The organism is Providencia sp. PROV032 (assembly GCF_028484875.1).
Taxonomy (GTDB): Bacteria; Pseudomonadota; Gammaproteobacteria; order Enterobacterales; family Enterobacteriaceae; genus Providencia; species Providencia rettgeri_E.
Window position 1 is genome coordinate 230687 of sequence record NZ_JAMPSX010000004.1, and the last position, 191858, is coordinate 422544.

The window sequence follows — 191858 nt, forward strand, 5'->3', positions numbered from 1 at the left end:
GCTTCTCATATGCCACTAAAATTAGCGGATAAACAACGTGTTTTAGAAATGGCGAATATCGCTGAGCGTGTTGAGTTTTTGATGGCCATGATGGAGTCAGAAACTGAGTTACTGCAAGTCGAAAAACGCATCCGTAATCGTGTCAAAAAACAGATGGAAAAAAGCCAGCGCGAGTATTATCTGAATGAGCAAATGAAAGCCATTCAGAAAGAGCTAGGCGAAATGGATGATGCACCAGATGAATATGAATCGCTAAAACGTAAAATCGAAGAAGCGAAAATGCCAAAAGAGGCACAAGAAAAAGCAGAAGCAGAATTGCAGAAGCTGAAAATGATGTCTCCAATGTCAGCGGAAGCTACCGTAGTCCGTAGTTATATCGATTGGATGGTGCAGGTTCCATGGCATAAGCGTAGCAAAGTCAAAAAAGACTTAGTGAAAGCCCAAGAAGTGTTAGATACCGATCACTACGGTTTAGAGCGTGTGAAAGACCGTATTTTAGAGTATCTGGCAGTGCAAAGCCGTGTCAGTAAAATTAAAGGGCCAATTCTTTGTTTAGTTGGGCCTCCAGGTGTGGGAAAAACCTCTTTAGGGCAATCTATTGCTAAGGCTACGGGTCGACAATATACCCGTATGGCATTAGGTGGGGTGCGTGATGAAGCTGAAATTCGCGGTCACCGTCGTACCTATATCGGTTCAATGCCAGGTAAGCTGATTCAAAAGATGGCAAAAGTCGGGGTTAAAAACCCACTATTTTTATTGGATGAAATTGACAAAATGTCATCTGATATGCGTGGTGATCCTGCCTCTGCGCTGTTGGAAGTACTTGATCCAGAACAAAATATTGCATTTAACGATCATTACTTGGAAGTGGATTACGATTTGTCTGATGTGATGTTTGTTGCAACATCCAACTCGATGAATATTCCTGCGCCATTGTTAGATCGTATGGAAGTGATCCGTCTTTCTGGTTATACAGAAGATGAAAAACTGAATATTGCGAAAAAACATTTACTGTCTAAGCAAATTGAACGTAATGCCTTGAAAAAGAATGAGTTAACTATCGATGATAGTGCTCTGATGAGCATCATTCGTTATTACACTCGCGAGGCTGGCGTCCGTGGTTTAGAGCGTGAAATCTCTAAATTGTGCCGTAAAGCAGTTAAAGCGCTACTGATGGACAAAAAGCTTAAGCACATTGAAATCAACGCAGATAACCTGAAAGATTATCTGGGTGTTCGCCGTTTTGATTATGGTCAAGCAGACACAGAAAGCCGTGTTGGACAAGTTACAGGCCTTGCTTGGACTGAAGTTGGTGGTGACTTACTTACTATCGAAACTGCATGTGTGCCTGGTAAAGGTAAGCTGACTTACACCGGTTCTTTAGGTGAAGTCATGCAAGAGTCTATCCAAACGGCATTAACGGTTGTTAGAGCTCGAGCGGAAAAACTGGGTATCAATAGCGATTTCTATGAAAAGCGTGATATTCACGTTCACGTACCGGAAGGGGCGACGCCAAAAGATGGCCCAAGTGCGGGTATTGCGATGTCAACGGCTTTAGTTTCTTGCTTAACAGGTAACCCAGTTAGAGCTGACGTAGCAATGACAGGTGAAATTACGTTAAGAGGATTAGTTTTCCCGATAGGCGGTCTGAAAGAGAAATTATTAGCTGCACATCGTGGTGGGATTAAAACAGTATTAATTCCTAAAGAAAACGAACGTGATTTAGAAGAAATTCCTCAAAATGTGATCGCGGATCTTGAAATTCACCCTGTGAAAACGATTGAAGAAGTTCTTTCTTTGGCTTTAGTTAACCCGCCTTTTGGCGCTGAAGTAGTTAAAAAGAAAGCTAAAAGAGTGAGCTGAATCAAGAAGTTTGTATAAAATTAAGGCTGACAGCTAATTTAGAGCTTGTCAGTCTTTTTTTTCATCGCTAATTTAACGATGATTCTGATAATTGTTTGTATGCAATCTGTTCTCTTGCCATTGGTAATCAGGATTGATATAACGGCTGCATATTAATTAACTATACTAATTACTGCTATAGTTAATTAAGAGATTTATAGTCCAACTAATATGGGGATGATAAGAGTGAATAAAGCTCAACTGATTGATCAAATCGCTTCTGATGCGAATATTTCTAAAGCTGCAGCAGGTCGTGTTGTTGACGCGTTCGTTGCTACTGTAACGGGTTCTTTGAGTAAAGGGGACGATGTTGCTCTAGTTGGCTTTGGGACTTTCTCTGTTCGTGAGCGTGCAGCACGTACAGGCCGTAACCCTCAAACGGGTAAAGAAATTAAAATCGCTGCGGCGAAAGTTCCTGCTTTCCGTCCAGGCAAGGGTCTTAAAGACGCTGTAAATAGCTAATTAGGTATTTAAGTTTGTCTTTCTCGTATTTTTGCGAAAACTCAAACTGACGGAATGTCTTTAATCAGCTAATATATAAGCGCACCATTGAAATGGTGCGCTTTTTTTTCTTTCTGAGTTAAGATTAGCGTATTATCAGGAAATTGAATTCAACAAAGCGGAGTTAAGCCTTTTTATGATGGAAAATTTACGCACAAAGGCGAATAGTCCTTTGCTCAAAATAATACTGGCGCTGATTATCCTTTCATTCGTGTTGGGTGGCGTTATGATGGGTGGTCTCGGTGGTAATAGTGCAAATAATGCCGCTGAAGTTAACGGGCAATCAATAAGCCGAGAGCAGCTACAGCAGGCTTTTCAACAAGAGCGCCAATCATTACAAGAGTATCTGGGAGATAAATTTTCAGAAGTCGCTAGTAATGAAGAAAGTATGAATTTGCTGCGCCGCCAAGCTCTCGATAACTTGATTAACAATGAACTGATTAATCAGTATGCTAATGAACTACAACTTTCAGCAAGCGATCAGCAAATTGAGCAATATATTTTCTCAATGCCTGTTTTCCAAACAGATGGTCGGTTTGATAGCGAAAAATATCGAGAGATCTTAAGCCGCAACAACATTAACGCGGATAGCCTCGCAGCTCAAATTCGCCAAGACCTTACACGAGCTCAGCTAGGAAAAACCTTTACTGGAACGGATTTCGCTTTACCATCAGAAGTTAAAGCATATGCTGAGTTATTTATGCAAGAACGTGAAATTCGTACTGCAATTTTAGATTTAGCAGAGGTTCAAGCAAAACAAACAGCCTCTGAAGAAGAGTTAAAGGCGTATTATGATGCTAATCAAAATAGCTTTATCTCACCTGAGAAAGTACGAGTAAGCTATGTTGAGATGGATGCCGCATCGATGCCTCCAGCCACAGTGTCTGATGAAGAAGTCAAAGCGTATTATGAGCAAAACCTGAAAAATTATACTCAGGCAGAGCAAAAACAGTACAGTATGATTCAGGCGGATTCTGAAAAAGAAGCGAATGATATCCTGAATGAATTAAAACAAGGCGCGGACTTTGCAACATTAGCAACTGAAAAATCAACGGATAAATTCAGTGCAGCGCAAAAGGGCCTGATTGGTTGGATGGAAGCCGCATCAACGCCAATCGAAATTGTAGATGCAAAATTAACAGAGAAAGGGCAACTTTCTGCGCCAGTTAAATCACAAAATAGCTATGTTATCTTTCGTTTAGATGATATTAAACCGGAATCGATTAAACCGTTTGAGCAAGTTGAAGAAAGTATTAAAACTAGCTTACTTCAAGATAAGAATATTAAACAATTCTATGACTTACAGCAAAAAGTCAGTGAAGCTGCTACGAGTGATATGGAATCATTAGTTTCAGTTGAATCTGTATCTGGTTTGAAAGCGGTGACGACGGATTGGTTTGATAGAACAAATCCACCTGCTGCGCTTAATTTCCCTAAAGTGGTGAGTGAAGTATTTAGCGACCGTTTAGTGGATAAAAATGGCTCTAAAGGGATCAACTCTGACGTGATTAATGTGGAAGGTGACCGTGCATTTATTGTGCGTGTAACAGAGTACAAACCAGAAAACGTTGAACCTTTTGAACAGGTTAAGTCAGAAATTGAAACACTGGTTAAACGTCAAAAAGCCGATGCAGAACTGAAAGCGACGGGCGATAAGCTACTCGCAGAGTTAAAAGCAGGTAAAGGCACTGAAGCACTAAATGCTGCTGGTGTTAAATTTTCTGATGTTCAGACCGTTTCTCGTTTAATGCCACAAACAGCGGTCATCAATGCAACGATGGAGATGCCACAACCTGTAGATGGTAAACCAAGTTATGCACTTGCGCGTGATGAGTCCGATAACTATGTGCTTATTCAACTAGATAAAGTTACGCTAGGCCAACCGACGGATGATGAGTTAAAGCAATTAACTCGTGAATACCAAGGTGCTATGAGCTCTGCGGTTAACGAAGCTCTGATGCTTAACTTGCGTGAAAATGCAAAAATTGAAGTGCTGAATATTGAATAATTGCGAGCAGCTTCGCAAGTAAAATTGCAACTTCATAAACAGGAGGCTACCTTTGGGTGGCCTTTCGTATTTTTAATATTATTGAAAAGTGTTCCGTATTTTTCTATGGCATCGTTGCATCTCAATACACACAGGAGAACAAATATGTTATGGAATTCAGTTAATCAATGCAGATTAGGTACTGTTCTGCTCCTTTCTTTATTATGCTCATTCTCTTTTTTTTCTTTGGCTAAGAAAATTGAGCCAGAAAAAGCCACTGCGGCTGTTATTCAAGAAAAACAAGTAAGTAATAACTCACCATCGACGAGCCATGGCCAGTCTGACAAAGTCAATATCAACTTAGCGGGTGAAGACGAACTTGCAGAAAAACTGACTGGTATCGGTAGGCAAAAAGCGAAAGCAATTGTGGAATATAGGCAAAAATATGGTGCTTTTAATTCCATTGAAAACATTTTAGAGGTTCAGGGGATAGGTCCCGCATTTTTAGAAAAGAATAAAGACAAGCTAACTCTATAGCTAAAATCCCCCCATACAAAGTATGGGGGAAATATATAGTGTAGAGGAGATATGCAGTATGAGACTAATATATTAACAGGTTAATAATTAAGCATAAAACTAAGCTTTGTGTAAATAATTTGCGAGCTAAGTCTGATTATTGATATTCATTCAGCACATTTTCCGTACATTTGTTATTTTTATGTTATTTAAAAATAAACTGGTCGGAGTAGTTATGACAACACATATTAAAGTTCATGGTTATCATATAGATGTTTTTCAGCATGTTAATAATGCGCGCTATTTAGAATTCTACGAAGCAGATCGCTGGGAATGGATGAATAAACGTAATTTCATTAGCTGGGCTATAAAGAATAATTTAACAATGGCTGCAGTGAACATTAATGTAAATTACATCCAAGGCGTATTACTTGGTGATGAACTGACGGTCGTGACTCGGATGGATAAAATAGGAAGTAAAAGTGCCGTGTGTTATCAACAAATTATTCGTAATAAAGCAGGTGTTCAAGAGGTTGTTTCAGATGCCTATGTGACATTTGTTTTCATCGATAATATAGAGAATAAAGCGATTGTGATTGATGAACAATTACGTGAGAAACTAGAGTCATTCAAGGTGGGTTCTGAAGATTTCATCTAAAATTAGCCTACCTAGCTTGAATAGTTGTGAATGAGCGAATGGTAGGCTGTGTATTTGATTAACTTATTAGTGCTTTTGTTTTAATGATTGCATAATGGTTTCTTTATCATTTAGATATTCAGCTAAGCCTCTGCTTCTTAAATGGCAGGCTGCGCACTCGCCGCAACCGTCCCCCTGAATACCATTATAACAAGTCAGTGTTTGTTGCCTGATAGTTTCGAGGTGGCCATAGCTGTCAGCAAGAGCCCATGTTTGGGCTTTATTTAGCCACATTAACGGTGTTTCAAAGCGAATATTTTTGGCAAGGCCGAGGTCTACAGCATGGTTAAGTGCTTTAACAAACTCATCACGGCAATCTGGATAACCTGAAAAATCGGTTTCACATACACCAGTTATTACCGCTTCTGCTTGGACTTGATAGGCGTATATTGCTGCGAGAGTGAGAAATAAAATATTACGCCCAGGTACGAAAGTGCTAGGCAGGCCGCTCGACTCGCTTTCTGTGAAACCAGGAACTGGGATGTTATCTCGAGTTAAGCTGCTAATTGCTAATTCATTGAGTAATGTAACATCTAAGACTTTATGCGCTGTAGCACCTAGAGATACGCTTAACTTTTGTGCAACTTCGATTTCAAAACGGTGGCGCTGGCCATAATCGAAAGTCACACAATGAACTTCATCATAGTTTTGCAAAGCTTGAATAAGACAGGTTGTTGAGTCTTGGCCTCCGCTGAAAACCACAACTGCGCGTTTCATAGGTACTCCTTGGTGATATATCATTTTCAATATGTAATAAGAAGAAAGTGAAACATGTTATCGATACTAAGATGCAATTAATAGTTCTATTTTATCAAGTTAGTTTGATTGAGGTACTATTTATGTGTCTATTTGGTTATTTGTATAAAAATATTCTATAATCTTGGCATTTGGTAACATTTTTATTGTTTTTAAATTATTCGATTTTGCATAATATGCTTATGCGGCTAATAAAATAACGGCAAAAGTATTTGCACCCAAGTCAAGAGAGCAATCATGCTAGATAAAATAGACAAAAAGCTGCTTTGTTTATTGCAAAATGACAGTAGCCTATCCCTAAACACCCTTGCTGAAGCGGTTAATTTAACATCTACGCCGTGCTGGAAAAGATTAAAAAGGCTTGAAGATGAGGGCTATATTCGAGGGCGAGTGACTTTACTCGACGGTGAGAAGTTAGGTTTAGGTTTAACGGTAATTGTGACAATTAAAACACAGCACCATAATAGTGAGTGGTATGAACAATTTGTTTCTTTTGTCAGTCAACTTCCTGAAGTTCTGATGTTTTATCGTATGGCTGGGGAGTATGATTACCTTATGCAAGTAGAAGTGCATGACATGAAATCATATGACTTATTCTATAAAAAACTCGTCAATGGTGTTCATGGTTTAATTGATGTGACTTCAAGTTTTGCAATGGAAAAAATCAAGTATACGACAGTCTTGCCTATTCCTGATTAACTCCGTAATAACGTAGATGATTACGGCTTCTCATCCTTAGGCATCATTAAATCAATATATTCAAGGCAGTATTACGTGCGATTATTTTCACAACTAGGTTGGTATTTTTTGAGTGAATGGCGGCGCTATCTCGGTGCTGTTTGCTTTCTCATTATCATTGCTATCTTACAATTAGTCCCTCCACGTATCGTTGGTGTGGTTGTTGATGGAATAAGTAAAGGGGCAATGCCAACAACGCAGTTAATTACTTATGTTTCAGTCATGCTGTTGATTGCGCTGGTTGTGTATGGTTTGCGGTATGTTTGGCGTTTATGGTTATTTGGTGCGTCTTATAAGTTAGCCGTGCAGCTACGACAAAAATTTTATCGGCAATTAAGTCTACAAAACCAAGAGTTTTACCTTAAGTACCGAACAGGGGATTTAATTGCACGCACGACGAATGATGTTGACCGAGTTGTATTTGCAGCAGGCGAAGGCGTTTTAACATTGGTTGACTCATTGGTGATGGGGTGTGCGGTACTCATCATGATGAGTGTTGAAATTAGTTGGCAGCTGACTTTACTTGCCCTTATACCAATGCCAATTATGGCACTCGTTATTAAGCGTTATGGGGACCAGCTTCATCAGCGTTTTAAGCACGCTCAAGGAGCATTTTCGTCTTTAAATAATCATGCGCAAGAAAGTTTAACAAGTATCCGTATGATTAAAGCTTTTGGTCTTGAAGACCATCAATCAAATCAATTTGAACAGGTAGCCACTGAGGCTGGGCGTCGCAATATGCATGTTGCTAGAGTTGATGCGCGTTTTGACCCCACCATTTTTATGGCAATTGGTATGGCCAATTTACTCGCTATTGCAGGTGGCAGCTGGATGGTATTAAACGACACATTGACGTTAGGTGAATTAACGAGCTTTGTGATGTATTTAGGGTTAATGATTTGGCCGATGTTAGCGCTCGCATGGATGTTTAATATCGTTGAACGAGGTAGTGCAGCTTATAGTCGTATTTTAAGTTTACTTAATGAGCCATTAGTTATTCAGGATGGTTCGCATTCATTACAGCCTGAAAAGGGAAACTTGAATGTGAATATCATCAGTTTTAGTTATCCAGAAACGACACGAACAGCATTGCATGATATTCGGTTTGACCTAAAACCTGGGCAGTTTTTGGGAATATGTGGGCCAACAGGGGCTGGGAAATCAACATTGTTGACGTTATTGCAACGCCAATTTGATGTTACTGAAGGGGAGATCCTCTATCAAGGCCTACCGCTACCTGAGATTCGTTTAGATGAATGGCGTGGTCGTTTATCTATTGTTAATCAGTCTCCATTTTTATTTTCAGATACAGTTGCAGGCAATATCGCGCTTGGGCGACCTAATGCAACTCAGGAGGAAATTGAACAGGCTGCGCACATTGCTTGTGTACATGATGATATCTTACGTTTACCGGAGGGCTATTCTACTCAGGTTGGTGAGCGTGGTGTTATGTTGTCAGGTGGGCAGAAACAACGAATTTCTATTGCAAGGGCTATCTTGCAAAATGCAGAAATTTTGGTGTTAGATGATGCACTTTCTGCCGTTGATGGGCAGACCGAGTTTACAATTTTACAAAATTTAAGTCATTGGCGACAAGGTAGGACTATGATAATTAGCGCTCATCGTCTATCTGCATTGGTTGAAGCAGATAATATTATTGTGCTATCTCAAGGGGCGGTTATTAGCCGAGGTAGACATGAAGCGCTTATTGGACAGTCGGGCTGGTATAAAGATATGTATCAGTACCAACAGATTGAAGCGGCTTTGGATGGTGAGCTATGAGCCAAAAAAAACCGCTATGGCCAGCACTTAAGCGTTTACTTGCTTACGGAAAAGCGTACCGAGGTACTATGGGTATTGCTATTGCAATGCTATGGTTGGCCGCTATTGCAGAGGTCAGTGGGCCTCTGCTAATCAGTTATTTTATTGATAACATGATTGCGAAAAAACAAATCATCATGCCACTGGCTTTATATATGGCCGTTGGTTTTATATTGCTTCAAGTTATTGCTGCATTATTACATTACTATCAAATTATTTTATTTAATAAAGCTTCTGTGGGCGTCGTGCAAACATTACGAACAGATGTGATGAATGCCGCCCTTAGGCAGCCTCTGAGTGCCTTTGATAAACAACCTGTTGGCCAATTGATTTCACGAGTGACAAATGATACTGAAGTGATTAAAGACCTCTTTGTGATGGTTGTGCCGACGGTGTTTCGCAGTTTAGCCCTAATTTGTGCCATGTTAGTTGCTATGTTTTCATTGGAATGGCGTATGGCATCAATTGCAGTGATGATTTTTCCTGCTGTATTTGTTGTGATGCTTATTTATCAGCGCTTAAGCACACCGATTGTACGTCGTGTGAGATCCTATCTTGCGGATATTAACAACGGTTTTAACGAAGTCATTAGTGGAATGACGGTTATTCAGCAATTTGTCCAACAGGCTAGGTTTGGCGAAAAAATGCAAAGTATTAGCCAAGACCATTATTTTGCAAGAATGAAAGCATTAAAACTTGATGGCTTACTATTAAGGCCATTACTAAGTTTACTTTCAGCTTCAGTATTGTGTGGCTTGCTATTGCTATTTGGATTCGAAGGAACGACTACCATTGGTGTTGGTGTCTTATATGCATTTATTAACTATTTAGGTCGCTTGAATGAACCGCTTATCGAATTAACTTCTCAGCAATCGATGCTTCAGCAAGCGGTTGTTTCAGGTGAGCGTGTTTTTGAACTCATGGATAGCCCGCAACAAGGCTATGGAGAAAGTAATGAGCCATTACAAGGTGGCTCAATCTCAATTAACCATTTATCTTTCGCTTACCGTGATAACAAAATGGTACTTAAAGATATTAATTTACACGTACCCGATAATAATTTCGTTGCATTGGTTGGCCATACCGGGAGCGGTAAAAGTACCATCGCAAATTTAATCATGGGGTATTACCCGTGGCGGGAAGGGGATATTTTAATAGATGGTCGTAATTTGAGTTCACTATCTCATCAAGTTTTACGTCAGGGTATTGCGATGGTGCAACAAGACCCTGTTGTTCTTGCGGCTTCTTTTTTTGATAACGTCGCACTAGGACGAGAGGTTAGCCAAGATAAAGTTTGGGAAGTTCTTGAAACTGTTCAACTTGCTGAGTTGGTTCGTGAGTTACCTGATGGGCTCGATACTGTACTAGGTGAACAAGGAAACACTTTGTCTGTTGGACAAAGGCAATTATTAGCGATGGCTCGAGTGCTTGTGGTCACACCGAAAATTTTAATTTTGGATGAAGCGACAGCAAATATTGACTCAGGGACAGAGCAAGCGATACAAAAAGCATTACGAATGATCCGTCAACATACTACGCTAGTCGTGATAGCTCATCGTTTATCAACAATCGTTGATGCTGACCAAGTTGTTGTGTTACATCGTGGTGCAATTGTTGAGCAAGGTAAGCATTTGCAGCTTTTACAGCAAAAAGGACGTTATTATCAAATGTACCAGTTGCAACAAGTTGGGGAATCATTGAATGCCCGTTGTGATGCTGAAATTGAGAGTATAACTAGTTAATTATTCTGCACTCTTATAATGCAAGACCTAAAGCCACTCATTCGAGTGGTTTTTTATTTTGTTATTTCCTATTGAATTATATGGATAAATATATTTTGGCACACGATTTGCTATAACGTCAGTGCTGTTCAAGATATTGAGCGGCTTATTCACCTGACTTATAGGAGTGAGCATGAAATATATCATTGCAATCATTAAGCCATTTAAATTAGATGAAGTCCGAGAAGCACTATCAGATATTGGTGTTCAAGGGCTTACTATTACTGAAGTTCGAGGGTTTGGACGACAGAAAGGACATGCCGAATTATATAGGGGAGCTGAATATACTGTCGATTTTTTACCTAAAGTACGTATGGAAATAGCAGTTTCTGATGAGTTAGTAGACCAGGTAATTGAAACAATCGAAAAAAAAGCTTATACGGGCCAAGTTGGGGATGGAAAAATATTTATTTTGTCATTAGAGCAAGCTGTACGTATTCGTACAGGTGAAAAACAAGACGAAGCACTGTAGGAGAGCAATTATGCGCAAAGGGTTCCAATACTTATGTCTATTGATATCAATGGGGAGTTTTCCAATAACGGTGCTTGCAGCAGAGGAAACCCTAGATAAAGCGGATAACGCATTTATGATGATAGCGACTGCTTTAGTTATTTTCATGATACTTCCAGGTATCGCATTATTCTATGGTGGGCTACTAAGAAGTAAAAATGTTCTTTCTTTAATGGCTCAAACCGCGGTTATTTTTGCTTTAGTGTCTGTTATTTGGATTGTTTATGGGTACAGCTTAGCTTTTAGTGAGGGAAATGATTTTATCGGTGGTTTTAGTCAGATTATGTTAAAAAATATCACTGTTGAAAGCTTATCTGGACCGATCCCCCAATTTATTCACGTTGTTTTTCAGGGGGCATTTGCATGCTTAACGGTTGCATTGGTGGTTGGTGCATTAGGGGAGCGGATTAAATTTTCTGCAATCTTAATTTTTACGGTTATTTGGACGACATTTGCTTATTTACCAATGGCACACATGATATGGGGCGGCGGTATTTTGTCGCAAGATGGCGCACTAGATTTCGCAGGGGGGACGGTTGTTCATATTAATGCGGCTGTTGCTGGTTTAGTTGGTGCTTACTTACTTGGACATCGTACTGGATTAGGAAAAGAGGCTATTAAACCACATAACCTACCTATGGTGTTTATGGGAACCTCCATACTATTCATTGGTTGGTTTGGTTTCAATGCAGGTTCTGCCGGAAGTGCTAATAGTATCGCTGCATTAGCGTTTGTGAACACTATCGCAGCTGCAGCTGGAGCTATTTTATCATGGACTTTAGCTGAGTGGCTTTTCAGGGAAAAACCTTCATTATTAGGCGCTTGCTCTGGTTGTTTAGCTGGGTTAGTTGGGGTTACACCAGCGGCAGGAACGGTTGGGGTCGGTGGGGCATTAATTATAGGGGTATTGTCTGGGGTGGCAGGTTTATGGGGTGTTGTGATTTTAAAGCGTCGATTAAAAGTTGATGATGTTTGCGATGTTTTTGGCGTTCACGGTGTCTGCGGGATTTTAGGTTGTTTACTTACGGGGGTATTTACTTCAACGACATTAGGTGGAAGTGGCTTCACAGAAGGTATTACGATGATGAAACAAGTCGGAATTCAAGCCGTTAGCATATTAGTTTGTGTTGTTTGGACTGCAATCGTTGCTTATATCGCATTTAAAGTAGCAGCGAAAACGTCAGGTTTACGCATTAATGTTGAAAAAGAAAGGGAAGGTTTAGATATTACTTCTCATGGTGAAAGTGCTTATAATTAATCATTAGCGTAATGATAATGACAGGATAATACTGTGCTTTGTGTAAATTGATAATGGCAGCTTATTGCTGGCTGCCATTACCTTTTAAAACAGATTAATCTACCTTTCTGAGTAAGTAATCACTTACTCGAAACTCTGCTTTATTTAGGGGGTTGCCTATGACGAATTACACCTTCTTGGACTGCGGTTGCAACAAGATCACCTTGTAAATTATAGATTTGTCCTTTAACAAAACCTCTTCCACCAGATGCTGAAGGGCTTTCTACGGCATACAGTAACCAATCATCAATTTTGAATGGGCGATGGAACCACATGGAATGATCAATCGTTGCGACTTGTAGATCTCGTTCCATAAAGCCTCTACCATGCGGTTGCAACGCAGCGGGAAGGAAGTTGTAGTCAGATGCATAACCTAACAAATAGTGATGTAGCGAAGGGAGATCAGGTAGCTGCCCTTTCGCTTTGAACCAAATATAGCGAAACGGTTCTTGAGGTACGGAATCGAATGGACTGTAAAACTCAACAGGACGAAATTCAAAGGGAGTTGGCCTAAGAGCATATTTTTTAACTGATTCAGGTAATTTATCAGCTAAACTTTGCACAATATCATCTTGAGAAATTAATGTTGTAGGAGGTGGTACATCTGGCATCAAGTTTTGATGATTATAACCTTCTTCTTGGGATTGAAATGATGCGGTCATAAAGAAGATAGGCTTGCCATTTTGAATGGCGCTCACTCGACGTGCGCTAAAACTTCCGCCATCGCGTAAAATCTCAACGTCATAAACAATAGGGCGAGAGCTATCACCTGGACGTAAAAAATAACTATGAAAAGAATTAATCGCTCGCTCTTCAGGTATGGTTTGTTTCGCTGCATACATGGCTTGCCCAACAACTTGTCCGCCAAAAACTTGAGGCAAACCAAGGTCTTCACTTTGTCCTCGAAAAATACCTTCTTCAATTTTTTCGAGTTTGATTAGGCTAATTAGATTCTGTAATTCTGGGCTCATAGTCATCTTAGTTCTGTTATATGTGAATGAGATACTCGCATTTTCCCATTATTTATCCTGAATAGGTAGGTTAATTGTTATCGAATAAATTCAGGTTACGCATTGTTACATTTGGAAATATAAATGTATTATTCTACCAATATTAGTTATACTTTTTGTTACGTAACAATCAGAAAATGATTTGTCTATTCCGATTATTTAAAAATGTTTTAGTAAACATTGTATTATAGGTAATAACTATGAAGTTTTTTCGCTACATTGTTAGCTTATTAGTACTTTTAATGTTGGTTGGCTGTGAAGGGAATAGCACAAAGCCCAACGAGAAAGCACTTAATGCTAAAAATAGTAATAATAACCAGACGGTAGATTCAGGGAAAATCGAGGGCCGTGTGGTAATTTTGCAGAATACGGCTTTACCCGAAGGTGCGGTGGTTACAATCACTCTGGCAGATACAACGGTAGCGGACTTACCAGCGCTAATATTATCTCAAAAATATTATAATTCAGTGAATAATCGCCCAACAATTCCTTTTGAGCTTACTTACCAAAAAAATGAAGTTCGGCAGGAAGGTAGACTCGTTGTTAATGCAACCGTGAATGCAAATGGAAAACTATTATACATCAGTGATGGTGTTGCTGAGGTTATCAATAACGGCATCACAACAAATGTTGAATTATTGATGGTGTCTGCAAATTAGCGATTTTTTCGTTGAGTTGCTATTTCTATTGGTTCTTTGTGTAATAAATCGTCACTTAATCATGGGTTTCTTGCTATTTAAACGACTATCAAGCATAATGCCCCTGCTTTGAAAGAAGCAATCAATGGGGGCTCTGTTGGTTCTCCCGCAACGCTAACTTGTTAACTTGGTCAGGTCCGGAAGGAAGCAGCCATAGCAGGGGTCGTGTGTGCCGGGATGTCGCTGGCAGGGCTCCCACCCAATTCTAGGCGCTCTTTTCTGTATATCAATTCATATATTCTAATCTGTTATAAATATAATCTTTAATTGTTTTTCTTTTTTTTTCTTTTTCTTTATTTTTATAAATGTAAATTAATTTCATTAACTTAAATAATTTCAAAAGTTAAAAAGGAAAATTTAAGAATACAACATTAGTTGTTGATTATTATCATAAGAAAAAAGTGGTTAAAATGAAAAGCAATAAAAGTTCTATTAGCATAATTATAATGCTAAGAATAAAGTAACAATTACACCACATCCAGCCGATAAGTGTATTTACCGGCTATAACCATTCACTATCTGTGCGTATTAATGAGGTATTATCTAACAAACTTCCAAACAGAAGCAGGGATTTTATCATAAAGCTTATTCATTGTGAGTTCAGCTAAGCGGTGATCCGCAGCCGAATAGAATAGCTCTAGCTCATCATCAGATAATTCATACTTATTTTTCTCAATGACACGCTCAAGAGTTTCAATTGTGGTGCATTTTCTTAAACGCATCAGATAATCAAATTTGGTCATAATAGCCTTTCTTTTGTGCAAAATTACTTATTAACATATGGTTTTAGAGTTTGAACTAAAGATAAATAATATCTTTAGGTTTTGCTGGCTAGACACTTTAGGTCATCATCCAGCACAGTAACAAGGCTCTGATTCATTGCTTCCCAGTCTATAATTTCACTGAGGGTGATGACCGGGCTGCCGAATAAATCATAGGTCTCATCGAGGTACTCTTCGATAAGAGATATAACAAGGTTTTCTTTTGGATATTTGATTTTAAACCGCCATACAAATGCAGCGATATGTTCAATAAGTTCATTCAAGGCCGCGCTTTGAGGGGAGCTTAAATCATTAACCCAGTGTGTATTTGTTTTTTGTAAGCTTAAAATAGCTTCTCTATTGAGACTATTACATAAATATTTTAGTTCTGCGATATCGTGTTTTTTGGGTGAGTATTCATCCATAATCACCTCCGTAGGCGAATCTGACTTTTGCTGTGTGTATTTTTATCAATAATAATATCATGTTAACTAATTAAAGCACCTATGTTCAATATAAAAGTTCATGTTAATATATTGAAAAATATAAGATTATTGCTAGTTCGTTAAACTTTTCGAAGATTATTAATATAATACATAAGCGATATTCGAATACGGACTGGCAGCTCGGACTAAACTAGCCGCGATATAATAATAGCATTATTATCACACATGTCACCACCAATAAACTACTTTTTTCTAATTTATTAGCGAGCGGTTGAAACTGCAGTTGTGTACGTTCTACTTGAATCAATTTTATGAAGTATTTAAATTATAGTTTAACCATCGGTTATTTTAGTACAGAGAATATGAAGTGTTTACACAAAAGATGTTATAAAAATAATTATCCCATTTAATTCATTCAAATAATTTATTTTTACTAATAACATAATTAAAAATAAAAAAGCTTCTGTCTAAAATAGACAAAAGCTTTTTTTGTTGAAAATAACTTAAAGGTAGAGGTTTAAGGTTACCCCTGGTTTTAGGTCGGCCATTTTAACACCTGAATTCCACGTCATGAGGTCATTGAGCTTTATGCCATGACGTTTTGCAATGCTATAGTAGGAATCGCCTTTTCTTACCTTATAAGTTTTTGTTTTACGATTGCCCACCGTAGACGCTGTATTGGCAACTTTTAATATTTGCCCTGGTTTGATGACACTCGCAGTTTTTAACCCATTCAACTTTTGAATATTTTTCGCGGTAGTGTTGAATTTTTTGGCGATACTTGCAACGGACTCACCTTTGCGCACTTTATATGTGGCTATTTTAGCCCTATTTTGGCGCGCACTAGAAATTGCGGTGGATTGCCCTGTTTTTATTTGCTGGTTTTGTTGCGCGGCTAAACGGATCGTGTTTAAAACATCTTGGTCTGACAGTGATACTTTGAATTGTTCAGCCTTTGCAGTAGGTAACATAATATAATGGGGGCCATTTGGCGATGTTATACCTCGAGTATAACCAGAATTATACGTTTTTACCGATTCAACAGTTAGCCCAGCCAACTCTGCAGCTTGAGATAAGGTGATTTGCTGGCCGACATCAATTTGAGTGAGTGCTCTATTTTTATTACTGGTTGGTAAATTAACTTGGTACTTTTCAGGATTTTTTAATACTTGGCTAAGAGCTAAGATTTTAGGCACATATTGTTTGGTTTCTTTTGGTAAAGAGAGTGACCAAAAATCAGTCGGTAACCCGGCTGCTTCATTTTTCTTAATGGCGTTTTGTACACAACCTTCCCCACAATTATAGGCAGCAAGCGTGAGTTCCCAGTCATGGCCGAACATGACATTTAAGTTTTCGAGAAGATCAAAGGCTGCTTTAGTTGAAGAAACTACATCTCTGCGTTCATCAACCCATTGAGTTTGCTTTAGGCCATAAGAACGCGCAGTAATGGGGACGATTTGCCATAGGCCAGCAGCTTGTGCTGGAGAGGTCGCTTTAGGATTAAATGAACTTTCAACAATAGGAATTAATGCTAATTCCATCGGTAAATTTCGCTCATTGATTTCGTCTACGATGAGGTACATGTATGGCTCAGCTCTTAATGCCACATCGTAGACAAAACGTTGTTTATTTAAATAACTGTTTGCGAGCTCCCTAATTTGAGGTTTATCAGGGATATCCATTTTTAGCTCATCGCTAACATAACCCCATAAGTCATAATCGACCTTAGGTAATTGCCGACTGGCAGCTTGGTTATGTGGTGCAACAGTTTCAATTGTATAGTTAGTTGGAGTTTTGTTCTGCTTAATTTTTTTTGGGGCAGTTTGGCATCCGGCCAACAGAACAATGGCGATAAGCGTCGCGATTATCTTCATTCTTTTCTATTGTTCTTCATTCTGATGTTTAAAAGTCGAACAATAATACTTATCCCGCTCCGATATGACAATCATTAAACTTTAATATTGGTCTTTTAATTGACGCAATAGGGTGAAAACAGCCCTTAAAGGTGGATTTTGCACATTAATATTGAGTTTTTTCTGTAATTGAATATTATCGCATTGCAGAAAGATATTGATTTTTCTCTCTGTTTTCAATGAAGTAGGTACTGTTGGTTGATGTTTGTCACGTATTTGCGTTATTTTTTGTAAATATTGAGTGATGGCTTCATTTTCAGGCCATACATGGTGTGCAAATTTGAGATTAGATAAAGTATATTCATGAGCACAGCAAATTAAGGTTTCATCAGGAAGCCCGGCAATTTTTTGGATTGATTCGAACATTTGCTCAGGGGTTCCTTCAAATATTCGTCCGCAACCTGCAGAGAATAGGGTGTCACCACAGAATAGATAAGGTGCTTGGTAAAAGCCGATATGCTCAGAGGTATGGCCCGATAATGAAATAACCTGTAGATTGAACTCGTTAATGATAACCTTATCACCGTTTTCGACTATTTCTGTTGCCCCTTTAGGTTGGGTTTCTTTTGGGCCAAAAACAGGAAGTGTTGTAAATTTGCTTAAAATCCCTTTTACACCGCCAGTATGGTCATTATGGTGGTGAGTTAACAAGATAGCGACAGGCGTTAGTTGCTTGGCTGTCATTATTTCAAGCACGGGTTCTGCCTCTGCAGGGTCAACGATGATACACTGTTGATGGCTATCGACTAAAACCCAAATGTAGTTATCTTTTAAAGCGGGTACTCGAATTAACTCCATAATGACCTCGATACTTGCTAATAGTTAATAGGGGAATTTCATGAAGCCTGCACGTATTGATAAAAAAATTCAAATGCCTGTTAGTTGGTCTGATATTCCTTTTGGAGAACAATACCGTCAAGCTATCGAAAATCAACTTAGCCCTTGGTGGCCGAAGATATTTGGCTTTCATCTGCTTAAGTTAGGCCATTTAAGTACTGAAATCCATACCGAAGACTGCCTAATTTCCCATCAGTTTAATGTTGGCACTGGTGATCCCCGTTTTAATCTTATCGCCAAGCCCGAAGCATTACCATTAACCCAGAAATCTATAGATGCCTGCCTAATGACTCATTGTTTAGCCTATAGCCATGACCCTCATTGGCTTTTACGGGAAGTTGACCGGGTACTAATTGATGATGGTTGGTTAATTATTTCAGGTTTTAACCCTTTTAGTCTTGCTGGAATGGCGAAACTCGTACCTATCTTGCGTAAACGGCAGCCTTATTGTAGCCGTTTTTTTCCGTCTGTCAGGGTGTTTGATTGGCTAAGTTTATTAAACTACGAAGTTTTATATCATCGTAACTGCCAAATATTCCCTTGGCTGAGTGCGCATAGGCGAATGAATAAAAGCTGTGGGGGGATTGGGGCTTTAAGTGTTATTGTGGCGCGGAAACGGACGTATCCATTAACTCCGACACCACTAAAATTCAAACAACCAAAGGTTAAGATTGGAACGGCGCTTGGTGCTGCGAAGGAGATCAGTAAATCAATGAAGATAAACGACCCTTCTTAATTTTGAGCGGGTTGGTAACCTGTATCTTCCTTGGTGGGTGCTAAAGCCGCAGCGCGAGCCAGCTCATCACATTTTTCATTTTCAGGGTGACCTGCATGGCCTTTGACCCAGCGCCAATCAATAGTATGTCTTTGAATTGCTTCATCAAGGCGCTTCCATAAATCCACATTGACCACGGGGGATTTATCGGCTTTGCGCCATTGTTTGCGCTTCCAACTGTGGATCCATTGGGTGATCCCTTGGCGTACATATTGGCTATCTGTGGTTAGTATAATATCACAAGGTCGCTTTAGGGATTCAAGAGCGACAATGGCTGCAAGTAGTTCCATACGATTATTTGTGGTCATAAAATAACCATCGCTTAAGGTTTTTTCGTGTTGCTGATAACGAAGAACCACCCCGTATCCTCCTGGGCCTGGATTGCCCAAACAGGAACCATCCGTGAAAATTTCTACCTGCTTTGTCATTTCTGGTACACTCTATATTATTCATTCACCTCTAGTTTGACACAAAAAAACATGATGAGCACGGTGATAACCAGACAAATTGTCCTTGATACTGAAACCACGGGTATGAATAAGCTTGGGGTTCATTATGAAGGACACAATATTATTGAGATTGGTGCGGTTGAAGTTATTAACCGCCGTTTAACTGGGCGTAACTTTCACGTCTATATTAAGCCAGACCGTTTAGTTGACCCTGAAGCATTTGAAGTTCATGGGATCAGTGACGAATTTTTACAGGATAAGCCTGTTTTTGCAGAAATTGCGGACGAATTTCTTGAATTTATTCGTGGTGCAGAACTTGTTATTCATAATGCCCCCTTTGATATCGGGTTTATGGATTATGAATTCCGTAAACTCAATAAAGGTATTCCGCCTACGCAAGAGTTTTGTACTATCACTGATAGCTTAGTATTGGCTCGCAAACTTTTTCCTGGTAAACGGAATAACTTGGATGCGCTATGTGACCGTTATTTAATTGATAACGCTAAACGAACATTGCACGGGGCGTTACTCGATGCTGAGATCCTGTCAGATGTCTATTTGGCAATGACGGGCGGGCAAACTTCATTATCATTTTCGATGGATTCAGAATCTGCTAATAATGAGCAAGAGTATGAAATTCAAAGGATTGAGCGACCACAGAGTGGTCTTAGAGTCATTTTTGCTTCTGATGAAGAACTCATTGCTCATGAAGCCCGATTGGATATTGTTGATAAAAAGGGCGGGAAACCTTGTCTTTGGCGGCAACCTTCTGATGAAGTTGAAAATCTACATTAATAATTCAATACATTATTAATGTATGTGTATGAATTTATATGGCTGAGCTTCCTTAAGGCTAAAAACTGCTCAACTGCGCGATTTTACAAGAAAAAGTGTTGACGAGTTCTTCAAGTCTTCGTAATATGCATGGCGTTCCCAACAGGGAACATCGGGAGCGGTAGTTCAGTTGGTTAGAATACCTGCCTGTCACGCAGGGGGTCGCGGGTTCGAGTCCCGTCCGTTCCGCCAAATTATAACGCCACGCTAATTTATTAGCGTGGCGTTTTTTTTAGGTTTTCATCCCGTATAAAATGCTTGCGTAACTTATCTTAAATTAGCTGCATTCAGGTGGTTAAGGTTAGTAAATATGCAGTCCTTCAATTAGATATTTCTTCAGTCTATTCGTCACTTGATGTTAACAGAGACACTTTTTTCAATTCATGTTACTTCTATCTATTAATAGTCATTAGAAAGGCTAGGTCTTTTACTCAACTCAAACAAAAATATTCGGGCATATTGCGCTTTTTTTTGTCTAAAACTTTGCCAATTATCACTAATGTGGCAGCTAAATGTGCTAGAAGCATAAATCACCTTGATCCCAGACACTGAACTCAGGTTTAATAAGGTTAGTCACTTGCGCAAAAATGTAAGTCTTAAGGGATATTTTGCGCAATGGAATGGATTCAGCTTTGCGGCAGTTCAATTTATTAGCGATCTGCTGCCATGAACATAGCAAATATTGCGGTATGGGTAGAATTGGGTTACTTTCAATCGCTCTATTCGTGAAATGCTCAGTTTGTTGGCGATGTGTTGTGGTTTCTTCGGGAAGGCAACATGTGGCGATACATTGGTAAATTGGCGTTTTCACATGTTACAGCGAAATTAAAGTAGCACTATCTGTATTGCGTTGAAAAAATTGGTTTAAGTACGTTTTTATCCTACCTGGAGTATACTGATGACGACTCGTAAAACCCTTGCTAATGCTATCCGCTTTCTAAGTATGGATGCGGTTCAAAAAGCAAAATCAGGGCATCCTGGCGCGCCAATGGGCATGGCTGATATTGCTGAGGTCCTGTGGCGTGACCATATGAATCATAACCCAGCAAACCCACACTGGGCAGATCGTGACCGTTTTGTTTTATCAAATGGCCATGGTTCTATGTTGATCTATAGCTTGCTGCATCTTGCAGGTTATGACTTACCTATCGAAGAGTTAAAAAACTTCCGCCAATTACACTCTAAAACACCGGGCCACCCAGAATATGGCTATACTCCAGGCGTTGAAACAACAACCGGTCCTTTAGGTCAAGGTATTGCAAACGCAGTGGGCTTTGCAATTGCAGAACGCACACTAGCAGCGCAATTCAACCGCCCTGGTCATGATGTTGTAGACCACCACACTTATGTATTCATGGGTGATGGTTGTATGATGGAAGGTATTTCGCACGAAGCGTGTTCTTTAGCGGGTACACTGAAATTAAATAAACTGATCGCATTTTATGATGACAACGGCATCTCTATTGATGGTGAAGTTGAAGGTTGGTTTACTGACGACACAGCTGCACGCTTTGAGTCTTATGGCTGGCATGTTATCCGTGATATCGACGGACATGATGCATCGCAGATCAACGCAGCAATCAATGAAGCGAAGAAACAAGCTGATAAACCAACACTGATTATATGCAAAACGGTCATTGGTTTTGGTTCACCAAACAAAGCCGGTTCTGAATCTGTTCACGGTGCACCTTTAGGTGATGCTGAAATCGCAGCAACTCGTGAAGCACTTGGTTGGAACTACGGTCCATTCGAAATTCCTAAAGATATCTATGAAGCTTGGGATGCTCGCACAGCAGGTAAAGAAAAAGAAAGCGCGTGGGATAAAAAATTCGCCGCGTATGCAGCGCAATTCCCTGAATTAGCTGCAGAGTTCACTCGTCGTATGAATGGTGAATTACCGGCTAACTTTGACGCAGATGCGAAACAATTCGTTGAAAATCTTCAGCAAAACCCAGCGAATATCGCAAGCCGTAAAGCATCACAAAACGCATTAGAAGCATTCGGTAAAGTATTACCTGAGTTTATGGGCGGTTCTGCTGACTTAGCGCCAAGTAACTTAACCATGTGGTCAGGTTCGAAAGCGCTGAATGTTGACCCTGCGGGTAACTATATTCACTACGGTGTTCGCGAATTTGGTATGTCAGCTATCATGAACGGTATTGCGTTACATGGTGGCTTCATTCCTTATGGCGCGACATTCTTGATGTTCGTTGAATACGCACGTAATGCGGTTCGTATGGCAGCACTGATGAAAGTGCGTAGCATCTTTGTTTATACTCACGATTCTATTGGTCTGGGTGAAGATGGCCCGACTCACCAACCAGTTGAGCAACTGGCGAGCCTGCGTGTGACACCAAATCTCAGCACATGGCGCCCTTGTGACCAAGTTGAATCTGCGGTGGCATGGAAATATGCTATTGAACGTAAAGATGGCCCAAGCGCATTAATTTTCTCTCGTCAAAACTTAGAGCAACAACCTCGTACCGCTGAGCAATTAGCCAATATTGAGAAAGGGGCTTATATCCTGAAAGATTGTGCAGGTACGCCTGAATTAATCTTTATTGCGACAGGTTCTGAAGTGGAGCTGGCTGTTAAAGCTGCAGACCAATTAACGTCAGAAGGCCGTAACGTTCGCGTTGTATCAATGCCTTCAACTGATGCATTTGATAAACAAGATGCGGCATACCGCGAAGCTGTTTTACCTGCTAACGTGACAGCGCGTGTTGCTATCGAAGCGGGTATTGCAGATTACTGGTTCAAGTACACTGGCTTAAACGGTGCCATCATCGGTATGCATACCTTTGGTGAATCTGCTCCAGCGGAAGAGCTGTATAAAGAGTTCGGCATCACTGCAGAAAAAGCGGTTGAAGCAGCGAAATCTCTTCTGAAATAAGTGATTGCCTTTTTGGGGGATTCAAGAGCTGAATATCCCTCGTAATCATATTTTGCTGAACAACGCCGAGTGATAAAGCTAGGCGTTGTTTTTTTGTGCACCAATATATGATTTTCTATTGCGTTCTGTAAATATATCCCTTACTCTAACCTTAGATAAGCTGAACCGTTTCAGTTGCGTGTTACTGAATGAAAATATTTTTTAAAAATGTCGGTTGAAGCACACTTTTGATGTTTTACAGCTAAAATGAGCAGTAGAGTGAGTGCGAGTCAGTTATCCTTAGCAACCGTGTGATTTTGCTTAGATACAAGGTGTAGAATGGCAATCAGGGTAGCAATAAACGGCTTTGGCCGCATTGGTCGAAGTGTTTTAAGAGCGTTGTATGAATCAGGCCGTCGGGCAGAGATTGTCGTGGTAGCGATTAATGAACTGGCTGAACCTGAAGGTATTGCGCATTTGCTTAAGTATGATTCCAGTCATGGGCGTTTTGCTTGGGATGTACGGCTTAATGGCACACTTTTGCAAGTTGGTGATGACAATATTCGCTTATTTCATCAACCGGCTATTCATGAATTACCTTGGAAAGAGTTAGGCATTGATGTTGTGTTGGATTGCAGTGGAGCCTATGGCACAAGGGATGATGGTTTACAACATTTAGCCGCAGGTGCTAAAAAAGTACTATTCTCTCACCCCGGAACCGATGACCTTGATGCAACGATTGTTTATGGGGTTAACCATGAGACTTTAACCGCCCAAGACAAGATTGTTTCCAATGCTTCTTGCACCACCAATTGTATTATTCCAATTATTAAATTACTTGATGAGGCATTTTCGATTGAATCGGGAACGGTGACGACGATCCATGCGTCGATGAATGACCAGCCTGTTATCGATGCCTATCATAAAGATTTACGCAGGACTCGCGCAGCGAGCCAGTCTATCATTCCTGTTGATACCAAGTTAGCGGCAGGAATTACGCGAATTTTTCCGAAATTTAAAGACCATTTTGAAGCCATTTCTGTTCGTGTACCGACGACGAATGTGACAGCGATTGATTTGAGTGTTACCGTACACGACGATGTCTGTGTTGAAAAAGTCAATCAGCTACTGCGAGGCGCTGCACAAGGGCATTTTCGTGGTATAGTGGACTACACAGAATTACCACTGGTCTCGATGGATTTCAATCATGATCCACACAGTGCTATTATTGATGGTACACAAACGCGAGTTAGTGGTAAGCATTTAATTAAAACCCTAGTTTGGTGTGATAACGAATGGGGGTTTGCTAACCGGATGCTAGATACAACATTAGCAATGGCAGCGACAGGTTTAAACTAATTGGCGACTGACAGACAGCAGGGCATGATAATGTTATTGCTTTGCACAGCCGCTGATGGAAACTTTATAGAGAATCAACGAGAGGATTCACCATGTCTGTAATTAAGATGACCGATTTAGACTTAGCGGGTAAACGCGTATTCATCCGTTCTGACTTAAACGTTCCTGTAAAAGATGGCAAAGTTACTTCTGATGCACGTATCCGTGCTTCATTACCAACAATTGAAGCTGCTCTGAAACAAGGCGCTAAAGTCATGGTCACTTCTCACCTTGGTCGTCCGACCGAAGGCGAGTACAACGAAGAGTTTTCACTGCAACCTGTTGTTGACTATCTAGCCGACAAAATAGATTACCCAGTTCGTTTAGTTAAAGACTACCTTGACGGTGTTGAAATCGAAGCAGGCGAGTTAGTTGTGCTGGAAAACGTTCGCTTTAATAAAGGCGAGAAGAAAGACGATGAAACTCTGTCAAAACAATACGCTGCATTGTGTGACGTTTATGTGATGGATGCATTTGGTACGGCTCACCGTGCGCAAGCATCGACTCATGGCGTTGCTAAATTCTCTCCAGTGGCTTGTGCTGGCCCACTACTGAGTGGTGAGTTAGAAGCATTAGGTAAAGCATTAGATAACCCTGCTCGCCCAATGGTTGCGATTGTTGGTGGTTCTAAAGTATCAACTAAACTGACAGTATTAGATTCTCTATCTAAAATTGCAGACCAGCTGATTGTTGGTGGTGGTATTGCAAACACCTTTATCGCAGCAGAAGGCAATAATGTTGGCCGTTCATTATATGAAGCGGACTTAATCCCTGAAGCGAAAAAATTACTGGCTAACTGCCAAATTCCAGTACCAACGGATGTGCGTGTCGCTACCGAGTTCTCTGAAACTGCGCCAGCAACCTTGAAAGCAAGTACTGAAATTAAAGACGACGAACAAATTCTGGATTTAGGTGACGAATCTGCACAGCGCTTGGCTGAGATCCTGAAAAATGCCAAAACTATTCTTTGGAATGGACCTGTTGGCGTATTTGAGTTCCCTAATTTCCGTAAAGGTACAGAGATCGTTGCAAAAGCAATCGCAGATAGCGATGCATTCTCTATTGCGGGTGGTGGTGACACACTAGCGGCTATCGACTTATTCGATATTGCTGACAAAATTTCATATATCTCTACTGGTGGTGGCGCTTTCCTTGAGTTCGTTGAAGGTAAAAAGCTCCCTGCCGTTGTGATGCTAGAAGAACGTGCTAAAGCGTAATTAATTGTTCATACACAACAGGCAGCACAGGCTGCCTGTTTACCACAGGACCTTTTCACATGTCTAAAATTTTTGATTTTGTTAAACCGGGTGTTCTTACGGGTGATGATGTACAGAAAGTTTTCGCAGTTGCTAAAGAAAATAACTTTGCATTGCCAGCGGTGAACTGTGTTGGTACGGATTCAATTAACGCCGTACTTGAAGCGGCTGCTAAAGTGCGTGCTCCAGTTATTGTTCAGTTTTCTAATGGCGGTGCCGCATTTATCGCAGGTAAAGGCCTGAAAGCTGAAGGCCAACAAGCTGCAATTTTAGGTGCCATTTCTGGGGCTTATCATGTACACCAAATGGCTGAGCACTACGGTGTTCCTGTTATTCTGCATACCGACCACTGTGCGAAGAAATTACTGCCATGGATCGACGGTCTGTTAGATGCGGGTGAAAAGCACTACGCGAAAACTGGTAAACCACTGTTCTCTTCTCACATGATTGACCTGTCTGAAGAATCACTGGAAGAAAATATCGAAATCTGTGCTAAATATTTAGCGCGTATGGCTAAAATCGATATGACACTGGAAATCGAATTAGGCTGTACTGGTGGTGAAGAAGACGGTGTTGATAACACGGGTATGGATAGCTCTGAGTTGTACACTCAACCAGAAGACGTTGCATATGCATACGAAAAACTGAGTGCAGTAAGCCCTCGTTTTACTATCGCAGCTTCTTTCGGTAACGTTCACGGTGTTTATAAACCAGGTAACGTCCAGTTAACGCCAAAAATTCTGCGTAATTCACAAGACTACGTTTCAGAAAAATATAACTTGCCACACAACAGCTTAGACTTCGTATTCCACGGTGGTTCTGGCTCAAGTGCTGCTGAAATCAAAGAAGCAGTAAGCTACGGTGTTATTAAAATGAACATCGACACTGATACTCAGTGGGCAACTTGGGATGGCATTTTACAGTACTACAAAAAGAACGAAGGCTACCTGCAAGGTCAATTAGGTAATCCAGAAGGTGCGGATAAACCTAACAAAAAATACTATGACCCACGCGTATGGCTGCGTAAAGCACAAGAGTCAATGGTTGTTCGTTTAGAACAAGCATTCAAAGAACTGAACTGTGTTGATGTACTGTAATTAACATTCGTTAAGTTTTTATTTTTAAAATCCCCCAGTGAGGTGACTTGCTGGGGGATTTTTCGATCATGCAGATACGGGGCACTTAGTTATGAGAGTAATTTTAAAAAGAGAGTTTCACTTTGTGTTAGTGGTTTACTCGCCTCGGTGATGGCACATATGCGGTTATGAAAAACAGGAGAATCGTTCATTTCTACCAGTGAGTGGCGAAAATTAATATGAGAAGCATAGTTCTCGGGCAGAATTCCAACATAGTGGCCTGAAGCGATAAAGGTAGCAACGGCCTCAAGGCCAGCGGCTTCAGGACCTCGGCTAAATTCACCCGATGCTAAAATACTTTCAGTGAATGGGTGTGGCCGATAAACCAATGCTAGATTATGTTTGTTGTTGGCCGTATTCGCAGAAACATAAAGCTTATGGTTTTCTATAAATAAGAATTGATAATTATAACGGCTGTTTTCGTGATACTGTCCCCGAATACCAATTTGAATGGTTCTGTCGCTGAGCGCTCGGTTTAATTGGTTATGATTGAGTATACTCAGCTCTAATTTAACATTAGGTGCCGCTTGGGTAAATTGAGCGATAGTGGCAGATAGATGGCAGAGTGGATCCGTTAAAATATGCTCAATAACACCAATCACTAATGTACCTGATAAAATCCCATGACGCTCATCGACTTCAGTTTTGATGTTATCTAATGCTTTCAAAGCAGTTTTTGCTTTTTCGATAACAAATAAACCTGATTCAGTGAGTTTAAAACCAGAAGGCCCCCTTTCACACAACTGGACTCCGAGTTTTTCTTCAATGTCACGAATATGGCGACTTATCGACGCTTTTGACATATTTAATTTTTTTTCTGCAATGGAAAAACCACCGACTTCAGCGACGGAAGTAAAAACACGTAATGATTTTAAGTCTTTTTCAGTTAATTTTTTATTATGCATATTTATACCTATTACGTGAAATAAATCACTAAATACTAATCTATCTTACTTTTTATTGAGATACAAACTGCATAAATAATGTTTGTTTATTTTAATTATTAAAATTATTTTTGTTTTTCATAAAAGGTTTCATTTTATGAAACCATAGGATCAAAAATATCACTTTTATTATTATTAGATACGTATATCTTAAAGTTGTAGTTGTTAATAGATTATTACCAAAGTGGCGCCACAAAATAATAATTAATCCAAATATATATAAATACAAAAGGATTCTCATTTATGGTCACAGATGAATTGTTAACAATAAAATTAGATATGATTACATTTACAGCATTAGGGGCTTTATTATTAATGACTAGTAATGTAATTATAAAGAAATTTCCATTTTTTATGAAATATTCAATTCCTAGTCCGGTGATCGGCGGGTTTATATTTTCTATTGCAATGTGGTTAGCTTATCAGTTTAATATTGTTGAACTTAATTTTGATAATACATTATATGACTTATCGATGTATATATTCTTTGTCACAATTGGTTTAATGACAGGTGTTAAACTCTTAGTGAGCGGTGGGAAAATATTACTGATTTATATGGTAATTTGCTGGGGACTGGCATTTATGCAAAATGGTGTCAGTATTGGTTTATCATATGTTTTAGATATTGAGCCATTAGTTGCCATGATGGCAGGCCAAGCCTCGATGCAAGGTGGTCATGGTATGGCGGCATCTTTAGCGCCGCTGATTGAATCTTTTGGCTACGATCAAGCGTTGAATGTTGGGTTAGCGGCTTCGACGTTTGGTTTAATTGCAGGATCAATTCTAGGTGGGCCTGTTGGGAACTGGTTAATTCAAAGAAATAAATTAAAAATTGAAACTGATCATGTTGACTTAGAAAATTTAGCAGAAAGTAACAACACTGAAGATAAAGTTACGGCTCAAAAATGCATTATTACTGGGGCGGTCATTTTAAGCATACTTGCTATCGGAATGCCGACAGCAAAATGGATAAGTACAGCGACAGGGTTTACCATTCCTGGACATATTTTTAGTTTATTTATTGGTGTCATATTTCACTCAATTAATGAAAGAAAACCAATAATTAAAATATCTCGTAATACAGTAATATTAATTTCTACTTTATCGCTAGAGATGTTTTTAGTGATGGCAATGATGAAATTAAAACTGTGGGAATTATATGAGTTAGCACTACCACTAACTATCATCTTAATATCTCAAGTCATTACAACAATATTAGTCGCTATATTTATTGTTTATCGTGCTTTAGGTAAAAACTATGATGCTGCTGTTATGTCAGCAGGTTTTATTGGTCATGGTTTAGGTGCGACACCGAACGGCTTAGTGGTGATGGATGCTATTTGTAATAAGTACGGTTTATTCTCACGAAAGGCATTCATTATTATTCCAATCGCCGGAACGGTATTAACAGATATTGTTGGTGTCCCTCTATTTGTATTCTTAGCTAACACATTTGGTGGTTAAGAAATAAAAAAACAAAAGAAAGAAAACTAAATCTAAGAAGGAATAGTTTGTATGAAAAAATTAACGACTCCCCCACATGTTGGCCATAAAACATTTTTATATTCAGAGTTAGTGACTGAATTAACCAACATTGAAGCGGATATTGCCATACTAGGGATGCCATTTAGTTCAGCTTATAGTGCTCATGCATTTACCAACGACCAATCTCGTGCTCCACAATATTTACGTGATATGAGTGACCGAATTGTTAGGCATCCAGATCATTATGATTTTGATATTGATGGGCCACTACTCCAAGGCCGTAAAGATATTAAATTTGTTGACTGTGGTGATGTTATTCCTGATTTATCAAAGCCTTTGGGGGAGCACCATCAGCGTGCAGCTGAGGCAATTCGACAGTTATTAAGAGCTAAAGCACTTCCCATTGTTTTAGGGGGCGATCATGGGATCACAACGCCTATTTTGCAGGGATTTGATGAAGTCGGGCCAATTACACTTGTGCATATTGATGCACATTTAGATTGGCGTGAAGAGGTTAATGGGGTGGATACCGGCCTTTCAAGCCCGATCCGCCGCGCTTCTGAAATGAAGCATATAGGTGAAATTTTCCAAATTGGTTTACGTGCACAAGGTAGCGGACGCCCTGCGGATTACCAAGCGGCTAAAGACCATGGTGCGCATGTTATTCCAGCCTATGAACTACATGAGGTTGGGATGCAAGCCATTTTAGATCGGATCCCTGATAATTCGAACTACTATATTAGTATTGATGCAGATGGTATTGACCCGAGTATTATGCCTGGGGTTGATGGCCCAGCTCCCGGTGGAGTGACTTATTTGCAAGCTCGTAGCCTAATTCACGGTTTAGTGAAAAAGGGCCGCGTTGTTGGTATGGATATCGTTGAAATTACTCCAGCCAAAGATATTCCTTCTAAGCTAACTGGGGTGACCGCAGGGCGCTTTGTTGTGAATTTAATTGGAGCATCCATTCGCGCAGGGTATTTTGATAAGAAATAACGCAGCCAATTAGCCAATTAATGTTGTGCTAACAATAAAGTGGGTGATTTATTTCCACTTTATTGTTAATTTGCGGGTGTCCCTTGATGAAACCTTAATTGCCATTGGTTTGCTGAATTTTTTAGCCAAATAGATGAGCGGTTAGTTAGTTTGGTTTTACCCCCATCTTGTTGTTCAAAACTGATATAAGTCATTAACACCGTATTATCACTTAATTGCGAGCAGTGGAAGTTTTCGGCGTAAATCGTTTTAGCTGTTTCATTAGCCAATGACGCTAAGGTATCGAGTTTATCGGTTGAAAAGCCAGAACGACCAAATTCAAAAAAATCCTCATGTAATATCTCGCGAAGAAAATTGCTATTCTGTCGGTTAGTACTGTTATGTAATTTTTTCTCTAATTCAATTAGTTTATTCATCACTCGCGCTCTCCCAATTGTTGTGCCAGTTTTTCGGCGAGTTGAGTCACCGTATCCGAAGTATTTGCTTGGAAATGCATGGCAATTTCCATTTTTTGTGCGGCAGGGAAACCTTCATCTTCTGTTAAAATACGGTGTTGTGGTAGCTTAGCTCGCAGTGGTAGCAAGCTGATCCCTAAGCCATCCGTAATCGCGCTTTGAATACCCGCAAGACTTGAGCAGGTATAAGTAATGTGCCAAGGGCGGTGCTCGTTATCTAATAACTTAAACATATCATTGCGGTATAACCCATTCTCAGGGAAAACAATGAGCGGAACAGAGTCACTATTGAGTAATTGTCGCTGATTGCTGGTTAGCCAGCACAGTGGCTCAGGCCAACAGTAGTCACTCTTGAATTCCCCCTTTTTCTGCTTCACGATGATTAAATCCAATTCCCCATGTTGATAACGTTGGTGGAGCTGGCGGCTTAAACCGCTCGTAACTTCTAGCCGTACATTGGGGTTCGCTTGCATAAATGCCGCGAGTGTTGGGGTGACTTGCCCAGAAGCGAGGTCTTCAGGGAAGCCGAGGCGAATCGTTTGAATGACGGCATTGCCCGTGATTTTCATAAAGAAGGTATCATTTAGCGCCAAAATATTTTTTGCATAACTTAACAAAATCTCTCCAGTTTCGGTTAAGGTGAGTATGCGGTGTCCTCGGATAAATAAAGACTGGCCGACTAAAGTTTCTAGTCGTTGGATCTGCTGGCTCAATGTTGATTGTGTTGAATTTAAATGCTGTGAAGCCACAGTGAAATTCCCCGTTTCAGCGACGGTGACGAAGGTTTTCAATAAAACCAGATTGAGCAACGGATTCATTTTATAAATACCTATCATTTGGTTATTTAATTTTTAAATAGCATACTTTTTCAGTAGATTAAAGAGTCATAAGGGAGATTAATCATGAAAACATTCTTTTTACGTGCCAAATGGTTGGTTCACTTAGCTAACATTCTTATGATTTCATTGATATTTATGGGGAAAGGCATGGCAAATCCACAAGCTAACTCTTTGGTATCATTGGCCGAACAAGGTAATCTACAAGCAGTTAAATCCTTGGTTGAGCAAGGCGCGAATATTGAACAGCGCGATTTACGTCAACGCACTGCGTTGATGGCGGCAACCCATGAAAACCGTGTGGATGTGGCGCGCTATTTAATTGAGCGCGGTGCAGATGTGAATGCGAAGGATAACATGCAAGATTCACCGTACCTTTATTCCGGGGGCGTGGGCTGCAAGATATTTTACTACTAACCCTGAAAAATGGGGCTGATTTAAAAAGTACTAACCGCTACGGGGGAACTGCGTTGATCCCTGCGGCAGAACGCGGACATGTAACGACAGTCAAAACCTTGATTGATGCGGGTGTTGATGTGGATCACGTTAATCGGTTGGGTTGGACTGCACTGATTGAGGCAATTATTTTAGGTGATGGTAGCGATAAGTACGCACAAATTGTCACTGAATTAATTAAAGGTGGCGCAGATGTCAATTTAGCGGATGGTTCAGGGATATCACCGTTGACGCTGGCGAAAAGTAAAGGTTACCGTAATTTAATCGAAATTCTTGAGCGTTCAGGAGCGAAATAATGTCGGATACGCAATTTTTACAACAAGCTATCAACTTAGCGATGGACAATGTGCAAGCTGGCGGACGGCCTTTTGGTGCAATAGTTGTCTGTGATGGGCAAGTGGTTGCAAGTGGCGTCAACCAAATGCTTGAGCTTAATGACCCAACCGCCCATGCGGAGCTGATGGCATTGCGTCAAGCAGGGCAAAAATTGAGCCGCGTGAAATTGGATGACTGTGTGGTTTATGCAAGTGGGCAACCTTGCCCGATGTGCTTAGCCGCGATGCGAATGGCGGGTATTTCGCGGGTCGTCTACGCTTATTCAAATGATGATGCCGCACCTTTTGGGCTTTCTACAGATGCCATTGCAAAAGCGCTGAGGGTCGCTCCTGAGCAGCAATCAGGTTTACGGTTTGAGCAATTAAAACCCAAAGATGAAACGCGCAGTATCCTGTACCAACAGTGGTGGGAACGGCAATCTCAATGAGTAAAACAGCACCATCTTCACTGGCGTTGATACTGACCATTGTCCTAGTCGGGTTGAACTTACGCCCCTTTATGACAGGGCCTGGGCCTGTCATTGACAATATCATTCAAACGACAGGGATGAGTTATCAAAGTATTTCGCTTTTAACATTGTTACCCATGTTATTGATGGGGGTGGGTGCATTGGTTGTACCAATGCTAAACCAGCGTATAGGTGAGCGAGCAGGTATCAGTGCCGCAATGCTATTATTGCTAGTCGGCTCATTTGCTCGTTACTTTGTTGTTGATGGTGCCGCTTTATTATTAACCGCTTTTTTATGTGGTGTGGGAGCGGCTTATATTCAGTCGGTCTTTCCTGGGCTGATCAAAGCAAATTTCCCCAAAAAAATGGCGATGATGACTGGGCTATATTCAGCCACATTAATGGCAGGAGGCGCTATTGGTGCACAGCTTACGCCTTTGGTTGAAGAAATGACAGGTCATTGGCAGAGTGCCTTAGCGTGGCTTGCTTTCCCTGCTTTGTTGGCGCTGTTGGCTATTTGGGCGAATATACATACGGATCGGCGTTCGAAAGCGGATCGGGTCTCAGTGTTGACGTTCTTACGCAAGCCGAGAGCATGGTTGTTGATGGCTGGTTTTGGTCTGATTAATGCAGGGTATGGTACCGTGGTGACGTGGCTGGCACCTTTTTTCCAAGAACAGGGAATGAGTGCTGCACAAAGTGGTTCGTTTGTTGCCATATTAACGGTATTTCAGGCGTTATCTGCACTCATGATCCCCGTATTTGCTTCGCATAATATTGACCGTCGCTTTTGGTTGATTGTCACACTCAGTTGCCAAGCTCTTGGCTTTTCTGGGCTGATGTTATTTGCCAGCGATGCGCCACTTTTATGGGTTGCGTTATTAGGCATGGGGCTAGGCGGCTGCTTTGCATTAAGTATTATTACCGCTTTGGACCATCTACCTCACCCGATTAGTGCAGGGGCATTGACTTCGTTGATGCAGGCAGGGGGATTCATTATTGCCGCTTTTGGGCCACTATGTGCTGCGTGGATACAACAATTGAGCCAGAGCTTTACATGGGTGTGGGCAATGCATGTGGCCTTTGTATTAGTAACATTGATTCTTTATTTGCGTTTGAACCCTAAAAGCTACAGTCAAATCTTCAATTTAAACTGATTAATCTCCCCTTTGTTTGTTGCGAATGATAATTATTGTTATCTTGGCGTTTTTTTGTCACTATACTGTTTATTTATTTGTCTAGGTAAGAGCCTTTATGCAGCAGCGTATCGAAGATAAATTCACTCAAGCGCATTCAGCCCGAGAAGAGCACTCTGTTGGTGAGTTTATTCGGATCCGTCGCGGTGAGTTTCTGATTAACCGTGATTTAGGTATTGAAGAAGAGCAAGCCGCTGGGCTAAAAATTGTGGCTATTCATCAAGGGGCTATGGGGTGCCGTAGTAGTGCTGGACAAAATGTTGAAGTGAATTCGCCTTCTTTGATTTTATCGGGTAGCCAGAAAAATTATCTATTGAATAATCAATTTTATGGCCAACAAACCATGAAATACACCATGATAGATATTTCTCCTGAATGGTTGGATGCGCAGCAATTAAGTTTACCAGATACGTGTTATCACCCAAATTCCCCAAAACTATTACAGTTGGTTATTCCTCCCAATATATTAGCAATCACGCATCAATTATTTGCTTGCCCAACTCATTCGTCATTACGTCAGCTCTATTTAAGCGCTAAAGTGTCTGAAATTACGGCATTATGCTTACATCATTCATTATCTAGTGCGAATTCGGCGGTTATGGGTACACTACGGCAGAGAGATATTGATAGCCTGCATATGGCAAAAACTATATTGATTCAGGAAATAGAATCTCCGCCCAGTTTAGATGAACTGGCTAAGCGGTTAGGGATCAATACCCGTAAACTTACACAAGGTTTCCGTCAATTATTCGGTAACAGCATTTATGGTTGGCTGCAGGAGTACCGCTTAGAAACGGCTTTTCAACTGCTGAGTATGAATGATGCGAATATCTCAACTGTAGCTTACCAAGTCGGTTATACCCCCGCTCATTTCTCTGTTGCATTTCGCAAACGCTTTGGTATCTCCCCGAATCAACTCAAAAAATAATCATCGACGAGCCGGATAACGATAGACAAATTCCGGCAGTCGAAAGTAACCCATTACATTAATTGCTAAATTGATAACAATTATCATTTAACTTTTTAGGGTGGGAAATGCTGTCCGTTTATAACATTAAGTCACGCGGAATATTCCGCTTAACACCTTGCGCCCTTTTGTGTGCAACAGTGAGTTGGTCTGTACAAGCAAACACTGAGTTAGTACAACCGAAACAGGATGTTATACAAGTGACAGCATCCTCAGAGATTGATGATGACTATGTTGCACCCGGTGTAACAACGCTTGGGAAAATTGCCCTTAAGCCGCGAGAAGTAGCACAGTCTGTTAGCGTGATCGATAGAGAGCAAATTGAAAAGCAAAACCTACAAACCCTTGATGATGTCATGCAACGTGCAACAGGGGTCACCAGTGCACCTTATGTGAAATTAACAACCGCTTATTATGTGCGTGGCTTCCAGATTGACTCATTCGAAATTGATGGAGTGCCTGCGTTATTAGGGAATATGGCGAGTTCCCCTCAAGATATGGCGGTATACGAGCGGGTTGAAATTCTGCGGGGCTCGAATGGCCTATTGCATGGTATGGGAAACCCAGCGGCAACTGTCAATATGGTGCGAAAACATGCACCAAAAGAAAATATGGCCAAGTTGAGTTTAAGTGCCGGAAGTTGGGATCGTTATCGCGGAGAAGTGGATGTTGGCGGGCTGCTGAATCAATCTGGTTCGGTGCGTGGGCGGTTTGTCATGGCGTGGGAAGATAAAGATTATTTTTACGATGTGTCTGACCAACAAACCCGTTTGATGTACGGTACGGTCGATATCGATATTACCCCTGACACCTTGCTACGTATGGGCGCACAATTTCAAACCATTGATTCTGTTACCAATATGGCGGGCGTGCCTTTTGGTAAAGATGGCAGTGATTTACATCTGCCACGTAAAACCTATTTAGATGTGGATTGGGATCGTTTCAAGTGGGACACCTCTCGTTCATTTGCGGGTATTGAACATAAAATCAATGATGATTGGCAATATAAGCTTAACGCAGAATATCAACATGTGAATGCCCGATTACTGTATGCAGGTGCATGGGGAAATATCGACCCAGTCACGGGGGATGGGGCGATGCTAATGGGCGGCGCCTATAAATTCCGTAATGAACAAACCAGTGTAGATACCAGTTTAAACGGCAAAGTGGACGCGTGGGGGTTAACTCATGATGTAGTTGTCGGTGCAAGTTACTCACATGCCAGTGAAAAGCAATATAGCGCAGATTTAGACCCCGCCTTAAATGTGCCTGTGAATGTGTATCGTTGGGATCCTCATAGTGTACCAAAGCCGAATATTGGTGCATATAGCTCTGCTGGCGCGACCAAGACAACACAAAAAGGCGTATATGGTATGGGCCGAATTAAAGTCATTGAACCTGTGACTGTGATTGTTGGGGCTCGTGATAGCTGGTGGGATGTGAAAACGCCATCGGCAAAATTCACAGAAAATGGCCGTATTACGCCTTATGGTGGTGTGATTTGGGATTTCTCACCAGAATGGTCTTGGTATAACAGCTACTCTACCGTTTATCAGCCACAAACGGGTAAAACATGGAGTGGCAAAATGCTCAAACCCGTTGAAGGGCAAACGCTGGAAACGGGGATCAAAGGATCACTACTCAATGGTGGGTTAAATCTGTCTGGAGCCGTCTACCAAATCGATATTAAAAATAACCCTCAAATCGACCCAGAACATCCGACCGGCGGCTTTAATAATTACTTTATCAGCGGCGGTAAAGTACGTAGCCAAGGCTTTGAATTGGAAGGGATTGGTTATCTAACACCTTTCTGGGATCTGTCTGTGGGTTATACCTATACCGATACTAAATACCGTGATGACAGCCAGAACAAGGGAGAGTCCTATAACACATTGACGCCTAGACATATGCTGCGTGTTTGGTCGAATTATGATTTACCTTGGGATGAGCGCAAATGGAGCCTTGGTGGTGGCATGCAAGCACAGAGTGCCTATAGTACCAGCAATGGCAAAGTGACCTTACGCCAAGGTGGTTACGCGATTTTCAATGCGCGTTTAGGTTACCAAATCGATGAAACATGGACAGCAGCGGTTAACGTCAATAACTTATTCGACCGTCGTTATTACTCAGGGTTGTTCTCTCCTCAATGGAATAACCGCTATGGTGACCCACGTAATGTGATGTTTACGTTGAAGGCTGATTTCTAATGAAATTAGTGAGTTGCCTAGCCGTTATTGGCACTCTGTTTAGTGGGATCGTGCTATCGATGTTGATAGCACGTTTTTATCCATCAGCAGATCCGCTCGAACGCTTATATGGTGCGATATTTTTAAGTGTTATCACCACGATGGGGTTATTGGTTTATAGCCTCAGTGCATCAGATTGGCGGCAAATATTAGTGCGAAGTTATAGCTGGTGGCCATTGCCATTATTTTTAATGATGGGTGGATGGATATGAAGCATAAGCATCCGCCTTCTCTAGTTCGTCGTTTAGACCAATTACATCGCAGCGCAGGGGCGCTATTTGGCGTTTTTCTGTTTGTGATCTTTTTCACCGGGTGCTGGAGCTTAGGCAGTGACGCACTGAGGCTATGGTGGAACCAAGTGCCACTTTCAGGTGAGTTATTACCACTCGAACAGCTCCTTGCGTTGCAACCAAGTGCAACCATGATCCAATTGCCAGAACAGCACAACCCAGTGATCACTTTCTGCCAAAGTATGGGGAGATGCGAACTTAGCTATAGCGCGATTAACGGTGAATTGGTTGTATTAGACAGCCCGACAATGTGGTTAGTCACATTACATAAAAACGTGTTTATGAGTTTTCCAGGGCGAATTTTTATCAGTTTATTTGGTTTTGCATTAGTTGTCTTATTAATTACAGGGCTAGTGATACAACGTCGTCGAATAACCACAATGTTGCACTTGCCACGGACCACACACTTGAAAGTGTGGCTCCATGATTTACATAGCTGGCTTGGACTATGGTGTTATCCGTGGTTAGTTTTATTTGCGTTTACCGGAGCATTATCGGGGCTAGGCGCACTCGGAACCGTTTCCCTTGGTGAAAGGGCGGCACCGGATAATCCACACATTATCATGAAAGCCCTGATGGGGGAGTTTGAGCCACTAACAACACCCGTACCCGTGGCTGAAAGCTCAATCATCGCAGCAGTCAGTACACTACAGCAAACAGTCCCTAGTTTTCTACCTCAAACCTTGTTCAAACAAGGTGATACGTGGGTAATTGGCGGTGTGCGTAATGGGCAGTTATCGACCTCTAACTTCGAGCAATATCAATTTGATAGTAAACATCGCCAGTTAGTTGCCGTGCGGGATTCTGCACAGCAAGGGATTTGGACACGTGCCTTTATTGCTATCCAACCTTTGCATTATGGGCAATACCAATGGCTACCTAAAATTAGTAACACATTGAGTTACCTGCATTTTATCGCAGGAATGAGTGGGCTGATATTGGTTTCTGTTGGCCTCGCCATGTGGTGCTGGAAAAGAATGCATAGCCTAGCCGCAAGGTTCATTGTGGGCTGTTGCGGTGGGTTGCTGCTGTCCACATGTGTGCTGTTAGCCGTAATGCCATGGTTCACTGCTTTACTGCCAATACACTTTTTTATGGTTTGGGGGATTGCATGTATCGCGAGCTTACTGTGTAAAAATGCCCAGCTTAGCTTAATGGTATCCCTTTTTCTCTCTGCCATTTTGTTGCTATTCGCATTTATCGCCTCTTATTTGTTTGGCTCGTTACCTTTTTCTCGTATCAATCTCGTTTTGTTATGTGGCGGGTTAGGGCTCCTATTTATTTTATTCGGTTGTCGAAAATTGTCATGCACAGCAAAGCGTGCACGGAGTGAGTATGAAAGATCTATTACAAAATAAACAGTTAGTGGTGACGTTGGGGTTACTTTATCTTGCGCAAGGGATACCGATGGGGATAGCAATGGATGCATTGCCTACCTTTTTACGCCATGACGGAGGAGAACTGAAAGCATTAGCTTTTTTACCATTGGTTGGCTTGCCATGGGTGGTGAAATTTTTATGGGCTTCGTTTGTTGATAACCATTGGGGAAAACGTTTAGGTCGCCGTAAAAGTTGGATTATCCCAATGCAAATTATTGTTACGGTAACGATGTTTGCGTTAAGTACCATCGGGTTGTCAGTTGCAAATGCTTTACCCTGCATAGTCTTGTTGTTTGTCGCTTCACTTGCCAGTGCTACCCAAGATATTGCAACAGATGGCATGGCTGCGGAGCAGGTCAGTGGCACAATGTTATCAAAAATTAATGCGGTCCAGATAGCTGGGGTGATGGCAGGCTTTTTTGTTGGTGGTGCAGGATTGATGATCATGAGTGAAAGTTTGGGTCAGCACCTTGCCTTGGGGGTTTTAGCTTGTGTGCCTTTACTCAGTTTAGTGTTTGTGAGTGTGTGCCCATTGAAAACGCCATCAATAACGCAGGAAATGAACGAGAAAGCGAGCCTATTAAAAACGGTTAAACGCCGCGGTGCTCCTCGTTTACTGTTATTAACCTTACTTTCTGCGGTGACGGCGGTTTCCGGTTTTGGTTTAGCCAAATTATTCCTAAATGATGCGGGTTGGTCATTAGCGCAGATTGGTAAAATGGGTATGGCTGGAGGAATGGTAACGTTGATCCTTGGTTGCGGTGGTGGGGCGTGGTTAATCGGTAAAATCGGTGTGTGGCGTGCTTTCTCATTTGGTCTATTATTTGCTTTGTTATCTTCACTGTTATGGTTGTTGCAATCCGTTAATGGTGTTTCTATTTCTTTAGTTGCACTGTGTATTACATTTGGCTCGTTATCTGCGGGGGGCACCTCAGTCGCGATAATGACAGCGGGGATGCAATTTGCATCGCGCTATCAGCAAGCGGGAACGGACATGACCGCGGTACAAAGCACACGGGACATTGGAGAGTTAGTCAGTTCAATGATGCTTGTTGGTTTAACTGCAGCGGTAGGCTATTCAGGCGGGTTTATATTAGGGGCGTTAATTGCCTTTATTGCGTTGCTAGTGACATTTTCACATTACCGCTATATGCAGCGATTAGAAACAGAGCGAGTTTAATATAAATAGATCCGGTGCTATTTTTTACGTTTCTTATTTTGTTTTTTTATTTCTTTATTCGCTTTCTTTTCAATGGAATTGAAGTAGATATCTAAATAATGTCGGTTGCTTAAAAATACAATTAGGCAACTGGCAACAATGACAACCCAGACAAGTTGCAGCTTAATCGAATTTTCAATACTGAAAAGGAGCAATAGTGGGATCATGACCATCATGCTTATGAAAATGGAGCACAATAACGCGCCAGCAATATAGAGCGAGTACTTTTTTAACCCGACTATATTGAGGATGGTAAGCACAACAAAAGTTAACAGTAGCGTACCAAATGTTGCAAACATAATAATCAGCCCAGCCTCTTGCTCAATGAGCCAATCCGTGAAACCAAACCAAGAAAAAGGGATACTTATCATTGTAAGCGCTCCTGTTTACTAAATAGTAGGGGGATATCTTTAAAACGAAATAATCTGGCAAAAATAAGATTGGGGAAAACATGAATATCCGTATTGTAGAGTGTGACGGTTTGGTTGAAAAACTCACGCCGGTCTGCAATTTGGTCTTCAATATGTTTTACTTGGGTTTGTAATTCCATTAACACCGCTTTACTGATTAGTGTTGGATATTTTTCAGCGACAGCAATCAGTGGCTTTATTTTTGATGGGTACTGGTTTGCGGTATCGACTTTGGTTTCAATCGCGGTGCTCGATAAATAGCGCTGGCGGCTTGCCATTAATTCACTAAATAGCTGCTTTTCATGTGCCATCGCTTTATCTGCAACTTGGGTTAATACAGGAACTAATTCAACTTGCTTCTTTAATAACACATCAATATTCGCGAATGCCTTATGGCAATTATTTTTTAAAAATATAATATTATTATAAATATTAATAAAATAGCGTATAAAAACATAGCCAATAACAGCGATAATGATGAAAAAAATAAGCTTTTCCATGTTAGTCATCACCAAATAATGCAATTTGGTCGAAATGCATATTGAGCTGACCATTTTGGTAATCCATTGGGGTCACTAGAATGACACCAATCAGCAAAAGCGCAATCATGGCGGTAATGGCGATATTTCGACGTAATGGACCTGTTTTGTTCCAACGAACAACATAGTCTGAGGGGGAGACACCTAATAGCATATGAGGTGCTTTACGTATAATAATCGACTCGCCTTTTTCGTTAGCGTCTGCTGTACCAATTAATAAATAACTGCGATTTGGTTCAAGTAAATACTCTTTGTAACGGCGGTTACCGCTTTCAACATCCATATGAGGCTCTAAGCCCGGGTAAACGAAATAATCAGGGTCACATTCTACTTTAACAGAGCCTGTATCATCCGTTAGAGTAAAGCTGTGCATGTTGCATTGACTATTTTGTAAGGTATAGCTTTTTTTACCATCTTTATCTTTTGATATTGAATATTCAAAATAAAACGAGCCATAGCAGGTTTTATTACCTAGTTGGCTTTTAATGACAGTGCCTGCCGTGATTTTTCCTTCAACTTCCACAAGCCCCATTGCCATTGAACGTATTTTGGAAGTGGCTAGGTTTTTCTGGAATTTTAAGAAGCGCCTGGTTGGTGTATTTTCAATTGCTTTAAATACGAAGGCTAAGACAAATGCGATAAAAAATACCCGCATGTCGATAAAGAACCCAGCAAATAGGCAAGTGGCGATCAGCATACCTATAAGGGTTTTAAGAAACGCACTAAACTTTGATGAGCCTTCATTTTGTAAGCGTTGATAACGCTGATAGCCAGCTTTGCTCGCTCTGACGACATTGCGGGTAATAAAAAAGGTGATAACGAGTATAATGATGTAATAAATAATACTGGCATAGTCGCCTGTAGAAGGAGAGAGTGAGTACCACATTCCGCAAGCAACACTAATAAACGGGATGATACCCCAATTTACTTTTTTATTTATCGAAAATTTGTTATCGATAAATAAAATTAAAGCCCCAATGGCGGCCCCGAGCAAAAAATACATATTCATGTATTCGTACCTTTACACTGACATCATTTAAATTGGACACCTTGATATTTTTTCTCATCTTCAGAAATATCAAGTAATGACAGAGCTGTAAAACGAAAGGCATTCGCAATCAGGCTATCTGGAAACATTTGTATCGCGGTATTGTACTCTGTTGTTGCATCATTAAAGCTTTCACGTCGTTGAGCAATTTTATTTTCAACTTCACTTAAGGCGATTTGCAGCTGTGTGAATTGCTCTCCAGAGATCAACGTAGGGTAGTTTTCTGCAATGGCAACAAGATTGCTGAGTGCACGGTTCATTTCATTTGATGCCGCAATTTTTTCATTCATATTTTGGGCATTAAAATAGCGTTGGCGTGCATCACTTAATGAGGTAAATAATGCTTTCTCATGTTCCATTGCTTTTTCTGTAATGGTAACGAGTTGTGGGATTTGGTCTGCACGCTGCTTTAAAATAACATCAATATTAGCAAATTGGTTGCTGACTTGATTACGGGCGTTGATTAGGCGGTTATAAATAGAGACCCCCCAGCCTACGGCCAATAATAGCAAAATAAATACAACAATAAGTGTGATGGTCATTTGGGTGCCTTTTAACTCCATGATATGTAGCTTGAATTAAAAATATAAGAGCCTTGTGGCTTATGCAATCAGAAAAGAATGAAAGTTAGGTTAGAATAAAGAAAATCTGATCTTGTTTAATGGCAAGATCAGATCATACTCTTGAATAGTGCTTAAAGATTTATATCTGCAAATGATTGGTTACCATAGACATTTTGTTCGAGGAAATAATCTAGGTCACACTGCAATACATTGGCAAATATACAGAGTCGATGGATCGTAAAATTCTGCGTGCCGCGTTCATAACGGGAGATTTGTTGTTGGCTTAACCCTGATTTTTGGCCTAGCGTATGAGCCGTCCATCCCATTTGTAGGCGACGTTTGCGAAGTTGAAAACCAATGTAGCTATTTGAAATTTCAGTTTGATATATTCTCATGATTTTGTCCTGATATATATGCACTAGGTTAGTGCTAATAATTTTTATATGGTTCTATCTTTACTTTTTTAACTAAAATAGTAAGGTTAGATATTTTAGTTATTAAGTTTTGTTAATGTTATTTTTAATAGAAAGGTTTTTCTCCATTAAATAAAAATAGTCCAATGATGAAAATACCCGCTCCAAAAATAAATGTAATTAGGCTTAAAATAGATGATAGTTGCTTGTTAATATAAAGTATTTTTTGGTTTTCTAATGCAAATGCGGCATCAGAAAAAGATAAGAATAAAATAATAATTCCCCAATGTAATACTGACAGTAAAAAAGGGTATTCAAGATTACTATAAATAATTACTGGTGTTATTGATAATATTAGTGCTAGAGGATAACCATTACCATTTGTTTTATATTTTATAAAAGATTGAAATATGACATAAATCCCCCCTGTTAATAATAAAGACATAAATAATAAGTTGATATATCCGCCACTCATTACCCAGAGTAAAATGTCATTGTGAGGGTGTGGGACAATATACATTTTAGGGCTTAGAAATGGAATTGCTGTCCTTGCATCGTTATCTTCAAATAAAAATGATTGTTCCCATGCGTCATAAGGTTTTTCTAAAAATAAGGTTATGGAAAAACGTAGCATTTGTTTTAAGTGAAATTGGTTAATTACATCAACAGCGATGTATTGAGGACATAATTTTATTAAGTAAATACCAATAAATACTGCAATGGCAATAATAAAGTAACTAGCACTAGTTCTGACTTGGTTTTTTTTATAAAAAAGGCAAATAAAAATAAATGCGCATACGGCAAAGCTTAGCCATACAATGATAGACTGTAATACCACTAAAGCCAGTGTAAACAGTAGAATACAGACTCCAATTAAAACGGCCCTTATTTTTTCATGCCTTTCAGATGATAAAGAAAATTGAGACAAAACCAGTGTCATCAAAGATAACAAACACGCAGTGGCCATATTGACTGATAATATATTGACTTGTTGTGATAGCCCATTTGACCGCATACCAGAGGCAAGATAAAAAATATCGGCTTCAAATATATATTGATACGCAGTAATAAATACTTGGACTACATTGATTATTATATAGCAGTAAACACAAAATGATTGAATAAACCATGTTTTTCTCACTTGTAATCCTGAGATATATAATAATACCCCGATTGTTATTCCAGACCAGTACCAAAAATCAATGTCACTATTTTTCCCTTTCTGTGTGGTGAGTTCAATTATTAAAATAATCAGTGATAAACAATAACAAATAGCCGGTAATGTAATGATGATTTTTATTTTATGATAAAAAACGGTAAGTGCAATAATGGATATTATTAAGCTGATAACTAACCAGCTAATAATATTCTGAGGCAGCGATTGTCTCAAACTACCTAAACTATCGATATAAATAAGGCTGGCAAGGAGCCAAATAATAAATATAGCGATAAAAATTGCACGGGAGAGAATTATCATGTTTATATCATTAGTTAAACTATAAGTAGTTTGCTATTAACCAAGCACTTCCTATATATTTACCAGGTTCAGCATTGGTACCTGAAAGGTGACTCTCAATTTGAATGTGTTTAATTTTCTCAATTGTTGTTTCAATCTTTTTTCCTCTCTGATTACTTTGTGGGTCATACAGAGAGAGTTCTGAATAAATTGTATTTTTACCTGATTTTAGAGGGACTCTTTTTTGTGGGTCATTATCAGTAACATAATCCAAGCTAAATCTGACTTTTACAGATTGTGCGCGCTCACATTGATATGTGGCAGTACTGGTTACTTTACTATCAAATTCCTGAGAATCTAATTGATGATGATTGATGTTCAAATTATCGATGTTCGCTTTACAGTTTGATGAATAAAAAATTGTTGCAGGGGCGAGATTTAACCTTATGCTCGCTAAATCTGCAGGAACATTTACGTCAGGAACCCCAGGGTCTTGGAACATACGGGTATAGCCAGCGAACATCCCCGATGGAATAACAATTTTGCCATTTAATGGTAGCTCCTTTACATAAATGCGTAACTCAAAAGGAAATTGAGTCGTAAACAATGAAGTTGCATGAGTATCACTACTGTGTTTACCAGAGCATGCAAGAGCTTCAATGTTTTGCCAACCTTGGGTAAGACCTTTTTCGGAGTGGAGAGTAAAAAAGGTGCTATTATTGATACGATATGCAGTTAGACCTTTTATGGTAAACCCAGCTTCTGGTTTATAAGGAAAAATACGATGAAAAGCATACTCAGCAGCAATACCGGAGCTCCACCAACCTTGTAAATAATTCACTCTACACTCTAATGAACCTGATGGTTGAGCGCTGTTTCTATCAACGATAATGCCTTCTTGATTAGGGGGCGCGATTAAATATAGTTTCTCACCCGTACTACTTATTATGGGCTCATCTGCGACTACTGGGTTAGCTGGTATTATATCTATCGTATAGGTACCCCTCCATATGGAGCATAGCGACTTGGACCTAAGAAGGCGTGTGAGCTTACGCTATAACTTAATAGCGACAGGAACAGTACGATTAGCAACAAGAATAGTACTATTAAAGATCTTTTAGATATTTTTTTCATGTAAATGACCTATTATTAATAATAATCAACCATGATTGATAATGACGCATTAAATGGGCCAGCTTTGAGTGTTTCAATTGCTTGGCTTGTGACTAACTGAGAATGTAATTGTAATAGAGCTATTCTTCCTCGAATGGTTGGGAAAATAGGCTCCCACATTTGTAAATTAATTGCGGCATCATTATTTTCTTGAGTGAAACGTATTCCTAGCCCTCTAGTTGATGTTTCAAGAACGGTCTCGTTATTAACTGTTAAAATGGAGCCTTCTTTAGGGGATAAATAAATCCCTAAGTTCTTTTTTAAATCACAACTATCAATTGCAATTTCAAAAGATTTTTTTCCTTCACTTAAGAGTTCTCTTTCTACATCAAAAAAATTAATATTTAGAGCATTGCTACCATGTCCAACAGACACGGAACAAGCTGGACGAATTAAATTTGCTTCTAAAGTTAAAAAGACATCTGCTTTTAGGTGGTTTGAAGTGATAAATAATAAAATAATCACCAATTTTAATATTTTCATTGCACTTTCCTTATTGGTAATCTAGGTTGAAAGTTACCAATGATGAAAAACCTCCGGCGATAAGTGGGGAATTAAATGGTTTTTGTGCATATATCCCAAATAACATAGTATTAATTGAGCCTTCACCGGATTCTGTAATTGTGCCTATATCTATAGGTGTATTAAATGTCAGAGGTTGGTGAGTCTTACCATTAATTAAAGCTAATAATACGGTCGATTCACCTGTTGGTTTTAAATATGTGATGCCATTATAAGATTCTATATTTTTGGCATTTAAAGTGATTCTTACCGTTTTATTCAGGTGCATTTCTGCACAATTTACAATATCAAGTTTAAAAGGATAAACATCGGACTGCCCGTGCTTTTCTAGCTCAGAGAATCGTAGCTGCGATAACAAAATAGTTTTTTTAACATCGTTGCTGGATAAATGGCAACGAAGTGGCAGCAAGTTTCCTTCAAAATAGATTGATAACGAACTTGCTAAGCTATTTGAGTTAACAAACAATACAAAAATGATGCTGAGCATTAGCGTCAATGCATTAGTCATAAATCATCTCCAAACGGTGTGTAGAGCGTCCAGTAGGAAGAGAAAACATCATATTTTTACTTGTATTCAGAGTTGATGCTAAATACCGTTGACCTGCAAACTTCAATGTGAAGGGGGACCAAGTTTGGTTATAAGCTGTAGGTAAGCAATGTATCAAGCTGACATTGAGTTGATAAACAGTTGAATTCACATGACTTACATCACGCTGTATTGTTACTTTTGGCTGGCAAGGTGCTGTCACCAGACGTGCGTGGACATACAGGGTACCCGTCGTTTGTAATGGTAGTTCTGCAGAAAGTGCTGGCATTGCTAGTATCCATAACGCTAAGTGATGTAATTTCATATTGATAGTCCTGCTCATTTGGAGTGAATCATTCAGTCACGCTACATTGTGATGCTTGGCACTTGAATGCTAATGATGGTTTTCCACCATAATCATTGATATAAGTTAGATAAGGTGTCGCAAATTTGGCTGATTTGAAGTTATACGTCGATTGTGGTGCAACCATAACGGCTTCAAAATCACTTTGTTCAGCTTGTTTTTGGCTGTTACCTAAACCAATGACAGTAAGATAAAAGCCTGTCGGGTTATGGAGCTGATAACCATTAGATGTTGCTGTTAATGAGATTTTTTTTGTCCATTCTTTCTTACTTTCGGCGACGATACTTTCTGGGCGATAAAATAGCTTTACACGACTCTGTAGCGCAATTTGCAGCACTCCAGCCTCTGTCGACTTTGGTGGGATTTCGCGTAAGTTATAGTAAAATAACGATTCTCTATCTTGAGGTAGCTGACTAATCTCAGGAGAAGTACTTAATCGCACTAGGCTGGTGGATTTTGGCTCCATACGCTGAATTGGTGGCGTAGCAATAATAGGGCCAGTTTCCAATTTTTTTTCAGCATCATTTTCTAACCATGATTGCGCTAAATAAGGCAATTCAGGATTATCATTACGTATTGTGATATTAATGGATTGCTGGGTTCCATCAAAAATAATACGGGTACGATCCAGCGTGACAGCAGCTTGAGCGGATGTGCTAAACCACAAGGCGATAGCTAATACGGTGGTTCGAATATCAAATAGGGTGCTTAATTTCATCTTAGTTCTCTTATTAACGACAAATTAATGTTGGATAGATATCTTGTATATGAATGACATCTGGAATTTGTGTAGTACATCTCTGTTTATTTCCCCAATAAATATTGAGTAACTCTTCAGGCATTACACCAATTATCCAAGCAATGCCTTGTTCTCCAACTATCCCAAGCTCAATGTTATTTTTATTACGCACGCTGGCACCAAAAGGAGGGTAAGAACCATCAGCGAGTTTTAATCGAGCAAATGTTTTTTGTCCTTGGATGACATTCAAGCGGCGATAACCGATTGCACCGCGAGTTAACGTGGCGTCCGTTACCGTTTCCAAAGCTTCAATATTGTTGGGCAATTGGCTGGTATTAATCGATGCGGTTGTTTTCCTGTAGCTACTCACATTCGGTAGAGTAGCTAACCCAAAGTGGTTAGTTTTATATACACCACCAGTTAATGGCACATTACTGACCCCAGGTGTTTCCACAACTAGACGAGTTCCTCCATATGCTGCTTGATGCATGGTGATACCTTCTTTTATTAGGGTAACCCCACCATTAATTGACCCTCCAACACTGTGATATTGGTTTGGTACATAGCTGGCATTGGCAGATAATGAAGCTGATGGAAAATTTTGATTTAGGTAGCCACTAAAGTTCATCTGGTCATTTTGGTATTGTCCAGTTTGGTAACCTATATTTAGATTATAGTTACGTTGTTCACTGTAGTTGCTATAGCCCACATTATGAGTTGCAGAACGATTTCCACTTCTATCTCGAGAATAACCTTCAGAAAAACTTAAACTACTACCAAACGTCAGGGGAACCGAAATATATAAATTAATTGCATCATCACGATATTCTGCTCGCTGAGATCGTGTTATTGATGCTGTTACGTTTAAGTTTTTGAACCCAATTGATGGTAAGTTTAATGCTGTATTTAAATAAGCACCGTATTGCTCTTCAGCTTGGCTATTCCAATAGGTGTTGTAGTGGTAGTTTCCACCAAGAGAAAAATCATCAAAATATTTATTAATATTGACCTGATAGCTCTCTTTATGGGCTTGAGAGGCTAAGCCGGTGCGACGCTCATCGAGTGTTTGTTGCAAAGTACGGTAAGTTTCATCAGAGAACCGATAGCCGGCAAAGGTAATATCAGTTCTTGCCTCATCAAAAGATTTTGAATAGCTTAGGCGATAACTGCGTCCTGTTAGAGTGTTATTTAATAAATTAGCATGGGATTGCGTGACATCAAATGATAGGCTCCCAAAAGTAAATAGGTCACGACCAAAACCTGCAGAGAGTGCTTGGTAGTTTTTGGATAAAATAGAACCACCATAAATAGACCAAATATTATTTAGCCCATATGAAAACTCACCAGAGGCGGTGAGATCTCCCTCAAGTTGGCGGCCATTGTAACGCGGTTTACCTGCTGCAAATTTGTAACGGATTTGCCCTGGGCGTGTTAAGTAAGGCAAAGCCGCAGTGGTTATACTGAATTTCTGTTCTTCACCGGTTTCTTCGCGTACAGTGACATCGAGGACTCCACGAATAGAGCTGTCCAATGTTTGGATTTGGAACGGACCTGCGGGAACCGTAGTTTCTAATACGATACGATCACGGCTTTTGACAATTACGGTTGCATTGGTTTGTGCAATACCAATAATTTCAGGTGCATACCCTGTTAATTTAGGGGGCATCATATTTTCATCGGTTTCTAACGATAAACCGGTATATTGCCATGAGTCAAAAATAGAAGAGTAAAAATAGTTTTCACCCACCGTTAAAAGCGACGCAATATTGGTTAATGATCGATACGCAAAAATACGGCTGACGATAGCATCACTATATTGGCTATTATAATTACCAGATGATTCCCTATAGTTAGCTTGGTAGTCTGCTCTAAGTCGCCATGAACTTATATTCAATCCAGTTGTACCATTAACAGAAAGATAAGTTTCTTTGGAGCCACTATTCTGGCGAGTCAAAGAGCTTGTTAATGTGTAATCAAGTAAAAAGCCATTAACCCCATCTTCCCAACGGGTTGGTGGGATCCAGCTTGGGTCGGTGTACTCTAAGTAGCTTTGGGGTAATACTAACGAGAGTGTTAATGTTGATAAATCAACATTTAAAGTTGTTCCTTCTAAATCTGATAAGTCTATACATTGATCATTGTCGCGATATTTAACTAATTGTAATCCTTTATCATTTAATCCTAATTTACTTAGTGTGTTAGATGGTAAACAGATAATATCAAATAGAGTACTTTCTGCTGATATTGAAGAGGCGACCCGAATATCTTGTGCATTACCTAAGCGCTCATTATTAACTTTAAGGGTTAAGTAGTAAGCACCAGGCATAATAAATCCAGCCTGAGAAAATTGGCTAAAGTCAATATTCTCAGTATCTTCAGTATCTAGCATATCGGTATTAAACTCTACAGAAGAGGCCATAGCAGAGACACCAGATAGATAGGAGATAATAATTAAATAGTGAAAAATATTAAATTTAGCCATAGTTTTATCATTAAAGTATTTTCAATTGGTTAATTTCTGTTTTTTATTAGTCGTAAGTTATATTAAATTTAATAATGGTAAAATAATCACCCGGTTCAGCTTCATTATCTAGGGTGTTTATTTCTGTTTCATATTTTAAAAAACTGGTTTTTGTTTTCTCATCAAAATAGATTGAGCTATTTGAAATGGAATGTGATTTATTTGGTGGTAATAAATTATTTTTTTCGTCATAAATATAAAGTAACACACCAGTTTTTGGTCCCGATAGTTTAATTGCGTCCATACGTGAGTCTTGTGGCGCAAAAAATTTAATGTTCATTCCTTTGTTATTATTAAATTTACTAATACAGTCATTTAACTTAATATTAAAAGGCTTTCTTGTTTCTATTTTTTTTTCGTCAGTATTGGTTGTATTTGTAGATGCTGAGTTATAATCAATATATTGATATTGACTATCTGTTCCTATAGAGCATGGAGATGAAACAATATTTCCTTTCAAAAATGCTTCACCGCGAAAATCATTACTTTCTATGTTTTCTATATAGGCAGAAGTATAATTAGCGAACAAAGTTATCCATAAAAGATATATTTTTTTCATAAAGAACCTTTTATAGGGAGGGGATACCCTCCCATAAGGAATTATTCGTAAGTAATTTTAAAGTCAGCAATAGAGTTGAATTCACCTTCTGTTACTGCTGTTGCAGTATCAATACGTTTTGCTAATGCGGTAAATTCTAAAACGTTTTCACCTTTTTTATTACGGATTTGACTCATAACTGATTTAGCTTCATCAAATTTAAAATCCTTGATTTGAATGCCTACGTTACTTGCTGTACCTGTAGTACCTAAAAATTCCTTATTAGCACCTACATAACTTTTCCCGCCAAAGGTAATTTTGATATCCTTAACAGCGACCCAGTTACTGTCTTTATCTTTACTGAATTCATCAAAGTTACATTCTTTTAATTTGATAGAGATATTTTTTTCAGCGGCATTACCAGCTTCTAATGAAGCACGAGAAAGTTGTCCAAAAGGAATTTCTTGTTTTACACTTTCAGATTCAATATTACATGGTGAGTTTACAACTTGCCCGCTAAAGTGTAATTCACCACCGTAGCCATTAGCTAAAGTGGAAGTAGATATAGTTGAAGCTGCAAATAAAAAAGCAATAGAAATTTTATTCAATTTCATAATTTTACATCCTTAAAAAAATAAATATCTCATTTCAATAGGTCTCTAAATAGAGGGACTGCTATCGAAATAAAAGTTAAATTTGATAATCACAAAACACTTAACGTATTCATCAAATAGTTTTTAGCGTGGTCATTTCGACGAGGGGAATGTTACCCTTAATTTAAGTTTTTCGGAATAAAAATCTTTTGTTTTAATAAAGAATGAGATATTAATCTAATATTGATTTTATATTAATGTTTTTTAATGTTTTTATTCTGAATTTTCTTTTGTTGAAATGTTTTAATGTTTGTAGGTTTAAGGTATTTTAAGGTGATTTAATATGGTGGCGTGTTTTAGAAACAAAAAAAGCATCAAGATATAAAATCTGGATGCTTTTTTTCTACTAATTAGATAGTGCAAATAAAAAGAGGAGAGAAATTTTCTTCAAAAATATAATTTTTATCACTTAACCTTTTTATTTTTACAAAGTAAAGTTGATTAATTTCAGGTACTCCTCGAATATTGAACTTACCTTTCGCCTGGTCACCGGGATCTGTAAATATATCTTCTACGCGTAAAAAAAAATGATCACCTAAAGTTTCTTTTTTAATTAGGTACTTTCTGGAAATATTATAATTTCCCCCTTCGCTATTGATTCTTCCATTCATAACAAAAGTATGCTGGTCAGGTTTGTTTTCATTAGGAATGACACTAAGCAGATAGTAGCCTTTTAAATCAGAGCGACTATCTGAGATGTTTATTTTTACAGTTGCCCTGCAGTTGGGAATGATGGGAGTATTAATGATGTGATAAGTATATAAACTTACAGAAACCAAAATTATAGCTATGGTTAGTAAGAATAATATTTTTACGGGTGATTTATCTGACATAAAAATTCTCACAGCTCACAGTTGTGTTATCTTTAGGTACAGTAGGGCAGTATGATAAAAACAAAAAGTTATCATATAAATTTTTATCATTGGCAATAATGCCTACATTATAATAAAAAACCGTTGCCGATTTTTTACAGTCGATATCTAGCTTAGTTAGTTCATTTTGAATTGTTTCAAAGCTGATTGTTGTGGTATCTGGCTTATGATAACTATTTATGTAGCGGATACTGCATTGATCGATACGACCAACTTCAGGATATTCTGTTCGGTTTGCAAAGAAATAATTTTTAAATAGGTATAATAAACAGAAAATAATGAGTCCAATAAGCGAAATTTCAACATATCGGTTATTTAACATGTAGTTTTTTTTATTTCCAGCCGCTTGGGTTTGAGTACCTTCGAGCATTTCCGATGAAGGGGTTATTTCCAAGTCAGTAGTAAATAATAATTCATCACTATTATCATTTATTTCCTCACGCCCATTCTCAATTTTTAGGCCAGCAGAAAATTTAAACCCAACTTTAGGTACAGTTGTGATAATTTCATCATCAGAAAAAGATGATAAATGGCGTCTGAGTACAGAAACACTACTATTTAGGTTATTATCAGAGACAACTTGGTTATGTTCCTCCCAAACCCTGCGTAATATGGTTTCTCGGTCAACGATATCATGGTTGTTTTGCACTAAAACTAATAACAAGCGATTTAGCGTGGTCGTTAGCTTTAAGGCATCATTAATATCGTCGGTATATAACAGCCCCTGATGACTGTCATAATTAATATGATTATTAATCAAATAGTTCATTTTTAGATTGATTCTATTTATAGTTAAAATATTTATATTATTTGAGTTTATACCTGTTATTTATGTTGTGTCAATTAAGCATATTTGGTGTAACTTTGAACTTGATTAAAAATCAAATGGTTATGTTTTTGTTTACGTATGCTATGTGTAAGAGAGGAAGCGTGGTTTGTTTTTCAGAATAATGCTATTTTTTAATGTTATTATAAAATAGCTAATATAGGTAAAAGAAATTTCAAGATGAAACATTTTATGGGGGGGAATGTTATTAGGTCACTATTATTTTAGTGAAATCATGGTATATAAAAAAATAGCCCCAAAGATAAGAGGCTATTTAATCTAAATACTTTAGCAATTAAGCGGTTGGCTCAAGTATTTGGTGCATAACAGGGTGGAATCTACGTTTGAAATAGACTAAGCCATGGCCTTCATCACGTACAATGATTTGTTTCATTTCAACCATATAGACAGAATGCGTGCCAATATCTTGAACTTGTGTGATCTCACCTTCAAGGTTGGCAAGGGCATTTTTTAACAGGGGTTGCTGTAAAATACCACTTTCCCATACACTCCAGCCGAAACGCTCTTCCATCGTTGAACCTTTCATGCCTGCGAAATGGCATGCGAGGTCTTCTTGTTCATGGCTTAGCACGTTGACACACAGGCGGCCATTCTTTTGAAATACCGCATTCATAGCGCTATTGCGGTTAACACAGACCATCAAAGTGGGTGGCGTATCTGTAACTGAACAGACTGCGGTAGCTGTGATTCCACAGCGACCCTCAGCCCCATCCGTGGTGACGATATTGACTGCTGCACCAAGACTTGCCATCGCATCTCTGAAACGCAGGCGATGTTCATTTTCTAAAGACATTTTGACCTCCTGCTGCCGATTATTTCAGCAGCGAATCTAACTGATTAATATCATTGTTGTTATGCAGGTGTGGACGTTTCCATCCGTGTTGATCGTAGTCTGATAAACAGCGATCAACCATATCTGTCATGGCTTTCATATTGCCAGAACCGTATGCATGACGCAGACATTGCAGACGAATTTCATCTTGGCTCCCTGCGTAGTTAATTTCATACAGTTCGTGGCGGCCACCAAATTCACTACCGATTGCATCCCACATAAGTTTAAGGATCTTGATACGTTCAACGTGATCCATCCCATTAGAGCCGCGAACATATTTAGCTAAATACTTATCAATTTCTGGATTATTCATATCACGAACGCTTGATGGTAGGTAAATCAGGCCACTTGTCACGTTACTTTCAATGATATTCTTGATTTTGGTGTAAGCCATTGGTGCCATAACGCGGTAAGTCTGGATGGCTTGTGTATCTGGTAGATAAGCACCGCCTTCCCATGCTTGCGCTTCAGAGGTCATTGCATCGGTTAATGACCAGAACAGATTGCGCCACGCGACCACTTCACCGAGATCGGCCTGTACACCACGGAAATCAATAACACCTGTACATTCTAAACTTTTTTGTAACAATCCGGTAATGAAGTCTAATTTAACCGCTAAGCGGACACAAGCTTGTAATGGGAATAAACGTGCAAAACCACCTTGAACTGCCCAATTACGTGCCCGGTCGAAATCACGATAAATTAGCACGTTTTCCCATGGGATTAACACGTGATCCATAACGAGAATGGCATCATTCTCATCGAAACGGCTTGATAATGGGTAATCAAATGGTGCGCCAGTGGCACCAGCCACTAATTCATAAGATGCACGTGAGATTAACTTCACGCCATCTGCATCCATTGGTGCAACAAACATCAGGGCAAAGTCAGGGTTATCGCCCATCACTTGTGCGGAACCAAAACCGATAAAATTGTAATGCGTCAATGCCGAGTTAGTCGCAACGACTTTGGCTCCACTGACGATAATCCCTGCATCTGTTTCTTTTTCGAGTTTGATATAAACATCTTTCACTTCATCAGCAGGCTTATGGCGGTCGATTGGCGGGTTAACAATCGCATGGTTAAAGTACAGGCCGCTTTCTTGAATGCGCTTGTACCAATTGCGCGCGTTATCTGCAAATTGACCATAATATTCAGGGTTTGCACCTAAACAGCTGGCGAATGCCGCCTTATAGTCTGGAGTGCGTCCCATCCATCCGTAGCTCTGGCGTGACCAATCTGCGATAGCGTCACGCTGTTGGCGCAGTTCATCGGCACTTTTAGCGAAGCGGAAGAATTTGTGAGTGTATCCACCGTTGCCTGTGTCGGTGTTCCAGCAAAGTTGGTCATGAGTCGTTTTATCATGAAGCGCATCATATAATTGTCCTATAGAAGCAGCTGAATTACGAAAAGCAGGGTGAGTGGTGACGTCTTTTACGCGCTCGCCATAAATATAGATTTCGCGGCCATCTTGTAAGCTTTTTAAATATTCTTGGCCATTAAAAGGGCGTTTAGCATCGGAACGAAAATCTTCTGGTTTCATGTCTACCTCGTTATCTCACAATGAGGGCTTGCATTGATAGGGCACAAAGGCTGCAAGCTAAATATGTTAATTTTATGTTTGTTTTGTGTTTCTTAATTGAATCGCTTTACGAGGAGGTTTTAAAGAGACTTTCTAAAGGTTTACTGGTACTTTTCGTTGAAAGGCGATTTTTGTGGAAGAAATGTGATTATCTCGATGTTTTAATATTAATATAATGCTCTGTGGTGTTTATAACGTGTTGATTGTAATTGTTAAGTTGATTTATTTCTATGTTAATGTTGTATTTTGTTTTAGTATGTTATTGTTCTTTTTTCAACCTGAGAATTCACTTTTAGTTAAGCATTGTTGGCATTTTTATAAAATTAAAACAAAATGTATAAAACATCAAAAATGTTTTTAAAATGTAAAATGTTTTGAGGGGTGACAGTTTGTAGGGACAGAGGAAAGATGGTTTGATATGTAAATAGAGAGGCTTGATGATTTTTTATCTAAATATAAGAATAAAATCACTAAGGATCTCTTTTAATGAATATTTTGTTCTCGCCATAGGCTCGGAGAGCACCCGACTAACCGGTTAAAAAACCGCGCAAAATAGGCGGGGTCTTTGAAACCGAGTTGGTAAGCAATCTCAGAAACAGGGCTATCGGAAAATAACAACATTCGTTTAGCTTCACGTAATATTCGGTCAAAAATCAATCTTTTCGGTGGCCGGTTAGCAAACCGCCGGCACATATCTTTAAGGCGTGACTCTGTGACATCAAGTTTTTTGGCATATTCAGGTACTGCAAGGTGTTCATGATAATGCAAGTCAATAAGCTGATTAAACCGCTGGAATAGACGATGTTCGCCTCTAACCCCCATTGTTGGGTGTTCATCAAGTGGAATCGAGCGCAGCAGAAACGTAAATAACGCTTGGGCTAAAGAAGCGAGGGCTTGGTCTTTACCTATATAGTTATTAGCCGATTCACGTGCCATCAATGCCCAGTAATGGTTAAAGGTATCGATATCATCAGGTTTATCAGCAACAGATAAACATATAGCTGGAATATCCACTAAGTCGGGATTTGCTGGGTATAACGACCCCAGTAATGGCGTAATTAAATCCTGTCTTACGGTTAATACATGGCCATCAGTGTCTTCTTGAGTGAAAAATGCATGGGCAACGGATGGAGGCGTAAGAATAAATAATGGGGCTTGAACGGAATAGCGCGACTCATCGAGCTGCAAAGTAATATGGCCCGTAACCAAATAATGCAATTGGAAGAAACCGTCATGGCGATGCGCTTGCATATCACGACCAAAGAAGGCCGCCATATTGCCAAAGGTTTGGTAGTGGACGTCGTCGGTGCCTTGGGTTTCGTCGTAGTCTGTACTGATGTCAATATTCGTAATTAAAGTTGAGTTACCCTTCATTCTTCGGCTCGCAGCGTTGTTGGCCTCACAAGCCAACCCTAGTCACATACTTCAGTATGCTCCTAGGGATTAGCTTGCTTGCCGCTTAGCTGCAACTCGAATTGCTCTTCATTCTTTGGCCCGCAGCGTTGTTGGCTTCACATGCTAACCCTAGTCACATACTCGTGTATGCTCCTAGGGATTAGCTTGCTTGCCGCCTAGCTGCAAGCCAAATTATTTTGAGCAATATCCATGGTTATTGAGTTACAGCACTCTAATTTATTAAACCTTATATTTTTAAGGTGTTGCCCTTGGTCTTGAGTTTTTCATTGGGATAGCAATGACTAACAGCGCGCCGACCACCAGCAAACCAGCCACAAAATAGAGGCCTGAGTTAAAGCTACCGGTTTGGTCTTTTAGCCAACCAATTAACAGTGGACTGACGGCAGAACCTATATTACCCGTTGCGTTGATAACCGCAATACCGATGGCACGAGCACGTAAACTGATTGATTGGTCTGGGGTTGTCCAGAACACGGCCATCGCAGTAAATGAACCTGTTGATGCCATGATAATACCAATTAATTGGATGACGGGATGGCTTGTCATCGCAGCGAGGATCCAGCCCGCTGCCGCAAATAAGTAGGGAAGTGCAGTGTGCATTTTCCGTTCTTGTAATCTATCAGAGCGACGACTCCAATAGATCATCCCGAGAATAGTACAAAATTGTGGGATAGCGGTTAATAGCCCAATCATGGCATTACTACTGCCTTCATTGAAGCTTTGCATGATTTGCGGTGTCCAAATATTAATCGCACTTAACGTATTGGTTAAACAGAAATAAGCAACGGTGTACATCAAGATCACTGGGGTGAAAATTTCTTTCCATAAGCTTTTGTTCTGCAATGCGGTATGGCTTTTGGAGCCATGCGGCTGCACAAGCTCTAATTGGTCTTGGTCCATCATTTCTTGCAGTGTGTCTTTGTCTTCTTGGGTCAGCCATTTGGCTTTCTTTGGCGAATCATCAAGGTAGAACCAAACCAACACACCGAGGATCACGGATGGGAAGCCTTCCAGCAGGAACAGCCATTGCCAACCTTTTAGGTTTAAAATGCCATCCATACCTAGAATATAACCGGATGCGAGTGAACCGAATGCCATGGTGACAGGCATCGCAATCATAAACAAAGCATTAGCACGAGCGCGGAAATAGGCCGGGAACCAGTAAGTCAGATAAACTAAAATCCCAGGTAGGAAGCCCGCCTCTGCGACTCCCACTAACATCCGCAGGACGTATAAGCTCGTTGGCCCTGTGGCAAACATGGTAGCCGTAGATGCGATCCCCCAAAGTACCATGATGGTGGCTATCCAACGGCGAGCGCCAACAATCCCCAACATAATGTTACTGGGAATACCAAAAATCACGTAAGTGGCGTAAAACAAGGTAGCCGCTAAGCCGAACATGGTGGACGTTAGACCGATGTCTTTCCCCATGGTTAGACCCGCAAAGCCAATATTAATACGGTCTAAGAAGGAAAAAACAAATAACACAAATAAAAAAACAATCAAACGTTTAAATAATTTATTAATTACCCGTTGCTGCGGCTCGGTTAAATTTTTATGTTGTTCAGCAGGGTTAGTGCTTGCAAGTTGTTGATTACTCATATTGTAGGGCCCTCAATTCTTTCTTTTACAGATTATTATAGGTACAAGGGACGAGTAGGCAGTCATGGTGCTGTCTGCCCAATGTTGCGATATTGATTTCTTATTTATCTAATTAAGTTATTTGTCTGTAGGGTTAAAATTAACTTATTTAGAGATAGTGTAATTAATAAACGCTTGGTGTACTTGAAGTCACCTCTGAGACGGTTTTACCAAACTTTGCGGCTAGCGCTTCTGCGGTACGAGCCAGTAGCGTGGTATCAACCCCGACGGCAACAAATAGTGCGCCGAGTTTCAGATAATGTTCAGCCACATCTGGGGCTGCCATCAAAATACCGGGTGCCAAGCCAGCCTCACGAATTTGTAAAATTGCCTTTTCGATTGCGGCTTTGACTTCAGGGTGGTTAGGGTTCCCTGAAAAGCCCATATCCGCACTAAGATCTGCAGGGCCGATAAACACACCATCGACGCCTTCAACTTTTAGGATCTCGGGAAGGTTATTCATGGCTTCACGAGTTTCAACCTGTACTATCACACACATTTCATCATTGGCACGGGTTAAATAATTAGGCACTCGGTTCCAACGGGAAGCACGTGCTAAAGCACTGCCGACACCGCGTATACCCGCTGGTGGATAGCGTGTTGCGCGTACCGCTTGTTTGGCTTGCTCTGCGTTTTGTACCATTGGCAGCAACAACGTTTGTGCGCCAATATCCAGTAATTGCTTAATAATGACCGGATCATTCCAAGGTGGGCGTACCACGGGTTGTGAAGGGTAGGGAGCAATCGCTTGTAATTGAGATAATGTCGTTTGCACATTATTTGGTGCATGTTCACCATCAATTAGTAACCAGTCAAAGCCTGCACCAGCAAGTAACTCAGCACTATATGGGCTGCACAAGCCAAGCCATAAACCAATTTGTGGTTGCCCACTTTTTAGCGCTTTTTTAAATTTATTTTCTAAAATATCCATGCCATTTTCCTTACACGAAGCGGCAGCTAATTGAACCCATATTGCCGTAATCAACGTGAAACACATCACCTTTACGAGCAGGAACAGGGCGTGTAAATGAGCCACCTAAGATAATTTGGCCTGGCTCAAGTTGCACATTATGCGGTGCTAATTTATTGGCTAGCCATGCCACGCCATTCGCTGGGTGATTGAGTACAGCAGCGGCTACGCCAGATTCTTCAATGACGCCATTACGATAGAGCAGGGCGCTAATCCAGCGCATATCCAAATCGCGTGGTTTGATTGGTCGGCCACCTAAAATCACCGCGCCATTCGCTGCGTTATCTGAAATGGTATCGAACACTTTACGTGGTCGATTGGTCTCAGGGTCGATGTTGTGACAACGCGCATCGATCAGCTCAAGGGCTGGGATCACATAGTCAGTGGCGTTATACACATCAAAGATGGTGCAGTTTGGCCCACGTAATGGCTTTGCGAGTACGAAGGCTAATTCAACTTCAATACGTGGCACGATAAAGCGGTCTGTTGGAATATCACAGCCATCATCAAAAAACATATCGTCAAGAAGCGCGCCGTAATCAGGTTCATCAATCTGTGAACTAGCCTGCATGGCTTTGGATGTTAACCCAATCTTATGGCCTTTGAGCACACGTCCTTCAGCAATTTTCACGCCAACCCACTCTTTTTGAATAGCATAAGCGTCGTCGATCGTCATTTCTGGGTGATCGAGGGATATTTGACGAATTTGCTCACGTGACTTTTCAGCCTGATTTAGACGCTGCGCGATTTGTGAGATTACATCTTTTTGTAACATGCTGTTAATACTCCTATTCACCTATTCTATTTCGAGAGCAGCGTTGCACTAAAGCGCTTCGCTGCCACTCGAACTATTCAAGGTGTAAATTGAATGCGTACCCAGCGGTACTCAATTTAACTAATTGGAAAGACCACCAAAGCAGAGGTATTTCACTTCCAAATAATCTTCAATTCCGTAGCGTGAACCTTCACGCCCCAGACCAGACTGCTTAATACCACCAAATGGGGCTACTTCGTTTGAAATAATGCCTTCATTGATACCCACCATGCCGCTTTCTAATGCCTCTGCAACACGGTAGATACGACCGATATCTTTTGAATAGAAATAAGATGCCAAGCCAAATTCAGTATCATTTGCCAGAGCAATCGCTTCTTGCTCATCGCGGAATTTAAATAAAGGTGCCAGTGGGCCGAATGTTTCTTCTTTAGCGACTTTCATGGCTTCAGTGACGCCAGTGATAACGGTAGGCTCAAAGAACAGCCCCCCTAATTTTGCCGGTTTGCCCCCAGCGATGACTTTTGCACCGTGGGAAACAGCATCCGCAATATGCTCTGTGACTTTATCGACCGCGGCTTGGTTAATCAGAGGGCCTTGCTGGGAGTCAGCTTGTGTCGCAGGGCCAATTTTCAGCTCATTCACGGCTTTTGCTAAACGAGTTGCAAATTCATCGTAAACGCCTTCTTGGACTAAGATACGGTTAGCACATACACAGGTTTGCCCACTGTTGCGGAATTTAGCCGCTAATGCACCTTGCACGGCTGCATCTAAATCAGCATCATCAAACACGATAAATGGTGCGTTACCACCGAGTTCCAGAGACATCTTTTTCACCGTATTGGCGCACTGTTCCATCAGCAATTTACCGACTCGCGTTGAGCCCGTAAATGTGAGTTTGCGAACAATTGGGCTTGAAGTCATCACGCCACCAATAGCTTTAGCATCCGTACCTGGAACAATGTTAAACACACCAGCAGGAATACCCGCTTCTTCCCCTAACGCTGCCAACGCTAATGCAGATAATGGTGTTTCTGCCGCGGGTTTTAATACCATCGTACAGCCTGCTGCTAATGCGGGGCCGACTTTGCGAGTGATCATGGCATTTGGGAAGTTCCATGGCGTGATAGCCGCAACCACACCCACAGGTTGTTTTATCGTCACAAGGCGACGCCCCGGTAAAGGTGATGGGATGGTTTCCCCATACACACGTTTACCTTCTTCTGCAAACCACTCAATAAAGCTGGCACCATAGGCAATTTCTCCCATCGATTCAGTGATCGACTTACCTTGTTCAGCACTGAGTAATTCAGCCAATTCCTTTTGGTTATCCATCATTAAACGGAACCATTTGTTTAAAATTTGGCTACGCTCTTTGGCGGTTTTAGCGCGCCATGCGGGGAGTGCTTTTTCTGCGGCTTCGATAGCTTGTTGGGTCTCTAACGCACCGACATTGCTGACGTTAGCGATAACCGCATTATTTGCAGGGTTAGTGACCTCAAACACACCTTTATTTTGGGCATCAACCCATTGGCCGTTGATATAAGCTTGTTGGCGAAATAATGTAGAATTGGTATTTATGCTCATTTTTCGTTGTTCTCCGAAGACACTGATTGGACTTGTGGGCGGATATTTTTAGCTGATAGCTGTTGGCTAACAAAACTTAACCCGGCACACAGCGCCATAACAAGTGCCATAGCGAATGGGGATTCATCTTGTAATACAGAAACTGCAACGCTGGCGACAGCCGCTAAGGCAAACTGAATGGAAATCGCAAGTGCACTGGCACTTCCTGCGATTTTCCCGCGATGTTGCAGTAAGAGTGACAAACTGTTGGTGCCGATAGCATTGACCATCGATAAGAACAGCACGACTAGAATAACAATTATGGGCAAACTTTGTTGGTAAAATAGGAGTAACAGCAGACCAAATGCTAATTGAAACCCACTTTGCATAGTCAGTATACGCGTTAAACTATAGGTTTTTAGCAGTTTAACGTTCAGCAACAACATGACAATCATCCCCAAGATGTTACAGCCGAACAGCAAACCATAATGCTGTTCAGAAACACCGAAATAATTGATGTACACAAACGGTGAACCACTGATAAAGGCAAACATACCGGCAAAAGAGAATGCCATAGTGCCAATAATACTCAGTGCTTCTCGGTCTGTGAGCACCTGTGCATAATTCTTGAAAGCGACACAAAGTATATTTTCAGAACCGCGCTGGTGGGTTAGCGTTTCAGGGAGCAAGAAAAAAATGGCACACACCGAAGCCAAGCCAATCACTGCCAGCAAATAGAAAATCACTTGCCACTGAAAATGAACAAGTAAAAACCCCCCTAAAAGTGGTGCCAGTAACGGGGCTATCATGGTCACAAGTGTCATTAATGACAGTACTTTAGGTAGCTCATGGGCAGGATAAACATCCCTTGCAATCGCTCTAGCCATAACAATGGCCGCTCCACTACCAAAAGCTTGCAGCGCTCGGAATACAATCAAGGTATTTGCGTTGGTGGCTTGTGCGCATAACAAACTGGCAATAGTGAAAATGGCAAGGCCACTTAACAACATTTTCCGCCGGCCAAGAAGGTCACTTAATGGGCCATAAAACAGCATTCCCACGCAGAAGCCAGCAAAAAAGGCGCCAAGGGTGTACTGCATTTGCCCTTGGGTGGCGTGTAATGCCATTCCCATTTGAGGAAGGGCTGGAAGGTACATATCGATAGACAATGGACCGAATGCCACGAGTGACCCCAGTAATGGGATCAAATAGTGCGGTATGTGTTTATCGAAATTTTTAACCATCTTGCCCTCTCAATAAAATGAAGAATAAAGCTTTAAACTCTTAGCCCTTAAACAAGGCATGAACATTGTTCTGTTTATAATTTAAAACAGGATCAAGCTCTTCCATGGTAAAAGACAGCGCCAGATAGCGTTTTGCCATTAAATCGGCAAAATGGACTTTGATCAGGTCGAAAATCATTTCCCCCGTTTTTTGCCTATCTTCAAGAGAGCGCCCGGCACCGATTTTTAGCGTCATATGGACAAATGCATAATCGTGTTTGCCATCAGCCATTTGCCAAGTATCTAGCCAAATTGCACGGCTACGAATGCCGCCTAATGGAAAAATACCGGTAGCAGCAAGGGCTTCATTCACTTGAGCAAACAGCTCTGGAAGTTTCGCTTCTTCACGAATGTTTTCTGTACATTCTGCATAAAAATGAGGCATAACCGTTCCTTATGCGTTGGCAGCTTGTTTATCAGTGATATAGCTAGGAAGCGGGAACACGGCATTAATTTGCCCGGTGCCTGAGCTGGCAAACAAGTCAGTTAAAACTTCCACTTTTTCAGCGTATTTATCCCAACCTAACATACCTAACAGCATCACGGTGTCGTGCATATGGCCTTCGCCATAGCAGTAATCGGCATACTCAGGCAACATTTTGCAGAACTCTTCAAAACGGCCTTCACGCCAAAGTTTGACGACGCGTTTATCCATTTGCTCATCAAATTCACGTGTGTAGCTATTCATACCGTCTTCGGCTTTTTGGTCATCAATAAAACGGTGTGATAATGACCCGCTCGCCAGTACTGCAACGGTTCCATCGTATTTTTCAATAGCAGTCAGTACGGCTTCACCTAATTTGCGGCTGTCTTCAAAACTATGAGAAGTACAGAATGCTGAAATTGAGATAACTTTAAAGTGGCGGTCACTATTCATATAGCGCATAGGCACTAATGTCGCATATTCGAGGGTTAAGCTTGGGATTTCATGAGCTTGAGCACGAACGCCTAATTTACGTGCTTCTTCACCAATCATTTGGCCTAATACCGAGTTCCCATCATATTCATATTCCATATCACGAATGAAATGTGGAAGTTCATTACTGGTGTAAATACCTTTGAAATGATCCGCACAGTTAATGTGATAGGCGCTGTTGACTAACCAGTGTGTATCAAAAACAATAATGGTATCAACGCCTAATTCACGACAACGACGGCTGATTTCTTTGTGCCCATCGATAGCGGCTTGGCGACATCCAAAATTTTTACCTGGTAGTTCTGATAGGTACATGGATGGGACGTGTGTTATTTTTGCGGCGAGTGCCAATTTACCCATTTCATCCTCTCTTACCCGTTATATTTTGAGCTGTAGCGGTGTTGGCTTCACAAAACCACCCTAATCACATACTTATGTATGCTCATAGGGATGATTTCGCTTGCCGCCTAGCTACAACTCAAACTATTTAGGGTAAGGAACGCATTACCAATTATTTGTTGTAGCTATTAATTTTTTATGAATCATTTACAGTTCAAATTATTACAGGTTGTTTAATTGACTAATTGAATAAAAACTGTTTTCAGTAACCTATACACCCCAGCGAGGGATGTTGTGGTCTCCGTAGGAGATACAGACGTTCTTCATTTCTGCGAACACTTCGAAGCTGTATTCACCACCTTCACGGCCAACACCAGAGGCTTTGACACCACCGAATGGTTGACGTAAGTCACGCACGTTTTGGGTATTTACAAACACCATACCTGCTTCGATACTGCGAGAAAGGCGTAAGATCTTGCTGACATCTTGCGTCCAAATGTACGAGGCCAGACCGTACTCCACATCGTTCGCCATACGGAGACCATCTTCTTCAGTCTTGAATGGGATCAAACAAGCGACGGGTCCAAAGATCTCTTCTTGAGCAACACGCATGCGGTTATCGACATCCGCCAGAACGGTTGGGCGCAAGAAATGACCATTTTTCAGGTGTTCAGGAAGATCCGTTGGCTTATCTGGGCCACCCGCTAACAGGGTTGCGCCTTCTTCCATACCAATGCGAATATAACCGGACACTTTGTTCCAGTGTTGCTGGCTGATCAAGGCACCGACTTGTGTTTTCGGATCGTTCGGGTCACCGACGATCAGGCGGTTTGCGCGTTCAGCAAAACGTTTTACAAACTCAGGGTAAATGCTTTCTTGAATGAAAATACGGGAGCCTGCGGTGCAACGTTCACCATTGATAGAGAAAATCGTAAACAGCGCAGCATCCATTGCGCGTTCAATATCCGCATCTTCAAAAATCAGAACTGGGGATTTACCACCCAATTCCATTGAATATTTTTTTAGCCCTGCGTTTTGCATAATGGTGCGGCCTGTTGCCGTACCTCCGGTGAATGATACTGCGCGCACATCGTGATGTTTCACCAGCGCATCACCTGCTGTTGCGCCATAACCTTGGACCACGTTCAAAACGCCCGCAGGAATACCAGCTTCTAGAGCCAGTTCACCAAGGCGATTCGCTGATAATGGTGATAACTCAGACATTTTCAGCACCGCAGTATTACCTAGTGCTAAACATGGGGCGGTTTTCCACGTTGCGGTCATAAATGGCACGTTCCATGGGGAGATTAACCCACATACACCGACAGGTTGGATCAGGGTGTAGTTCATCATTTTGTCGTCAACCGGATAGGTGCGACCATTCATTTGTTGGCAAATTTCAGCAAAGAATTCAAAGTTGTGTGAAGCACGAGGGATCAACACATTTTTGGTTTGATGAATAGGTAAACCAGTGTCTTTGGTTTCCATTTCCGCAATTTGAGGAACGTTTTCATCGATTAATTCGCCCAGACGGCGCATTAAGCGGGCACGTTCTTTCATTGGGGTATTAGCCCATTTGGGAAATGCGTCTTTTGCTGCGGCGACGGCTTGATTGATTTCATCTTGCCCACCCGAAGCGACTTCAGCGAGTACTTCGCCAGTTGCTGGGTTGGTGGTTTGAAAATACTCTTTGCTAGCAACGTTTTTACCGTTGATCCAGTGATTAATCTTAGTCATTACACACGTTCCTCATACTCTTTTTCGCTGATAATGGTGTTGACCAATCTGCCAACGCCTTCAACTTCAACAATGACTTCGTCACCCGGTACCACGTCAGACAGCCCTTTTGGTGTCCCCGTCGCAATCATGTCTCCCGGTTGCAGTGTCATAAAGTCACTGAGGTAAGCAATTAAAAATGGAATATCGAAAATGAGATCGGCCGTGGTGCCTTTTTGACGTAATTCACCATTAACATAGGTGTATAAAGCCAAGTTATGGGGATCTTTAATGGCGTCTTTATCGACGATCCAAGGGCCGATCGGCGTTAAGGTATCGCGGCTCTTAACACGTAAATTTGGGCGATAATAGTTCTCTAAATAGTCACGGATCGCATAGTCATTACACACGGTGTAGCCTGCGACATAATCCATGGCATCTTCTCTTGAGACCTTATGAGCCGTTTTTCCAATCACCACCACTAACTCAGACTCATAATGCATATATTCAACATTATCAGGGCGAACAGAAACTTGGCGGTGACCTGTTAAGCTACTTTCTGCCTTTAAGAAAATTAAAGGTTCTTCAGGCGGCTTAAATTCTAATTCGGCAGCATGGTCTGCATAGTTCAAACCAAGGGCAAATAACGTCCCTTGAGCAGGGGGTAACCATTCAACATCAGGAGAATCACCCGCGATCACATCCCCATTAGGTAATGTAATGGCTTCGTTATCACCAACAGTGACGGAATATTCAGTGCCTTTAAAAAGGATTTTGGCGCGTTTTGTTATAGTAGACATTATTTTCCTCCTGCTGCCACAACGGTATTTTTCAGGCTAGGAAAGCCTTCCGCTTGGATAACCACGTCATCACCGGGTTTGATGGTGACACGTTGCTGTGGTGTGCCGAGTAGGATCACATCCCCTTGCTTTAAGGTGGCAAAGTCACTTAATGCAGCCACTAACTCGCTAGCATCGCGGATCAGATCTTTAGTTGACCAGCGATCTACTTCTTTGCCATTTACTAGGGTGATGATATCGACAGGCGTATTTAATGACGTTGCGACCATTTCGCCAATTGGGCAGAAAGTATCACGGCATTTTGCTTTAATTGCAGGGCGATAGAAGGTGTCTTCTGGCAAGCTCACTTCATTTGCCAGTGCAAACCCAGCAATATACTGATGAGCATCAGCTTGACTGACTTTGCGTGCATTTTTTCCTATCACCAAGGCTAGCGTAGCGCCACTTTGTACTTCTTCACCTACAGGGTGCAAAATTTGCTCGCCTGAATTGATACGCGTATTACGCGGCTTAATAAACCACACCGGGGTTTTGGGTGGGGTCTTATAAGGGGCTTGCTGGAATGCCTCAAGCCAATGGCTAAGCTGGCTTTGATGATTGAGGGCAACGGCAAATACAGTGCCTTTCATTGACAACTCCTTAATGAAAAGAATTCAACTTTCGAGTAATTATTAACATATTAATAAAGTATAATTTTTAAATTAGCAATAGGTTTATGGAAATGTTAATTTTAATTGTGATCTCATTAACATAATTGAACTGTCTTTCTGTAAGGTGTTGTTATAAATAAAATTATTATTTTTCAATTTTTTTTTAGTTTACAAAAAATTAACTTTACAGTTGGGTTTTAAATTATTTACTCATTAATATTTTAGGGTTTTTCTTTGAGATTGTTATTTGGCCGTGCTACTCTTAAATAAGGCAAATTGGCGATGTGGAAATTTATGGTGATAATCAACGGGTTCACTAAAGCATTGTGCCAATAAAGCACTGTGGCAGCCGCTATAAAATACCTAAACTGGGCTAAATAACGTTAATTAAGTGGTGAGTTTTAAGCTTATGCATGAATCATTGACAATTGCATTATTGCAGGCAAGGGAAACCGCAATGGGGTTTTTTCGGCCGATATTAAAGTCGTATAATTTGACTGAACAGCAATGGCGTATCATTCGAGTTTTAGCTGATAAGCGTTCAATTGATTTTCATGAATTATCAGTCCAAACCTGTATTCTGCGGCCAAGTTTAACGGGGATCTTAACCCGCATGGAGCGCGAAGGTTTAATTTTCCGCTTAAAACCGTTGAATGATCAGCGAAAATTATATGTCTCTTTGACACCAGCAGGGCAAGAGTTGTACGACAAAGCTCGGCAGGAAGTGGAAGAAGGCTATCAAAAAATTGAGCAGGCTTTCTCGCCAGAAAAAATGCAGCAATTGACTGCATTGTTGGATGAGTTAATCGCTTTAGAGAGCCCAGATTACAGTAATATCGCTGCTGATAAGAGAAAGAGCGCCTAAATTTTCGTCATATTTCGAACTCTAGCTGTGTTGGCTTCTTTCGGCTATTTGGGTCACATACTGGTGTATGTGGCCTAGAACCACTTCAATTGCCACCTTCCTACAATTCGAATTATTTTGAACATAGTTATTACTTAAATAATTCACTTTTCCCTTTAGATTCACTGAAGTTGAACTTCATTTATACTTTTAGTTAAGTAGCCAATCCCTCACTGTCATATCTTATTTGTAATTGTGAAATTACCTATAGGTTGCTTGTGACAAATTCTTCAGAAAAATCATTCCTAATAAAATCAAATGATTGATTTTCAGTATATAACGTTAGACTTTATCGTTAATTGCAATTTGGTCAAATTAATACAGTGAAATAGCGCAAAAAAACAATATTAAGAATGAAAGTATTAATTTTTAGTCATGGTGGATTTTTTTTATCTAAAAACAGTTAATGAGAATAAGTTACATTACGGTAAATTTACTGTTCGTAACGAAAATTTAGATAACATGACAAAATATCAAATTATGTGGCGTTTATTATACTTATCGTTGCTTATGATTTCGCCTTATGGCTACACGGAAAATCAATTATTCCCTTCCACGAATGAAAGTATTCAATTTGAACAGAAACAACGGTTAGAGTCGGAGTTAATCCAACGTAATCTATTGGAAAAACAAAGCACTATTTCCATTGAAGATGCATTGCCATCTCCTTCCCAAAATGAAATATGTTTCCTTATCAGTGAGATCCAATTTGTCGGCGCCACACAGCTCACGACTAAAACTCAAACTCAGTTAACCTCATCTTATTTAAAACGTTGCCTTACACTGAGTGAAATACAAGAGCTCACCAAGCATGTAACTAATTACTATATGGAACAGGGGTTTATTACCTCTCAAGCCATCATTCCTGAGCAAGATTTATCCTCACATCAATTGTTATTACAAGTGATTGAAGGGCATGTTGAAACTATCGAGATTGAAAATTCCCCTAAGCGTTTAATTCACCAAATATTTCCTCATCAACAAGGCAAAATATTAAATCTACGGCATATTGAACAAGGGTTGGAGCAACTCAACCGGTTATCGTCCGCTAAGTACACTATCGATATCCAACCAGGAAGCCAAAATGGCTACTCTCGGGTTATTATTCATCAACAAGGGAAAAAATGGCCTATCACGAGCCAGTTGAATCTCGATAACTCGGGTATGGAGGCAACGGGAAAACAGCTGCTTACCGGCGGTTTAACGGTAGATTCCCCATTAGGGTTTGGTGAGCAGTGGTCAGTCTCGGGCAATACCGATATGGATGGAAGTGTATCCCACCATAACCGTTATATCGTTGCGAATGTGAATGTGCCTTATGGTTATTGGTCTTACCGTTACCAATTTTATCGCAATAACACATTACAACCATTTCAGGCATCGGGCCAGCAATACCGTTATGAAGGCAAAAACACCAATCAGCAATTTGATATCAGTCGCTTAGTTTATCGTGATGGGAAGCAACGATTTACACTGCAAAGTAGCTTAAAACATAAAAATGCCCGCACTCAGTTAGCTTCCCAAACTCTGAGTATCAGCAGCCCAACCTTAACCTCGCTCTCATTTACCCCACAATACAGTACCGCGCTGGGACAAGGTTACTTCACGTTTAACCCAGCCGCTGAATGGGGGATATCTGCCTTTGGTGCCTCACCTGATACCCTCGCGAAAGATTCACCGCGCAGCCATTACCGCAAATTCAGTCTAAGCAGCAGCTATCAGTATTTTTTCTCTAATGGTTTGACCTATTTAACCTCATTTTACGGTCAATATTCGCCCGATAACTTATACGGTATTGAACGCATAAGTATTGGAGGCCAGTACTCTGTCCGTGGCTACCACGAGCAGTCTTTAAGTGGTAACCGAGGCGGATATTGGCGTAATGAAATTAATAAAGACATCGCCAATACGGCAATTGGGCAACTGCGTTTTATCGGGGCTTTAGATTACGGGTTTATTGCCTCAGATAAATACCACGTTGAACATGACACCCTAGCGGGGGGAGCCGTTGGCCTCTCTTTTACTGGCAATAGCCTAATTTATTCTCAGTTTCTACTCAGTAAACCTTTGCATTATCCCTCACAACTTAAACCAGACAATTGGTCGGCTTATTGGTCGGTCTCATTTTCTCTGTAGCTTTACGTTTTTAAAGGATTATTTATGCTAAATGAACAGTTGCCTTCTCGCTCTAAGCGGATATTAAGTTACACCATTATTTTCTTAACCGTTGTCTACCCCTTACATCCCGCTTGGGGAGCCGCTATGACGGCAGCAGATAAAAACACCCAAGTTAGCCAACAAAATAACGTCCCGATTATTAATATCGCCACGCCGAATGGGGCGGGAATATCCCACAATAAATTTCAACAATTTAATGTCGATAAACAAGGGGCGGTACTCAATAACGCCACCACTAATGTGAATTCCCAAATTGCAGGGCAAATCAAAGCCAATGCGAATTTAAAGGGAAATGCCGCTAATCTGATTATCAACGAAGTTACCGGCAGTAGCCGCTCAGAATTACAAGGTAAGTTGGAAGTAGCAGGTAAAGGGGCGAATGTCTTAATTGCTAACCCGAATGGGATTACCTGCAATGGCTGTAGCTTTGTGAATACCCCAGCGATTACCTTGACCACGGGAAAACCCATTCTGGATAACAAGGGGGCATTGTCTGCGGTTGAGGTGAAAAAAGGCAGTGTGGTTATCGGCGCCAATGGCCTAAATGCCGAAGCACAAACCTATGCCGATATTATTAGCCGCGCCACCGAACTAAATGGGCAAATCAAAGCCAAAAACTTGACCTTGATGCAAGGCACCAACCGTGTCGATTTTCAAAAAGGCATCGTAACACCGATTGCGGGTGAAGGGGCAAAACCCAGTATTTCCGTAGATACCAAAGCACTGGGTGGGATGTATGCCAACCAAGTGAAATTGGTGAGTACTGAATCAGGGGTGGGGATTAACCTCAGCAATGTGCAAGCCAACCAACATGACCTGACGTTAACCGTCGATGGGAAAATTACTCTTGCGGGTAATATCCAAGGGAAAAAAGACATTAATGTCAGCACCAAAAACCTGCAAATTAACGCCAATGCCAACGTGAATGCCGCCAAAGACATCACATTAGCCACCAACACCCTCAACAATAACGGGAAAGTTATCGCTAGTAAGGACATGCGAGTCTTTGCTGATAACGTCAGTAACACAGGAAATAGCGCACTTATTCAGGCACAAGATAATTTGTGGATACAAAAAAATGCCAAGGGGGATTTGAGTACGCTGATTGAGAATAAGTCAGGGACGATAAAGACCAATGCGGGGGACTTGGTTGTTAGGACAAAAAAACTGACAAATACGGCGAATGCATCTCCCATAAAAACTTCTAATATCAATGCAACAACTAATTATAGTGAAGATTTTGTCTCATCTTACTTTGGAAAAAGGCAAGGTGTTGTCTCGATTATTTCACTCTATCCTCGATTAGAGAGCTTCTCCTATAAAAAATGGTTCGGAAAAATTGATTTAATCAACAGTGACAGCATTAATGTTGAGCGAAAACAATATCTAAATCAAGGGAGTATTGGCGTTATAGCATCAGGGAAAAACGCCTATATTAATGCAAATGATTTAGTTAGCGATTTTGGAAAAATTGCAGCAAAAAACAATGTGATATTGACAGGACAAAATGCATCAATATCCTCTTTTAACTCAGGCAAGTTAGATCTTTGGTATAAATATGATACATCTAATGTAGATTTAGGAAAATTTGCAGATGAAAGTGATGATGATGGAACTTATGATATTTTTTATGTTGGTGAGCCGGTAGACTTTAAATTAATCGATAAACTTTATTCTTGGGCTCCCGAAGCCTTAAATTATAAAACGGTATCTGCTGGAAATAATGTTGTCCTCGATTTTAAAAACGCCATTAATCTTGAAAGTAAGCTTCCTAGCACCGAAAAACCTATAGCAAAAATAGTACAAGCAGGTAATCCATCTTTTGCCGTTACCGCAAAAAATATTGTCTTAAATTCTAATAATATAAATATTTCTACCAACTTACAGTCTGAAAATGATCTGTCTATTATCGCTGGTCAAAACATCAATATTCATGATGCACAACTGGTTGCAAAACAATCACAGAGCCTAATTGCCAACAACGACCTTAACCTTAAACAGGTTAATTTAACGGCTAAAGACAGTACCTTGATTGCGAAAAATGGCAATCTTCAATATAGCTTAAATCCTGTCTCTGCGTTTAAAGATAATGTCTTATCTCCTCCGGTTATCAACGCCGCAAACTCGTTACATATCCAAGCGGGTAAAAATATCACTTTTGATAATGCGCAGTTAGCGAAAACGAATAAACTTACCCTCAGTGCCAATGACAATATTGTTATTCATCGCGATGAATCCAATTTCATGAAACTCGCGGTTTCAGAGCCTGTCACTAATATTAATGCGTTACTCACAAAAACAGGAAATTGGACAAGTTCAGGGGAAATAAACCTCACCGCAGGTAAAAATATTGAAGCACATGGCATAGCCTTCAACAGTGGAAAATCACTGACGTTCAATGCAGGCCAAGATATTTTGTTAGGCTCAAAAGCGATTAAAGATGTTGATAATGTATTTAAAACCAATCGCTACCCAGAGCTACGCTCTCAACTCATCGCGGATGGTAATATTACGTTAAATGCAGCCCGTGATATTGATTTGCAGTCGGCTAACCTTCAATCCAAAGACAAAATCATTGCACTTTCCGGCCGTGATCTTAAATTAACCGCAACCGCCTACTCTGCCATTCCCAACCCAAATGAAGATAACCAAGATGTCCGTTATGTGACCTCGACACTTTCCGGTGACAAAGGCGTCACACTGGCCTCCAATGGCGCACTCACTGCACAAGGTAGCACAATCAAATCCCTAGATGACATCACACTCTCAAGCGGTGGAAATGTACGCTTAGAGTCGGTCAAAACGAACTATCGTAAGCAGTCAGGGAAAAAATTTGAAGAGTTATATCGCCAAATTGGCACTGAAATTAACAGTGGTAAAACGCTGACCATTTTGTCTGAGGGGAGCATTCTTTTCCAAGCGTCTCGTCTCGTTGCCAAAGGTGCGATGGATATTGCGGCAAAAGGTGGGTATCTCTATGCCCAAGCCATGGAGGAAAGCAGTTACTTCGAAGAGTATAAAAAGAAATGCAATAGATGGACGCTTTGTATTACGAAAAAGGAAGTGAGAAAAACACGCAGTGATAAAACCAATAAAGTCACTGAATTTACTGCTGGTGGCGACATTAACTTATTGGCAAAAGATGATGTCACCTTAGAAGCCACCAAAATTAATACGGGCAAGAATGCCAAAATCACCAGTCAAACCGGTAAGGTGAATTTTAAAGCGGTCAAAAATTCGCAATTTGAACAGGTGATTACAAATTCTAACGGTTTTTATATCACCCAACGTAATAAAGGCTATACCTCAGATAAATGAGTTTTACCTGCATTGCATATTGGTGGAAAACTAACAGTTGATGCGAATAAAGGGATCACTGCGGATGTTAAATCGAAAAATGGTCAGAGCCTAGAAAATGCCTTAGAGGCTCTTGGTCAAACAGAAGGTACACAGTGGCTTGCAGGCTTAAAAGACCATGAAGATGTGCAGTGGAACTTAGTTAAAGACGCCTATGACAGTTGGGATTATAAAAGCCAGAGTTTAAACCCGGTTGCTGCTGCGCTGATTATGATAACCGTTGCAGCGATGACGTCAGGTACAGCAACTAAATTTGCGGCTTGGGCGGCATCCGGTAGCAGTGGTACGAGTGCTGCGGTGATATCAGGCGCGGCTTACTCTGGTATGACGGCTCTTTCAACACAAGCAGCAATCGCACTGGCTGAAAACCAAGGAAACCTATCGAAAGCGCTTAATTCACTAGGTAAAAGCGAAACAGTTAAATCTATTGTTGCTCAAATGGTGATCTCCGGGGCGCTTAATGGTTTAGATGTCAAAATGGGATGGACAAAAGGGAATCCGGGAAATGCTAAGTTACCTTTATTAAGTAATGGGGATTGGAATAAGGTTGCTCAGCGTGTTGCCGCGCAATCTGTGATTAGTTCAACCGTGAATACTACGATCCAAGGTGGCAGCTTTACCGATAACTTTAAGAGTGCCTTACTCAGTAATATTGGCAATCAGGTGAATGCGGAAGGTGCAAAGTTAATCGGTGATAACGGAGAAATTTTAGGGCATACAGGCAAATTATTAAGTCATTCAGTTGTTGCAGGGGGGAGATGCCAAAGGTGCAGTTGTTGGTAGTCTTGCTGTTCAGTTCGCAGGGATCACACTAAACAACAATTTAATCAATGAAAAAGAATGGCAAAAAGATTCTGAGAAATACGCTCAATTATCCCGCGTGTTGGGGGGATTTGCGGGTGCAATATTCACAGGTAATGCAGGAGGGGTCTACAGTGGTGCGGACTCGGGAGAAAGTACCTTCAGGTTTAATCATTTACTCCATGAACTTGCAATGGATTTTGATAATGAAATGCAAAAGTGTGCTGGTAATACAAACTGCGAAGCTACACAAATAAAAAAATATGCTATGTTCAGCTTAATAAACAGTGGCAATTTAGATTTAGAAATAACTAATAACCCATTAGTTACACAAGATATCACTAAAACGAGAATATCAAATGCATTTGATTTAGCTAAAAGGCCTTACTGGGCTAGTTATCTAGGCTTTGATGTCATGCAAAATGACCTAGCAAAACAATACTTAATGTATTGGAACTCACAAGACTTAAATAAAATAAACGCAAAAACACCGGGTTGGACAAAAGCAGCAGTATTAATATCAGATCCTGAAATACAAGCCTCAGTTATTTCATTAGGTTGGATAGGAAAACAACTTATACAAAAGAGTGTATTTACAGTGTCAAAACTAGGTTCTGATGAAATAACATTAATGATAAAAAGTACACAAACGGGCCTTAAAAACCCTAGTCAAATAGATCAAATGAAAATAGATATGCTCAGCAATAACTATAGATTTACTGCATCAGAAGGTATTATTGCTGGGTACGTCGATAAAAAAGGTATTCATTATATATCAGAAGGCAATCATAGAATGGTAGCAGCTAAAGAAATATATGTTAAAACAGGTGACTCGCAGTATATTAATAAATTGATTGAAAATGGTAGATGGACTGTAGTTGAATCTGCTCCTGCTGGAGCAAAACCATTACCATCTAGAAACTAATAGGGTAATATCATGACAAAAAATGAAATATATGTAGACATGTTATTTTGGATCCTTCCATACATAAGAAATATTCAATCTCAGGATAAAAAAATAAAATCTAAGGATTTATCATGTTATTATGAATCTGAGCTAATACATAACTTACCAAATAAAATTCTAACGAATGAGTTCACTAGTAGTGATATATCATTTTTAAACTACCAAGCTAAATACTATTATGAAAATTGCACTCCGAAAATCAGTGTGCTTTACTCAAAAAATATAGAATATATTAAAATGTTATTTATTTTAGTACCTGATGAGTTAAAAGATCAACTAACTTGGTCAGGTCCACAAAATAATTCTATAGTTAATCAAGAAACGAATTAGCGTAAAATTTAATAGTTATTCATTCATTGTGGCGTTAATTTAAATATCCTAAATATTATATGGAGAGTGTAGTGGTACAGTGAACTTAACTAGTTAAAAATAAGTCTAATATATTGTTTTTAATGAATTTTAACTCCTTGTATCCATGATGGGTTCCGGTGTGGAACCTATAATGGGGAGCAGACCCCGAAAATCAACTTCTTCTTGTGAGTGGTAGATATTTAGCAAAACGATTAACTGATTTTACTATTAATTACTTTAGTCGAAATTCGTCTATAAAAACAATATCAACCTCAGAGATTGGGATGAAATGGTATTTACAAGGAGAGGGTAATACTCAAGAAATATTATGTGAAGATACGATCGCTAAAATCTTACCAGACTTAGCTAGCGTAAGTAATTTATTATCAAAAATGCAAATGTCATAAAATAGGATTCTATTGCATTAATAGACAATTGAATAAACACAGGCGGCTATAATTTTAGCCGCCTGTGAATTCTTATCGACACATTTTAGGTAATGTTTCTTTTTTGGGACTACTTACCCAGTAAGTGCAAGAAATGAATATGTTTTTCATATTGGTCTAGGATATCGTGAATGATCTGCTCTTTTGCCCAGCCGTAGTCTTGCCGACCTTCTTTTAAGTGAATCTCAGCACGATAGTAGCGTTGTTCTTCGCTCTTTTCTTCATCTGTTTCAGTCCCCATACCCGATAACGCAAATGGCAATATCACGTTAAATGCCGCTCGCGATATGGATTTGCAATCTGCTAATCTTCAATCCAAAGACAAAATTATTGCACTTTCAGGCCGTGATCTTAAACTATCCTCAATTGTCGCCTTGCTAGAGCTCGAATTATTTTGAATATCAATTTGTTTTCGTCATATTTCGTATTGTGACATTGTTGCTGGCACTGGCGTGCGGATATACCTAATCGTTATGTTTTTATTGCTTTATGTGAAAAAAAATGGCTTACTAAAGTCAAATGCTACATAAGGAAATCACATGAAACGCAAAATGATCATGAGAATAATTGGGTCTGAACAGGAGATAATCACGAAAGATCTTTCAAATTCAAAAAATGATGCAGTCCTAATTAATTCAATTAGTTATTCTAGAGAAAAAGATGAAAATGGCACTCCAATTCTGCGATTGACGATTGATAAAGACTGGGATCATTCAACGGCCTCAATCTTTGACGCGATCAAAAACGATGAAAAAATAGATATTACGATTAAATATTTTATTGAGGGGGAAGAACCTTCTATTATCAATTATAACAATGTCATTATTGACCGTATAAAATCGTTATTTTGTGCTGACGGATTCAATTTCGATGATAACCTTGCGATAAGACAAGGTAAACTGTATGAATTAATTCAAGTTATTTCATATAATTAAATTTATCAGTGGTATTCTATTGCCATCTTTTCATTACAAGAAAACTAATTATGAATGATAATAAATCAGAAGAAATCATTAAAGAATTAAAAAAAGAGGATTTAGATAAATTATCTTTAATTTACTCCTCTAGAGAAAGGAATATGGATTTCCAAACATGGATATACAATCTATTTGTTAAAACAAAAATGTTGTTTCCATTTTTAATGGCATTCTCAATCAATGAAATATCCATCATTTTTTTAACTGAAAAATACAAATTAATTTCTACATTAATATTAATCATCGCATATTCAATACCTATGTTAATAATTTTATTTATATATTCAATAATAAATAAAATACCTTTTGTTTTCTACCTAAAAATGAAAATAAAGTTATTTTTCAGATTGAAACCGTTCAAATTTTAAAAAATTAATTGTTTTCATACTGTTCTAAAATTAATTTAAACTTAGCAATTGAAGATCCAGCGGCAACGGCTAATAATATCTTGTTAGATGTATTAAGTTTTCTTTTATAATTTTCGCGAGTCCATCTAAAAATTCGAAAACCGGCATTATCAGGAAAAAGTCTTTCAAAAACAGTAACTCTTCTTAATCCACTCTGTGTTTCTGTTGGTAAGTTTCTTATTTGATTTCTTTTTTGTGGATCTACAACTTTATATGCTGCAAACCCCATATAAAGAGAAGTTATAAAATCCAGCTCATAATATACTTTTTTAGCAGTTACTTTATCCCCTCCAACAAGGTTAACGCCTCGTTCTATACCTAAAAGTGTTATATTATCTCCTATATTAACTTTACCCTCTGTAAATTCATATACAATATCAGATAAGCCCTGATGAATTTTCCCTCCTCCTATCCCCATACTTAATATTCCAGCGCCTTTCATTGTAGTACTACGTATTCTTGAACCAACTTTATATGTAAAAAAACCAGTAGCTGTTTGTAATGCACCACCAAGGATATCTCCTGTTTTTTCTCCATAAAAAGCCCATCCTTCACCTGAAAAACTCTTTGTCTCATTGTAGATATTTTTGTTTTTCTTTCTTAGTTCAGCATAAGCTAATTTTTCTGATTCATATTCGAGTTTAATTTCCTCAGTGTATTTATATATATCAGGCCAATTTCCTGTTGAATCTATGTTTTCTTTAACCCAATCCCTTGTGCCATCTATTCGTTGATGCCTAGCGTTGTTATTATATAAAGCAATATTAAAATCAGATCGAATCAACCTTATCACTTCATTTATTTCACTTCTGTAACCTTGTTTACAGTAGGGGTCGTCAAGAAAATACCTTGCAGATAACTCAGATATTTTTCTTAATTCATTTGCATACCATTCAAAGGTCTCTTCTGGGCTAGAGAACATTAAAAGCTCCTTTCTTCCCATATACTGTATGTACTAGTACCAGCAATAACATGCTCCCAGGTAACCGATTTAAATCGAAACGATACAGACTCTTCTGGTTGGGCTTGATTGTGAGTAACAGAATTAGGATAAAAACAATTTAGGTCAACAATTGAGGCATCTGTCAGCTTTATTTTATAATATAGCTCTAACCCACCATTCATTGATGTTCTATAAAAAGCAAAGTCGCACGTTAATATCTCACTCGATGTTAATGATTGAGAAAGTAGTGGGGAAGACTTATCAATTGGCTTACGAATACTAATAGGCTGAAAACTGACATTTTGATGCATCGATAAATTAGAAGATAATTCATGAATAAGGATTTCATCTTCATGTCCCTTTTGATACTTATTCCCGATAGAATCTATCGTTGAGCATCCTTTCGAGATTAAACCTTGTTTATTTCCTTTTAGCGTAAGATAAATTATATTCGCCATTTTAAGCATTCCCTTTGTCATTAAAGTTCAATATAGATAGTTCACAATACCATATACATTACTTAAGTTAAATATCATGATTTAGCATAGATTGCGTTTACCTTGATTTTAAAATTTCCATAAGACCTATTATGTTAAACAGGCGAACTTAGTGTCTAAAACACCCGTTAGACATCATAAAACCGCCTCAGCGCGTTTTTAGCAACACTGGGATTGAATGCGAAAACACACTGAAATCGTAGAAAAACATAAACCTATTTTGTGGTGATTAACGATTTAACCAACCAAGTCAACGCGGATGGTAACCGAATCAATTAGGAAAAAGACACTTGGTCATGTCTGTCTATTTGAGGGATAAAACTTTCTTCTACTATGCCAGATTAGCTTGTGAAAAATATTTAAAAGTTCATCCTGAAGCGCTTAGCTAGCGTCAGTACTTTATTATCAAAAATGCAAATGTCATAAAATAGGATCCTATTGCATTAATTGACAATCGAATAAACACAGGCGGCTATAATTTTAGCCGCCTGTGAATTCTTATAGATACATTTTAGGTAGTGCTTCTTTTTTGGTCTACTTACCCAACAAGTGCAAGAAGTGAATATGTTTTTCGTACTGGTCAAGAATATCGTGGATGATTTGCTCTTTTGCCCAGCCCATCACATCGTAGTCTTGCCCACCTTCTTTTAAGTGAATTTCAGCGCGATAGTAGCGTTGTTCTTCGCTCTTTTCTTCATCTGTTTCAGTTCCCATACCCGATAACGCAAATGATGGTTGAATATAGTAACGAAGGCGAACTTCGTATAAAAAGTTCATATCGTCGCCTAAATCGACCTCAAAACCTATTCGGTCATCTTTATCGGTATGGATATGGCATACCGTACCTTGCTTAGCCAGTTCTTCAGAGACCATTTCCATCGATGGCTTCACAGATTCTTCCATAAAGCGTTTAACATGTGCACGTTTAGGGAAATAGACAATGTTACGTAAACGTCGTTGCCATGGAATAGGGTTACGGCTCGCTGTAGGAGCAATCGTTGCTAATTGCTGGCTATCGCGTTTATAGGCATCAACGCGTAACGCTTTAAATAACCCATAAATAGAAATTAATAGTACGATTGCAAATGGAAGTGCGCTAGCAATAGTCAGTGTTTGCAAGGCTTGCAATCCACCTGCTAATAACATTGTAATGGCAACAACACCCATTAAACCTGCCCAAAAGATACGTTGCCAAACTGGCGTGTTGGAATCGCCGCCAGAGGCTAGTGTATCAACAACCATTGCACCTGAGTCAGCTGAGGTCACAAAGAATACGATAACCATCAACATAGCAAAAAAAGATAAAACTGATGAGAACGGGAAATAATTAAGGAATTCAAACAAAGCGAGAGACACGTCTGCTTGAACGGTTTCAGCTAATAGTGTTGCACCTTTATTTTTAATTAGATCAATCGCTGTGTTACCGAAGAATGTCATCCACATCAATGTGAAACCTGCGGGGACAAATAGTACTCCCATAACAAATTCACGAATGCTACGGCCGCGAGAGATACGGGCAATAAACATACCGACAAATGGCGACCAGGATAACCACCATCCCCAGTACAGTAGCGTCCAACCACCTAACCAACTGCTTGATTTGGGTTCATAGGCGTAAAGATTAAACGTTTTACTAACTATTTCAGATAAATAACCGCCCGTATTTTCTACAAAAGATTTTAATAGTAATACAGTAGGACCTAAAATAACCACAAGGAGTAACAATAGAAATGCTAAGCCAAGGTTTAGCTCGGATAAAATACGGATCCCTTTATCTAATCCTGAGACGACAGAAATAGTCGCTAAACCAGTAAAAGCAATAATTAACCCGACTTGTACCATTTCATTAACGGGTAAACCAAATAAATGGTTCATCCCAGCATTGACCTGTAATACGCCAAACCCTAATGAGGTCGCGACACCAAATACGGTACCAACAACAGCAAACACATCAACTGCATGGCCAATAGGGCCATAAATACGCTCCCCTATAATAGGATACAGAGCGGAACGTAAGGTCAGCGGGAGGCCATGACGATAACTAAAAAATGCTAAAATTAATGCGACAATGGCATAGATAGCCCAAGCATGTAACCCCCAATGGAAGAAAGTTAAACGCATCGCTTCTTTAGCAGCTTCAACGGTTTGTGGTTCACCGACTGGCGGATTGAGGTAATGCATTACAGGTTCAGCTACCCCAAAAAACATGAGCCCAATTCCCATACCAGCGGAGAAAAGCATAGCAAACCATGACACATAGCTAAAATTAGGTTGAGCATGGTCTGGCCCCAATTTTATTTGCCCATAACGAGAGAGTCCCAGATAAGTCACACTCAGAAGAACAATAGCGACAGCAAGAATGTAGAACCAGCTAGCGTTATTAAATAAATTTTGTTGAAGATGACTTAGATGAGATTCTGCGACTTTTGGCATTAAAGCGGCAAAGCCGACAATAACCAGAATAATGATGGCAGAGCTATAAAACACAGGGGGACTTATTTTAGAACGAATTTTTTTAGAATCAGTATCAATTTGACTCATAACAACCTTCTTTTGTTTTATTTTATTTTTGGCATACCGATATCGACAAAGTATGCAGCGAGCTGTCCTTCTTTATGAAACAGTGAATAATGATGAAAAAGTTCCCTAAGGAAACGAAATAGAAAGAACAATAATATGGTGTTGATGACAGACTAAACTGCCTAATATAGTAATAAAAATCCGAGCTTTTCTTACCCTCATCAGTTAAAAAATAGGCGGTTATACTGCCATGATATGGATGAATGATCAATATAAACGGGGAAATAAGATTAAGAAGAGTATGGAAATATCATGTTAATTATCATTTAATTAATAATTAACAATGTAATATTTACATGTTTTACCAATAAGTTAACGTCAATGAGTGAAAGTGAGGACTAGATAAGTAAAAACGACAGATAAATTGGAAGGAAAATGTAATTAGCGTAATTGACTATCCTTACTGCCACGCCGGTTGTAGCCACTAAATGCAGATTGTTTTTTATCTAATTCATTTTGGCAGTTAATGCAGAATTTAACACCCGATAATGCTAAACGGCGAGCCTCAGGAATAGCCACCCCACATTCCTCGCAAAACTCAGCGCTTTCACCGGAGTGTAATTGGCGACGCGCTTTCGCTACCGCATCATCAAGAGTGGCATCGATTTGTTCTTGAACCGCATCTTCATTTGCCCAGCCATTTGCCATCATTCACCTCGACTTGATTGAATATTGACCTTATATCAATATAGAGGTAAGAAAATTTAATTCAAGGGCAATTATTGCTCTAAAGATAATGTCATGTAAATGTGGTCCATTCCCTCTTCATCATACATTTCACCTTCTATTTGATATCCAAGAGTATGGTAAAAATTAATGGCAGTATGTTGTGCAGAGAGTGTGATCTTACTGTAATGATGGGAACGACCATATTGCTCTACAAATGTCATTAATTCACGTCCAATTCCTTTACCGCGATGTGTTTTTTGAACTGCTACGCGGCCTACTTTGATGAGGTTATCGTCAAGTAGCACACAACGTAATACCGCAGTAGGCTGCCCATTTAAATACAAAACGACATGTAAAGCGGACTCATCATATTCATCGATATCGATATCAGCGGGGAACCCTTGCTCTTGAGTAAAAACTTGTTGGCGTAGGTTGAAGGCATCGGTGAGGAGTTCTGGGTTTGCATACCCAATGCTATGTTTAATTTGCATAAGTTTTCCTGAGAGCTAACGAGTAAGATGTGCAATTATATCGTGGAATGGCGAATTAGTTAGGAGGGTTTTGGTGCTTTTCTGAGGAAAATAAGAATGCAGGCATTTAAAGCCCACATTCTTGAAGGGGACCGGGGGATAATTATTTTTTATCCGCTTCAGCGTCATTCTCTGCCTTGAGTGATTCCGTTTTTTCTTTCATATCGGTTGCCACTTCATCGGCTTTATTAATCGCATCTGTTTTGACTTCTTGGCTCAGCTCTGATGCATTTTGTTTCAGCTCTTCGGCTTTATTTTGAGCATCTTCTGTCAGCTCATTAGCTTTTTTTTCACCATCTTCTTTTAATTGCTGGGCTTTTTCTTCTGCTTGTTTAACGGTGTCACTTGGTTTTGATGAGTCATCACAGCCTGCGATAACTGTAACCATTCCCGCGAAAAGAAGTGAAGTGATGAGTTTTATATTCATAAACATATCCTTAGCACGATGCTGGTAAAAATGGTATTGAAGCTCGATATTGGCATAATCGCCAATGTGTATATTTAACTATAGTTGAAATTAAGTGAGTTATAAAACAATTAGATAATCAATTGAAGTTGTTGTGTTTTTTCGTTGTTAGAACAAATGGATGACTATTTTTTTGAAAGTCATCTCTTGTTCCATGCTATAGAGTTATAAAAGATAGAGAATCAAGCTAAACTGATTAAACTTATTATTAAATAAATAATGAAAAAAATGTATGGCTTAGAAAATAAAGGAATAGCATTATGGCGTACTATTATTCGTTGATTATTTTAAAATTTATTATCGGTTTTGCCATTGTTATCACTCATATGAATCTATCGGGGAAAACACAGCTTTCCCAAATGACTCCTATTGATTTTATTGGTAATTTTGTCTTAGGGGGCATTATTGGTGGGGTGATTTACAGCGATACTATCCCACTGTATCAATATGTGACTATTTTAATTATAGGCGTCTTGTTTATTAGTATTTTGAACTTTTTAACGAAAAAATTTAACTTTTTTCGTAATGTGGCGATTGGTAATCCCATACCCATTATTAAAAAAGGCCAATTTATAATGGAAAATATTTTAGAGAAGGCTAATAAGATAGACCTTATCAATATTTCATCTAGAATTCATGCACAAGGCATTCATTCCTTTCAAGAAATTTATTATGCACAAATAGAACCTGATGGGCAGCTAACTATTATTTGTGATGAAAAAAATATGCCATCAGTGATCCTGATAAAGGAAGGGGTTATTAGAAACTATGATTTGGAATCCATTGAAAGGGATGAGGCTTGGTTAATGCAACAAATTGAATTACAAGGTATTGAATCAATAAACGATATTTTTTTAGCTGAGTTTTGGCGTGGTGAAGTCACGTTTATTTTGCGGGATGGTAAAATAAACCGCAAGGGTACACAGCATCTGAAAGTTATAGCTTAAATGAATAAGTCGGTGAAATGCAGATAACATTTCACCGACAGAGACCTAATTATTGTTTTAAATCATCATAAAGCATTAATGAGGATTTATTATCTGGGTCACCAATATAACGAGGCTGAGGCTTAAATGCCTCATTAAACAGGCTTTTTTCGGGTTCAAACCCGGTATAGTTTAAACCTGCTAAATCAGACCACGCATAGATAAAGTCCATATTACTGAATGGTCGGGCTGTTTTATCATTTAAATCAAATTGATGTGTCGCTAACCACTCAGGTGATTGCCAAACAAGGAAAGGTACATTATAAATAATCCTACTTGGCTTACCTTCACTGCGGCCTAACATTTCATGGGGCGGGGTATCATAAACATCTTCACCGTGGTCTGAGAAAAATACCAAAAAACCATTTTCTTTTGAAGAATCAAAGTCCTTGATTAATGTTGAAACAACATAGTCGTTATAATATTGCGCGTTATCATAAGCGTTATAATCTTTTACTTCGTCATCATTTAGATTAGCAGGAACCACGCTGTCTTTATCTTTGAAAATAGCTTTATCTTCCGGGTAACGGAATTCATAGCGCATATGTGTCCCTAACAGATGAACAACAATAAATTTCTTTTCTGCAGGGTCTGCAAGCGCTTCCTTGAATGGAGAAAAAACCACGTCATCATAAATACGTGAGCTTTGCGCCATGTCATTGTTCAAATAATATTGCTTATCTGTTTGGCGAGAGAACGCCGTTAACAAGGTATTACGCTCAGTCATTGTCTGCTGGTTAGTGATCCAAAACGTTTTAAAACCTGCTTGCTTCATCATGTTCATGATAGAAGGGCGTGAATTGAAAAGTTCAGGCTCTGTTTGTGTCGCAAACGTCAGAATTTGCTGTAGTGCTTCAATAGTATAAGGTCGCGACGTCACAACATCATTGAATACGGATAAATTAGCAGGATAATCGTTAGCTAGCTCATCTAACTCAGGGGTAGTTGGGCGCGAATAGCCATATAGACTCATCCTATCTCGGCTAGTGGACTCACCAATCACCAACACAAATGTGCGGGGAGTGTCACCGTTTGCATCGACGAAGTTTTCTAATGGTGGAATTTTACTGTTGTCGCGGATTAACTCCTCCATGTTTGCCAGCTGGTTTTTATATAAAAGGTAACCACTCACAAACTGCCATGGTGCAGCATAGGCGAGCTTACTATTTAAATAAGACGCGACATTAGCTATTGGTCGGTCTTGTTTAATGCCTTTGTTATAATAAGGAATTCCGAACAAAATAACTAAAATCAGCAACGAAATACCGATGCGTCCTGGTTTTGGTAATGTGACTGGTTTCAGGCGTGTCCAAAGGAAGATTGCAACGACAGTGTAGGCGAGTATGACACCTAACACTTCGAAGCTAAAATATTGCTTAAGGAATTCGCCTGCTTCATTGGTATTGGTTTCAAACATCACAAACATGACACTTTGGGATATTTGATGCCCATAAACCACAAAATAAGCGAGAGCAACAACCGAAGAAAGCCATAAAACAATCCCAATCAGCCCTGCAACTAGCTTAATTTTTTTAGGAAATAGTAAGGCAGGAACCAACCAAAGAGAGCTATAGAGTAGTGAATCTCTTAGGCCGATGGAATTACTTTGCCCTGTTACTAGCACATACAGTTGTAATAGGGATGAAAAATACCAAAAGTAGATCAATAACCAGAACAGCGAGGCCCAGCTAAATTTTTCCGAGTGTGTAGTGTTACTCATAGGTTTTTAAACTCTTGTTTTCTATTATTGTTAAATCGAATTGAAAAATAATTGAGAAATCGATTTTTAGATATAAAGACGTAGTTTAAGTTCCAAAATATATTCTTTATAATTAATAATTTCTTAATCATTCTGTAATGTTATGTTTATTCAAGTTTTTTCAAAGAACATGTTTGATGTTTATGGCAGTTTTCGTGATATTCCATTATAGACGATGTTTGGCTCGCTATTAGCCAAAATAGTAAAATAGCTCGTGCATTTGTTATCGTCTTTACGCCATTGATACTATCCTTTGACCTATTTATGGTATATAAGAAAATTTGGTGAATGCACTGCGTGAAGGGTGAGAGCAATACATGTTAGATAACTCATTTGTGGCTTTTTTGAAATCACCCCTATCAATTAGGGTGCTTCTTTCATTGCTAATTATTATTGATGGCGCAATGATTTTAAAACCCGTGTTAAGCGCTTACACCGACTATATTGATTGGCGTGAGTCTGGGCTAACACAGTGGTTGAAATCGCTGGGTTTTATGAAATTGCTGGATATCCCGCGATTTTTATTGGGAATTTCACTGATTTTCCTATCGCTATTTATGGTTAACGGAGCCCGTATCGCTTGGGTGTTTTCACTATTTTTACTTGGGATTATTTCATTTGTTGACCTGAGGTTAACACAAGAAAACATACATCAAGGTTATTTTTCCCTCTTTTTATTGGTTGCTTTGTGCCTTTTTTGGAAGCTATATCATCACCATAGCTTAACCAGTGCCGGGTTTGTGGCAATAACCTGTATTATTGCATTATTGCTGTATTCCATTTTTGGTACTTTATATATTGGTGATGAGTTTTCACCAGTCGTTAAAGACGGCACAACGGCCTTTTATTTTGCTTTAGTCTGCATGACAACGGTCGGGTTTGGTGACATTGTCCCGGTTACGGTTGATGCGCGTGTATTCACAGTGACAGTGATTATTTTAGGGATCACAATTTTTACCACTTCAGTGGTTTATATTGTTGGGGTGTTAGCTAAAGGTACGAAAGAAATCGTGCGTAAGAGGTTTTCTTATATGAAAAATCATTATGTGGTGATTGGTAGCACACCAATGGCCGTCAATGTCTATCAAGGGCTGAAAAACCGAGAACTGCCGGTGGCCGTGATTTGCCAAGAAAACCATCGCAGCCATTACCCTGAAAAGGATAATATTGTGACCGGTGACCCAACCAGTTCCGAATTGCTCGCCGCAGCTAATGTTAAACATGCAAAGTGTGTGTTAGTGATGACAGATAGCGATTCGCTCAGTACTTTCGCTTTATTGGGAGTGAAAGAGCAAGCAGGGGAAGGTAGCTCGGTAAAAACCGTGGTGTTAATTAACCAAGAAAACAATATGGATAAAGTTCGCTTACTTAAGCCTGATATGTTGTTTTCATTATCTACGCTAGGTTCAGAGGTTTTGATGCAAGTGCTTTGCGGTGAAGCAATATCGAGCGACTCGATTAGTGATATGCTGTTGAACAAAGTTGCAAAAAGCTAACCTTTAAAATAAAAACAACAGGAATTGTGCTGCATGCTAAGTGCTCAAGATGTGAGTTGCCTTCGGCAAAATAGGGTTCTATTTCACCAGCTAAATTTTACCGTTCAGCCCAGTGAGATCTTGCAAGTTGAAGGGCCTAATGGTGCGGGGAAAACCACCTTGTTACGCATGATGGCGGGGCTATTAAAACCTGATGAGGGTGCGGTTTGTTGGAATAATCAATCGATTGAAAAACTGAAAGAAGAGTTTACGCGTCATCTACTTTATTTAGGGCACAAACCCGCAGTGAAATCATTATTGACCCCGTATGAAAACCTCAAATTTTATTACCGAATGCATAATAAAAGCAGTGAAGGTGACCGTATTTGGGCCGCTTTAGAGGAAGTTTCGCTAATTGGTTATGAAGATATCCCTGTAAGTCAATTGTCTGCGGGCCAACAGCGGCGTGTTAATTTAGCGAGGTTATGGCTTAGCGAAGCCCCTCTGTGGGTACTTGACGAGCCTTTTACTGCAATTGATGTTGCGGGAGTGGCGCGTTTAACAGAACGTTTTCATCAACATGCAGAGCAAGGGGGGATTATTTTGTTTACCTCTCACCAAGCGATGTCAGGGCAATTTGGCTCACTAAAACTGACGGGTGGGGTTGAAACATGTTTTGGTTATTAATTAAAAGAGAACTTAAAATTGCTTTTCGTGGTTTTTCTGAATTGGTTAACCCGTTGTGGTTTTTTTTAATTGTAATCACACTATTTCCTCTTAGTATTGGTCCTGAACCTCAGTTATTAGCACGTATTGCGGTCGGGGTATTTTGGGTTGCCGCTATTTTGTCTTCGCTGTTATCGCTAGAGCGCTTATTTAAGGATGATTACCTCGATGGCTCCCTTGAACAGCTGCTTTTGGCCCCACATCCCTTATTTATTACCGTTTTTGCTAAAGTCATTGCACACTGGTTAGTCACTGGGCTGCCCTTGATCTTGCTATCCCCTGTTGCTGCATTAATGCTGTCTTTCAGTGCAGATACGCTATTGGTGCTAGCCGGTACGTTATTACTGGGGACGCCAGTATTAAGCTTTATTGGCGCGATAGGCGCGGCATTAACGGTTTCTTTAAAAAAAGGTGGCGTTTTAGTTAGCCTGCTAGTTTTACCGCTGTATATTCCTGTGCTTATCTATGCAACAGGTACAATGGAGGCGCATAGCTTTAAAATGCCGCTAGATGGCTATTTTGCCATTCTCGCAGCGCTGTTTGCCGCTAGTATTACTTTTTCGCCACTTGCGATAGCTGCTGCGTTGAAACTTAATATTAGCAATAGTTAGCCGCTCACCTCTTCTCATCAATGGGTAATTAGGGCGTCGGTATGCCCTAATTACCGATCTTTCCTACCTTCTTTTTTATAAAGTTGTAATAATTTATTTCAAATGTAATTGGTTAGATTTTCTTTACTCTTTATAAGGGAGAGAGCACTACAACTATTTGATTTTTAGTCACTAAAAATTACGCCTTAAGGTACATTTTTGATGTTTATTTGGCTTGAATAAAAGATTCCCTACAAGTTAAACTTGTTTTTATTTTTGTAATCAACTGATATATAAGATTATTTTATTTTTATTGAAAGTGATTGGTTATTTTAAAATTAAGTAGACAATTAACAAAAAATGCGAAGCAATTGGATTGTTATTTAAGAAAAAGTATGTAAAGTTGCGTATATTAACTTAATCTAAATCCAAATTATTAAAAAAAACTAATGCTTAATATACGTACCTTACTGAACGGATCAATTTGTTTTGCCTTTTGTTTTCCTGCTCTTGCAAAAGCGTCATTATTGAAACCAGATAACACAGATAACTTGTTCAATCGTCAAACGCATCAGCAACAAACGTTACAACAGCAGTTTGATGCAAAATCTCCCGATGTGAACTTATCTGCCTCCATTGCAAAAACACGTCTGCAATTTCCGCAAGAGACCCCTTGTTTTTTAATTGAGCAGGTTATTGTCAGTGGACAAGATACTTTCCCACATTGGGTACCTATCGAAAGGCTAGCGGGTCAGGCTGTTGGTCATTGTATTGGTGTTGATGGCATCAATTTATTAGTCACTGACGTACAAAATCGGCTGATTAGCCACGGCTGGATCACCAGTCGTGTATTGGTTCCTGAACAAGATTTATCAACAGGCGTTCTGCAATTAGTTGTCATGCCAGGCAAAGTACAAAAAGTCATTTTTACTGATGACTCATCACAATACAGTACGCTGTATACCGCAATGCCAGCCCATTCAGGTAATTTATTGGATTTGAGGGATATTGAGCAAGGCTTAGAAAACCTACAACGTTTGCCAACTGTACAAGCATCGATGGAAATGATCCCCGGTGATGGCCCGGGTGAAACCCAAATTGTGATCAACCGTCAGCAATCACGCTATTGGCATGCGGGCGCGTGGGTGGATAATACGGGTTCAAAAAGTACCGGTAAAAACCAAGCGGGCGTGATGCTTGCATTGGATAACCCGACTTCTCTCAGCGATCTTTTCTATCTTACAGCGACTCGCGATTTAAGCTTTTCTAGCGATAAAGACACCACCAACTACAGCGCGCACTACTCGGTGCCATTTGGTTATTGGCAGTTTGCCACCACCGCGAGTGATTATGAATACACTCAAACTATTGCTGGTGCAAATAGTGATATTGAATATCGCGGTAAAAGTAAAAGCTTGAATTTGCAACTGAGCAATGTGCTTTACCGTGATGCCACAGCGAAAACCACCGCGACCTATGATCTGAATTTGCGCGAAACCCGTAACTTTGTGCAAAACACTGAAATTGAAAATCAAAAACGGCGCACTACAGCGTGGAAGTTAGGTCTAAACCATCGCCAGTATGTGGGGCAATCAACCATTAATGTGGGGGCAAGTTACCAACACGGGACGCGTTGGTTTGGCGCTATGCCTGCTTTTGAAGAGTTTCGTCGTAAAGACTCTCAAGATTATGCGACAGCCCTCGCGATTGTGATGCAGTTTAACGCATCAGCTAGCATTCCTTTTACAGTAGCCGAACAATCGTTGCGTTTTGATACCCAGTATTCGCGTCAAATAAGCGACCGTCCCTTAACGCCTCAAGATCAATTTAGTATTGGTAACCGCTGGACGGTGCGCGGCTTTGATGGTGAGCGTACACTCAGTGCGGATGAAGGCTGGACACTTCGTAACACCTTATCATGGTCACTGCCTATTCCTGCTCAAGAGCTCTACGTTGGCGCTGACTACGGCAAAATCAGTGGGCGTTGGACTAACCAGAATCTAGGGACTCACCTTGCGGGTGGGGCGATTGGCCTACGTGGGGCAATAACCCCTGCCAATTTGAGTTATGACTTATCTATCGGTACTCCCTTCTCTAAACCTGATGGTTTTAGAACCGACCCTGCCACTTTTGCTTTCTCTGTAAACTGGAATTATTAAGGACTCTCAGGATGAACAAGTTATTTTACCGCCTAATTTTTAATGCTGCTCGCCAAATGGTGATGGTGGTTTCAGATATTACTCGCAGCCATCGTGCGGGTCCTGCGGGTTCGAGTGAAAATCACGTAGAGAAAGCAACAAGTTGCCGAGTGCGCTGGTCAGTTAAACCGATAGTCACTTCTTTGTGGTTTACATTAGGCATGGTGAGCTTTAGCGTTTCGTCATCGACCATCGTTGCAGATGGTAAGGCTCCGGGTAACCAACAACCGACCATTGTTAATACGCAAAATGGTTTACCGCAAGTTAATATTCAAGCGCCTAACCGTGATGGCGTCTCTCGTAACCAATACAGCCAGTTCGATGTTGATCATAAAGGGGCGATCCTCAATAACAGCAGCACCAACACGAACACACAACTTGGTGGGATGATCCAAGGTAATGATTGGCTCGCTAAAGGGGAAGCCAAAATTATCCTCAATGAGGTAAATAGCCGTGACCCGAGTCAACTTAATGGTTTTATTGAAGTGGCAGGGAAAAAAGCGGATGTGATCATCGCCAACCCTGCGGGGATCACCTGTAACGGTTGCGGGTTTATCAATGCCGATAAAGCTTTGCTATCGGCGGGAAAAACTTTAATTGAAAACGGTAAAATCAAAGGATTTGAGGTCGATAAAGGCAGCATCAATATTCTTGGGAAAGGCTATAATGGCAATGGTACCAACTACACAGCGTTGATTGCCCGCTCAGTGAATATCAATGCGAAATTGCATGCCAAAGATTTAGCGATCACGACAGGGAAAAATACCGTGGCAGCGGATGGAACAACCATTCTTAAAACGGATAATTCCTCTGCCGATGATAAGCCTGAATTTGCTTTAGATGTTGCCGCATTAGGGGGGATGTACGCCAATACTATTAAAATGCGTGGGACAGAGCACGGTGTAGGCGTGCGTAATGCGGGGCATATTGGGGCACAAGCCGGGGATATTACCCTGTCAGCGGATGGGAAAGTAGGTAACTCTGGCGTGATCACCGCTAGCCAAAATATTGCCCTGACTAGCCAAGATGCTATCAATAATACCGGTACTATACTGGCGCAAAACGATATCCAGCTCAAAGCGAAACAGGCAATAACTAACACCGATAAAGGCCAAATCGTTGCAGGGCGTGATGCAGCAGTTCATGCAGAGCAAATTAACAGTGATCGTAGCGCTTTATTAGCTGCAGGGGTTGATAGCAAAGGTAAGCTGACCTCCGCGGGTTCATTAACAGTTAAAGGAGATAAATCGGTCGCATTACAAGGGGATATTGTCGCCAAAGACACCTTAACCGCGACAGGTAGCTCACTTGATTTGTCTGATTCTAATACCCAAGCCAACAATATTGTGTTGACCTCAACGACAACCGATATTCGAACGAAAAATGCGCACCTAAAAGCCACGAATAAAGCCACATTGACGGCTAAAACGGGCATTGATAATCAGCGCGGCGAGATTGTTGCCAATGAGCTCACGTTAATTGCACCTGAGTTAATTGATAATCAGCAAGGCAAATTGGTTCAAACGGGTAACTCAAAAAATACCTTAAATACCAAGCTATTAAACAATCAGCAAGGGGAAATTAACCTTGCAGGTGATACTTCAATCACGACGCAGCAGTTAAATAACCAGTCTGGGCAGTTACTCAGCCGTGATGGCAAGGTTGATATTCAAAGCAAAAACCTGAGCAACCAACAAGGCACGATACTCGCATCCGGTAAACAAGGCCTGATCATCAAAACAGATACGCTTGATGGGCAGAAAGGGGAAATTCTGACCAGTGGTGCACTGGGGTTAACCGCAAAATCGGCCAATCTTGACCAAAGTACAACACAAGCAGAACACATTAATTTACAAGCAAATACGTTATCTCATCGTCAAGGCAATATGCTGCAGACGGGTGATAAAACGCTGAAACTCAATGTAGCTAATGGATTGGATAACAACCAAGGGAGTATTGCATCCAAAGGTGATCTGAATTTGCAAGCAGGGGCCGTTGACAACACGGATGGTAAAATCCTCACTAGCTCGAACCATCGTTTAGACCTAACATCTGCTGGTGAATTGAATAATACTCGTGGGGTTATTCAAACCGATAAGTACCTGATGATTAAAGCCGATAAGCTGATCAACCAGCAAGGTAAAATGAGCAGTTTATCCGGTGCTGCTTTATTAACGGCAAATCGTTTAGCAGGTGAAAAAGGGACTATTTATACGCAAAATGCATTGCGCATAGAAAGTGCCGATATCAATTTAAACCAAGGCTTCACGCAAGCAGGCCAAGTTTCTATTTTAGCCAACAACTTTACCCATCAGGGTGCCACCTTGCTGCAAACTGGGGAAAGTAAAACTGAGCTACATATTCAAAACCAATTTGATAACCAGAAAGGTGAAATTTCCAGTAATGGCCAAATTGATATTGTGGCAAACGGGCTAAACAACCAAGACGGCAAAATTATTGCGGCAAAATTAGGCCATTTGACGTTGGCTATTCAACAGGCGCTGAATAATACACAAGGGACATTATTAGGCAATCAAGGTATTCAGCTAGCAGCGGAACGCTTAATTAACCAATCCGGTAAAATTATTGCCAGCTTTGGTGATAACCAATTGACACTTAAGCAGTTGGATGGTGAAAAAGGGGAAATTCTCTCAAAAGGAAAACTGGCTTTAACGGGGGATGAACTTAATCTCAATGACGCGGTGACGCAGGCCGATAACATCCAAATTGAAGGAAAAAACCTGTCTCATCAGCGTGGGAAAATGCTGCAAACGGGCAGTGAAAAAGGGCAAATCAAGCTTGCTCAAACCCTTGATAACCAGTCAGGGAATATTAGCAGCCAAGGCACACTAAGTCTTGATGTCAATACGCTTGCTAACCAGCAAGGTGTTGTGGTCGCGGCAAAAGTCGGGGCACTAATCCTAAATGCGAAGCAGAGCGTAGATAACACCCAAGGCACCTTATTTGCCGAACAAGACTTTACCCTTAACACACCGTCGTTCACCAATATTGACGGTAAAGCCATTAGTAAACAAGGGAATATGCTGCTGACCACTGAAGAATTGCAAGGTCAGCGTGGTGAAATCATTGCTCAAGGCGATTTATCACTAAGTGGTAAAGGCATTGACCTAACAGCTGCAAACACACAAGCACAGCACATCCAACTCACTGCGAACCGCTTAATTCATCAAAAAGGCACCATGACCCAATTAGGTGAACAACAGGGGGTCATTGAGGTATCCCAATATGTTAATAACAATGCTGGGGATATCAGTGGTAACGGCTCTTGGCTGATCAAAACTAATACCCTTGATAATCAAAAAGGTAAAATATTCAGCGCAAGAATGGGGCAGCTTGATTTACAAATTCAACAAGTGCTGGATAACACGGGTGGAGCATTGACCGGCCGGCGGGGTGTATTTGTGGAAACCCAATCATTGATTAACCGCACAGGTAAAGTGATTGCTAGCATGGGAAATATCACCTTAAATAGCCAATCCATTGAGGGTGATGAAGGTGAAATACTGGCAGCTCACGCCTTGAATATTGAAAGTGGAACGCTTTCGCTAAATCAGGCTGTCACCCAAGCGGATAACATCTTAATCACGGCGGATACCCTCGATCACCAAGGGGGTAAATTATTACAAACTGGCGATAAAGCTGGGAAAATTAATTTACAAGGGAAGCTGAATAACCAAGCGGGTGAAATAGGCAGTAATGGCGATTTTTCATTAACCGCCAATAGTCTCGACAACCGTGATGGGCAAGTTATCACCGCAAACAAGGGTCATCTTAAGGTTGATTTAACCCATGAATTATTAAACCAAAGCGGGGCACTGATTGGTGAGAATGGGCTGAGCATAGCGGCCAGTGATATCGAAAACCGACAAGGAAAACTGGTTGCTCGCCATGGTGATGCAAAACTGGATGTGGCTAATGGTATCAATAACCAAGCAGGGTTAATTGCCGCAGAGCAACTGTTGCAGATGAGCAACCAAGCACTACAAAACCAGTTGGGTTATTTACAAGCAAATACCATTGATATTAATACCCATAACCAGCGGTTTGATAATACACAAGGCTCGTTGTTAGCCCAGCAAACATTGACGTTAAATAGCGGACAAATTGACAACCTACAAGGCTCCATTCAGTCTGGTAGTGACATGCTGATTGATACTCACGGTGAGCAGCTTAATAACACTCAAAGCGGTGACAATAAAGGCATTTATGCACAAGGCGGGTTAACCCTAACAACCGGTGAGCTCAATAATGAGCAAGGCCGACTTGTGGCGAAAAATACGCTTAAGCTGAACAGCCAAGGTGTTAATAACCAGCAAGGTTTAGTGGGCAGCCAGTCTGAGCTCTCAATGTCAACGCAGCAACTGGATAACCGTGAAGGTGTGATTAAAGGCCACTCGGTGAGTATTGATACACAGGGCCAGAAACTGACGAATCTTGCGAAAAAAGCCGATCAAGGCATCTTTGCTAGCCAAAATCTAGCGATGACAGTTGGAGAGCTAATCAATCGCCAAGGGCAAATACAAGCGAACCAAATCTCCCTCGATAGTCAGAAAAAACGTGTTGATAATACGGAGGGGGAAATTCTTGCCGTCAATAATTTAACGGCAAACACGGGGGCACTGGATAACCAACAAGGTCGACTTCAAGCAGGAAAGCAGCTCACACTCAACACCCATGGTGAGCAGATAAACAATAGCTTTACGCAAAAAAATGGTGGTTTATTAAGTGGGGGCGGTTTATCGATTGACAGTGGCAAACTGCTTAACCAGCAGGGGCAAATTCAAAGCTCAGGAGCGGCATCACTCACCACGACAGGTATTGAGAACCAGAACGGACAAATTTTCGCTGGGCAGTCGATGGATATCAATACCCAGCAGCAGGCATTGCTAAATCAGCAAGGGACATTAGCGAGTAATGGCAAGCTTGAATTGAATACTGGGGATTTAAATAATACCCAAGGTGTGGCTCAAGGAAAACTTGGACTCACAGTGAATGCTGAGCAAATTGATAACCAAAAAGGGTTATTACTGAGCCAATCGGCGTTAAAAGTGACAGGAAAAAACCTCGATAATACTGAGGGGGTTGTTCAATCTCAGGGGAGTACAACGCTGGATATTCATCAACGGATTGATAACCAGCAAGGGCAAGTTTTGTCCGGTCAAAACCTGAACGTAAATACCCAACAACTCAATAATACGAGTGGTGTTATTCAAGGTCTAAATAATGTTGAACTGGTAGTCAAACAGCAAATTGAAAACCAGCAAGGCTGGATCAAAGCCAATGAAAACCTTGATATTTCTGCGGAGTCTATCGATAACAAAAATACAGCTCAAGCAGGTAAAGGCCTTGAAGGGGCAAATGTTAACCTCAGAACCACACATTTAGATAACCAAAGCGGGGCGGTTCGTGCAGGGCAAGCGATTGAAGCGAATATCGCACAAAGCCTGAATAACATACAAGGGATGCTATCTGCGGGAACGGATTTGAATGTAACCGATAAAGCGCAAGGTAAAGTCCTAGCAGTATCAAATCAGCAAGGGGTGATAGTCAGTAATGGCTCTGCCACGATCACGGCGAACCAGTTAACAGGTGAAGGTAAACTTATCGCGCAAAAAGCGTTATCGCTCACCTTCAATCAACTATTTGAAAATACGGGACGCATTCAGGCAGGTGAAAACCTAACGGCTAATTTTGCTCAAGGTTTTACCAATAAAGGGTTAATTTCTAGTCTTGGCGAGCTGGTTTTAAACACAACGACCGTTATTAACCAACTTTCAGGTGAGATCAGTGGGCAAAGTACTCGTATAAAAGCCAGTGGTCAGGTACATAACACTGGGCTCATTGATGGCGTATTAACCCATATTGTTGCTAATTCCTTAAGTAACTTAGGAACAGGCCGCATTTATGGTGATTTCCTAGCCATCGCAGTAAATAGCTTAGTCAATGATAAACAAGGAGATAAAGCGGCGGTTATTGCTGGGCGTAAAGAGGCCAACCTTGCAGTTGGTGAACTGTTGAACCGTGATCACGCTTTAATTTACAGTGATGGTGATTTAACCATCGGTAGCCAATTAAACGACCAGCTAAAAGCCACCGGTCATGCTAAAAGCGTGAAAAACCACAGTGCTAACATTGAAGCGGCAGGTAACCTCACACTAAAAACGGATTTACTTGAAAATAAAGATATCCATTTACAACTGACTGATGAAGCCGTGGAAGTGAGCCGTGAACATTTTGATTGGTACGATTTTGGTAATGGGCGACGTTATAAAATTCAGCCGCGTAATGGCAACCAAACGCGTTACGCTATTAATGAAGATGGTACGCTGAACAAGGAAGTGGGTATTCATTATGAAAAATCTAATCGCTGGCGGATGTTTGAGTATGGTAACTGGACTAAGAATTTTTATGAATACGATTACGACCGTATCATTTATGAAACCCAAGTTATCAAACGCGATGCCGCATTGATTACGAGTGGAAAGCACTTGACGATTGATGGTCAGCAGCTGAACAATGAAAATTCGCGTGTTGTTGCGGGGCAAAACCTGATCTTAACAGGCTATGATCTCAACAACGAAGAAGCACAGGGTGTTCGCCGTATCTTTGAAGATGGAAATACGATTTATCGCTATAAAGGCGGTGGTAAATGGAAAACGCGTACTAGCACGTCAAAATACCAAGGGGTTAATAGCGAAGAAGATTTAGCCTTACATCTATTAGAAGTTGCCGAGAACGCGGGGGGGATCAATAAAACTCAGCTCGATTCAGTCAAAGTGAACCAACTGGATGGGCAAGCCGAACGTGTTTCTGACGCTAATCAACAAGAAAACTCAGGTGCAACTGTTACTGAGCTGGCATTAAAAGACGGTAAAAACACGCCACTAGACCTGAAACCTGGTCAGCAAATGGAAGTGGCTCAGTTACCTGCAATTTCAGACAAAGTGGATGTTAAAGACGACAAATCGGTTGACTCATCATTACACGTTGATGATGCCAACATCGGTAACGGAGCTGACATTCAAGGGCAAACTGATGTAGGCAAAGGGGAAAATATCACTGCGGAGACAGGGCCTCAGGGGAAAGACAACCTCGATACCGTGATAAGAACCGTTGGGCCAAACACTCAATTACCCGACAATAGTCTGTTTAACTTAACACCGGGTAGTGATAGCCAATTTTTGATTGAAACCGACCCGCGTTTCACTAACTACAAGAAATGGTTGTCGAGTATTGATATTGTCACCAATGAGCAGCTCCATAAGCGTTTGGGGGATGGTTACTATGAGCAACGTTTAGTTCGTGATCAACTGATTGAAACCACAGGACAGCGCTTATTAGGCAACTACAATAGTGATGAAGAGCAATATCGCGCGCTGCTAACTAACGGTGTTGCGTTTGGTAAGCAATTTAACCTGACTCCGGGCATTGCATTATCACCAGAGCAAATGGCGAACTTAACCACAGACATCGTGTGGATGGTGAATAAAGAAGTCACACTGCCGGATGGCCGCGTTGAAATGGTTAGTGTTCCGCAAGTGTATGTCCGAGCCCGTCAAGGGGACTTAAACGGTAATGGCGCATTGTTAGCGGGGCGTAATGTTTCCGCCAACATGACCGGTAATATCCTTAATAGCGGTGAAATCAGTAGCCGTGAACTGACCGATTTACGTGCTGAAAATATCGAAAATAGTGGGCGCATTCAAGGTAAAGATGTACAACTTGATACCCTAAAAGATATTAAGAATATCGGTGGGGAAATTCGTGGATTAGACAGCGTTTCTCTTTCAGCAGGTCGCGATATTCTCAGTGAAACTGCGCAGCGTGGAGATGGCCAATCACAATGGCTCGATCGTCCTGCCAGTATTTATGTCACAGGTGATAATGGCCAGCTTACCTTAAAAGCGGTACAAGATATCAACTTGATCGCCACAGATGTCGGCAATTTAGGCGTTGATGGCAAAACTTCCATTATTGCGGGACGCGATATTAGTTTAGAAACTCGTGATGTCAGCTCGGCATTTGATTACACGCATAATTCAAGTAATTACTATCGTGGGGCTAATAGCACTGAAGTCGGCACGCAAATCCAAACTAAAGGGGATTTAACCTTATCGGCTGGGCAAGATCTTTCCGCTCGTGCAACGACTGTGACCAGCGGTGGAGAGCTGGCGATCAATGTTGGACGTGACATCAATATTTCCTCTGGTATTGAAACTAGTGACTATGCGAAACACACAAAAAGCACGGATAAAGGCTTTTTATCAAGCACGACAAAAGAAACTCATGATGAGGTGAACGAACGTACCGCTATCAGTAGTACATTTAGCGGCGATAGTGTGAAAGTGACTGCAGGGAACAACGTCAATATCGAAGGGAGTAATTTACTTGGAACCAACGATGTCAATGTTACCGCTGGAAATCAGTTAAATGTGACCACTTCTGATGAAGCGTCCCATGAAACACATATGTCGAAAACAACCAAGTCAGGCCTGATGAGCACTGGCGGCATTGGTTTCACGGTTGGTTCAAATTCACAAAAAGTGACCACCGATACGGATAGTAACCAGAAAAAAGGCAGTGTGATTGGGAGTACGGCAGGCGATGTGACATTGACCGCAGGTGGTACAGCAAGCATTCATGGTAGTGATGTAATCGCGGCGAAAGATATCAATGTGATCGGTAGTGATGTGAATATTACGGCGGCTGAAAATAGCCGTACCGATATCACCACAGTGGAAACCAAATCCAGCGGGTTGACGGTTTCCCTCGGCGGTGCAGCGGGCAGCATGTTAGATGGAATGGCGCAGACCGCGAAATCGGCAAAACAAGAAGATGACGGACAATTAGCGGCCCTTAAAGGGATGAAGGCAGGTCTACAAGGCGTTCAGGCTCAACAAGCGGGTGAGCTAGCAGGTTTGAAAGAAGGCGGCAGTGTGGCAGATGCCTTTGGCGTTAATGTGTCATATGGCAGCAGTTCGTCTAAATCGACCACCAAAACCGAGCAGCATACGGCGTCAGGTAGTAGTTTAAGTGCGGGGGATAACATCACCCTTACTGCGACGGGTAAAAAAGAGGGTAGCCAAGGGGATCTGACAGTACAAGGTAGCCAACTGGATGCGGATAAAAACGTCACGTTAACCGCCAAAAATGATATCAACCTGACCAGTGCCACCAACACGCAAAAAGTGGATGGGAAAAACGAAAGTAAAGGCGGCTCAATCGGTGCGGGTATCAGTACGGGCGGTTGGAATGTCAATGCGAGTGTGAATAAAGGCAGCGGCTTTGAAAAAGGTGACAGCCAGTTCTACACCGATACGGAAGTGAACGCAGGCAAACAACTGACCCTCAACAGCGGCAAAGATACCACGCTGACAGGCGCACACGCGAGTGGGGAAACTGTTAAAGCCAATGTGGGCGGCGATTTAACGTTATCGAGCCAACAAGTTACTGATAAGTATGACTCAAAGCAACAGGGCGGCAGTTTAAGCGGCAGTATTGGAACAGGCTTAAATACCACCGCTTCGGTGAATGTTAATAAAACCGAGATGCACAGCGATTATCAATCCGTGGATAAACAAACGGGTATTAATGCAGGCAAAGGCGGTTTTGATATCACCGTCGGTAATCATACGCAACTCGATGGGGCGGTGATTAGCAGCACTGCGGACGCTGAAAAGAACAAGTTGGATACGGGCACGCTGGGCTTTGGGGATATCAAAAATAAAGCTGAATACAAGGTGGATAGCCAAAGTGGCGGCTTTAGCACAGGGGGTTCTCCATTTGCAGACCAGCTTGCGGGTAATGCCGCAGGCTCCTTGTTGACCAATGTGAATAACAAAGGGAAAGACAGCAATACGACACACTCAGCGGTGTCAGAAGGCGAGATTACAATTCGAGATAAGGATAATCAGAAACAAGATATCAACGAGTTAAGCCGTGATACAGACAATGCCCATGAGAAGCTCAATACGATTTTTGACAAAGAGAAAGAGCAAAAACGGATAGAAAAAACACAGTTAGTGGGCGAATTAGGTAAGCAGATTACTGATATAGCGGTGACGAATGAGACGATTAAAGCTACGAAGGATGTAGATAGAGAGCACCCTGAGTTGAGTGGCAAGGAAAGAGAAGATGCTATTCAAGCTCAAGTTAACAAATCTGAATGGGGTGTCGGAGGGGATAATCGCCGTATAGTCGAGTCAGGCACCTCTTTGATTCAAGGGCTTATCAGTGGAGATGTGAATAAAGCGGTGGCGAATGCGAGTGCGCCGTACATTGCGAATGAAATCGCCAAAAATATTCCAGAGAAGAACAAAGAAGGACGCATCATTGCCCACGGTATTGCGAATGTTGCATTAGCGCTGGCAAAAGGTGAAAATGCAGGGGCACAATCGCTCGGTGCAATGACAGCGGAAGCGGTTGGAATGTTATCTGAGAAACTGTATAACAAACCAGCTAGCCAACTGACGGAAGACGAAAAAGCGACAGTCAGTGCATTTGCTAGTCTGGCAGCGGGTATTGCAGGCGGTTTAGTGGGTGGAGATACCTCGAGTGCAGGGAATGCAGCCCAAGCAGGGAAGACGACGGTTGAGAATAACTATCTGAGCGACTCAGAGCACCGCCAGAAGACGTCACTGGAGCTTAAAGAGCAGCAAGGAAAGATCACTGAGGTCGAGCAACAGAAGCTTGCTGAACTGCGGATCAAAGATACGGAAACAACCCAAAAACTGCTTGATACTTGTGCTGGCGGTGTTTCACCTGAATGTACCGCCGCCAGAAAAGACGCATTCGAAACGATAGATACCTATGTCAGTTTGACGTATCAAAATCCAAAAACAGCGCAGGCAGGTTATCAAGAAATCGAGCGCTTGTTGAACTCCACCTCACCTGAAGCACAACAAGCGTTTAATTTGCTGGAATCTTATACTGAGGCGTTTAAAAACTTCGGTTATAGCGATGAAGAAGCACGCGCTCGGGCAGTAACGTATGTTGGCTCTATTTATCTATTAGGTGGAATGTCAGCTATTGCGAACTCAGGCGCTTTAGTTAAGCAATTTGGGAAAGATGTTGCGAAGCCGAATGTGAAGCCGGAGGTAACACCACCGAAAAACTCTGAAACGTATTTTAGAATTGAAGGAGGCGGCAGTGGAACAAAAACAAGTCAAAATAGAATTAATGTAAATGCCGATGGAAGCGTAACAATAAATTCAGGGTGTAGCGGCCAACTTTGTGTAAGTACTAATGGGCCAAATCACGCATCTTATTACCTAACAAATAGAAGGCCTGATGGCTCGGTTGTGGTATTTGAAGTAGATGCAAGTTTACATAAACAAATTATGGATGCTGCTATACCTCAGCGACCTATACCTGGTATCCCAAGAGACCCTAACGCACCTAAAATTGTTGACCCAGGAAAAGGCGATCCCAGCATGTCCCTTGAGTTACCTAAGGTGTGGGATAAATTAATTGAGCAAAATTCGTCAAAAGCGAAAGTGTTAACCAAAGAGGAATTTCTAAATGAATTTGGAAAATAATTATCAAAGCTTGCTCAATTACATATTTAATGGTGAAAGAGAAATAGCTATTTTTGTTGTTAATGGGGAACATTACTATGTTATTGATAATAAGGATAATTTCTGTATTGATGCTAGACCTGAGTATAAATTGTATATAGAAAAGGGTTGGATGAAAGAATCCCTTTATAATGAAGCGATTGCTAAATTTAGAGGTGGAATTACTATTTTAGACAAGAGTAATTTTAAATATTATATAAATCAAAGTAATGTGGAAGTTTATTCTATAAGCTGGATGAGATCGTTTTTTAAACTAAATCGTAGTGATGACGATTTAGTAGAATTTTATTCTTATATAGAACAATTTTTATCTACATTAACAGAAGTAGTATCTGATGAGTGGGACAAATGGAAAATGCGCCTCCCTAAATTTTATATTAATTTCGATAAAAAAATTTATCGCCATACAGATTGGGAACGTAATCATGAAAAATCAGCGCCTTCAGATTGGAGTGCTCAAGCAAGTAATGATTTTGGGTTATTGGTTCCTGATAAGTATCAATACTGGCTTGTTAATGGTATGAATTTCTGGAAACTACAAATGTAGTCATATAGAAATCCCAGCCCCACACAGAGATCTCCTTAGCCGCCTCACTCCCCCTCAGCCAACCGGATAATCAACTGTCCGGCTTGGCGAGAGAGGGTGTAGTGACTGCCTACCTCAAACCCCAACTCATTCAGCCACTTACCGCTTAAAGTCAGTTGTGGGCTGGGGTTGGGGTTACCTCAGTTCGGGGTGTAACCCACTGTATAGTGTCTGGTTTTGACCACTTCTTCTTTAGCTGTCGGTGTTTTTCCACTACAATCGAGCTTAGCGATGGTGACTACTTCGTATAGTTGTTGTGGTTAGCGACTGTTGTGAGGTGTGAACTCATAATTGCCATGCGTTCTATCTCAACGTTTTATGCAGTTAGATCTCGTTGAGATCCGTTAGATGTATTTCTGTCATAATCCGAATCTAAATGAAAAAAATTAAAGGTTTATTAAGTGTAGAGAGTTTGGTTTACTTTTAATTATAAATATCTTTATATTTCACCAAATAATGTGATTACTATAACGCTTGAAATACAAGTTAAAAATAAATATATAATAAATCAGTTATATATAATTATAGTTTCTTTAAGTCAAAAAAATATTGATAGCAGTTGAAAGCTATTTTAATCATTTGTTTTAAATCATATTTACATGCATTTTATGATGGGTAATAAGTTAATTTATTGATTTTAAATAATAATAAAATTCCCAATAATATTGATCAACTAATGGATAAGAAGTGATATATTATCGAGTATATTGTTTCTGTATGTTAGTTCAGGATAAATTGATAAAAAGGCAGCATAGAATGCACAATATCTTATCGCTAGATAGTGATAATTTCTCGAGTACACTTTACCCCCTAGATCAAGATGAGCAACAAACTGTAGTTGTTTATTTTTCGGCATCGTGGTGTTTACCTTGTAAAAATATGAAACCTATTTTCATTAAACTTTCTGAATGTTTTCAAGGAAGTAACATCATTTTTGGCATTGTTGATATTGCTCAATCGCCCACTTTAGCTCCTCGATATGGTATAAAATCAGTGCCGACAATTGCGGTTTTCCAAGATACTCGGTTAATCGATATTATTGCAGGAGAAGTACCATTTAATAGGGCATTAATGGTATTGGAGAAAACGCTCGGTAAGCGTTAATATTCAGCGAATATATTTAATAATAATGATAAGAAATTCATAATGTTAATATTGATATTAGAAGGGTTATTGATAGGCTGTCTACTCGGTTTGACGGGAGCTGGCGGGGGAATTCTTGCTGTTCCTGCTTTAATGGCAAGCCAAGGTTGGAGTGTTGCACTCGCTGCGCCTGTTGGGCTTCTAGCAATTACAATAGCGGCTTTTATCAGCGTTATTCAAGGGCTTATAAAAAAAAGTATTCGTTATAAAGCCGCAATTTGGATAGCATTATTGAGTATCCCTTCTGCTAAGTATGGTATTTACCTTGCCCATATTGTACCTCCAGTTTGGTTAACGCTTATTTTTAGCCTTGTTATGCTTTATGTCGGGGGGCGTATATTTTTCAATAGGGTTGATGAGCAAAATGATGCACATTGTTTAATTAATACAGAAACTGGGAAATTTATTTGGAACACTAAAACAGCGTTAATCTTTGGGGGGATTGGTGTCATTACAGGATTACTTACTGGTATGCTAGGTGTCGGTGGTGGTTTTATTATTGTTCCTGCATTGCGAAAGTTCACTAATTTGAATATGAAGAGTATTATTGCAACATCGTTAATGGTTATTTTCTGTATTGGTAGTATTAGTATTTTTATTAATGTTTTGAATGGGTTTCAATACCCTAAAGAAATTAGTATTATATTTATTGTCTCTTGTGTCATTGGTTTATTAATCGGTCGATTAATAATGCATTCTATTTCCAATAGAACCATTCAAATGCTATTTTCAATTGTTGTTATTCTTGTCGCTTTAGGATTGATTTTATCAGTGCTGATTGAGCTAAAAGTTATTTAAAATATATTTTAAATGTCAATTTGTTTATTTAACATTTCTAATTCATGCGGTATGTCACTATTTTGAATTATCAGTCATTTATTCTTCTTAAAGAAAGTGAAATTGATTTATCTTCAAGCTCAAAACGGTATAATGAATAATCGCATATTTCTCCCTGATAATAGCCAAATGGATTACTAGCCTATTCTTCAGGGGATTCATTAAAGGTTGACTAGTATAATTATGACAAAACAAGATAGCTCAACAACAATAATTGATATAGCAAAACGTGCCAATGTAACCGATATTACCGTCTCTAGAGCATTTAATCATCCTGAGATGGTAAAGAAGGAAACTCGGGATAAAATATTAGCTATAGCACAAGAACTCAATTATGTGCCAAATCTTTTTGCACGTAATCTGAAAAATAAAAATAGCCGTATAATAGGTGTGGTTACTGACAGCACATTTAACCCATTTTATGTTGTGCTTATTCAAACAGTCTCACGCTTAGCGAAAGAAAAAGGCTATCAAGTCATGATTTTTGATTCAGATAGCGATGAAAAAGCAGAGAAAACAGCAATTGAAACGTTAGTCAGTTACAAGGCGAGCGGTATTCTATTATCCCCCGTTCGTGACGATAAAGATTACCAACCAAGTTATTTATCATTAATTGATAAACATAATGTGCCTTTAGTCTTTGTTGACCGGTCAATTTATGGCTATCAAAATAAGTACTCGGGTTTATTTTTGAAAAATTTTGAAATTGGTGCCTTAACAGGAAAATTTCTTAGTCAACAAAATAGCGAAAATACACTTATTGTTTCAGGACCAGAAGGTTCTGAAATTAGTTTGTCTCGTTTAGCGGGTATATATGAAAATTTTCCCAATAGAAAAAATATTAATGTCTTATACAGCAGTTATATGTTTAACAAGAATGATGAAGATTATCTAAGAAGAAAAGTTCAAGAGCTTTATACACCTAATATGTACATCGTTGGGTTAAATGGAATTATTACCGCTGGGATGTATAAAATTATTATAGAATTAGGCCTCTCTTGCCGTTATTTTTCTGTTGATTTACCTCCTTATGCAGATACTTACCATTTATCTATTTCAGGTGTACATCATGACTCGGTATATCTTGGTGAATTAACGACTGAGCTATTGTTTTCTGAGATAGAGCGAGACTCCCATAAAGGTCATAAAACTAAGCAAATATTTGTTGATGGGAAACTTGTTGTTTATGAATAATAGTTAAAGTGTAAATACAAGTAGGCAGGTAATGATACCTGCCTACTTTAATAGTTATGAGGGGTAATTCATTTAGCGTTTCATTGAGCTAATTAATGTCGCCCCCCAAATAATTAGTCCTTTTACAATATATTGAACATAAGGTGAAATACCTAATAAATTTAAACCGTTATTAAGTACACCTAAGATCATTGCGCCAATGAGTGTGCCAATGATCATACCACGGCCTCCTGCTATTGAGGCGCCGCCGAGTACGACCGCAGCAATCGCATCTAACTCAAAGCCTACTCCTGCATTGGGTTGCCCACTCATTACTCGAGAGGTAAATATTAACCCAGCGAATGCAGCAGTAAAACCGCTAATAACGTAAACTAACATTTTATAACGTTCAACGCGGATACCACTGAGGCGTGCTGCTTCTTCATTACCACCAATAGCGTAAATATAACGGCCAAAAGAGACATGATTTAGTACAACATAGAAAATAAGATAAAGGCCAAGCATTAATAAAATAGGAACTTGAATTCCCATTAATTCTTCTCGTCCCCAAAAAGCAAACTCTTGAGGTAATCCTGAAACTGGGTAGCCACCGGTATAAATTAAGGCTAACCCTTTAGCAATAATCATGGCGCCTAAGGTGACAATAATTGGTGGCATTTTACCATAAGCGGCTAAAATCCCATTAATAAAGCCAAAAACAACACCCGATAATAGTCCAAGAGCGATGGCTGCATAGGGGTCCATTCCATAATATTTCATCAAGCCAGCCATCAAGGTTCCAGACAGCGCCATAACAGCACCAACGGACAAGTCAATTCCACCTGTTAAGATAGCAAATGTCATACCGATAGCGATAATGGCATTAATAGAAACCTGACGAGCAATGGTCGAAAGGTTATTTACAGTTAAAAAATGTTCATTAAAAATGGACATGCAGACAAATAAAAGAATTAAACCAACAAGTGGTAAAAATGCAGGTATTTTTGTTAGCTTAGAAAAACTAAATTTATTTTTAGTTAATGGAATTGCACTTTGATTAGACATAGTCGTTATCCTATATAATATTGCCGGCCGCATGTACCATGATCTGAGTTGAGTTTATTTCGTCTCCAGTTAACTCAGCGGCAATTTCACCATCTCGAAAAACCAAAACTCTATCACTGACACCAATAACTTCTGGTAGCTCCGATGAAATCATAATAATGGAAATTCCTTTTTCAGTTAGAGAGCGCATTAATTGATAAATTTCTGATTTTGCCCCAACATCAATACCTCGAGTGGGTTCGTCGAAAATAAGAATTTTGGCTTGTTTATTTAGCCAGCGAGCAATAACAACTTTTTGCTGGTTTCCACCGCTTAAAGTAGAAACTGCAGTGTGAGGCTCTGGTGTTTTAACTTTTACTTGGGAAATTAAATCAATAGATAAAGTGAGTTCTTTTTTGTTTTGAATTAAAAATAATTTTTGAGCGTGATTGTTTAGCCATATATTTTCTTTAACGGAAAACGGCAATACAAGACCTTGAGTTTTTCGGCTTTCTGGTAATAAACCGATACCTAATTGCAGTGCAGTCGCAGCTGATTTAACTTTAACTTCTTTGCCTTCTAAAACAACTTTTTTCTTGTAAGCCTTATCAGCACCAATCATGGCAAGAATAGTTTCTGTGCGACCTGAACCGACTAATCCAGCAAGCCCTAAAATTTCACCTTTTTTTAGTTGAAGGTGGTTAGTTGGGCTATATGAAAAACGCTGAACTTCCGCATCTAAGATGACTTCTTGCTCGTTAAATTGGCGTTTATGAGGGTAAATATTTTCAACTTCACGGCCAACCATCATTTCGATAATAACGTCTAAATCTGTTTCATCGACCTTACGAGACCCTATATATTGTCCATCGCGTAGTACACTGATGGTGTCACAGATTTCATAAATCTCTTCTAAATGGTGGGAAATAAAAAACATTCCAACCCCTTTAGCTTTTAAATCTCGCATTACATCGAATAAATGGTTTGCTTCATTGGGGGTTAATGTCGCAGTTGGCTCATCTAACACTAAAATTTTAGCATCCAAAGACAGTGCTTTTGCGATTTCAACAAACTGTTGTTCTGCAATACTTAAATGGCTAATGGGTTCATCAATATTGATGTTTACACCCAGCTCAGCTAGGATTTCCTGCGATTTTTTTCGCATTAATTTTCTATCTAATAAACCAAACTTATTTTTCAACTCTCTATTTAAAAATATATTTTCAAAAGCATTTAAATAAGGAATAAGAGAAAATTCTTGGAAAATAATACCTACGCCTGCTTTTATTGCATCTCTGTAGTTATGAAAGGTGTGTTCTTTGCCTTCAATCAGAATTTGTCCGCTATCAGGTTTATGTATTCCACATAACACTTTCATTAGCGTTGATTTACCTGCGCCGTTTTCACCTAATAATGCGTGAACCTCCCCCTTTTCTAGGGAGAGATTAATATTATCTAACGCCTTAACCCCAGGGAAAGTTTTACTGACATCTTTTAATGCTAATAATTGCATCATATTGCTTCCCTATATTTCTCAACTGCTTAAAAATGGGTAACAAAGCCATTTGGAATTTTTATTCCAATATGCATTTAATAATTAATATTTATGAAAATGTATTGCACCGAACATCAGAAATACAGGTGCAATACATCGGTTATTGATAACTAACGATTACCAGTGAAAGTCTTTAGCATTTGTTTTGTCAATCAATTTAACATCAATTGGGACTTCTTTAGGGACATTGGCGCCCCAGTATTTTGCTAAGCCCATAGCTAAACCAATACGAACTTGGTCACGAGGGAATTGCGCCGAAGTAGCAATAAATGGCGAGTTACCTTTGGCAATCTCAGCAACCGCTTCAGGAGAACCGTCAACACTCACTAATTTGACATCACGGCCAGAAGACTCAATCGCTGCTAATGCACCTAAAGAACCGACATCGTTAACACTGAAGATCCCATTGAGGGTCGGATTTGCTTGCAACATGTTTTCTGTCACATTCATCGCAGTATCGCGTTCTTGTTTACCGTTCAATTTAGTTACGATTTTAATATTTGGGTATTCTTTCATTGCAGCTTCAAAGCCACGAACACGCTCAAGAATTGGTACAACAGGGATACCATCTAAAATTGCTACTTCGCCTTTGCCGCCTAATGCTTCACCTAAACGTTTGCCCGCCATTAAGCCCGCGTCATAGTTTTTAGAACCGACGAAAGAGTCAATTGGGCCATTTGCTTGTGCATCAATGGCGATAACTACAACTCCGGCTTTTTTCGCAGCCAGTACAGCCGTTTCAGCACCCACGCTATCTGCCGGGTTAATTAACAGAATATCGATTTTTTTCTGTAACATATCTTCGATATCACTGGTTTGTTTTGATACATCATGAGCCGCATCTGAGATATATAGTTGTGCGCCCATATCGCCTGTAGCGCTCTCTAAGGCTTCCTTCATGGTGACGAAATATTCATTGTTTAATTCTTGAAATGACATGCCCACTGAAACTGGCTTAGCGGTAGCGTTAAATGCCATACCTAAAGTCAGTACACTTGCAGCGACAGCTAACTTTTTAAATTTACTCAGCATAAGATGTTCTCCTAAAAGAGCGTTTAATTATATGTAGGGTTTTTACTTATTTAGTGTTTATTTGAATTATCAATTATTACTGCCAGTTAAAACATGTTTATGGCTTGATGACGACTTTAATTGAGTCTGCCGATTTCGCCATGACAAAAGCTTCTTCCCACTCATCGATGGAATAGAAGTGAGTAACGATATCATCAGCGCTAACTAAGCCACGGCTAAACAGGTCTATAGCAACTTCATAACTATATGGGCCTAAGTGGGCTCCGCGGATATCGAGTTCTTTGCGGTCACCAATGATTGACCAGTCAACAGTTGTTTCTTTACCGAATACGCTAAATTCCACGAAACGGCCAAGTTTGCGGATCATTTCTAGTCCTTGAGTAACACCAATTGGCGCGCCCGTTGCTTCAATATAAACATCACAGCCATAGCCTTCCGTCATATCTTTAACTAATTTAATGGCATCTTCTTTCAGTGGGTTGATAACAACATCAGCACCAAATTTCTTTGCTAATTCAAGGCGTTCATCAATCGCATCGATAACAACCAGTTTTTTCGGTGTTTTTAATTTGGCGACTTGGATCATACACAGCCCTAGTGGGCCTGCACCCGCAATGACGACGACGTCATTTAAATCGATATCACCACGGCGTACAGTGTGGATAGCACAAGCCATTGGCTCAATTAATGCGGCATCTTTATCGGATAGTTCATCAGGGATTTTATGGATAATAGCGCGTTCTGAAAAACGCATATATTCAGCCATACCACCGTCGGCAACTTCTTTTTGGAAACCGTAAATATCATGGGTTTCACACATCCAGTATTTACCTGATTTACAGAAACGGCATTCCCAACATGGGACAATTTGTTCTGCTAAGATGCGATCGCCGATTTTCAATTTGAATTTTTCAGCGGAGCCTTCACCTAGCTCAGCAACGCGGCCATAAAACTCATGGCCAGGAACTACTGGGGCTTTGATCCATGGGTCATCACCCCAAAACATTTGAGCACCATCGTTGGCTTTACAGTCACCCGCACAGATCCCGCATCCATCAACTTTGATGACAACTTCTCTAAATCCTGGCGTTGGTCTTTTAATATTTTCAAAGCGATAATCATGTGGGCCATGACAAACAACTGCTTTCATTTTTTCAGGTAGGTTACTCATGTTCTAAGACCTCTTTCTAGTTGTTAACCCTAATGTTGACGTCAACATTAAGCGTTTTTTTATAACGCATTTGCTTTAGTTTTTTAACGCTTAACTATCAATATTGATATGTATGTAAGAAAAATGGTTGTTTAATGTTATAGATAAAATAAATTCTTTTTAATATGACGACGTCGTCATTTTTGAAAGTAAGTATCTTAAAAACTAAAATTTGTGATTTAAGCCCTAATTTTAGTCACTTAGCTGAGTACTTTCATTGGGAAATGAGACTGCCGAAACTGACTTTGTAACATGATGAAAATCATAATAAAAATATTAATTCATTCCTTATTCTGTTTTTTTAAGAAATGAATATGAAGCCGAGTATAATTATTTTAACTATTTTCAGAAGTGGATATTTCATGCAAAAACATTTCAGCTCACACTTTTGAATGAAAATAAATTTTAACTACATTTAATAAAGAGATATTGAGTGGTTAACAGGACATTATTTTTAATTTATAAAATTTAATTTAAAAAATTAAATAGAGTAATGAGTCATTTTGATACGCTGTCATAATATTTTTTGCAGATATACCTATGGGTATGAAAAAAATAGCTTTATACCTTGTAATTGTATTTTTCCAATTAAGCAAAGTATAAAGCTAAATAGAGCCAAAGTTTAACTTCATTTTGTCAATAAAATCATTTTATTACAGCGTAAGGGGTGTGAGGGAGACTCACACCCTTGTGCTAGACAATCATTGGTGCAATGATAAAGCCGAAAGCGACACCGGCAATAATTCCACCTAGCCCTGGTAACATAAAGGGATGATTTAAAATATATTTTCCGACTCGAGTAGACCCAGTAGAGTCGAATTCAATGGCAGCTAATGATGTTGGGTAAGTGGGTAAGACAAATACCCCGGTGACGGCGACAAAAGAGGCCAAAATTGCCCATGTCGGGACATCTAAGGCAATGGCTAATGGAATTATTAACGGTGTTGTGGCACCTTGCGAATATAACAAGGCACAGGTCAAGAACAGAACTAAAGCCAATAAAATAGGATATGCAGATAATACATCTCCCGCGATGGCCTTGATTTGGTCCATATGGGCATCAACAAAAGTGGTACCTAATGTCACAATTCCGAGGATCACTGCAAGAGAACTCATTCCTGAACGGAATGTTGGTGCTAATACAATGGAATCCGGTGATGTTTTACAGAAAACCACCATCAAACATGCTGCACTTAGCATACAAATGATGATGATATCTCGTGTTCCCATCGGCTTACCGATATCAAAACCGGGACGTAATTGTGGGAATGCAGCGAGGATCACGATAGCAATCGTGGCAATAATAAATAGAACAACAGAGAATTTTTCTCTCGTTGTGCTCTCGCCTTTTTTCTCTTCGTATTTATGAACTAAGCCTTTTTGTAAACGTTCTAAATATACCTCATCGTTTTCAAGTTCGCAGCCCTGACGTGATGCAATAAAAGCGGCAACCATGGCAGCAACAAAAGAGGCGGGTAAACAGACTGACATAACCACAATAAACGTGATGCCGTTACCTTCCATAATGGTCAGCATCGCGGCCATTGCGGCACTGATTGGAGAACCGGAAATCGCAATTTGTGAAGCAACCACTGAGCCTGCTAATGTTCTAGATGGTCGGATGCCCGAATCTTTCGCAATTTCTGCTATCACAGGCAGCATAGAAAACACAATGAAACCTGTACCAGCCATGATAGTCATCACCCAAGTGGTGATTGGCGCTATAATGTTTAGATACTTAGGATTTTTACGCATAAATTTACTGGCTAGGCGGACTAGATAATCCATCCCGCCCGCAGCTTGTAATGCAGATGCTGCTACCACAACTGTCATAATAATCAGAATAACATCAACAGGTGGTGAACCTATAGGTAAACCAAATCCGATAGTTAATACCGCTAATCCTAACCCACCACAGAGTCCTATACCTATTCCGCCCATGCGTATACCAAAGAATATTGCACCTAATACAACAATGATTTCTAGCCAAACCATAATCGTCTCCAATAGACAATATATTGTCATTAGTAATATTAAAAAATTAATTTTGATATTTGATATAAGTTAAATATTTTTATTTATCATTAAATTTTGTTTTCCGACTCTGTTTTCATACCAGTGAATACTTGCTCTGACTAATGAGCTGGTTGAGTCGATATATTTATCTGGATAACTATTAATTTCATTTTCAAGAATAACGGGAACCTCGGTGCAGCCAAGAATAATAATTTCAGCGCCTCGGGAAAATAAAATTTCAGCTTGCTGTTTCATAATGGATTCAGCAATTTTTTTATTTCCTGATTTTAATAAATAAATGCTTTCCATTACATTTTCTTGGCTTTTTTTATCAGGGGTAATGCAGTTTAAATGTTTATTCTCTATATTTTTTTGATATAGTCCCATATACATAGTGGCATTTGTTGCAAGTAATCCGATATTTTTTTTCTTGGTTGCTAGTACTTCTTTCATTGTCGTCTCAACAATGCTTAGCATGTCGACATGGCAAATTTTTTTTAGTTCACTAAACCAAAAATGTGCTGTATTACAAGGTATAACAATACATTCTGCCCCGGCACTTTCTAGTTTCTTTAAATAGTCAGTCATTAAAGGTAACGGTGATTCACCATGGTTTAATAGCGCTTCTGTTCGATCTGGTATATCAGGAATAGATGATATAATTAAAGGGATATGCTCTTGGTCTCTATTTGCTACGGTATAGCTTACAAATTTATTAAATAAATCAACAGTAGCGGCAGGCCCCATACCACCTAATACACCAATTAAACCTTTCATTTTAATACCCCTGCATTTTATTAGCCTTTTTATAAAATAAAAATCAATAAACGCTTATCTTTCTTCATTTATTTAACATATTGGTTAATATTCAAATGATTATTAACTTACTTATTGCTGCTTAACTTATGGTTAATATTTATCAATGTTTGTCTTGGATGAGAAATGCAAGTAAGTATGGTTTGATGCAAGATACGCATTAAGAACTTTTATTCAAAATAAAAATATTTTTATAAATTGCTCTGAAGGCCTGAATAGACTAGGTTTTATGAATTAAATAAATTAAATGAAATTTATTTTTGATTTTTGTTAATGTTTTAAATGGTAGGGCTATGCATAATACAAATAACACAACTACAAATCTAGCTTTGTTATTTAACTAGTCATTAACTTAAAATATCAATAAAAATACGTTTTATTTTTTATATTTTAACAGCAAGTCAATTTAAGGCTTAATAAAATGAAAAATATAGAAACAAAATGGCTATATGATTTTTTAACTCTAGAATCATGTCGACATTTTTCTCATGCAGCAGAACAGCGGAGTATTTCTCAGCCCGCATTTAGCCGTCGTATTAAAGCTTTAGAGGAAGCCATTGGCGTTGAATTATTTGATAGAACGACTTCCCCTTTACAGTTGTCTGAAGAGGGCAAAATTTTTCATTCTCAAGCGCGTAGTTTATTACAACAACTGGAATGTAACTTAAATGAACTATCCGGTCACAATGTATTGAGCCTACCGAATATTAAAATTGCCGCCGCTCATTCGTTGTCACTGACATTACTGCCTAAATTGGTTCATGGGCTGTCTGGTTACGGTGAGGAGTTTGTTTACCATGTTGAAGCCATTGATGTGGTGCAAGTTGTGAACGCATTGAGAGAAGGGAAAAGTGATTTTATTATCTCATTTTATGATGAAGATTTAATGCAATCCCCATTTTCCTCATTGAATGTATTTGAATCTGAATTATACCCAATTTGTGCAGCGGATAAGCATGGTAAGCCGCTATTTGATATCTACCAACCTCAAGTGCCATTGCTGAATTACACCAGTGCTTCATATATGGGAAGGTTAGTTAATCGTCGGTTAAGTGAATTTGGTGCGATCAATTCGAAAACACTTTTCATGTCATCAATGAGTGAGTTACTAAAAAATATGGCTTTAGATGGCCATGGAATAGCATGGTTACCCATTTATTCCGTAGTGAATGAATTAAAAGAGAAAAAGCTAGTTTGTTTGGAGACCCCTGAATTAACAATACCTATCCAAGCGTATATTTACCGCATGGATACACGACTAAATAAAACCGCAGAGGACTTTTGGCGCATTTTGAAAAAGAATATCCCTGAGGATTTACGGAATTTATCGTAGTAGAAGGGGCTTTTTCATTATCACCTCTACAATTTGTTAGGCAGAATTTAATTATAGTTGTCTTATTTTTTTAAGGGAAGTGAACAAATCAGAGGTGGGTAAATCAATGAAATTGTCATTTCCTTGGGAGATCACATGCTATGTCCACCTAAATGGGGCAGATATGAGGGCGAGTTGAATTTAGTTGAGTTGAAATTGGGCGAGTGTTGACCTCAGAGAGGTATAAAGCAAAAACCCGCCTTTTGGGCGGGTTCTTTGAATAAGTGGTGCCCGGACTCGGAATCGAACCAAGGACACGGGGATTTTCAATCCCCTGCTCTACCGACTGAGCTATCCGGGCAACGGAGCGTATTAAACCTGATTTCATTGGTTGAGTCAAGGCGCTTTCAATAAACTTTTGACTGTATGCGCTTTTTTTCAACATGTTAGCTAGTTTTTAATCGAAATAGCATGGAAATACTAGGGTTATTATCAAACGCCAGTCTTCGGTTACTTGGACTGGCGTTTTAATGCACAAAAATTTTAGCGGTGATAATTTTTCTGTGCTTTGTTCACTTTAATGAGGTAATTACGTGACTCAGCAGCTGGGTGCTTAGTGGACAAGGTTTCATACACTTCACCCGGTTCTAAATTATTAATACGCTGCGCGGCTTGCTTTTTATCGCTGTGGAACACCCGCAGAACGCTGCCTGCGCCGCCATTATAGGCGGTAATAACAGCATAGCGGCGTGAGGTTTGGTTACGAATATCGCCTAAGTAGGTGTTTTGCAATATAGCTAAGTAAGCCGTACCCGTATCAATGTTTTTCTCTGGGTCAAATAAATAGCTACGGCTAGGAACACCGGATTTTCCTTGTGAGCGGAAAACATCTTTGCCGGCTGTATTTGGCATAATTTGCATTAAACCAAGCGCATCAGAGCGGCTAACCGCATAAGGGTTGAAACTCGACTCAATTTGCATAATCGCAAGGATTAATGACTCATCTACGCCATATTTGGCCGAGGATTTCTTAATATAAGGTAAATATTTATGAGCCCGTTTATCTAAATGGTTTGGTACTAGTTGCATAGTTACGGACCAAACAATATTCATACCCGATTGGCGGCGCTGCATTTTATTTTCAATCAGATAATCAGCAAACTTTGTGGCTCGCCATTCCCAACGAATCGCTTCACCTGTGTTATCGAGCACTTGGCCAAATAAAAAGGGTTCTTTGCTATGGGGAATGTCATTGATATCAGAATAGAGGTCTATGGAACTGGGGTCGTCTCCCATTAATAAGGTGGTGACAATCGCTTTTTTTAAATACTGTGAAGGTTCTACCGCTGAAATAGTCTCTACAGTAATGGTCCCCGCTTCAAAATTAATATGGCTACGAGTTCGGTACTCATCGGTATATTTAACGTAGTCTTTTGGACCAGCAATTAACACTTCTTTAATGCCCCAAATATTTTCAATATTGTGGGCAAATTGGCCCATTAAGATATTGAACCCATTGGTATCTTTGACATAATCCGGGTTAAAGTCAGGTTTTTGCTTGCTTGAACAAGAGATAATTAGAGGGATCAATAAACTCAGCGCAAATAGTTTTTTCATACGATTCACAGTCTTGGGGCAAAAGTCTACCTACTGAGTAGGTAGACAAACAGATTATTTTTCAGGTGTATAGCCATCAATATGGATGTCATGGCCTTCAAACAAGAACTTAATCATTTCTTGTTCTAACATTTTACGATCATCGGGGTTCATCGTATTGAGTTTCTTTTCATTAATGAGCATGGTCTGCTTAGTCATCCACTGACTCCACGCCTCTTTTGAAATCTCGTTAAAAATACGTTTTCCTAACTCACCTGGGTAAAGCTGAAAATCTTGCCCATCTGCATCACGTTGTAAAAATGTACAAAAAATGGTTCTACTCATTAATTTTTCCTCAAATATCAGGTAGTAAGGCGAGCTGTTTTAGTAAACTTTCAACTGGGGCTGCAAGGCCGATAGTTGCGCCTAGGTGTAAGTTATACCAGAGTCCTTTGCCTTCATCCATGGCAGAATTAAATGCCTGAATGTTAACTTTTACAGGGATAATATCTAAATGAAAATGGCTAAATGTGTGGCGGAAAGAAATTAATTGCTCTAATTGAGAATATTCTAAGCCTGATTCGGCCAGATAATCATTAAGTTGCTCTAAAGAGTCAAACTGTGGGAAGGCAAATAGGCCACCCCAAATGCCAGATGGTGGACGCTGTTCTAGCCATACATTATCGTCGTGCTGCATAATCAAAAACCAAGCACTCCTCTCAGGGATTTTTTGCTTAGGCTTTTTGCCCGGGTAGTTTTGCCATGAATGATTGGCATAGGCCATGCAGCCAAAATTAAGTGGGCACAGCTCGCATTTTGGCTTACTTCGGGTACAGACCATCGCGCCTAAATCCATCATCGCTTGGTTAAAAAACTCGACTCCCTCTTTGGGGGTGACGTCAGTGCTGATTTCCCACAAACGGTTTTCGACTTCTTTTTTACCCGGCCAGCCATCAACCGCATAAGCGCGAGCTAATACGCGTTTAACATTACCATCTAAAATAGGATAATGCTGTTTTTGCGATAATGATAAAATTGCCCCAGCAGTGGAGCGGCCAACACCGGGCAGCGCGAAAACTTCATCAAATGTAGTGGGAAATGAGCCACCATATTGAGTCGCGATCACTTGAGCGGCTTTATGGAGATTTCGAGCCCGAGCGTAATAGCCGAGCCCTGTCCATAAGTGTAAAACTTCATCAAGAGGTGCGTTGGCAAGGGCGGTGACGTTCTCAAAGCGAGAAATAAATTTCTCAAAATAGGGGATTACCGTACTCACTTGGGTTTGTTGCAGCATAACTTCAGATAACCACACATGGTAGGACGATTTTTCCTGTTGCCATGGCAACGTTTTACGACCGTATTTGTGATACCAGTTGAGTACTGCAGATGAAAATTGTTGAGCTTCCATTAATAATTTTATTTTTTATTGATATTTCCAGTCATGATAGGAATTGCAACATAGACGAAGGGGGCTGTAAACCGCTATTGTGTTGTTTAGTGTAAAGTTAGCGAATTATCAACTGCATCCTTGTGGAAGTTTTGCTAAACTCCGATATCCGCCATGCCTCAAGGGTAAAATTAATCACTATTACTTGGGCATTTAGGGCTGTAAATTGATAGGTTTGGTAACAAATCACTTTATAAACTTGATTGTTGGCACATTAACTTAATTGGGCACTCATTTTAGAACCTTTATTATGATCAATAATGTTATCTCCCCCGAATATAATGAAGATGGGCGGGTTATGCGCCGAGTCCGTAGTTTTGTCCGCCGTCAAGGGCGTCTGACAAAACGTCAGGAAGACGCATTAGAAAAAGAATGGGCAGAAAAAGGCATTGATTTTATCAATGAGCCTTTTGATTTTGCCAAAGTATTCAATAACTCAAATCCAGTGACTTTGGAAATTGGTTTTGGGATGGGCGCCTCATTGGTGACCATGGCATCTCAAAATGCAGATAAAAACTTTTTAGGTATTGAAGTTCATGCACCCGGTGTTGGCGCATGTTTAGCATCGGCAAAAGAAGAAAACGTCACTAATTTACGGGTGATGTGCCATGATGCAATAGAAGTTTTAGACTGCATGATCCCAAATGGTAGCCTTATGATGGTTCAGTTATTTTTCCCTGATCCATGGCATAAAGCGAAACACAATAAGCGTCGTATTGTGCAAGTTCCATTTGCAGAAAAAATTCGCAGCAAACTAGCTATCGGTGGTGTTTTCCATATGGCAACGGATTGGGAGCCTTATGCAGAGCACATGCTTGAAGTGATGACGAGTGTCGAAGGGTATAAAAACTTATCACCATCAGGTGATTACGTTCCTCGTCCAGAAACAAGACCAGAAACAAAATTTGAAAAGCGCGGCCAGCGGTTAGGGCACGGTGTATGGGATTTAATGTTTGAGAGGATCAAATAATGGCTAAACAACCACGTAGTCGTCGTTTACGTAAAAAATTACGCTTGGATGAGTTCCAAGAGTTAGGCTTTACAGTTAAGTGGAGCTTTAAAGAAGGTACGCCGATTGAGGAAGTTGACAGCACCGTTGACCAACTGATTGCAGAAGCGATTGAACCGAATGGTTTAGCATTTGAAGCTAGTGGCTATATGAGCTGGGAAGGGATCGTTTGCCTGCAAAAAATTGGTAAATGTACCGAAGAGCACCGCCAAATTGTTGAAAATTGGCTAAAATCAAAAGGGATGAATGACGTCGTCGTTTCTGAGCTTTTTGATGTTTGGTGGGAATAATAATTTTATTGAGTAAATCTCAATAAATAAACTGATTTTTCAGTCGATTGAAGAGGCATCCAAAAGTTGGGTGCCTTTATTTTCTGTTGCAAATACTATCTGGAGTCAACGTTTTGAGCGCCATGTTTTCTAACCAGCTACTCAACGATATCCTAGACCAAGTTCGCCCACTGATTGGGCAAGGTTGTGTTGCAAATTATATTCCTGCTTTAGGTTGCGTACCTTCCCACCATTTAGGCATTGCGGTGTCCACGATTGACGGTGATATTTTCACCGCAGGGGACGCATATCAACGTTTTTCAATTCAATCTATTTCAAAAGTATTAAGCCTCACGCTTGCAATGACACGTTATGAGGAAGAGGAAATCTGGAGCCGCGTAGGTAAAGAACCCTCAGGGCTACCCTTTAACTCGTTAATTCAAATTGAAATGGAAAAGGGGATCCCACGAAACCCATTTATTAATGCGGGGGCAATTGTTATTGCGGATATGCTGCAATCACGCCTAAGCGCACCGAAACAGCGTATGTTGGAGTTTGTCCGAAAGCTATCTTGCGAACCTGATATCAGCTATGACACGGTTGTTGCTCGCTCAGAACTGGAACATGCCAGTCGTAATGCCGCTATTGCTTATCTTATGAAATCTTTTGGGAATTTTGAAAATGATGTTTTAACAGTTCTCGAAACTTATTTTCATTATTGTTCTCTAAGTATGAACTGTGTTGAATTAGCGAGATGTTTTTCCTATTTAACATCGCAAGGAATGTCATCTTGTTCCATTGATCCTATCATCACACCGCTACAATCAAGGCAAATTAATGCATTAATGATGACTTGTGGTATGTATGACGGCTCTGGTGAGTTTGCATTTCGGATAGGAATGCCCGGAAAGTCAGGCGTTGGCGGGGGCATTGTCTGCGTAGTACCAAACCAATTTACTGTTGCGGTTTGGTCACCTGAGCTAGACTCAGCGGGGAACTCTTTAGTCGGCTGTGCGGCTTTAGAATTGCTATCGAAACGAATTGGGCGTTCTGTTTTTTAATTCATGCTCTACTAGGAGATTTTATGTTACGCCGTACATTAATTGCATTTTCACTCCTTGCTTGTGCAACGAGCCAAGCTGCAGACTATAGCTGTTCTGTAACACCAAAGGATGACATCTTTATGACACCTGAAAGTGTGCAAGTCATTGGTGCGAGTGGCGATTTAAAAATTACGCCAAATGGTGATATCACGCTTAATGGTAAAAATATTGCTGCAACAGATGCCCAAAAACAGCAAGCTATTCGTTACCAAGCCGCTATTCGTCAGGACTTACCTTGGATAAAACAAGAATCAGAAAAAAAATTATCAACCTCAAGGGAAACGATAGACAAAGTTGTCGTTAAAGTGGTTGGTAGCGATAGCAATATCCGTAACCGGTTAACAAAATTAGAAAAAGAGCTTAATGGGCAAATCAATCAAATTATTGAGACTCGCCCTAGTGGTTATGTGTTTCACCATGAAGCCATGAAAACTGTTGAAACGAAAGGGCGCGAGCTAGTTAATGAAAGCCTAGGTGGTATTTTACAAGACAGCATCAACGAAATGGGGCGCAAGCAATTGTTATCAGGTGGTGACGCCAGTAAAGCGCTACAAGGCATGTTAGGGAACTTAGGTGGGTTACAGCAAGAACTCGAATCAGAATGGAAAAAACAAGAGAAAAGTTTCCAGCAATTTGGCCAACAAGTTTGTTCTAAAGTGACTTCAATAGAACAACAGCGCGCTTCGTTACTTAATTCAATCAAAAGTAGCTGATAGCGCTAAAATCACCAATAACCTTATGAACAGTAATGTATTTTTTGTACATTACTGTTTTTTTATTTAGCGATATTATCGTCATCATCAATTTGTGTGATATTAATTCCATTAATGGGAATGAAAATGAAATTGATTCTTATTTGATTGACATCTAAGCCACTCACTTTACAATGCGGGTTTGGCTTAATGACTAAATTGGGATCATTTAAATGAAAAAATTCATACCTGCTCTGCTTGTTTCTGTGTTGTCATTCTCTGCGCCTATCGCTCTAAGCGCTGAATCTACCACTTTCACGCCAAATGCGGTGATAGCGCAAGGTGCGGAGAAAGTAACGATCAAACACCTATCAGGTGAAACTGAAGTCGTGAAAAAACCACAAAAAGTGGTTCTGTTTGATTTTGGTGTTTATGACTCAATGCAAAAACTCGGCTTAGGCGACAAAGTTGTTGCACTCCCAACAGGCAATGCTCCCGCTTATATAAAAGGCAGCATTCCTGCATCAATGGAAAATGCAGGTGGAATGAAACAACCTGATTTAGCCAAAATCGCGCAATTAAAACCTGACCTGATTGTGATCACGGGTCGTCAAGGTAAGTCTTATGATGAGTTATCAAAAATTGCACCCACTATTAATTTAGGTTCTGATAGCAAACACTATATTGATTCTGTGAAAGCCAATATTCGTGTGATTGGCGAACTTTATGGTAACCAAAAAGCGGTTGATGAGCAGTTAGTCCAATTAGATAAAGTCATCGCAGACGCCCAGAAGAAAGCGGCTGATTCCAATAAAAAAGTTTTAGTATTGATGCATAATGACGGCAAATTAATTCCAAATAGCCAAGCTGTTGTTTACAGCGTTGTGAAAGCGCAACGCGCTGACCTACCGGTTGATGAAAGTGCAGATAAAGCAAAGCGCCGTGTAGTGGATACCAAAACTATTGCTCAAGCTAATCCAGATGTGATCCTGATTGTTGACCGTAGCGAAGCGATTGGTGCAGGTAAATTGGATAAAACAGTATTTGAAGATAGCAACATTCAAGAAACCAAAGCGTATAAAGATGGCAAAATTACTTACCTGCAATCTGACTTATGGTATTTATCAGGTGGTGGTTTAGTTAGCTTAACAGAGCAAGTTAATGCGGTGGTGAATGCTCTATAACAGATATCTGCCACTGTCTTATTGATAGTGGCAATATGTATTACCTCAATTGTTATTCTTGTCTATTTCGTTTTTACCTCTAAACAAAAAGCCCACTTTAATTTGAAGTGGGCTTTCATCTAATTTACAAGCGAAATGATTTATAAATGAACGGAATAACCGCTATTCTTCACCTAAAAATAACTCTAATAGAGAATTGAGAAACAATTTTCCATGCTCTGTGATCTGCCATTCATCCGCTGTTTCTGTGATATAACCTTTAGCTAAGGCTTCATCAATAGCCGCTCTAACTGTTGACTCGGGTAACCCGGTATATTGGGTAAACTCAGTTCGAGGCATGGCTTCAAGTAAACGAAAACGGTTCATGAAATATTCAAATGGCCTATCAGAGGTGTCAACATCATAAGATTGATGCATGTATCGGCCTTCCATATAACCTCGAGGATGCTTTGTTTTTACGGTTCGTAAAATTTGCCCATCTTCAAAAGAAATTTTTCCATGAGCGCCACAACCAATACCTAAATAGTCACCAAAGCGCCAGTAGTTGAGGTTGTGTTGGCATTGGTAACCGGGTTTAGCATAGGCAGATGTTTCATATTGCTGATAACCTGCCGCACTCAATAATTTATGGCCTTCGGTATAAATATCCCATAGCGTATCGTCATCGGGTAATACTGGAGGACGTGAGCCAAATTGGGTGTTTGGTTCAATGGTTAATTGGTACCAAGACAGGTGTGGAGGTGCAAGTTCAATGGCTTGGCGCAGGTCAGATAAACCTTCAACTTGAGTTTGCGCAGGTAACCCATGCATTAAATCGAGGTTAAAGCTTCTTAAATTAAGATTGGTGGCTAACTGAGCGGCGCGCTTCGCTTCATCAGCGCCATGAATACGGCCTAAAGTGATTAACTTGTCATTACCGAAGCTTTGTACGCCAATAGAAATACGGTTGATCCCCGCTGTTTGGTAACCAGCAAAACGGTCAGCCTCAACAGTACCGGGGTTGGCTTCCATGGTGACTTCCGCATGAGGGTCTAGAACAACTCGCTGACGTACGCCATCCATTAAGGCCTGCATTGACTCTGCAGTTAATAAACTGGGCGTTCCACCCCCAATAAAAATGGTTTTTACCGAACGCCCAGCAACTAATTTTGCATCAATGTCTAAATCGGCTAATAAGTGCGCCACATATTCTTGCTGAGGAATTTCCCCTTTAAGTGTGTGTGAGTTGAAGTCACAATAAGGGCACTTTTGCACACACCAAGGGATATGGATATACAGGCTCAGCGGGGGTAATTTAAGCATTCTTTAGCACATCCAACATCATTGTGAGTGCTCTTCCACGATGTGAAACGGCTTGTTTTTCTGCTTTAGTTAACTCTGCTGAGGTGCAACCTAATTCAGGAACATAAAATATTGGGTCATAACCGAAGCCACCTTGGCCTTTGCGTTCATGAGTTATGACACCGTGCCAGCGACCATGAAAAACCAACGGCGTTGGGTCTTCTGCATGGCGTAAATAGACTAATACACAGTTGAATTGAGCCTGACGTTGGTCATCAGGCACATTTTTCATTGCTTCTAATAGCTTAACTAGGTTTTGCTCGTCTGTTGCTTCTTCACCTGCGTAGCGGGCAGAGTAAATTCCCGGCGCGCCACCGAGGGCATCAACGGAAATTCCTGAATCATCAGCAATTGCGGGTAACCCGGTTTGCGCTGCTGCATGGCGCGCTTTTAGGATCGCATTCTCAATAAAGGTTAAGCCCGTTTCTTCTGCGGACTCAACACCTAATGAGGTTTGAGCGACGATATCCATCCCAAAATCACGTAGTAGGTCAGCTAACTCATTCACTTTTCCCGGGTTACCGGTGGCTAAAACAACTTTTTGCATTATTTAAAACTCGTTTTTACATAATACCAATGGAATACATCATTGCAGTTAATGATGGGTCAATCATCAGTGAAATATCAACACGCAAATAATTCAGAGCGATTAAAATAAACATGACAATCATTGCGGAGAAATCTAACCCGCCCATCGCAGGGATGATTCGGCGAATTGGTGCCATTAAAGGTTCTGTTAATTGGTACAATAAATAATCTACAGGGTTACGGCCTTGGCTAACCCAGCTTAAAATCGCACGGATTAAAATCATCCAAAAAATCAATTTACCAGTATAGGTTAATAATAAAATCAGCCCCATAGGCAGAATGCTTACACCTAAAATTGGGAGTAAGTTAGTTGCCCACATACCGAATATAATGGCTGCAATCGCTAAAATAAACGCAACAACGACAGATGCGGTATCTATCGCACCAAAAGAAGGAATGACTCGGCGCAATGGTGCGACAATAGGTTGTGTTGCTTTAACGACAAATTTAGAAAAAGGGTTATAGAAATCTGCACGTACCCACTGCATCCATACGCGCAGTAGTAATACAAAAATGTACAGTTGGATCAGGGTCGTAACGACGAATACTAAGGTCTGCATGGTGAGTTCCGCGATTAATTTAAAAAAGTTTTTCCATTTCTTCAGCTCTATTTATTGCGCTTTGCATTGCATCGGCAACAATCTGCGGAAGATTTCCATTATAAAATTGCTCTAAAGCCATCGCGGTGGTACCGCCTTTAGAGGTGACTTGTTCACGTAGAGTCGAAAAAGCCGTGTCGTTTTGCGACTTAGCAAGCTCTACAGCCCCTTCAATCGCCTGAAGAACAAGGTCTCTAGCTTGCTGTTTATCATAACCGAGTTGTTCCGCTTTTTGTTGCATCGATTCCATAAATAGAAAGAAATAAGCCGGAGAGCTACCAGTAATAGCAATAATGTTATTGATTTCTTGTTCTTGTTGGCACCAAATCGTTGAGCCGACACTCTGCATCAGTTCTTGTGCAAATTGTTTGTCTTGCTCTGAAACTTTCCCTTGAGCAAATAGCCCACTAACGCCTTTCCCTACCAATGATGGTGTGTTTGGCATGATGCGTACTAAATTCAGCGAATGAGCGAAATAGTCGTTATAACGTTCAGCTGGGATCCCAGCCGCAATGGTGAGGATTAATTTTTGCTCAAAATCAGCCGCATTTTGTAGTGGTTCACATACTTCTTTCATCATTTGCGGCTTAACGGCAAGGACAATCACATCTGCAGCTTTAACAGCGGCTAAGTTATCATCACTGCTGATAATGCCATATTGTTCAGCCAGTTTTTCTCGACGTACAGGCGTAGGAGAACACACCGTGATCATCGATGCTGGGTAGCCATGATTAACCAGCCCAGCAATGATGGCATGCGCCATATTTCCGGCGCCGATGAAGGCAATTTTACGATGTTGCATTCTGTTCTCCTATTTATGGGTGATATTGGCGCGCGCCAAAAATAGCGGTTCCTATGCGAACAAGTGTTGAACCGCAATGGATTGCTGCGCGCATGTCGTCAGTCATCCCCATTGAAAGCGTGTCAACTGTGGGATAAGTAATTTGTAATTGCTTAAATGCCTCATTCATTTGATGAAACACAGCACATTGGCGCTCATAATCCGTTTCAGGTGCAGGGATTGTCATTAGCCCACGTAACACAAGGTTGGGCATAGCCGCGACTTGTGCTGCGAGGTCAGCCACTTCTTCTCGCGTTATACCCGATTTACTGTTTTCATCGCTAATATTAATTTGAATTAGCACATTGAGGGGGGCTTTTTCACTAGGACGCTGGTCATTTAAGCGCTGGGCAATTTTCGCTCTGTCTAAGGTATGGAACCAGTCAAAATGTTCAGCGACAAGGCGGCTTTTATTTGACTGTAACGGGCCAATAAAATGCCAAATAAGGTCATTTCTGTTCGAAAAATATTGAATTTTTTCAACACCTTCTTGAACATAATTTTCACCAAATTGGCGCTGACCTGCCTCAATGGCTTCTAAAATAGCTTCACAAGGTTTTGTTTTACTTACCGCGAGTAGCGTAATGTCTTGTGGTGAGCGCTGACACTCTGCGGCAGCATGCTCAATACGCGCGGTGACATCAGAGATATTATTTTGAATGGTCATTGTTTTATTCAATATAGTTTATTCAATACTATTTTATTCATGTCATACATGAACAGCGACTGTTGACCATAGTGTAAAGCAAATTACATCAGAGCGGCACCTTTGCATGAGATTAAGACGAAAAATAACCTCATATTCGTGTAAATTTAAAGATGTTGCTCAAACCAGCTTTCAAGGATCACTACGGCAGAGGCTGAATCCACTTTGCCCTTACTGAGTGCGCGATAACCACCTTGTTCAAAAAGACCTGCTTTTGCTTCAACAGTGGAAAGACGTTCATCATGTAATTCGACTTTAACACCAAAACGGCCATGAATGCGATTTGCAAAATTACGGGCTTGGCTTGTAACGAGTTGCTCGGTACCATCCATATTAAGGGGAAGTCCAACAATAACCAACTGAGGTTGCCATTCTTTAAGTAACTTTTCGATTTGTTGCCAATCAGGGCGGCCGTCACTCGCTTTTAGTGAGGTTAATGGTCGTGCAGTACCTGTAATTTCTTGTCCAACCGCTACACCGATGCTTTTGGTTCCAAAATCAAAGGCTAACAAAGTTCTTCCAGACATTAAGCATGCCCCGCTTGCATTGAAATGGTATAAATATCAACACCAATTAATTTAGCCGCAGCGCTCCAGCGCTCATGAATGGGGGTGTTAAAAATAAGCTGAGGAGAAGCTTCGACAGTTAGCCAGCTATTTTCCATAATTTCCCGTTCAAGTTGGCCAGGTTCCCAGCTTGCATAACCTAGCGCAACTAATGAGTTTGCAGGTGAGTGCTCACTTCCTAACGTTTCTAAAATGTCTTTTGACGTTGTCACCATTACTTCATCATTTAAATGCAGGCTAGATAAAAAGCCCTTAATTGGTGTGTGTAAGATAAACCCATGCTCTTCTGCAACTGGGCCACCTGCGATGACTGGCTTTTTTAAATTACGATCATCAACTTTATCTGAAATTGTGATTTCGAGTTTTTTGAGCATCGTATCGACGGAAAAGTCATCAATAGGTTTGTTAATCACAATCCCCATCGCCCCTTTTTCGTTGTGCTCACACACATAAACGACCGATTGTTCAAAATAAGGGTCTGTTAAGGATGGCATGGCGATAAGAAAATGGTTTTGCAGATTCAAACTTAGACTCCAGCAAATTTAATCATAATTAATAGAATACAATAAAAGGTTAGATTATAGGTGGTAGAGCAAACTGATGACGTTTACCGTCTAAAAACAGTAAAAATCATCAGTAAAGATAAACCACCGCTATAAATTATTTATTGAGACGGCGTTCAATGGCATCCATTAACATACCGGTAATGGAGATATCAAATGCAGCTTCAATTTCCCGTGCACATGTTGGGCTAGTCACGTTAATTTCGGTTAAACGGTCACCAATGATATCGAGGCCAACAAAGATTAAGCCTTTTTCTTTTAATGTTGGTGCAACGGCTCGTGCAATGGCCCAATCACTTTCACTTAAAGGACGCGCTTCCCCGCGTCCACCTGCAGCAAGGTTACCTCGGGTTTCGCCTTGAGCTGGAATTCGCGCTAAGCAATAAGGAACAGGTTCACCATCAACAACTAAGACACGCTTATCACCATCTTTAATTGCCGGCAGAAAGTTTTGTGCCATGCAGTAGCGAGAGCTATGTTCTGTTAGCGTTTCAATAATCACACCCACATTTGGGTCATCTTGCTTGAGGCGGAAAATCGAAGCGCCACCCATGCCATCTAGTGGTTTAAAAATGACATCGCCATGTTTTTGGTGGAATTCTCTCAACTTTTGTGGGTTGCGAGTGACTAATGTGTCCGGTGTTAGCTCAGCAAACCAAGCAGTGAAGAGTTTCTCATTGCAGTCACGTAGGCTTTGTGGTTTATTCACAATTAAGGTGCCAGCTTGCTCCGCTCTTTCTAGAATATAAGTCGCATAGATAAACTCAGTATCAAAAGGCGGGTCTTTACGCATTAAAATGGCATCAAGAGAACTTAGCGCAATATCTTGCTCTCCTTGAAACTCATACCATTTTTCTGGGTTTTCTTCGACCGTCACGATTTTGGTTTGTGCGCGAGCTTCACCTTGGTGTAAATACAGGTCATTCATTTCCATATAATGGATTTCATAACCACGACGCTGAGCTTCCAACATCATTGCAAAACTGGTGTCTTTCTTGATTTTGATGGATGAAATAGGATCCATCACTATACCGAGCTTGATCATTTTTTCTCCTTACCCCAGATCACCTAAGCGCACTTGCAGTGCTGTGATAGCGGTTAGCGCAGTCGTTTCTGTTCGTAATACTCGAGGCCCTAACAGTATATCGGTAAATTGATAATTTGCTGTCATGGCAATTTCGTCTGCTGACAAGCCACCTTCAGGGCCAATCAACAATCGTACTTTCTTCAGTTCAGTGGGTAACGTATTAATACTTTCTGTTGCCCTTGGGTGCAAATTGACTTTAAACGCGCCGTCATTTTCCGCGCACCAGGCTTCAAGGGGGTGCACTGGGCGAATTTCTGGAATTCGGTTGCGGCCGCATTGTTCACAGGCTGCAATTGCAATTTTTTGCCACTGCAGTAATTTTTTTTCGAGCCGTTCACCGTCTAAGCGAACACCACAACGTTCTGATAATAAAGGTGTTATTGTATTAACACCGAGTTCAACAGATTTTTGGATGGTAAATTCCATTTTTTCCCCACGAGACATGACCTGCCCAAGGTGTAAATCGAGTGGGGATTCTCTATCGTCAATTTGGCTATTTTCAATATGCACGAATACATTTTTTTTAGTAGCTTCAGTAATTTCAGCGCTAAAGATCTGATTGCTGCCATCAAAAAGTTCGAGTTTTTGGCCCGCTGTCATGCGTAGTACCCGACCTACATGGTTTGCAGCATCATCACCAAGAGAAATCGTTGTCTTTATTTGAAGAGGCTCAGGGTGATAAATGCGTGGAACGCGCATAGTTTTTCCTTAGTACAGACTGGGTTAATAAATAATATAGCTTTGATGAATATGGGGGTTGAATTGTTAAACTCAAGCACTGCTACCTAGTTTATAACGAAATACTGGCCTTTTATAGTATGTCTGTGCCATAAGGGACATCATTAAACAGTAATGAAAGTGAACTAAGTGATAATAATATTCGAATAAACCGACTTTAATCTACGGAATTAAAGTGTTTGGACTAGATGAAATTCACAGTATATTTATTTTTATCTCCATAAAGGAATAAGGAGCTAATATGAAGGAACTAATCTGTGTTTTAATATCATCGGTCATATCCATTATTGCACCATCAGAGCAACTTACTCCATCGTGTCAAAATGAATTTGGTATCTACTTTATTGATTTTGTTTATATTTTATTTTGTTTTTTTATGCTATCAATATCGGTTTTCTTAACTAAAAAACTGCTCATCTATTTGCCGGTTGTTTGTTTTGATAAATCAGAAATCATAATAAAAAATACTATTTTGCTTCTAATATATGGTTCGTTAATTTCTATAATATATTTGGCATCTAATGATTTTAGAATGGTTTTATTTTTAATGTTATATATTAATTTAATAATTCCATTATTTATCATCGATAATAAAATAGGTTATCTTCCTGATATCCTGACTTACCCATTATTATGGTCGGGGCTGTTATATCAAATCCATTTGCCAAATGGGAATGTCGTTTCCGCTATTTATGCTGTGTTGCTCGGTTACTTAGTGATGCTAATGGTGGTGACATTGGTTGAGAAAAGAACGCATCAACCACAAATGGGAAGAGGGGATTTTAAACTCGTTGCAGCTTGTTCGGCTTGGCTTGGGGTTTGGCAATTACCTTACTTTTTGGGTGCTGCTGCGGGGTTGGGGCTATTACAATACTGGGTAATTTATGGGTTATTGCCTAAAATACACCCAAAGAAGCAACAGACAAATCTAGCTGATTTTGAAGGAGCATCTTTGGTGCAAATCGCTAAAAAAACGAAGACAATCCCATTTGGGCCCGCGTTAATTATTAGTGCTAGCGTATGGTTGTATTTATCAATAAGTGAATACTGAATAAAAAATAACCATACGTGCATACAGGCAAGGGAATTTATTAAGATGCTGCAGTGACTAAAGAATCTAAAAACTGCTGCCACTTACTCGGCTCACCGAGGTAATTTTGTAATGGAACACGCAACCATCTATCCTGTTGTTGTATCAACAGCGTTGGGAAGCCGGAAGCTCCTGACTGTGCTAACAACGCCTTACTGCTTCCGATGTGGGCTGGGGTTTCATGCTGTTCACATTCGCTGTAGTCGGACACATATTGGGTGGCATCAAGGCCAATCTCTTTTGCGAGGTCGAGAAGTGCGTCAGCATCTTTAATATGGCGCCCTGAAACATAGTGCGCTTTTTGGATGGCTTTAAGCATCTCAAAGCCTTTGCCTTGCTTGGCTGCTGCTAATATCGCGGTTTGTGGTGGTGTTGAGTCCATAACCAAATTAGGTTCGTGTAGCATTTTTATGTAGCCATCGCCAAACTCTTGCCCAGTCATTGATGCAATTCGTTTATCGGATTGCAGGATATATTGGCGAAACTCATCATCTAAGTGTAAGCGTGCATTACCTGCTAACATGCCACCACCGTGCATTTCAATATTAATATTTGGGTGTTGGTTGGCAATTTCGACTAAAGGTGCGGCAGCGTAACACCAGCCGCAATAAGGGTCATAAATATAGTGTAGGGTTATGTTGCTCATAATCGTTCTCTTGGTTTGCTATTTTTAAGTAATTTGAATTAAGTTGTATCATTATCATCAAAAGATTAATACCACGATCATCCAGTTAAATCAGCCAAATTGTTTTGGGTAAGTCATTCAGTGAGTAGATGCGGGATATACTCACTGAATGGCTGGAATAGTGAATATTACTTGGTTATTGAGGCCATTTCATTTCGCCTTTAATGACTTTCGCACTAAGCTCTAAACTTGATTTGTCATCTAATTGTGGATACTTCGCTGCAACTTTTTGGATGAGTTCATCTGAGTTTCTACTTGTTTTATATGCACTTTCAAAGTCCTGTAAATATTTTTGAGTGAAAGAAACCGTCGTTACATCTAATTTAGACGCCCCCGTAAAGTGGCCGGGAACAACGGTTGCTGGGTTCAGAGCTTTGATGTCTTTTAATGTTTGTAGCCAATTTTTGCGTGACTCTTCTGTTTGTGTATCAGCAACCCAAACATGAATATTGTCAGAAACAATGACACCACCCACAACGGCTTTCAATGATGGAACCCAGAGATAGGTTCTATCTGGTGACACGCCATCAAGGCCTTTAATTTCAAGTTTTTCGCCATCAACGGTGAAGTAGTCTCCTTTAATAACTTCAGGGACGATAACATGGGCAGGGGCTTCATCTTTTAATACACCGCCCCAGTAAGCCAGCTTGCCATCTTTAGTGGCTTTAATGGCTTCAACTGTGTTTGCTGTTGCGATCACTTTAGCCTCTGGGAAGGCGTTTATTAGGGTATCTAGCCCAAAATAGTAGTCTGGGTCAGAATGGCTAATGTAAATCGTAGTTAATTTTTTATTGAGTTTTTTAATCTTATCAACCAATTGTTGTGCATCATTTTTTTGAAATTGTGCATCAATCAACACCACTTCACTTGAACCGCTAATTATTTCAGAGGAAACTGGAAATACGCTGTTATTTCCAGGGTTATAAACATCTAGTGTGAGTGTTTCAGCTTGGGCCAGATTTATTGTTGTGGCAAATAGCGCGGTTGCCGCTAATAAGGTCAATTTCATGTTGTATCCTAAAATGAAGTTATACAGAAAAGTTTGTTTTGCATGTCGTGTATACTAAATTGCAATGATGAGATGAAAAACCCCATAATTAGGTGTTGTTTGTTGCATAATTCGGTCAAATGAGAATGGTATGGATAGATTAAAAGCGGCAGAAGTATTTATTACTATTGTTGAACAGGGCAGCCTAAGTGGAGCCGCAGAAAAACTGGATATGTCTAGAGCGATGGTGACACGCTATTTGTCGGAAATGGAACAATGGGCGGGAGTACGTTTATTAAATCGCACCACACGGAAATTAAGTCTAACTTCAGCAGGGGAAGGGGTATATCAACAATCTTTGCAACTTAATGCGATTTCCCAAATGGTGCCTGTGCAGCAAGAGCTTGATGCAAAAGCATTATCTGGTTTAGTGCGTATTAGTTGTTCACAATCAATCGCCCAAAGTGCGCTTTCTGTGGCTATTTCTGAGTTTATGAAGCTCTACCCGAATATGGCTATTGATATGCAAATATCGAATAAATCGGTTAATTTGATAGAAGAACGAATTGATTTGGCTATCCGTATCACAAATCAATTGGAACCGAGTTTAATCGCAAAACCCTTGTCAACTTGCCATTCTGTCATTTGTGCTTCACCTGACTTTTTAAAAGGAAAAAAACAGCCTGAAAAGCCAGAGGATTTAGTTTTGCTTGATTGCTTAACCTACAATTTTTTTGGTCGTAGCTTATGGGTATTTGAAAAAGCAGGCATGCAGCATAGTGTATTAGTTGATGGGCGCTTAAGTGCTAACGAATCCGTATTTCTCGCTGAAGCAACATTGCAAGGCGCAGGTGTCTCTATGCAACCTTATTATTCAGTTGCTAATCATTTGGCTTCAGGGAAGTTAGTTCAGTTATTACCTGAATATACGCCAATGCCGCTAGGTATTTACGCTGTGTATACTAGTCGGCAAAAAATGCCAACCGCCCTGAGGGTGGTGATTGATTATCTGGCCAATTGGTTTGAAACTTCACCTCACTGGCAGTTATTGATGCAACAGCGCGGAAGTTAGCTGGGTTTTTATTTGATTAAAGTTATCCTCTAAATGTTGAGTAAAAATATTGGTCAATTGTGATGAAGGGCGGTGAATTGGCCTTATTAAACTAACAGTAAAAGGAATCGAAAAACTGAGTGGGCGCAGCGCTAACTTCCCAGCGGATTGTTGGTGAAAATCTAATGCAGTTAACGGGTTAACAATAGAAACTCCAATCCCTTTTAGTGCCATGGCGCAAATGGATGATGCCGAATGCGTTTCCATGACCATTTTGCGTTCGACGTGATGTTCCGCAAAGGTTGAGTCAATCAACTGACGGTAGCTGTCAGTTAATGACAGGCTAATAAAACGTTGGTCTTGAAAATCGTTGGGGGTTAACACGTCTTTTTGGGTTAATGAGTGGCTTGCGGGTAAAACACACACTTCATTTAAACTTCCCAGTGTTTGTTGTTCAGTTCCTGGTGGCATTTGCAGATGTTCAGTGAGGCCAAAATCGTAACGTTGAGCCGATAACCATTCCTCAAGAACTGGGGATTCTTGCGGGATCACTGTGATGCTGACCTCTGGGTAGTTTTCCATAAATGACTGGCAAACTTGGGGTAATAAAGATTGGGCGAAAGCCGGTAGACAGGTTATCGATATTTGTGCATGTTCGAAGCGGCGGATGGTTTCTGCTGAATTTTTAATGCGTTCCAAGCCATAATAAGAGCGTTCAACCTCTTCAAGAAAGCGTAACCCTTGTGCTGTTGGCTGTAAACGTCCTTTGACCCTATCGAATAACTTAAACTGTAAAAGGTATTCTAAGCGAGCAAGTTCACGGCTGATAGTCGGCTGTGAGGTGTTTAGCAGCGCAGCGGCTTCCGTTAGGTTAGGGGTCGTCATTACTGCACGGAATATTTCGATGTGCCGCCATGAAATGGCTTGCATAAAAAGTCCTTAAATAAAGTCTATATCAAATATGAATAGACTTTAGCAAAATAGATATTTTTTTTCCCGTATTATTCTTTGAATAATAGCTTTTAATATAATAAAAACTTGCAAACGAGAAAGACAATGACTTCATTCGCAACGACAACAAGCCAATATTTAACCCCTGAGTATTTACGCGCATTACCTGAGCAGTATGGTAGCCCTGTTTGGGTTTATGATAGCGCGGTGATCATTGAGCGTATCAAGCAATTACAAGTTTTTGATACCGTGCGCTTTGCACAAAAAGCGTGCTCGAATATTCATATCCTGCGCTTAATGAAGCAGCAAGGTGTTAAAGTCGATTCCGTTTCTTTAGGGGAAATTGAACGTGCGCTGGTGGCAGGGTTCCAGCCCGGGCGTGAAAACTCAGAAATCGTCTTTACAGCGGATGTGCTCGATAGGGCGACATTAGCGAAAGTGACTGAGTTAGATATCCCTGTGAATGCAGGCTCGATTGATATGCTTGAACAAATTGGCGAGCAAAAAGCTGGCCATCCTGTTTGGCTGCGTATCAACCCTGGTTTTGGTCACGGCCATAGCCAAAAAACTAATACTGGCGGCGAAAATAGTAAGCACGGTATTTGGCATGAAGACTTATCTTTAGCGTTAGAAAAAATTCGCCATTACAATTTGTCATTGATTGGTATTCATATGCATATTGGTTCTGGGGTTGACTATCAACATCTTGCCGATGTGTGTGATTCTATGGTGGCGCTAGTCACAACCGCAGGGGTTGACCTTCATGCCATTTCAGCAGGTGGTGGGTTATCAACCCCTTATCGTGAAGGTGATGAATTAATCGATGTGCAGCATTATTACAGCTTATGGGATAACGCTCGCCAACGTATCGAACAACACTTAGGACACAAAATTGAACTTGAAATAGAACCTGGCCGATATTTGGTTGCGGAATCAGGCGTATTGTTAGCTGAAGTGCGAGCCGTTAAAGATATGGGGAGCCGCCACTATGTGCTTGTAGACAGTGGTTTTAATGACCTAATGCGCCCAGCGATGTATGGCAGCTATCACCATATTTCAGTATTACCTACGGATGGACGTAACGTTGATGGGGTTCAACTAAGAGACACTATTGTCGCTGGCCCTCTGTGTGAATCAGGAGATGTATTTACCCAGTTAGAGGGCGGTTTAGTGGTAACCCGCGCTTTGCCCGAGGTGAAAGTTGGCGATTTTCTGGTTTTTCATGACACTGGCGCTTATGGTGCATCCATGTCATCAAACTACAATAGCCGCCCATTATTACCCGAAGTGATGTTTGTTGATGGTAAACCACAATTGATTCGCCGCCGCCAAACGATAGAGGAATTATTGGCGTTGGAGTTGTAATTTAAATAATTCCTCAAAAAATTAATGGGTCCAGCTATTAAATAAATGGCTGGATTTTTTTTGTTTTTAATTAAGGTTAAAACTACTCTTTTAGGTTATTTACAATGCTTTTTTATATGTAAAAATAAATTTATTTTCTTCTAATGATTGATTTTATTTAAATGAGAATAATATGAAATTGATGATTTTTATACTTGGCTTAGCCTTTTTAGAGTGTAAAGCTAATGGTTTTAAAAGAGATATCATTATGCCATCATATAGGATGTTATCATTTAATTATGATAGTAAGTATTTAATATATGAACCATCTATTAGTGATGAGTATCCACCACCAAGAAATGAAAAAGATTTCTTTTTGTTAGTTGAAAAGGCTGCATCAGGAGATTCAAATAGTAATTTATTATTATTTAAATTATTCCTTAAGGATTCTAATTGCAAGTATTTTGATTTTAAACCGTCGATACCTAATTTCATCTGCAAAAAAGCTGTTAATTACTTAATTGAATCAGTTAATATAAATCCTGATAATAATATGGCGTTATTTGAAATGAGTAAACTTTATCATAAAGGGGTTGTATTGAATAAAAATGAAAATAAAGCAAATCTAATTCTAGATAAAATAATAAAAAAAGGAGGGAGAGATTCTGTATTAGTCTGTGACTACTTAGTTGAAATTACTCTTTTTGATGATGATGGAAATATAAAAAATATTGATAAATCTAGATATTATGCAGATATTGGTGCTAAAAATGGTAGCGAAAAATGTAAAAAATATCTCAATGATATAGATAACTATATGAGAAATTAATAGAGATAAAAGGGGGGATGTATGGATGTTAAAGAATATATACCAGAACATTATTTACAAAGCGTAAATGAAGGTGATAGTCGATTGTTTGAATTAGATGATAATGGTTTCTCTAGCTATGGAGGACCTAGCTTTACTATATTTGTTTCTCCGCCAGATAGCCAATATATAGATGTTGTAGGTGATAATACAAATATAGGGGATTCTTCTTTTGGTCATGTGTTTATTGGTCTTAAAGGCACAAATCCGGAAAGTAACCAATTTGAAAGCGTATCTATAGGTTTTAGTGCTGGTAATAGTTTTTTGACCAATACGGATAATATTTCATTCGATGATCATAATAAGTATTCAGAAGCATCATCTTTGACAATTGTGGGACAAGGACCTGTGTTTGATAATGATTTAAATAATAATGGAGTGGAAACTTTACCATATGATTTTGGTGTGTTATTTAAATTTAATGGAGAGCTAAAAAAAACCGGATGGGTTTCTCCCAGTGATGCATTATTGGTAATGGATAAAAATAGGGATGGAATTATTAATGATTCTAGTGAGTTATTTGGGGATGATTATCTGAAAGAAAATGGTTGTTTTGCATTAAATGGTTTTGATGGCTTAATGGATTTTGATAGCAATAATGATGGATTTGTTAGTAATGATGATTTTCACTGGGAATATCTTAAGTTATGGCGAGATAAAAACAGTGATGGTAAAACGCAGTCTGAAGAATTATTAGGTTTGAGTAAGGCCGGTATTTCATCAATAAGCTTAAATTATTCATTTTCTGATTATGTTGATGAAAATAGTAATCAACATAAATTAATATCAGAGGTAACTTGGATTTATGGAAATAAAACAGATATTGTTGATGTGTGGTTTAAACAAAAAGATATAGCTCATCCTGAAAATCAACTAGCAGAGTTGATTTCATTATTTAATAGTGAGTCATCTATAAGCTTAAATAATGAATCAATGACTACAATGAAAAATACACTACCATTTTTAAAATCAAATAACGATCGCGTATTTAATGGGTTAATATGAAATGGTTATTGGTTGTGCTAGTTTTTATTCTCAGTGGATATGATTCATATTCATACAGTGAAAATTTTTTACAAAGTAGTGACGTGAAACCTCCGTCGTATAGGATGCTTGCTTTTTCTACTAATAATATGAAGTATGAAGAAGAGAAAAAATTTTTTCAGGCCATGACACCAATTGAGACAGCAGAGAAATTTTATCTACTCAAAAATAAAGTAGATAAAGGTGACGCCAAAACCCATTATCTTTTATTTTTATTATATTTTGATGATTCGACCTGTTCTGAAAAAAGTCTAGTCAATTTAAAGCGAATTGCAGATGAAAATTGTTTAATTGGTTTAGAATATTTAAATAAAGCTGTAATGATTGATCCTAATTTTCAGCTGGGTTTATACCGATTAGCTTACTTTAATAACCACGGAGTTGGTGTTGAGATTGATTTAGAGCAGTCAATAAAATATTGGGAAAGGTTGATAGAAACTAAAGGTTATTACCGTCTATTAGCGTTAGAGGCCGCCTCTGAAATCTATTTTTATGAATTTGGAAAAATAGACAAAGCAAAAGAGTATCTAACAATTTGTGCAAATGAAGGTGGGGAGATTTGCCAATTTAAGCTAGGTGACTGGGATAATAAAATTAAATTACGACCTTATATATTAGAGGCTAAACAGCGAAAAAACTCCCCGAGTACGTAGAAAATTGATGTACAATTTACACTAATAAAAAACTCAAGGGGCGAATAACTCCTTGAGTTTTTTATTACTTAATAAACTTAATAATCAATCAAGCCGCTTTCTTTTTCTTACTGGTTTCTTCATTTGACGGCTCATTTGGCGACTTTTTTGTAGGAAGTACACCCAAATCATCAAATTCAAACTCATCGACATTAATTGTCCGTAATCGACTTGCTTCTGCTCTACGCAAGATATCGGCTTCTTCTTGCGTAATCACATTTTCAGGAAGTAATTGGTCAGCAAGCTTATCTAAGCGGGTAAAGCTGAGCTTACGCTCTTTTAAGCGGCAAATACGTTCGAAAATAGGTTCAGCGGCAATGATATCCAGCAAGGCTTGGTTAACTAAGCCATGAGGGTTGTTTTCCGTAGGTGTTAAATACTGACCACGGCCCAATCTGTCGCGTGTTTCTGATGGCTCCATCAGGATTTGAGCCAACTTATGGTCTAATCGGTCTGATGGTGTTGACATCGCACGGCCAGTAGGGAACAGCGTGATGCGCATGATCCCGGCAACCAATTTGTTAGGGAAGTTTTTCAGGAGGTCATCCATCGCTTTTTCAGACTGATACAAACAATCTTCAACGGCCCATTTCACGAGTGGTAAATCAGCTTTTTGGCGGCCTTCATCTTCATAGCGTTTTAAAGTTGCAGATGCGAGGTATAAGTTACTTAAAATATCCCCTAAACGAGCTGAGATACGTTCGCGACGTTTTAAACTGCCACCTAACACACCCATGGCAACATCGGATAGCAATGCTAAGTTGGCACTTTGGCGGTTTAGCATTTGATAGTAACGACGGGTTTCATCTTTGGTCGGAGCATGACTTCCACGGCCATTGGTCAAACCAAGCCAGAAGCTACGGAATTGATTACTAATTACATGACCAATATGGCCAAATACGGCTTTGTCGAATTTATGTAAGTTGTTATCCTGCGCTGCGGCCATTTCGTCTAATACAAAAGGATGGCAACGGATAGCCCCTTGACCAAAGATAATCATACTGCGGGTAAGGATATTTGCCCCTTCAACCGTAATAGCGATTGGTGCACCTTGATAGGCTCTAGCAACAAAGTTTGAATCCCCAAGGCAAATGCCTTTACCGCCAGTAATATCCATGGCATCAATAATGGCGCGCTGGCCTCGGTGCGTACAATGGTATTTAACAATAGCAGATAGAACAGCAGGTTTTTCACCTAACATAATCCCAGAGGTAATGAGAGTTGCCGCCGCATCCATAAGATAAGTATTACCCGCAATGCGTGCTAATGGCTCTTCAATCCCTTCCATTTTACCAATGGGTAACTTGAATTGGCGACGAATATAAGAGTAAGCTCCCGTTGCGATGGCAATACTCTTCAAACTACCTGTTGAGTTAGATGGCAATGTAATACCACGGCCCACAGAAAGGCACTCAACCAACATTCTCCAGCCTTGGCCTGCCATTTTTGGACCACCGATAATGTAATCGATAGGTACAAAAATATCTTGTCCGCGGGTAGGGCCATTCATAAATGGAATATTTAGTGGGAAGTGGCGATGACCAATTTCAACTCCTGGGGTGTTTGTTGGAATTAATGCACAGGTGATACCAAGGTTTTTCTCACCGCCTAATAGCTTATCTGGGTCTGAAAGTTTGAATGCGAGGCCTAATACGGTGGCAATTGGCGCTAAGGTAATATAGCGTTTGTTCCATGTTAAACGCATTCCTAATACTTGCTCGCCTTGCCATTCACCCATACAAACAACACCTGAGTCTGGGATAGCACCGGCATCGGAACCTGCTTCAGGGCTGGTTAGCGCAAAGCATGGAATTTCTTCACCCGTCGCTAAGCCAGGTAAATAACGTTGTTTTTGTTCGTCAGTACCATAATGTTGCAGTAATTCGCCCGGGCCTAATGAATTTGGCACACCTACCGTGATAGCAAGAATACCAGACACGCCTGCGAGCTTCTGTAGAACCTGTGACTGTGCATATGCAGAGAACTCAAGGCCACCATATTCTTTTTTGATGATCATAGCGAAGAAGCGGTGATCACGTAGGTACTGCCATACTTCAGGTGTTAAGTCCGCAAGTTCATGGCTCACTTCGAAGTCATTGACCATGCCACAAACCGTTTCAACAGGCCCATCAATAAACGCTTGTTCTTCTGCCGTTAATTGAGGTTTCGGGTAGTTGTGCAGCTTGTTCCAATCAGGAGCACCACGGAAAAGATCACCCTCCCACCAAGTTGTTCCCGCATCAATCGCTTCTTTTTCTGTACGTGACATCGGTGGCATGACTTTTTGGAACATTTTCATCGCACGAGCGGAGAAAAGAGATTGGCGGACTGGGCTGAATACAAAAGGAAATAATACCAAGGCGACTGGTAGTAACAGCCAGTAGCTCCAAAGGTTCATGGCGCCCATCACTGCGGTGTAGGCTAATAACAATACTGTGCTAAAAATTAAAGCGGTTCTGTGATAACAAAGTACGCCGATTAAGGCGAGAAATAACACAATGCTGAGAAGGATCATAATTAAGCTCCCATCCACTTGTAAGAGGTCTGACCTGTTTGTTGCTTTAATCTATACCCATTAATAAAGAGTTAGCAATATATTTACATCTTAATTACAACTTAGCTCACAAAAACGTCATATAAAGGAAGTTATCGTCGGAATTTGTTTTATTGGCTTTATAAAAAGTAAGGTGATTGGTTATGAGTTCCGATGAACTTTGTCGATAGGATCAAGACAGCACAATCAAAAGTAGAAACAAAATTATCCCTGTGCAACAATCTGACTATTAAAGATTAATTACTGATATCTATTTGAGTTTTGCCATGGAGCGCTATTTTTCTTTTAGGATAATTTGGATATGAATTAATCGTACTTTCTATAACGTATTCTTAATTAAGAGGAAATCTCATGTATCAAGACTTAATCCGTGGTGAGCTGACAGAAGCGGCCGAAACGTTATCGAATTTTCTTAACGATGATGCGAATATCGCTGCTATCCAACAGGCCGCAGTTCTACTCGCTGACTCTTTTAAAGCGGGTGGCAAAGTATTATCTTGTGGTAATGGAGGATCTCACTGTGATGCAATGCATTTTGCTGAAGAATTAACAGGACGTTACCGCGAAAATCGCCCTGGCTATCCTGCGATCGCAATATCAGATGTGAGTCATATATCTTGCGTGAGTAATGACTTCGGCTATGAATATGTGTTTTCACGTTTTATCGAAGCTGTAGGTATGAAAGGGGATGTTTTACTCGGAATTTCTACCTCTGGTAATTCAGGAAATATCATTAAAGCGATTGCGGCTGCACGTGAAAAAGGCATGAAAGTCATCACGCTAACAGGTAAAGATGGCGGGAAAATGGCCGGCACCGCGGATATCGAAATTCGAGTTCCACACTTTGGGTATGCCGACCGTATCCAAGAAATTCATATTAAAGTTATTCATATCTTAATTCAGTTAATTGAAAAAGAGATGGTGAAATAACAGTTATTACTGTTTCAGGAGTTTTTAAATGTGCGAGTTACTTGGCATGAGTGCCAACGTTCCAACCGATATTTCGTTTAGCCTAAGTGGGTTAATTTCCCGAGGTGGGCAAACTGGCCCACATAAAGATGGCTGGGGAATTACCTTTTATGAGGGGCTCGGGTGTCGCACATTTAAAGATCCCCAACCGAGTTTTTTGTCACCAGTCGCTCGCTTTGTGCAGGAATACCCGATTAAGTCAGAAAGTATTGTTGCTCATATTCGCCAAGCAAACCGAGGGGATGTGTCGTTAGTAAACACTCACCCCTTTACTCGAGAGCTATGGGGGCGCAATTGGACGTATGCGCACAATGGGCAGTTAAAGGGATATCGCACACTGAAAACTGGCCGCTATTGCCCGATAGGTGAAACCGATAGCGAATGGGCATTTTGCTGGATACTGCATCAACTCAGTGAAAAGTATCCACGCAGGCCATCGAATTGGAAAAGTGTATTCCGCTTTATTGCGACCTTAGCTGACCAATTGCGTCATAAAGGTGTGTTTAATATGTTGCTGTCTGATGGGCAATATATGATGGCATTTAGTTCAACGAATTTACATTGGTTAACGCGCAAGGCACCATTTGGTAAAGCTAAATTACTTGACCAAGATATTGAAATCGATTTTGAACAATGTACGACACCTACTGATGTCGTTTCTGTCATTGCTACGCAACCACTAACGGGTAACGAAAATTGGCAGCGAATTGAACCTGGCAACTTTGTCTTATTCTATCTTGGTGAGCGCATATTGTGATTTAGACCCTAACAATTTTGTTGGGGTTTCAGTTTGGTCAATAACTGCATATTTACCGAACGCGACGGACACCTCGGCGGGTCTTCCTGTACGGTTGAAATAGTCGTAAGCAGGTTGGAGTTGTTTCCAAAAGCTATAGTGGCTGGAATTGCGGTAGCGCAGCATATTTTCATTTGTCATTCTAAATGGATAAATGCTGACGTTAATGACAGGTTGGCCACTGAGTAAGGCCGTTTCTACTCTTTGGTAAATTTCTCCCATATATTTATCCGTCATGGCATAACATCCTACAGAAACGCAACTGCCATGGATCATAAGATAGCTACCGTTATAGCCTTGTGCTTTATCAAACTCATTAGGAAAACCAATATTGATAGATCGGTAATACCGACTGTTAGGATTGAGCTGTTCTGCTGTAATTTGATAAAATCCTTCCGGGCTTTTCAGGTCACCCTCAATTTTTTTGGGACCTAGCCCGCCTGAAAATTTACAAATTGGGTACGTTTTCGATAACTCATATTTTCCTGATGGCGTTTTTTGATAGAGTTCTAATAAACCTTCTTGCTTAAATATTTGAATAAAAATAGATGTGTTTAGGTTATCAGATACGTTATTGTTAAGTAGAAATGAATAGTTACTCGCCTGAATAGCAGGGGAATATATGAGTGTAAATAAGAAAATTGCACTAAAAAATTTACTTAATTTCATATTTAAGCCATATCACGAAAATGTTATTGAATAAAAAGAGTACATATTTTATGCATTCTAGATGAGTAAATCGGAAATTAATATAGTTTGTTAATAGTTTTTAGATGGACCTTTATTGCTTAAAAAATAAACATTAGTCGATAAATATGAGCTAAAGCATCGATAATAACGAATTGTTAACAGAAAAATTTAAATATTAATGCAATTTGCTTGAACTATGTCACTTCTATAGCCGGACATAGCGAGTGGGAACTGATAAAATTATAGTTGGCAGAAGATAAAATTTAGTAACAATTATGTGAGAATACCTGCTTAAGTGATGACAATTGCTTGAGCTATTTTTTATTTAATGAGTCGCTATCATTCATTGCTGAATCGTTAGCTTAGGGTTTAACTGATAAACTTGTGCAGATCTTATGATTAAAATTAAAAAAGGCCTCAACCTTCCTATCGCAGGTGAGCCAGCCCAAGTGATAGAAGACGGCCCGAAAATTCAACACGTAGCTTTGCTAGGTGAGGAATATGTCGGAATGCGTCCTTCGATGCTGGTTAAAGAAGGTGAGCGTGTAGTTAAAGGACAGGTTCTTTTTGAAGATAAAAAGAACCCAGGGGTTTTGTTTACAAGCCCCGCCTGTGGTCAAATTATTGCGATTAATCGTGGTGAGCGTCGTGTGCTTCAATCTGTTGTCATCGAAATTGATGGTGACGAACAAGAAACTTTCGCAGCTTATACTCGTGATGAGCTATCAACGTTAACTCAACAGCAAGTTGAAGATAATTTGATAAAATCGGGTATGTGGACATCTTTAAGAACGCGTCCATTTAGCCGTTCACCTCAGCCTGGTTCTTCACCTGTCGCTATTTTTGTCACTGCAATGGATACTAACCCACTTGCAGCGGATCCTGTTTTAGTTATTCAAGAGCAAGAACAAGCATTTAACGATGGGCTTTTGGTTTTAAGTCGCTTAACGGAAGGTAAAATCCATGTGTGTCATGGAGAGGGAGACTTACCGAAGAACACAACACATAACCAAATTTCTTATACTCAGTTTGCAGGGCCGCATCCTGCTGGTTTAGCGGGAACTCATATTCATTTCTTAGAACCTGTTAGTATTAAGAAAAAAGTTTGGAGCCTTAATTACCAAGACGTTATTGCTATTGGTAAGCTATTTGTTACGGGTCACCTATACACAGACCGCGTGATTTCATTGGCAGGGCCACAAGTTGAAAAACCACGTCTTTTGCGTACTCGCCTAGGTGCTGATTTATATGAATTAACACAAGGTCAGCTTAAAGCAGGTGAAAACCGTATTATTTCGGGTTCAGTCCTTTGGGGCGTGACATGCGATGATACTCATCACTATCTTGGTCGTTTTCATAATCAAGTCTCAGTGTTAGCCGAAGGTCGCGATAAAGAATTATTTGGCTGGATTATGCCTGGTGTTAATAAATTTACGATTACTCGTACCACAATCGGGCACTTCTTGAAAAATAAACGCTTTAATTTTACAACGACAATGAACGGTGGCGAGCGTTCGATGGTACCAATTGGTAACTACGAGCGAGTCATGCCTCTTGATATCATGGTCACTCATTTATTGCGCGATCTCCTTGCCGGAGACACTGACACATCACAAGAATTGGGCTGTTTAGAGTTGGACGAAGAAGATTTAGGTTTATGTACCTACGTTTGCCCAGCGAAATATGAATATGGTCCGGTATTACGTGATGTTCTGACCAAGATTGAGCTAGAAGGGTGATTCCATGGGTCTGAAAAATTTATTTGAAAAGTATGAGCACCATTTCGAGCCCGGTGGAAAGCTAGAAAAATACTATGCGTTATTTGAAGCAGTTTCGACTGTTTTTTATACGCCGGGTACGGTAACAAAAGGGCGTTCTCATGTCAGGGATACCATCGACCTGAAACGTATGATGATATTGGTATGGCTAGCGGTTTTCCCAGCAATGTTTTGGGGAATGTATAACGTTGGTAACCAAGCTATCCCAGCATTGCACCAATTATATAGCGGGGCTGAGTTACAGCAAGTTCTCGCGAGTGATTGGCATTATAGCTTAGCGCAGTTTTTAGGCGCATCGCTTTCGATGGATGCAGGGTGGGGAAGTAAAATGCTGCTGGGTGCAGTATATTTCCTTCCTATTTATGCTGTAGTGTTTGCTGTTGGTGGCTTCTGGGAAATCTTATTTGCGATTATTCGTGGCCATGAAATCAATGAAGGTTTCTTTATTTCATCAATCTTATTCGCACTGATTGTTCCACCGACATTGCCTTTATGGCAAGCGGCATTAGGGATAACATTCGGGGTTGTTGTTGCAAAAGAAATTTTCGGTGGAACAGGGCGTAATTTCTTAAACCCAGCATTGGCAGGACGCGCATTTTTATTCTTTGCTTATCCAGCTCAAATTTCCGGTGACCTAGTTTGGACTGCTGCGGATGGCTTCTCTGGTGCAACACCATTATCACAATGGGCAACCGGTGGTGAGCATGCGCTAATGAACACAGTGACTCATGAACCTATCACTTGGATGCAAGCCTTTTTAGGTAATATGCCAGGTTCAATCGGTGAAGTGTCAACTCTGATGCTGTTTATTGGTGGGGCTCTTATCATGTTCTTCCGCATTGCATCATGGCGCATTGTTGCTGGTGTGATGGTTGGTATGATCGTAATGTCCTACCTATTCAACGCCATCGGCTCTGATACCAACCCGTTATTTGCTATGCCATGGTGGTGGCACATGGTACTTGGTGGCTTCGCATTCGGTATGATTTTTATGGCGACAGACCCAGTATCAGCTTCATTCACAGACAAAGGTAAATGGGCGTACGGCATTCTGATCGGTGTAATGTGTGTCCTTATCAGGGTTGTTAACCCAGCTTATCCAGAAGGGATGATGCTGGCGATCCTATTCGCCAACCTGTTTGCTCCTCTGTTTGACTATCTGGTCGTTCAAGCAAATATTAAGCGGAGAAAAGCTCGTGGCTAATGAAAAACCAATGAATAACGATAGCGTCGGCAGAACATTTCTAGTTGTTTTTATTCTTTGTCTAGTGTGCTCTATTGTCGTCGCAGGTGCTGCCGTTGGTTTAAAACCACAGCAGCAAGAACAAATTCAGTTAGATACTCAACGTAACATTTTAAGTGTTGCTGGGTTGCTACAGCCTAAAATGACCGCTGAGGAAGTTCAAAATGTGTATAAGGAACGCATCGAACCTAAACTTTTGAATTTTAAAACTAATGAATTATCTGACAGCACTAGCCGTTATGACTTAAATAGCGAGCTACGCAGCGAAGAAACGAGTATTGCACTCTCTCCAGCAGAGGATATTGCAAAAATCCGCCGCCGTGCCAATAGTGCTGAAATCTACTTGGTTAAAGATGAAGCAGGAAAAGTATCACAAATTATTTTACCTGTTTATGGCTCTGGTTTGTGGTCTGTCATGTATGCCTTTATTGCGGTAGATGCAGATGGCGTTACCTCTCGTGGTATTACTTACTACGCACATGGTGAAACACCTGGGCTGGGCGGTGAAGTTGATAACCCTCAGTGGAAAGCACAATGGCCAGGTAAAAAGCTGTTCAATGAACAGGGGGTTCCGGCAATTAAAATCGTGCGCGGTGGTGCTACAGATAACCCATACGGTATCGACGGCCTTTCAGGTGCGACTCTAACATCAAACGGGATCCAACATATGTTTGATTTCTGGTTAGGGGATAACGGTTTTGGTCCGTTCCTGAAAAAAGTACGTGAAGGAGCGCTGAATAATGGCTGATTCAAAAGAAGTAAAACGCGTCCTACTTGGGCCGCTATTTGATAACAACCCAATTGCTTTACAGGTATTAGGGGTTTGTTCTGCGTTGGCAGTGACAACAAAGTTAGAAACCGCGCTTGTTATGACGATTGCGGTAACCTTAGTAACAGCTTTTTCTAACTTCTTTATTTCACTCATCAGGAACTATATTCCGGGAAGTGTGCGTATTATCGTTCAAATGGCGATCATTGCATCTTTAGTTATTGTCGTTGACCAAATTTTACGTGCATACGCCTATGAAATATCAAAACAACTTTCTGTATTTGTTGGCTTGATTATTACTAACTGTATCGTCATGGGACGTGCTGAAGCTTACGCAATGAAAGCTCCACCAATTGAAAGCTTCATGGACGGTATTGGTAACGGTCTAGGTTATGGTGTGATCCTTGTTTTAGTCGGCTTTTTCCGTGAGTTATTTGGTTCCGGCAAATTGTTTGGTATCACAGTTTTTGAATCACTACAAACCGGTGGTTGGTACATGCCAAATGGCTTGTTCCTCCTCGCGCCAAGTGCATTCTTTATCATTGGTATGCTGATTTGGGGACTACGGACTCTGAAACCAGCTCAGGTAGAGAAGGACTAATCACATGGAACACTATATTAGCCTGTTCGTTAAAGCCATCTTTATTGAAAATATGGCATTAGCATTTTTCTTGGGAATGTGTACTTTCCTTGCGGTGTCGAAGAATGTAAAAACCGCTTTTGGACTGGGTATCGCTGTAACGGTAGTTCTTGGGATCTCTGTTCCAGCCAATAACTTGGTATACAACTTGGTATTACGTGATGGTGCGATTGCGGAAGGTGTTGACTTATCCTTCTTGAACTTCATCACTTTTATCGGGGTTATTGCCGCGTTAGTTCAGATCCTGGAAATGATTTTAGACCGCTACTTCCCGTCACTGTATAACGCGTTAGGTATCTTTTTGCCATTGATTACCGTTAACTGTGCAATTTTCGGTGGTGTTTCTTTCATGGCTCAACGTGATTATAACTTTAGCGAATCGGTCGTGTATGGGTTTGGTTCGGGGATCGGTTGGATGCTCGCAATCGTATTACTGGCGGCTATCCGTGAGAAGATGAAGTACTCAGATATTCCATCGGGTCTAAAAGGGTTAGGTATCACCTTTGTGACAACCGGTTTAATGGCATTGGGCTTTATGTCCTTCTCCGGTGTGCAGCTATAAAGGCGAGAAGAATTCATGGAAATTATTATTTTAGGTGTCGTGATGTTTACCCTGATTGTCTTGGTGCTGACAGGTTTAATCCTGTTTGCAAAATCCAAGCTAGTCAATACAGGGAACATCAAAGTTGAAGTTAATGGCGATCCAGACAAAAGCTTTGAAGCTCCAGCGGGTGACAAGCTATTAGGCATGTTATCAAACCAAGGTATTTTTGTTTCATCAGCGTGTGGTGGTGGTGGTTCTTGTGGTCAATGCCGTGTGACAATCAAAGAAGGCGGTGGTGATATCCTGCCAACTGAGCTTTCTCACATTAACAAGCGCGAAGCAAAAGAAGGCTGCCGGTTAGCGTGTCAGGTCAACGTTAAACAAGATTTAAAAATTGAGCTTCCAGAAGAAATTTTTGGTGTGAAAAAATGGGAGTGTGAAGTTATTTCTAATGATAACAAAGCCACTTTCATTAAAGAGCTGAAACTGAAAATCCCAGAAGGCGAGGTTGTTCCTTTCCGTGCGGGTGGCTTTATTCAGATTGAGTGTCCACCACATGTTGTTAAATATGAAGATTTTGATGTGCCTGAAGAGTACCGAGAAGATTGGGATAAATTTAACCTGTTCCGTTATGTGTCTGAGGTTAAAGAGCCAACTGTTCGCGCCTATTCGATGGCAAACTACCCGGAAGAGTATGGCATTATTATGCTAAACGTGCGTATAGCTACGCCACCTCCTCGTAATCCAGATGTCCCACCGGGGATCATGTCTTCTTATATTTGGTCATTAAAGCCAGGGGATAAAGTAACGATTTCTGGGCCGTTTGGTGAATTTTTCGCGAAAGAAACGGATGCAGAAATGGTGTTTATCGGTGGTGGTGCGGGAATGGCGCCAATGCGTTCTCATATATTTGACCAGCTGCGTCGTTTGAATTCTAAACGTAAGATCAGTTTCTGGTATGGTGCACGTTCAGTCCGTGAAATGTTCTACACAGAAGATTTTGACCAACTGGCTGCAGAACATGAAAACTTTACATGGCATGTCGCGCTTTCAGACCCTATGCCTGAAGATAATTGGGATGGTTATACAGGTTTCATCCATAATGTTTTATATGAAAACTACTTAAAAGACCATCCAGCGCCAGAAGATTGTGAGTTCTATATGTGTGGGCCTCCAATGATGAATGCTGCTGTGATTAAAATGTTGAAAGACCTCGGTGTTGAAGATGAAAATATCTTATTGGATGACTTCGGTGGTTAAGCAACTCAGCTGATTTTATTAGACTTATCAAAGTCAGTAGGCAGTAATACTTTAAAGAGGGGAAATATTTTCCCTCTTTGTGATTTTAGTAAATCGATTAAGTGCTAATTTGTTAGCATTTAATCGATATATTTATAATTATTTTGACTGGAACATTCTCTGCATGGGTGACGATGTAAAGTGTGTTAATAGTCTGGGCGACCTTAACAAAATGCGCTCATGATTGACGCGGAGAAAATTATGCTAAGTAAAAGAATCTATACCCCAATACTGCTATTTGTTGCGGCTCTATTTCTTACTGCCTGTGGTGGACCTGAACAACAGAACCTTCAGGGACAAACGATGGGCACGTACTATTCGGTTAAATATGTTACAGACTCTTCGGAGCCAAAGCCTGAAGCTATTCAAGCTGAAATAGATAAACGGTTAGAAGAAGTTAACGACCAAATGTCAACATACCGCCCAGATTCAGAATTAAGTCGTTTTAACCAATTTAAAGAAGTGAATACACCATTCCCTGTATCTGCTGCAACGGCAACAGTGGTTAAAAAAGCGATTGAAATTAATAAGCTGACAAGTGGTTCATTAGATGTAACGGTTGGACCTTTAGTTAATTTATGGGGCTTTGGCCCTGAAGGAAGAGTGACTAAAGCACCTTCAGATGAAGAGTTGGCTAAACGTAGAGCCTGGACAGGTATCGAAAAACTCTCCGTTCAAGATAATAACCTAATTAAAACAATCCCTGAGCTGTACGTCGACCTTTCCTCAATTGCTAAAGGTTATGGTGTTGACGTTGTTGCTGAATATTTAGAATCATTAGATATCAATAATTATATGGTTGATATTGGTGGTGAAGTACGTACAAAAGGAACAAATGGTAAAGAAGTACCATGGCGTATTGCAATAGAAAAACCTGTAGCGGATGGGGTAAGCCAAACAGCTCAGGAGGTCATTGAACCCGGTGACCGTTCTATTGCCACATCAGGGGACTATCGCAATTATTTCGAACAAGATGGTGTTCGTTTTTCTCATACCATTGACCCGAAAACAGGAAAACCAATCACCCATAATTTAGTTTCTATTACGGTGATTGCAGAAAATTGCATGAGTGCTGATGGCTTATCTACAGGGCTAAATGTTTTGGGGCCTGAAGCTGGGTTTGCTTTAGCTGAAAAAATGAATATTCCTGTTTTCATGATTGTTAAGACAGATAAAGGTTTTGAAGAGCGTTATACTAAGGCATTCGAACCGTTTTTAACCAAAAAACAGTAGTTGTGGGAGGACAAAAAAATGCTTAATATTTTCATTGCAGCCTTTGCACTGTTTTTGTTGGCCTTTTTAGGCATGTCACTTGGTTACATTATTAAGCGTAAGAGTATTCAAGGTAGCTGCGGTGGGTTAAGCAGTATTGGTGTTGAAAAAGTGTGTGATTGTCCCGAACCTTGTGATGCGCGTAAGAAACGCATGGCACGCGAAGAAGCACGTAAAAAACTGCTCAATAAAAACCGTATTATATAATTCAACTCTTCATTTATAGACCTTAGCTAACAGTATTGTTGGCTAAGGTCGCTATGAAAGACCATTATACAATTTAATCTTACAGACGCACTTTAATATAACTTGTTATTATGTAATAAAATAAAATAATTATTTTAAATAATGTAAGTTAAAACTAAGTTATTATTGAAATAACTTAGTTTTTATATTGAAGTATATTATTTTTTAAATGCTTTAGGTGAATCAACCATTACAGCATCAGCACCAATTTCTTTTGCGAGTTGGTAGTCACTTTCATTATTAACACCAAAAACAATGATATAAGCCTTGCCATTTTTTCTAAAACAATCAATAGCTTCTTTGTCCCATGAAATAACCGCAGGTGAACGAGCTTCACCTAGAGTGTATTTCTCAACAACTTCAATTTTTCGATGTAATTCAAAACCGAACCAACGGGTTTCAGATTCATGATTTTTCATAGGACATTGATGGCTTATCACACTATTTGCCAGTATAGTGCGAGTTTCATCTCGGCTTTCGAATAACTGTAATTTAGGCTCAAGAGTTTTTAGTGCATTTAAAAATGCGCCATTAGTTGAATAAAAACGTACTCGATTAACACTATGTGTGTCTTTCAATAGATTAAGAATAGCTTTTGCTTGAATATTAGGGTCTGCATCAGGTGATTTCAGGTCAACATAGAAAGTTGTATTCGGATATTCTTGCAAAATAGTTTTTAACGTACTAATCGTGGTTTTCTGCAAAGGAAATTGTTGATTATGTTTTTGGCTAAATTGGTAAGCTGCATTGACTTGGTTTAGTTGCTCAGCGGTGTAAGTGGATACCTTACCTTTTTTATCGGTTAGTTCATCCAGTTTACTTGGGCGATATAAAACTAATTGATTGTCTTTACTTAATTGTACGGTTACCCAAATCGCATCTGACTTATTTTTAATCGCTAAATCAATAGCGTAAAGCGTATTTTCAGGAGCATCCGCAGTTCCTGCTCGGTGCGCAACAATTTTAGGGGATAGTGCAAAAGCGGTCTGGCTAGCAAACAGTATTATGAGAGTTGCCATAAAATTAACATATTTTGATGTTGATATAATTGCCATAGATATAATCCATAGATAGTTTTCAAGGTATTGTCGTTGATAAAACAACTCTTTTTATTACTTTCTTGTTTAAAAGTAAGTATTAATGCTTGTTTTTAAGACAAACTTTAAATAAAGCATTTAATTAGGTAGCTTGGCAGATAATTATTGCAATATGATGAATTGCCTAATTATCATTAAGTTATCTCCCTGTTCATCAATTTTATGGTGACGTAGCAATAATTGCATAGCCAATAAATATACTGTATATTTAATCAGGTGTTTGATTGGCAGAGCTAACCCGTGCGTAAAATTATTCATATTGATATGGACTGCTTTTATGCAGCGATAGAAATGCGGGACGATCCCAGCCTTCGCAATGTGCCTATTGCGGTGGGGGGAAGTGCAGACCGTCGAGGTGTGATTAGCACTGCAAATTATGAAGCTCGTCGCTACGGTGTTCACAGTGCGATGTCCACAGCAATTGCACTTAGGCTTTGCCCGCACTTGAAAGTTGTTCCTGGGCATATGGCACTTTATAAAGAAACCTCTTTGCATATTCAAAAGATATTTGCACGCTATACAGACCTCATAGAACCGCTTTCTCTTGATGAAGCTTATTTGGATGTCACGGATTGCACACAATTGCACGGCTCTGCTACGTTAATCGCAGAGGCTATTCGTCAGCAAATTTTCGATGAACTGCAATTAACGGCTTCAGCAGGGATAGCGCCAATAAAATTTTTGGCAAAGATTGCTTCAGATATGAATAAACCTAATGGTCAATTCGTAATCACTCCGCAAAATATCGAACAATTCGTTCTTAACTTGCCTCTAAAAAAGATCCCTGGTGTGGGTAAGGTAACAGCCCAAAAATTAGCGGATATGGGGTTGATGACTTGTGCTGATGTTCAAAAATATGATGTTGTTGCATTGATTAAAAGTATGGGTAAATTTGGGCAGGTACTATGGGAGCGTTGCCATGGTATCGATGAGCGAGCTATTAACCCTGATAGGCTAAGAAAATCAGTGGGGGTTGAACGCACGCTTGCAGTGGATATTGACCAATGGACCGATTGTTTACAGTTACTTGATAAATTATATGACGAATTACAACGGCGTTTGGCGAAGGTAAAACCTGACCTACGAATTGCTCGCCAAGGTGTGAAATTTAAATTTGCAGACTTCCAGCAAACCACACAAGAACACGTATATCCAGTTCTTAATAAACAAGATTTGGTGCAAATAGCGAAACAAGTTTGGGATAATCGTCGCTTAGGGCGTGGTGTTCGGCTAGTTGGTTTACATGTCATGCTGCAAAGCCCGCAGCTTGAACGACAATTGTTACTCGAATTATAAAAACACCCATCTGGTGATGGGTGTTTGGCTTTTAGGTCATCAACAGTTTATTCTTTGACAGGAATAGCTTTTAAAACCGCTGTTAATAATTTCCAATACTCACCAACGCTTGCAATATGCACACGCTCATCAGGGGAGTGCGCACCGCGAATCGTTGGCCCAATTGAAACCATATCCATGTCTGGGTAAGGTTTTTTGAATAGACCACATTCAAGGCCTGCGTGGATCACCATCACATTAGGGATTTTACCAAACAGCTTGTTATAGGTCTCGCTGACTAAATGCATGACTGGTGAGTCTGCATCCGGCTGCCAACCAGGGTAACTGCCTTCTGCTCGGTATTGGGCTTGTGCTAGTTTACTGATAGATGTCAGCATGTTAACAACGTAGTTTTTACCGCTATCAATGAGTGAGCGAACAAGGAAGATAATTTCTGCTTTATCTTCAGTAAGGCGTACAACACCTTCGTTAAGTGACGTTTCAACGACGCCGATAGCAACATCACTCATGCGAATTACACCGTTTGGCGCCGCATTTAAGAAGAAAACAAAACGTTTTTGGCAGTCATCAGAAAGCGCTTTTAGCTCACTCTGTGTTTCGTCTAGTAGCAGCACAAGGTTAGGTTCGACGACAGCTAATTCGTTTTTCAGAATATCTTCATAGCGTGTTCTTAATGCCGTTAATTCAGTAACTTTGTTTGCTGGAACAGCAATAACGGCATAGGCTTCACGAGGAATCGCATTACGGACAGTACCGCCTCTGAAATCTAATAATTTTAGGCTTAAATCTTCTGCGTGTCCTGCCAGAAAACGCGCTAGCAGCTTATTGGCATTACCTAAGCCTAAATGTACATCACCACCTGAGTGCCCACCTTTCAAGCCTTTTAGGGTCATTGTGAAAGTTTTATAGCCTTGTGGTAATGCTTCACGAGTCAGGTCAAATGTGGTTGTGAAATCAACACCACCGGCGCAACCCATGTAAATTTCACCTTCTTCTTCTGAGTCGGTGTTAATCAGAATATCGGCTTGCAACCAGCCTGCTTTCAAGCCAAAGGCACCTTCCATACCGGCTTCTTCGGTCATGGTCAGGAGAACTTCCATTGGGCCATGTTCAACACTATCATCGGCAAGAACCGCCAATGCAGAAGCCAAACCAATACCGTTGTCAGCACCTAAAGTGGTGCCTTCAGCTGTGACCCACTCTCCGTTAACATATGGGCGAATTGGGTCGGTTTTAAAGTCATGTACCGTGTCGTTATTTTTTTGTGGCACCATGTCTAAGTGAGCTTGTAAAACAACACCTTTGCGGTTTTCGTAACCAGGCGTAGCAGGTTTACGGATCAGAATATTGCCTACTTCATCACGTTCAACGTGAAAGCCTTTTTGTTTTGACCAATCAACAATATGTGCGGCTAAAGCCTCTTCATGGTATGAAGGGTGTGGAATAGAGCAGATTTTAGCGAAAATGTCCCATAGCGGTTGGGGGGATAATGTAGCAAGTTCAGACACGTTTTTCTCCTTTTCCCGTCATATTTTGAGTTGTAGCGTTGTTGGCTTCACTCGTAAACCCTAGTCACATACTTATGTATGCTCCTAGGGATTTTCTCATTTGCCGCCTAGCCACAACCCAAATTATTTAGGGAAAATATTTAATTTCCTTGGGGTATGGCATCACTAGTTTTATTGACCGAGCAACTCAAATTACCTCAGAGATTTTTAGTTGAGTTATGTTAGTTACTAGCTTGATATGCAAAATTAAATGATGCATTGCTGATAAACTCAGGATAACACTTTCTTTTAAGCAATGGACAGTGTAAATGATAATAATTAATGGTGAATGACGCTTTTTGCTGGTTTTTAACCGGCCAAATCACTATAATCTCGCGCAACCTTTTTTCCGCAAGACACATTTCAGATTTACTCAGCAGTCGGGACCCGAATTTTATGAGCGAAAAATATGTCGTAACGTGGGATATGTTGCAAATACATGCCCGTAAACTCGCACAACGTTTATTACCAGTAGAGCAATGGACTGGTATTATCGCGGTTAGCCGTGGTGGCCTTGTTCCTGGTGCACTTCTCGCACGTGAGCTTGGTATTCGTAACGTTGACACCGTTTGTATTTCTAGCTATGACCATGACAATCAGCGTGAATTAACCGTGATTAAACGCGCCGAAGGTGATGGTGAAGGCTATATTGTCATTGATGACCTAGTTGATACTGGCGGTACAGCACAAGCTATTCGTGATATGTACCCTAAAGCGCACTTTGTGACTATTTTTGCTAAACCAGCGGGTCGTCCATTAGTTGATGATTACGTAGTCGATATCCCACAAGACACATGGATTGAACAGCCATGGGATATGGGTGTCGTTTTTGTTAAACCGTTGTGTGAACAAGATAAATAAGTCTGTGTTTCAGGCGATTTTTAGGTGAAAAAACATTGTTATTATAAAGTGTTATCGACTTTATTGATTGCAAGAACACATTAATACCTAAAATATTTAAGCTAAACACGATATAATTTGGGGAATGCATTTTTGCATTCCCTTTCTTTTTTTTGGCCAAATTCAACTCCGATAGACAAGGAAATAGGGATGACTCAGCAAAACCTTTCAGAAAAACTTTTCAAACCTAAAGTCAGGCAAGTTGAAACGTCAACATTAGTCTCTTATTCATCTCAAACCATTTCTCAAATCAAAGAACATAGCGTGTTAAGTGGGTCCCATCATGCGGGGTGGTATCGTATGATCAACCGCTTAATGTGGATTTGGCGGGGGATAGACGCCTTAGAAATTGAAGATGTACTGAGCCGTATTGCTATCTCTGATGCACAGCGCAGTAATGATAACTTATTGGATACCGTCATTGGCAATCGTCGCGGAAACTGGTGTTTCGAATGGTCCCAGCAAGCCATGCATTGGCAACAAAAAGCGTTAGAGTTTGAGAAAGGTGCAGAGGCAGGGGATGCTTGGTTGCGTTCAGCTAACTTGTACAGTATCGCTGCTTACCCATTTATTAAGGGCGATGAGCTTGCTGACCAAGCTATTTTGCTGGCATGCAAAGCTTATGATAGTGCAGCGAAATTTTCTCAATACCGCTTAAAGAAAATTCCATTTAAAATTGATGGTGGAAAAGAAGTCTGCGGTTTTCTACATATCCCTTCACAGGGGCAAGGGCCTTATCCGACTGTGATGATCTGCGGTATGTTAGATAGCTTACAGATTGATTTTTGCCGCTATTTTCGTGATTACCTCGAACCTCTTGGCATTGCGATGCTAACACTGGATATGCCATCCATTGGTTATTCGGTTAAGCAAAAGTTGACGCAGGAAACAAGCACTTTACATGAGCAAATCGTTCGTCAACTAGGGGATATTGCTTGGATTGACCATACGCGTTTTGGTATTGTGGGCATGCGTTTTGGCGCAAATATAGCATTAAGATTAGCTTATATGTGCCCGGATAAAATTAAAGCAGTCGCTGTCATAGGGCCAATTGTGCACAGCTTATTGCATGAAGAGAAGTATCAGCAAGATATTCCTCGGATGGTTTTGGATGTGTTCGCCAGTCGTTTGGGTATTTATCAAGTTGATGGTTCTGCTTTACGGCATGAATTAAGCTGTTATTCACTTAAAAATCAGGGGCTTTTAGGGAAACGTAGTCAAGTCCCAATGTTATCAATTAGCCTTAAGGATGATATTTATAGTCCTAAAGCGGAATCTGATTTAATTCGACGTTCATCGATGGATGCTGACACGATAATGCTACCAAGCAAGCCTGTTTTTGCTAATTTCGAAAAGGCATTAAGTGAAACTACCAACTGGTTGAAAGCAAAAATACTTTAATTTTATTTAATAACTTGCTTATTTTTTCCCATTTGTTAAAAAGGGGTCTTCCCAAGAAGGAGATCCTTAACATGGCTTTACCGACTGATTACTCAAATGGAAAGTATTTAAAGAAGTTTGCTACGATAGGACCTTATTTACGTGAAAAACAATGTGTAAATGGTTGTTATATATTTGATAGCCTTGTTGTTTGTGTAAACGCAAATATTGCGCCAGAAAAACGTGAATTTTGGGGGTGGTGGCTAAAATTGGTTGCAACTGATAAAGGTTTTGAGTTTACTTATCATTTTGGCCTATACAATAGCCATGGTAGTTGGCAAGTTAAAACACTGAAAGATGCAGCAACTATTGAGGCAACTGAGCAAAATTTAGTGTCTTTTCATCAAGCCCTTGCTAAACAATTATCTGAACTTGAGTTAAGCCTCTTTCCCTCCCCGCTAATGGCAGAATTAAAACTGGAATTAAGCGCATAAATTTGTTTTAAACCAACTTTTGTTGAATTTTGCGTTATGCCTGTTGGCATAACGCGCTTCTCCTGATAAAAATGATACCTACTTTTTGGTTTATTAATCCTAATGGCAGAAAAATGATGAAAAATAGCCAGACGCTGGTAGTTAAATTAGGGACCAGTGTATTAACAGGGGGCTCGCGCCGTTTAAATCAAGCTCATATTGTTGAGCTGGTTAGGCAATGTGCGCAGCAATATGAAAAAGGGCATCGTATTATTATTGTGACTTCTGGGGCAATTGCCGCAGGTCGTGAACATTTAAATTACCCCGAACTGCCGGCTACCATAGCATCTAAACAGTTGCTTGCGGCGGTCGGCCAAAGTCGTTTAATTCAGTTATGGGAACGGTTATTCTCCATTTATGGTATTCATATCGGGCAAATGTTACTGACACGAGCCGATTTAGAAGACAGAGAACGTTTTTTAAATGCACGAGATACCTTACAAGCACTGCTAGATAACGGAATCATTCCTGTTATCAATGAAAACGATGCCGTTGCTACTGCGGAAATCAAAGTCGGTGATAATGACAATCTCTCTGCTTTGGCTGCGATCCTCGGAGATGCTGACAAACTGTTATTACTGACTGATATCGAAGGCTTATATGATGCAGACCCACGCAGCAATCCAAATGCAAAATTGATCCCGGAAGTGTATGGTATTAATGATGAGCTTCGTGAAATGGCGGGGGGAAGTGTCAGCGGGTTAGGAACCGGTGGAATGGCAACTAAACTGCAAGCGGCAGATGTCGCGGGCCGCGCAGGGATTGATGTTATCATTGCAGCTGGAAATAAACCGGATGTGATTAATGCGGTTATTGAAAACCTTCCGGTTGGCACCCGTTTTTATGGGCAAAAAAATCCAATGGAAAATCGTAAACGTTGGATTTTCGGAGCTCCAGCCGCTGGGGATGTGTATATTGATGATGGTGCACAATTGGCGATCATGGAAAAAGGCAGCTCGTTATTGCCAAAAGGTATTCAGAAAATTGAAGGCGATTTCTCTCGAGGTGCAGTGATCCGTATTCGTAATATGGCAGGAAAAGACCTTGCTCATGGGGTCAGCCACTATAATAGTGATGCACTGAGAATGATTGCGGGGCACCATTCACAAGAAATCAGCAAAATACTTGGCTATGAACACGGTTCTGTGGCTGTTCATCGTGATGATATGATAGTGAGTTAATTATGTTAGAGACAATGGGTAAGGCAGCAAGGGTTGCTTCATGGCAATTAGCTCAGTTAAGCACCAAACAAAAAAATGCAGCATTATTACAAATTGCTGATCTATTAGAACAAGACAATGCCGTTATACTCGCAGCGAATCAAAAAGACATGGCGCAGGCAAAAGCAAGCGGTATGACCGAAGCGTTGCAAGACCGCTTATTATTGACGCCAGAGCGTTTAAAAAGTATTGCTGATGATGTCAGAAAAGTATGCCAATTAGCTGACCCTGTTGGGCAAATCATTGATGGAAGCCAATTGGATAGTGGCTTAAATTTACAGCGCCGTCGTGTCCCATTGGGGGTTGTCGGTGTCATTTATGAAGCTCGCCCTAATGTCACTGTTGATGTGGCTTCGTTATGTTTAAAAACAGGTAATGCGGTCATTTTGCGTGGCGGGAAAGAGACGCATCATACTAACCTTGCGGTGGTGGAAGTTATTCAAAAAGCATTGGAAAATAGCGGCTTGCCAGCAGATGCAGTACAAGCTATTAATAACCCTGACCGTGAATTAGTCGCACAATTACTCAAATTAGATCGCTACGTTGATATGCTAATTCCTCGGGGTGGTGCAGGTTTACATAAATTATGCCGTGAGCAATCAACGATCCCAGTCATTACGGGTGGAATTGGCGTTTGCCACACATTTGTTGATAAATCCGTAGATTTTAATAAAGCGATTAACGTGATTATTAATGCAAAAGTTCAGCGCCCAAGTGCCTGTAATTCACTTGAAACATTATTAGTTCATAAAGAGATTGCGAATGAGTTTTTACCATTTTTAAGTGAAAAAATGGCGCAGCAACAAGTGACATTGCATGCGAGTGAGAAAGCGCTTCCCTTGCTAAAAGAAGGCCCAGCAAACGTTGTTGATGTAAAACCTGAAAACCTTGTTGATGAATGGCTATCACTGGATCTTAACGTCGAAATTGTTGATGATATTGACGCGGCTATCGACCATATTCGCCATTATGGCACCGCACATTCTGATGCTATCTTGACAGAATCCATTCATCAAGCTGACTATTTTGTTCAGTGTGTAGATTCAGCAGCGGTATATGTTAATGCAAGTACGCGTTTTACCGATGGTGGGCAGTTCGGTTTAGGTGCAGAAGTTGCCGTGAGTACGCAAAAACTGCATTCACGTGGCCCTATGGGGTTAGATGCTCTGACAACGTATAAATGGATCGGATATGGCGACTTTTTAAGTCGCCCATAAAGAGTCAACATGATGAGATAGCCACACTTGTGTGGCTTTCTTTTTTTATTTGCCAAATAAGGCAATTTATCATAAGCAAATTTGTAGTTAGTATTGCTTAGTATTTATGATGATGGGATGAAATTTAATGTTTTACATTATCGGTCCAAGAGGTTCGGGGAAAACCACAATAGGTAAAAAACTTGCAGAATCTAAAGGTTATCAATTTGTTGATACAGATAAATTGATTTTAGAAAAAGCTGGAAAAAGTATTGCTGAAATTGTTGAACAGCACGGCTGGGATTACTTTCGTCAATTAGAGACTGACGTTCTTAAGTCGATTAAGCAAAATAACATGATTGTATCTACTGGTGGAGGCCTTGTTCTTGCAGAAGAAAATCAGCAAATTATGCGTAATAACGGCACCGTTATTTATTTAAATACCAATCCTGAAGTTTTAGCAAAACGCCTTGCTGCGGAACCACAAGCCGATCAGCGGCCAAGCTTGACGGGGAAATCTTTAGTTGAAGAAATTGAAGAAGTGATGCAGCAAAGGGAGCCTATATATCGCGCGACAGCACACCATATTATTGATGCTGCGCAGCCAGTCGACGATATCATCACACAACTTAATGATTTAACTTAAACGTATTTATGGTAAGTCATCGGTATTTTAGGAATATACCAATTAGAGTAAATGGAGCGGCTCAGTAAGATAGACGCAGCTAAGGGTAGAAACGTATCACTCTAATATATCAAAATATAATCATAGTATAGGGATTCATTATGTTGGCAAAGGTAGTCAAAACAGTACTTAAATTTTTATTTCGTGTACAAGTTATTGGCGATGCGAAAGAATTTAATCAAGATAAATGCTTAATTACACCTAATCATGTTTCTTTTCTTGATGGTGTATTGATTGCACTTTTCTTGCCTGTTAAGCCTGTATTTGCTGTTTATTCGACATTTGCCACACCGAAAATGGTGAAGCGCCTTAAGCCTTATGCAGATATTGTTCCTCTTGATCCCGCCAACCCACTAGGTATTCGTCACCTTGTTAAAGAGGTAGAAAAAGGTCGTCCGATAGTTATTTTTCCCGAAGGTCGAATTTCAGTTCATGGTTCTTTAATGAAAATATACGAAGGTGCAGCGTTTGTGGCAGCTAAGTCAGGAGCAAAAGTTGTTCCTATTCGTATAGAAGGTGCACAATATAGCCATTTTGGGCGTCTGAAAGGGATTTTTCCATTAAAATGGTTCCCGAAAGTGACGTTACATATCTTACCAGCACAAGATATTCCTATGCCAGAAGCATCTAAGGCTATAGAGCGTCGTGCTCTGGCGGGTGAACATCTGTACCAAATCATGAAATCTGCTCGTATGTCTTGTTTACCACAAGTCACATTAGTTGAAGAATTTATTCAAAGTGTCCAGTTTTTTGGGCGCCGCACGCCTTGTATTGAAGACATCGCATTTAAAGAAGATTCATATCAATCTCTATTGAAAAAAACGTTAGGGGTTGGTCGTATTATTGAACGTTATACTCATGAAAATGAAAGGGTTGGCTTATTACTGCCAAATGCGACAGTCACCGCGGCTGCAATTTTCGGTGCTTTAATGAGAGGCCGAGTACCTGCTATGCTTAATTACACTGCGGGCAGTCATGGTATTAGCAACGCGTTAAAAGCTTCTGCTGCAAAAGTGGTCTTTACTTCCCGCCAGTTTTTGGAAAAAGGCAACTTAACGCATATTCCAGAGCAAGTGCCAGAAGCCAGTTGGATTTACCTTGAAGATTTAAAAGACACAGTAACATGGCAAGATAAATTATGGATTATTAAGCACTTATTTAACCCTAAAAAAGCTATTATTCCCCGTAAACCGTCCGATGAGGCGATTGTTTTATTTACATCCGGCTCAGAAGGTACACCAAAAGGTGTTGTTCATAGCCATGCCAGTTTAATGGCAAACGTAGAACAAATTAAAACAATCGCTGATTTCACACCACGTGACCGCTTTATGTCGTCACTGCCGCTATTTCATGCATTTGGTTTGACGGTTGGGCTATTTATCCCGCTATTTTCAGGGAGCCGAGTTTTCCTTTACCCAAGTCCATTGCATTACCGGATCATTCCTGAATTAGTCTATGACAAAAACTGTACCGTCTTATTTGGGACATCAACCTTTTTAGGTAACTATGCACGGTTTGCTCATCAGTATGATTTTGCACGTTTGCGTTATGTGGTTGCCGGCGCAGAAAAATTATCGGATAAAACGAAAAAGATCTGGTTTGATAAATTTGGTATCCGAATTCTTGAGGGCTATGGGGTAACTGAGTGTGCACCAATTGTATCAATCAATGTCCCTATGGCCGCGAAAGAAGGTTCTGTAGGGCAAATTCTACCTGAAATGGAAGCGCGAATTATCCCGATTTCCGGTATTGAGCAAGGCGGAAAATTACAGCTTAAAGGCCCAAATATCATGAAAGGGTATTTGCGTGTTGAAGCGCCAGGCGTACTTGAAGCACCGCAAGCTGAAAATGCACAAGGTGAAATAGAGGAAGGTTGGTACGACACCGGTGATATCGTTGAATTAGATCATAAAAATTTCTGTACGATAAAAGGCCGTGTTAAGCGTTTTGCTAAACTTGCAGGCGAAATGGTTTCTCTCGAAAGTATTGAGCAAATGGTGGCCTCTCTTTCTCCTAATGCAAATCACGGTGTGGTGACAAAGCCAGATAGCAGTAAGGGTGAAGCGCTTGTTTTGTTCACAACAGATAAAGAATTAGTCCGTAGTGCATTGTCTAGCGCAGCCAAAAGCAAAGGGTTAACCGAGTTAGCGGTTCCCCGCGATATTCGTTTTGTTAAAGAGTTGCCAGTACTTGGTAGTGGTAAAACGGACTTTGTTACATTAAAACAAATGGCATTAAAGGATGAATAAGATGCAAGAAAGTACTTCCAATTCGCCGTTAATGAGCAGAGGAATGAAAGCCGTACTTGCTTCACAGTTTCTCTCTGCATTTGCAGATAATGCACTATTGTTCGCCATATTAGCCCAGCTTAAAGCCGAGTTCTATCCTGAATGGAGCCATCCTATCCTGCAAATGGTGTTTGTTTTCACGTATATCGTTTTAGCGCCGTTTGTTGGGCAAATTGCAGATAGGTTCTCAAAGGGCCGAGTGATGTTGTTTTCTAACATCTTCAAATTTATTGGCGCATTAGGAATTTGTTTTGGCCTAAACCCATTCCTTTGTTATGGGTTAGTGGGGATCGGAGCCGCTTCATATTCGCCAGCTAAATACGGTATTTTGGGTGAACTGACCGGGGGAGATAACCTTGTTAAGGCCAATGGTGTCATGGAAGCTTCAACAATCGCAGCCATTTTAGTGGGCTCAGTTGTTGGCGGAATGCTTTCCGATATTAACTTAATCTTAGCGCTGGGAACATGTGCTGTACTCTACGCACTAGCCGTTATTGCGAATTTTTTCATCCCACATTTAGACGCTGCGAGGCCGGGAAAAGGTTGGGATCTTAAATTGCTGATGACGTCTTTTTTCAGTGCGTGCCGCGTGCTATGGGCAAACCAAGAAAGTCGTTTTTCACTAGTCGGAACCAGTTTGTTCTGGGGGGCCGGGGTAACACTGCGTTTTCTGCTTGTTGCATGGGTACCTGTGGCATTGGGGTTACAAGACAACACAACGCCGACTATACTAAATGCGATGGTTGCCGTGGGAATAGTCGCAGGTGCTGGGCTTGCTGCCAAATTTATTACCCTAAAAACAGTTTATCGCTGCATTCCTGCAGGGGTTATTATCGGGGTGATGGTGGTGTTACTTTCCTTGCAAACAAATATCATTCCATCCTATTTCATTTTAATCATTCTCGGTGTTTTTGGTGGTTTATTTGTTGTTCCATTGAATGCATTATTGCAAGAAAAAGGGAAAGAAACCGTTGGGGCAGGGAATGCGATCGCGGTACAAAATTTAGGTGAAAATAGTGCAATGCTGATTATGTTAGGCTTGTACTCATTAGCAATTAAAGCAGGTTTGTCAGTTGTGAATGCAGGTATTGGTTTTGGTGCTGTCTTCGCAATTGCGATAGCGGGTTTATGGGTTTGGGATCGCGTTCGTAAAAAAATGGCATAAAGGTAGATAACATCATGATAGATGAGAAGCGGCTTGAAACATTGAGTATTCAGGTTGGGCTGAAACTGAAAGAACAGGGTAAAACAGTCACAACCGCGGAGTCTTGTACTGGAGGCTGGGTTGCTAAGGTTTTGACTGATATATCGGGTAGTTCCGACTACTTTCAGCGCGGTTTTGTGACTTACAGCAATGAGGCAAAGCACCAAATGATCGGTGTTAAAAGTGAATCTTTACAGCGGTATGGCGCGGTCAGCCAACAGGTTGTTACTGAAATGGCGGAGGGCGCTTTACAAGCAGCTTGTGCAGATTTTGCTATTTCAGTCAGTGGGATTGCAGGCCCGGGGGGCGGTAGTGTAGAAAAACCTGTTGGTACGGTATGGTTTGGTTTTGCACAAAAACAGGCAGACCAGACAGTATTTGTCACTACACAGCATAGAGTGTTTCAAGGAAACAGAAACGAAGTTCGTTTTCAATCAACAATTTATATACTCGAAACACTTTTAGAACAGTTAAATTAAAAATTTTCTTGATACTGTATGATTATACAGTATAATTAATTTCAACAAACCGAATTCAATCGTTTTATCTGCAGTGGTCAAATCATTGCACTTAGGGAGTAAACATGGCTATTGATGAAAACAAACAAAAAGCACTTGCAGCAGCATTAGGCCAAATTGAAAAACAATTTGGTAAAGGTTCCATTATGCGTCTTGGTGAAGACCGCTCTATGGATGTTGAAACTATCTCAACAGGCTCCTTATCCCTTGATGTTGCATTGGGTGCTGGTGGCTTGCCACTAGGCCGTATTGTTGAAATCTACGGCCCTGAAGCTTCAGGTAAAACAACACTAACTCTGCAAGTTATTGCTGCCGCACAGCGTAGTGGTAAAACGTGTGCTTTCATCGATGCTGAACATGCTTTAGATCCCATCTATGCTAAAAAGCTAGGTGTAGATATCGATAACTTACTGTGTTCTCAACCCGATACCGGCGAGCAAGCCCTAGAAATTTGTGATGCATTAACTCGTTCAGGCGCAGTTGATGTGATCATCGTTGACTCCGTTGCCGCGTTAACACCGAAAGCTGAAATTGAAGGTGAAATTGGTGATTCACATATGGGCTTAGCAGCTCGTATGATGAGCCAAGCAATGCGTAAGTTAGCGGGTAACTTAAAAACATCTAACACTCTACTGATCTTCATTAACCAAATTCGTATGAAGATAGGTGTTATGTTTGGTAACCCAGAAACAACAACGGGTGGTAATGCATTAAAATTCTACGCATCTGTTCGCTTAGATATCCGTCGTATTGGCGCAGTGAAAAATGGCGAAGAGATCGTTGGTAGTGAAACTCGCGTTAAAGTGGTAAAAAACAAAGTTGCAGCACCATTTAAACAAGCTGAATTCCAAATTTTGTATGGTGAAGGTATTAATACCTTTGGCGAGTTAATTGACTTGGGTGTAAAACATAAGTTAATTGAAAAAGCTGGGGCCTGGTATAGCTATAACGGCGACAAGATTGGCCAAGGTAAAGCTAATTCAACAAATTATTTAAAAGAGCATCCAGACGTCGCTCAAGAAATTGATACTAAACTGCGTGAAATGTTATTGAACCACACGGGTGAATTTAGTAGTGCGGCAACAGACTTTATCAATGATGCTGATGAAGAAGAAGCACCAGAAGAATTTTAATATCAACATAGTTATTTGATTTATATGTTATTTATAGGCGTCCCGCTCAAGTGGTGGCGCCTGTTTTGTTTTAGACCTATTGCATTAATAGTTTATTGAACAGTTTTTCTGTGGAAAAATACATCAGTGCAAGGTATAAACATACTTTCAGAAAATATCTATACGCTTTACAATGAAAGCTGCGAATGGATGTATCTATATTTTACTTCTGCACAAAGAGACTTTATCTTATCAGTCACTTTTTAATCGGAGAGTTGATTAGAGGTGATGTTACATTCCATCTCAACAATTCGTAATTCTGTTTCCAGCTTGATATCGGGATAAATATGAGTAAAAGCACCGCTGAGATCCGTCAAGCGTTTCTCGACTTTTTCCATACAAAAGGTCATCAAGTGGTCTCTAGTAGTTCACTAGTGCCAAATAATGACCCTACACTATTGTTCACAAACGCAGGGATGAACCAGTTCAAAGATGTATTTCTTGGCCTGGATAAAAGAGCATATTCCCGAGCGACAACCGCGCAACGCTGTGTGCGTGCAGGTGGTAAACATAACGACTTAGAAAATGTGGGCTATACCGCCCGCCACCATACATTTTTTGAAATGTTAGGCAATTTTAGCTTTGGTGATTACTTTAAGCATGACGCTATCCGTTTTGCTTGGGAGTTATTGACTAGCGAAGAATGGTTTAACTTACCAAAAGAAAGGTTGTGGGTGACCGTTTACGCAACTGATGACGAAGCTTATGATATCTGGAATAAAGAAATAGGTATTCCAGTTGAGCGTATTATTCGTATTGGTGATAACAAGGGCGCACCATATGCGTCAGATAACTTCTGGCAAATGGGTGATACTGGTCCTTGTGGCCCATGCACCGAGATTTTCTATGATCACGGTGACCATATATGGGGAGGGCCTCCGGGAAGTCCTGAAGAAGACGGTGACCGCTATATTGAAATTTGGAACTTAGTCTTCATGCAATTTAACCGTCAGTCTGACGGGACAATGGAGCCTCTACCAAAACCTTCAGTTGATACAGGAATGGGCTTAGAGCGTATTTCTGCGGTACTGCAGCACGTTAATTCAAACTATGAAATTGATATCTTCCGTGACCTTATCGCTGCGGCAGCTAAAGCAACTGGCGCAACAGATTTAGAAAATAAATCATTACGTGTTATTGCTGACCATATTCGTTCTTGCGCATTCCTTGTTAGTGATGGTGTTATTCCATCGAATGAAGGCCGTGGTTATGTTTTGCGTCGCATTATCCGTCGTGCTGTTCGTCACGGTTATATGCTTGGTGCAAAAGACACTTTTTTCTACAAATTAGTTGCGCCACTGATTAAAGTCATGGGGCCTGCGGCAGAAGAACTTGGACGACAGCAAGCGATAGTTGAAAAAGTTCTCAAGACTGAAGAAGAGCAATTTGCGCGTACTTTAGAGCGCGGTCTTCAATTATTAGATGAAGAACTTGCATCACTGAAAGGGGATACCCTAGATGGTGAAGCGGCATTCCGCTTATATGACACTTATGGTTTCCCAATTGATTTAACGGCAGATGTTTGTCGCGAACGCAATATTAAAGTCGACGAAGACGGTTTTGAGCGAGCGATGGAAGACCAGCGCCGTCGTGCGCGTGAATCCAGTGGTTTTGGTGCGGATTATAACTCTTTAATTAAAGTCGATAAGCGTAGTGAATTCTCAGGTTATCAATATGATGAGCAACAAGCTACTATTACTGCACTCTATAAAGATGGCCACCCTGTAGACAGCTTGAATGCTGGTGAAGAAGGCTTAGTTATACTCGATAAAACGGCATTTTATGCCGAATCTGGTGGGCAAGTCGGCGATACGGGTTACTTAAACAATGACAATGCAAGCTTTAAAGTCACTGACACACAAAAATATGGTCAAGCAATTGGGCATATTGGTAAGGTAGAGGTGGGGTCACTGGTTGTTAACCATAGAATTACAGCTTTTGTGGATAGCGCTAGACGTGATGCGATCCGCTTAAACCACTCAGCAACACATTTACTGCATGCGGCATTACGTCAAGTATTAGGCGACCATGTTTCTCAAAAGGGTTCATTAGTTAATGATAAATACTTGCGTTTTGACTTCTCTCATTTTGAGGCGATGACACAAGAACAACTACGTGAAGTAGAAGATATTGTGAATGCGCAAATTCGTAAAAATTCAGAAATTGAAACTGAACTAATGGATTTAGAAGGTGCTAAAGCAAAAGGTGCTATGGCATTGTTCGGTGAAAAATATGAAGAGCGTGTGCGCGTTCTGAGTATGGGGGATTTCTCTATCGAGTTATGTGGTGGCACACATGCGCGTCGCACTGGTGATATTGGTTTATTCCGTATTTTGAGCGAATCAGGTACGGCTGCAGGTGTTCGCCGTATTGAAGCGACGACAGGCTCAATGGCGATTGAAAGCATACATAATCAATCAGAGCAACTTTCGGCAATTGCACACCTAGTAAAAGGTGATATTAATAGCCTTGTCGAGAAAGTAAAAGCGGCATTAGATAAATCTCGCCAGCTCGAAAAAGAAATTGTGCAACTAAAAGATCAACAAGCATCTCAAGAAAGTGCTTCACTAAGTAGTAAAGCGAAAGAGGTGAAAGGCATCAAATTGTTAGTCACTCAATTAGGAGATACTGATCCTAAGTTATTGAGAACTATGGTTGATGACCTTAAAAATCAGTTGAAATCAGCGATTATCGTGCTTTCAACAACAAGTGGTGATAAAGTCAGTATGATCGTTGGGGTAACTAATGATTTGACGGCTAAAGTTAAAGCAGGGGATTTGATTTCCCACATCGCAAGCCAGGTAGGTGGTAAAGGTGGCGGTCGCCCAGACATGGCTCAAGCAGGAGGTACTGACGTTAGCGCATTACCTGCTGCTATGGCGAGTGTCGAAGAGTGGGTTGAAGCACGCCTGTAAGCACTTACAACGTTGCCTCATTGAAAAATGAGGCAACTTTAATCTGTTGCGGCATTGTTAATGTATCGTTTGTAGTGCTATATTTTGTTTGTAAATAATTAGAATGCTTGTATTGATGGCATCAATGCTTTAGGTGAATGTCATTGCTTTGCGTTTTCACGGTGTGTGATGGACAATAGCGGGGATACCTAGAGACCCGACTCTTTTAATATTTCAAGGAGCAAAGAATGCTTATTCTGACTCGTCGAGTTGGTGAAACACTCATGATAGGCGATGAGGTAACAGTTACTGTATTGGGTGTCAAAGGCAACCAAGTTCGTATTGGTGTTAATGCCCCAAAAGAAGTTTCTGTTCACCGTGAAGAAATTTATCAACGGATCCAGGCTGAAAAGACTCAACCAGATAATCAATAATAATGAATAAGCGTCCAATGATTGACCACACAGCAAGAATGGGCGCTTGTCTTACTCTCATTATTTCTAGGAACATCCTTTCTTTTTTATAACTATCTTTCCTCGAACTCATTTTATTGTTTAGTCTTAGGTCCCTTTGTGCTGAGAGTTTATTTTCTTTTGTTTGAAATATAGGCAAATCAATCCTGTGAACTCATTTTTATTCATTTATAGAATGATTTTGTCCCTGTATTTTTATTTATAAAGTTAGTGCCATAAGGGCTGAAATGTCTCTTTTTCGGTGTTAAACTAATCATCTTGCTTGTGAAATGTGCAAACAGACAACGGAATGCAAAAAGTTTGGAAAAATTGTTTGACTTCTAAGTCTAGGAAAGTAATATGTGCGCCACACAGCAACGAGATGTTTGAAAAAACAAATCGTGTGTAACTAAAATATGGTGAGGTGGCCGAGAGGCTGAAGGCGCTCCCCTGCTAAGGGAGTATGCGGTCAAAAGCTGCATCGAGGGTTCGAATCCCTCCCTCACCGCCATTTTAGATTATGCATCCGTAGCTCAGCTGGATAGAGTACTCGGCTACGAACCGAGCGGTCGGAGGTTCGAATCCTCCCGGATGCACCATCTTTAACCCTATGAGAACATCTGATGGGGTGTTGTTTCGGTTTTAGCAACGAAACAAAGCAGTAACTAAGAAATTGATTTATAGAAGTAGAAGTTGATAAAGAAGTTTGAGAGAGCAGCACATCTTGCATTAAGTATGCATCCGTAGCTCAGCTGGATAGAGTACTCGGCTACGAACCGAGCGGTCGGAGGTTCGAATCCTCCCGGATGCACCATCTCTTAGCTAATAACTTAGCGATATCAATAATACCTTATTAATTTAATTCAATAATAGTTATTGTAACTATCGATTTACTATCGACCAAATTTTGCATCCGTAGCTCAGCTGGATAGAGTACTCGGCTACGAACCGAGCGGTCGGAGGTTCGAATCCTCCCGGATGCACCATCATTAAGAAACTCCTCATTCGAGGAGTTTTTTTTGTCTAAAATTGCCATTCATAAAATTAACTAAATCATATTTTCGATAGCTCTTTGATTTATTCCCTCATAAACAACACATCTAGACAGCGACAATTTCTGTGATTTAGGCTAAAGTAATTGCCTTAATAAAATAAATTAACATCACAGGCGGGAGGTCGACTTGATCCCGGACGTATCGAAAGCGCTCTCATGGTTAGAGGCGCACCCAGAAACACTAAATGGCATTCAACGTGGTATAGAGCGTGAAACATTGCGTGTAACCCCAACAGGCGCAATTGCAGAGACCTTGCATCCAGAAGGGCTGGGAAAAGCTTTAACACATAAATGGATCACGACAGATTTTGCGGAGTCCTTACTCGAATTTATTACTCCTGTAGATAAAAGCATTAGCCATAATTTGGCTTTTTTGCGGGATTTGCACCGCTATACTGCTCGTCATCTTCAAAATGAAAGAATGTGGCCGTTGAGTATGCCGTGCTTTATTGAAAGTGAAGATAGAATCACTCTTGCGCAATATGGCTCTTCTAATGTAGGGCAGTTTAAAACACTGTACCGTGAGGGCCTTAAAAATCGTTATGGCGCTTTGATGCAGACGATAGCAGGGGTGCATTATAACTTCTCTTTGCCGATTGAATTTTGGCAAGCATGGGCTGGTATTGAAGATGCAGAAAGTGGCAAAGAAAAAATTTCTGAAGGCTATTTGCGCCTGATTAGAAATTACTACCGCTTTGGTTGGGTTATTCCTTATCTATTTGGCGCATCTCCGGCTATCTGCGGCTCTTTTTTGAAAGATAGAGATACTACACTATCATTTGATAAAACGGACTGTGGTACGTATTACTTGCCTTATGCGACATCATTACGCATGAGTGACTTGGGGTATACAAATAAATCACAAAGTGATTTAAATATCACATTCAATAAACTGGATGAATACGTCGAAAGCCTGAAAAAAGCCATCCATAAGCCTTCAGCTGAATTTGAAAAACTGGGGGTAAAAAAAGATGGCAAATATATTCAACTGAATACGAATGTGCTACAAATTGAAAATGAGCTCTACGCCCCAATACGGCCTAAACGCGTACCTAAAGGTAGTGAATCACCGTCTGATGCGTTGTTGCGCGGTGGTATTGAGTACATTGAAGTCCGTTCACTTGATATTAATCCATTTAGTGCAATTGGTGTTAATGAAACTCAAGCTCGTTTTGTTGATCTATTCTTAATCTGGTGTGTACTTGCTGATGCACCTGAAATGAATGCACAGGAATTAGACTGTTGTCGTCAAAACTGGAATCGTGTCATCCTCGAAGGCCGTAAACCAGGTCAAGTTATTGGTTTCGGTTGTGGCAGTGAAGTTAAGCCATTAGTTGAAGTCGGGCAGCAATTATTTAATGACTTGATTCGCGTGGCTGAAGTATTAGACACTTGTTGTGATGCCAAGTATCAAGAGGTTTGTCACCAATTTGTTGCTATGTTTAAAGACCCTACTCTCACATATTCAGCACTTGTTATGGATGAAATGCTAGAGAAAGGCATTGGTGGCTACGGGTTAGAATTAGCTGAAAAATATTTTGAACAGTTAGTGAATGAGCCGTATGAAGTGATAACTGAAGAGCAATTTGAGCAAGCACGATTAGCTTCAATAGAGAAGCAAGCAAAGATGGAACAAAATGAGAGCGAAAGCTTTGAGGACTATCTGCGCATTCATGCAGGGCGTTAAAAGAAATGGCCACTCTAGGTGGCCAAATAAAAAATCTCTTAGAGAATTAGGGATGATAACAAATTGCGCGTCTTTCAATAATTCAGACTATGTATTTTCAAAATAGTTTCATTTATTTTAGAAAATATTTTTTATTTTCGAGGAGGTCACGAAATGCCATTATTAGATAGCTTTACTGTCGATCATACTCGCATGTCAGCACCTGCTGTACGTGTGGCAAAGACCATGAAAACACCAAGTGGTGATACCATTACGGTTTTTGATTTGCGCTTTACTGTGCCCAATGAAGAAGCCATGACAGAAAAAGGAACGCATACTTTAGAGCATCTCTTTGCAGGCTTTATGCGTGATCACCTCAACGGTAATGGTGTTGAAATTATTGATATTTCACCAATGGGGTGTCGTACTGGTTTTTATATGAGCCTTATCGGTCAGCCAGATGAACAGCGTGTTGCTAAGGCATGGAAAGCTGCAATGGAAGATGTTTTGCAAGTGAAAGATCAAAACAAAATTCCCGAATTGAATGTGTACCAATGTGGTACATACAAAATGCACTCGCTAGAAGAAGCTCAGCAAATTGCACGTAATGTTATCGCATCAGAAATTGGAATCAATAAGAACGATGAGTTAGCACTACCAGCAGAGAAACTTGAGCAGTTACACGTTTAGTTTTTTATCGCATATTCGCTATTAAAAAGAGCCAATGAAGGCTCTTTTTTTATATGAGAATTTACTGGCAAGTTTATAGTCAACTCAAAGATCAGGGACTTGAGAACTAAAAGTAAGTGGCGTGATCCTCACCTGCTTAACGATATTTTCACTCATCGTTAATACTTCGATAAGGTAATGGCCTACCACGATTTGCTCTTCAGGTTGTGGGATGTCACCGATAACCTCTAAAACCATCCCATTAACCGTTCTAGGGCCATCTATAGGGAGATTCCAGTCAAAAGCCTTATTCAGTTCACGAATATTTGCAGTGCCGTCCACAAGAACACTCCCATCACTTTGTGGCAAGACTTCCTCGGCTAAGGATGGCGACATAGAGGTTGTAAAGTCACCCACTATCTCTTCTAATATATCTTCTACAGTGATAAGGCCTTGAATTTCACCGTATTCATCAACAATGATCCCGAGTTTTTCTTTATTGTGCTGGAAATTAACTAACTGAACGTTTAAAGGTGTACTGTTAGGAATAAAATAAATGTTATCAGCAGCTTTTATGAGGTTTTGCTTATTAAACTCACGTTTTTCCATCATAAGACGGTAGGCTTCACGGACACGTAAAATACCAATAGAGTCATCGAGTGAGTCACGGTATAACACAATACGGCCATGAGGTGAGTGGGTGAGCTGCCGAATAATTGACTTCCAGTCATCATTGACATCAATACCAACAATTTCATTCCTAGGCAGCATAATATCGCCGACAGTGACTTTGTCTAAATCTAAAATTGAAATCAACATATCTTGATTTCGGCGGCTAATTTTATGCTTTGATTCGTTAACAATAGTGCGTAACTCTTCCTTATTAACCGCATCAGTTCTTGCGGTTAGTGATTTCACGCCAATGCAACGTAACAGCAACGCTGAAATCGTATTAAATGCCCAAACAATGGGCATCATGACCACTTGCAATGGTTTTAAGAAATAACTACTTGGAAATGCGATTTTTTCAGGGTAGAGCGCAGCCAGCGTTTTGGGCATAACTTCAGCAAAAATGAGGATCACAAAGGTCAGGATCCCCGTCGATATCGCGACTCCTGCGTTACCATACAGCCTCATACCGATAATCGTCGCTAATGCAGAAGCGACGATATTAATTAAGTTGTTACCGATAAGGACGAGACTTAACAGCTTGTCTGGATGCTTAAGAAGTTTTTCAACACGGATCGCTGAGCGATTGCCTTGTTTTGCTAAATGTTTTAACCGATAACGGTTTAGCGTCATCATCCCTGTTTCTGATGCAGAAAAATAGGCTGACATAAAAATTAAAACAATCAATATGATGATTAGCGTACTCGTGGACACATCATCCAAAACAAGTTTCCTTATGCTGTGAAAAGAGTGACTTTATTTGTGTCAAAATACCATAAACTCCTGTATTAGACGGTTACCAAAAAAAGCCATGGTTAAAATGATTGACCCGCCAACATGGAAAAATAAGACGCGCTTACCTCGCCATCCTCCATGGAAATGGCCCCAAAGTAGAGTGATATAAACAAACCAGGCGATCACGGATAACACCGATTTATGGATATTTTCTTTATCAAAAATATTATCCATATAAATAAAGCCGGTACATAAGGTAAGAGTCAGCAAAATGACGCCAACTTGAGTGACGTGGAACATTTTACGTTCAATTACCATCATAGGTGGCATATCGGGACTAAATTTTAAGGTTTTGTTTTTTAGCTGATGGTCAATTAAAGCCACTTGTAACGCATATAAGGCGGCAATAAGAAGTGTTGCATAGCTCAATAAAGCGAGGCCAATATGAACAAAAAGTGGTACTCGTGCTTCGAGATGCGTAATAAACTCCCCAGGCATTAGCGTCGACAACATCAAGTTAATGATGGCAAAACTATAGACGATGGGCGTTAAGTACCAAGCTTTTCCCCAATAAGCGACAACAGTCATAATCACACACATGAGCAAGCTCACTGTTGAGCCTAAATTCAGCAGTGTGAGGTTTTGTCCTTCGGCTTCACTGAAAATCAAAAATTTCAATGTAATAGCGTGAGTTACTAACGCAATCACAGCAAGAAAAAGTGCAAGATAGCGGTAGAGTGGCTGCTTACGCACTTGGCCAGGGACGATCAGTAATAGACTGACCATGTATGTACAAACTGCTATGACTGCAAATACGGGCATAGTATAGTGTCGTTAATCGTTTTTAGTGGAAAGTTATTTCATAGTATAACTTGTACGAGTGTAGGCTCCAACTATTGGACGGGCCAATCACAATATATTCATTGCTGATAGCACTTCATGCGCCTACTGCTTGGTTCGTATTATTAAATTCAAGCCATAATAACCTGTATCATCTGTTTCAAACAGGGGGCAGCGAAAAAACTGTGGGCATGTTACAATGGGGCATTATTTTGCCGCGATTATTTTTAGTGTTGGTTTCCCTTCATCATAGTGAAGGCATTGATGCTTATAATTCAAGTTGTTAGATAATGACACTTGAAATTATCTGTATTAGCAACCAGATCAGGCTGACATCGGCCCATCAACAGAATTGAGCTAAGACATATGTTTGATAATTTAACTGACAGACTATCGCGCACGTTGCGCAATATCAGTGGGCGTGGCCGTCTAACTGATGAAAATATTAAAGAAACACTACGCGAAGTTCGCATGGCCTTACTGGAAGCTGACGTTGCTTTACCAGTTGTCCGTGAATTCATTCAAAAAGTTAAAGAAAATGCCGTTGGGCAAGATGTCAATAAAAGTCTAACACCTGGCCAAGAGTTCATTAAAATAGTTCAAAATGAACTGACTAGGGCGATGGGGGACGAAAACCACCAACTTAATTTGTCTGCACAACCCCCCGCGGTTGTTTTAATGGCGGGGTTGCAAGGTGCCGGTAAAACAACCAGCGTTGCAAAATTAGGTAAGCTATTAAAAGAAAAGCAAAAGAAAAAAGTATTAGTTGTCTCTGCTGACGTTTATCGCCCTGCAGCGATTAAACAACTAGAGACATTAGCTGAAAGCGTTGGAATTGACTTTTTCCCTTCAGAAGTACAAGAAAAACCCGCAGCAATTGTTCAAAAAGCATTAAAACATGCACAATTGCAATTCTACGATGTGTTGTTGGTGGATACCGCAGGTCGCTTGCATGTCGATGAAGCGATGATGGAGGAAATCCAAGAGGTTCACCGCATTATTAAGCCCGTTGAGACCTTATTCGTCGTTGATGCGATGACAGGGCAGGATGCGGCAAACACAGCGAAAGCATTTAACGAAGCCTTACCACTGACAGGGGTCGTGTTGACCAAGGTGGATGGTGATGCACGAGGCGGTGCGGCGCTTTCAATTCGTGCGATTACGGGGAAACCTATTAAGTTCTTAGGTGTTGGTGAAAAAACTGATGCCTTAGAACCATTCCATCCAGAGCGTGTAGCGTCTCGTATCCTTGGTATGGGGGATGTGATTTCTCTGATTGAAGAGATTGAGCATAAAGTTGACCGTGATGAAGCTGAAAAGCTTGCTAAAAAACTTAAAACGGGAGATGGCTTTGATTTAAACGACTTTTTAAGTCAATTAAAGCAAATGCGTAATATGGGCGGCATGGCGAGCATGATGAGCAAAATGCCAGGAATGTCTCAGTTACCCGATGCCGTTAAGTCCCAAATGGATGATAAAATCACCGTTCGTATGGAAGCGATGATTAATTCCATGACACGTAAAGAACGTGAAAAACCAGAAATTATTAAAGGTTCACGAAAACGTCGTATTGCGGCAGGTTCGGGAACTACCGTGCAAGAAGTTAATCGCCTCTTAAAACAATTTGATGACATGCAACGCATGATGAAGAAAATGAAAAAAGGCGGCCTAGCCAAGATGATGCGCGGCATGAAGGGTATGATGCCACCGGGCTTTCCGGGGCGTTAAGCAATAAAGCCTCAAACAAAACGCACTTTTGATTGATTTTTGCGTCAAAGTGAGTAAACTTTTCGGGCTTTTTATATGACAGCCGGACTCTATCCCTCGATGGAGTCTGGTTGTTTTGTTAACTAATGAGGATGTTATGGTAACAATTCGTTTATCTCGTGGCGGCGCTAAAAAACGTCCGTTCTACCAAATCGTTGTGACTGATAGCCGCAATGCGCGTGACGGTCGTTTCATTGAGCGTATCGGTTTCTTCAACCCGATCGCTGCAGGTCAAGCAGAAGAACTGCGTTTAGACCTAGACCGTGTTGAGCATTGGGTTGGCTTAGGCGCAACTATTTCTGACCGTGTTGCACAACTGGTCAAACAAGCTAAGAAAGCAGCTTAATCTGTCGCGGTGGTAACAATGAGCAAGCAAACTAAACTACAGCCACCTGAAAACCCAATAGTATTGGGGAAATTAGGTGCGGCATACGGTATTCGTGGTTGGCTCAAAGTTTTTTCGTCCACCGAACATGCTGAAAGTATTTTTGAGTATCAGCCTTGGTTTATCCAACGTTCAGGTCAATGGCAACACATTGAAATTGAAGATTGGAAACATCATAACAAGGATATCATCGTCAAGCTGAACGGGGTCGATGACCGCGATGCAGCAGCACTCTTGACTAATTTTGAAATTGCGGTTGATTCAACCCAACTTCCTGAGTTAGAAAACGAATACTACTGGAAAGACCTGATGGGCTGCCACGTAGTGACGTTACAAGGGTATGACCTTGGTACCGTCACTGACATGATGGAGACCGGTTCAAATGATGTACTGGTCATTAAGGCGAATTTAAAAGATGCATTTGGCATCAAGGAGCGGTTGGTTCCGTTTCTTGATGGGCAGGTTATCAAGAAAGTCGATCTCGATGCCAAACTTATTGAAGTGGATTGGGATCCTGGTTTTTAAATCTCCGGTTGAACGGTTTTGATGAGTGGGACAAAATCATGTGGATTGGTGTAATTAGCCTGTTTCCCGAAATGTTCCGCGCAATAACCGAGTACGGGGTAACTGGCCGGGCAGTGAAAAATGGCCTGCTAACATTTGAGTGCTGGAATCCGCGAGATTTTACTCACGATAGGCACAAGACTGTTGATGATCGCCCCTATGGTGGTGGTCCAGGCATGCTGATGATGGTGCAGCCGCTTAAGGATGCAATCAACGCAGCAAGAACTGAGGCTGGTGAGGGTGCAAAGGTTATTTATCTTTCACCGCAAGGGCGCAAACTCAGTCAAGACGGTGTTTGCGAGCTGGCAACCAATGAGAAGTTAATTCTTGTTTGTGGCCGCTATGAAGGCATTGATGAACGTATCATTCAAACCGAAGTTGACGAAGAATGGTCAATCGGTGATTACGTTCTCAGTGGTGGGGAACTTCCCGCGATGGTGTTGATTGACTCAGTTTCACGGTTTATACCCGGGGTACTTGGTCATCAAGCTTCTGCCCAAGAAGATTCTTTTGCAGATGGTTTGTTAGATTGTCCACACTATACCCGCCCTGAAGTGTTAGATGGCATGCAAGTTCCTGATGTTTTACTTTCAGGAAACCACGCTAAAATAGATAGCTGGCGCATGAAACAATCACTCGGCCGTACCTGGCTTAGAAGACCTGAGCTTCTGGAAAGCCTAGCTCTGACTGACGAGCAGAGGATGTTGCTGGCTGAATTCCAACGGGAATATCAGTCTGAGCAACAAATGAATCCAGACAATTAATTGTCTAAATATATCAGTTTACCTAGGGTAAGAGAGTTATTATGAGCAACATTATTAAACAAATCGAAGAAGAGCAAATGAAGCAGGACGTACCTTCATTCCGTCAGGGTGACACCGTGGAAGTTAAGGTATGGGTCGTAGAAGGCTCTAAAAAACGTCTGCAGGCATTCGAGGGCGTGGTTATCGCTATTCGTAACCGCGGTCTGCACTCTGCATTCACTGTTCGTAAAATTTCTAACGGCGAAGGTGTTGAGCGTGTATTCCAAACTCACTCTCCAGTCGTAGATAGCATTGCTGTTAAACGTCGTGGTGCTGTTCGCAGATCTAAACTGTACTACCTGCGTGAGCGTTCTGGTAAGGCAGCTCGTATCAAAGAGCGTCTGAACGCCAAGTAATACGCTTTCGCTACATCCGAAAGTTATGTTATAGAGAGGCCCGCTTTTGCGGGCCTTTTTATATTCGCCACTATATTCGTCATATTTCAAGCTGTAGCTGTGTTGGCTTTGTTCAGCCACACAGGTCACATACTGATGTATGCTCCCTGCGATGTCCTCACTTTGCCGCCTTGCTACAACTTGAACTATTTAGAATATAGCTGGTAACTCATACTTATCTGTAAATAAATATTTACAGATGAGTGGTTTTCAACTCTAATTTAAATGGTGGAAATATCTATCTTTCTTTGATTTATTTAATTATCAATTAGATATGGTTGTGTAAATAAAAATATACATCAATAGAGATATTTTACATAAATGGATTGAATTGTTTACGATGCATGGTATGTTATTACTCATGCACTCAAACACAATACGTAAATAATAAACTAAGCAAATATAAGCTAATAAGTAGGTAAAAAATGATCATGCAAAAAGATGTACTCAACAACGTGAATATTCAAGACGAGCAGGTATTAATCACTCCTGAGAGTCTGAAAGAGAAATATCCGCTGAGTAACAGCAGCCTGCATGCCATTGCGACATCGCGCCAAGTGATTGCTGATATCATTCACCAACGTGACCCTCGCTTACTCGTGGTATGTGGTCCTTGCTCAATTCATGACGTGGATGCCGCTATTGAATATGGTGAGCGTCTAAAAGTATTAGCCGAAGAATTAAGTGATAGCTTATATATTGTGATGCGTGTCTATTTTGAAAAACCTCGTACAACAGTGGGTTGGAAAGGCTTGATTAGTGACCCATTTATGGATGGCTCTTTTGAAATGGAAAAAGGCCTACATATTGCTCGTGACTTATTAACTAATTTAGTGAATATGGGGCTACCATTAGCAACAGAAGCACTGGATCCTAACAATCCCCAATACTTAGGGGATCTATTCAGTTGGTCTGCAATTGGTGCAAGAACGACTGAGTCACAAACACACCGTGAAATGGCATCAGGCTTATCTATGCCAGTTGGTTTTAAAAATGGGACAGATGGAAGCTTATCTACAGCAATTAATGCATTAAAAGCTGCTGCCATGCCACACCGTTTTATGGGAATTAACCAATCTGGCCAAGTTTGTTTATTACATACTAAAGGGAATAGTAATGGCCATGTCATTTTACGTGGTGGAAAAACGCCAAATTACAATGCGGAAGATATCGCGGCTTGTGAAGCGGAAATGAAAAAAGCAGGTTTAGCGCCATCGCTTATGGTGGACTGTAGCCATGGAAACTCAAATAAAGATTACCGCCGTCAACCATTAGTTGTTGATTCTATTATTGAACAAATTATTAATGGTAATGAATCAATTACAGGTATTATGTTAGAAAGCCATATTAATGAAGGGAATCAAACATCTGAACAAGCCCGTGACGCAATGAAATACGGTGTGTCAGTGACAGATGCCTGCATTAACTGGCAAACGACGGAAACGGTATTGCGTAATTTACATCAGGCATTGCTACCTGTGCTTAAACAACGTGCGCAAAAATTGAGTAAAGTGAGCTGATCAAGGTATTGGTATGTCTGTTGAGTTAACCCATTTACGGGAACAAATTGATGAAGTTGATAAATCTTTACTCGATTTATTAGCAAAAAGGCTGCAACTGGTTGCTGAAGTTGGTGAAGTGAAAAGCTTACACGGCTTACCGATTTATGTGCCTGAACGAGAAACAAGCATGTTGGCAGCACGCCGTGCCGAAGCTGAGCGTATGGGGATCCCGCCTGATCTGATTGAAGATATTCTTAGACGGATTATGCGTGAATCTTATGCACGTGAAAATGATAAAGGGTTCAAAACACTGAACCCATCAGCAGGACCGATTGTGATTGTCGGTGGCGATGGGAAAATGGGACGGCTATTTCATCGTCTCCTTAACTTATCAGGCTACCAAGTTAAAACCTTGAACGAAGGTGATTGGCCGCAAGCAGAGTCTATAGTTGCTGGTGCTAGCATCGTGATGATTAGTGTACCAATACATTTAACGGTGCAAGTCATTAACCAGCTGCCGAAACTGGATAAAAGCACTATCTTAATGGATATCGCATCGGTTAAGCAGCAACCGTTAGATGCGATGTTAGCGGTACATGATGGGCCCGTACTTGGACTTCACCCGATGTTTGGCCCTGATATTGGTAGTGTTGCAAAGCAAGTATTTGCTTACTGTAATGGCCGTGGCTCAGAGTCTTATCAGTGGTTCCTTGAACAGTTATTGGTTTGGGGAGCTCGCTTGAAAGAAATATCAGCCGAAGAGCATGATAAAAACATGAGCTTTATTCAGGCATTACGCCATTTTACAACATTTACTTACGGGCGAAACCTTGCTGAGGAAAATATCGATTTACAGCAATTACTTGATTTATCATCGCCTATATACCGTTTAGAGCTTGCGATGGTTGGGCGGTTATTTGCCCAAGACCCTCAGCTATATGCAGACATTATTATGTCTTCAAATGAAAATGTTGAATTGATACGTCGATATCACCAGTTGTTAGGTGATTCAATCGCACTACTAGAGAACAAAGATAAAACAGAATTTATTCGCCAATTTAATCAAGTTAGCCAGTGGTTCGGCGAAGATGCCCATCATTTTATGAAAGAAAGCCAATCATTATTGCAACGAGCAAATGATAATCGGAAATAATCATCCCCCGCTCTCTATCGTATTTTATAGCGGTAGGGGGCTTTAATTTTTGTTAATTTATTATTATCTTCCATAGCCTCCTGTTTTAGCTAATCTTTCCGTATATATTTATTTAAAATAAGCAATTGTACTTATCTATATAATTTCTATCGAATAATATGCCACTCAGTCAAAAATTAAATTTATTCACTATTTAATTCTAAATTAATCGATTTATAAAATTAATATTTATGAATCGATCGATTTATATGATAAAGATTTCATCTATTTTACCGATAACACTACTCATTAAATGATGGTTAGCGTGGTAAATATATGTTTTTTAAAAATCTTAAAATCAGTATGAAGTTAACGGTAGCATTTGGTAGTTTTGTTGCGCTTATTATCTTAAGTTCAATATTTTCTTTAGCGAATATGAACCGAGCTAATGATGGCATGAAGCAAGTGTTGTATGAAAGTTATCCTATCGCCTCTACCGCAGGGCAAATGATGGATAACTTCTATTCTTTTATAGGGATCCAAGAGCTAATTTTACTTGATGATCGTGGTAGTGATAAACGCAGAGAAGAATTGGCTAAAATTACATTAAAAATTAATGAATTGATGGAAAACTTAGAAAATAACGTTACAGATGATCGTTCTAAAGAAGTTTTGGCTGATTTGCGTGTTATTCGCCAACAGTTTCATTCATCAATTACTCGCATTAATACCTTTTTATCAGAGAATAATCGCCAAGCTGCTATTGACGAAATGATGACGAAAACGTCGAGTATTCAGCGTGATTATCGAGAACAAATTCAAACGTTAATGGCAATTCAAGATTTGCAGATGCAAGAGATTGGCCGGAAAGTTAATGCAGACTATGAAAGTAATAAAATATTACTGGCAGTGCTATCGATCTTGAGTACTGGCGTGGGCTGCGTAATGGGGTGGTATATTACGACAATTATTACAAGGCCATTGGAAAATGCAGTTAATTTCGCTCAGTCAATTGCAAATGGGGATTTGACTAAAGATATTCAGGTTACTTCAAAAGATGAAACGGGTGTGTTGCTAAATGCACTGAATGCGATGAAAGAACACTTGCTGGAAATCGTCCAAGAGGTTCAGCAAGGTTCTGAAAGTATTTCGGCAGCAGCAGGGCAAATTGTTGCGGGGAACCAAAATCTGGCCGCGCGTACTGAAGAGCAAGCCGCATCAGTTGAAGAAACTGCCAGTTCAATGGAACAAATCACGTCAACGGTTCAAAACACGACTGAACACACTCATGAAGCAAGTATGCTTGCAGACCAAACTGCGATTATTGTACAAAACAATGGTGATATGATGAGCCAAGTTACGAATAAAATGCGTGCAATTAATGGCTCATCATCACAGATGACAGAAATTATTAATCTCATCGACTCCATTGCATTCCAAACTAATATTTTAGCATTGAATGCATCGGTGGAAGCGGCAAGAGCGGGTGAGCATGGGCGAGGCTTCGCTGTTGTTGCTGGAGAAGTAAGGTTGCTAGCACAGAAAAGTGCTGCTTCCGCGAGTGATATTCGTGGGTTGATTGAAAATTCATCGTCCCAAACACAAGAAGGCATGGAACTTGTCGAAAAAGCAACGCAACAAATACATGGTATGGTTGATAGTGTAAAAGAGATGAATGCGTTATTACGTGAAATTGGGCAAGCTAGCCGTGAGCAAAGCGATGGTATTTCTCAAATTAATAGTGCGGTCGGGCAGCTTGATTTAACCACACAACAAAATGCGAGTTTAGTTGAAGAATCTGTTGTCGCAGCGGACTCATTAAATGAACAGGCGTACCATTTGAAGGAGCTAGTCAATTATTTCAGAGTGAAATCGTCGAATCACCAACCTGAAGTGAGAGTATAGTTTCAGTTTAATAGGCTGCACTGAAAAATACAGCCTAACTATATCTTATTAAGGTGTAATTTTTTCAGGTTCAACAGGAACCACATTTTCGGATGGGTAGCAGCCTAATATTTTAATTGACCTAGTAATTGTTGAAAGTTCTTTTAAAGCTTGTTGCATATTATCTGAACGCAAGTTTGCATGAACATCGACATAAAACATCTCCTCCCAGGGTTTTCCATTAATTGGGCGTGATTCTAACTTGCTCATAATTATCTTATTATTTTTCAAAATAACTAATGCATCAACTAAAGCACCAGCTTGTTGGCCAGTGGTCAGAAGCAGTGTTGTTTTTGCAGGAACTTGTTCTGTGACTTCAATTGATTGTGGTGCAACAACAATAAAGCGAGTCATATTAATTTGCTGATTAGCAAGGTTATGCTCTATTACACTTAAATCGTATAATGCGCCACCGGCTTCACTTCCAAGAGCTGCGACACTCGGTGAGTTTTGATCGGCAACCATTTGCATTGCGGTTGATGTGCTATCACAATATTTTATTTCCCAGTGTGGGAATTGCGCTAAGTACTGGCTACATTGCTGGAAAGGCTGTGGGTGGCTATAAACGGTTTTGATCTGGCTGAGATCGGTATTTCCTGTCGTTAAGAGGCAATGATTAATTGGGAGTCGAATCTCTCCGACGATTGATAATGACGTATTTTGCAGTAAATCGTAAACATCGTTAATTGCACCTGAACTGGTATTTTCTATTGGCAAAATACCGTATTCTGCTTGCCCATTTTCAACTAATGAAAAAATATCTTGGAATTTGTGGCAACTGCATTCAACCAACTGGTCAAAATGACGGGCTGAGTACTGGCGTGCAGCAATGTGTGAATAAGAGCCTTTCGGCCCTAAAAATGCGAAACGGGCAGTGTCACTAGGGGTTAAATTTAAATGCTTTTGTAAAATCGCCTGTTGTGTAAGAACAGAGTCCTCAATAATCATTTGAAATAAACGAGTAATATAAAAACCATCAAGTCCTAGAGGTTTGCCTTTGTTAATTAAAACATCCAAAAGCTGGCGTTCACGGTCTTTATCGCGAATCGGGCGGCTATCATCAATTTTTGTTTCAGCAACTTCAACAGCATAACCACGGCGCTTTGCTAAAAGATTGAGTAACTCACTATCTAGTTGGCTTATTTTTTCTCTTACTTTCAATAAATTAGTGCTGTTTTCCATTCTGCCCACCCCTGTTAATATTATGATATAAAAAAAGCCCCCTAGAGGGGGCTTTTTAATTTTGTCTTCTTTTCTTTCTCGAACGACAAAAGCCCCTAATTAGGCGTTGCTAAAGAAGAAAAAGAAAACAAAATTAAGATTCATATGGATACCTTTCGTCAGATTCAATTTAAATAAACCCGATACTCACTCAGAAGTCAATAGATAAGGATCAGAAACATAAAAAACGCGCCCATAGTGAGCGCGTTTATAAGGTTCAAGATTAGTTGATAGATAATATAAAATTATAACGTAACAGTATTATTCGCTTCTTTTACACTATTATAGGCTCTTCTTGATTCTCCTTTATGTTGCACTTTATTGAGTTGTCTTTCGAGTTTGTTAATTAGTTCATTAATTGCAACGTACATATCTTCATGCTTGGCACTTGCGACCAATTTTCCTGTCGCTGTTTTTATGTTGGCATCAACCATAAAACCTTGTGGCTCTTTTGATAATACAATATGGGTATTTATCAGAGATACTTGCCACTTGTCGAGTTTTGTTAGACGGCTCTCAATGTGCTCACGAATCGCTGGGGTAATGTCCATTTGCTTGCTAGTAATGTTCACTATCATATAGTTACCTCTCATTGTTTCCGTCTTTGTTGAGTTCAGAATACCTGTTCTTGCTAAGAAAAAATTGATGTAGATCACATCTCATTCAGGGGAAGAGTTGCACCCATCCGAAGTGTGATTTCACGTAAAAAAGGGGCGAAAAAGCATTGCCAAGATGAATGGTTTAAGGGAAACTGATTGGGTTGGCTAACGGAACGGTTATTGGCCTGAGCTTTTTTTGGGTTAAAATTAGTAACTTAAATGAGCAAGCAACTAAATCACTGCTAACAAAGAAAAACAGCAGCCATGGCTGCTGTTTTAGATCTTACGATGGTATTATTGTGGGTTTGCAGCAATAATACTCGCAACTTTATTCGCTTCTTGGTTTAGCCCCATCTCATTATAAGCAATTTCCATGTATGCTAAGGCATTACGTGTTGCTTCTGTGTCTGGGTAGTCTTTTAGCATTTGTTGAACACGATTAACAACCGCGACATAAGCACCGCGTTTGTTGTAGTATTCGACAACAGAAAGGTCGAATTTCGCTAAGCGGTCTTTTAAGAAGACTAACCGCTTACTCGCATCATTGGAGTATAGGCTGTTAGGGTAGTAGCGCACTAGCTGACTGAAATCTTTGAATGCAACTCGTGCATGCTGTGGGTCTCTGTCTGAGCGGTCGATACCAAAAAGGCCTTGCAATAAGCTATCATCCAGAGCCATTGCGGTTAAGCCTCGCATATAGAGGACATAATCAATATTTGGATGAGTTGGATTCAAACGCATGAAACGGTCAATCGCGGCTATCGCCATTGGCAGCTCTGCTGATTTATAATATGCATAAATCAGGTCTAATTGAACCTGTTGAGCATATGGACCAAATGGATAACGGTTATCAAGAGCTTCAAATTGTTTAATCGCTGCTTTAAAATTGCCGTCCTGTAATTTTTGCTGACCCGTTGCATATATTTCAGCAGGGGAGCTATCAGGGCTGACTTCAGGAGTGCTGGAACAGCCGACTAAAATCAGGCTCAACGTGGCTGCAGCCACCAGATTTTTCATACGTATCATCACGTGTAGGTTATCCTCTGAGTGTTTCGAGGGAGTCTATCCATAAGGCTCCCGGCAAAATTCGAGTTACAATAGCATATATTTTAAATGAAACGGCGCTGCCGTCAAAATACAAACACCAAAAAGTAGATTAATTTATGGCTCAACAAGTACAACTTAGTGCAACTATCGCTGAATCACAGCTTGGTCAACGTTTAGATCAGGCTTTGGCCGAATTGTTCCCTGATTATTCACGTTCTCGCATAAAAGAATGGATTTTAGCTGATAGAGTGCAGGTTAATGGCAAAGTTATCAATAAGCCAAAAGAAAAAGTTTTCGGCAGTGAACAAATTTTAATCGATGCCCTCATTGAAGAAGATAATCGCTGGGAACCACAAGATATCCCACTTAATGTGATTTATGAAGATGAAGATATCCTAATTATTAATAAACCACGTGATTTAGTTGTTCACCCTGGTGCAGGGAACCCTGATGGCACAATTTTGAATGCGTTGTTATATCGCTATCCTGAAATTGCAGATGTGCCAAGAGCCGGTATTGTTCATCGTTTAGATAAAGACACCACTGGCTTAATGGTTGTAGCAAAAACAGTTCCTGCTCAAACCCACCTTGTTGAAGCATTGCAACGTAGAGAAATTACGCGTGAATATGAAGCGGTTGCGGTAGGCCGTATGACAGCGGGTGGCATGGTAGAAGAACCTATCTCTCGTCATCCAACTAAAAGAACGCATATGGCTGTTCATCCAATGGGGAAACCTGCGGTAACGCATTATCGAATAATGGAGCACTTTAGAGCCCATACTCGGTTACGTTTACGTCTGGAAACGGGGAGAACCCACCAAATCCGTGTCCATATGGCCCACATTAATCATCCATTAATTGGTGACCCTTTATACGGTGGCCGTCCGCGTCCATTAAAAGGGGCGACAGAAGAATTTCTGGAAGTGATGCGTAATTTTGATAGGCAAGCACTGCACGCCACCATGTTACGCTTATATCACCCAATCTCAGGTATTCAAATGGAGTGGCATGCACCGTTACCTGATGATATGGTTAAGCTTATTGAAGCTCTAAAAGCAGATACTGAACTGCATAAAGACGATATGGACTGGTAATGAATACATTGATTTTCCCTGATTGGCCACAACCTAACAATATAGCTAGCTGTAGTACAACGCGTGTTGGTGGAGTGAGCCTGCCACCTTTCGATAGCTTGAATTTAGGTGATCATGTTGGGGATATCCCCAATGCCGTCAGTGAAAATCGTCAGCGTCTTGAAAAACTTGCTCAGTTACCGCAACAGCCTGTTTGGCTTGAGCAAATTCATGGGACGGATGTACTCAATCTTGTTGGTAAGAAAGTTCACAATAGGCAAGCAGATGCCGTGTATAGCAATCAGGTAGGGCAAGTTTGCGCTATTATGACTGCGGATTGCTTGCCTGTGTTATTGACTAATCAAGCAGGAACGGAAGTGGCAGCAGCCCACGCAGGGTGGCGCGGGCTATGTCATGGGGTTCTTGAAAATACAGTTGCTCAATTTATTAGTCCTGCAAATGAAATTATTGCTTGGCTTGGTCCCGCTATTGGTGCTGAGAAATTTGAAGTCGGTCAGGAAGTCAAAGCGGCTTTTGTTAATCAATCATCTGATTTAGCCTCTGCTTTTATTCCTTATAATGATAAATATCTGGCTGATATTTATTTATTAGCACGTAAAAAACTACAGGCTGCTGGCGTAACGAAGGTCTATGGTGGTGATTTTTGTACCGTAACAGACAAAAACAGATTTTTTTCCTATCGAAGAGAAGGAAAGACCGGCAGGATGGCCTCGTTGATATGGATAAATACCTAGTTTTGGTTTTTTATTCTAAATTAACGAATATAACAAAAATAATTCCTTGCAAAACTTGAATATTTAAAAACTGACCTCATCTAGTATCCAGTAGCAAATTTAATCTCATTTATTGGAGGTGTTATGCGTCTGGACCGTTTAACGAATAAATTCCAGCAAGCTCTCGCTGACGCCCAATCACTAGCCCTTGGGCGCGAAAACCAGTTTATCGAACCTATTCATCTATTAAGCGCCCTTTTTAATCAAGAGGGTGGCACCGTTCGTCCATTGCTGACGACGTTAGGCGTGAATGCCGTACAATTTCAGCAAAAAGTCGAAGATGCATTAGGGCGTTTACCTCAAGTGCAAGGTGTAGCAGGCGATGTTCAACCATCAAGTGACTTAATACGTCATTTGAATTTATGTGATCAGTTGGCACAAAAGCACGGAGATGAGTTTATCTCCTCAGAATTATTTCTTGTCGCTGCTTTAGAAGCCAATACGACATTAGCAGATATGCTCAAAGCTGCTGGTGTTAATAAAGATAATTTAAAAAAGGCAATAGAACAGATGCGTGGTGGAGAAAAAGTGAATGACCAAAGCGCTGAAGACCAGCGCCAAGCCTTGAAAAAATACACTGTTGATTTAACCGAACGTGCAGAGCAAGGCAAATTAGACCCAGTGATTGGTCGAGATGAAGAAATTCGTCGGACCATTCAAGTACTGCAACGCCGTACTAAAAATAACCCAGTGCTGATTGGTGAGCCAGGTGTTGGTAAAACAGCCATTGTTGAAGGGTTAGCACAACGTATTGTAAATGGTGAAATCCCTGAAGGGTTAAAAAATAAGCGCGTACTATCCCTAGATATGGGGGCGCTGATTGCAGGTGCGAAATATCGTGGTGAGTTTGAGGAGCGTCTGAAAGCGGTTCTAAATGACCTTGCCAAACAGGAAGGTAACGTCATTCTGTTTATTGATGAGTTACACACCATGGTTGGTGCAGGTAAAGCCGATGGTGCGATGGATGCGGGTAATATGTTAAAACCGGCTCTAGCTCGCGGTGAATTACACTGTGTTGGTGCAACCACATTAGATGAATACCGTCAATACATTGAGAAAGACCCTGCTTTAGAGCGTCGTTTCCAGAAAGTGTATGTGGCAGAGCCATCGGTTGAAGACACAATTGCCATTTTACGTGGTTTAAAAGAGCGTTATGAATTGCATCACCATGTACAGATAACAGACCCAGCGATTGTGGCGGCAGCAACGTTATCACATCGGTATATTACTGACCGTATGTTACCTGATAAAGCAATTGACTTGATTGATGAAGCGGGTGCGAGTTTACGTATGCAAATGGATTCGAAACCTGAATCCTTAGATAGGCTGGAACGTCGTATTATTCAGCTCAAACTCGAACAGCAAGCATTGAAAAAAGAATCGGATGACGCGAGTAAAAAACGTCTTGAGATGTTAGAAGAAGAGCTCGCTGAAAAAGAGCGTGAGTATTCTGCGTTAGAAGAAGAATGGAAAGCTGAAAAAGCATCATTAACGGGTACTCAGCATATTAAAGCTGAACTTGAAAATACACGTATCGAGATGGAAAAAGCACGCCGTATGGGTGATTTGGCAAAAATGTCCGAATTACAATACGGTAAAATTCCAGAATTGGAAAAACAGCTGGAAGCAGCAACGAAAGCTGAAGGTAAAAGCATGAAACTGTTACGTAACAAAGTAACAGATGTCGAAATTGCTGAAATCTTAGCGCGTTGGACAGGTATCCCAGTATCTCGAATGCTAGAAAGCGAAAGAGAAAAACTGTTACGCATGGAACAGCAACTCCATCAGCGTGTTATTGGGCAAGACGAAGCGGTCGTTGCCGTATCGAATGCAATTCGTCGTAGCCGTGCAGGGTTATCTGACCCAAATCGCCCAATTGGCTCGTTTATGTTCTTAGGGCCAACAGGGGTAGGTAAAACTGAGTTGTGTAAAGCGTTAGCAAACTTCATGTTTGATAGCGATGATGCAATGGTTCGTATCGACATGTCTGAATTTATGGAAAAACATGCGGTATCACGCTTAGTGGGCGCACCTCCAGGTTATGTCGGTTATGAAGAAGGTGGGTATTTAACCGAAGCTATTCGACGTCGTCCATATTCCGTCATTTTATTGGATGAAGTTGAGAAAGCACACCCTGATGTTTTCAACATTTTATTACAAGTGCTTGATGATGGACGTTTAACAGATGGGCAAGGTAGAACGGTAGACTTCCGTAATACGGTGATCATTATGACATCTAACTTGGGTTCTGACTTAATCCAAGAAAGATTTGGCATGATTGGTTATTCAGAAATGAAAGATATGGTCATGGAAGTGGTATCCCATAGTTTCAGGCCTGAATTTATTAACCGTATCGATGAAGTCGTCGTGTTCCATCCATTAGGTAAAGAGCAAATTACGAATATTGCCAATATTCAACTGGCTCGTTTATACAAACGTCTTGAAGAGCACGGTTATGAAGTCAGTGCGACACCTGCTGCACTGGAGAAAATTGGAGAGGCTGGTTTTGACCCAATCTTTGGAGCAAGGCCATTGAAACGTGCAATTCAGCAGGAAATTGAAAACCCTCTGGCACAAGAAATCCTGTCAGGTAGGTTATTGCCAGGTAAACCAGTCATTTTAGATGTAGAAAATGACGAAATCATTGCTAAACAGTAATTGATATTATTGTAGAATTAAAAGGTGGCTATCATTAGCCACCTTTTTTATATCAAATTACGTATAAAACCGCTTTTTTTGGTTGCGAGTTAGCCGTAAAGTATAAAATATAGTCACTTAAGAGTTTTTTTCAAAAAAAACACTTGCTAGATTTTTCTGACTCCCTATAATGCGCCA

Annotated in this window: 169 protein-coding genes, 6 tRNA genes, 1 other RNA gene, 3 pseudogenes and 1 other annotated feature (1 of these 180 cut by a window edge); of the genes and pseudogenes, 99 read left to right on the plus strand and 80 right to left on the minus strand. The window is 40.3% G+C overall.

The annotated features are described in order from the left end of the window. From lon to PSF42_RS04135, 5 genes are all read left to right on the plus strand, one after another. Positions 1–1863: the 3' portion of an endopeptidase La gene (lon, locus tag PSF42_RS04115; protein WP_125891984.1), read on the plus strand. It extends 576 nt beyond the left edge of the window; 1863 of the gene's 2439 nt are visible here — the last part of the coding sequence; the start codon falls outside the window, past its left edge; it ends in the stop codon at positions 1861–1863. 225 nt (positions 1864–2088) lie between these two features. Continuing rightward, positions 2089–2364, plus strand: coding sequence for a nucleoid-associated protein HU-beta (hupB, locus tag PSF42_RS04120; protein WP_004914513.1), 276 nt, complete (start codon positions 2089–2091; stop codon positions 2362–2364). A 175-nt stretch (positions 2365–2539) separates the two neighbouring features. Beyond that, entirely contained in the window at positions 2540–4411 is a 1872-nt protein-coding gene (gene ppiD / locus PSF42_RS04125) for a peptidylprolyl isomerase (protein ID WP_125891985.1), read from the plus strand. 144 nt (positions 4412–4555) lie between these two features. Continuing rightward, on the plus strand, positions 4556–4927 hold the full coding sequence (locus PSF42_RS04130; RefSeq protein ID WP_125891986.1) for a ComEA family DNA-binding protein: 372 nt from the start codon (positions 4556–4558) through the stop codon (positions 4925–4927). 214 nt (positions 4928–5141) lie between these two features. After that, positions 5142–5564: an acyl-CoA thioesterase gene (locus PSF42_RS04135; RefSeq protein ID WP_125891987.1), complete on the plus strand. Its 423-nt coding sequence runs from the start codon at positions 5142–5144 to the stop codon at positions 5562–5564. A 66-nt stretch (positions 5565–5630) separates the two neighbouring features. Here PSF42_RS04135 and queC read toward each other — a convergent pair whose 3' ends face one another. Then, the gene (gene queC, locus PSF42_RS04140) at positions 5631–6320 is read right to left on the minus strand and encodes a 7-cyano-7-deazaguanine synthase QueC (RefSeq protein ID WP_125891988.1); all 690 of its coding nucleotides are present in this window, start codon (positions 6318–6320) and stop codon (positions 5631–5633) included. Positions 6321–6596: 276 nt separating this feature from the next. On the opposite strand from queC, the gene PSF42_RS04145 reads away from it, so the two are divergent. From PSF42_RS04145 to amtB, 5 genes are all read left to right on the plus strand, one after another. Beyond that, positions 6597–7058 carry an Lrp/AsnC family transcriptional regulator gene (locus PSF42_RS04145; RefSeq protein ID WP_004905429.1) on the plus strand — a complete coding sequence of 154 codons (462 nt, stop codon included), beginning with the start codon at positions 6597–6599 and terminating at the stop codon, positions 7056–7058. Between the two features lie 75 nt (positions 7059–7133). Further along, positions 7134–8879, plus strand: coding sequence for a SmdA family multidrug ABC transporter permease/ATP-binding protein (locus PSF42_RS04150; protein ID WP_213912934.1), 1746 nt, complete (start codon positions 7134–7136; stop codon positions 8877–8879). Next, a complete protein-coding gene (locus PSF42_RS04155) occupies positions 8876–10660 on the plus strand; it encodes a SmdB family multidrug efflux ABC transporter permease/ATP-binding protein (protein ID WP_272679500.1) in 1785 nt (594 codons plus the stop codon). Before PSF42_RS04150 ends, PSF42_RS04155 begins: the two co-directional genes overlap by 4 nt. 172 nt (positions 10661–10832) lie before the next feature. Next, entirely contained in the window at positions 10833–11171 is a 339-nt protein-coding gene (glnK, locus tag PSF42_RS04160; RefSeq protein ID WP_125891991.1) for a P-II family nitrogen regulator, read from the plus strand. Between the two features lie 49 nt (positions 11172–11220). Next, a complete protein-coding gene (gene amtB / locus PSF42_RS04165) occupies positions 11221–12468 on the plus strand; it encodes an ammonium transporter AmtB (RefSeq protein WP_272679562.1) in 1248 nt (415 codons plus the stop codon). 140 nt (positions 12469–12608) lie between these two features. Here amtB and tesB read toward each other — a convergent pair whose 3' ends face one another. Further along, positions 12609–13478: an acyl-CoA thioesterase II gene (gene tesB, locus PSF42_RS04170; RefSeq protein WP_125892108.1), complete on the minus strand. Its 870-nt coding sequence runs from the start codon at positions 13476–13478 to the stop codon at positions 12609–12611. Positions 13479–13717: 239 nt separating this feature from the next. Between tesB and PSF42_RS04175 the strand changes: the two genes are divergently transcribed. After that, the gene (locus PSF42_RS04175; RefSeq protein ID WP_125891993.1) at positions 13718–14176 is read left to right on the plus strand and encodes a YbaY family lipoprotein; all 459 of its coding nucleotides are present in this window, start codon (positions 13718–13720) and stop codon (positions 14174–14176) included. Positions 14177–14310: 134 nt separating this feature from the next. Next, positions 14311–14407: signal recognition particle sRNA small type (gene ffs / locus PSF42_RS04180), an RNA gene on the plus strand. A 347-nt stretch (positions 14408–14754) separates the two neighbouring features. Here ffs and PSF42_RS04185 read toward each other — a convergent pair. From PSF42_RS04185 to gloB, 4 genes are all read right to left on the minus strand, one after another. Continuing rightward, the gene (locus tag PSF42_RS04185) at positions 14755–14958 is read right to left on the minus strand and encodes an HHA domain-containing protein (RefSeq protein ID WP_102139052.1); all 204 of its coding nucleotides are present in this window, start codon (positions 14956–14958) and stop codon (positions 14755–14757) included. Positions 14959–15032: 74 nt separating this feature from the next. Then, on the minus strand, positions 15033–15401 hold the full coding sequence (tomB, locus tag PSF42_RS04190) for an Hha toxicity modulator TomB (protein ID WP_125891994.1): 369 nt from the start codon (positions 15399–15401) through the stop codon (positions 15033–15035). A 524-nt stretch (positions 15402–15925) separates the two neighbouring features. Then, positions 15926–17296, minus strand: a complete 1371-nt coding sequence (mltD, locus tag PSF42_RS04195; RefSeq protein WP_272679501.1) for a murein transglycosylase D — start codon at positions 17294–17296, stop codon at positions 15926–15928. Positions 17297–17377: 81 nt separating this feature from the next. Beyond that, positions 17378–18133, minus strand: coding sequence for a hydroxyacylglutathione hydrolase (gene gloB / locus PSF42_RS04200; protein WP_272679502.1), 756 nt, complete (start codon positions 18131–18133; stop codon positions 17378–17380). Between the two features lie 40 nt (positions 18134–18173). Between gloB and PSF42_RS04205 the strand changes: the two genes are divergently transcribed. Beyond that, the gene (locus tag PSF42_RS04205) at positions 18174–18908 is read left to right on the plus strand and encodes a class I SAM-dependent methyltransferase (protein WP_125891997.1); all 735 of its coding nucleotides are present in this window, start codon (positions 18174–18176) and stop codon (positions 18906–18908) included. On the opposite strand, the gene rnhA is transcribed toward PSF42_RS04205, so the two are convergent. Then, positions 18905–19375 (minus strand): ribonuclease HI, encoded by a 471-nt coding sequence (gene rnhA, locus PSF42_RS04210; RefSeq protein ID WP_125891999.1) that lies wholly within the window; start codon positions 19373–19375, stop codon positions 18905–18907. The two genes, PSF42_RS04205 and rnhA, sit on opposite strands and share 4 nt — an antisense overlap. Before the next feature lie 54 nt (positions 19376–19429). Here rnhA and dnaQ point away from each other — a divergent pair, with 54 nt between their 5' ends. Further along, positions 19430–20191, plus strand: coding sequence for a DNA polymerase III subunit epsilon (gene dnaQ, locus PSF42_RS04215; RefSeq protein ID WP_125892002.1), 762 nt, complete (start codon positions 19430–19432; stop codon positions 20189–20191). A 154-nt stretch (positions 20192–20345) separates the two neighbouring features. Further along, positions 20346–20422 (plus strand) — tRNA-Asp (locus PSF42_RS04220). A 325-nt stretch (positions 20423–20747) separates the two neighbouring features. On the opposite strand, the gene PSF42_RS04225 is transcribed toward PSF42_RS04220, so the two are convergent. Further along, positions 20748–21041, minus strand: a complete 294-nt coding sequence (locus tag PSF42_RS04225; RefSeq protein ID WP_213912932.1) for a hypothetical protein — start codon at positions 21039–21041, stop codon at positions 20748–20750. Positions 21042–21128: 87 nt separating this feature from the next. Between PSF42_RS04225 and tkt the strand changes: the two genes are divergently transcribed. The 4 genes from tkt to fbaA all read left to right on the plus strand — a co-directional run bounded on the left by tkt (position 21129) and on the right by fbaA (position 26853). After that, entirely contained in the window at positions 21129–23123 is a 1995-nt protein-coding gene (gene tkt / locus PSF42_RS04230; RefSeq protein ID WP_272679503.1) for a transketolase, read from the plus strand. Between the two features lie 318 nt (positions 23124–23441). Further along, entirely contained in the window at positions 23442–24461 is a 1020-nt protein-coding gene (gene epd / locus PSF42_RS04235) for an erythrose-4-phosphate dehydrogenase (RefSeq protein ID WP_213912930.1), read from the plus strand. A gap of 92 nt (positions 24462–24553) precedes the next feature. Next, positions 24554–25717 (plus strand): phosphoglycerate kinase, encoded by a 1164-nt coding sequence (gene pgk, locus PSF42_RS04240; protein WP_125892010.1) that lies wholly within the window; start codon positions 24554–24556, stop codon positions 25715–25717. A 59-nt stretch (positions 25718–25776) separates the two neighbouring features. Then, the gene (fbaA, locus tag PSF42_RS04245) at positions 25777–26853 is read left to right on the plus strand and encodes a class II fructose-bisphosphate aldolase (protein WP_125892012.1); all 1077 of its coding nucleotides are present in this window, start codon (positions 25777–25779) and stop codon (positions 26851–26853) included. Positions 26854–26942: 89 nt separating this feature from the next. Here fbaA and PSF42_RS04250 read toward each other — a convergent pair whose 3' ends face one another. Then, on the minus strand, positions 26943–27797 hold the full coding sequence (locus tag PSF42_RS04250) for a LysR family transcriptional regulator (RefSeq protein ID WP_125892014.1): 855 nt from the start codon (positions 27795–27797) through the stop codon (positions 26943–26945). A gap of 318 nt (positions 27798–28115) precedes the next feature. Here PSF42_RS04250 and PSF42_RS04255 point away from each other — a divergent pair, with 318 nt between their 5' ends. Next, complete coding sequence (locus PSF42_RS04255; RefSeq protein WP_272679563.1) at positions 28116–29300, plus strand: sodium/glutamate symporter; 1185 nt, start codon at positions 28116–28118, stop codon at positions 29298–29300. 51 nt (positions 29301–29351) lie between these two features. Further along, positions 29352–30317 carry an agmatinase gene (locus tag PSF42_RS04260; RefSeq protein ID WP_125892018.1) on the plus strand — a complete coding sequence of 322 codons (966 nt, stop codon included), beginning with the start codon at positions 29352–29354 and terminating at the stop codon, positions 30315–30317. Positions 30318–30382: 65 nt separating this feature from the next. Here the strand turns inward: PSF42_RS04260 and PSF42_RS04265 are convergent, their stop codons facing one another. After that, a complete protein-coding gene (locus PSF42_RS04265) occupies positions 30383–30733 on the minus strand; it encodes a nuclear transport factor 2 family protein (RefSeq protein WP_136134790.1) in 351 nt (116 codons plus the stop codon). Then, on the minus strand, positions 30733–31590 hold the full coding sequence (locus PSF42_RS04270) for a LysR substrate-binding domain-containing protein (RefSeq protein ID WP_254879800.1): 858 nt from the start codon (positions 31588–31590) through the stop codon (positions 30733–30735). The genes PSF42_RS04265 and PSF42_RS04270 overlap by 1 nt, the downstream gene beginning before the upstream one ends. An 84-nt stretch (positions 31591–31674) precedes the next feature. Between PSF42_RS04270 and PSF42_RS04275 the strand changes: the two genes are divergently transcribed. The 9 genes from PSF42_RS04275 (at position 31675) to PSF42_RS04315 (ending at position 40106) form a co-directional block, all read left to right on the plus strand. Next, positions 31675–32025 carry an ankyrin repeat domain-containing protein gene (locus tag PSF42_RS04275; protein WP_272679504.1) on the plus strand — a complete coding sequence of 117 codons (351 nt, stop codon included), beginning with the start codon at positions 31675–31677 and terminating at the stop codon, positions 32023–32025. Between the two features lie 2 nt (positions 32026–32027). Further along, on the plus strand, positions 32028–32360 hold the full coding sequence (locus PSF42_RS04280; protein ID WP_336313766.1) for an ankyrin repeat domain-containing protein: 333 nt from the start codon (positions 32028–32030) through the stop codon (positions 32358–32360). Continuing rightward, positions 32360–32827, plus strand: coding sequence for a nucleoside deaminase (locus PSF42_RS04285; RefSeq protein ID WP_125892024.1), 468 nt, complete (start codon positions 32360–32362; stop codon positions 32825–32827). The genes PSF42_RS04280 and PSF42_RS04285 overlap by 1 nt, the downstream gene beginning before the upstream one ends. Next, positions 32824–34005 carry a cyanate transporter gene (locus PSF42_RS04290; protein WP_125892026.1) on the plus strand — a complete coding sequence of 394 codons (1182 nt, stop codon included), beginning with the start codon at positions 32824–32826 and terminating at the stop codon, positions 34003–34005. Before PSF42_RS04285 ends, PSF42_RS04290 begins: the two co-directional genes overlap by 4 nt. Before the next feature lie 97 nt (positions 34006–34102). Continuing rightward, complete coding sequence (locus PSF42_RS04295; protein WP_102139521.1) at positions 34103–34972, plus strand: helix-turn-helix transcriptional regulator; 870 nt, start codon at positions 34103–34105, stop codon at positions 34970–34972. A 107-nt stretch (positions 34973–35079) separates the two neighbouring features. After that, entirely contained in the window at positions 35080–37218 is a 2139-nt protein-coding gene (locus PSF42_RS04300; RefSeq protein ID WP_213912924.1) for a TonB-dependent siderophore receptor, read from the plus strand. Continuing rightward, on the plus strand, positions 37218–37469 hold the full coding sequence (locus PSF42_RS04305; protein ID WP_125892030.1) for a hypothetical protein: 252 nt from the start codon (positions 37218–37220) through the stop codon (positions 37467–37469). The genes PSF42_RS04300 and PSF42_RS04305 overlap by 1 nt, the downstream gene beginning before the upstream one ends. Then, positions 37466–38905, plus strand: a complete 1440-nt coding sequence (locus PSF42_RS04310; protein WP_272679506.1) for a PepSY-associated TM helix domain-containing protein — start codon at positions 37466–37468, stop codon at positions 38903–38905. The genes PSF42_RS04305 and PSF42_RS04310 overlap by 4 nt, the downstream gene beginning before the upstream one ends. Continuing rightward, entirely contained in the window at positions 38883–40106 is a 1224-nt protein-coding gene (locus PSF42_RS04315) for a RhtX/FptX family siderophore transporter (RefSeq protein ID WP_272679507.1), read from the plus strand. Before PSF42_RS04310 ends, PSF42_RS04315 begins: the two co-directional genes overlap by 23 nt. A gap of 17 nt (positions 40107–40123) precedes the next feature. On the opposite strand, the gene PSF42_RS04320 is transcribed toward PSF42_RS04315, so the two are convergent. The 29 genes from PSF42_RS04320 to PSF42_RS04460 all read right to left on the minus strand — a co-directional run bounded on the left by PSF42_RS04320 (position 40124) and on the right by PSF42_RS04460 (position 67791). Further along, positions 40124–40516 (minus strand): hypothetical protein, encoded by a 393-nt coding sequence (locus PSF42_RS04320; RefSeq protein ID WP_213912921.1) that lies wholly within the window; start codon positions 40514–40516, stop codon positions 40124–40126. After that, complete coding sequence (locus PSF42_RS04325; protein WP_213912920.1) at positions 40513–41055, minus strand: LemA family protein; 543 nt, start codon at positions 41053–41055, stop codon at positions 40513–40515. The genes PSF42_RS04320 and PSF42_RS04325 overlap by 4 nt, the downstream gene beginning before the upstream one ends. A 1-nt stretch (position 41056) precedes the next feature. After that, complete coding sequence (locus PSF42_RS04330) at positions 41057–42103, minus strand: hypothetical protein (protein WP_272679508.1); 1047 nt, start codon at positions 42101–42103, stop codon at positions 41057–41059. 23 nt (positions 42104–42126) lie between these two features. Then, positions 42127–42684 carry a LemA family protein gene (locus PSF42_RS04335; RefSeq protein WP_272679509.1) on the minus strand — a complete coding sequence of 186 codons (558 nt, stop codon included), beginning with the start codon at positions 42682–42684 and terminating at the stop codon, positions 42127–42129. Between the two features lie 152 nt (positions 42685–42836). After that, complete coding sequence (locus PSF42_RS04340) at positions 42837–43100, minus strand: helix-turn-helix domain-containing protein (RefSeq protein WP_125892043.1); 264 nt, start codon at positions 43098–43100, stop codon at positions 42837–42839. A 124-nt stretch (positions 43101–43224) separates the two neighbouring features. Beyond that, positions 43225–44595: an O-antigen ligase family protein gene (locus tag PSF42_RS04345; RefSeq protein WP_272679510.1), complete on the minus strand. Its 1371-nt coding sequence runs from the start codon at positions 44593–44595 to the stop codon at positions 43225–43227. A gap of 19 nt (positions 44596–44614) precedes the next feature. Continuing rightward, positions 44615–45415: an MrpH family fimbial adhesin gene (locus tag PSF42_RS04350; RefSeq protein WP_272679511.1), complete on the minus strand. Its 801-nt coding sequence runs from the start codon at positions 45413–45415 to the stop codon at positions 44615–44617. Positions 45416–45723: 308 nt separating this feature from the next. Further along, the gene (locus PSF42_RS04355; RefSeq protein ID WP_272679512.1) at positions 45724–46230 is read right to left on the minus strand and encodes a fimbrial protein; all 507 of its coding nucleotides are present in this window, start codon (positions 46228–46230) and stop codon (positions 45724–45726) included. Between the two features lie 10 nt (positions 46231–46240). Then, positions 46241–46777 carry a fimbrial protein gene (locus PSF42_RS04360; RefSeq protein WP_272679513.1) on the minus strand — a complete coding sequence of 179 codons (537 nt, stop codon included), beginning with the start codon at positions 46775–46777 and terminating at the stop codon, positions 46241–46243. Then, positions 46770–47120: a hypothetical protein gene (locus PSF42_RS04365; protein ID WP_272679514.1), complete on the minus strand. Its 351-nt coding sequence runs from the start codon at positions 47118–47120 to the stop codon at positions 46770–46772. The genes PSF42_RS04360 and PSF42_RS04365 overlap by 8 nt, the downstream gene beginning before the upstream one ends. Positions 47121–47148: 28 nt before the next feature. Beyond that, positions 47149–47877, minus strand: a complete 729-nt coding sequence (locus PSF42_RS04370; RefSeq protein ID WP_125892054.1) for a fimbrial biogenesis chaperone — start codon at positions 47875–47877, stop codon at positions 47149–47151. 13 nt (positions 47878–47890) lie between these two features. Then, the gene (locus PSF42_RS04375) at positions 47891–50380 is read right to left on the minus strand and encodes a fimbria/pilus outer membrane usher protein (RefSeq protein ID WP_272679515.1); all 2490 of its coding nucleotides are present in this window, start codon (positions 50378–50380) and stop codon (positions 47891–47893) included. Between the two features lie 46 nt (positions 50381–50426). After that, positions 50427–50978, minus strand: coding sequence for a fimbrial protein (locus PSF42_RS04380; protein WP_272679516.1), 552 nt, complete (start codon positions 50976–50978; stop codon positions 50427–50429). 41 nt (positions 50979–51019) lie between these two features. Continuing rightward, on the minus strand, positions 51020–51571 hold the full coding sequence (locus PSF42_RS04385; protein WP_125892060.1) for a fimbrial protein: 552 nt from the start codon (positions 51569–51571) through the stop codon (positions 51020–51022). A gap of 389 nt (positions 51572–51960) precedes the next feature. After that, positions 51961–52443 (minus strand): hypothetical protein, encoded by a 483-nt coding sequence (locus tag PSF42_RS04390; protein WP_272679517.1) that lies wholly within the window; start codon positions 52441–52443, stop codon positions 51961–51963. Further along, positions 52433–53251: a winged helix-turn-helix domain-containing protein gene (locus PSF42_RS04395; RefSeq protein ID WP_272679518.1), complete on the minus strand. Its 819-nt coding sequence runs from the start codon at positions 53249–53251 to the stop codon at positions 52433–52435. The genes PSF42_RS04390 and PSF42_RS04395 overlap by 11 nt, the downstream gene beginning before the upstream one ends. A gap of 352 nt (positions 53252–53603) precedes the next feature. Further along, on the minus strand, positions 53604–54122 hold the full coding sequence (gene hpaC / locus PSF42_RS04400; protein ID WP_125892066.1) for a 4-hydroxyphenylacetate 3-monooxygenase, reductase component: 519 nt from the start codon (positions 54120–54122) through the stop codon (positions 53604–53606). Positions 54123–54141: 19 nt separating this feature from the next. Further along, positions 54142–55704 carry a 4-hydroxyphenylacetate 3-monooxygenase, oxygenase component gene (hpaB, locus tag PSF42_RS04405; RefSeq protein ID WP_125892068.1) on the minus strand — a complete coding sequence of 521 codons (1563 nt, stop codon included), beginning with the start codon at positions 55702–55704 and terminating at the stop codon, positions 54142–54144. A gap of 522 nt (positions 55705–56226) precedes the next feature. Then, positions 56227–57117 (minus strand): 4-hydroxyphenylacetate catabolism regulatory protein HpaA, encoded by an 891-nt coding sequence (hpaA, locus tag PSF42_RS04410; RefSeq protein WP_125892070.1) that lies wholly within the window; start codon positions 57115–57117, stop codon positions 56227–56229. A gap of 276 nt (positions 57118–57393) precedes the next feature. Continuing rightward, entirely contained in the window at positions 57394–58761 is a 1368-nt protein-coding gene (gene hpaX / locus PSF42_RS04415) for a 4-hydroxyphenylacetate permease (protein ID WP_125892072.1), read from the minus strand. 163 nt (positions 58762–58924) lie between these two features. Then, the gene (gene hpaI, locus PSF42_RS04420) at positions 58925–59731 is read right to left on the minus strand and encodes a 4-hydroxy-2-oxoheptanedioate aldolase (RefSeq protein WP_125892074.1); all 807 of its coding nucleotides are present in this window, start codon (positions 59729–59731) and stop codon (positions 58925–58927) included. Positions 59732–59741: 10 nt separating this feature from the next. Next, entirely contained in the window at positions 59742–60545 is an 804-nt protein-coding gene (gene hpaH / locus PSF42_RS04425) for a 2-oxo-hept-4-ene-1,7-dioate hydratase (protein ID WP_125892076.1), read from the minus strand. A gap of 120 nt (positions 60546–60665) precedes the next feature. Then, positions 60666–62129, minus strand: coding sequence for an NAD-dependent succinate-semialdehyde dehydrogenase (locus PSF42_RS04430; RefSeq protein ID WP_125892078.1), 1464 nt, complete (start codon positions 62127–62129; stop codon positions 60666–60668). Further along, complete coding sequence (locus PSF42_RS04435) at positions 62126–63352, minus strand: Bcr/CflA family multidrug efflux MFS transporter (RefSeq protein ID WP_272679519.1); 1227 nt, start codon at positions 63350–63352, stop codon at positions 62126–62128. The genes PSF42_RS04430 and PSF42_RS04435 overlap by 4 nt, the downstream gene beginning before the upstream one ends. A 40-nt stretch (positions 63353–63392) precedes the next feature. Continuing rightward, on the minus strand, positions 63393–63776 hold the full coding sequence (locus PSF42_RS04440) for a 5-carboxymethyl-2-hydroxymuconate Delta-isomerase (protein ID WP_272679520.1): 384 nt from the start codon (positions 63774–63776) through the stop codon (positions 63393–63395). Between the two features lie 9 nt (positions 63777–63785). Beyond that, complete coding sequence (gene hpaD / locus PSF42_RS04445; RefSeq protein ID WP_125892084.1) at positions 63786–64667, minus strand: 3,4-dihydroxyphenylacetate 2,3-dioxygenase; 882 nt, start codon at positions 64665–64667, stop codon at positions 63786–63788. 249 nt (positions 64668–64916) lie between these two features. Then, positions 64917–66383: a 5-carboxymethyl-2-hydroxymuconate semialdehyde dehydrogenase gene (gene hpaE / locus PSF42_RS04450; protein ID WP_213912907.1), complete on the minus strand. Its 1467-nt coding sequence runs from the start codon at positions 66381–66383 to the stop codon at positions 64917–64919. Further along, positions 66383–67162 carry a fumarylacetoacetate hydrolase family protein gene (locus PSF42_RS04455; RefSeq protein ID WP_125892088.1) on the minus strand — a complete coding sequence of 260 codons (780 nt, stop codon included), beginning with the start codon at positions 67160–67162 and terminating at the stop codon, positions 66383–66385. The genes hpaE and PSF42_RS04455 overlap by 1 nt, the downstream gene beginning before the upstream one ends. Then, positions 67162–67791: a fumarylacetoacetate hydrolase family protein gene (locus PSF42_RS04460; RefSeq protein WP_272679521.1), complete on the minus strand. Its 630-nt coding sequence runs from the start codon at positions 67789–67791 to the stop codon at positions 67162–67164. Before PSF42_RS04460 ends, PSF42_RS04455 begins: the two co-directional genes overlap by 1 nt. Before the next feature lie 430 nt (positions 67792–68221). On the opposite strand from PSF42_RS04460, the gene hpaR reads away from it, so the two are divergent. The 4 genes and pseudogenes from hpaR to PSF42_RS04490 all read left to right on the plus strand — a co-directional run bounded on the left by hpaR (position 68222) and on the right by PSF42_RS04490 (position 76349). Further along, a complete protein-coding gene (gene hpaR, locus PSF42_RS04465) occupies positions 68222–68677 on the plus strand; it encodes a homoprotocatechuate degradation operon regulator HpaR (protein WP_102139493.1) in 456 nt (151 codons plus the stop codon). 519 nt (positions 68678–69196) lie between these two features. Next, complete coding sequence (locus PSF42_RS04470; RefSeq protein ID WP_272679522.1) at positions 69197–70852, plus strand: ShlB/FhaC/HecB family hemolysin secretion/activation protein; 1656 nt, start codon at positions 69197–69199, stop codon at positions 70850–70852. 24 nt (positions 70853–70876) lie between these two features. Beyond that, positions 70877–75977 (plus strand): annotated as a pseudogene (locus PSF42_RS04475) (two-partner secretion domain-containing protein). 12 nt (positions 75978–75989) lie between these two features. Continuing rightward, positions 75990–76349, plus strand: a complete 360-nt coding sequence (locus tag PSF42_RS04490) for a hypothetical protein (RefSeq protein WP_004905285.1) — start codon at positions 75990–75992, stop codon at positions 76347–76349. A gap of 537 nt (positions 76350–76886) precedes the next feature. Here PSF42_RS04490 and PSF42_RS04495 read toward each other — a convergent pair. Next, positions 76887–77072 (minus strand): annotated as a pseudogene (locus PSF42_RS04495) (choline transporter); the annotation flags it as partial. Between the two features lie 283 nt (positions 77073–77355). Here PSF42_RS04495 and PSF42_RS04500 point away from each other — a divergent pair. Together PSF42_RS04500 and PSF42_RS04505 are read left to right on the plus strand one after the other, a co-directional pair. Continuing rightward, positions 77356–77751, plus strand: coding sequence for a hypothetical protein (locus PSF42_RS04500; protein WP_248467710.1), 396 nt, complete (start codon positions 77356–77358; stop codon positions 77749–77751). A gap of 50 nt (positions 77752–77801) precedes the next feature. Then, entirely contained in the window at positions 77802–78161 is a 360-nt protein-coding gene (locus PSF42_RS04505; RefSeq protein ID WP_248467712.1) for a hypothetical protein, read from the plus strand. A gap of 4 nt (positions 78162–78165) precedes the next feature. Here PSF42_RS04505 and PSF42_RS04510 read toward each other — a convergent pair whose 3' ends face one another. Then, positions 78166–79122: a hypothetical protein gene (locus PSF42_RS04510; RefSeq protein WP_272679527.1), complete on the minus strand. Its 957-nt coding sequence runs from the start codon at positions 79120–79122 to the stop codon at positions 78166–78168. Next, on the minus strand, positions 79122–79601 hold the full coding sequence (locus tag PSF42_RS04515) for an Hcp family type VI secretion system effector (RefSeq protein WP_272679528.1): 480 nt from the start codon (positions 79599–79601) through the stop codon (positions 79122–79124). Before PSF42_RS04515 ends, PSF42_RS04510 begins: the two co-directional genes overlap by 1 nt. A 335-nt stretch (positions 79602–79936) precedes the next feature. Here PSF42_RS04515 and cdiI point away from each other — a divergent pair, with 335 nt between their 5' ends. Next, positions 79937–80029: a ribonuclease toxin immunity protein CdiI gene (gene cdiI / locus PSF42_RS20800; protein ID WP_423811129.1), complete on the plus strand. Its 93-nt coding sequence runs from the start codon at positions 79937–79939 to the stop codon at positions 80027–80029. Positions 80030–80174: 145 nt separating this feature from the next. Here the strand turns inward: cdiI and PSF42_RS04520 are convergent, their stop codons facing one another. The 4 genes from PSF42_RS04520 to PSF42_RS04535 all read right to left on the minus strand — a co-directional run bounded on the left by PSF42_RS04520 (position 80175) and on the right by PSF42_RS04535 (position 83846). Next, on the minus strand, positions 80175–82181 hold the full coding sequence (locus tag PSF42_RS04520; protein ID WP_125893718.1) for a BCCT family transporter: 2007 nt from the start codon (positions 82179–82181) through the stop codon (positions 80175–80177). Positions 82182–82601: 420 nt separating this feature from the next. Next, a complete protein-coding gene (locus tag PSF42_RS04525; protein WP_272672729.1) occupies positions 82602–82868 on the minus strand; it encodes a DksA/TraR family C4-type zinc finger protein in 267 nt (88 codons plus the stop codon). 71 nt (positions 82869–82939) lie between these two features. Continuing rightward, positions 82940–83380 carry a GNAT family N-acetyltransferase gene (locus PSF42_RS04530; protein WP_272679529.1) on the minus strand — a complete coding sequence of 147 codons (441 nt, stop codon included), beginning with the start codon at positions 83378–83380 and terminating at the stop codon, positions 82940–82942. Between the two features lie 142 nt (positions 83381–83522). Continuing rightward, complete coding sequence (locus PSF42_RS04535; protein ID WP_125893722.1) at positions 83523–83846, minus strand: hypothetical protein; 324 nt, start codon at positions 83844–83846, stop codon at positions 83523–83525. A 299-nt stretch (positions 83847–84145) separates the two neighbouring features. Between PSF42_RS04535 and PSF42_RS04540 the strand changes: the two genes are divergently transcribed. Then, positions 84146–84832, plus strand: a complete 687-nt coding sequence (locus PSF42_RS04540; RefSeq protein ID WP_213912891.1) for a DUF421 domain-containing protein — start codon at positions 84146–84148, stop codon at positions 84830–84832. 49 nt (positions 84833–84881) lie between these two features. On the opposite strand, the gene cptA is transcribed toward PSF42_RS04540, so the two are convergent. Then, positions 84882–86591, minus strand: a complete 1710-nt coding sequence (cptA, locus tag PSF42_RS04545; RefSeq protein ID WP_213912890.1) for a phosphoethanolamine transferase CptA — start codon at positions 86589–86591, stop codon at positions 84882–84884. A 356-nt stretch (positions 86592–86947) separates the two neighbouring features. Between cptA and PSF42_RS04550 the strand changes: the two genes are divergently transcribed. From PSF42_RS04550 to PSF42_RS04575, 6 genes are all read left to right on the plus strand, one after another. After that, a complete protein-coding gene (locus PSF42_RS04550) occupies positions 86948–88126 on the plus strand; it encodes an ion channel (protein WP_272679530.1) in 1179 nt (392 codons plus the stop codon). Positions 88127–88159: 33 nt separating this feature from the next. Next, a complete protein-coding gene (gene ccmA / locus PSF42_RS04555) occupies positions 88160–88792 on the plus strand; it encodes a cytochrome c biogenesis heme-transporting ATPase CcmA (protein ID WP_125893730.1) in 633 nt (210 codons plus the stop codon). After that, a complete protein-coding gene (gene ccmB / locus PSF42_RS04560) occupies positions 88777–89442 on the plus strand; it encodes a heme exporter protein CcmB (RefSeq protein WP_004914238.1) in 666 nt (221 codons plus the stop codon). The genes ccmA and ccmB overlap by 16 nt, the downstream gene beginning before the upstream one ends. Before the next feature lie 428 nt (positions 89443–89870). After that, complete coding sequence (locus tag PSF42_RS04565; RefSeq protein ID WP_248467718.1) at positions 89871–91580, plus strand: ShlB/FhaC/HecB family hemolysin secretion/activation protein; 1710 nt, start codon at positions 89871–89873, stop codon at positions 91578–91580. 11 nt (positions 91581–91591) lie between these two features. After that, entirely contained in the window at positions 91592–103177 is an 11586-nt protein-coding gene (locus PSF42_RS04570) for a two-partner secretion domain-containing protein (RefSeq protein WP_272679531.1), read from the plus strand. Beyond that, on the plus strand, positions 103161–103763 hold the full coding sequence (locus PSF42_RS04575) for a hypothetical protein (RefSeq protein ID WP_213912886.1): 603 nt from the start codon (positions 103161–103163) through the stop codon (positions 103761–103763). The genes PSF42_RS04570 and PSF42_RS04575 overlap by 17 nt, the downstream gene beginning before the upstream one ends. Before the next feature lie 44 nt (positions 103764–103807). Here PSF42_RS04575 and PSF42_RS04580 read toward each other — a convergent pair. Then, a pseudogene (locus PSF42_RS04580) lies at positions 103808–103924 on the minus strand (SymE family type I addiction module toxin); the annotation flags it as partial. A gap of 595 nt (positions 103925–104519) precedes the next feature. On the opposite strand from PSF42_RS04580, the gene PSF42_RS04585 reads away from it, so the two are divergent. The 3 genes from PSF42_RS04585 (at position 104520) to PSF42_RS04595 (ending at position 106976) form a co-directional block, all read left to right on the plus strand. Further along, positions 104520–104906 (plus strand): thioredoxin family protein, encoded by a 387-nt coding sequence (locus PSF42_RS04585; protein WP_272679532.1) that lies wholly within the window; start codon positions 104520–104522, stop codon positions 104904–104906. A gap of 42 nt (positions 104907–104948) precedes the next feature. Further along, a complete protein-coding gene (locus tag PSF42_RS04590) occupies positions 104949–105743 on the plus strand; it encodes a sulfite exporter TauE/SafE family protein (protein ID WP_272679533.1) in 795 nt (264 codons plus the stop codon). A 222-nt stretch (positions 105744–105965) separates the two neighbouring features. Continuing rightward, complete coding sequence (locus PSF42_RS04595; protein WP_213912883.1) at positions 105966–106976, plus strand: LacI family DNA-binding transcriptional regulator; 1011 nt, start codon at positions 105966–105968, stop codon at positions 106974–106976. 72 nt (positions 106977–107048) lie between these two features. Here the strand turns inward: PSF42_RS04595 and PSF42_RS04600 are convergent, their stop codons facing one another. From PSF42_RS04600 to PSF42_RS04625, 6 genes are all read right to left on the minus strand, one after another. Then, positions 107049–108020, minus strand: coding sequence for an ABC transporter permease (locus tag PSF42_RS04600; protein WP_272679534.1), 972 nt, complete (start codon positions 108018–108020; stop codon positions 107049–107051). A gap of 10 nt (positions 108021–108030) precedes the next feature. Next, entirely contained in the window at positions 108031–109515 is a 1485-nt protein-coding gene (locus tag PSF42_RS04605) for a sugar ABC transporter ATP-binding protein (protein WP_102139474.1), read from the minus strand. Between the two features lie 156 nt (positions 109516–109671). Further along, positions 109672–110532, minus strand: coding sequence for an ABC transporter substrate-binding protein (locus tag PSF42_RS04610; RefSeq protein ID WP_370661211.1), 861 nt, complete (start codon positions 110530–110532; stop codon positions 109672–109674). Between the two features lie 151 nt (positions 110533–110683). Continuing rightward, entirely contained in the window at positions 110684–111757 is a 1074-nt protein-coding gene (locus PSF42_RS04615) for a zinc-binding dehydrogenase (RefSeq protein ID WP_140172742.1), read from the minus strand. 732 nt (positions 111758–112489) lie between these two features. Beyond that, positions 112490–113791: an anaerobic C4-dicarboxylate transporter gene (locus tag PSF42_RS04620; RefSeq protein ID WP_094963063.1), complete on the minus strand. Its 1302-nt coding sequence runs from the start codon at positions 113789–113791 to the stop codon at positions 112490–112492. 69 nt (positions 113792–113860) lie between these two features. Then, positions 113861–114589 (minus strand): aspartate/glutamate racemase family protein, encoded by a 729-nt coding sequence (locus PSF42_RS04625; RefSeq protein WP_272679535.1) that lies wholly within the window; start codon positions 114587–114589, stop codon positions 113861–113863. Between the two features lie 460 nt (positions 114590–115049). Between PSF42_RS04625 and hypT the strand changes: the two genes are divergently transcribed. Continuing rightward, entirely contained in the window at positions 115050–115961 is a 912-nt protein-coding gene (gene hypT / locus PSF42_RS04630; RefSeq protein ID WP_272679536.1) for a hypochlorite stress DNA-binding transcriptional regulator HypT, read from the plus strand. Between the two features lie 264 nt (positions 115962–116225). On the opposite strand, the gene PSF42_RS04635 is transcribed toward hypT, so the two are convergent. The 4 genes from PSF42_RS04635 to mutY all read right to left on the minus strand — a co-directional run bounded on the left by PSF42_RS04635 (position 116226) and on the right by mutY (position 118944). Then, positions 116226–116301 (minus strand) — tRNA-Phe (locus PSF42_RS04635). 182 nt (positions 116302–116483) lie between these two features. Further along, entirely contained in the window at positions 116484–117557 is a 1074-nt protein-coding gene (gene mltC / locus PSF42_RS04640) for a membrane-bound lytic murein transglycosylase MltC (RefSeq protein WP_272679537.1), read from the minus strand. A 54-nt stretch (positions 117558–117611) separates the two neighbouring features. Next, positions 117612–117881 (minus strand): oxidative damage protection protein, encoded by a 270-nt coding sequence (locus PSF42_RS04645; protein WP_004264665.1) that lies wholly within the window; start codon positions 117879–117881, stop codon positions 117612–117614. A gap of 10 nt (positions 117882–117891) precedes the next feature. Continuing rightward, positions 117892–118944 (minus strand): A/G-specific adenine glycosylase, encoded by a 1053-nt coding sequence (gene mutY, locus PSF42_RS04650; RefSeq protein WP_125893704.1) that lies wholly within the window; start codon positions 118942–118944, stop codon positions 117892–117894. 289 nt (positions 118945–119233) lie between these two features. Here mutY and trmB point away from each other — a divergent pair, with 289 nt between their 5' ends. The 5 genes from trmB to PSF42_RS04675 all read left to right on the plus strand — a co-directional run bounded on the left by trmB (position 119234) and on the right by PSF42_RS04675 (position 123240). Continuing rightward, a complete protein-coding gene (trmB, locus tag PSF42_RS04655; RefSeq protein WP_125893702.1) occupies positions 119234–119953 on the plus strand; it encodes a tRNA (guanosine(46)-N7)-methyltransferase TrmB in 720 nt (239 codons plus the stop codon). Further along, complete coding sequence (locus PSF42_RS04660; RefSeq protein WP_004914167.1) at positions 119953–120282, plus strand: YggL family protein; 330 nt, start codon at positions 119953–119955, stop codon at positions 120280–120282. Before trmB ends, PSF42_RS04660 begins: the two co-directional genes overlap by 1 nt. A gap of 113 nt (positions 120283–120395) precedes the next feature. Further along, positions 120396–121322, plus strand: a complete 927-nt coding sequence (gene glsB / locus PSF42_RS04665; protein WP_094962054.1) for a glutaminase B — start codon at positions 120396–120398, stop codon at positions 121320–121322. Positions 121323–121345: 23 nt separating this feature from the next. After that, entirely contained in the window at positions 121346–122077 is a 732-nt protein-coding gene (locus tag PSF42_RS04670) for a DUF2884 domain-containing protein (RefSeq protein WP_125893700.1), read from the plus strand. 212 nt (positions 122078–122289) lie between these two features. Next, on the plus strand, positions 122290–123240 hold the full coding sequence (locus PSF42_RS04675; RefSeq protein WP_272679538.1) for a siderophore ABC transporter substrate-binding protein: 951 nt from the start codon (positions 122290–122292) through the stop codon (positions 123238–123240). Positions 123241–123402: 162 nt separating this feature from the next. Here the strand turns inward: PSF42_RS04675 and hemW are convergent, their stop codons facing one another. The 9 genes from hemW to rsmE form a co-directional block, all read right to left on the minus strand. Next, the gene (gene hemW, locus PSF42_RS04680; protein WP_272679539.1) at positions 123403–124542 is read right to left on the minus strand and encodes a radical SAM family heme chaperone HemW; all 1140 of its coding nucleotides are present in this window, start codon (positions 124540–124542) and stop codon (positions 123403–123405) included. Then, complete coding sequence (locus PSF42_RS04685) at positions 124535–125128, minus strand: XTP/dITP diphosphatase (protein WP_125893694.1); 594 nt, start codon at positions 125126–125128, stop codon at positions 124535–124537. Before PSF42_RS04685 ends, hemW begins: the two co-directional genes overlap by 8 nt. 16 nt (positions 125129–125144) lie before the next feature. Continuing rightward, the gene (locus tag PSF42_RS04690; RefSeq protein WP_102139769.1) at positions 125145–125729 is read right to left on the minus strand and encodes a YggT family protein; all 585 of its coding nucleotides are present in this window, start codon (positions 125727–125729) and stop codon (positions 125145–125147) included. A gap of 19 nt (positions 125730–125748) precedes the next feature. Next, positions 125749–126570, minus strand: a complete 822-nt coding sequence (gene proC / locus PSF42_RS04695; RefSeq protein ID WP_272679540.1) for a pyrroline-5-carboxylate reductase — start codon at positions 126568–126570, stop codon at positions 125749–125751. Positions 126571–126583: 13 nt separating this feature from the next. After that, positions 126584–127276: a YggS family pyridoxal phosphate-dependent enzyme gene (locus PSF42_RS04700; RefSeq protein ID WP_272679541.1), complete on the minus strand. Its 693-nt coding sequence runs from the start codon at positions 127274–127276 to the stop codon at positions 126584–126586. A 146-nt stretch (positions 127277–127422) separates the two neighbouring features. Then, a complete protein-coding gene (ruvX, locus tag PSF42_RS04705) occupies positions 127423–127842 on the minus strand; it encodes a Holliday junction resolvase RuvX (protein ID WP_125893688.1) in 420 nt (139 codons plus the stop codon). Next, positions 127842–128405 carry a YqgE/AlgH family protein gene (locus tag PSF42_RS04710; protein WP_125893686.1) on the minus strand — a complete coding sequence of 188 codons (564 nt, stop codon included), beginning with the start codon at positions 128403–128405 and terminating at the stop codon, positions 127842–127844. The genes ruvX and PSF42_RS04710 overlap by 1 nt, the downstream gene beginning before the upstream one ends. Before the next feature lie 136 nt (positions 128406–128541). Then, positions 128542–129489 carry a glutathione synthase gene (gshB, locus tag PSF42_RS04715; protein ID WP_213912877.1) on the minus strand — a complete coding sequence of 316 codons (948 nt, stop codon included), beginning with the start codon at positions 129487–129489 and terminating at the stop codon, positions 128542–128544. A gap of 9 nt (positions 129490–129498) precedes the next feature. After that, complete coding sequence (gene rsmE, locus PSF42_RS04720; RefSeq protein WP_272679542.1) at positions 129499–130230, minus strand: 16S rRNA (uracil(1498)-N(3))-methyltransferase; 732 nt, start codon at positions 130228–130230, stop codon at positions 129499–129501. A gap of 586 nt (positions 130231–130816) precedes the next feature. On the opposite strand from rsmE, the gene PSF42_RS04725 reads away from it, so the two are divergent. Then, positions 130817–131320 (plus strand): prepilin peptidase, encoded by a 504-nt coding sequence (locus PSF42_RS04725; RefSeq protein ID WP_254879792.1) that lies wholly within the window; start codon positions 130817–130819, stop codon positions 131318–131320. Between the two features lie 40 nt (positions 131321–131360). Here PSF42_RS04725 and PSF42_RS04730 read toward each other — a convergent pair whose 3' ends face one another. Beyond that, a complete protein-coding gene (locus PSF42_RS04730; protein ID WP_272679543.1) occupies positions 131361–132005 on the minus strand; it encodes a DsbA family protein in 645 nt (214 codons plus the stop codon). 175 nt (positions 132006–132180) lie between these two features. Further along, positions 132181–133053 carry an MBL fold metallo-hydrolase gene (locus PSF42_RS04735; protein ID WP_272679544.1) on the minus strand — a complete coding sequence of 291 codons (873 nt, stop codon included), beginning with the start codon at positions 133051–133053 and terminating at the stop codon, positions 132181–132183. A 130-nt stretch (positions 133054–133183) separates the two neighbouring features. Between PSF42_RS04735 and PSF42_RS04740 the strand changes: the two genes are divergently transcribed. Then, positions 133184–134104 (plus strand): LysR family transcriptional regulator, encoded by a 921-nt coding sequence (locus tag PSF42_RS04740; protein WP_272679545.1) that lies wholly within the window; start codon positions 133184–133186, stop codon positions 134102–134104. On the opposite strand, the gene PSF42_RS04745 is transcribed toward PSF42_RS04740, so the two are convergent. Continuing rightward, positions 134078–135013, minus strand: a complete 936-nt coding sequence (locus tag PSF42_RS04745; RefSeq protein ID WP_272679546.1) for a LysR family transcriptional regulator — start codon at positions 135011–135013, stop codon at positions 134078–134080. The genes PSF42_RS04740 and PSF42_RS04745 overlap by 27 nt on opposite strands. Before the next feature lie 126 nt (positions 135014–135139). Here PSF42_RS04745 and lysA point away from each other — a divergent pair, with 126 nt between their 5' ends. From lysA to PSF42_RS04765, 4 genes are all read left to right on the plus strand, one after another. Beyond that, positions 135140–136399 (plus strand): diaminopimelate decarboxylase, encoded by a 1260-nt coding sequence (gene lysA, locus PSF42_RS04750; RefSeq protein WP_272679547.1) that lies wholly within the window; start codon positions 135140–135142, stop codon positions 136397–136399. 172 nt (positions 136400–136571) lie between these two features. Next, positions 136572–137207: a sel1 repeat family protein gene (locus tag PSF42_RS04755; RefSeq protein ID WP_213912872.1), complete on the plus strand. Its 636-nt coding sequence runs from the start codon at positions 136572–136574 to the stop codon at positions 137205–137207. A 21-nt stretch (positions 137208–137228) separates the two neighbouring features. Then, positions 137229–138251, plus strand: coding sequence for a hypothetical protein (locus PSF42_RS04760; RefSeq protein WP_272679548.1), 1023 nt, complete (start codon positions 137229–137231; stop codon positions 138249–138251). Then, positions 138248–138943 carry a hypothetical protein gene (locus PSF42_RS04765; protein ID WP_272679549.1) on the plus strand — a complete coding sequence of 232 codons (696 nt, stop codon included), beginning with the start codon at positions 138248–138250 and terminating at the stop codon, positions 138941–138943. The genes PSF42_RS04760 and PSF42_RS04765 overlap by 4 nt, the downstream gene beginning before the upstream one ends. An 88-nt stretch (positions 138944–139031) precedes the next feature. On the opposite strand, the gene fadE is transcribed toward PSF42_RS04765, so the two are convergent. Continuing rightward, positions 139032–141497: an acyl-CoA dehydrogenase FadE gene (gene fadE, locus PSF42_RS04770; protein ID WP_125893663.1), complete on the minus strand. Its 2466-nt coding sequence runs from the start codon at positions 141495–141497 to the stop codon at positions 139032–139034. 390 nt (positions 141498–141887) lie between these two features. Here fadE and lpcA point away from each other — a divergent pair, with 390 nt between their 5' ends. Together lpcA and PSF42_RS04780 are read left to right on the plus strand one after the other, a co-directional pair. Then, entirely contained in the window at positions 141888–142466 is a 579-nt protein-coding gene (gene lpcA, locus PSF42_RS04775; protein WP_125893661.1) for a D-sedoheptulose 7-phosphate isomerase, read from the plus strand. 28 nt (positions 142467–142494) lie between these two features. Continuing rightward, positions 142495–143262 carry a class II glutamine amidotransferase gene (locus tag PSF42_RS04780; RefSeq protein ID WP_125893659.1) on the plus strand — a complete coding sequence of 256 codons (768 nt, stop codon included), beginning with the start codon at positions 142495–142497 and terminating at the stop codon, positions 143260–143262. Here the strand turns inward: PSF42_RS04780 and PSF42_RS04785 are convergent. Then, positions 143233–143970 (minus strand): L,D-transpeptidase family protein, encoded by a 738-nt coding sequence (locus PSF42_RS04785; RefSeq protein WP_213912867.1) that lies wholly within the window; start codon positions 143968–143970, stop codon positions 143233–143235. The genes PSF42_RS04780 and PSF42_RS04785 overlap by 30 nt on opposite strands. A gap of 416 nt (positions 143971–144386) precedes the next feature. On the opposite strand from PSF42_RS04785, the gene PSF42_RS04790 reads away from it, so the two are divergent. The 8 genes from PSF42_RS04790 (at position 144387) to nqrM (ending at position 151743) form a co-directional block, all read left to right on the plus strand. Continuing rightward, positions 144387–145730: a Na(+)-translocating NADH-quinone reductase subunit A gene (locus PSF42_RS04790; protein WP_125893655.1), complete on the plus strand. Its 1344-nt coding sequence runs from the start codon at positions 144387–144389 to the stop codon at positions 145728–145730. Positions 145731–145734: 4 nt separating this feature from the next. After that, positions 145735–146973 carry an NADH:ubiquinone reductase (Na(+)-transporting) subunit B gene (locus tag PSF42_RS04795; protein ID WP_125893653.1) on the plus strand — a complete coding sequence of 413 codons (1239 nt, stop codon included), beginning with the start codon at positions 145735–145737 and terminating at the stop codon, positions 146971–146973. Continuing rightward, positions 146966–147760, plus strand: a complete 795-nt coding sequence (locus tag PSF42_RS04800; protein WP_272679550.1) for a Na(+)-translocating NADH-quinone reductase subunit C — start codon at positions 146966–146968, stop codon at positions 147758–147760. Before PSF42_RS04795 ends, PSF42_RS04800 begins: the two co-directional genes overlap by 8 nt. Continuing rightward, positions 147753–148382 carry an NADH:ubiquinone reductase (Na(+)-transporting) subunit D gene (locus PSF42_RS04805; protein ID WP_125893649.1) on the plus strand — a complete coding sequence of 210 codons (630 nt, stop codon included), beginning with the start codon at positions 147753–147755 and terminating at the stop codon, positions 148380–148382. The genes PSF42_RS04800 and PSF42_RS04805 overlap by 8 nt, the downstream gene beginning before the upstream one ends. 4 nt (positions 148383–148386) lie before the next feature. After that, positions 148387–148983 carry an NADH:ubiquinone reductase (Na(+)-transporting) subunit E gene (nqrE, locus tag PSF42_RS04810; RefSeq protein ID WP_125893647.1) on the plus strand — a complete coding sequence of 199 codons (597 nt, stop codon included), beginning with the start codon at positions 148387–148389 and terminating at the stop codon, positions 148981–148983. Between the two features lie 15 nt (positions 148984–148998). Further along, positions 148999–150225 carry an NADH:ubiquinone reductase (Na(+)-transporting) subunit F gene (gene nqrF / locus PSF42_RS04815; RefSeq protein ID WP_213912863.1) on the plus strand — a complete coding sequence of 409 codons (1227 nt, stop codon included), beginning with the start codon at positions 148999–149001 and terminating at the stop codon, positions 150223–150225. A 240-nt stretch (positions 150226–150465) separates the two neighbouring features. Next, positions 150466–151497 (plus strand): FAD:protein FMN transferase, encoded by a 1032-nt coding sequence (locus PSF42_RS04820; protein WP_125893643.1) that lies wholly within the window; start codon positions 150466–150468, stop codon positions 151495–151497. Between the two features lie 18 nt (positions 151498–151515). Then, positions 151516–151743, plus strand: a complete 228-nt coding sequence (gene nqrM / locus PSF42_RS04825) for a (Na+)-NQR maturation NqrM (RefSeq protein ID WP_102139747.1) — start codon at positions 151516–151518, stop codon at positions 151741–151743. Positions 151744–151940: 197 nt separating this feature from the next. Here the strand turns inward: nqrM and PSF42_RS04830 are convergent, their stop codons facing one another. Beyond that, a complete protein-coding gene (locus PSF42_RS04830) occupies positions 151941–152837 on the minus strand; it encodes a glycerophosphodiester phosphodiesterase family protein (RefSeq protein ID WP_272679551.1) in 897 nt (298 codons plus the stop codon). A gap of 282 nt (positions 152838–153119) precedes the next feature. On the opposite strand from PSF42_RS04830, the gene dinB reads away from it, so the two are divergent. After that, a complete protein-coding gene (gene dinB / locus PSF42_RS04835; RefSeq protein ID WP_125893639.1) occupies positions 153120–154175 on the plus strand; it encodes a DNA polymerase IV in 1056 nt (351 codons plus the stop codon). Positions 154176–154222: 47 nt separating this feature from the next. Here the strand turns inward: dinB and pepD are convergent, their stop codons facing one another. Beyond that, positions 154223–155683 (minus strand): beta-Ala-His dipeptidase, encoded by a 1461-nt coding sequence (gene pepD, locus PSF42_RS04840; RefSeq protein ID WP_125893637.1) that lies wholly within the window; start codon positions 155681–155683, stop codon positions 154223–154225. Between the two features lie 435 nt (positions 155684–156118). On the opposite strand from pepD, the gene gpt reads away from it, so the two are divergent. The 18 genes from gpt (at position 156119) to luxS (ending at position 173574) form a co-directional block, all read left to right on the plus strand. Further along, positions 156119–156583, plus strand: coding sequence for a xanthine phosphoribosyltransferase (gpt, locus tag PSF42_RS04845; RefSeq protein WP_102139783.1), 465 nt, complete (start codon positions 156119–156121; stop codon positions 156581–156583). Positions 156584–156772: 189 nt separating this feature from the next. Further along, entirely contained in the window at positions 156773–158023 is a 1251-nt protein-coding gene (gene frsA, locus PSF42_RS04850) for an esterase FrsA (protein WP_272679552.1), read from the plus strand. Between the two features lie 71 nt (positions 158024–158094). Beyond that, positions 158095–158496, plus strand: coding sequence for a sigma factor-binding protein Crl (crl, locus tag PSF42_RS04855; RefSeq protein WP_125893633.1), 402 nt, complete (start codon positions 158095–158097; stop codon positions 158494–158496). Between the two features lie 116 nt (positions 158497–158612). Then, positions 158613–159716: a glutamate 5-kinase gene (gene proB, locus PSF42_RS04860; RefSeq protein WP_102139782.1), complete on the plus strand. Its 1104-nt coding sequence runs from the start codon at positions 158613–158615 to the stop codon at positions 159714–159716. Positions 159717–159718: 2 nt separating this feature from the next. Further along, complete coding sequence (proA, locus tag PSF42_RS04865; RefSeq protein ID WP_125893631.1) at positions 159719–160972, plus strand: glutamate-5-semialdehyde dehydrogenase; 1254 nt, start codon at positions 159719–159721, stop codon at positions 160970–160972. Positions 160973–161099: 127 nt separating this feature from the next. Continuing rightward, a complete protein-coding gene (gene aroL / locus PSF42_RS04870) occupies positions 161100–161597 on the plus strand; it encodes a shikimate kinase AroL (RefSeq protein WP_125893629.1) in 498 nt (165 codons plus the stop codon). 140 nt (positions 161598–161737) lie between these two features. After that, positions 161738–163885, plus strand: coding sequence for a bifunctional acyl-ACP--phospholipid O-acyltransferase/long-chain-fatty-acid--ACP ligase (aas, locus tag PSF42_RS04875; protein WP_272679553.1), 2148 nt, complete (start codon positions 161738–161740; stop codon positions 163883–163885). 1 nt (position 163886) lies between these two features. After that, a complete protein-coding gene (lplT, locus tag PSF42_RS04880) occupies positions 163887–165089 on the plus strand; it encodes a lysophospholipid transporter LplT (protein ID WP_272679554.1) in 1203 nt (400 codons plus the stop codon). A gap of 14 nt (positions 165090–165103) precedes the next feature. Beyond that, complete coding sequence (gene pncC, locus PSF42_RS04885; RefSeq protein ID WP_272679555.1) at positions 165104–165607, plus strand: nicotinamide-nucleotide amidase; 504 nt, start codon at positions 165104–165106, stop codon at positions 165605–165607. A gap of 104 nt (positions 165608–165711) precedes the next feature. After that, positions 165712–166779 (plus strand): recombinase RecA, encoded by a 1068-nt coding sequence (gene recA / locus PSF42_RS04890; RefSeq protein ID WP_125893621.1) that lies wholly within the window; start codon positions 165712–165714, stop codon positions 166777–166779. A gap of 326 nt (positions 166780–167105) precedes the next feature. Further along, entirely contained in the window at positions 167106–169733 is a 2628-nt protein-coding gene (alaS, locus tag PSF42_RS04895) for an alanine--tRNA ligase (RefSeq protein WP_125893619.1), read from the plus strand. A 227-nt stretch (positions 169734–169960) separates the two neighbouring features. Next, entirely contained in the window at positions 169961–170146 is a 186-nt protein-coding gene (gene csrA, locus PSF42_RS04900) for a carbon storage regulator CsrA (protein WP_004264815.1), read from the plus strand. Between the two features lie 436 nt (positions 170147–170582). Then, positions 170583–170675 (plus strand) — tRNA-Ser (locus tag PSF42_RS04905). Between the two features lie 11 nt (positions 170676–170686). Next, positions 170687–170763, plus strand: a tRNA-Arg gene (locus tag PSF42_RS04910). Positions 170764–170901: 138 nt separating this feature from the next. Continuing rightward, positions 170902–170978: transfer RNA gene (locus PSF42_RS04915), tRNA-Arg, on the plus strand. A gap of 95 nt (positions 170979–171073) precedes the next feature. Beyond that, positions 171074–171150: transfer RNA gene (locus PSF42_RS04920), tRNA-Arg, on the plus strand. A gap of 195 nt (positions 171151–171345) precedes the next feature. Further along, the gene (gene gshA, locus PSF42_RS04925) at positions 171346–172905 is read left to right on the plus strand and encodes a glutamate--cysteine ligase (protein ID WP_125893617.1); all 1560 of its coding nucleotides are present in this window, start codon (positions 171346–171348) and stop codon (positions 172903–172905) included. Between the two features lie 153 nt (positions 172906–173058). Beyond that, complete coding sequence (luxS, locus tag PSF42_RS04930; RefSeq protein WP_125893615.1) at positions 173059–173574, plus strand: S-ribosylhomocysteine lyase; 516 nt, start codon at positions 173059–173061, stop codon at positions 173572–173574. Between the two features lie 84 nt (positions 173575–173658). On the opposite strand, the gene PSF42_RS04935 is transcribed toward luxS, so the two are convergent. Further along, positions 173659–174945 carry a CNNM domain-containing protein gene (locus tag PSF42_RS04935; protein WP_125893613.1) on the minus strand — a complete coding sequence of 429 codons (1287 nt, stop codon included), beginning with the start codon at positions 174943–174945 and terminating at the stop codon, positions 173659–173661. 42 nt (positions 174946–174987) lie between these two features. Next, on the minus strand, positions 174988–175779 hold the full coding sequence (locus tag PSF42_RS04940; RefSeq protein WP_102139731.1) for a cytochrome C assembly family protein: 792 nt from the start codon (positions 175777–175779) through the stop codon (positions 174988–174990). A 384-nt stretch (positions 175780–176163) separates the two neighbouring features. On the opposite strand from PSF42_RS04940, the gene ffh reads away from it, so the two are divergent. From ffh to PSF42_RS04980, 8 genes are all read left to right on the plus strand, one after another. Further along, positions 176164–177525, plus strand: a complete 1362-nt coding sequence (ffh, locus tag PSF42_RS04945) for a signal recognition particle protein (RefSeq protein ID WP_004914034.1) — start codon at positions 176164–176166, stop codon at positions 177523–177525. Positions 177526–177661: 136 nt separating this feature from the next. Then, entirely contained in the window at positions 177662–177910 is a 249-nt protein-coding gene (rpsP, locus tag PSF42_RS04950) for a 30S ribosomal protein S16 (protein WP_004264823.1), read from the plus strand. An 18-nt stretch (positions 177911–177928) separates the two neighbouring features. Continuing rightward, positions 177929–178474, plus strand: coding sequence for a ribosome maturation factor RimM (gene rimM, locus PSF42_RS04955; RefSeq protein ID WP_125893611.1), 546 nt, complete (start codon positions 177929–177931; stop codon positions 178472–178474). 38 nt (positions 178475–178512) lie between these two features. Continuing rightward, positions 178513–179277, plus strand: coding sequence for a tRNA (guanosine(37)-N1)-methyltransferase TrmD (gene trmD / locus PSF42_RS04960; protein ID WP_125893610.1), 765 nt, complete (start codon positions 178513–178515; stop codon positions 179275–179277). A gap of 41 nt (positions 179278–179318) precedes the next feature. Beyond that, complete coding sequence (rplS, locus tag PSF42_RS04965; RefSeq protein WP_096864779.1) at positions 179319–179672, plus strand: 50S ribosomal protein L19; 354 nt, start codon at positions 179319–179321, stop codon at positions 179670–179672. 464 nt (positions 179673–180136) lie between these two features. Then, on the plus strand, positions 180137–181231 hold the full coding sequence (locus PSF42_RS04970; RefSeq protein WP_125893607.1) for a 3-deoxy-7-phosphoheptulonate synthase: 1095 nt from the start codon (positions 180137–180139) through the stop codon (positions 181229–181231). Positions 181232–181244: 13 nt separating this feature from the next. Continuing rightward, positions 181245–182366 (plus strand): bifunctional chorismate mutase/prephenate dehydrogenase, encoded by a 1122-nt coding sequence (gene tyrA, locus PSF42_RS04975; protein WP_272679556.1) that lies wholly within the window; start codon positions 181245–181247, stop codon positions 182364–182366. Positions 182367–182681: 315 nt separating this feature from the next. Next, on the plus strand, positions 182682–184250 hold the full coding sequence (locus PSF42_RS04980; RefSeq protein WP_272679557.1) for a methyl-accepting chemotaxis protein: 1569 nt from the start codon (positions 182682–182684) through the stop codon (positions 184248–184250). 48 nt (positions 184251–184298) lie between these two features. On the opposite strand, the gene pheA is transcribed toward PSF42_RS04980, so the two are convergent. From pheA to bamD, 3 genes are all read right to left on the minus strand, one after another. Beyond that, positions 184299–185471, minus strand: coding sequence for a bifunctional chorismate mutase/prephenate dehydratase (pheA, locus tag PSF42_RS04985; protein WP_272679558.1), 1173 nt, complete (start codon positions 185469–185471; stop codon positions 184299–184301). Between the two features lie 27 nt (positions 185472–185498). Next, positions 185499–185616, minus strand: a sequence feature (Phe leader region). Positions 185617–185755: 139 nt separating this feature from the next. Further along, on the minus strand, positions 185756–186088 hold the full coding sequence (gene raiA / locus PSF42_RS04990; protein ID WP_102139723.1) for a ribosome-associated translation inhibitor RaiA: 333 nt from the start codon (positions 186086–186088) through the stop codon (positions 185756–185758). 315 nt (positions 186089–186403) lie between these two features. Then, positions 186404–187135 carry an outer membrane protein assembly factor BamD gene (gene bamD / locus PSF42_RS04995; RefSeq protein WP_102139722.1) on the minus strand — a complete coding sequence of 244 codons (732 nt, stop codon included), beginning with the start codon at positions 187133–187135 and terminating at the stop codon, positions 186404–186406. 137 nt (positions 187136–187272) lie between these two features. On the opposite strand from bamD, the gene rluD reads away from it, so the two are divergent. From rluD to clpB, 3 genes are all read left to right on the plus strand, one after another. Beyond that, positions 187273–188250: a 23S rRNA pseudouridine(1911/1915/1917) synthase RluD gene (gene rluD / locus PSF42_RS05000; protein ID WP_102139721.1), complete on the plus strand. Its 978-nt coding sequence runs from the start codon at positions 187273–187275 to the stop codon at positions 188248–188250. Continuing rightward, positions 188250–188984 carry a purine nucleoside phosphorylase YfiH gene (gene yfiH / locus PSF42_RS05005; protein WP_272679559.1) on the plus strand — a complete coding sequence of 245 codons (735 nt, stop codon included), beginning with the start codon at positions 188250–188252 and terminating at the stop codon, positions 188982–188984. Before rluD ends, yfiH begins: the two co-directional genes overlap by 1 nt. A 123-nt stretch (positions 188985–189107) precedes the next feature. Next, on the plus strand, positions 189108–191681 hold the full coding sequence (gene clpB, locus PSF42_RS05010; RefSeq protein WP_125893599.1) for an ATP-dependent chaperone ClpB: 2574 nt from the start codon (positions 189108–189110) through the stop codon (positions 191679–191681). Positions 191682–191858 lie beyond the last annotated feature (177 nt).

Excerpts from the sequence above, each read along its gene's own strand:
- ppiD (WP_125891985.1), top strand. The coding sequence starts at position 2,540 with ATGATGGAAAATTTACGCACAAAGGCGAATAGTCCTTTGCTCAAAATA.
- PSF42_RS04130 (WP_125891986.1), top strand. The coding sequence starts at position 4,556 with ATGTTATGGAATTCAGTTAATCAATGCAGATTAGGTACTGTTCTGCTC.
- PSF42_RS04135 (WP_125891987.1), top strand. The coding sequence starts at position 5,142 with ATGACAACACATATTAAAGTTCATGGTTATCATATAGATGTTTTTCAG.
- queC (WP_125891988.1), bottom strand. The coding sequence starts at position 6,320 with ATGAAACGCGCAGTTGTGGTTTTCAGCGGAGGCCAAGACTCAACAACC.
- PSF42_RS04145 (WP_004905429.1), top strand. The coding sequence starts at position 6,597 with ATGCTAGATAAAATAGACAAAAAGCTGCTTTGTTTATTGCAAAATGAC.
- PSF42_RS04155 (WP_272679500.1), top strand. The coding sequence starts at position 8,876 with ATGAGCCAAAAAAAACCGCTATGGCCAGCACTTAAGCGTTTACTTGCT.
- glnK (WP_125891991.1), top strand. The coding sequence starts at position 10,833 with ATGAAATATATCATTGCAATCATTAAGCCATTTAAATTAGATGAAGTC.
- amtB (WP_272679562.1), top strand. The coding sequence starts at position 11,221 with ATGGGGAGTTTTCCAATAACGGTGCTTGCAGCAGAGGAAACCCTAGAT.
- tesB (WP_125892108.1), bottom strand. The coding sequence starts at position 13,478 with ATGAGCCCAGAATTACAGAATCTAATTAGCCTAATCAAACTCGAAAAA.
- PSF42_RS04175 (WP_125891993.1), top strand. The coding sequence starts at position 13,718 with ATGAAGTTTTTTCGCTACATTGTTAGCTTATTAGTACTTTTAATGTTG.
- PSF42_RS04185 (WP_102139052.1), bottom strand. The coding sequence starts at position 14,958 with ATGACCAAATTTGATTATCTGATGCGTTTAAGAAAATGCACCACAATT.
- tomB (WP_125891994.1), bottom strand. The coding sequence starts at position 15,401 with ATGGATGAATACTCACCCAAAAAACACGATATCGCAGAACTAAAATAT.
- mltD (WP_272679501.1), bottom strand. The coding sequence starts at position 17,296 with ATGAAGATAATCGCGACGCTTATCGCCATTGTTCTGTTGGCCGGATGC.
- gloB (WP_272679502.1), bottom strand. The coding sequence starts at position 18,133 with ATGGAGTTAATTCGAGTACCCGCTTTAAAAGATAACTACATTTGGGTT.
- PSF42_RS04205 (WP_125891997.1), top strand. The coding sequence starts at position 18,174 with ATGAAGCCTGCACGTATTGATAAAAAAATTCAAATGCCTGTTAGTTGG.
- rnhA (WP_125891999.1), bottom strand. The coding sequence starts at position 19,375 with ATGACAAAGCAGGTAGAAATTTTCACGGATGGTTCCTGTTTGGGCAAT.
- dnaQ (WP_125892002.1), top strand. The coding sequence starts at position 19,430 with ATGAGCACGGTGATAACCAGACAAATTGTCCTTGATACTGAAACCACG.
- tkt (WP_272679503.1), top strand. The coding sequence starts at position 21,129 with ATGACGACTCGTAAAACCCTTGCTAATGCTATCCGCTTTCTAAGTATG.
- epd (WP_213912930.1), top strand. The coding sequence starts at position 23,442 with ATGGCAATCAGGGTAGCAATAAACGGCTTTGGCCGCATTGGTCGAAGT.
- pgk (WP_125892010.1), top strand. The coding sequence starts at position 24,554 with ATGTCTGTAATTAAGATGACCGATTTAGACTTAGCGGGTAAACGCGTA.
- fbaA (WP_125892012.1), top strand. The coding sequence starts at position 25,777 with ATGTCTAAAATTTTTGATTTTGTTAAACCGGGTGTTCTTACGGGTGAT.
- PSF42_RS04250 (WP_125892014.1), bottom strand. The coding sequence starts at position 27,797 with ATGCATAATAAAAAATTAACTGAAAAAGACTTAAAATCATTACGTGTT.
- PSF42_RS04255 (WP_272679563.1), top strand. The coding sequence starts at position 28,116 with ATGATTACATTTACAGCATTAGGGGCTTTATTATTAATGACTAGTAAT.
- PSF42_RS04260 (WP_125892018.1), top strand. The coding sequence starts at position 29,352 with ATGAAAAAATTAACGACTCCCCCACATGTTGGCCATAAAACATTTTTA.
- PSF42_RS04265 (WP_136134790.1), bottom strand. The coding sequence starts at position 30,733 with ATGAATAAACTAATTGAATTAGAGAAAAAATTACATAACAGTACTAAC.
- PSF42_RS04270 (WP_254879800.1), bottom strand. The coding sequence starts at position 31,590 with ATGAATCCGTTGCTCAATCTGGTTTTATTGAAAACCTTCGTCACCGTC.
- PSF42_RS04275 (WP_272679504.1), top strand. The coding sequence starts at position 31,675 with ATGAAAACATTCTTTTTACGTGCCAAATGGTTGGTTCACTTAGCTAAC.
- PSF42_RS04285 (WP_125892024.1), top strand. The coding sequence starts at position 32,360 with ATGTCGGATACGCAATTTTTACAACAAGCTATCAACTTAGCGATGGAC.
- PSF42_RS04290 (WP_125892026.1), top strand. The coding sequence starts at position 32,824 with ATGAGTAAAACAGCACCATCTTCACTGGCGTTGATACTGACCATTGTC.
- PSF42_RS04295 (WP_102139521.1), top strand. The coding sequence starts at position 34,103 with ATGCAGCAGCGTATCGAAGATAAATTCACTCAAGCGCATTCAGCCCGA.
- PSF42_RS04300 (WP_213912924.1), top strand. The coding sequence starts at position 35,080 with ATGCTGTCCGTTTATAACATTAAGTCACGCGGAATATTCCGCTTAACA.
- PSF42_RS04305 (WP_125892030.1), top strand. The coding sequence starts at position 37,218 with ATGAAATTAGTGAGTTGCCTAGCCGTTATTGGCACTCTGTTTAGTGGG.
- PSF42_RS04310 (WP_272679506.1), top strand. The coding sequence starts at position 37,466 with ATGAAGCATAAGCATCCGCCTTCTCTAGTTCGTCGTTTAGACCAATTA.
- PSF42_RS04315 (WP_272679507.1), top strand. The coding sequence starts at position 38,883 with ATGAAAGATCTATTACAAAATAAACAGTTAGTGGTGACGTTGGGGTTA.
- PSF42_RS04320 (WP_213912921.1), bottom strand. The coding sequence starts at position 40,516 with ATGATAAGTATCCCTTTTTCTTGGTTTGGTTTCACGGATTGGCTCATT.
- PSF42_RS04325 (WP_213912920.1), bottom strand. The coding sequence starts at position 41,055 with ATGGAAAAGCTTATTTTTTTCATCATTATCGCTGTTATTGGCTATGTT.
- PSF42_RS04330 (WP_272679508.1), bottom strand. The coding sequence starts at position 42,103 with ATGAATATGTATTTTTTGCTCGGGGCCGCCATTGGGGCTTTAATTTTA.
- PSF42_RS04335 (WP_272679509.1), bottom strand. The coding sequence starts at position 42,684 with ATGACCATCACACTTATTGTTGTATTTATTTTGCTATTATTGGCCGTA.
- PSF42_RS04340 (WP_125892043.1), bottom strand. The coding sequence starts at position 43,100 with ATGAGAATATATCAAACTGAAATTTCAAATAGCTACATTGGTTTTCAA.
- PSF42_RS04345 (WP_272679510.1), bottom strand. The coding sequence starts at position 44,595 with ATGATAATTCTCTCCCGTGCAATTTTTATCGCTATATTTATTATTTGG.
- PSF42_RS04355 (WP_272679512.1), bottom strand. The coding sequence starts at position 46,230 with ATGAAAATATTAAAATTGGTGATTATTTTATTATTTATCACTTCAAAC.
- PSF42_RS04360 (WP_272679513.1), bottom strand. The coding sequence starts at position 46,777 with ATGACTAATGCATTGACGCTAATGCTCAGCATCATTTTTGTATTGTTT.
- PSF42_RS04365 (WP_272679514.1), bottom strand. The coding sequence starts at position 47,120 with ATGAAATTACATCACTTAGCGTTATGGATACTAGCAATGCCAGCACTT.
- PSF42_RS04370 (WP_125892054.1), bottom strand. The coding sequence starts at position 47,877 with ATGAAATTAAGCACCCTATTTGATATTCGAACCACCGTATTAGCTATC.
- PSF42_RS04375 (WP_272679515.1), bottom strand. The coding sequence starts at position 50,380 with ATGGCTAAATTTAATATTTTTCACTATTTAATTATTATCTCCTATCTA.
- PSF42_RS04380 (WP_272679516.1), bottom strand. The coding sequence starts at position 50,978 with ATGAAAAAAATATATCTTTTATGGATAACTTTGTTCGCTAATTATACT.
- PSF42_RS04385 (WP_125892060.1), bottom strand. The coding sequence starts at position 51,571 with ATGAAATTGAATAAAATTTCTATTGCTTTTTTATTTGCAGCTTCAACT.
- PSF42_RS04390 (WP_272679517.1), bottom strand. The coding sequence starts at position 52,443 with ATGTCAGATAAATCACCCGTAAAAATATTATTCTTACTAACCATAGCT.
- PSF42_RS04395 (WP_272679518.1), bottom strand. The coding sequence starts at position 53,251 with ATGAACTATTTGATTAATAATCATATTAATTATGACAGTCATCAGGGG.
- hpaC (WP_125892066.1), bottom strand. The coding sequence starts at position 54,122 with ATGTCTTTAGAAAATGAACATCGCCTGCGTTTCAGAGATGCGATGGCA.
- hpaB (WP_125892068.1), bottom strand. The coding sequence starts at position 55,704 with ATGAAACCAGAAGATTTTCGTTCCGATGCTAAACGCCCTTTTAATGGC.
- hpaA (WP_125892070.1), bottom strand. The coding sequence starts at position 57,117 with ATGAAGGGTAACTCAACTTTAATTACGAATATTGACATCAGTACAGAC.
- hpaX (WP_125892072.1), bottom strand. The coding sequence starts at position 58,761 with ATGAGTAATCAACAACTTGCAAGCACTAACCCTGCTGAACAACATAAA.
- hpaI (WP_125892074.1), bottom strand. The coding sequence starts at position 59,731 with ATGGATATTTTAGAAAATAAATTTAAAAAAGCGCTAAAAAGTGGGCAA.
- hpaH (WP_125892076.1), bottom strand. The coding sequence starts at position 60,545 with ATGTTACAAAAAGATGTAATCTCACAAATCGCGCAGCGTCTAAATCAG.
- PSF42_RS04430 (WP_125892078.1), bottom strand. The coding sequence starts at position 62,129 with ATGAGCATAAATACCAATTCTACATTATTTCGCCAACAAGCTTATATC.
- PSF42_RS04435 (WP_272679519.1), bottom strand. The coding sequence starts at position 63,352 with ATGGTTAAAAATTTCGATAAACACATACCGCACTATTTGATCCCATTA.
- PSF42_RS04440 (WP_272679520.1), bottom strand. The coding sequence starts at position 63,776 with ATGCCTCATTTTTATGCAGAATGTACAGAAAACATTCGTGAAGAAGCG.
- hpaD (WP_125892084.1), bottom strand. The coding sequence starts at position 64,667 with ATGGGTAAATTGGCACTCGCCGCAAAAATAACACACGTCCCATCCATG.
- hpaE (WP_213912907.1), bottom strand. The coding sequence starts at position 66,383 with ATGACTAAGATTAATCACTGGATCAACGGTAAAAACGTTGCTAGCAAA.
- PSF42_RS04455 (WP_125892088.1), bottom strand. The coding sequence starts at position 67,162 with ATGTCTACTATAACAAAACGCGCCAAAATCCTTTTTAAAGGCACTGAA.
- PSF42_RS04460 (WP_272679521.1), bottom strand. The coding sequence starts at position 67,791 with ATGAAAGGCACTGTATTTGCCGTTGCCCTCAATCATCAAAGCCAGCTT.
- hpaR (WP_102139493.1), top strand. The coding sequence starts at position 68,222 with ATGCATGAATCATTGACAATTGCATTATTGCAGGCAAGGGAAACCGCA.
- PSF42_RS04470 (WP_272679522.1), top strand. The coding sequence starts at position 69,197 with ATGTGGCGTTTATTATACTTATCGTTGCTTATGATTTCGCCTTATGGC.
- PSF42_RS04490 (WP_004905285.1), top strand. The coding sequence starts at position 75,990 with ATGACAAAAAATGAAATATATGTAGACATGTTATTTTGGATCCTTCCA.
- PSF42_RS04500 (WP_248467710.1), top strand. The coding sequence starts at position 77,356 with ATGAAACGCAAAATGATCATGAGAATAATTGGGTCTGAACAGGAGATA.
- PSF42_RS04505 (WP_248467712.1), top strand. The coding sequence starts at position 77,802 with ATGAATGATAATAAATCAGAAGAAATCATTAAAGAATTAAAAAAAGAG.
- PSF42_RS04510 (WP_272679527.1), bottom strand. The coding sequence starts at position 79,122 with ATGTTCTCTAGCCCAGAAGAGACCTTTGAATGGTATGCAAATGAATTA.
- PSF42_RS04515 (WP_272679528.1), bottom strand. The coding sequence starts at position 79,601 with ATGGCGAATATAATTTATCTTACGCTAAAAGGAAATAAACAAGGTTTA.
- cdiI (WP_423811129.1), top strand. The coding sequence starts at position 79,937 with ATGTCTGTCTATTTGAGGGATAAAACTTTCTTCTACTATGCCAGATTA.
- PSF42_RS04520 (WP_125893718.1), bottom strand. The coding sequence starts at position 82,181 with ATGAGTCAAATTGATACTGATTCTAAAAAAATTCGTTCTAAAATAAGT.
- PSF42_RS04525 (WP_272672729.1), bottom strand. The coding sequence starts at position 82,868 with ATGGCAAATGGCTGGGCAAATGAAGATGCGGTTCAAGAACAAATCGAT.
- PSF42_RS04530 (WP_272679529.1), bottom strand. The coding sequence starts at position 83,380 with ATGCAAATTAAACATAGCATTGGGTATGCAAACCCAGAACTCCTCACC.
- PSF42_RS04535 (WP_125893722.1), bottom strand. The coding sequence starts at position 83,846 with ATGAATATAAAACTCATCACTTCACTTCTTTTCGCGGGAATGGTTACA.
- PSF42_RS04540 (WP_213912891.1), top strand. The coding sequence starts at position 84,146 with ATGGCGTACTATTATTCGTTGATTATTTTAAAATTTATTATCGGTTTT.
- cptA (WP_213912890.1), bottom strand. The coding sequence starts at position 86,591 with ATGAGTAACACTACACACTCGGAAAAATTTAGCTGGGCCTCGCTGTTC.
- PSF42_RS04550 (WP_272679530.1), top strand. The coding sequence starts at position 86,948 with ATGTTAGATAACTCATTTGTGGCTTTTTTGAAATCACCCCTATCAATT.
- ccmA (WP_125893730.1), top strand. The coding sequence starts at position 88,160 with ATGCTAAGTGCTCAAGATGTGAGTTGCCTTCGGCAAAATAGGGTTCTA.
- ccmB (WP_004914238.1), top strand. The coding sequence starts at position 88,777 with ATGTTTTGGTTATTAATTAAAAGAGAACTTAAAATTGCTTTTCGTGGT.
- PSF42_RS04565 (WP_248467718.1), top strand. The coding sequence starts at position 89,871 with ATGCTTAATATACGTACCTTACTGAACGGATCAATTTGTTTTGCCTTT.
- PSF42_RS04570 (WP_272679531.1), top strand. The coding sequence starts at position 91,592 with ATGAACAAGTTATTTTACCGCCTAATTTTTAATGCTGCTCGCCAAATG.
- PSF42_RS04575 (WP_213912886.1), top strand. The coding sequence starts at position 103,161 with ATGAATTTGGAAAATAATTATCAAAGCTTGCTCAATTACATATTTAAT.
- PSF42_RS04585 (WP_272679532.1), top strand. The coding sequence starts at position 104,520 with ATGTTAGTTCAGGATAAATTGATAAAAAGGCAGCATAGAATGCACAAT.
- PSF42_RS04590 (WP_272679533.1), top strand. The coding sequence starts at position 104,949 with ATGTTAATATTGATATTAGAAGGGTTATTGATAGGCTGTCTACTCGGT.
- PSF42_RS04595 (WP_213912883.1), top strand. The coding sequence starts at position 105,966 with ATGACAAAACAAGATAGCTCAACAACAATAATTGATATAGCAAAACGT.
- PSF42_RS04600 (WP_272679534.1), bottom strand. The coding sequence starts at position 108,020 with ATGTCTAATCAAAGTGCAATTCCATTAACTAAAAATAAATTTAGTTTT.
- PSF42_RS04605 (WP_102139474.1), bottom strand. The coding sequence starts at position 109,515 with ATGATGCAATTATTAGCATTAAAAGATGTCAGTAAAACTTTCCCTGGG.
- PSF42_RS04610 (WP_370661211.1), bottom strand. The coding sequence starts at position 110,532 with ATGGCATTTAACGCTACCGCTAAGCCAGTTTCAGTGGGCATGTCATTT.
- PSF42_RS04615 (WP_140172742.1), bottom strand. The coding sequence starts at position 111,757 with ATGAGTAACCTACCTGAAAAAATGAAAGCAGTTGTTTGTCATGGCCCA.
- PSF42_RS04620 (WP_094963063.1), bottom strand. The coding sequence starts at position 113,791 with ATGGTTTGGCTAGAAATCATTGTTGTATTAGGTGCAATATTCTTTGGT.
- PSF42_RS04625 (WP_272679535.1), bottom strand. The coding sequence starts at position 114,589 with ATGAAAGGTTTAATTGGTGTATTAGGTGGTATGGGGCCTGCCGCTACT.
- hypT (WP_272679536.1), top strand. The coding sequence starts at position 115,050 with ATGAAAAATATAGAAACAAAATGGCTATATGATTTTTTAACTCTAGAA.
- mltC (WP_272679537.1), bottom strand. The coding sequence starts at position 117,557 with ATGAAAAAACTATTTGCGCTGAGTTTATTGATCCCTCTAATTATCTCT.
- PSF42_RS04645 (WP_004264665.1), bottom strand. The coding sequence starts at position 117,881 with ATGAGTAGAACCATTTTTTGTACATTTTTACAACGTGATGCAGATGGG.
- mutY (WP_125893704.1), bottom strand. The coding sequence starts at position 118,944 with ATGGAAGCTCAACAATTTTCATCTGCAGTACTCAACTGGTATCACAAA.
- trmB (WP_125893702.1), top strand. The coding sequence starts at position 119,234 with ATGATCAATAATGTTATCTCCCCCGAATATAATGAAGATGGGCGGGTT.
- PSF42_RS04660 (WP_004914167.1), top strand. The coding sequence starts at position 119,953 with ATGGCTAAACAACCACGTAGTCGTCGTTTACGTAAAAAATTACGCTTG.
- PSF42_RS04670 (WP_125893700.1), top strand. The coding sequence starts at position 121,346 with ATGTTACGCCGTACATTAATTGCATTTTCACTCCTTGCTTGTGCAACG.
- PSF42_RS04675 (WP_272679538.1), top strand. The coding sequence starts at position 122,290 with ATGAAAAAATTCATACCTGCTCTGCTTGTTTCTGTGTTGTCATTCTCT.
- hemW (WP_272679539.1), bottom strand. The coding sequence starts at position 124,542 with ATGCTTAAATTACCCCCGCTGAGCCTGTATATCCATATCCCTTGGTGT.
- PSF42_RS04685 (WP_125893694.1), bottom strand. The coding sequence starts at position 125,128 with ATGCAAAAAGTTGTTTTAGCCACCGGTAACCCGGGAAAAGTGAATGAG.
- PSF42_RS04690 (WP_102139769.1), bottom strand. The coding sequence starts at position 125,729 with ATGCAGACCTTAGTATTCGTCGTTACGACCCTGATCCAACTGTACATT.
- proC (WP_272679540.1), bottom strand. The coding sequence starts at position 126,570 with ATGCAACATCGTAAAATTGCCTTCATCGGCGCCGGAAATATGGCGCAT.
- PSF42_RS04700 (WP_272679541.1), bottom strand. The coding sequence starts at position 127,276 with ATGACCATTCAAAATAATATCTCTGATGTCACCGCGCGTATTGAGCAT.
- ruvX (WP_125893688.1), bottom strand. The coding sequence starts at position 127,842 with ATGTCTGGAAGAACTTTGTTAGCCTTTGATTTTGGAACCAAAAGCATC.
- gshB (WP_213912877.1), bottom strand. The coding sequence starts at position 129,489 with ATGATCAAGCTCGGTATAGTGATGGATCCTATTTCATCCATCAAAATC.
- rsmE (WP_272679542.1), bottom strand. The coding sequence starts at position 130,230 with ATGCGCGTTCCACGCATTTATCACCCTGAGCCTCTTCAAATAAAGACA.
- PSF42_RS04725 (WP_254879792.1), top strand. The coding sequence starts at position 130,817 with ATGTTATATATTAATTTAATAATTCCATTATTTATCATCGATAATAAA.
- PSF42_RS04730 (WP_272679543.1), bottom strand. The coding sequence starts at position 132,005 with ATGAGCAACATAACCCTACACTATATTTATGACCCTTATTGCGGCTGG.
- PSF42_RS04735 (WP_272679544.1), bottom strand. The coding sequence starts at position 133,053 with ATGAAATTGACCTTATTAGCGGCAACCGCGCTATTTGCCACAACAATA.
- PSF42_RS04740 (WP_272679545.1), top strand. The coding sequence starts at position 133,184 with ATGGATAGATTAAAAGCGGCAGAAGTATTTATTACTATTGTTGAACAG.
- PSF42_RS04745 (WP_272679546.1), bottom strand. The coding sequence starts at position 135,013 with ATGCAAGCCATTTCATGGCGGCACATCGAAATATTCCGTGCAGTAATG.
- lysA (WP_272679547.1), top strand. The coding sequence starts at position 135,140 with ATGACTTCATTCGCAACGACAACAAGCCAATATTTAACCCCTGAGTAT.
- PSF42_RS04755 (WP_213912872.1), top strand. The coding sequence starts at position 136,572 with ATGAAATTGATGATTTTTATACTTGGCTTAGCCTTTTTAGAGTGTAAA.
- PSF42_RS04760 (WP_272679548.1), top strand. The coding sequence starts at position 137,229 with ATGGATGTTAAAGAATATATACCAGAACATTATTTACAAAGCGTAAAT.
- PSF42_RS04765 (WP_272679549.1), top strand. The coding sequence starts at position 138,248 with ATGAAATGGTTATTGGTTGTGCTAGTTTTTATTCTCAGTGGATATGAT.
- fadE (WP_125893663.1), bottom strand. The coding sequence starts at position 141,497 with ATGATCCTTCTCAGCATTGTGTTATTTCTCGCCTTAATCGGCGTACTT.
- lpcA (WP_125893661.1), top strand. The coding sequence starts at position 141,888 with ATGTATCAAGACTTAATCCGTGGTGAGCTGACAGAAGCGGCCGAAACG.
- PSF42_RS04780 (WP_125893659.1), top strand. The coding sequence starts at position 142,495 with ATGTGCGAGTTACTTGGCATGAGTGCCAACGTTCCAACCGATATTTCG.
- PSF42_RS04785 (WP_213912867.1), bottom strand. The coding sequence starts at position 143,970 with ATGAAATTAAGTAAATTTTTTAGTGCAATTTTCTTATTTACACTCATA.
- PSF42_RS04790 (WP_125893655.1), top strand. The coding sequence starts at position 144,387 with ATGATTAAAATTAAAAAAGGCCTCAACCTTCCTATCGCAGGTGAGCCA.
- PSF42_RS04795 (WP_125893653.1), top strand. The coding sequence starts at position 145,735 with ATGGGTCTGAAAAATTTATTTGAAAAGTATGAGCACCATTTCGAGCCC.
- PSF42_RS04805 (WP_125893649.1), top strand. The coding sequence starts at position 147,753 with ATGGCTGATTCAAAAGAAGTAAAACGCGTCCTACTTGGGCCGCTATTT.
- nqrE (WP_125893647.1), top strand. The coding sequence starts at position 148,387 with ATGGAACACTATATTAGCCTGTTCGTTAAAGCCATCTTTATTGAAAAT.
- nqrF (WP_213912863.1), top strand. The coding sequence starts at position 148,999 with ATGGAAATTATTATTTTAGGTGTCGTGATGTTTACCCTGATTGTCTTG.
- PSF42_RS04820 (WP_125893643.1), top strand. The coding sequence starts at position 150,466 with ATGCTAAGTAAAAGAATCTATACCCCAATACTGCTATTTGTTGCGGCT.
- nqrM (WP_102139747.1), top strand. The coding sequence starts at position 151,516 with ATGCTTAATATTTTCATTGCAGCCTTTGCACTGTTTTTGTTGGCCTTT.
- PSF42_RS04830 (WP_272679551.1), bottom strand. The coding sequence starts at position 152,837 with ATGGCAATTATATCAACATCAAAATATGTTAATTTTATGGCAACTCTC.
- gpt (WP_102139783.1), top strand. The coding sequence starts at position 156,119 with ATGAGCGAAAAATATGTCGTAACGTGGGATATGTTGCAAATACATGCC.
- frsA (WP_272679552.1), top strand. The coding sequence starts at position 156,773 with ATGACTCAGCAAAACCTTTCAGAAAAACTTTTCAAACCTAAAGTCAGG.
- crl (WP_125893633.1), top strand. The coding sequence starts at position 158,095 with ATGGCTTTACCGACTGATTACTCAAATGGAAAGTATTTAAAGAAGTTT.
- proB (WP_102139782.1), top strand. The coding sequence starts at position 158,613 with ATGAAAAATAGCCAGACGCTGGTAGTTAAATTAGGGACCAGTGTATTA.
- proA (WP_125893631.1), top strand. The coding sequence starts at position 159,719 with ATGTTAGAGACAATGGGTAAGGCAGCAAGGGTTGCTTCATGGCAATTA.
- aroL (WP_125893629.1), top strand. The coding sequence starts at position 161,100 with ATGTTTTACATTATCGGTCCAAGAGGTTCGGGGAAAACCACAATAGGT.
- aas (WP_272679553.1), top strand. The coding sequence starts at position 161,738 with ATGTTGGCAAAGGTAGTCAAAACAGTACTTAAATTTTTATTTCGTGTA.
- lplT (WP_272679554.1), top strand. The coding sequence starts at position 163,887 with ATGCAAGAAAGTACTTCCAATTCGCCGTTAATGAGCAGAGGAATGAAA.
- pncC (WP_272679555.1), top strand. The coding sequence starts at position 165,104 with ATGATAGATGAGAAGCGGCTTGAAACATTGAGTATTCAGGTTGGGCTG.
- recA (WP_125893621.1), top strand. The coding sequence starts at position 165,712 with ATGGCTATTGATGAAAACAAACAAAAAGCACTTGCAGCAGCATTAGGC.
- alaS (WP_125893619.1), top strand. The coding sequence starts at position 167,106 with ATGAGTAAAAGCACCGCTGAGATCCGTCAAGCGTTTCTCGACTTTTTC.
- csrA (WP_004264815.1), top strand. The coding sequence starts at position 169,961 with ATGCTTATTCTGACTCGTCGAGTTGGTGAAACACTCATGATAGGCGAT.
- luxS (WP_125893615.1), top strand. The coding sequence starts at position 173,059 with ATGCCATTATTAGATAGCTTTACTGTCGATCATACTCGCATGTCAGCA.
- PSF42_RS04940 (WP_102139731.1), bottom strand. The coding sequence starts at position 175,779 with ATGCCCGTATTTGCAGTCATAGCAGTTTGTACATACATGGTCAGTCTA.
- ffh (WP_004914034.1), top strand. The coding sequence starts at position 176,164 with ATGTTTGATAATTTAACTGACAGACTATCGCGCACGTTGCGCAATATC.
- rpsP (WP_004264823.1), top strand. The coding sequence starts at position 177,662 with ATGGTAACAATTCGTTTATCTCGTGGCGGCGCTAAAAAACGTCCGTTC.
- rimM (WP_125893611.1), top strand. The coding sequence starts at position 177,929 with ATGAGCAAGCAAACTAAACTACAGCCACCTGAAAACCCAATAGTATTG.
- trmD (WP_125893610.1), top strand. The coding sequence starts at position 178,513 with ATGTGGATTGGTGTAATTAGCCTGTTTCCCGAAATGTTCCGCGCAATA.
- rplS (WP_096864779.1), top strand. The coding sequence starts at position 179,319 with ATGAGCAACATTATTAAACAAATCGAAGAAGAGCAAATGAAGCAGGAC.
- PSF42_RS04970 (WP_125893607.1), top strand. The coding sequence starts at position 180,137 with ATGATCATGCAAAAAGATGTACTCAACAACGTGAATATTCAAGACGAG.
- tyrA (WP_272679556.1), top strand. The coding sequence starts at position 181,245 with ATGTCTGTTGAGTTAACCCATTTACGGGAACAAATTGATGAAGTTGAT.
- PSF42_RS04980 (WP_272679557.1), top strand. The coding sequence starts at position 182,682 with ATGTTTTTTAAAAATCTTAAAATCAGTATGAAGTTAACGGTAGCATTT.
- pheA (WP_272679558.1), bottom strand. The coding sequence starts at position 185,471 with ATGGAAAACAGCACTAATTTATTGAAAGTAAGAGAAAAAATAAGCCAA.
- raiA (WP_102139723.1), bottom strand. The coding sequence starts at position 186,088 with ATGATAGTGAACATTACTAGCAAGCAAATGGACATTACCCCAGCGATT.
- bamD (WP_102139722.1), bottom strand. The coding sequence starts at position 187,135 with ATGATACGTATGAAAAATCTGGTGGCTGCAGCCACGTTGAGCCTGATT.
- rluD (WP_102139721.1), top strand. The coding sequence starts at position 187,273 with ATGGCTCAACAAGTACAACTTAGTGCAACTATCGCTGAATCACAGCTT.
- yfiH (WP_272679559.1), top strand. The coding sequence starts at position 188,250 with ATGAATACATTGATTTTCCCTGATTGGCCACAACCTAACAATATAGCT.
- clpB (WP_125893599.1), top strand. The coding sequence starts at position 189,108 with ATGCGTCTGGACCGTTTAACGAATAAATTCCAGCAAGCTCTCGCTGAC.